This window comes from Hafnia paralvei ATCC 29927 (genome assembly GCF_001655005.1).
Classification (GTDB): domain Bacteria; phylum Pseudomonadota; class Gammaproteobacteria; order Enterobacterales; family Enterobacteriaceae; genus Hafnia; species Hafnia paralvei.
Genome location: NZ_LXET01000044.1, coordinates 1 through 230686, shown reverse-complemented (window position 1 = coordinate 230686; position 230686 = coordinate 1). Strand labels below are relative to the sequence as shown.

Below are 230686 nucleotides of genomic sequence, written 5' to 3'. Positions count from 1 at the left end.
CGAATCACTGACTCTTCATTGCGTGAGCAATTAGTTGAGCTGACCGGTGGACAACAGCATGTGGCAGAAGCCGCTGAGTTTTGGGTATTCTGCGCTGATTTTAATCGTCACCAAGAGATTTTTCCTCAGGCCGAATTAGGACTGGCCGAACAATTGTTGCTGGGAACGGTAGACACGTCACTTATGGCGCAAAATGCTTTTACAGCGGCTGAGTCTCTGGGGCTCGGCGGGGTCTATATCGGAGGCCTACGTAATAATATCGATGAGGTCACTCAGTTATTAAAGCTGCCGCGAAACGTATTACCGCTGATGGGTTTATGTTTGGGCTATCCCGCAGTTGAACCAGCGCAAAAACCGCGTTTACCACAGGCGATGGTGGTGCATGAAAACCAATATCAGCCGCTGGATCGTGAATTGCTGGCGCAATATGATGCGCACATCAGTGCTTATTATCAAAGCCGTAGTAGCAACGCGCGCAGTGATACCTGGAGCGAGCAGATTAAGCGGACTCTGGCAAAAGAAAGTCGCCCGTTCATGCTGGAATATTTGCACAAGCAGGGCTGGATCCTGAGATAGTTCATCCTTAGGCTGAAGAGGTTGGCCGTGAAGATCGTCATACTTTCCCGAGATGGCTCTCTCTATTCTTGTAAGCGTTTGAAAGAGGCGGCACAGCGTCGTGGTCATCAAATCGACATCGTTGATCCGCTTTCGTGCTACATGAATATTAACTGTGCAGCGCCAAGCGTGCATGAGAAAGGGCGTAAGTTAGAACGCTATGACGCGGTGATCCCGCGCATTGGCTCGGCGATCACCTTCTACGGTACCGCTGTTTTACGTCAGTTTGAAATGTTAGGCAGTTTTCCGCTAAATACCGCGACCTCGATTGCTAAAGCGCGCGACAAATTGCATTCCCTGCAGCTGTTAGCTCAGCAGGGGATCGATCTTCCTGTGACGGGATTTGCGCATCGGCCTGATGACACCAGCGACCTGATCGAGATGGTGGGGGGCGCGCCGTTGGTGGTTAAACTGGTGGAAGGTACGCAAGGGATCGGCGTGGTTTTGGCTGAAACACGCCAAGCAGCAGAAAGCGTGATCGATGCCTTTCGCGGACTGAATGCCCATATTCTGGTACAGGAATATATTAAAGAAGCGCGCGGTGCCGATATTCGCTGTTTAGTGATAGGTAAACGAGTGGTAGCGGCTATCGAACGTCAGGCCAAGCCGGGAGAGTTTCGTTCTAATCTGCACCGAGGCGGAACCGCGAAACGAGTGACGATCACCGATCAGGAACGAGAGGTGGCGCTAAAAGCTGCCGCAACGCTGGGGCTTTGCGTTGCCGGCGTGGATATCTTACGTTCCGATCGTGGCCCGCTCGTGATGGAGGTTAATTCTTCTCCAGGTTTAGAGGGTATTGAATCCACCACCGGAAAAGACATCGCGGGCATGATGATCGAATTTATTGAGCGTGCAATAGCACGCAAGAAAAGTTAAATCTGCACAAATTGATTGGTCGCAGGTTGGTACTGATAGCCAGCCTGCGACAATCTTTCCTGTAAAACTTCAACAGAAAGATCGTAACGGCGGGCGAGATCGTCAAGCGAAGGGCATTCGTCGCGGAGTTTCATATTGATGATACTCATCAACATCAGTGGATCCATTGTGGCGTAACGCGAGAGCGGCATGGTGTATTCCTCTTTCCACAGCGATTGGCTAATTAATTGTCTTTGAGCATAGATAAAACAGGTATTTTTCCGTAAGCTATGCGCCTTTTCTATTTCTGTGTTCATTATCTCCTGTTTTATCATTTTTGTAAGGTAGGCCACTATGGATTCGCTAATCGTCCCGGATCTGGATCTTTTACGACGCTGGCTGGATCAACTGGGCATCACCTTTTTTGAGTGTGACTCCTGCCAAGCGCTACATCTGCCTCATATGCAGAATTTCGATGGCGTGTTTGACGCTAAAGTTGACATGATCGATAAGACGATTTTGTTTAGCGCACTGGCTGAGATACGTCCAACATCGCTGATTCCGCTAGTCGCCGATCTCAGTCAGATGAACGCCAGCACTCTGGCGGTGAAAGTATTTATTGATATTCAGGATGACAATTTGCCTAAGCTGATTGCCTGTCTATCTCTGAACGGCAGCGTAGGTATTACGCTAGAGCAGTTTGCCGCGTTTATGCAACAGGGTGAAGAGCAGCTGTCGATGATCATGATGGAAACACGCGCAAATGGCATGTTGTTCCTCGGCGAAGGTGAAGAAAGTGATGCCGACTATGATCCTGAAGCGGCCAGTGGGCCACTCCTGCATTAATCGTCACGCGCTTGATAATTGCTGCGCTGACTTGGTTCAACGGCACCGCGATGGTGCCGTTAATATTTATATAAAAACCTCATAAATATTCTACTAATCAATCAATCCTCCCTATATCCAACGGCATTCACCGCGAGAATGCCGCACAACATAGATGCAATTGCATAAAAAATCGATAATTGACGTTTTTTTCTTCACTGAGTAGCTGGATAGCTTATCACCAGTTATGCTTGATTTGCAGTGTATTGCTCAGATTTCCCTCAGGTTATTCCTGAAACTTTCAGTGAAAAAATATTCTCTTTATTTGATTTTTTATGCGCAAAATATCTGGTGATTACTGTTGGTAAGCGGGCTAGTGCGCGCCGTTTCTACATTATTTGGAGGGATTGACGAATGTTTAACGGGCATAAAAAGTGGTTAGTGGGGGCGATAGCTGGCGCTTTCATTGCGGCGGGGGCAACTGCGGACGATCAAAAGACGCTGCATATCTATAACTGGTCTGACTATATTGCACCGGATACCTTGGCGAACTTTACCAAAGAGACGGGCATCAAAGTGGTTTACGACGTTTTCGATTCTAACGAAGTGCTCGAAGGCAAATTGATGGCAGGCAGTACTGGATTTGATCTGGTGGTGCCATCGGCGAGTTTCCTTGAGCGCCAGATTGGTGCGGGGGTGTTTAAGCCTCTGGATAAGAGCCAACTGAGCAATTATAAAAACCTCGATCCTGAACTGCTTAAGCTGGTCGCTAAACACGATCCCGATAACAAGTATGCAATCCCTTACACCTTCGCGACCACCGGTATTGGCTATAACGTGGAAAAAGTAAAAGCGGCGTTAGGCAAAGACGCGCCGGTTAACAGTTGGGACTTGGTGCTGAAACCTGAGAATTTGGAAAAATTGAAAAGCTGTGGTGTCTCTTTCCTTGATGCTCCTGCTGAAATTTATGCCACGGTGCTTAACTACATTGGCAAAGATCCCAATAGCTCTGATGCTAATGACTACAACGGTGCGGCGAACGATCTGCTGCTAAAACTCCGTCCGAATATTCGCTATTTCCATTCCTCGCAATATATCAACGATTTAGCTAACGGTGATATTTGCGTTGCGGTCGGCTGGTCCGGTGACGTTATGCAGGCCGCTAACCGTGCTAAGGAAGCGAAAAACGGCGTGAATATTGCCTACAGCATTCCGAAAGAAGGGGCTTTAGTGTTCTTTGATGTGTTCGCGATGCCGGCTGATGCCAAAAATACCGCTGAAGCTTATCAGTTCCTCAACTACCTGATGCGCCCTGAAGTGATTGCCAACATCAGCAATCACGTCTATTACGCCAACGCTAATAAAGCGGCAACGCCGTTGGTGAACCCTGAAGTGCGGGATAATCCGGGAATTTATCCTCCACCAGACGTGAGAGAGAAGATGTTCACGCTGAAAGTGCAGTCGCCGAAAATTGACCGAGTGATCACGCGTGCTTGGACCAAAGTGAAAACCGGAAAATAAAACAGCGAAACAGTTACATAGATAAAAAGTGTGACTACGCTGAATACACAGGCAGAGAAAATCTCTTTGCCTGTGTACTTTTAAACTGCTCTTTGAGCGGTATGTGTCGATGCAGCCGGGTCTGTGTCAGGTGCGAGAGTGAGGACGTCCCGAATGAATGAAACCATCCCCCGTCAGGCGCCGAAGGTGCATAAAGCATTTGCACCTCTGCTAGAAATTCGCAATCTCAGCAAAACATTTGACGGACAGCTCGCCGTTGATGACGTTAACCTCACCATTTATAAAGGCGAAATTTTTGCCCTGTTAGGCGCTTCCGGATGTGGCAAGTCTACTCTGCTGCGTATGCTTGCGGGCTTTGAAATGCCCACCAGCGGGCAAATTGTGCTGGATGGGCAAGATCTAGCCCATGTCCCGCCTTATCAACGGCCTATCAATATGATGTTCCAGTCTTACGCGCTTTTTCCACACATGAGCGTGGAGCAGAACATCGCGTTTGGCCTAAAGCAGGATCGCTTGGGTCGTAACGAAATCCGTCAGCGTGTAGAAGAGATGTTAGCGCTGGTGCATATGCAGGAATACGCCAAGCGCAAGCCGCATCAGCTTTCCGGTGGCCAGCGCCAGCGCGTGGCTTTGGCGCGGAGTTTGGCAAAGCGCCCGAAGCTGCTGTTGCTAGATGAGCCGATGGGGGCATTAGATAAAAAGCTACGCGAACGCATGCAGCTTGAGGTCGCCGATATTTTAGAGCGGGTCGGCGTTACCTGCGTGATGGTAACGCACGATCAGGAAGAGGCCATGACGATGGCGGGACGTATCGCCATTATGAATCGCGGTAAATTCGTGCAAATCGGTGAGCCTGAAGAAATTTATGAACATCCGAATAGTCGTTATAGCGCGGAGTTTATTGGTTCAGTCAACGTCTTTGAGGGCATTCTCAAAGAATCGTTAGAAGATTCATTGCTTATTCAAAGCCCTGGTTTGACTCATCCGCTTAAAGTGGATCTTGATGCTGCGGTAGTAGAGGGCGTTCCTGTGCAGATCGCGTTGCGCCCAGAGAAGATTTTACTCTGCGATACACCACCAAAAGATGGCTGCAACTATGCGACCGGTGAGGTTGTGCACATTGCTTATCTCGGTGATTTGTCGATTTATCACGTGAAATTGCTGAGCGGACAGATGATCAGTGCCCAATTACAAAATGGGCATCGATTCCGTAAAGGAATGCCAACGTGGGGAGATGAAATCAAGCTTTGTTGGGATGCCGATAGCTGCGTTGTTCTGACGGTCTGAGGGGGAGCGATGTCTACACTATTTACGAGTCGCAGCGATCGCCCTCCGGTACAACGTGTCGGGAAATTGACTGCGTGGTTATACCGTCTGCGCGGCGTACATGGCCGCAAGCTGGTTATTGCTTTACCTTATCTGTGGCTGATTTGTTTATTTTTACTGCCGTTTCTTACCGTCTTTAAAATCAGTTTCGCTGAGATGGCGCGTGCTATCCCACCGTTTACGGACTTAGTCACCTGGGCCGACGATAAACTGGATATTGCGCTTAACTTTGCTAACTATTTTCAGTTGTTCGACGATCCATTGTATGTGGATGCCTATCTTCAGTCGCTGCAGATAGCCGCCGTTTCGACGCTTTGCTGTCTGCTGATTGGCTATCCGTTAGCATGGGCTGTGGCGCATAGCAGTTCCTCGACGCGTAATATTTTGCTGTTGCTGGTTATTTTGCCTTCTTGGACGTCATTCCTGATCCGTGTGTACGCATGGATGGGAATTTTGAAAGAGAACGGCGTGTTGAATAACGTACTGCTATGGTTAGGCGTTATTGATCATCCGTTGATTATATTGCACACCAATACGGCGGTGTATATCGGCGTGGTTTATTCCTATCTGCCTTTCATGGTGCTGCCGATTTATACCGCGTTAACGCGTATTGATTATTCGTTGGTCGAAGCTGCGCTGGATCTTGGGGCGCGTCCAATGAAAACCTTCTTCAAGATTATCGTGCCGCTGACGAAAGGCGGAATCATTGCGGGTTCGATGCTGGTGTTTATTCCGGCGGTAGGTGAGTTTGTTATCCCTGAACTGCTGGGTGGGCCGGACAGCATTATGATTGGGCGCGTACTATGGCAGGAATTTTTCAATAATCGTGACTGGCCAGTGGCCTCGGCGGTGGCGATCTTGATGCTGTTGCTGCTGATCGTACCGATTATGCTGTTCCATAAATATCAGAATAAAGAATTGGGGGCACACTAATGAATACGTTGCCTGTTGTACGTTCTCCGTGGCGAATTGTGATTTTGGTGGTTTGCTTCTTCTTTCTGTATGCACCCATGCTTTTACTGGTTATCTACTCCTTTAATAGCTCGAAGCTGGTTACGGTGTGGGCGGGGTGGTCTACGCGATGGTATAGCGTGCTGTTTCACGATTCGGTGATGATAAGCGCCGTGGGTCTGAGCCTAACGATAGCCGCAGCGGCGGCGACTATGGCGACGATTCTAGGCACCATGGCCGCGGTCGTGATGGTTCGTTTTGGCCGTTTTCGTGGCTCAAACGGGTTTGCCTTTATGCTCACAGCCCCCTTAGTTATGCCCGATGTCATCACTGGACTCTCGCTGCTGCTCCTGTTTGTTGCCATGGGGCATCTTATTGGATGGCCTGCGGAGCGCGGAATGCTCACCATCTGGATGGCACATGTCACATTTTGTACGGCTTATGTCACGGTAGTGGTGAGCTCGCGCCTGCGTGAGCTAGATAAATCATTGGAAGAGGCCGCCATGGATCTTGGCGCGGCTCCGCTAAAAGTATTCTTTGTGATCACGATCCCCATGATAGCCCCCGCGCTAGTGTCAGGCTGGTTACTTGCTTTTACGTTATCGCTCGACGATCTGGTTATTGCCAGTTTTGTCGCAGGACCGGGGTCTACCACGCTGCCGATGTTGGTGTTTGCTAGCGTCCGTATGGGCGTTAACCCTGAAATTAACGCATTGGCGAGTATTATCCTGCTGGCGGTCGGCGTTATTGGTCTTATTGCGTGGTGGTTTATGGCGCGTAGTGAAAAGCGGCGTCTTAAAGAGATCAGAAAAGCAGCAGGTAGTTGATATTTCTTATTAATAACCACTAGCCTGATCAACATAAATTGTCCTATTATGAGTTGTTCAGGCTAGCTTATGGAATAAGATGTCAGAAATACTACGTAACCGGCATGAAATGCTGAGAAAATGGGCAATAGCCCCTGTATCTGTCTTAATTGCCGGGACGGCGATTATTGGTATCCATACGCTTGGTTTTCTGCTCCTCATGCATGAACTTGGTTTTGAGGGGGTCAGTACTTTTGTTTCTGACAGCGTGCAAGACTGGGACTCTGCGCTATTATGCTTAGCCAGTATCGTGGTGCTGTTGGTTGAGATTAGCTGTGGTTTTGCCGTAGTGCAGGGGAAAAACCTTGGTCGCTGGGGATATCTTGGCTGTCAGGTGCTGGTGATTAGTTACATGCTATTGGCATCCCTTGGCTGGTTTCATCCTGAGATGTTCAGCGTGAACGGCGAAACAGGTAGTGAGATTTTCACCGAGCTAGTGTGCTTAAAAATCCCGGAGCTAATGATATTAGGATTGTTGTTTATTCCGCGCGCAAGTCGCCGCTATTTCTCTTCGTGACAAGCTTTCTAGACTGAAGCGCGGAAACTTTCCCCGCGAGTTTCACCTGCTTTATGTGGTTTATGCTACAATCCGCGCCGCTTTAACCTCACATTTATCTCATTCAAATAGAGTCTTTGTTATGCACTGTGCCCTGTATCAATCGGGAACTTGTCGCTCTTGTCAGTGGCTGGAAATGCCGTATCCACAGCAAATCGCCGAAAAGCAGCAACAGCTGGAATTACTGATGTCTGACTTACCGGTCGAACGCTGGTTACCGTCAGTGAGTAGCGCAGAGCAAGCATTTCGTAACAAAGCCAAAATGGTCGTCAGCGGCAGCGTGGAGCGTCCACTGCTAGGCATGTTGCATCGTGATGGAACGGCGGTCGATTTATGTGAGTGTCCTCTCTATCCCCAATCTTTTAGCGCAGTGTTTGATGTGCTGAAGGTGTTTATTGCTCGCGCAGGGCTAACCCCCTACAACGTTGCGCGCAAACGTGGAGAGCTAAAATATCTGTTGCTAACTGAAAGCCAGAAAAACAACCAGCTAATGCTGCGTTTTGTGTTGCGTTCTGACGCTAAATTAGCCCAGTTACGCGCTGCGTTGCCTTGGCTCCAACAACAGCTTCCACAGTTAGTCGTGATTACCGCAAATATCCAGCCGGTGCATATGGCTATCCTCGAAGGGGATACCGAAATATTTCTTACCGAGCAACAGGCGCTAGAAGAATCTTTTAATCAAGTTCCGCTCTATATTCGCCCGCAAAGCTTTTTCCAGACCAATCCACTGGTTGCCGCATCGTTATATGCCACGGCACGCAAATGGGTACACAAACTAAATATCAGTAGTATGTGGGATCTGTTTTGTGGTGTCGGTGGTTTTGGTTTGCATTGCGCAACGCCGGAGATGAAGCTCACCGGTATTGAGATCAGCGCGGAAGCTATCGCCTGCGCCACGCGGTCTGCGCAGAAAATTGGATTGCAAAATGTACAGTTTTCCGCGCTCGACTCGACCCGTTTTGCCTCGGCTGAAGGTGAGGTTCCCGAGTTGGTGCTCGTCAATCCACCGCGCAGGGGGATCGGTGCTGAACTGTGTGAATATCTTGGCAAAATGGCGCCGGATTATATTCTCTATTCCAGCTGCAATGCTCAGACGATGGCTCAAGATATTGCGAGACTGAAAAATTATCGTATCGAGCAGGTGCAACTGTTCGATATGTTCCCGCATACCGCCCATTATGAAGTGCTAACGCTGCTGGTCCATCAAACGCGATAAATGATTTTCTCTAGCTCCAACAGCGCTTTCTTGATCGGTAACCCACCGGAGTAGCCGGTCAAAGAAAGATCTTTACCTAATACGCGATGGCAAGGAATGAGGATCGAAATAGGGTTTCTCCCCACGGCACCGCCGACGGCACGAACGGCTTTAGGGTTGTTTAGTGCGTTAGCGATAACCGAATAGTGGCTGATAGTACCGTATGGAATGGTGAGAAGTTCTTTCCAAACCGATTGCTGAAACGCTGTGCCCACCGGTGCTAAGGGCAAATTATCAAAGCGCAGTTTCTCACCGGCGAAATAGGCATCTAAACAGTCGCGAATTTGGCGGTTGATGGTGAAATCTCCGTCCTCAATCCACTCGGCAGGACATAGCTTTTCTTCTATCTCATTCGGTAGCCATAGCTGGCGCAGCCCTTGAGCATCCGAAACTAATCTTAGCAATCCAACGGGCGATGAATAAAGTGCGTAGTACATGAAAATTTCCCCTACCGACTATCCTGATATACGTTGAGCTGCTAAAGGTAGCAAAACTGAGTGAGGGAGGATATTACCATGAAGGATAAGGGGAAAAATTCAGAACTTGAAACGGTACTGCGTTGTCTACGCTCGTTATTCGTCCCATTCTAGGGACTCGTCCTACAGGGCAACGCTTGCCGCAACGCCGATGATTTAGGCGATGCGGCAAACCAACAGCCGAGAGTATTTCAGCCGCAAATCACTGTGGGAACCACTGCTGATTGATTTTCTGGTAAGTGCCGTTGGCTTTGATCTCATCCAGCGCTTTATTCAACTGCGCCAAAAGCGCGGTATTTTCTGGGCGTACAGCGATACCTAAACCGGTGCCAAAGTATTGCGCATCGGTGACGTGATCGCCGACGGCAGCGAGGTTTGGATTACTCTTCAGCCATTCATTGACCACTGCGGTATCGCCGAATACACCATCTAAACGACCACTTTTCAGATCCAGAATGGCGTTTTGATAGCTGTCGTAGGCAACGGTTTTGATTTCTGGGTGTTTATCCTGCAAATATTTTTGATGAGTGGTGCCATTTTCCATTCCCACGCGTAGGCCTTTCATGTCTGCGAAGGTTTTGTATTTGCCTTTTTCAGCGATGATGATCGCGGAATTAGCGTAGTACGGCTGGGTGAATGCCACCTGTTTCTGACGTTCTGGCGTAATATCCATGCCGGAAATCACCGCGTCATAACGTTTAAACTTCAGCGCAGGGATCAGGCTGTCGAACGCCTGATTCGTGAAGGTGCAGGTAGCCTGCATCTGCTTGCACAGCGCTTTGGCTAAATCCATGTCGAAGCCAACAATCTGGTTATTGGAATCCATGGATTCAAACGGTGGATAGGTGGCGGAAGAGGCAAAACGGATGGTTTCCGCTGCGGTTGCGGTGAAGCTCATTCCTGCCAGTAATGCACAAACCATCAGTTTTTTCATGTCTAACTCCTGTCTGAAATAGGATCTAATTTTGATTTTTAGTCAGCCGTTTTAGTTTTGATTTATGGGGATGAACGGAACGACGTTCATGCTCAACGGCGGTTTGGTGAACAGAAATGACTTTGCCATCAAGTGAATTTATATGCAATATATTTGGTTAAATATTTATTGTTATTTTTTGCAGATACAAAAAAGCCAGCGTTTAGGCTGGCTTTTAGTAAGCGTTTTAAGGAGTTGATTTAATTTCTACGTTCAAAGGCGAGAGCGCGACGTTCAACCATACGCATAATTAGCGTAAGCAATCCGTTCACGCACAGATAAATCACGCCTGCAGCGCCAAACACCATAACGTCATAGGTGCGGCCATACATTTGCTGGCTATAACCCATAACTTCCATCAGCGTAATGGTGTAGGCCAATGAGGTGCTTTTGAAAATCAGGACGACTTCGTTGGAATAAGACGACAGCGCTCGTTTGAAAGCAAACGGCAGCAAAATACGCAATGTCTGACTGCGAGACATGCCAAGTGCTTCACAAGACTGCCATTGTCCGGAAGGGATTGCTTTTACCGCGCCGTAAAACAGCTGGGTCGTGTACGCCGCGCTGTTCAGCGCCAAGGCGACCATCGCACATAGCCACGGCTGTGACAGCATATTCCACAACCACGGTGTCTGCTTGATCCAGTCAAACTGTCCCGGTCCGTAATAGATCAGGAAGATCTGTACCAGCAGCGGTGTTCCGGTGAACAGCGTGATATATCCTTGCACTAACTGTGTGAGCACCACAGGGCGTAGCGTTAACACAATGGTGAAAAGCAATGCCAACACCAGCGCAACTAGCAAGGAAATTATAGTCAGGGATAAACTGGTCGGTAACCCTTGAATGATATCAGGAATGTATTCAAACATTAGGCGTTCCCCCGCTCAAAGCGTGTGGTGCGCAGTTCGATTCGCTTGAGAATATATTGGCTGAACAGGGTAATAACCAAATAGATAGCGGCTGCAACCATGTACCATGTGAAAGGTTCTTGAGTTCGGGTGGCGATACTTTTGGTTTGCAGCATTAAATCATTCACGCTGATCAGTGAAACCAGAGCGGTATCTTTCAGCAGCACCAACCACTGATTTCCCAGCCCTGGCAGAGCATGACGCCACATCTGCGGCATCACCAAACGGAAGAAAATAGCGCTTTTGCTTAGGCCAAGTGCTTGACCGGCTTCACGCTGGCCTTCAGGTACGGCTTTTAACGCGCCACGCAGCGTTTGAGATGCATAAGCCGCATAAAGCAAGGCCAATGCGATAACGCCACATACGAAGGGACTGACCTCAAAGTTTTCAATATTGAGTTGGATAGGGATTTGCACAAAGCCCAAATTCAAACTGAAACCGTCGGAAAGCACCATGAGTAGTTGAGCCGATCCGAAATAGATAAACAGCACAACCAAGATTTCGGGCAAGCCACGAACCAGCGTGACCCATGCGGTGCCGAGCCATGCCACTGGTTTGATATTTGAAGATTCCCAGACGGCAAAAATCATCGCCAAAATAAGCCCGAGAACTAAAGCACACAGCGACAGGCCAACGGTCATGCCTGCTGCGCTTAATAAAGGTTGAAATTCAATCATTGCTTGGAGCCTATCCCATCAGGCGAGCTGTTCGCCAAAATGATCACTTATTACGCCTACAAAGATAGGCACTTCGTTTATTCCCGTTATCTTTCAAGCTGCAAAGTTGTCACCCGAATCACTGACTCATGTAAGTTCACCGGGCTTAATGAGAGGCTGGATACTTCTTACCGAAGCCCAGCCTTTGTCTCTTGTTTGCTGCTTTCCTGCATTTTGAAATCTATGAGACATCAAAGCGATTACTGCTGGAACCACTTGCTATAGATGGTTTTATAGGTGCCATCCTGCTTCAACTGATTCAGCGCCGCGTTAAATTGATTCAGCAGCTCGGCATTGTTCTGACGTACTGCAATGCCCAAGCCTGTACCAAAGTAGTTCGGATCAGTCACTTTATCGCCCACGGCGGTAAGCGCTGAATTCTGCTTCAGCCATTCGTTAACGACCGCAGTATCACCGAATACCGCATCCAGACGCCCGTTTTTCAGATCCAGAATAGCGTTCTGATAGCTGTCGTATGGAACTGGTGTGATTTCAGGGTGTTTTTCTTGTAGGTACTTCTGGTGGGTCGAACCATTTTGCATCCCCACACGCTTACCTTTCAGCGCAGCGATATCAGCCACTTTGCCTTTTTCAGCAATGAACAACGCCGAGTTATCGTAATAAGGCGCGGTAAACGCCACTTGCTTTTGACGTTCAGGAGTGATGTCCATACCTGAAATCACGGCGTCGATACGTTTGAACTTCAAACTTGGGATCAGGCTATCGAAAGACTGGTTGGTGAAAGTACAGGTCGCTTTCATCTGCTTACAGATAGCGTTGGCCAGATCGATATCAAATCCCTGCATCTGGTTGTTGGCATCCATAAATTCAAATGGAGGATAAGAAGCTTCCGCAGCAAAACGAATGGTTTCCGCCGCTGATGCAGAGACGCTGATACCGGCTAATACTGTGGCAATTATGATTTTTTTCATCGCAGACTCCAACTTCTGTTAGCTAATAGTTTTGTTAAAACGGTTAAAAACGACCGTGTCTAAACGCCAATCTAACAATTAATGAGACAGATAACCGGCAAACGCTTCGGTTTGCGGGTGAGCAAAATGACTTGCATCACCGTGTTCGATAACCCGACCTTGCTCCATATACACGACGCGACTGGCGGTTTTGCGCGCCACTTCCACTTCGTGGGTCACGATAACCTGTGTAATCCCCGTTTCTGACAGTTCGCGGATAATACTGACAATCTGAGCGGTGATTTCAGGATCGAGTGCCGCCGTTGGTTCATCAAACAGTAATACCTGTGGTTCCATCATCAGCGCACGAGCAATCGCCACACGCTGCTGCTGCCCGCCGGAAAGGTGTAGCGGAAAACGATCAACGTAATCAGTCAAACGTAGACGTTGAAGTAATTTCTGCGCACGTTCTACGGCCTGCGCCTTACTCAGCCCCAACACTTTGCAGGGGGCTTCAATCAGGTTTTGCATCACGGTGAGATGCGGCCACAGATTGTATTGCTGGAATACCATTCCAACGTTACGGCGTAGTTCGCGGATCTCTTTTTCGCCCGGAGTCCGGCTAAAATCGAACTTGTTGCCGGCAATAGAAAGTTGGCCGGAACGTGGCATTTCTAGCAGGTTTAAAACCCGCAGCAGAGAACTCTTCCCCGCGCCGCTCGGCCCCAGTAAAACCAAGGTTTCGCCCGCAGGACATTCCAGAGTGATGTCGAACAGCGCTTGATGTGCGCCGTAAAAGCAGTTAATGCCGTTTATTTGAATACTCATGCGCGTTTACTGAATAGCCATTGATGGTGCAAATGTTAACTTCCACAGAATACTTATGCAATGATTGTGCGTTAAAATTTATTACCGCACCTCTTAATCGCTTAAGATTAGCACAATATCACCTTTTTATTGGAAAACTGGAAGATTGGGTGAGTCTCGACTATCTGGCAAAAGAAAAATGCATACCAAGTGAATGAATTTGAGTTGGCAAGTGGTTTCCTACGTGATTATTTCAGGCTTTTTGCATAAAGCGCAGCTCATTGAGCGACTGGCTGAGATAATCCATGAATGTTTTGAAGAGCAGGGTCTGGCCGTGCTTTGATTCATATACCGCATGGATTGAATGGGGTTCGCTAGTCCACTCCGGTAAGATGTGCACGAGCTTTCCTGCGGTAATCGTATCCGCGCAGGCGATCCTGGGCAGGCAGGTGATGCCAATTCCCGCGATGGCGGCATGAATAACGGCACGCATATTGTTAGTGATGAGGCAGGGCGTGACATTGAGAGTCACTTTCTCTTTATGCAAATTGATTAACCGCCACTGACGGTTATTATCGTCGCTCTTTTTGATTATTGTTGCATGTCTCTGCAAATCAGCTATCTGATTCGGTCATCGGCAGGACATCGTTTGCAAAGCAGTAAGGCTGAATATGATCTCAGCCTAAAACGAAGCTAGAGATATTTTAGGCTGAGAGTATAAGAGGGCGTTTGTTACTTCACCTTAACTGCGGTTCCACTTACGCTAACCATCAGCATACTGCCGTCTTTTCCTACCGTTTCGTAGTCGATATCAATGCCGACTACGGCATTCGCGCCGAGTGATTTTGCCTGATCGTTCATTTCGGAAAAGGCGATTTCACGCGCTTTGCGTAACTCATTCTCGTAAGCCCCTGAGCGGCCACCTACAATATCGCGAATACCTGCGAAGAAATCTTTGAAAATATTCGCCCCTAGAATGGCTTCACCCGTGACAACTCCACAGTAGTCAACGATAGTAAGGCCTTCGAGGGTTGGCGTTGTGCTATTACGCATGAGATAGTCCTTTTTAATATTAAAGCTCGGAGTTTAAGACATGCGAAAACGGATTGGGTTCGCTGCAATCGCGATATTGTTGGCGACAGGTTTGGTGGGATGCCAGCATACACCGGCACAGCATGATTTAATCGACCGCGGTACCTATTTAGTGGAAGACCGCCATCAGGCGCAGGGTGTGGATGAGAGAATCCGTTTCTTGGTTTTACACTACACGGCTGAAGATTTTCATTCGTCGCTAAAAACGTTAACCGATGAGCACGTCAGCGCACATTATCTAGTACCGGCTCGGCCGCCGCAGAACAACGGCAAGTATGTGGTATGGCAGCTCGTGCCGGAGTCTCAACGGGCGTGGCATGCGGGTGCCAGCGCATGGCGTGGGCGTAGTAATCTGAACGATACGTCGATTGGAATTGAGATCGAAAACAAAGGTTACCAGCAGGGCATGCTGGAGCGTATTTGGTTACCCTATACCGAGCAACAAACGGAGCTGGTTATCGCATTGAGCAAAGACATTGTGCAACGCTATGGTATTGCACCTCAAAACGTTGTGGGGCATATGGATATTGCGCCACAGCGAAAACTTGATCCTGGGCCATTATTCCCATGGAAGACGCTTGCCGAACAGGGGATTGGTGCATGGCCGGATCGTGCTACGGTGACGCGCTATCTCGCGGGGAGGGCAAAAGAGGCGCCGGTTGATGTGCTGACGCTGCAAAAGAAGCTTGCGGCCTACGGCTATGACATTGTGCCAAACGGCATAAACGATACGATGTCGCGTAACGTCATTGCTGCGTTTCAAATGCATTTCAGACCGGCTGATTTCCGCGGTATCCCCGATGCAGAAACAGAAGCGATCGCCGATGCCTTACTTGAAAAGTATGGCAGTACTCAATGACGATCGCGGTTTTGTAAACGTCCGTGATCCTTAAGCCAGTGCGCAGTACGAATAATTCCTTCATCAATCGATACCACCGGATGATAGCCTAATTCAAGCTGCGCCCGTGAGGTGTCGAGGGTCATATCGAAGTTGAGTTTCGCTACGCCATAATGAGTAAGCGCGGGCTCTTTGGGACTGTTGGCTCCGATCTTTTCCATCCCTCGAGCCATCATGTCGAGCATTGGATAGGGAATCGAGCGGATTTTGCATTTGACGCCTAGCTCATCGATCAGATGTTGTAGCAATGTGCGTAAATGGCGTGGCTGGTGGTTGGAGATATTGAACGTGCGCCCTGACGGCGTGGTTTCAATCTGCGTGGCTAGCCACATGGCATGAACCGCGTTTTCTTCGTAGGTCATATCGACTAACGCATCACCACCGCGTGGCAGCAACAACGTTCCATGGCGGCGCATCGCGTTTAGCAAACGCGGCAACAGTACTTTATCGTGTGGGCCAAAGAGCCCCTGCGGACGTAGGATCGTGAAATGAGTTTGTGGGTTCGAGAGCGCCAGATTTTGAATGACTTCCTCACCCGCGGCTTTGCTGCGAGCGTAATAATTCGCGTAGCGATTCGGTACAAACTCTTCTTTGATATCGCGGTGGTGGCGATAGTCAAAGTAAACGGCAGGGGAGGATATATGGATAAAGTTACGTACGCCATAAGCGGCGGCCCATTCTCCCAACCGACGCGTCGAACGAACGTTGGCTTTTTCGAACAGCTCTTCTGAACCCCATGGGGAGGTGAAGCCTTCGCAGTGCCAAAGCGTATCAACATCATTCAGCATTGCTTTTGCCTGTGATGACACTAGATTGGTTAGATCGGCATGAATGAATTCAGCGCCCATTTTCTTTAATAGGTCACCCATTGCCTGATTTTGCCCAGTAGCGCGAACGCTAATCCCTTTATGACGTAAATATTCAACCGCATTACGTCCGAGACCGCTTGTTGCACCGGTCACCAATACTTTCATAACTTTTCCGAATCCGCAGTGTGCCTAGGCCTGTATTTACGACATAGCCTGATAGGCGATTTGTGGCCGAATATCCTCAGCCAGTTTATTCATGAGCCTTATCCCCTTGATAGCTAGAGCCGCATTGTCGTTGGCTATGCTCGCGGATTCGAATCACTGATCGGCATCAGTTCCTCAAATGCACTCGCTTACCCTCTAAAGTACAGCGCCTATCTCGGGGATAAAAAAACATCCTGAGTGACTAGTTTGACTGCTACTAGCAACAAGGGTGCCATTCTTCCGTGAAATTAGCTCACATGCAATCAGATTACGGACAGAGAGCGTAACAAATGTTTAGTTGCTCACACGGTATACGCTCTATTGTAGAAGTTACCGCTGAGATTGTTCAATTGTGCAAGACATCTTTAAGTGAGCCTTAGCTATCCTTGCTTATTTTCACGATCGTAGGCTTCAGCCAATTTAGCGATTTTTTTGCTCATGCCGCGGAAGATAAACAGATGCGCTGGCATCATCGCAAACCAATAAAGTAGGCCGCTGAAACCTGCGGGGTGCCACCATGCACGGACATCAAGAACACGTTTTTCGCCCTTGTCTTCGATGGTGAATGTGAGTCTCCCTAAGCCAGGCGCTTTCATACCAAACATCATCGCTAATTGGCGTAGTGGCTTGACGGTGATCACTTTCCAGCCGTCTACCAGATCGCCAAGCTCTAGCGAATTACGAGCGGGGCGGCCATAGACGACTTTATTGCCAATCACATCGTCCATTCTGGCGCGAATAGCCCACAAGATGTTCGCGTAGAAATACCCCTCTTTACCACCGATTTGCTGAACAACATGCCATAGCGCTTCAGGCGAAGCACTGGTTTCTTGCTCATATCCAGCATGCTTAGGATAGAAACCATAGCCGGGGCGCCAGCGCTCACGAGCTTCCGGATCGTAGCCCCAGTCTGCTGAGTTTACGACTTCGGCCTCTTTGTCCAAGGTGTCTTGAACCGCTTGATCGAAATTGATCAGGTGCTGTGGGATGAGCCGCTCTATTGCGGTGCTGTGTGCAGGAAGATCGTGTTTAAGTCCTTCAATCAGCGCTCGTGAAATGGTGGTGGGGACAGAGGTGATCATGTTAAGGAAATAAACGGAAATAAACCGTGTTGGGATCGGTAAGGGGATCATCCAGCGCTTTTTACCGCTTAGGGCAATAAAACGTTCAAACATGGTTTGATAGCTGATGTATTCCGGCCCTGCGACATCATAGACACGGTTGCCAATGGCGGGATGCTTCAGTAATTCGGTGAGATAGACCAGCAGATTATCCAAAGCGATAGGTGATGATTTTGAGCGAACCCAGCGCGGAGGCGTCAAAATCGGAAGGTTATAAACCATATCGCGCATGACTTCAAAAGCCGCAGAACCAGGCCCGATGATAATGCTAGCGCGTAGCTCTGTGACGGGGATCCCGCTGGCGCGTAATGCGTCGCCGGTCTCTTTACGGGCGATCAAATGGCGTGAGGAATCACCGTCAGGCTGAAGTGCGCCGAGAAAAATGACCTGTTTCACACCGGAATCGCGTAACGCTGCACAGGTATTCTTTGCGGCGTTAATCTCACCCGTGACGAAGTCATGACCGTCACCCATGCCGTGAACAAGGTAGTAAACCACGTCAATATCAGCGACGGCGGCGGGTAATGTCTCTGGTTTGTGCAGATCAACGTATTGGCACTCTACACGCGGCCAAGCTTGTTCGCGTAGCCAATCGATTCTACGCGCGGCGGCTCTGACGGTGTGGCCTTGCTCGATAAGTTTGGGGATTAGGTGTTGTCCGATATAGCCGCTGGCACCCAATACCAGAATCCTTTGTGGGGTCATAATTAACCTAAGCAGATGAATGTGTTTTTAATTATTTTAGGTGTTGGTACTCACCCTACTTCAAATTGCATGCGCGTTATTCAAAAAGACGAAAGCTTTTGTCCTACAACTTGAGCTATTTAGAGTATATAGGCATCTCTGCATTAGCCGAGATGCCTGATACCAAGGATATTAGCCGTAAATAGCACGGGTTGCCGTGGTTGCGGTCTGAGTATTGATCGACTGCTTAAATTCTTTCCACAATGCGACCAACTGCTCTAAATCGGCTCGAGAGACATCAAGATGCGTCACGATACGAGTGACGGCGCCAGCGCTCATTAATACGCCGCGTTCTTTCATCCATCCACCCAGATGCGCAGCTTCATGAGCAGGAACCTTTAAGAACAGCATATTAGTTTGGGCTCCTGGAGCCATAACTTCTACACCAATCGCGCTTAACTCATTGGCTAACCATTGTGCGTTTTCATGGTCTTCGCGCAGGCGTTCAACGTTGTTAAGCAGTGCGTAGCGAGCGGCTTCAGCCAAAATACCCGCCTGACGCATGCCACCGCCCACCATCTTACGCCAGCGACGCGCCTGTTTGATATACGTGGCGCTGCCGCACAGCAGCGAACCAATCGGTGCCCCGAGTCCTTTGGATAGGCAAATCGTCAAGGTGTCGCAATACTGTGTGAGAGTCGAAAGAGGTACCTCTAATGCAACGGCGGCATTCATGATACGTGCGCCATCAACATGCAGCGCCAAACCTTTTTCTCGAGTAAACGCCCACGCTTGTTCCAGATAGCTCAGAGGCAAAACTTTGCCGTTATGGGTGTTCTCGATGCACAGCAGTTTGGTTCGGGCAAAATGCACGTCGTCGGGTTTGATGACGCTGGCGACAACCTCTAACGGCAACGTGCCATCGGAGGCTGCATCAATTGGCTGGGGTTGAATGCTACCAAGAACCGCGGCACCCCCTGCTTCAAACAGGTAGTTATGTGCTTTTTGGCCAACGATATACTCCTCGCCGCGTTGGCAGTGCGTTAGCAGAGCCACAAGATTTGCCTGCGTTCCCGTTGGCAAAAGCAGCGCCGCTTCTTTGCCACTGAGTTCGGCGGCCTCTTGCTCGAGCAGATTGACGCTGGGATCGTCGCCATACACATCGTCGCCAACATCGGCGCGTGACATGGCTAAACGCATTTCTTCACTAGGGCGGGTTACGGTATCACTACGAAGATCAATCACGCACAACTCCTTAATTCCCGGTTTTTCACTGGCTAATGCTTGGCTTCAATGTGGGGTATGAATTTTAAATAGGATTTCTATATACCTTAAATCATTCGAGTTGCATTCAGACGGCCAATAAGAGCGCCCCCGATGCGCTTACGTTAGTCAGTGATTCGGGTAAGTGAACGCAGCTAACAAAACGGCAACTTGAAGTATGACGGATATAAACCCAGTTCTTTGTAACATGAGGGGTAGCAGAGTCAAAATTGAAAATTGCGGATACCAAAGGATTTGCGGCGATGACCGCAATTCAGATGAAATTACGGCGCAGAATTTCTGCGCCGTGTTAGAAAGCTCGAAGAGAGGAAAACGGTAAGGTTTAGCGTAACCAGTTAGTTTTGGCCAGCTCGACCACTTCGTCTCCTCGGCCGTTGATTATCGCCCTCAGCATATAAAGACTGAAACCTTTGGCCTGTTCAAACTTGATCTGTGGCGGCATAGCCAGCTCTTGTTTTGCCGTCACGACGTCGACCACAACAGGGCCGTCGTGAGCGAAGGCTTCGGCAAGCGCGCTGTTTAATTCAGACGCTTTTTCTACGCGTATCCCCTTGATGCCGGCTGCATTGGCAATGGCGGCAAAATCAGGGTTATGCAGATCGGTGCCGTCGGTGAGGTAGCCCCCAGCTTTCATTTCCATGGCAACAAAACCAAGCACGCTGTTGTTAAAAATAACTATTTTAACCGGTAGCTTTTGCTGAGCCAGCGTTAAGAAATCCCCCATTAGCATGGTAAAACCGCCGTCGCCACACAGGGCAATAACTTGACGTTCGGGGAAGCTTCCCTGTGCGCCAATCGCCTGCGGCATGGCGTTTGCCATAGAACCGTGGTTAAACGAGCCTAACAGACGGCGCTTGCCGTTCATTTTCAGATAACGTGCAGCCCATACGGTTGGCGTTCCGACGTCACAGGTAAATACGGCATCGTCGCTCGCCAGTTCGCTGATTTGCTGAGCAAGGTATTGAGGGTGGATTGGTTGATCGTCATTGGCAGAGGCTAATGCATCAAGGTCTTTACGCGCTTTGTGATAGTGCTCAAGAGCCTGATCGAGGAACTGGCGATCGCTGCGGCTTTCAAGTTTAGGCAGAAGTGCTTGTAACGTCGATTTGACGTCGCCCACCAGCGGTAAATTGACTGCGCAGTGGGAGCCAATGCTGGCCGCGTTAATATCTACCTGTACGATGGTGGCATCGGTTGGATAAAATGCGCGGTAGGGGAACTGAGTGCCAAGAAGCACTAGCGTATCAGCATTCATCATGGCGTGATAACCGGAGGAAAAACCAATCAAACCAGTCATGCCGACGTCATAAGGATTGTCCCATTCGACGTGCTCTTTACCTCGTAGCGCGTGAACAATCGGCGCTTTTATCTTCTCAGCAAACTGAATTAATTCGTCGTGGGCTCCTTCGCAACCACTACCACACAGCAGAGTGATTTTTTTTCCGCTGTCCAGAATAGTTTTGAAAGCATCTAGCTCACTTTCCTGTGGCAAAACGCGAGGAAGCAGCGGCGTGTGCCAAACCGGATTGGCATCTTCTGGTGCAGGGCGCAGGGCGACGTCCCCTGGCAATACGATAACTGAAACGCCTTTCTTTAAAATGGCCTGACGCATGGCTACTTCGAGAGCCTGCGGCAGCTGTTCGGGATTCGAAATCAATTCGCAATAATGGCTGCATTCCCGAAACAATTCTTGCGGATGGGTTTCCTGAAAATAGCCGCTGCCGATTTCACTGGAGGGGATATGGGCTGCGATAGCGAGTACCGGAACATGATTGCGATGACAGTCGAATAAGCCGTTAATAAGATGAAGATTACCCGGACCACACGAACCCGCGCAGACGGCTAACTGCCCCGTGAGCTGTGCTTCGGCGCCCGCAGCGAAAGCGGCGACTTCTTCATGGCGGGTTCCTATCCAGCGGATGGTTCCCATTCTTAATAGACTGTCGCTGAGGCCGTTTAAGGAGTCGCCTGTGACGCCCCAAATACGTTTTACGCCAGCTTGGTCGAGGGTTTTTGCTACTAGGGTTGCAACAGTTTGCTTCATGAACACCTCCCTTGAATCTATCAGGTTGCCTGCACACGACCACATTGGGTACGCAGGCGAAAGTCACGGCTCTGTCGGCAATGCCTGAGCATTGTCTATTCTTTCTAAGACTACTCTATTTTGTATTATAAATATTATAGAAATGTTATGCCAATGACATATTTCTGAAAGAAATTGAAGAGGGTTCGACGTAGTATCAAACGCCGCCAATCAATGGCCGTCACCTATTTACCACAGGTGACGGCCTGTGGCTGAGGCCGGATTAGGCAATCACGACGTCACCGTTGAGCTGGCAGGAGCAGGCTAAAACATAACCTTGAGCGATTTCATCTGGCGTTAGCGTCATGGTGCTGGTAGTGGTGTAATCGCCGCTTAGAATGCGGGTTTTACAGCATCCACAGACGCCTGCGCGGCATGCGGCCTGAATGGGCAGTTTATTTTGCTCCATGGCAAACAGCAATGTTGCTCCCACTGGCGCGTGGTAAGTGTGCAGCGGAGTGTTTGTGGTGAGTTTGAGCATATTGCCATTTTCATCATTATCAGCAATAACCTGAAATTGCTCTTGATGGAAACGTTCGGCGGGGACGCCAAGATCTTGCGAAAGCTGCTTCACCGCTTTCATGTACGGTGCAGGTCCACAGGTCATGACAGTGCGCGTGGCGATATCAGGACAAAGCTGCTCGAGAATTTCGCGCGTAATGCGGCCACTGAGGAATGCTTCAGTGGCATCGCTTTCGGTCATCAGCGTGAGGTTGAGCTGGGAATAATGGGCTGAGAGGGCACGCCATTCATCGGCAAAAATCACATCGCGAGGGGTACGTACGTTGAAAATGACCTGTACGTGAGTCTCTGGACGATTTGCTAGCAGCCAGCGAGTCATTGACATAATCGGTGTTACGCCACAGCCCGCCGCCAGCATGAGATAGCGATCGGAAGGCGCATTGGCGCAGGTGAATTCACCTTGTGCATCAGACAACCATAGCTGTTGCCCCGGATGAACTTCCTGTGTGAGCCAACGTGATCCTTCACCATCGGGCAGGCAGCGTACGCTCAACGTAATAAACTTACTCTGGCCTGGCGAGGAGGAGAGCGTGTAGGCACGTAGCGTTTCTTCGCTATTACGAATACTCACCAGTGCATATTGCCCTGGATGGTAGCGGTAAAAATCATGGCAGATGAGAGAGATTGTCCAGACGTCCGGCGTTTCCTGATGAATGGAATGCACCTGCATCTGATTGGGGCAGAGGGGAGTTGGCATTGTCATCATATGTTCTCAATTCGAAAGCCGCAGACCTTGCTGGCTGCGGCTTATAGGGTGACATCGAGTGCGATTACGCGCCCAGAATTTCGCTCATATCGGCTTCAACCGTAGAGATAGAACGCATACCGAATTTTTCATTCAGAATGGCGAGCAGGTTATCGGTTAGGAAGCCCGGAGCGGTTGGGCCGGTGTAGATATTTTTCACGCCTAATGACAGCAGCGTCAGCAGGATCACGATAGCTTTCTGCTCGAACCAAGAGAGCACCAAACTTAATGGTAAATCGTTCACCCCGCAACCCAGCGTCTCAGCCAGTTTTACGGCCAACATGATGGCACCATAGGCATCGTTGCACTGACCGACATCCAGCAGACGTGGCAACCCTTCCAGCGTACCGAAGTCCAGCTTGTTAAAGCGATATTTGCCGCAGGCCAGCGTCAGAATCAGACAGTCTTGCGGAACTGCGCGTGCAAAGTCGGTGAAATAACTACGTTCTGCACGGCTACCGTCGCAGCCGCCCACCAGAAATACATGACGCAATTTCTTCTGCGAGACCAGATCGATGACGGTATCTGCTGCGTTCAACAAGGTCTGTCGGCCAAAACCAACGGTGATCATGTGCTCGATTTCATTGTACGGGAAGCCTTCACAAACCTGAGCTTGAGCAACGATCTGGCTGAAGTCATCACCTTCTAGATGGCGAGCGCCAGGCCATCCAACGATGCTACGAGTCCAGATGCGGTCGGTGTAGTTACCGACATTGGGGTCGATGATACAGTTAGATGTCATCAGAATTGGACCAGGAAATTTGGCAAATTCGGTTTGCTGATTCTGCCAACCACTGCCGTAGTTACCGACCAAATGCTTGAATTTTTTCAGCTCAGGATAGCCGTGTGCTGGCAGCATTTCACCGTGGGTATAGACGTTCACACCTGTCCCTTCGGTTTGCTCCAGCAACATACGCAGATCTTTCAAATCATGACCGGAAATCAGAATCGCTTTACCGGCGACAGGGCGAACGTTTACGGAGCTTGGCGTTGGGTGACCGTAGGCGTCGGTTTCACCCTTATCCAAAATGGCCATCACGTTGAAGTTCATTTTACCAATGCCCATCGCATTATTGAGCAAGGTATCAACATCGCGCGGCTGAGTACCTAACCACGCCATATAATGATGGAATTCAGCATAGATATCGTTGCTGTATTGACCCAGAACGTGAGCATGCTCCATGTATGCGGCGGCGCCTTTAAGGCCATAGAGGTTCAGCATACGTAGGCCGTGAACGTCATCGCCGATTTCTGCTTTATCGTTATTCAGGGCGAATTCTTCGGCTTGTTTACGCAGCGTGGCTAGATCGGAACCCGCTAACTGCAAATCAGCAAGCGGATGATCGACCTGTGCATTTGCGTCAATGGCGCGACAGGCCACTATCAATGCATCACGCATGTCTAATGCTTCACGTGCGTAGCCCACGATGCGTTCGGAATCGAAGTTAACGTTGGTTAGCGTGGAGAAAAAGGCGCGAGGTACAAAGCTGTCGATGTTGTGGTCGATAATACCCAGCTCACGCGCCTTCAGTGCCCATGCAGATAGGCCTTGCAAAGCGGCAACCAGTAAATCTTGTAGGTCAGACGTTTCGGCAGTTTTACCGCACATACCTTGAGCGAAAGAACAGCCATTACCCGCAGGGGTTCGGATGGTTTGTTCACATTGGACACAGTACATTCTGGGCTTCCTTTTAAAGTTGCATTTATTATGCTTGTTTAAAGGGTAGACCTGTCTTTCGCGGTAAAAAAGGAATTTTTGATGCAACTTTATCTTTGTTTGATATAGCGCAAGTTAAGTTGTAACTGAGAATTATTCAGGCGATGAATGCTAAAACGTTTGAGGTATGTCATGGGGTTATCGCCCCATGACATCAGTGGGGTCTTCGGCTGTCAGGAGGAGAAAATGGCCATCAGCACAGGGGCGATAAGGCTTAAGGCGAAGCCGTGCACGATCGCGGCAGGAACCAATTCTAGACCGCCGCTGCGCTGCAGAACGGGTAGAGTGAAGTCCATTGACGTTGCGCCACACAGCCCCAGCGCAGAAGAGCGGCTACGCTGCACTAACGTTGGGATCATCATAATGGCGAACAGTTCACGAGCCAAATCATTGAAGAAGGCGGCACTGCCGATCACTGGGCCGAAAGCCTCGGTCATCATGATCCCCGAGAGGGAGTACCAGCCATATGCCGATGCGATAGCTAAGCCGGTTTTTACCGGCAATCCCAACAGTAGAGCAGCGATAGCTCCGCCGACTAGCGCGCTCACGCATACCAAGATGGCGATAATCATCCCGCGTCGGTTTAAAAGAATTTGTTTAAGTGACATACCGCTATTGCGTAGCTGTAAGCCCACCAGCAGTAGTAGGAAAATCAACGCATATTCGCTGCCGTGAGAAGCATAGCTAAGCCATGCCCACTGGGTTAAACCGAGCGCAAAACCGCCCACGACGACGCCGCACAGCTTGAGCGATTCAAGCGCCATATGAAGACGTGAAGGCAACTCTTCCTGTTGATGTGGTACGACCCACGGGCGTTTTTTTTCTAATAGCAATAATGCAATAAGGTTGGCAACGATGATGCAAATAAAGAATACCGAAGCATACTGAAAAATAAGCCACAGGTTTTCGCTGAGGTTATCCAGAAATGCGAGGCTGATGCCCATAAAAAACAGAATGACGTAAACCATCCAACTGAGTAGACGATTAATTAATACCACTAAGCTCTTTTGGCGTAGAGGGATCAGGTAGCCGAGCAGAAGCGGCACCAAGATAATGAGCAGTCCCGAATACATGGATAACCTAGGTTGTAATGATGAGTGGCAATACGCTACCCAAAAGGTTTTGGTGAGTAAAGAGCAACAGAGGAATTGATAAATCAACCGGAATGGTTTGGCGTTTTAATCTTCACGAGGTGAATTAGCAGAACAAAATCGGGGATGGATCGACAGTGAGTGCTTGACCAGACAGCATTTTTTTCTCATTCTCAGATGAATGAATCCGTAAGGGAGAGAACTGATGTATCTAGAACGGATCGAGATTGTCGGGTTTAGAGGAATAAACCGTCTATCTTTAACACTGGACGAAAACACCGTCCTGATCGGTGAAAACGCATGGGGTAAATCCAGCTTGTTGGATGCGTTGACTCTTTGTCTGTCACCGAATACCGACCTCTATCATTTTGAACCTCAAGATTTCTACTTTCCTCCCGGTGATGAAACGGCCAAAGAGCGTTACCTGCAAATCATCTTTGTTTTCTGTGAATCAGACGTTGGGCACCATAATGCGCCACGCTATCGGCCTCTGTCTTCTCTTTGGCAGGATGGAAATGATCGTTTTCAACGCATCTATTTCCGCCAAGAGGGGGAGCTTTGCGACGATGGCACGGTGTGCACTTGGCGTTCGTTTTTAGATGAAAAGGGCGAGCCGCTAAAACTGCATCATGTTGATAAACTGGCACGAGAAATTGTGCGTTTGCATCCGGTTTTACGCCTACGTGATGCACGCTTTATCCGTCGCTTGCGTCCGACCGTCATTGCGCAAAATCGCGTGCCCGACCAAAGTGAGGTTGCGCAGCAGCTAGATGATTTGACGCGTGAGCTGGTGCGTAATCCGCAAAAGCTGAGCAATAGTGAGCTACGGCAGGGGCTGAATGCCATGCAGCAACTGCTGGAACACTATTTCGCTGAGCAGGGGCAGCAGCTCACAAATTCACGTCGTCGTCGCCACCACAGCGATGAGGTTCATGGACGTCAAGCATGGCGTTCGTTGGAAAATATGAATCAGATGATTGCGGAGTCGGGCAGCCGCAATATGCGTCTGATCTTGCTTGGGCTTTTTTCGACATTATTGCAGGCAAAAGGTGCAATTACGCTCGATCCTCATGCTCGACCGCTTTTACTGGTAGAAGACCCTGAAACTCGCCTGCATCCGATCATGCTCTCCGTGGCATGGGGATTGCTGAATCAACTGCCACTGCAAAAAATTACCACGACTAATTCTGGTGAATTGTTGTCTCTGATGCCCGTTGAGCGCGTATGTCGACTGGTCCGTCAGTCTAATAAAGTGGCGACTTACCGGATTGGGCCGCAGGGAATGTCGCCAGAAGATAGTCGGCGTATTGCGTTTCATATTCGGTTTAATCGCGCCTCATCACTTTTTGCCCGTTGTTGGCTACTGGTCGAAGGAGAGACTGAGGTTTGGCTTTTGAACGAATTGGCGAGGCAGTGCGGCTATCATTTTGAAACGGAAGGCATCAAGGTTATCGAGTTTGCCCAGTGTGGTATCCGTCCATTGGTTAAGTTTGCTCGCCATATGGGGCTGGAATGGCATGTGCTAGTCGATGGCGATGATGCCGGTCGTAAATATGCCGCAACCGTAAGAGCGCTGGTGGAGCATGCCAGAGATAACGAACGCGATCGCCTTACTGCATTACCTGCGCCGGATATGGAGCACTATATGTATCGTGAGGGGTTTGCATCGGTTTATCACGATATCGCCGGATTACCCCCGAATGTGCCGCTGTCGATGAGAAAGGTTATTACTAAGGCAATTCACCGCTCCTCCAAGCCAGATTTGGCGATCTCTGTTGCCGCACAGGCGGAAGCCTGGGGTACGGATTCGGTACCTGCATTGATTAAAGGCATGTTTTCACGCGTGCTGTGGTTGGCTCGAGGTAAGGCTGAATAGCAAGTGGTGATCGCTTCTTAGCCGCGATTCTCAAGTGAGAATCGCGGCTAAGAAGGCTTTAATCGGCGGTATTAACGTCCTAGGGCAACACGCGCTGAAGACTCAAGGGTATCCAGCAGTTGATAGCGGCGGCGATATTCTGCGCGTTTTTTGCTGGCAATCTCTTCCAAATACTTACGTGCAATGGTCATTGGCAAGCGGAAATAACCTTCTGCTGTAGACACAGCGCCAATAGACAACCAAAAAGCATCGTAATCTGACATCATTTTACGGCTTTTCTTTTTGTTATAACGCCAGTTTTTATAAATATGAGTCTCGTTGCCCACGGCGAGTATTTGCTCACAGCCTACGGTATGGGCAAATAGGCATAGCGCCTGCATCAACAAGCGTTTAGGAAATAAGCCGTGGCACCCTTTGGTGGCGGTTTGAATAAGTTCATGTGGAACCGATTGTTTTGGCCCCTGCAACCCACCAATGAATAGCGTTTTTTTGCCTGAATGCATCAACAAGGTAAACGTACATTCTGACAGCATTACACCCTCTGCCGTATAAAATAATAGCGAAAGTTCGCCTTCTTTATTAAGGCTATCAATAGGACTGATACCGATTCGGTACAGTTGCTCATTTTTGCCCTCTATTTCACAGAGATAATAAGGTTGAGCTCGATATATTTTCCGCAAGACACTGTTCGGCAACGCCTCATCCAACATTTGGTAGTGTTCACCAATCGCTTTGACTGTATCTCGACGCTTGAAGTGGACGTTGAGGTAAGGGTGGTGCAGCTTGCAAGGCAGACGGGGTTGCGTTAACAGCACGTCTTGGCAAGAGGGGATAGCGGCAATGTTGTTGAGCAGTTTCATCGTTGCTATCGGTGCTAAAAATGTTCTCAGAACAAATTTAGTCCTATAGTTTCTCGCATGCCAAAGACGACCAGGTCTTAACTCTCCTTTGGCAAGGGAATTAAAGAGCTGAAAACCCGTCGCGGATTTATCTGCTGTGCGTTCGACGCTGATTTGAGACATGTGATATACCTGATAGAACGTGGCTGTTTTAATTTCTATCGAGTAGTTAAGCAGATCGAATATCAACGCAAATTAAATCATGTAAGCCACTGACGATATTAAAAACAATAATTTCATTTCTGTTGATGCTTTATTTAATTTGCTTTTGAATTGAGATGTTAAATAGGGCTTTATTTTAATTATTAGCGAGGTAATTTTTAGGTGGCTTGTTATGAGGCCTTGCTTTTGGCGTATATACCACGACTGTCATCACTCCCCCTTGAAAATGGCAAAACAGCCACTATCTATCTAAAGAGTCGGAGACAACAACAGATAAGCTTAACTATTAATGCCAGCATAGACACTGGCATAGGTATGGATACGACGCTAAGTTAGAGATAAGAGCTAGGCCGTCATCTCTGACTCGATTGGAACGATGGTGTTGGCATGGTTACCTTTAGGCCCTTCTTGCACATTAAATTGGACCTGCTGACCCGCTTTTAATGTGCGGTAACCTTCCATCTGAATTGAGGAGTAGTGGGCAAAAATATCTTCGCCACCCTTCAGAGGACATATAAAGCCAAAACCTTTGGCGTTATTGAACCATTTAACAGTACCCGTCTCCATGCTTATACAACCCTCGCCATGCTGTTATAAGCGTTTTGCGCGATGGCTCAGATTATCATCGGCAAGACGCTCTATTTATGAGATAAGATTGAAGCCCTCCGTCGCTCAGCTATAGGCACACGAGGGTGTGAAAACAGCGGTTTGCGTTTGAGGGCAGATACAAGATGCGTTCTTAAAATGTTCTTTGGTCTTACTTGCCTATGGCAGTGGAGAACAGTTTAGGAACACACCCTACGGGCACCGAAAAGATCTGTGAACTCATTGCGTAAGCCGTAAGTTTGCAACAGATACTCATCGGTCGAAATGGCAACGATTTGTACAAATCGCCACCAGATTACGAATTTACACTTTAGTGTAAGCCGCTAGTTCGTCAAGCAATGGCTATTTTTAGCACAGTGTCATGTGATGAAAGTTTGAAGCAGCTAACGCTATTTATACGTATTGGGTGAAAATTAATCACTTGATGCGTCGCAAATAACACAACTGTGAGGATTTGTGTCACAGTTAAGAAACAGGTAAGAAATACATGGGATCATGCGAAGTGTTGGGTTTATCGCGTGAGAGTCAACAGAGAGTGAGCAGGACATGGCAAACCAAAACGACTGGCTAAATTTCGAACAATTAGCCGATAGCAAACAAATCGATGAGGTAAAACCGCCGTCAATGTATAAAGTTATACTTAACAATGACGACTACACACCGATGGAATTTGTGATTGACGTCCTGCAAAAGTTTTTTTCATATGATATTGAACGTGCAACGCAGTTGATGCTTACTGTGCATTATAAAGGAAAAGCGATTTGCGGTGTTTTTACCGCTGAGGTGGCGGAAACGAAAGTCGCACACGTCAATCGTTATGCACGGGAGAACGAGCATCCACTGTTGTGTACGTTAGAAAAGGCCGGTTAATGGCCACTTAAATGGGGGAGGTGCCTATGCTCAATCAAGAACTGGAACTCAGTCTCAACATGGCGTTCGCCAGAGCGCGCGAGCACCGTCATGAGTTTATGACCGTGGAGCACCTGCTGCTGGCACTGCTCAGTAACCCTGCGGCACGTGAAGCATTGGAGGCCTGCTCTGTCGATCTGGCCGCTTTACGTCAAGAACTCGAAACCTTTATTGAACAAACGACACCCACGCTGCCTAACGGCGAAGCGGAACGTGATACTCAGCCAACGCTGAGTTTTCAACGCGTTTTACAACGTGCTGTTTTCCATGTTCAGTCCTCAGGCCGTAATGAAGTCAGCGGTGCTAACGTACTGGTGGCTATTTTTAGCGAACAAGAGTCTCAGGCTGCATATCTGCTGCGTAAGCACGACGTGAGTCGTTTAGACATTGTGAACTTTATCTCGCACGGCACCCGTAAAGATGAAACGGGGCAGGCGCCTAATGCTGAAAATCCAGCGAGCGAAGAACCCGCCAGCGGTGAAGATCGCATGGAGAATTTCACTACTAACTTAAACCAGCTTGCGCGAGTCGGCGGTATTGATCCGTTAATTGGTCGTGATAAAGAGTTAGAACGTGCTATTCAGGTTTTATGCCGCCGTCGTAAAAACAATCCGCTGTTGGTTGGCGAGTCTGGTGTGGGTAAAACCGCTATTGCTGAAGGACTTGCATGGCGAATTGTGCAGGGTGATGTGCCTGAAGTGATGGCCGATTGCACCTTGTATTCCTTGGATATCGGCTCTTTGCTGGCGGGTACCAAATACCGTGGCGATTTTGAAAAACGCTTTAAGGCGCTGCTCAAACAGCTGGAACAAGACACTGACAGCATTCTATTTATCGATGAGATCCACACCATTATCGGTGCCGGTGCGGCTTCCGGTGGACAGGTGGATGCGGCTAACTTGATTAAACCGCTGTTATCTAGCGGCAAGATCCGAGTCATCGGCTCAACCACTTATCAGGAATTCAGCAATATCTTTGAAAAAGATCGTGCCTTGGCGCGTCGTTTCCAGAAGATCGATATTACTGAACCCACCCCCGATGAGACGGTACAGATCCTTAATGGCCTGAAGCCGAAATATGAAGCTCATCACGATGTGCGCTATACCGCGAAAGCGATTCGTGCTGCGGTTGAGCTGTCGGTGAAATACATCAACGATCGTCATCTGCCAGATAAGGCGATTGACGTGATTGATGAGGCAGGGGCACGTAGCCGCCTGATGCCGGTAAGCAAGCGTAAGAAAACCGTTAACGTGGCTGATATTGAGTCTGTGGTTGCCCGCATCGCGCGTATTCCGGAGAAAACGGTATCCGCTAGCGATCGCGATGTGCTTAAGAGCTTGGGCGATCGTCTGAAGATGTTGGTATTTGGTCAGGATAAGGCGATCAGTGCATTAACTGAAGCGATCAAAATGAGTCGTGCAGGGTTGGGGCAAGATCATAAGCCTGTCGGTTCGTTCTTGTTTGCAGGGCCTACCGGTGTGGGTAAAACCGAGGTTACCGTTCAGTTAGCGAAAGCGCTGGATATCGAACTGCTGCGTTTTGATATGTCCGAATATATGGAACGTCATACCGTTAGCCGTTTGATTGGTGCACCTCCGGGTTATGTTGGTTTTGATCAGGGCGGTTTGCTGACGGATGCGGTCATTAAGCACCCACATGCGGTACTGCTGCTCGACGAAATTGAAAAGGCGCACCCAGATGTCTTCAACCTGCTGTTACAGGTTATGGATAACGGAACGTTAACGGATAACAATGGCCGCAAAGCCGATTTCCGTAACGTCATACTGGTCATGACCACGAACGCGGGCGTGCGTGAAACGCAGCGTAAATCCATTGGTTTTGCGCAGCAAGATAACAGCACTGATGCGATGGAAGAGATCAAAAAGGTGTTTACGCCAGAATTCCGTAACCGTCTGGATAACATCATTTGGTTTAATCATCTCTCCACTGAAATTATTCAGCAGGTGGTGGATAAATTCATCGTTGAATTGCAGGCGCAGTTGGATGCGAAAGGTGTTTCACTGGAAGTTAGCGAAGCAGCGCGTTTGTGGCTGGCAGAAAAAGGGTACGATCATGCCATGGGAGCTCGTCCAATGGTGCGTGTCGTGCAGGAAAATCTGAAAAAACCGCTGGCAAACGAATTGCTGTTTGGTTCGCTGGTTGATGGCGGCTCGGTCACCGTTGATTTAAGCGAAGACAAGCAACAGCTGACTTACGAATTCTGTAGTGCACAGAAACGTAAAGCTGAGGATGCCCTGCATTAATCTAGTCGCAGAGTAGAGCATGAAAGTAAAAGAGCGCCAAAAGGCGCTCTTTTTTATGTCTGAAATTTAAGCTTTCAGCTAACTCTCAGTGATATTTTTCAGCCTCGTCAGACGTTAAACATCACCGGGAGTGTAATTTATGCCGCAGATGCGTCAACGCAGGTGCGCAGGATGAGCCTATCAGCGGCTACGGAAGACAATGCGGCCTTTGCTCAGGTCGTACGGGGTCAGCTCTACAGTGACTTTGTCGCCCGTCAGAATGCGGATGTAGTTTTTACGCATTTTACCGGAGATGTGAGCGGTAACGACGTGTCCGTTTTCTAATTCAACGCGGAACATCGTGTTTGGTAACGTATCGAGTACGGTACCTTGCATTTCAATATTGTCTTCTTTGGCCATCGAATCCTCTAGGTATGAGTACCATATTTTTTAATCGGCAAGATAATGCCGAAAAACCCCGATTATGTAAAGGAGTGTCGGTTGTTCTTCATCCATTACGGGCAATTTTGATGGGGTTTTATCGCAAACTCGCGTGAAATAATAGTTTGGGGTTTCCAGCAGGCGGGGTTAATTACCTTTTTCTGGTCAATCCGTAAGTGGTGTAAATAATCACTGCGCGGGATATTGCGCGCACCTAACGACTCAGTGTGCGCGTTAAGTACCTGACAGTCAATTAATGTTCCACCAAACGACACAAAATGCCCACAAAACGCAATCAGTGCCGTTTTGGAGGCATTTGTTGCGCGGCTGAACATTGACTCTCCGCAAAAGAGAGAGCCCTGCAAAACGCCATACAGGCCGCCTACCAGCCTATCTTCCTGCCAGACCTCAACGGAATGTGCATGGCCAAGCTCATGCAGCTTGACATAGGCTTGCTGCACATCTTCGCCAATCCACGTGCCTTCATCGCGCTGTTCGGCACATTCGCGTATGACTTCGCTGAAGGCTTGATTGATTGTCACGGTAAAACGCTGTCGGCGTAAAAATTTCGCCATGCTACGGCTGATATGCAGTTCATGTGGGAACAGCACCGCCCGCGGATCGGGCGACCACCATAAGATGACGTCTCCTGGTGTAAACCAAGGGAAAATACCCGACTCATAGGCCGCCAGCAAGCGAGCGGGGCGCAAGTCTCCGCCGATAGCGAGCAGCCCGTTGGGTTCACGCAGTGCAAGATCCGTGGGCGGGAATAACGTGGATTGCCGATCCAACTGCATTATGCGCATCAAAATATTCCCGTCATCATAATGAAATACATCGCCTAATCCGTTAACTATAGCTGCAGTTTCGTCGGCTATAGCCGCTGACACAGCTGATAATAGCGGCCTTTTTCTGCCATCAACGCAGTGTGATGGCCCTGTTCGACGATGCGGCCATTCTCCATCACGCACACGCGATCCATTTTGTCTAAGCCCTGCAGTCGATGAGTAATCAGGATCAAGGTTTTATGCTGGCAGTGGTTCATGATCAGCGCTAAGATCTGCTTTTCAGTCTCCGCATCTAAACCTTCAGTGGGCTCATCCAATAGCAGCAGGGGAGAGCGATGCAGCAGCGCACGAGCAATGCCTAAACGACGTTGCTCGCCACCAGACAGCGGGCGTCCACCGTCGCCGAGCCATGCATTTAGCCCAGCATCATCCAATAACTTTCCGAGGCCAACCTGTTCCAGCACGTTCTTCAACTCAGGGTCGGTAGCCGCATCGTTAGCGATTTTTAAATTATCACGTAGTGTCGAACTAAATACGTGCACACGCTGGCTGACGACGCCAGTCACCTGCCGTAGGGTTGCCTCATCAAAGGCCGTCAGCGGGGTGTTATTCAGGCGAATTTCGCCCTGAGAACAGTCCCACGCACGTGTAATCAACTGGAGAAGCGTTGATTTGCCGCAGCCAGTGCGTCCGAGCAGGGCAATTTTTTCACCGGCTTTCACCGTCAGTGAAATGTCGTTCAGCACCGAGACGGGCTGATTCGGATAGTTGAACGTGACGTTATCAACGGTGACGGCAATCTGATCGCTTATTGTTGGCCCAGAAAGTGGGAAGGTCACTTCTGGTTTTTGGTTGATCATCTGCGCCACACGGGTTGCTGATGCGGTAACCTGTCCTAGATGCTGGAAAGCACCCGCAACCGGAGCCAAGGCTTCAAAAGCCGCCAACGAAGAGAAGACAAATAGCGCAATCAGCGCGCCCGGCTGAGCATATTGGCCTACCCCTCCAGCCGCTAACCAAAGCAAAAGCGTGAAGGTTAAACCCGACGCAAGGATCATCAACGCTTGCGCGGCACCGGTCAGCGAGGCCTGTTTTTTCTGCTGTAACTGCCAAGCCTGTTCTTTTGCATCGAGCGCCTGACGGAAACGGTCAGCAGCGCCATAAATAGCTAACTCTGCTTGGCCTGCGACCCAAGTAATCAATAGCGTGCGATAGTCTGCGCGTAATCCGGTTAATGCCATACCAACCGGCTTCCCAGCCTGATAAAAGCCCAACGGTAAGCAAAACAACAGCAGCAGCATGATGCCGCCGAGCGTGAAGGCTAAAGCGGGATCAAACCACGCCAAACCCGCGGTCACCACGATAATGACGACGATGGCGCTAATCAGCGGAGAAATCACCCGCAGATAGAGATGATCGAGCGTATCGACATCGGCGACTAAGCGGTTGAGCAATTCAGCCTGACGGAAACGGGCAATCGCGCCCGGCGACAGCGGCAAAATCTTGCTGAAGGTAAACACACGGAGGTGCGATAGCACGCGGAAGGTCGCATCGTGGCTAACGACTCGTTCGGCATAACGTCCGGCGGTGCGGATGATGGCTGCGCCGCGTACGCCTGCGGCTGGCAGCATGTAGTTAAACGTTAGCAATCCAGCAAGGCCTGCAAGAGCGGAGGCTGCAAGGAACCATCCAGACAGCATCAATAGACCAATACTGGCAAGAAGCGTGACGATCGCCAGAACAACACCTAAGGAAATCAGGAACCAATGGCGGCGATAGAGGGCTAAAAACGGCAAAAGTACGCGCATGGTTAGAGCTCCTTACTGCGTGTGGCGAGCAGATCGGCAAAGGGACCACTGTGTTGGCTCAACTGCGCGTAACTGCCGCGCTGAACCAACTGCCCATTGTCCATGACCCAAATTTGATCGTAGCGACTGACATCATCCAATTGGTGGGTAACCATCAACGTGGTTTGCTGATGCGACGCTTGCTCTAACGCTTGCATGACGAGCTGTTCACTGTGCGCGTCTAGGCTTGCGGTTGGTTCGTCCAGCAGCAGTAAACGGCAGGGACGCAGTAACGCACGCGCTACCGCTACGCGTTGCGCTTGCCCCACGGAGAGTCGCGCCGCTCCTTCACCAATTTCAGTATCAATGCCATGCGCCAGCAAAGGTAAGAATTCGGTGACATAAGCACGCTCAAGAACCGTGTGTAATTGTGCTTCCGTTGCCTGAGGTGCGCCGAGCAATACGTTCGCTCGTAATGTGGATTCAGGTAAGTTTGGATTCTGACCCACCCAGCCAAGCTGTAACCGCCATTGAGACTGCGATAACGAGCGTAGCTCTTTTCCGTCTACCGTCAGCGAGCCGCGATAGGGGAGAAAGCCCAGTAGAACATTGATGAGTGAGCTTTTTCCTGCACCGCTAAATCCAACCAAGGCAATTCGCTGCCCAGCATCAATCGTAAAGGAGAGCGGGCCGGCCAAAATTTTACCTTGCGGAGATAAAATCTCTAGTTCGTTAGCGACAATAGTCACTGGCTGAGTGCCTGCTAAGACATCTTGCCCTTTACCTTGTTGCGGGCTTTCTGCATCTTCCGCTAAAAAAGTGACCAGCGATTCAGCTGCGCCCACGGCTTGCGCTTTAGCATGATAAAACGTGCCCAGATCGCGCAGAGGTTGGAAAAATTCTGGTGCCAAAATTAGCACTAAGAAACCGGCAAACAGCGTAACGCTGGTGCCGTAGCTCCCAAAATTCAGTTCGCCAAGATAGGAGAAACCGAAATAAACCGCTACGACAGCGATAGAGATCGAGGTGAAAAACTCAAGTACCGCAGATGACAAAAATGCCATACGCAATACTTCCATGGTGCGGCTGCGGAAATCTTCGGAGGCGCGGCGGATATTTTCGGTTTCAGCTGCGGCGCGATTAAACAGTCGTAGCGTGTCTAACCCGCGTAGGCGGTCGAGGAAATTACCGCTCAGACGGCCAAGTGCGAGGAAGTTTCTGCGGTTAGCATCGGCGGCTCCCATGCCGACCAACGCCATAAACAGGGGGATCAGTGGCGCGGTGACCAGCAGAATCATGCCTGCCGCCCAGTTGATAGGAAACACGGTAATCAGGATCAGCAGCGGTATCATAGTAGCCAGATACATCTGCGGCAGGTAGCGTGAGTAAAACTCCTGCATATCTTCAATCTGTTCGAGGATTAACGTCGCCCAATGACCAGCCGGTTTGCCCTGTATCCAAGCAGGTCCGAGCTCATCAAGTCGATTGAGTACCAGACTACGGATTTGTACCCGCACTATCTGCCCACATTTAAAGCCAACGCGTTCACGCAGCCAGCTTAACGCGGCACGCAATACGATTGCTCCAATCAGTAAGCTAAAAGGAGCCAGAAGCGTTTGGCGTGGAACCTGCTCAATAATCAGGTCGTGCAGCAGTTTAGCCAGTAGCCACGATTGGGCAACGATGAGCAGGCCTGAGATTAAACCGAGGATCATGGAAATCCTCAGCCAGCGGCGGGCCAGCGAACTACGCTGTTTTAGCCACTGGGTTAGTTCGCGTTGTCGGTTTTTATTCATGTGTTGCGATGATTTCTAAAGCAGATGAAGCGTCGAAAAGAGTGCTAATCCCCGGCCTATTTTTTCTTTACTCACCGGTTCAGGCGTAAGCGCTGATATTACAACGGCCTGCGAGGACTTGAAACCAAAGGAAGGTAAATTCTGTTAACAAGTGTGGGGTAGTTCAGATAACAGGTTAGATAATTAAGGTTAATAGGCGCGATGTTGGCGTCTCCATCCCGTTTTTATCCTAGGCGAGATCGGAGAACGCGGGCTGATAACGTGCAATGAGTTCTTTAAGGAATTCACTTATGGCCCGAATGCGTACGGACGATCTCAAATCCGCGTGGGTCGTTAGCCACAGGTCTTCGGAAAATACCTGATTGTTAGGTATGACCTCGATCATATCGGCGTCATGGGCGACTAAAAATGATGGCAGTAAAGCCAGACCAATCCCCGACTTAGCCGCAGCATATTGCTCTGCAACGCTGCTGGTAATGAGTGCAGGATTGGCATCATAGCCTTGTTTTGCCAGCCAGCTTGCCGTCGGTAAGTGAGAATAAGCACGATCCCAGATGATAAACGCGCGACCAGACGTCGGATCGCTAGAAGGCGCTGGATGTCGCTGCAGATAATCAGCGCTGGCGTATATTGCGGAATTCATTGCGCCAAGCCGCTGCATAATTAAGTTGCCGCTCTGTGGGCGAACTAGACGTATGGCAAGGTCGGCTTCATAGCGTGATAGATCAGCGACGCCAACGCCGGATATGATTTCGAGCCGCAGTTTGGGGTACCGAGAGATAAACTCTGGCAGCGCGGGAATAATCATGTTTACGGCCAAGCTTTCTGGCGTCGCCAGCCTGATCGTGCCTTCGGTGTTGGCATCAAGGTCAGCGAGCCCTATGTGCAGAGCGGTAATACTGTCTTCAACGGCAGAAACCTTACGTAAAACGTCACGGCCTTGATCGGTGAGAAAGTATCCGGTGGCATGTCGTGCAAACAGCGTGGTATTCAAATCTTGTTCCAGTGCGCTGATTCGGCGTGAAACGGTCGATTGGCTAACCTGCAATTCTGCTGCGGAGCCCGTCAAGCTCCCCGTTCGTGCGACACTCAGAAAATAACGTAGGTCATCCCAATTGATGTTTTTCATTTTTGGAAAACTCTTTAGCAATTCTGTCTATAGTTATGCATTTATCGATGAATGATAATCCATCCAGTTTCTGGCAACCAGTGAAGAAACGATACATCAGGATTAATTTCATTCGAGGAGTACGACATATGACCACGCCTTCTAGTACAGCATCAACCACGATGTCATCCCATTTCAGCGTTATACACCGCTATTTTGCCGCGTTTGGTAGCGGAAACATTGATGTTGCACTGGCGTTGATGACGGATGACGTCATTTGGCACATCGACGGTGAGTTGAGTGTTTCTACCGTGGGTATTTTGCGTGGACGTGAACAGGTACGTGGCTGGCTTGAGACGTTTCCCAGCGATTTTAAGCCGCAAGAATTTACCGTTTCTCAGCTGTTTGAATCCGGAGATACCGTATTGGCGTTAGGCCGTTTTCGCCACACGGTGCTAACAACAGGAAATATTATCGGCAGTGATTACGTTATTCGATTTGAGATGCGGGAGGGACTCATCGCACATTATCAGATTTTTGAAGACTCTGCGTTATTAGCTCGGGCATTCGATCCGGCGGATCGCTTTGAACAACAGCGAATTCGCATTAACGGCAATGTGTATGCATACACCGATGTGGGGACAGGTCCGACGATTATTTTTGCTCATGGCTTATTCTTGGATCGAAGTAGTTTTGATCAACAGGTGGCGGTGTTATCGCAAAACTACAGGTGTATTGTTTTAGATATGCCAGGACATGGCGAAAGCGGTGTGTTTCCTCCGCAGTGGACGCTAGATGATATAGCTAACGACATTGCTTTGTTGGTGCAGGTTTTAGCGCTGGGCAAAGTCATTTTGGTGGGTCAAAGCCAAGGTGGAATGATGGGTATCCGACTGGCAGCGCTACACCCTGATGTAGTGAGCCATTTGATTTTGGTAGGAACAAGCGCACGAGCGGAATTCGCAGAGCGCATTACCTACTGGAATCATCTGCTGCACATTGTCTCTCAGGGAGCCGAAACGGAAAGAATGGCGGCATTCGAAGCCGTACAGAAACGACTCTGCCCAGCCCAATGGCTGAGTGACAACCCTGAACTCGCTAAACATGAGATAGATATCATGCTGTCTCACGATCGTGTTGGCATTGCGCACGCTATCGCTGCGGCAACGATTAATCGAACAGATGTTCGTGATTTACTGAAAAAAATTACCATTCCGACATTCGTGGTCTGCGGGGAACAAGATCAGGCGACGCCGCTGATGTTAAGCCAAGAAATGGCAGACTTGATACCGAATGCGGCTCTGCATGTGTTAGCGCATGTGGGGCATCATCCCCAATTGGAAGAGGGTGTCGCTTTGCTCTCGGCTATGGAGCGTTTCTTACACGACAAGGATGAGTATGAGCGAAAAATTTCTGTAAGAACGGGAAGGTGATTTCCCCCTGTCGATCGGAGAACTGAGTGATTAACAGGGAGAAACGGGGTTGGCTAGCGCTTATTGATGGCTGGCAGCCGCTAACCCATCGAGATAGCGTTCAGCATCCAGAGCCGCCATACAGCCGGTACCCGCAGAGGTAATCGCCTGACGATAGATGTGATCCATGACGTCGCCTGCGGCGAATACGCCCGGAATACTGGTTTGGGTCGCATTGCCACCAAGACCCGATTGTACCTTGATATAGCCGTTTTCAAGTGCCAATTGGCCTTCAAAAATAGCGGTATTTGGTTTGTGCCCGATGGCCACGAACAAACCGGTGACGCTAAGCTGTTCGGTTTTATCACTATCAGTGGCTTTAAGACGGAGGCCATTAACGCCCATTGGGTCGCCCAACACTTCATCGAGCGTACGGTTGGTGTGCAGGACGATATTGCCGCTGGCGACTTTGTCCATCATGCGTGCAATCAGAATCTTTTCAGCGCGGAACGTATCGCGACGATGGATCAGATGTACCTTAGATGCGATGTTAGACAGGTAGAGCGCTTCCTCAACGGCGGTGTTACCGCCACCGATAACGGCCACTTCCTGTTGGCGGTAGAAGAAACCGTCACAGGTGGCGCAAGCAGAAACTCCGCGCCCTTTGAATTCTTCTTCGGAAGGTAGCCCCAAATACTGAGCTGAAGCGCCGGTTGCAATGATTAACGCATCACAGGTGTATTCCTGAGAGCCCCCGAATAGGCGGAAAGGGCGCGTCTGCAAGTCGACACGTTCGATGTTGTCCAGAATGATTTCGGTGTTAAATTTGGCGGCATGCTCATGCATGCGCTCCATTAACAGAGGGCCTGTCAGACCTTCTGGATCGCCTGGCCAGTTTTCGACTTCAGTCGTTGTCGTCAATTGACCGCCTTTTTCAACGCCGGTAATCAATACCGGATTAAGGTTGGCGCGTGCGGCGTAGACGGCTGCTGTATATCCCGCAGGGCCGGAGCCCAAGATCAGGAGTTTGCTATGTTTGACTGTGCCCATGAATTCCTCTTTTCCAATTTTACAGGACAATAACTCGATTGTAGGGAAGTTAGCGTCTGAAAAAAAGCGTGCAAAAAAATTGTTATCAATTTGTTTGATAGTAGAAAGCTATCGATTAGCAAAAATCATGACAGCAGATAATTTTTTTTAAACCTATTCCGATAACATTCTTGTCGATAAAGCAGCTTAATAGCGCCCATCAGCGATGCTTATTCGTCTGTTTTGTCTCTTTATTTTTTTCTCTGCTCATAGAGTTTCTTAATAATAGTTGGCATGTTCGTCTGATTTTACTTCTTTTGCTTTGACAATCGCCTGTGCATTTGCGAAAACATGGATGTAGGGAAGAACTTGTCTTTGGTTTTTGTGGTCTGGGGGACGTTTGACAGAATTTTTGTCTGTTTAAGCGTGGCAAATAGCTCACACTGGCTAAAACAGCGTTTCTTCTCATGTAACAAGAAATATTGAGTAGTAGGCAAAAATAACTGTAGTGCTGAAATTGGCTTCAATGAGTGGCGTTAGGGAACGTAGCGAAGGGAGACCCTGCTGCGAACATCTGAATAGGATGTGGCCTCGATATGCAGTGATTTGGAATCAGAGAAAAGCAATTATGCGAGCCCTCGCATGCGAACTGAGTGCAATCGGCGAAAACAGAAAGAAGCTGGATGGCTCGTTTATGCCAGCTTTATCCGGGCTGTTTTCGTGAATATTAACAATGGGAATTGTTGATTGACAGCAGGCATGGGTTTTCGTTTGGGACAAATCCTTAACAAAATGAACTTGTTAAGGGGATGGCGAGCAGGGAAGGATATAAGAGAGACAATAAGATGGCAGACAATAAAAAGCGCCCTGGTAAAGATCTCGACCGTATCGACCGTAACATCCTGAATGAGTTGCAAAAGGATGGACGAATTTCGAACGTTGAGCTTTCTAAGCGAGTTGGTTTATCCCCAACTCCATGTTTAGAACGTGTACGTCGCCTTGAAAGACAAGGTTTTATTCAAGGTTACACTGCACTGTTGAACCCGCACTATCTGGATGCGTCCTTACTGGTATTTGTTGAAATTACCTTGAACCGAGGAGCCCCAGATGTGTTTGAACAGTTCAATACCGCTGTTCAGAAACTGGAAGAAATTCAGGAGTGTCATCTGGTTTCAGGTGATTTCGACTATCTGTTGAAAACACGTGTGCCTGACATGTCCGCTTATCGTAAGTTGCTTGGCGAAACGCTGCTGCGCCTACCGGGCGTAAATGACACCCGTACCTACGTGGTTATGGAAGAAGTCAAACAGAGCAATCGCTTGGTTATCAAAACGCGATAACGGTAGCAGGTGCAAAACCTGAGTAATTTGGTTACACTCCTGTGTATCTATACAGTTTCAGCGCCGAGGGTATAGTCTCTCGGCGTTGTTATTCGTACGAGTCTTTGTTAAATACAAAATTACGTGGCAATGCGTTGTTCTAAAGCGGCAATAGGCAATAATAGTGCTATGGTGAAAAACAGGAACCTGGAGAGCCTTTCTTGAGCCAGGAATACACAGAAGAGAAGGACGTTACTCTCAAACGAATGAGCAGTGGACGTCGGCTATACGAAGCGTTACTCATTGTAGTAGCGTTGTTTTCTATTTATCTCATGGTTTCGTTGCTGAGCTTTGACCCCTCGGATCCGAGCTGGTCGCAAACGGCATGGCACGAACCTATCAATAATATTGGCGGCGGGGCAGGTGCATGGCTAGCTGATACTCTATTCTTTGTTTTCGGAGTGATGGGATACGCCATTCCTCCTGTCATGCTCGCTCTATGTTGGTTTGCTTACCGCAAACGCGACGATAGCGGCTATGTCGACTATTTTGCGATATCCCTGAAACTCATCGGCATGTTGGCGCTGGTTTTAGCGTCCTGCGGTTTAACCTCATTAAACGTTGATGATATCTACCATTTTGCCTCCGGCGGTCTTATTGGGAGTCTGCTGGAGAACGGCGTGAATCCTCTCATGGGCAGCGTGGGGGGAACATTGCTGCTGTTAGGGGTATGGGCCGTTGGGCTGACTCTGTTTACCGGCTGGTCATGGCTGACCATCGCGGAGAAAATCGGTGGGGTCTTGCTCGGAGGCTTAACCTTCATGAGTAATCGCTCGCGTCGCGATCGCGATGATGATTACGATTACGAGGACGACGCTCGTGAAGTTGTGCTGGATAAACACGCATCGTCGGTAGGGCAGGAGACAGATGATGTTCTGCTTCGGGCTGCTGATGAGGATGAAGACGATATCTTGCTGGCCAAGCCAACAAGAACCGCACCAGAGTTGCCAAGTGTCGATGAGGACGAAAACGATCCTCTTCTGGGTAAATTACGTCCGCTGCATGAGGCGGAAATGTCTCTGGATGAATCCGCACAGCCTGCTGTCAGCCATGAATTAAAACCGGCGGCGGCTGTTTCTGCCGTTGGCGCCGCGGTGGCTTCGGCTCAGCCAGTTGCTTCTGCAGCGACTCAGCCCATGGCCTTTAGCGCCTCAGAGCCTGAGCCGGTGGCAGAAATTAAGCCTAGTATGCCTCCGCTATACTCTTTCGAGATGCCGGAAGATCGCCCAACGAATGTGTCACATACGCCAACTCGTCCAGCACGTTCTGCATGGGATGATGAGGGGCCGCGTTTGGGGAGTTTGGAACCAGAGACGCCTTCTACACCATCGTCTGCACCGGGTATGAATTTCAGTGCATCACATTTCGATCGTGATGAACTGCCTAAAACGCCATATATCAATCCGGGGTTATCCTCCAATAGTATGCCGTTTGGCGCCGCTTCACGGGATGATACTGTTCCGACTACGGTGTCTACAGCCGCTGCTGCCGGTGCTCTATTCATGCCTGCGTTTAGCGCGACGGAAGACAGCAGCCTGCAGGTGAAACAAGGGAATGGTCCAGAACTGCCGCGACCAAATCCGGTACGGATCCCTACTCGCCGTGAATTAGCCTCTCTTGGGATTAAGCTTCCTTCGCAGCGTATGGCGGAAGAGCAAGCTAAGAAAGAAGCTGAGGCTCAGCGTCTGAGAGCCCAGCAGAGTCCGCAGCAGTCGCTAGAGCAAAATTTAGAACAAAATAATGTTGAGCCGGTTGATGATGAAGCACTGAGAGAGCAAACGGCGCTGCGTCAGGCGTTTGCGGAGCAGCAGCAACAGCGCTATGGCGAACAACAATATGAGCATCAGGCTGAAGATGAGCAGGCGGCTGAAATGGCGCGTCTGCAAAGCGAGTTTTCTTCCCAGCAGCAACAGCGTTATCAGCAGCAGACTGATGCAACGGATGATAATTCTTATGCATTAAGCGGTGTCACTGCTTCCCGTAATGACCTGATGGACTTCTCGCCTGCGAAAGCGTTAAGCGAAGCGGCAGCAAGTAATAATGCGTTTGGATTTACGCCTGTGGCTGATTTGGTGGATGATGGTCCTTCGGAGCCTTTGTTCACGATTACCCCTGAGCAGGAAGAAACGGCCGCACGTGACAGCGATGCCTATGATGTGCCATTTGGCCGTTACGATGAGCCAGTGCAACCATCACAGCCTCAGTCCTATCAACAGCCCGCGGCGTCGCAGTATTCGCAGCAGCCTGCACCCGTTCAACCGAATGTTTATCAGCAGCCACCTGCGGCGCCGGTTACGCCACCGCCAAGCATTCAACAACCGAACGCTCAACAGCCAGTGGCGCAGCAATCGACAGGACAGCATCCGGCCATGGATGGTTTAATTCATCCATTCCTGATGCGCGGTCATGAGCAGCCGTTGGAAAAACCGACGACGCCTTTACCGACGCTGGACCTGCTGACTGAACCTCCGGCCAACTCTGAACCTGTAGATATGTTCGCGCTGGAGCAGGTGGGGAATCTGGTGGAGTCGCGTTTAGCGGACTATCGTGTCAAAGCCGAGGTTGTTGGGATCTCTCCAGGCCCAGTTATCACCCGCTTCGAGTTGGATCTTGCGCCAGGTGTAAAAGCAGCGCGTATCTCTAACCTGTCGCGAGATCTGGCGCGTTCGCTCTCTGCGGTTGCGGTACGTGTGGTTGAGGTCATTCCGGGTAAACCTTATGTCGGTTTGGAATTGCCGAATAAACATCGTCAAACTGTGTACCTGCGTGAAGTGTTGGATTGCTCCAAGTTCCGCGAAAGCCCTTCTCCGTTGACTATTGTCTTGGGGAAAGATATTGCTGGGCAGCCCGTCATCGCCGACTTGGCTAAAATGCCGCATTTGTTGGTGGCAGGTACTACGGGGTCCGGTAAGTCGGTGGGCGTGAACGCCATGATCCTCAGCATGCTGTATAAGGCGACGCCGGATGAAGTGCGCTTCATCATGATCGACCCGAAAATGCTGGAGCTTTCTGTCTACGAAGGTATTCCACATCTGTTGACCGAAGTGGTCACAGATATGAAAGATGCCGCTAATGCATTGCGTTGGTGTGTCGGTGAGATGGAGCGTCGTTATAAGCTGATGTCTGCGCTGGGTGTACGTAACCTTGCGGGTTATAACGAGCGCGTTGAACAGGCGATTGCGATGGGACGTCCAATTCCAGATCCGTTCTGGAAACCGGGCGACAGCATGGACATGACGCCACCAGTACTGGAGAAACTGCCTTATATTGTGGTGCTGGTGGACGAGTTCGCCGACCTGATGATGGCCGTTGGTAAGAAAGTGGAAGAACTGATCGCCCGTTTGGCTCAGAAAGCGCGTGCGGCAGGTATTCACTTGGTGCTGGCGACCCAGCGTCCGTCGGTGGATGTTATTACCGGTTTGATCAAAGCAAACATTCCGACACGTATCGCCTTTACGGTTTCTAGCAAGATCGACTCCCGAACGATCCTCGATCAGGGGGGCGCAGAATCGCTGCTGGGGATGGGGGATATGCTGTATATGCCGCCTAACTCTTCAATGCCGGTTCGCGTGCACGGTGCATTCGTCCGCGATGAAGAGGTTCATGCCGTCGTACAGGACTGGAAAGCGCGTGGTCGTCCGCAATATATCGACAGTATCTTGAGCTCGTCTGAAGATGGGGAAGGCGGCTTAGGATTAGATAGTGATGAAGAGCTGGATCCGCTATTCGATCAGGCCGTTGCCTTTGTTGTTGATAAACGTCGTGCTTCGATTTCCGGTGTTCAGCGACAATTCCGTATTGGTTATAACCGTGCGGCTCGTATTGTTGAACAGATGGAAGCTCAGGGCATTGTGAGCTCGCCGGGAAATAACGGTAACCGTGAAGTGCTGGCTCCGCCATCGCATGATATGTAATTCATATTATTGATGACGTGTAGCTTACGGGCGGTGATTTCACCGCCCGTTTTATTTCAGACAGTTGCTGAATAAATCACGACGCGTCTAGCAGAGCAAAGATGTGTAAATCACCGTCATTCAGAATGTTACCGATGATAACCCCATGTCTATTCGCTAAAGTTAGCGTATTATATTGGGTAATATAAAGCGTGGTGCAGCGGCGTAATCACCGTTGACCAGACGATAAAAATCAGCCGAGGTTATCTGTATTCAGCAGTTAACTGTGACCGAAAAAAGGTATAGAACATAATGAAAAAGTTGTTATTAGCGTGCTGTCTGGTAACCGGTTTTGCATCTACAGCGGTGCAGGCGTCTCCAACGAGTGATTTACAAAGCCGTTTGGATAAAGTGAATAGTTTCCATTCAAGCTTTACCCAGACGGTAACGACGGCTGATGGAGCGGCGGTACAGCAGGGCGAAGGTGAACTTTGGGTAAAACGTCCGAACCTGTTCAACTGGCATATGACGTCACCGGATGAGAGCGTTTTGGTTTCTGATGGTAAAACGCTGTGGTTCTATAATCCGTTTGTTGAGCAAGTGACCGCGACGTGGCTAGACAGTGCGACGAGCAATACGCCGTTTATGCTGATTACCCGCAACGATGCGAAAGAGTGGAATCAGTATAATGTGAAACAAACAGGGGATACTTTTGATCTGACACCAAAAAGCCAGAAAAATAACCTCAAGAAATTCACGATTAGCGTATCGCCAACGGGCACTATTAACAGCTTTACCGCAGTTGAACAAGATGGCCAGAGCAGTGCTTACAAGCTGAAAAGCCAGCAAAGCGGTGTGGTTGATGCCAGCAAATTCCAGTTCACTCCGCCTAAAGGTGTGACGGTGGACGATCAGCGTCAATAGTTTTAAAAATACTGAATGGGAAAAGCCAGTGAGTAATCTGTCCCTCGACTTCTCGCAGAACGAGTTTCAACCACTGGCCGCGCGTATGCGGCCAGAAACATTGAAGCAGTATATCGGACAGCGTCATCTGCTGGCTGTTGGCAAACCGTTGCCGCGAGCTATCGAAGCAGGTCACCTGCATTCAATGATTTTGTGGGGGCCTCCAGGGACAGGTAAAACAACGCTGGCAGAATTGATCGGTCGCTATGGTAATGCGGACGTTGAGCGTATTTCGGCGGTAACCTCCGGTATCAAAGAGATCCGTGAGGCTATCGAGCGAGCTCGGCATAATCGTGATGCTGGCCGCCGCACCATTCTGTTTGTTGATGAAGTTCACCGATTTAACAAAAGTCAGCAGGATGCGTTCCTGCCGCATATCGAAGATGGCACCATCACCTTCATCGGCGCTACGACTGAAAATCCTTCTTTTGAGTTGAACTCGGCGCTGCTCTCACGTGCCCGTGTTTATCTGCTTAAGGCGCTGACCAGCGACGATATTATCGAAGTGCTCAATCAGGCGATGGCCGACAAAGAGCGTGGCTACGGCGGACAAAATATTGTTCTGCCAGATGATACTCGCAATATGATTGCCGAGCTGGTCGGCGGGGATGCCCGCCGTGCACTAAACACGTTGGAAATGATGGCCGATATGGCGGAAGTTGATGCCAGCGGCAATCGTGTATTAACGCCGAATCTTCTGAAAGAAGTGTCAGGCGAGCGCAGTGCTCGCTTTGATAATAAAGGTGACCGTTTTTACGATTTGATTTCGGCGTTGCATAAATCGGTACGAGGTTCCTCACCGGATGCGGCGCTCTATTGGTATGCCCGCATTATTACTGCCGGCGGTGATCCGCTGTATGTGGCTCGGCGCCTGTTGGCGATTGCATCCGAAGATGTCGGTAATGCCGATCCGCGTGGCATGCAGGTGGCCATTTCCGCATGGGATTGTTTTACCCGAGTAGGGCCAGCCGAAGGTGAGCGCGCAATTGCGCAGGCAATCGTTTATTTAGCCTGTGCACCGAAAAGTAACGCAGTTTATACCGCGTTCAAAGCCGCTTTGCATGATGCGAAAGAGCGCCCTGATTATGATGTTCCCGATCATTTGCGCAATGCACCGACCAAGCTAATGAAGGAAATGGGGCTAGGGGCGGAGTACCGTTATGCGCATGATGAGACTCATGCCTATGCTGCCGGTGAAGTCTACTTCCCACCTGAAATGTCACAAACCCGATATTATGTGCCTACTAACCGTGGTTTAGAGGGCAAAATTGGTGAAAAACTGGCATGGTTGGCTGAGCAGGATCAAAATAGCCCGACAAAACGCTACCGCTAATTTTCCCATTGCGGTAAGGTTAACCCTGATAAAATACGCTTTACATTGAGCGCCTTGTGCTCAATGTATTGCTCATTAAAACTCCCTCAATATAATCACAGGATTAGCATGCTAGATCCCAATCTACTGCGTAATGAGCTAGACGCAGTCGCCGAAAAGCTGGCTCGTCGAGGCTTTAAACTGGATGTTGACACTCTGCGTCAGCAGGAAGAACGCCGCAAAGTGCTGCAAGTTGAAACTGAAAGCCTGCAAGCAGAGCGTAATTCGCGATCCAAATCCATCGGTGCGGCTAAAGCGCGTGGGGAAGACATTGAACCACTGCGTCTTGAAGTCAACGAATTGGGCGAAAAGCTGGATGCGGCTAAGTCTGAGCTGGATCAGTTGCTAAATGATATTCGCGATCTGGCGTTGTCTATTCCTAACATGCCAGATGATTCTGTGCCGGTAGGTAGAGACGAAAACGACAATGTGGAAGTGAGCCGCTGGGGCGAGCCTCGTACTTATGATTTCGAAGTCCGCGACCACGTAACGCTGGGCGAAATGACTGGCGGGCTGGACTTTGCTGCTGCCGTTAAACTGACCGGTGCGCGCTTTGTTGTCATGAAAGGCCAAATTGCGCGTATGCACCGTGCGTTGGCGCAGTTCATGCTCGATCTGCACACCGAGCAGCACGGATATCTGGAAACCTATGTTCCATATCTGGTGAACCACGATACTTTGTATGGTACTGGTCAGCTGCCAAAATTCGGTGGCGATTTGTTCCACACGCGTCCACTGGAAGAAGAAGCGGATTCCAGCACCTATGCGTTGATCCCGACGGCTGAAGTTCCTGTTACTAACTTGGTACGTGGCGAAATTCTGGAAGAAGAATCTCTGCCGCTGAAAATGACTGCCCATACGCCATGCTTCCGTTCAGAAGCCGGTTCTTATGGTCGCGATACTCGCGGTCTGATCCGTATGCACCAGTTTGATAAAGTTGAGTTGGTTCAGATCGTTCGTCCAGAAGACTCTATGGATGCGCTGGAAGAATTGACCGGTCATGCTGAAAAAGTGCTGCAGCTGCTGAACCTGCCATACCGCAAAGTGTTGCTGTGTACGGGTGATATGGGCTTTGGCTCTAGCAAAACCTACGATCTGGAAGTTTGGGTTCCTGCTCAGAATACATACCGCGAAATCTCTTCATGTTCAAACATGTGGGACTTCCAAGCTCGTCGTATGCAGGCTCGTTGCCGTAACAAAACCGACAAAAAACCACGTTTGGTGCATACACTGAATGGTTCTGGTTTGGCCGTTGGTCGTACGCTGGTTGCTGTACTGGAAAACTATCAGCAAGCTGATGGTCGCATTCAGGTACCAGAAGTTCTGCGTCCATACATGAATGGCTTAGAATATATCGGTTAATCTCGAATATGTTTGTAAAAGCGCCTACGGGCGCTTTTTTTATAAACTAAATAACTGCTTTCTCTATTTATTCAATTACCACGTTTTTCAAGCCACTTTTTATAGTCATATTTAACCCCGTTCTATTTCAATATCGTGAGAATTATTTCTGGTCAATCTATTCGCTTCTTTATCGATGCCGATGGCTAATTGATTTGCATTCTCAAACGTAAGTTTATGATTTTGAAAAGCTGTTAATTGCATCACATAAACCACCTGTGCCTGCGTTCTACGAGTGTTTATTGACATCAAACAATATGACTTACTCCCAAAGAAGTATTATCCATTTGAGAAAGTGGATACGGATATTTGCTCAATTTCATTCCAATTAATTGCGAGTTTATGTTTTATCTGGCGCAGTGAGCGCGCTTGAAACAGCAAATTACGTAATACCTCCACTTTCCGTTTTACTGACTAATAAAAAAACGCATAGACGTTCGTCAGAAAATTTTCAGTCATATTTTTTGTTTTGAAAGCAAACTGAGTGGGTATTGTATGAAAAATACGAAAGAGACAGGCTTATTGTCTACGCAGGTGAGCCGCCGCAAGCTGGTTAAATCCAGCGCTATCGGCGGTTTAGTTGCGGCGAGTGGTGGATTATCTCTGCCGTTTGCCCGTAAGGCAGCAGCTCAGTCAGGCACAACATCTTTGGGAAAAGATGAAAAAGTTATCTGGAGTGCATGTACCGTAAACTGTGGCAGCCGTTGCCCGTTACGCATGCATGTTGTTGATGGCGAAATTAAATATGTCGAAACCGATAACACAGGTGACGACAATTATGAGGGCTTGCATCAGGTTCGCGCATGCTTACGTGGGCGTTCTATGCGTCGCCGCGTTTACAACGCCGACCGTCTGAAATATCCCATGAAACGCGTTGGCGCGCGTGGGGAAGGTAAATTCAAACGCATAAGCTGGGAAGAAGCCTTCGATACCATCGCGGCTAGTATGCAGCACATCATTAAAGACTATGGTAACGAAGCTATCTATCTGAACTACGGCACCGGTACGCTGGGCGGTACGATGACACGCTCTTGGCCACCGGGGGCGACTCTGATTGCTCGCCTAATGAATTGCTGTGGCGGCTATCTGAATCATTACGGCGATTACAGTACAGCGCAAATTGCTGAAGGGTTGAATTACACCTACGGCGGTTGGGCCGATGGGAATAGTCCGTCAGATATCGAAAATAGTAAATTAGTGGTTCTATTTGGTAATAACCCTGGTGAAACGCGAATGAGCGGCGGCGGGGTGACTTACTATCTGGAGCAGGCTCGACAGAAATCTAATGCCCGTATGATCATTATCGATCCGCGCTATACCGATACAGGCGCTGGACGCGAAGACGAATGGGTGCCTATTCGTCCAGGTACCGACGCGGCGTTAGCCTCTGCCTTAGCACATGTGATGATCACCGAGGATTTGGTCGATCAGGCATTCCTAGATAAATACTGTGTTGGCTATGACGAAAAAACCATGCCGGAAGGAGCTCCAGCCAATGGCCACTATAAAGCCTACATTTTAGGCCTAGGGGCTGATGGTGTAGCCAAAACGCCAGAGTGGGCGGCAGCAATTACGGGTATTCCGGCGGATAAAATTATCAAGCTTGCTCGTGAAATTGGCGCGGCTAAACCCGCTTATATTTCACAAGGCTGGGGGCCACAGCGCCATTCAAACGGCGAGTTGGCTTCGCGCGCAATTTCTATGTTGGCGATTTTAACCGGCAACGTGGGGATTCACGGCGGCAATAGTGGTGCACGTGAAGGGTCGTATTCTCTCGACTTTGTTCGCATGCCGACCCTGGAGAATCCGGTTAAAACCAGTATTTCCATGTTCATGTGGACGGACGCGATTGTACGTGGCCCCGAAATGACAGCAACGCGAGATGGGGTGCGCGGCAAAGATAAGCTGGACGTGCCAATCAAAATGATCTGGAACTATGCGGGTAACTGTTTGGTGAACCAGCATTCTGAGATCAACCGTACGCATGACATTCTACAAGATGATAAAAAGTGCGAAATGATTGTGGTCATTGATAACCACATGACCGCTTCGGCTAAATACGCCGACATCTTGCTGCCTGACTGTACTGCGTCGGAGCAAATGGACTTCTGTTTAGATGCTTCGGCGGGCAACATGTCTTACGTTATTTTTGCCGATCAGGTCATCAAGCCTCGTTTCGAATGCAAAAATATCTACGAAATGACCAGTGAGTTGGCGAAGCGCATGGACGTGGAAGCTCAATTTACCGAAGGTCGTACTCAGGAAGAGTGGCTACGCCATCTGTATCAACAGTCTCAGCAAGCGATGCCAGGGCTGCCGTCGTTTGACGATTTCCGCCAGCAAGGGATTTATAAGCAGCGCGATCCCGAAGGTCATCACGTCGCTTACAAGGCGTTTCGTGAGGATCCGGTAGCTAATCCACTGACGACCCCATCGGGCAAAATAGAGATTTATTCAACGCAGCTCGCTGAAAAAGCAGCCACGTGGGAATTGGCTAAAGACGATGTCATTGACCCTCTGCCGATTTACAGCGCGGGTTTTGAAGGCTATGACGATCCGCTCGTTGAAAAATTCCCACTGCAGTTGACGGGATTCCATTATAAGGCGCGCACCCACTCTACCTATGGCAACGTCGACGTATTGAAAGCAGCTTGCCGTCAGGAGATGTGGATTAACCCAATAGATGCGAAACAACGTGGTATTGCCAACGGCGATATCGTGCGCATTTTCAACCAGCGCGGCGAAGTTCGTATTAATGCCAAAGTGACCCCTAGAATGATGCCGGGTGTTGTCGCACTAGGCGAAGGCGCATGGTACAGCCCTGATGCAAATCGAGTCGATCACGCAGGGTCGATAAATGTGCTCACCACGCAGCGTCCGTCGCCATTAGCGAAAGGCAACCCGTCTCATTCGAATCTTGTTCAAGTCACCAAGGCATAAGGAGTAGCTGATGACAACGCAATACGGCTTTTATATCGACTCTAGTCGTTGCACCGGCTGCAAAACCTGCGAGCTGGCCTGCAAAGATTTTAAAAATTTGACACCAGACGTTAGCTTCCGCCGCATTTATGAATATGCGGGGGGGGACTGGCAGGAAGATAACGGTGTGTATCACCAAAATGTGTTTGCCTATTATCTATCCATTTCGTGTAACCACTGTAGCGATCCTGCCTGTACTAAAGTGTGTCCGAGCGGCGCGATGCACAAACGAGAGGATGGCTTTGTCGTCGTCAATGAAGAGGTTTGCATTGGTTGTCGCTATTGCCACATGGCCTGCCCGTATGGCGCTCCTCAGTACAATGAGGAGAAGGGGCACATGACCAAGTGTGATGGCTGTTACGAGCGCGTGGCAGAAGGTAAGAAGCCAATCTGCGTTGAGTCTTGCCCACTGCGCGCGCTTGATTTAGCACCGATTGAAGAACTGCGCGCCAAATATGGTGACTTAGCAGAGGTGGCTCCGTTGCCTGCGGCGCACTTCACTAAGCCGAACATCGTATTAAAACCTAATGCCAACAGTCGTCCGGTCGGAGATACAACCGGTTATCTGGCAAATCCGAAGGAGGTCTGAGATGGGTATGGGATGGCATGAATGGCCGTTGATGATTTTCACGGTTTTAGGGCAGTGCGTGGTTGGTGCCTTTATTATCATGGCGCTGGCCTTGATAGCGGGTCGTTTGGATGAGGTGCTCACGCGCCGAGTGCATGTCAGCATGTTCTTTCTTTGGGTACTCATGGGGATTGCCTTTATTGCTTCTGTAATGCACTTGGGTTCTCCGATGCGAGCGTTTAATTCGCTTAACCGCATCGGTGAGTCGGCCCTGAGTAACGAGATTGCCAGCGGCTCGGTATTCTTTGCGGCGGGGGGGATTTATTGGCTCCTCGCGATGCTTAACAAAATGCCTGCGGCATTAGGCAAACTTTGGCTAGCGATCACCATGGTTTTGGGGTTGCTGTTTGTCTATGCCATGTGCCGCGTATATCAGATCGATACCGTTCCCACGTGGCATAATGGTTACACCACGCTAGGGTTTGTGTTGACGATGCTGATCGGTGGGCCTTTGCTGGGCTTTCTACTGCTACGTGCGGCGGGTGTTTTAGGTTGTAGCATGCGACTACTGCCCGTTATCAGCGTGTTAGCCGTATTAGTGAGCGTAGCCGCGGTTGCTATGCAAGGCTTTGGCCTCGCTGAGATCCACAGTTCTGTACAACAGGCATCGGCGTTAATCCCCGCGTTTGGCACTCTGCTGGCATGGCGTTTAGCGCTGCTTGTCTTAGGGCTTGGATGCTGGATCTGCCCAATGATTAAGGGTAAAACGCCGTCGGTTGCATGGCTGGTGATTGGTTTTGCGCTAGTTGTGGCGGGTGAATTGATCGGGCGCGGTATGTTCTACGGTCTGCACATGACTGTTGGCATGGCCGTAGCCGGTTAACGCCTTGATGTATTGATGATAATATCGGTGGAGCTCACTTCTGAGCTCCACACTTTAGTGAACTCACGTTCATCGTCTCATCTACTTTGCATTAAAACTGATTTGGTATCTTCATGTTACAACCTCAACAGCTTCAAGATATTGCAATCTCGGCACGTTCATTGGGTGCTCTGTTTTATTATTCCCCTGAAAGTGAAACTTGTGCGCCATTAGTCGACATTCTCACGTCGTCGGAGTGGATCATCGAATGGCCTTATGGCTCGATGCAACAGCTTGAACAATGTGCGGCAAAATTGGCTGCTATGACCGATGAGTCGCTAACAGATGCTCATCAGCGCTTGTTTATTGGGCCCTATGCGCTACCGGCTCCTCCGTGGGGTTCTGTGTATCTGGATAAAGAGAGCGTGCTTTTTGGTGACTCGACGCTGGCACTGCGCCAATGGATGCGTGAACATCTGATTGAAGGGCAAATAGGGCAGAAAGAACCCGAAGATCAGTTTGGCCTGATGTTAATGATGGCCGCATGGCTATCAGAATCGCAGCCTCAGGCGTTGAGTGATTTTCTGTCCGTGCATCTTTTACCGTGGAGCACTCGCTATTTAACGTTGATGATGCAAGACGCACGGCACCCGTTCTATCAAGGTTTGTCCGAATTAGCGCTGTTGACGCTAGCTAGCTGGCAGCAGCAGTTAGCGATTGTTCCTGCTGAACGTGAGCTTTACCGCTAATGAGCGAGCAAAAAGATCAAGACTACTATCGTGCTTGGATGTCGCACCACATCGTGAGTCGCCGTGGTCTTTTTCGCGGGCTGCTTGGCGCAGGAAAGCGAGCGCAGCAGCAGGTTGAACTTGAATCTGTGCGCCGAGCGATAGGACGCCCACCACAGGCCGTGGCGGAGCGTCTTTTTCTTGCTTTGTGCACCGCCTGTGGAGACTGCATCGCAGCGTGTCCTTACGGTCTAATCGAAATCAAAGACGGCGCAGCAGCGCTCCAAATTGATTTTTCAGCTTGTGATACCGCTAAATGCAATGACTGCACTACATCTTGCAAAACGGGGGCACTTTCCCCACTTATTTTATCGGATACTGCCTTAAGGCCTCTATTTGCTAAAGGCTGCATTGGACGTGGCAATCATGATTGCCGGCTATGTGAGCGAGCTTGTTCATCTCACGCGATTTACTTTGACGATAATGCACAACCAACGTTTGCTGAAAGCCTCTGCGACGGCTGTGGGCAATGCAAAACGGCCTGTTATCATGGACATATTTCTCTGGTGGCAGGAAGTCCAAAATTAGCCAATTTGTCAGAAAGATAAATTTTTTTACCTACGTATTAACAAATCGTGCTATGCCTAATCTATAGTCGATTGACTTTTAATTCACCAGTGGCATGATGCGCCCACTTCTCAATGCGGTTCGGTTCGAAATTCAAATGTCTTCATACTCTCGCCCAGTGCTTTTATTGCTCTGCGGGCTTTTGCTGCTGACCGTTGCTATGGCGGTTTTAAATACTTTGGTTCCATTGTGGCTTAGCCATGAGCAACTCCCTACTTGGCAAGTTGGGTTGGTGAGTTCTTCCTATTTTATGGGGAATTTGGTGGGGACGTTGGTGGCTGGGGCTGTCATTATGCACTCTGGTTTTAACCGCAGCTACCATTACGCTTGTGCCATCTTTGCACTTTCAACAGCGGCGCTGAGTTTTTCTACAGATATATGGAGTTGGCTGGCGCTGCGTTTCTTGGCCGGTGTTGGTTGTGCGATGGTATGGGTGGTGGTTGAAAGCGCGTTATTGCGTAGCGGAACCAACGCGAACCGTGGACAACTGTTAGCTGCTTATATGACTGTCTATTATCTCGGTACGGTGCTTGGGCAACTGATGCTTGGCGTTGTGCCTACCGCCGTGATGCAAGTTCTGCCTTGGGCGACATCGCTGATGGTGTTGGCGATAATGCCGTTGCTATTCGCTCGCTTTGCACGGCCTGAATCTCATGCTTCGGTACCAATGTGGGCAATGCTGCGCCGTCGTAGTGCGAGACTCGGGATCCATGGGTGTGTTATTTCAGGGGCAGTATTAGGCTCACTATATGGATTGCTGCCTCTTTATTTAGCCCATAAAGGTATGAGTGATGCTAACGTCGGTCTGTGGATGGCGTTGCTGGTGAGTGCTGGGATTATGGGGCAGTGGCCAATCGGACGTTTGGCCGATCGTTTTGGCCGCATTGCGGTTCTTCGCGTGCAGGTGAGCGTGGTTATTCTCGGTTGTATGGCGATGCTGGGGAATTATGGTGTAGTGCCCGCGCTCTTTACGCTGGGATGTGCTGGTTTTACGCTTTATCCGGTCGCGATGTCGTGGGCTTGCGAAACCGCAGCACCTCATGAGCTGGTTGCCATGAATCAAGCCTTACTGATGAGCTACACCATTGGCAGCCTTGCAGGACCTGCAACGGTCGCTGCGTTGATGCAACAATATTCCGACGATGTGCTTTTCGTCATGATTGCCGGTATTGCACTGGTTTATTTGTTGATGCTGATGAAGAAAACCGATCATCACCATGCGTTACCTGCGGCATAAGCTTCTCGATTTTCTGGCATAAAAAAACGCCCATTTGGGCGTTTTTTGTATCTGTATACCAAAGCGGCAATTAGTGCATGCGGCTTCCGGCTTGAATGCGCGAGCCCAGCATATTTTGGCTGGTTGCCTGCATCAAATGCTCACGGCAGTTATTCATTTCAAGCCAACCTTCGATTTGTTGGTGAAGGCTATTCAGTTCGCTCTGTGTTCCAGCAGACAGTACGATAATCAGGCTAACTTCACTGCCATTTTGTAGTACTACCGGTTTATCACACTTGAGCACTGATGCTTCTCCGCGTTTACTGATAACCCCCTGTTCAGGTTGGGCAAAGACCAGTAATACACCTTCGCTTACCACGAAGTCCTGTTTATCCTGCTTGAGTGCATCGATGATATGCAGCGGGTAGCTTGCATTCACCTTGCTTTCGCTAATCAGCGGTTGGCAGGCTAAATGGATCGCGTGGCGCCAGCTCAGTGGCTGGTGGCAGAACTGCCAGCGTTGGTCGAGAATTGCATCAATTGACATAAAACCTCCGGTAACATTGCACCTGTAATGGGGCGCCTGAAAAAATAAATATACCTGTCATACTTAAACTGTATGCGTATCGGCATGGTGTGTTCCCTCTAGTGACATGATTCTCTATGCGACTAGGGGCAAACGTGCCACTTCCATACAACTCGAATTTCTAGGTATAAAGGCTATCCATAGTGTTTATTTAATTCATCCACCTCTGGTGTTTGCAGCAATGTGCAGGCACAAGTCAGTATGAAAAAAAGTATTTACAGCACCGCAATAGATTGAATTTAAAGACCTCTCTTTAAGACCTATATTCTGCGGGTGTATGGGCAGTGTATCGGTGCCAATCAGGGAAGTCACTGCTTAGAAGAAAGTCTAATAATCCACCCCATCTCATCACATTACTTAAATTCTCTTGGGAATATTAGCCAAATAATTCAAACCTGCGTGATTAGATTGGAATAAAACACTAAATGTTAGTTACTCATGCAAAGCGATTTTTAAAGCGTTTTTAGCGATATAAATTGGTTTTATATTCAGAGTGGTAAGGGGGTAATAATAACAATTATCAATAAGGCGGCGTTGAGCAGTAAAAACAGGCAGGGGAGGATGAAATAGTATCGAACTTGATAATTAAGCGGGCTGACTAAATAAATGTCAGCCCGCGAGCTTTAATGATCAATACATCACTTTATGACCATAGCTTTCGAGAATGTTTTTTACGCGTTCCATCGTTTCATGAGAAGGCGGCTTTACACCACCGAGTTTGTACTCTTCACCCATAGCTTCCCATTTGTGCTTGCCTAGCTCATGGTAAGGTAGAAGCTCGATTTTCTCGACGTTGGTCATATCCTTCGTGAAGTCACCCAGTAGGTGAGCAGAAGCATCATCATCCGACCAACCAGGAACAACAACATAACGAATCCACGTTTTCTGGTTACGTTTTGCCAGATAGCGGGCAAACTCCAACGTGCGATGGTTAGATACGCCGACGAGATTCTGATGGATGTCATCGTTCATCTGCTTAAGGTCGAGCATAACCAAATCTGTAACATCTAACAGCTCATCAATGACCGGATCATAACGACGAACAAAACCGTTAGTATCGAGACAGGTGTGGATACCTTCTTCTTTGCATGCACGGAACCAGTCACGCACAAATTCCGCCTGCAGAATGGCTTCGCCACCTGATGCGGTAACGCCGCCGCCGGAGGCATTCATAAAGTGGCGATAGGTCACGACATCTTTCATTAAATCTTCAACGGTGATTTCAGTACCACCGTGGGTATCCCATGTATCACGGTTATGACAATACAGGCAGCGCATCAGGCAGCCTTGGAAAAATGTGATAAAGCGAATACCTGGGCCATCTACGGTACCGCAGGATTCAAAAGAGTGGATGCGACCTTTGAGTGACATTGCGGGGTTTTCTCCAAAATTGACTGATTAATAGCAGTCTAAAAAGGCAATGATATACACCATAGAGGTTCATATCTTGCTGATAACTGTTTTGCCTGATTTCCATCGGCAAAGAAATATTCTGAGTATTAGTCGAACTGTTGCTGAGAGCAATCCGGCAAAACAGTCAAATCATGTCATTTTTATCACGGACGAGCATACTCGGCACGCTATTGTCTCACATTTACTAAAAAGGCCCCACCGAAGTGGAGCCTTTATTTTATGCCATTTTAAGCGGGCAGTGCATTACATAGACTGTGTGAAAGTACGTGTAATAACGTCCTGCTGCTGTTCTTTGGTCAAAGAGTTGAAGCGTACAGCGTAGCCAGATACACGGATGGTCAGCTGAGGATATTTCTCAGGGTTTTCCATCGCATCTAACAGCATTTCGCGGTTCATAACGTTAACGTTCAGGTGTTGACCACCTTCGATGCTAGCTTCATGGTGGAAGTAACCATCCATCAGACCAGCCAAGTTAGCTTTACGAACTTCGTCGTCTTTACCCAGAGCGTTAGGAACGATAGAGAAGGTATAAGAAATACCATCTTTAGCGTAAGCAAACGGCAGTTTAGCAACGGAAGTCAGAGAGGCAACAGCACCTTTCTGGTCACGACCGTGCATTGGGTTAGCACCTGGACCGAATGGAGCGCCAGCACGACGACCATCTGGGGTGTTACCCGTTTTCTTACCATAAACCACGTTAGAGGTAATGGTCAGAACAGACTGAGTAGGAACCGCGTTGCGGTAAGTAGTCAGTTTCTGAATTTTCTTCATGAAACGTTCTACCAGATCACAAGCGATGTCATCGACGCGTGGGTCGTTGTTACCAAACTGCGGGTATTCACCTTCAACGTCGAAGTCGACAGCCAAGCCATCTTCGTCACGAATAGTGGTTACTTTTGCATATTTGATTGCAGACAGGGAGTCAGCAGCAACAGACAGACCTGCGATACCACATGCCATAGTACGATATACGTCACGGTCATGCAGAGCCATCAGGGATGCTTCGTAGCTGTATTTGTCATGCATGTAATGGATGATGTTCAGCGCAGTGACATACTGCTTAGCCAGCCAGTCCATGAAGTGATCCATACGTTCCATGACTTTGTCATAGTCCAGTACGGTATCCATCATTGGAGCTTCTTTAGGGCCAACCTGCATTTTCAGTTTTTCGTCAACGCCACCGTTGATTGCGTACAGCATGGTTTTAGCCAAGTTTGCACGAGCACCGAAGAACTGCATTTGTTTACCAACAATCATTGGGCTTACGCAGCAAGCAATTGCGTAGTCATCATTGTTGAAGTCAGGGCGCATCAGGTCATCGTTCTCATACTGTACAGATGAGGTGTCGATAGAAACTTTAGCCGCGAATTTCTTGAACGCCAGAGGCAGTTTTTCAGACCACAGAATGGTCATGTTTGGCTCTGGAGATGGACCCATGGTGTACAGGGTGTTCAGGAAACGGAAGCTGTTTTTGGTAACCAGAGTACGGCCGTCCAGACCCATACCAGCCAGAGATTCAGTTGCCCAGATTGGGTCACCAGAGAACAGCTCATCGTATTCTGGAGTACGCAGGAAGCGAACCATACGCAGTTTCATAACCAGATGGTCAATCAGTTCCTGAGCTTCTTCTTCAGTCAGTTTGCCTTCTTTCAGGTCACGTTCGATGTAGATATCCAGGAAGCTGGACACACGACCGAAGGACATTGCAGCACCGTTCTGAGATTTAACCGCAGCCAGGTAGCCGAAGTAAGTCCACTGTACAGCTTCTTTGGCGTTTTTAGCTGGACCAGAGATATCGCAGCCGTATTTGGCAGCCATTTCTTTGATTTGACCCAGAGCGCGATGCTGATCGGCAATCTCTTCACGCAGACGAATAGTCGCTTCCAGATCTTCACCGTTTTCCAGTTTGGTCTGCAGTGATTGGAACTGAGCGTATTTGTCTTTCATCAGGAAGTCGATACCGTAAACGGCAACACGACGGTAGTCACCGATGATACGGCCACGGCCATACGCATCAGGCAGACCGGTCAGGACGCCAGATTTACGGCAGTTCAGGATGTCTTTGGTGTAAACGTCAAACACGCCCTGGTTGTGCGTTTTACGGTATTCGGTGAAGATTTTCTTGATCATTGGATCAAGTTCACGACCGTAAACTTTACATGAACCTTCAACCATCTTGATGCCGCCGAACGGAATCAGAGCACGTTTCAGAGGTGCATCAGTTTGCAGACCAACGATTTGTTCCAGGTCTTTGCTGATGTAACCAGCATCATGAGAGGTGATGGTTGCAGCTACGTTGGTATCGAAATCAACCGGAGCATGGGTACGGTTTTCAATTTTGATACCGTCCATGACTTTATCCCACAGGTTGGTCGTCGCTTGAGTAGCGCCAGCCAGGAAGGATTCGTCACCTTCATACGGGGTGTAGTTTTTCTGGATGAAATCACGAACGTTGACTTCATTCTGCCAGTCGCCTTTAGTAAAACCTTCCCATGCGGCTGCTTGTTTTTCATTAAGCTCGGACATTTAACACCTACCTTCTAGTGTGGATTTCTTCGTAAACCCGGCGCTGCGGTAAAAAGCTCTTATTAGTGCTTATCGCCACCGCGCAGATAAATAACCCAGTATGTCAAACCAACCAGTAGACCACCGCCGATGATATTCCCGATCGTGACAGGGATCAGGTTATCGGTAATGAAGTGGCTAACGGTTAGGTTAGAGAACTGTTCTGGTGCAGCGCCTACGGCTTGCCAAAATTCAGGTGCTGCGAAATTCTTAATTACAATCCCTAATGGGATCATAAACATGTTTGCAATACTGTGTTCAAAACCGCTGGCAACAAACATCGCCACCGGAAGAACCATTGCGAACATTTTGTCCATCAGGCTACGACCGGAATAACTCATCCAGACAGCCAGACAAACCATCAAGTTAGCGAGGATCCCGAGGCAAACAGCTTCAACAAAAGTATGATGCAACTTATGATCGGCGGTTTGCAGCACATTGAGACCCCATGCGCCATTGGCTGTCATGTACTCGCCGGCAAACCACATCAGTGCAACAAAGAAAAGCGCACCAATCAGGTTACCTACATAGACATTTAGCCAGTTAAGCCCCAACTGTTTCCAGGTAATGCGGCCACTAGCTTTGGCGACAACAATTAATACGGTTGAAGTGAACAGGTCAGCCCCGCAAACCACAACAAGCATCAGGCCAAGAGAGAAACAGATACCACCAACCAGTTTGGCAAAACCAAATGGAACACCCGCAGTGCCGGTTGTTGCGGTGATGTAGAAAACGAAAGCAATAGAAATGAAGACACCAGCCGTGATCGCTAAATAAAAAGTCTTCAGCGGGTGCTTAGTGGCTTTATAAACGCCAGCATCTTCGGCCACTTTGGCCATTGCTGCTGGTAGTAGTAGATCAAAGGGGTTGTCAGCTTTCACACTAACTCTCTCTTAATATTAATCAGCGCCGAGATACTAACAAAGCAGTATACGGCAAAAATTGATTTGGATCATGATGCGCAGAACTAACCTGCCCAAAATACCCCTAAAAACAGTAAGTTAAATGATAAACTCATTGAATTCAAAAGGAAAAATATTTTTTAATATTTACACTGTAAGTTGAATTTAGAAGCTAACAGCTTTTATTAAAAGTAAAAAAATCACCTAAGAATTCGATCAAACTGAAGATATTATTTTGCAATGCCAATAATACTCGCACTTATAAATAACAATTTAATTACAAATATCGTCATAATTCGGATAAATCCCCGCTAGCCTAATCGTTCTTTCTCTATGTTTCCCTATATAAAAGGCTATAAAGGAAAAACGCAGGATTATTTCTCTGTCTCTATAGTAGCTGTTGGGTGAATTTTGCTGTGATGATAAATGCGTTATTGAGGATGAATAGGTCAGTATTGATGAAGATAGGTTGTGAAGAACCCCTGCACCTCATCTTGTGCAGGGGAACAGAAGGGAGCGTGTTACTTATCCCAGTAACGACGCTTAGCGGCTTGTAACTTTTGATAAGCCTGCAAGAGCGCCTGATGCGCAGGCAGCGCTTTCAAGTCATCATCTACGGCCGGTAGGCCATAGAAACGCTCTTCGCCTGCGATAACCGCAGAGGCGGCTTCTAATGTCTCTGAGCCATACATGCGGCTGAATGCCTGATAGTACTGTGCGGGATCTCGTTCCTCTTCCATGCTCAGTAGCAGCAAGGTTTGCAGGCAACGATAGAAGTTAGCGCGTTCAGGACTGAATACCGAGGCGTTGAAATCTTGGGTCCACTCGGTCCATATCAGCGCTTGCTCCAGATCTCCACCGGCCAGAGCCAGCATGGCTTTCAGTTCGCCAACGCGCAGGGTATACCAGCCATTGTCTTTGCCCGTCGCAATGCCGAGTAGTTCACGCACGCGGGTAAAGTCGTCTAATCCTTCATCATCAAGCTGCTCGATGATTTGCAGATACTCTTCTTTACTTAGATTTGACGCTGGCAGCTGTAGTAGCTGTGTGCGCAGATGGGCGCCCATGCTGTTATTCGCTAACAGGAGATCTTCAGCAGGATAAATGTCAGACATGCCCGGCACGATGATGCGACAAGCATAAACGTCGAGGTGCTCGTAGTCGGCGATATAAACTTCTTTATCTTCCTGTTCGAAGATGTTCATCAGAGTGCTGAATTCTTCTTCCGTCGTGCCTTTAAACGACCAGTCGGCAAACTCATAGTCAGCGTCCTGCTTGAACATATCCCAAGAGATCAAACCGCTTGAATCAATGAAGTGTGTTTCTAGGTTGGCGTGCTCGCCGACCTCTTCGTCATCGAAGGTAGGGGCGGTAAACACATCCAAATCTTTCAGGCTGCGACCCTGTAGTAGTTCAGTGACGGTGCGCTCTAATGCGACACCAAAGTCAGGGTGAGCGCCGAAGGAGGCGAAACAGGTACCGTTGGCAGGGTTAAACAGTACAACGCAGATCACCGGATATTTACCGCCCAGTGAGGCATCGTAGGAGAGGATTGGGAAGCCTTCCTGTTCCAGTTTAGCGATGGCTTCGACCACTTCAGGATAACGATTTAGAACCTCTGCCGGAATTTCAGGCAGGCTAATAGATTCGGCGATGATACGATTTTTGACGTAGCGCTCGAAAACTTCCGACAGGCCTTGAACACGTGCTTCATTGCGCGTGTTACCCGCAGACATCCCATTAGAAACGTATAAATTGCCAATAATATTCATTGGGATGTAGACGGTTTGCTGATCGGACTGACGCGTGAATGGCAGCGCACAGATACCGCGATCGACATTGCCGGATTGTAGATCAATGAGATCTTGCGACCCTACGTCTCCTTCCGGATTATAAAATGCATGCAGGCGTTCATCCAGAATGCCCTCTGGCAGACTGTCATCGGCTGGGATAGGGAACCATTTTTCATTCGGGTAATGAACGAAGTCGCCTTCGGCAATTTCGCGTCCAAGGTAGAAATCGGCGAAGAAATAGTTGGTCGACAAGCGCTCAAAGTATTCCCCTAACGCAGAGGCCAGAGCTGCTTTTTTGCTGGCGCCTTTACCGTTGGTAAAGCAAAGCGGGCAATCACGATCGCGGATGTGAACAGACCAAACATGGGGGACAGGGTTCAGCCAAGAGGCTTCTTCAATATTGAACCCGAGATCGGTCAATTGCTGTTGGAAGCGTGCGATAGAGTCTTCCAACGCGGCATCTTTGCCGGGAATATAGGTCTGTGTCATTTGAGTCACTTGGTTAGCTGCAAAAAACGGCATGATACGTTTTTTTAGCCTATTCCTCCATGAATTCCATAACCATAAGTAATGTCACATTTTTTTTATGGATATAGAAGATAATTCATGCAGTTATCTAAGAGGAGAAATCGAATGAAGTTGGTCAAAGTAAGCTTGCTAGCGCTGTTGGTTTCAGGGTTTAGTGGCGCAGCTTTTGCGTTGCCAAATGTCACTATTTTGGCAACCGGCGGAACCATCGCAGGCGGCGGTGATTCGGCAACAAAATCAAATTATACAGCCGGTAAAGTAGGTGTGGAATCCTTAGTCGATGCCGTGCCACAGCTTAAAGATATCGCGAATATCAAAGGTGAGCAGGTGGTGAGCATCGGTTCGCAGGATATGAATGACGATGTTTGGCTAAAACTGGCGAAGAAAATTAACGCGGATTGCAACAAAACCGATGGTTTCGTGATTACGCACGGCACCGATACCATGGAAGAAACCGCCTATTTCCTCGATTTAACCGTCAAATGTGATAAGCCTGTGGTAATGGTGGGGGCGATGCGTCCATCAACGGCCATGAGCGCGGACGGCCCATTCAACCTGTACAATGCGGTTGTCACTGCTGCCGATCCTGCCTCGGCTAAACGTGGCGTATTGGTTGCGATGAACGACACCGTGTTGGATGGCCGTGATGTGACCAAAACCAACACGACGGGTGTACAAACCTTCCAAGCCGTTAACTATGGCCCATTGGGCTATATTCATAATGGCAAAGTCGATTATCAGAGAGCGCCTGAGCGTAAGCACACGACACAAACGCCATTTGATGTCAGCAAACTCACTTCGTTGCCAAAAGTGGGCATCGTTTACAACTATGCCAATGCTTCAGATTTACCTGCGAAAGCGCTACTTGAAGCAGGGTATCAGGGGATCGTCAGTGCCGGTGTAGGTAACGGGAACCTGTACAAGTCTATTTTTGACACCTTGGCGACAGCGGCACACAACGGTGTGGCTGTGGTGCGTTCATCGCGAGTGCCTTCCGGCTCAACCACCGAAGATGCTGAAGTCGATGATGTGAAATATGGCTTTGTTGCCTCTGGAACGTTAAATCCACAAAAAGCACGTGTGCTGCTGCAGTTAGCTTTAACGCAAACTAAAGATCCTAAGCAGATCCAGCAGATGTTTAATCAGTACTAATTCCTATTAAATTAAAAGGGGAGTTTTAAGCTCCCCTTCGTTCTTTTGCCGACTAAGCTGTATTCATACCTCAGGCAAATGGACATCCTTCCCGATGCAATCCTTTGATTTAAAACGTATGGCTTTTGACAAAGCGCCCCCCGACTTCCTTGCAGAAGTGGCGGTGCGATGCTTGTTCACTTTCTTGCTTGTATTTTTATTTCTGAAAATGACTGGGCGGCGTGGCGTTCGGCAGATGTCTCTGTTCGAAGTGATCGTTATTTTAACCCTTGGGTCTGCTGCGGGTGACGTGGCTTTTTATGACGATGTGCCCATGCTGCCGGTATTGACCGTTTTCATCTGTATTATGCTGCTCTATCGCTTATCCACACTGTTGATGTCTAAAAGTGAGAAGATCCAGACATGGATGGAGGGGAAGCCCTTGGTGATTATCAGCGACGGTACGCTGGTTTGGGATACGATCAAACGCGAAAATATCACACATGACGAATTTTTTATGGAGCTCAGGCTAGAAGGTGTTGAGCACTTAGGACAGGTTCGGTTAGCGATACTGGAAGTGAATGGGGCTATTAGCGTCTATTTCTTTGACGAAGAATCGGTGCGCTATGGTCTCCCCGTGTTGCCAAACACCTGTATTACCAAACTCAATAAAATTTGTGAGCCGGGCAAGTACGCCTGTAGCGAGTGCAGCTTGATTGAGCATCAGATGGAAATCAGCCAGCCAACATGTTCTCGTTGTGGAAATCACTCGTGGGTTAAGGCCTACAATAACAGGCGTGTTAACTAAAAAAAGAGTTAAAAAAGTATAAAAATTGTGGGTTACCTCGTTGATGCAGAACTTTATTTCTCAATATTCCTGCATGGTCTGGTGATACTTTGTTGGTCTGATTGGGGACAGCTATCGATAACCATTGCAGGCAAGACTGCTGAATGATAAAACCGAAGAATAAAGTAAATTGGTTGTGAATAAATTACCTATCAATTTCTGCAAATTAACCTCGGCAGAGCGCCAGTGGCCTAGTGTCGTTGCCTGTATGAGCAGAGTTTGAGTGAACAAGAAACATTGTCTAATAAACATAGCGAAGAGCGGTGAGGGGAAATGACACAGGTGTACAATTTTAGTGCTGGCCCAGCAATGTTGCCAGTAGAGGTATTGCGTCGTGCAGAACAAGAGCTGTGTAACTGGAATGGCTTAGGCACTTCGGTCATGGAAATCAGTCACCGCGGAAAAGAGTTTATGCAGGTCGCCGCACAAGCCGAGCAGGATTTACGCTCCTTGATGAACGTACCTGATAACTACAAGGTTTTGTTCTGTCACGGTGGCGCGCGCGCGCAGTTCGCGGCGGTTCCTCTAAACCTGTTGGGTGATAAAACCGCTGCTGATTATATGGATGGTGGCTATTGGGCACACAGCGCCGTAAAAGAAGCGCAAAAATATTGTACGCCGCATGTGTTTGATATCACGACCACCGACGCTCAAGGCCTACAGGCAATCAAACCGATGCGTGAGTGGGTTTTGCAAGATGACTCCGCCTACGTCCATTACTGCCCGAATGAAACCATCGATGGGATTGCCATTGATGAAGAGCCGGACTTTGGCGACAAAATCGTCGTTGCCGATCTCTCATCGACGATTCTTTCTCGCCCAATCGACGTTAGCCGCTATGGTGTGATCTACGCTGGCGCACAGAAAAACATCGGCCCTGCGGGGATCACGGTGGTGATTGTGCGTGAGGACCTACTCGGCAAAGCGCGTAAAGAACTGCCTTCTATCCTCGATTACACCGTTTTAGCTGAAAACGACTCTATGTTTAACACGCCTCCTACTTTTGCATGGTATCTCTCAGGCATGGTATTTAAGTGGCTGAAAGAGCAGGGCGGGCTAGTTGAAATGGAAAAACGCAATAAAGCGAAAGCTGACCTTTTATACAGCGCTATCGACCGCAGCGACTTTTATCGCAACGGCGTGGCGCCTCAGAACCGTTCACGCATGAATGTGCCGTTCCAGATGGCCAATCCCGCCTTGGACCCTGTGTTCCTACAAGAAGCGAAAGCAATTGGCCTTCAGGCATTGAAAGGCCATCGCGTGGCGGGGGGGATGCGAGCATCTATTTATAATGCAATGTCCATTGAAGGCGTTAAGGCATTAACCGATTTCATGGCTGATTTTGAACGCCGTCATGGTTAATTTGCGCTAAATTGATTGCAAACCCCGGCGAGCCGGGGTTTTTTATTACTGTTCAAGAAAGATGACAGCTGTCACGAAAAACGGTACAACGGTGTAATGATTTATTTGCAGCGATGGGACTTGCTGCATTAACTGAATATTTGGAGTGATTTTTATGCTGGATTCCCTGACGTTACAACCTATTGAACACTTTTCTGGTGAGATAAATTTACCCGGTTCTAAGAGCGTTTCGAACCGAGCTCTGCTGTTGGCTGCGTTGGCAAGTGGAACGACTTGTTTACATAATTTGTTGGATAGCGATGATGTGCGTCATATGTTGACCGCACTCAAACAGCTGGGAATTCATTTCCAACTGTCAGACAACCATACTCGCTGTGAAATCACAGGAAACGGCGGTGTTTTACAGGCTAAGAGTCCACTAGAGCTATTTTTAGGTAACGCAGGAACGGCGATGCGCCCGCTGGCTGCGGCGCTATGCCTCGGTGAGAGCGACATTATTCTCACCGGCGAGCCAAGAATGAAAGAGCGCCCGATTGGGCATTTAGTGGATGCATTACGCCAAGGTGGGGCGCAGATCGATTATCTCGAGCAGGAAAACTATCCCCCGCTGCGTTTGCGCGGTGGCTATATCGGCGGCGATATTGAGGTGGACGGTTCTGTTTCCAGCCAGTTTTTGACCGCGTTGCTGATGATGGCTCCCCTCGCGCAGCACGATACCGTCATCTCAATTAAAGGCGACCTTGTTTCTAAGCCTTATATCGATATTACATTGGCGTTGATGCATACCTTTGGCGTTAACGTTGAAAACGAAAATTATCAGACATTCCGCATTGCCGGCGGGCAGGGATATGTTTCTCCAGGGGATTATCTGGTTGAGGGGGATGCATCGTCTGCGTCTTATTTCCTTGCCGCCGCCGCAATTAAAGGTGGCACAGTTCGCGTGACGGGCATTGGTAAAAACAGCGTGCAGGGTGATATCCGCTTTGCTGACGTGCTAGAAAAAATGGGTGCGAAAATAACGTGGGGTGATGATTTTATAGAGTGTACCCGCGGTGAGCTGCACGGTATTGATATGGATATGAACCATATTCCTGATGCGGCAATGACGATCGCGACAACGGCGCTCTTTGCCGACGCGCCAACCACTATCCGCAACATCTATAACTGGCGCGTTAAGGAAACCGATCGCTTGTCAGCCATGGCGACCGAACTACGCAAAGTGGGCGCTGAGGTGGAAGAGGGGGAAGATTACATTCGTGTGGTTCCGCCTGTGCATTTAAAGGTGGCGGAAATTGGTACCTATAACGATCACCGTATGGCGATGTGCTTTTCTCTGATTGCGCTGTCGAATACGCCCGTAACAATTTTAGATCCTAAGTGCACGGCGAAAACTTTTCCTGATTATTTCCAGCAGTTTGAACGCTTAAGTCATTAGTACTAATCCGAAAATAAGGCCTGCGTTATGCGGGCCTCTTCCATTTTGCATCAGCGCTAAATCAGTCCATTGTGTGCACGCAACCGATTAGCCGGAATGAATTGCGCCCCACCTCGCGGCTTTCGCCTAAACTATTCAGATCTATCTATGTCTATGACTGGGAGTTTTTCCAGCAACCAGCACTGCTTGGGGTAACAGTAAAGCGCTGATAAGCGTATAATGCGCGCCGTTCGATGTGAGCGTGTTCCGCTATGGTCAATTCAATCATTTAATGTCGACCTGATGGCAGTCGAGTCATAGCAGAACATACCCAAGTCTTCATAGATCATGTCTACGTGGACAGATGTTTCCCCAAAAAGGAGAGAAAAATGACGGCAATAGCTCCGGTAATTACCGTTGACGGGCCGAGCGGTGCGGGTAAAGGGACTTTGTGTAAGGCGTTAGCTGAATCTTTGGGATGGTGTCTTTTAGACTCCGGCGCGATTTATCGTGTGCTTGCCCTGGCTGCGTTGCATCATCAAGTTGATATCACGTCCGAAGAGGCTTTAGTGCCCTTAGCCGCTCACCTCGACGTGCGTTTTGTGGCACAGAATGGTCAGTTGCAGGTTATTCTGGAAGGTGAGGACGTCAGTAATGAAATTCGTACTGAATCGGTAGGAAGCACGGCGTCTCAGGCTGCGGCTTTCCCTCGCGTAAGAGAAGCGTTATTGCGTCGCCAACGTGCGTTCCGTGAGTTCCCAGGGCTTATTGCGGATGGCCGCGATATGGGAACCGTAGTTTTCCCAGATGCACCCGTGAAAATTTTCCTTGATGCCAGCTCTGAAGAACGTGCTCGCCGCCGCATGCTTCAGTTGCAGGAGAAGGGGTTTAGTGTTAACTTTGACCGCCTTTTGGACGAGATAAAAGAACGCGACTATCGCGATCGTAATCGTGCCGTGGCTCCGCTTGTTCCTGCGCAGGATGCGCTGATGCTGGATTCAACCCAGATGTCTATTGAGCAAGTGATTGAAAAAGCGTTGGCTTATGCCAAGCAGACATTACATCTTCCTGCTGAGTAAAGTGGGAAGTCGAGCTTACCGATAAGGATAAGCCGATAGCCATAATGTTAAACTACATTATGGCTATTGTTGTTATTGATAAATTTGTTCAGCTAATATTGCTGAACGATGTATAATATTACCCTCCCTGCCGCTATGGATTGTCGCGGGGCATGTTAAACAACCCCATCTAGCAGGATGCCTGATGGACGTTAAAATAAAGAATCCTGAAGATTATCAATATGACTGAATCTTTTGCTCAACTCTTTGAAGAATCCTTAAAAACAATCGAAACCCGCCCGGGTTCCATCGTTCGTGGCGTTGTTGTTGCTATCGACAAAGATATCGTACTGGTTGACGCTGGTCTGAAATCTGAGTCTGCAATCCCAGCAGAACAGTTCAAAAACGCACAGGGCGAACTGGAAATTCAGGTAGGCGACGAAGTTGATGTTGCTCTGGATGCAGTTGAAGACGGCTTCGGTGAAACTCAGCTGTCCCGTGAGAAAGCTAAGCGTCATGAAGCTTGGATCACGTTGGAAAAAGCTTACGAAGAAGCTGCAACTGTTACCGGTGTTATCAACGGTAAAGTTAAGGGTGGCTTCACTGTAGAGCTGAACGGTATCCGTGCATTCCTGCCAGGTTCTCTGGTAGACGTTCGTCCGGTACGTGACACTCTGCACCTCGAAGGCAAAGAGCTTGAGTTTAAAGTCATTAAGCTGGACCAGAAACGCAACAACGTTGTTGTTTCTCGTCGTGCCGTTATCGAATCTGAGAACAGCGCAGAACGCGATCAGCTGCTGGAAAACCTGCAAGAAGGTATGGAAGTTAAGGGTATCGTTAAGAACCTGACTGACTACGGCGCATTCGTTGATCTGGGCGGTGTTGACGGCCTGCTGCACATCACTGATATGGCTTGGAAACGCGTTAAGCACCCAAGCGAGATCGTGAATGTTGGCGACGAAATCACTGTTAAAGTGCTGAAGTTCGACCGCGAACGTACTCGTGTATCTCTGGGCCTGAAACAGCTGGGCGAAGATCCATGGGTTGCTATCGCTAAGCGTTATCCAGAAGGTACCAAACTGACTGGTCGCGTGACTAACCTGACTGATTACGGCTGCTTCGTAGAAATCGAAGAAGGCGTTGAAGGTCTGGTTCACGTTTCCGAAATGGATTGGACCAACAAAAACATCCACCCATCCAAAGTTGTTAACGTTGGTGATGTTGTGGAAGTTATGGTTCTGGATATCGACGAAGAACGTCGTCGTATCTCCCTGGGTCTGAAGCAGTGCAAATCTAACCCATGGCAGCTGTTTGCAGAAACCCACAACAAGGGCGACCGCGTTGAAGGTAAAATCAAGTCAATCACTGACTTCGGTATCTTCATCGGCCTGGACGGTGGCATCGATGGCCTGGTTCACCTGTCTGACATCTCCTGGAACGTTGCAGGCGAAGAAGCAGTTCGTGAATACAAGAAAGGCGACGAAATCGCAGCAGTTGTTCTGCAGGTTGATGCAGAGCGCGAGCGTATCTCCCTTGGTGTTAAACAACTGGCAGAAGATCCATTCAACAACTACATCTCTATGAATAAGAAAGGTGTAATTGTTACTGGTAAAGTCACTGCAGTTGACGCTAAAGGTGCTACAGTTGAATTAGCTGATGGCGTAGAAGGCTATCTGCGTGCTTCTGAAGCTTCCCGTGACCGCGTTGAAGATGCCACTCTGGTTCTGAACGTAGGCGACGAAGTTGAAGCTAAATTCACTGGCGTAGACCGCAAGAATCGCGTTGTAAGCCTGTCTGTTCGTGCTAAAGACGAAGCTGATGAGAAAGATGCAATCGCAACTGTTAACAGCAACAAACAGGAAGATGCACCAAACTTCTCTAACGCTATGGCTGAAGCATTCAAAGCGGCTAAAGGCGAATAATGATGAGGGCGGTTTCGGCCGCCCTGTAACGGTAGTTAAGCTGCAAAGTGCGTTCCCCAATGAGGGGAAATAGCTTGGAGGAAATATGACCAAGTCCGAACTTATTGAAAGACTTGCTAGCCAGCAACCACATCTGCCTGCGAAGGCCGTTGAGGATGCAGTGAAAGAAATGCTTGAGCATATGGCAACAACGCTTGCTGACGGTGAACGCATTGAGATCCGTGGATTCGGCAGTTTTTCACTTCACTACCGTGCGCCCCGCGTCGGTCGTAATCCTAAAACGGGAGATAAAGTGGAACTGGAAGGTAAATACGTTCCCCACTTTAAACCTGGTAAAGAACTACGTGACCGGGCGAACATCTACGCTTAAGCAGTTTGCTTAAAGTCTAAAACGGCACCTTCGGGTGCCGTTTTCATGTCTAAAGTTACCTCTCAATATTCCCCTTCGTGATGCGCTTTTTGGCATTCTTTTGCGAAGCGTTTCGCAATAAAAAGCCGATATCATCTGTGTTGCTACCGTTCTTTGCAGCCACTTTCGCATCGATTAGCGTAGCCCATTTCGCTTTTGTTTGATTGAGGCAAGATGCCTATTAGATAGCGCGGTGAAGGAACACAGATGCGAATTACTCTTGATGAAAGCCTTCAGTACATCGCTTTTGGCTGCGTGTCCTTGATGTTTCTTCCCTCGATACCCGCATTGCCCTTGGTCTATGGCTTGTTACCCGTGGCAGTGATTATTGTATTTCATCACTCGGCTATGGTGTTTAAGGCAGCACTTATCACGCTAGGCGTGGTTTGGGGCATTAGCTGCGCACAACGTGTATTGGAGCCTCTGCAATATCCAATCAACCACGCTGCAAATTATACAGGGGAAGTCATTAGCGTAGCCTTAGATAGCGTATCGCTGCAGGAGAAGGTGGTGTTTCGTGTCGCCGCGATAAATGGCACATCTGTAAGACATAGATTTGATACCACGCTGTTTTGGGACTCTGTGCATAATCCTTTTTGCTCAGGCCAACGTTGGTCGTTGGTCGCCAATTTGCGACCTGTACATGGTCGGCTGAATCAAGGTGGCTACGATGCCCAGCGAAATTCAGTGAGCCATCATATTGTGTTGCAGGGCGCGCCAACGGCTTATGAGAAGCTATCGCACGAATGCAGTTGGCGGCAAAAGATGATAAGCCAAACGCTTTCAGTTGTGCCTGATACACCCTCGAAGTCAATTATCATTGCTCTAGCTTTTGGTGAACGGGCGTTGCTTACAGATAGTCAGAATTCGCTTTTTCGCATGAGCGGCTTGTCTCATTTGTTGGCTATCTCTGGATTACATATTGCTTTGGCAGCGATGCTGGGATGGTACGGGGCTCGCACTCTGCAATGGTGTTTCCCGCTACGCTGGATCCATCCCTATTTTCCGTTGTTTATGATGGTTAGTGTGGGGTGGGTCTATGTTTGGCTGGCTGGCGCTAATCCTCCGGCGGTACGAGTAGGGGGAGCAATGGTGATCATTGCGGGCTACCGTTGCTTTGGACGCTTTATATCACCAAGAAAATCCCTCTTCAGCGTGGTGTGCTTGATGGTGGTATGTGAGCCATTGCTACTCTTATCAGATAGTTTTTGGTTATCTGTGATTGCTGTGACTAGCTTATCGTTTTGGTATTGGTTTGCCCCGTTACCGGCACGTTTTACGATTGCCAAAAGGTATATTGGGCTAAGGTTGTTGCATTTGCAGTTGGGCATCGCTCTGTGTTTGATGCCTGTACAAATTTACCTATTTCACGGTGTTAGCGGTGGCGCTCTGTGGGCTAATTTTATTGCTGTACCTCTTGTTACCTATCTTGTTGTGCCGATGATATTACTAGGGCTTGCCACGCTCTGGGGAGCCGATCCTTTCGATGCTTGGCATGTGGCCGATTTTTTGCTTGATAGAATGCAGTGGGTGCTTGCCCATCTACCGACATTGTGGGTTGATATGAGTGAGCGCGATGTTTGGATTAGCCTGAGTGTGCTAATGCTATTTATAGCGGTGCGCTCTTTTTCTAAGCGCGGTTTACTGTTGTGGGGGCTAGTTCAGATCAGCGTGTTTCTGGCTTTTGTTAGTATGCAAAAGACGAGTGACGATGAATGGCGCGTTCATATGTTCGATGTCGGTCATGGGCTATCGATAGCGATTGAACGACAGGGAAGAGCTCTTTTATACGATACGGGAAATAAGTGGGAAGGGGGAGATGTAGCCAGCAGTGAAATTATTCCTTACCTACGCTGGCACGGGCTCGCACTGGACGGAATCATTATTAGCCACAGAGACTCTGACCATAGTGGGGGGAGGGCATCATTGCAGCAAGCGTTTCCATCCGCGTGGGTCCGTAGCCCAGATTTCAAAGATTTTGCCTGTTACATAGGTAGCCGTTGGCAATGGCAAGGTATTAATTTTACAGTCTTGTGGCCGCCCAGAGCTGTTTCAGAGCCTAAGAATAATGACTCTTGTGTTATTTTGGTTGAGAGAAGAGGACGTAAACTTTTACTGACGGGTGATATAGAAAAAGAAACAGAGGTAAAGATAGTTCAACGTTGGAGAGAACGGCTTGTCGCGGATGTTTTACAGGTTCCCCACCATGGAAGTAATACCTCTTCGAGTAGTTTGCTGCTGCGAACGATAAAGCCAGAAAATGCGTTGAGTTCATCTGCTCGCTATTCACCATGGCACTTTCCGTCACCTAAAGTTGTTGAGCGTTATAGAGGTCAACAGGTTAAATGGCATGATACCGCTCACTCTGGTGAGGTCATTATGACTGTAAAACCATCAGGGTGGCGAATAAGTGAACTAAAAACACAATTAAATCCACGTTGGTATCACGGTTGGTTTGGCGTAAGAGGACATAATGAGTAAAATGATCCGCTATTTCTTCCAAAGCTGGTTAACTAAATGCTGAATGACAAAGATCTTTCGACCTGGCAAACATTTCGTCGCTTATGGCCATCGATCTCTCCTTTCAAGGCAGGCCTAATTGTTGCGTCGATTGCTCTGGTAATTAACGCGGGTAGTGATGCCTACATGCTCTCCTTGTTAAAGCCATTATTGGATGATGGTTTTGGCAAGACAGGGACCGATATTCTGAAATGGATGCCATTCGTCGTTATTGGATTGATGATTGTCCGTGGGATTTCCAGTTTCATCTCTAGCTATTGTGTTTCTTGGGTGGCTGGCAAAGTGGTGATGAATATGCGTCGTCGCTTATTCAGCCATATGATGGGGATGCCGGTTTCATTCTTTGACCAACAGTCCACGGGTACGCTGTTATCGCGCATCACCTATGACTCAGAACAGGTGGCTTCTTCGTCTTCGGATGCTTTGATCACGGTTGTGCGTGAAGGTGCTTCCATCATCGCGCTGTTCTGCATGATGTTTTACTACAGCTGGCAGCTATCCCTTATTCTTATCGTGATTGCCCCAGTGGTTTCCATTGCCATTCGTATGGTGTCGAAGCGTTTCCGCAATATCAGTAAGAATATGCAGAACACCATGGGTACGCTGACCACCAGCGCGGAGCAGATGCTGAAAGGGCACAAAGAGGTGCTGATTTTTGGCGGACAGAAAGTCGAAAGCAAGCGCTTTGACAAAACCAGTAACTGGATGCGTCAGCAGAATATGAAGATGGTGGCTGCCTCTTCAGTATCAGATCCGGTTATCCAATTAATCGCCTCTTTTGCTTTGGCATTCGTTCTTTATGCTGCCAGTGTTCCGTCAGTGATGGAAACGCTAACCGCGGGTACTATCACGGTTGTGTTTTCCTCGATGATTGCGTTGATGCGCCCACTGAAGTCATTGACTAACGTGAATGCCAAATTCCAGCGCGGTATGGCTGCTTGTCAAACGCTGTTTGCAATTTTGGATCTTGAGCAAGAAAAAGATACCGGTAAGCTGGAAGTTGAGCGTGCGAAGGGTGACGTGGAGTTTCGTAATGTCACCTTTAGCTATAACGGTAAAGGTGCACCTGCGCTTAAGAACGTTAGCTTCAAAATTCCTGCTAACAAAACCGTCGCTTTAGTTGGGCGCTCGGGGTCGGGTAAATCAACCATTGCAAACTTGCTGACGCGCTTTTATGACATCCAAGAAGGTGAGATCCTGCTGGATGGTCATGATTTGCGCGAATATACGCTGAGCTCTTTGCGTAATCAGGTTGGTTTGGTTTCTCAGAATGTCCATTTATTCAACGATACGATTGCGAACAACATTGCCTACGCACGTAACGAAGTCTATAGCCGCGAGCAAATCGAAGAAGCCGCGCGCATGGCATATGCGATGGACTTTATTGAGAAAATGGAAAATGGCTTGGATACCGTCATTGGTGAAAACGGTGTTCTGCTGTCTGGGGGGCAACGTCAACGTATCGCTATTGCTCGTGCGCTATTGCGTGACAGCCCTGTGTTGATCCTTGATGAAGCGACCTCAGCATTGGATACGGAATCCGAACGCGCAATTCAGTCTGCGTTAGATGAGCTGCAGAAGAACCGTACTTCACTGGTGATTGCTCACCGTCTTTCTACTATTGAGAAAGCTGATGAGATTATCGTGGTGGAAGACGGCTATATCGCTGAACGCGGTGACCATGCAACGCTGCTGGCGAAGAACGGTGCTTATGCACAGCTGCACAGGTTACAGTTCGGGCAATGATTGAGCGTATCTGGTCTGGGCAATCGCCTTTATACCTGCTTCTGCTACCGCTCTCCTGGCTCTATGGCTTGGTGAGCGGTATTCGTCAGTTATGTTATCGAGCTGGTTGGTTAAAACGTTGGAAAGCACCGTGTCCTGTGGTGGTGGTGGGAAACCTCACCGCGGGGGGAAATGGTAAAACGCCCGTTGTGATCTGGCTGGTTGAGCAATTACAGGCGAAGGGGCTGCGTGTTGGTGTGGTATCACGTGGCTATGGTGGTCGTTCAGAACACTATCCTCTTTTATTGGATAAAGAGACGTCAACGGCTCAGGCGGGAGATGAACCCGTTCTTATCTATCAACGCACAGGCGCAACGGTAGCCGTTGCACCGAAGCGTAGCGACGCCGTAAAAGCGATTCTTGAACATGCCGCAATAGATGTGATCATTACTGATGATGGCCTACAACATTATGCTTTGGCACGAGACATTGAGCTTGTCGTGGTTGATGGTGTGCGTCGTTTTGGTAACGGCTGGTGGTTGCCTGCAGGACCAATGCGCGAAAGAGCAGGGCGTTTACGTTCCGTCGACGCGGTTATTACCAATGGTGGTCAAGCTGCTGCGGGTGAAATTCCGATGAAGCTTGCTGGTAGCACACTGGTGAATATTCAGACCGGCGATCGCTGTGCCGCTGACTCACTGATGCCCGCAGTAGCAATGGCTGGTATTGGTCATCCTCCCCGTTTTTTTGCTACGTTAAACCAGTTGGGAACAACGGTAACCAACTGCGTTGCTTTCGCCGATCATCAGGAATATGACGCAGCCGCTTTAAATGCGCTAACGCCAGAAAGTCAGCCACTCATCATGACTGAAAAAGACGCGGTTAAATGCCGAAAATTCGCTCAATCCAACTGGTGGTATTTACCTGTTAGCGCTGAGATTCCTTCAGAACAGGGGAATGAATTGTTAACAAAAATTACTACGCTAGTGTTGGAAAAGCATTAGTTATCAAGCCATAAGATTTCAGTCCGCTATTTTTTATCTTTGGATGCATATAGTTTTGCGTTTAAATATTTCCGGCACGTCATTTTTTTAAAAGAAAGGCTTGCTCATTATTCGCCTTTATGAGTAAATGTCTTTGGCCTGTGATACAGACCTATTTATGCACGACATGAGATAAAGCAGTTCCTCCTTAAGACGTTATCTTCCGATTCCGCTTGTCAGACGAACCACCTTCTTAGTGCCATCCATAAGTATTGTTTCTGAGCTCGGCCCCTACGCCTTAGGGCAAATTTAATTAAGTTATAAAGGTAATACAAATGACTAAGAAGACTGGTCAAGTAAAATGGTTTAACGAAAGCAAAGGCTTCGGTTTTATCGAACAGCACGACGGTGGCAAAGATGTATTCGTACATTTCTCAGCTATCGCTAGCGAAGGTTTCAAAACTCTGGCCGAAGGCCAGCGTGTAGAATACACCATTCAGGACAGCCCGCGCGGGCCGGCTGCTGCGAATGTTGTTGCTCTGTAAGATTACAGAGAACTTGTTTTGATACTGAACTGATCGTTATCGCAGTGGGTTAGCACCAAGGGTGTTGGCAATATTCTGCGGAGTCAGTAACAAGACCAAAAAGCCCGCCATCGGCGGGCTTTTGTTTTTAATAATCCGCTCGAAGAGGTTCTTAACGATAACTTGAATATGAGCTACACATCCTAATCTGAACTAGAATTTAGAGGGATGTAAATATAAGGTAAAAAATATGACACTAAAAATGGGTCTAGTAAAATGGTACAGCCAATCTGAAGGTTTCGGCATTATCTCTCCACTTGACGGTGGTAATGATATTTATGTTAATCGTTCAGGCATTGCAAATTCACGCAAAAAACTACTGACAGAGGGTCAGCGCGTTGAATTCTCAACTTACCTAGGTAGCCGCGGTCTCACCGCAGAAGACGTCATCGCCTACTGATGACAGCGTATCAGCCAGCGTTATTCCCTACACATCTTCACGCTGGCTGAAGTGTACTTTTTTCCTCTTGTTACTACTTCAATCCCTTCGCGTATAATCATCTTTCCGGCTCTCTTGCTATGAGGTTCGTCTGGTCACGATGTCTGAATTATCTTTATCGCTAAACACACTGCGAAACTTGCATCTCTATGCTCAGGGACTCGCTGAACCATACCAACGCAAAGCTACTGCGAGTGACGTTGTCGACTGTATACGCCAAATGAGCCTGTTGCAGATTGATACGATTAACGTTGTGGCGCGGAGTCCTTATCTGGTCCTGTTTTCCCGTCTAGGCGAATACCAAAACCATTGGTTGGATGATGCACTGCGCAATGGTGAAATCTTTGAGTACTGGGCGCATGAAGCCTGTTTTATTCCTCGGGAAGACTACTCTCTCGTGCGGCCACAGATGTTGGCGCCTGATAATATGGGGTGGAAATACTCGAAAGAATGGCACGATGAACATCGGCAGGCCATTGACGCGCTTTTAGTTCATATTCGTCAATACGGGCCGGTGAAAGCGGCGGATTTTAACGTCCGTAATAAAAAGACCAGCGGATGGTGGGAGTGGAAACCAGAAAAACGCCATTTGGAGACGCTATTTTCGTGCGGTGAACTGATGGTAAAAGCACGTGAGAATTTCCATCGTATTTACGATTTAGCGGAGCGAGTCATTCCTGACTGGAATGATGAAGTACATTACATTAGCCCAGAGCTTGCACGGCAAAGAATGATCATCAACAGCGCTCGTAGTTTAGGCGTGTTTAAGGCTCAGTGGTTACCCGATTACTATCGGCTGAAAAAAATTGATATTAAAACGATGATTGCACAGATGCTGGATCGTCAGGAAATCACGCCGGTTTTGCTGGCGGGAACTCAAGAGCGCTACTACGTACACCATAGTCTCCATTCTCTATTAGAAAAAGCACGGGCAGAGGCGCTAATCGCGACTCACACCACCTTACTTTCTCCTTTTGATCCTGTGGTTTGGGACCGCCGCCGAGCGCTTGAGCTGTTTAATTTTGACTATCGCCTCGAATGTTATACGCCAGAAGCTAAAAGAAACTTTGGTTATTTCTCCCTACCGATATTACAGCAGGGGGCTTTGGTGGGACGAGTCGATGCTAAAGTGCATCGCAAAGAGAATGTATTAGAGCTCAAGTCCTGCTATCAAGAAACTGACGTAAAATTTAGTGATAAGAAGCTGAATGAACTAAAGAAATCAATCAGCCGATTTGCGGCATGGCAACAGGCTACGCAGGTTGTTGTCCGGAATCAGCCAGAGAGCTGGCGTCATTATTGGGGAGAAGGATGGCGATTAGACATCGTTGAAGGTGAAAATGGATAGGGTGCAAAAAGGGCAATGACTCAGTCATTGCCCTTTAGCCAATCAGTTACTGTAATTGGCGAACATCGCGATGATTTTATTCAGCAGTTTCATATGTGTCTTACTTTCTAATTTTGCAGGATTGTGTGATGTTGGTCACATTTACTAATTTACTCCTCTGTAAATTCAACTGCAACATGTTTTATGAATGGGTTTTTAATGTTAACGAAAAGAAAAATCGGCGCGAGGCCGATTTTTATTGGGTGAGCAAAGCGGGTGACTTACTCTTTCAGTGCAGCATGAATCGACTGGATGATAGGCTGGTAGCCGGTGCAGCGGCAGATATTCCCCTCTAGCGCATCCAGCAGTTGTTCGTCACTAGGTTTAGGATGTTTGGCCAGAAGTGCCGAAGTGCTCATTAAAACACCGGGCGTACAAAAACCACATTGCACACCACCATGTTCAACAAAGGCATTTTGCAGTTTTTTTGCCATTGGATCGTTGCTGAGCCCTTCCAACGTGGTAATTTCAGCGCCATCGCACTGTTCAGCTAAGACGAGGCAAGAACAAACGGCGTTACCATCCATAATGACGGTGCATGCTCCGCACTCACCGACGGCACAACCTTCTTTCGTTGCTGTGAGATTTAATTTATCTCGCACAAAATCTAACAGACGCATTTGTCCGTTGACCTGAGCATCAATCAGTTTGCCATTGACCTTTACTTTAATCTTGCTCATCACATACTCCTAAGCTTGCTCTGATTGATATAGCGATGTTTGCGCTTCCATCATCATGTCGCGGAACATACTAATAAATACTGGCTGTTTATAGGCGGCAGACCAGCGTTTGCCGATGGCTGCATAGATCAGTTTTTCTAGCTGTTGGCTGGCGGCGTCGATAGTTTCCAACGTCAAATGATGACCGAGCAGGCAGCGCTCTATATCCAGTAATCGCTGTGGTTTGCTAAACAGCGCCCCGTCAACCAAACGGCAGTAGTTCAAAACGCCGGTAGAGTCGCAGGCGATTAGGCAGGTTAAGCTTTGGCGGGTAATGTTTAGCGCGTTTCGCCGTCCCAATTGGTGATAGAACGCATGTGGTATTGGTTGCGGTGGTGCAGGCAATATCACTTTGGTCATCAGCTCATCAGGTCTACGCTGAGTTTTATATCCAGCCTGAAGAAACTCACACAGAGGCATGCGACGTGTGCTGTCACGAGACTGCAATTCAATCTCCGCATCATAGATAATCGCCGGAGGCAAAGAATCACCGCAGGGAGCCGCATTAACCATGTTACCGCCGATAGTTGCTCGGTTACGGATTTGATTCGAACCTACGGTTTTACAAGCTTGCGCCAGCAGCGGGTAGCGAGTTCTAACGATTTCATGCTCAACGATGCGGTTAAACGTTGTTGCCGCCCCGATTTCTAAGCAACCGTTGTTTTCGACAATTTGCGTGAGCTCTGATAAGCGTGAAATATCAATCAGATGCATTGGCTTGGTTTGCAAGCGTCCTTGAACAATCACGTCTGTGCCGCCAGCGATAACGCTGACATCGTCCTGAGCCAGCAAGTCTAAGGCCTCGGACAATGTTTTTGGTCGAGTAACGCTGACGTCAGTTAAGCGTAGAACCTGTTTTTTGTTGCTTGTCTCAACCATGAGTTCGCTTTGTCTGGCGGGTTTTTTCAGGTTATAGCCCAATATCACCTGCTCGAGTGTCAGTGGGAGCTTGTTGAAACGTGTCTGTAAGGCGAAACTCAGAGCGTTATTGATGGCTGCAGCAGCCAGCTCTGTTGCTGGCTCTCCGATACCTTTGGCCCCTAGAGGCCCAGCCTGATCGGGATTCTCGACGCCGATAATAGTGATTTCAGGGATATCTTTGATGGTGGGGAGGAGATAAGTATCGAAGTTTTCGGATTTTACCTGCCCATTCTCAATGTTGAAATCTTCCAGCAGCGCATAGCCAAAGCCTTGCGCAATGCCACCGCTCACCTGCCCATTAAAGCCCACGGGGTTGATGACATGCCCGACATCATGGGCGGCGGTAACATGGAGTAAATCGGTTTTACCCGTACTCACATTGACGCGAGTTTCTGCAATCTGACAGCCATAAACCCAGGTGAAATAGGGGCTACCGGTGCCTTTTTCTTCATCCCAATGAATCGGTGGTGGAACAAACCAGCCATATTCTGTCAGGCTGACGCTGGCCCATTTAGTTTTGTTTACCGCGGTTTTGAAATCAATAGACTGTGACGGGTCGTGTTTATTGATAATCAAACCGTCTTGCCAAAGAGTATCCGCTAACTCCCGAGTGCCGATCAGTTCACCGACCACGCCGAGAATGCGTTGTTTGATTTTCATGGCGGCATCAAGAATTGCGCCACCGCCGACTAACGTGCCGCGTGTCGCCGCCGTTGAACCACCATCGCCGATAACCGACGTAGGAGGCTCGCTGAACATAATTTCTGCCAGCGGTACGCCAAAAGCTTCGGCAGCGATTAACGACATGGTGGTTTGCAGCCCTTGGCCATTTTCAGAAACCGAGGTCGCTATATTGATACTACCGTCTTCGTTGACTTGAACCAGCGCAGTGGACGTATCCACACCTTCGGCACCGATGGAACAGCCACGGTAGCTGAGGGCTAAACCAATGCCATAGCGGTATACGCCGCCTTGACGGTTTAGCTCGGCGTAATGTTGACGTTTGTTGTTGAAATCTGCGGCTTCGACGGCGCGATTTAAAACCTCTTGAGCAGAAACAGTATGCTTATCAAAAATTTGTCCAGTGACTGAAGCATCTCCCTGCTGCAGCGCATTAATCTGGCGAATTTCGACTGGTGATATTTGCAGATGCTCGGCGATTTCATCCATCAAGGATTCATTGGCGTACACCACCTGAGGGGAACCGAAACCTCTCATTGCGGAGGTATAACTGTTATTGGTGTAGACGCCGGTGACGTCAATTCGAACGTTAGGAATTCGATAAGGGCCCGCGGCTTGAACCGAGCTGCGCCATGTCACGAAGGGCGTTGAGGCTGCATAGCCGCCGCTGTCGGCCAAAATATCAATCTTCATCGCCTGTATTTGGCCATGGTTATCAACACCAACCTTGTATTTCATCTTATACGGATGGCGCTTGCAGCTTTCTAGAATGGAATGCTCACGGGTATAACAGAATTTGACGGGTCTACCCGTTAAGGTGGTCAGCAGTGCAGATCGACAAGCAAGGTGATCGATAATGTCATCTTTGCCGCCAAAAGATCCGCCCATTACAGCGCGTTTGATATTGATATGCCCCTGTGGGCAACCCATGAATTTGGCGACAAAACCACGCACGCGGTGTGGATTCTGAATTGAACCGGAGATAATTAAATGGCGTTCGGTAGGATCAAGCCAAGTCAGCACCACTTCCGGCTCAATGTAGGCATGCTCCTGAAAGCCGACTTCGTATTCACGTTCAAGAATATGTGCAGATGACGCAAAGCCCGCATCGATATCACCTTTGATGGTGTGATGATGCGCCGCAATGTTATTACCGCGTTCGGGGTGAATCAGGCGAGCATCGTCTTTGAGTGCCTGTTCTACGTCGGTAATCGGGGTGTAAGGCGTATAGCTAACTTGGATTTTGTCGGCGGCGAGGCAAGCCGCTTCGTATGTCTCTGCCGCAATAACGGCGATGACATCACCGTGAAAAACCACTTCATCTTTAACAATCGGCAGGTAGTCTTTGACGATGACGCCAACCACGGGCTCACCGGGGATATCTTGATAGGTTGCGATCTTGACGACGCCGTCAATGTTGAGGGCTTCCGTAAGATCGATGTGCTCGATTTTCCCCGCGGCGATGTCGGCGTAGCGACAAACGCCATACAGCATGCCGGGGAGCGACATATCGTTACCGTATATGGCTGTTCCTGTGACTTTAGCCAATCCATCAACGCGACGGATTGTCGTTGTGGTGCATGATGCACTCATGAATTTCTCCTTACGTAACGCTATTACGAACCTGTTCTTTAATTCAGGTCATCAGAGATAGCAGTTGTGAAAATAATGAAAAGTGGCGAGTCAGAGGGGGATTCGACGCAATTCATGTCTAATTTCTCTTGATTCAACACTTGTGCCACAACGGGATAGAAGGCTTTTGTCATCCTTAATTTGTGATGTTTATCGCATAAATCTGGGGTGTTGGTCTGATGCTGGCGTATTTTTTGTACAGATACTGTTTCTGATGTGAGGAGGGCAAAAGGAGAATAGATAAAATTCTCTTCAGAATGAGAGTCTTGTTTATCGATCTGATAAGTTGTGGCGATCTTTGTCGTTATTTGCCCCTATCATCATACAAGCCGTGATAATTTTGCTGTTGCGAGTTATCCTTAGCACATGCTTTTTCGCTGAGACAAGAACCCGTTTAGGAACAATCATGGATCATCGCTTACTCGAAATTATTGCTTGCCCTGTTTGTAATGGAAAACTCTACTTTAACAAAGAAAATCAAGAGCTAGTCTGTAAAGCCGATCGTTTGGGTTACCCACTACGCGATGGTATTCCAGTGCTGCTGGAGAATGAGGCCCGCTTACTTCCTGTGGATGAGAAATAATCAGATGAGTTTTATTGCTATTATCCCTGCGCGTTATTCCTCAACGCGTTTACCTGGGAAACCTCTCGCGGATATCGGTGGAAAACCGATGGTTGTCCACGTCATGGAAAGAGCGCTGGAGTCTGGTGCTTCACGCGTGATTGTGGCAACTGACCATGTTGATGTTAAACAAGCCGTGGAAGCTGCGGGTGGTGAAGTGTGTATGACACGCGCAGACCATCATTCAGGCACCGAGCGTTTAGCCGAAGTGATCGAGAAATGTGGTTTTGCCGACGATGAGATTATCGTCAATATTCAGGGCGATGAGCCACTGATTCCACCGTCAATTATTCGTCAAGTAGCTCATAATTTGGCGGGCAGTGACGCGGGGATGGCCACATTGGCGGTGCCTATCACGACGAGTGAAGAAGCTTTTAACCCTAATGCAGTTAAAGTTGTCTGCGACAAAAATGGCTATGCGTTGTATTTCTCTCGGGCGACAATCCCTTGGGATCGCGATCGTTTTGCGGTTTCTCGCGATGAGATTGGTGATACTTTCTTGCGCCATATTGGTATCTACGCGTATCGTGCCGGTTTTATCCGCCGCTATGTAACGTGGACGCCAAGCAGCCTTGAGCAGATTGAGATGTTAGAGCAACTGAGAGTGTTGTGGTATGGCGAAAAAATCCACGTGGATGTTGCCGCGACCGCGCCAAGCCCAGGGGTGGATACCATGGAAGATTTAGAACAGGTTCGCCGTATTTTTGCAGCCAGCAAATAGGCTGATCGTTTCAGTTCTCTATATTCAAAATAAGAGCGTGCAAGAGTGCGCTCTTTTGATCTAGTCGCATACAATACCTCGATAATTCCGCCATGATGAGTGAATATATGGCGATAAAAGGTACCGTGAAATGCAGCAAAATGTGTATCACAACATGGATCATTTGAAAGCTGAACTGAGCGTCGTTTTGGGAGAGTCAATAGGCCGTTTAGAGCAAATCAGTGAACAGCCGTACGCTAGCCTTTTTACCCTTTATAATCAACAGGGCACGCCTTTACCTTTAGTCGCTAAAACCTTTTTATGTCAAGGAATTGCTCAGCAGGAGGCTTATAAGCTGTCAATGCTGGCGCGTCAGGGGGATATTCGTTTACCCACAGTTTATGGTGTATTAACCACGCACCAATTTCCTTATAAAGAAGTCCTACTGATTGAACGTCTGCGCGGCGTTTCCGTTGAAGCCCCCACTAGAACCCCACAACGATGGCAATGTCTGAAAGAACAGATTGCGGAAGGCATTCTTTCTTGGCACCGCATTGATAGCCATGGCTGTGTAGGAAATGTTGATAGCGTGCAGGAAAATACGTGGCCGCAATGGTATCAGCAGCGTTTGGAAGTGATTTGGTCAACCCTTGGTAATATGCAAACCACAGAGTTGGGTATTGAAACACGACGAATTTTATTTCGCAGCAAAGAGAAATTGCCAGAGCTGTTTGCTGGTTTTGATGATAGTTGTGTTTTGGTACATGGAAATTTAACGTTAAGAAGTATGTTAAAGGATCAGAAAAGCGATCAACTGTTGGCGATGCTTAATCCAGGAATGATGTTATGGGCACCGCGTGAATATGATCTCTTTCGTCTGAGTGAAGATGGAATGGCAACGGAGCTTCTCCATACCTATTTACAAAAAGCACCGGTGAGCGATGATTTTATGATGAGGCGGTGGCTCTATGTATTGTGGGAATCTATTGGACGTTACCTGCATACCGGCGTTGTTGAACGTCCAGTTGTCGATCGCGCTGCACAGCAACTCTTGCCTTGGCTTGGTTGATATTGACGATAATCTCTAATTGGTCGGTCGATAACCGGCAAATCGAAAGCGGTTTGCTGGTTAATTATCAATCACTATGAGAGGCGGAAATGTGATAATGATACAAACCTCTACCACTTTGATATTTCTCCCCGCACGATAAACTCTTTTTTAAATCTCTATTTTTGTGCTTGTTCGCTATATCTTTTGAAAAGAGCGGTTTTATTTAGCCTCAAGTGTGATTTCCCCCGCAATTATTTCGTTTTTCTTCTCATTAACCCTACAAATAATAAAAGTGCGCATGTTCTGTGCATGGTTGGCATGTACGCAAAAAATCGATATGTCCACTCAACGACATCGCCATTTGCGTCAATGATAACGCTGTACATCCGTAAATAGGGGAGCGAAGGCTCTCGAATCGTAGCTGGTTAACCTACCCTTTAGCCGAGCCGTAAGGAGCGATGTGTCCATGAGCGTCATAAATCCTAACCTTAAAATAGAGCACAGCAAGATAGAGCCCGTCGTTGATGAAGTGGAACGTAGATTGCCAATTGCGCAGCTTTTTACTTTAGGCCTTCAGCATGTGTTAGTTATGTACGCGGGGGCCGTGGCAGTGCCACTGGTGATTGGCGGTAGCCTCGGATTACCCAAAGAACAAATTGCTTTTCTGATCAGTTCCGATCTCTTCTGTTGTGGCGTCGTCACGCTATTACAATGTCTAGGCATTGGCCGTTTTGCAGGGATTCGTTTGCCGGTCATCATGTCTGTTACCTTCGCCGCTGTGACCCCTATGCTGGCTATTGGCGCCGACCCAAACATAGGACTCACGGGAATATTCGGTGCGACAATCGCCTCGGGAATTATCGCCACATTATTAGTGCCTGTGATTGGCCGACTCATGCCTCTATTTCCAACCGTTGTGACCGGCGTCGTCATCACATCTATTGGCATTAGCATTATGCAGGTGGGTATTGATTGGGCTGCGGGAGGGAAAGGGAATCCAGACTACGGCAGCCCAATCTATATCGGGACATCATTACTGGTATTGGTATTTATTCTATTAGTCACCCGTTTTGCTAAAGGTTTCCTATGCAATATTTCGGTATTGCTGGGTATTTTATTTGGGTTTGCCATTGCTTTTATGATGGGGAAAGTCAGTTTTGCCGGGCTAGGCAATGCGGCGTGGTTTGCTCCCATTAAACCATTTGCGTTTGGTTGGCCAACCTTTGAACCCGTCAGCATCATCACATTAACGGTGATTATGTTGATTACTTTTATAGAGTCGATGGGGATGTTCTTAGCGCTAGGCGATATTGTGGGGCGGCCAGCAAAACAACAAGATATCATTCGGGGTTTACGCGTTGATGGCATCGGTACTGTTATTGGTGGCTTATTTAACAGTTTCCCACATACTTCATTTTCACAAAACGTTGGCTTAGTGAGTGTCACAGGCGTATCTAGCCGCTGGGTATGTGTTATGTCTGGTGGGATATTAATTGTATTCGGGCTGATTCCCAAAATGGCATTGATTGTTGCTTCAATTCCTCAATTTGTATTGGGGGGCGCTGGTATTGTCATGTTTGGTATGGTCTTGGCGACGGGAATACGTATCCTTTCGCGCGCTAATTACAGTACTAACCGTTATAACCTGTACATCGTTGCTATCAGCTTAGGGATTGGCATGATCCCCACGGTTTCCCATGATTTCTTTAGCCAGCTACCTGCGGCAATTCAGCCTTTATTGCATAGCGGGATCCTGCTAGCAACCGTATGTGCGGTTAGCCTAAATCTCTATTTCAATGGTTACCATCCTGATAATGAAATTGATGATACGGAAGTGAAAAAAATAACCTTAGCAAAGGCAATTAAAGAAAAAACTGTTTAAACCCGGATGTAGAGAATGGAGAGGGGCCATTTTCTGCATATTGATGAAGATGAAATATCCGTGATGTTGAGAATCATGGATATAAGGAGCTGTCGTGAAAGCTATTCATAATGATGCCATCAATATTCAGGAGAGAAAGAACTCCCCTCAAATTAAGGTAGATGTAGACCCTGTTGATGAAATATTACCGATAGGACAAATGCTGGTTTATGGTTTGCAGCACGTATTGGTCATGTATGCAGGGGCGATTGCGGTTCCCCTTATTATTGGTAAAGCTGTTGGTTTTACGCCGGAACAAATTATTTTCTTGATCAGCACCGACCTGTTTATATGCGGCTGTGCCACCATTCTTCAGTCGATAGGCCTATTCAATATTATTGGTAGTAAATTACCTATTGTTCAAGGGTGTACATTTGCAGCATTAATACCCATGGCGTTGATTGGTCAGCAGTATGGGATCGGGGGTATCTCGGGCGCGGTGATTATTGCCGGTGGGTTTACACTCCTGTGTGCGCCGTTTGTGTGCAAGCTGGTACGCTTTTTCCCGAAAGCCGTCATGGGGACCATTGTGACGCTTATTGGCCTCTCAATACTCCCCGTGGCGGGTGGTTGGATAGGCGGCGGAGATCTGGATGCCGCAAGTTTTGGTAGCTACGGCTCATTATTGATGGCCTTATTTACGCTTGCCATTGTGATGCTGATCTACACCTTTGGTAAGGGCATGCTGAAGAATATCGCCGTGCTGGTAGGCATTATTATTGGTACCGTAGCGTATTACTTCATGGGCAAGCTCGATCTTTCTCAGGTGGCTGCCACCAGTTGGATGACCTTTCCTTACCCCATGCGTTTCGCCGTACCTGAATTTCACCTCTTTCCAGCCGTTTTGATGTGCATGGTGATGATCGTTGTGATGGTGGAAACCATGTCATCTATGATGGCGATGGGCGAAATTGTGGGGCGTCCAGCCGATCAGGCTACGTTAAAACGTGGTCTGTATGCCTGCGGTTCCGCCACCTTATTTGGCGGCTTTTTTAATATGTTTCCCTATGCTGCTTTTGCTCAAAACGTAGGATTGGTCAGTATGACCGGTGTTCGTAGCCGGTTTATTGTCGGCGTTGCAGGGTGCATTCTCATTACTCTCGGTTTGTTTCCTAAGCTAGCGGCTTTCGTGGTTGCCGTACCTAAGCCTGTGCTCGGTGGTGCAGGGATTGTGATGTTTGGGATGGTCGCGGTGTCAGGTATTCGCACGTTAGGACAAGTTGATTATCGAAATAATAACAATGGCATGGTGGTTGCGCTGACCCTTGGTTTAGGCATGTTACCCGTGATGGTTCCCCAATTATTTCAACAAATGCCGAAAGCCGCTGAGATGTTTTTACACAGCGGCATTACGATAGGTACGGTCGTTGCGATCGCTGCCAATCTGATTCTCAATGGGCGAGACAGACAGGCAAAAATTCCAGGCTGCAAAGAATGCACGTTACAGGATTTAGACATGAACAGTACCGCAGCTCGGGAAGCCTTCACTACAACGCGTGAATATATCGCCATGCGGAGGAGACAAAATGCACAAAAAAACGCTGCTCTTTAAAAATGCAGAATTACTTGTCACGATGGATGATGAGCGAAGAGAGATTAGAGGCGGTTGCCTGCTGGTTGAGGGAAATCGTATTGTTGCGGTTGGGGGGAAAGAATTGTGCGCAGCCCCTGCTGATGAAGAAATTGATCTCCATGGGCACGTCGTGATCCCTGGTTTGATAAATACTCATCATCACATGTTTCAGTCATTAACTCGTGTAATACCCGAAGCACAGGATGGCGAATTGTTTGGTTGGTTAAATAATCTCTATCCGATCTGGGCTGGACTGACCCCAGAGATGATCCGAGTCTCTACGCAAACAGCGATGGCGGAACTGATGCTTTCTGGCTGTACGACCTCAAGCGATCATCTTTACGTTTATCCTAACGGTTGTCGTCTAGATGACAGCATTGAGGCGGCTAGGGAAATAGGCATGCGTTTTCATGCATGCCGAGGAAGCATGAGCGTTGGGCGTAGTAAAGGTGGATTGCCTCCCGACGAGCTCGTTGAGAGCGAACAGGCTATTTTGGAAGATTCGCGACGACTGATTACTAGCTACCATGATGCACAACGCTATAGCATGTTACGTATAGCGTTAGCGCCTTGCTCTCCGTTTTCCGTAAGCAGAGAATTGATGGTGAAAACGGCACAAATGGCACGTGAGTATGGCGTGTCGTTGCATACGCATTTGGCTGAAAACGATAATGACGTCAGCTATAGTCAGTCGCATTTCGGTATGACTCCAGCCCAATATGCAGAGGATTTGGGATGGGTCGGCGCGGATGTGTGGCATGCCCATTGCGTTAAGTTGGATCAGGCTGGCATCGGTTTGTTTGCCAAAACAGGTACAGGCGTTGCTCATTGTCCTTGCTCAAATATGAGATTAGCGTCAGGGATTGCTCCAATACGCACGATGTTAGATGAAGGTGTAAATGTGGGACTTGGCGTAGATGGTTCAGCCTCTAACGATGCAGGAAATATGATTGCGGAAACGCGTCAGGCCATGTTGTTACAGCGCGTCGGCTTTGGCCCAGATGCCATGACTGCTCGGCAAGCGTTGGAGATTGCGACTCGAGGTGGCGCTAAGGTGCTCAATCGCGACGATATTGGTTATTTAGCACCAGGAATGGCGGCGGATTTCGTGGCATTCGATCTGAATACGCTAAATTTGGCCGGAGCCAAACACGACCCGCTGGCTGCTCTGGTCTTTTGTACGCCAGGTAACGTTGCCTATAATGTGATTAACGGGCGAGTGGTGATTCGCGAAGGGGAGCTGCAAACGATTGATTTACCTTCCGTTGTGCAGCATCACAATCGCTTAGCCTGCCTGCTGGTGAATCGAGGCAGATTATAGGTGGTTTTCCTTCTTCATCGGTGTCTTTGTTTCAGCCAAGTATGGCAGAGACAGTAGACACCGATGGGGATTAGCAATAGCGCCACAGTAGCTGTCACCAAGGCCATGGAGGAGTTTAATCCCGTTGTCCATCCCAGTACGAACGCCACCGCGTTAATGGCATTCAGTGGGTTCAAGCTGACGGGCATGTTTTCCGCTTTTGATAACACATCAAGTAAAATCACCTGCACTTCAAACACAATCAGGGCAATAAGAATACTGATTACTCTGTGTTTCATTTTTCATCCTTCGCTTTTAGCAATGCCTGCCACCAACTTCCTAAGGTTTCATACCATGCTCGTTCGCTATGGCTGAGGTAAAGTGGTGATGGTAACCAGCGTTCCCAAGGATTTAATGGCGATGAAATAGCAAGTTGATTTGCAGGTGCTGGAATCGGATCTAACGCTTCGGCCTTAAAAAAACGTAGCGCGCGTGGGAGATGATTTGCAGATGTGACCAGCAATAACCTCTGCTTTTGCACAATCTTAGCTACTTCCTGTGCTTCCTGCTGCGTATCACGCGGTTTATCCAAGATAATAATTCTCTCAGCGGGTACGCCCAAACTTTTAGCCACATTGGCGGCCACTTGGGCGCTGCTTATTGGATTGCTAATGGCGGCGGCACCGGTAAAAATAATTTTTGCGTTAGGATTTAACTCAAGTTGCCGGACCCCCTCCGTGACTCGAGGCAAACTGTTATTGATGAGATTTGAACTTGGTGCCCAGTCTGGGTTAAAAGTATAGCCGCCACCCAGCACCACAATGTAATCTGCGTTGCTTGGCGTATTGATCGTTGGGTAATGATTTTCAAGTGGAGCCAGCAGGCGATCGGCAACAGGTTGTAGGCTTAATAGCAGAATTCCAAGCCAAGCGAGTGAAATACAGATTTTTCCTAAGCGCTGCCACCGTGTCCACCAGATGAAAATCAGGCCCACTGCGATGATCAAGAGAAACAAGGGCAGAGGCAAAAGGAGCCCACCGACAAACTTTTTTAGCGCAAACAGCATAAATCAGGTGCCTTTCTGAATGAAAAAACGACATCTAGATAGAATATGTGGCCGATAAGATTCATTCTATGCCAGCCTGTGTCAAAATAGCAGGTTTAAAGCGTCCCTCACGGGAGATTTTTCTGGTGATGCGCTGTGCAAATATTCAGGAGCCGACATATTCATGAGTCGAGGTATGCAGGATCGTAATTTTGACAATATCGCTGAAAAATTTGCGCGCAATATTTACGGCACAACCAAAGGAAAAATCCGTCAGGCCGTATTATGGCAGGATCTGGAACAGTTACTGACCCAGCTTCCCAACAGACCTTTACACATTCTTGATGCAGGCGGTGGGCTTGGACAGGTATCCTGTGAGCTCGCCGCGCGCGGCCATCATATTACGCTGTGCGACATTTCCGGTGAGATGCTAAAGCGTGCACAGGCCTATGCGGATGAAAAAGGTGTGAGCCAGCACATGCGTTTTGTGCAAAGTCCTGCACAAGAGATGCATCAATATTTAGAACAGCCGGTTGATCTGATATTGTTCCATGCGGTTTTGGAGTGGGTAGCAGAACCTCAGGAAACACTAGCGTCTTTGATGAAGTGTTTAAATCCCGGCGGCGCATTGTCTTTAATGTTCTATAACTACAATGGTCTATTGATGCGAAACGTGATCATTGGCAATACGGCATACGTCAATCAAGGGATGCAAAAGCGTAAAACTCGAACGCTTTCCCCTGATCATCCTTTAGATCCGCAAAAGGTGTATGGCTGGTTAGAAGAGATAGGGCTGACAATTTCCGGTAAAACGGGCGTGCGGGTATTTCATGATTACCTGCGAGATAAAACGCAACAGATTGAGGCTTTTGACGATTTATTGGCGCTGGAGCAGCGTTACTGTCGTCAGGAGCCTTTTGTGAGTTTGGGACGCTACATCCATGTGATGGCGTACAAACCCGACACGAAGGACCAACTATGAGTGATTTCTCCCAGACTGTACCGGAGCTGGTTGCCTGGGCGCGGAAAAATGATTTTTCAATTTCACTCCCTACCGAGCGTTTGGCTTTCATTTTGGCTATAGCTACTTTGAACAGTGAGCGTTTAGACGGAGAGATGAGTGAAGGCGAACTGATCGATGCATTCCGACACGTCAGCAAAGCTTTTGAACAAACACATGAAACGGTAGCAATCCGTGCCAACAATGCGATTAACGATTTAGTTAAGCAGCGTTTACTTAATCGCTTTACCAGCGAGTTAGCCGACGGTAACGCGATTTATCGTCTAACCCCGTTGGGGATTGGCATCACGGATTATTACATTCGACAGCGAGAGTTTTCTACGCTGCGTTTGTCTATGCAATTGTCTATCGTGGCGCAAGAATTGCGTAGCGCGGCGGAAGCCGCTGAAGAAGGTGGCGATGAATATCATTGGCACCGCAACGTGTTTGCTCCTCTGAAATACTCAGTTGCCGAGATTTTCGATAGTATCGATCTGACTCAACGCATTATGGATGAGCAGCAGCAGGGGGTAAAAGCGGATATCGCAGCTCTGCTGAATCAGGACTGGCGCGCCGCGATTTCTAGCTGTGAAGTGTTGCTGTCGGAAACCTCAGGCACGCTGCGTGAATTGCAGGATACGCTAGAAGCCGCAGGTGATAAGCTGCAGGCCAATTTGCTGCGTATTCAAGATGCCAATATGAATAATCCGGATTTGGCATTTGTAGACAAGTTAGTATTTGATCTGCAGAACAAGTTAGACCGCATTATCAGTTGGGGCCAGTTAACCATCGATTTGTGGATCGGCTACGACAGACACGTGCATAAATTTATCCGTACGGCGATTGATATGGATAAAAACCGCGTCTTTGCCCAGCGATTACGTCAGTCCGTGCAGAGCTATTTTGACAATCCTTGGGCACTTACTATTGCGAATGCCGATCGTCTGTTTGATATGCGTGACGAAGAGCTTGCGCTGCTCAACGAAGAAGTGACCGGCGAGCTGCCTCCGGATATGGAATATGAAGAGTTTTCTGAAATCCGTGAACAGTTGGCGGCAATGATCGAGCAAGAGCTAAAGATTTATCAAAAAGAGCAACGCCCGCTGGATCTCGGCGCGGTTTTACGCGAATACCTTGCTCAGTATCCGCGTCAACGTCATTTCGATTTGGCAAGAATTTTGGTCGACCAAGCCGTTCGCTTAGGTGTGGCTGAAGCTGATTTCACCGGATTACCTGCCCAATGGCAGGCGATCAATGATTACGGAGCCAAGGTACAGGCCCATGTCATCGACAAATACTGAAAATATGATGCCAGCTAAACTGGCGCAAGCGGTGTTTAACCCGCTGTTTCCCGCGTTGGATAGTCAACTGCGTTCCGGTCGTCACATTGGCATTGATGAGTTAGATAATCATGCTTTCCTGATGGATTTTCAGGATGAGCTGGAACTCTTTTATAGCCGCTATAACGTTGAACTCATTCGTGCGCCGGAAGGCTTTTTCTATCTCAGACCGCGTTCTACCACGCTTATCCCACGCTCTGTTCTGTCTGAGCTGGATATGATGGTGGGCAAAATTCTGTGCTACCTCTATTTAAGTCCTGAGCGTTTGGCGCACGAAGGTATCTTCAGCCAGCAGGAACTCTATGATGAGTTGCTCTCTCTGGCCGATGAAAGCAAGCTACTGAAGTATGTTAACCAACGCTCCACCGGTTCGGATCTTGACCGTCAAAAGCTGCAAGAGAAAGTTCGTACCTCATTAAATAGGCTACGTCGTTTGGGCATGGTTTATTTCATGGGTAATGACAGCACTAAATTCCGCATCACTGAGGCGGTTTTCCGCTTTGGTGCAGACGTGCGCAGCGGCGATGACCCACGTGAATCCCAGCTCAGAATGATCCGTGACGGCGAAGCCATGCCGTTAGAAAACACGTTGTCGCTGAATGATGAAAACGAAGAAAACGAATCCAGTGCAGACGGTAGCGCGGACAATGCGGAGGATGAACAGGAATGATTGAACGCGGAAAATTTCGCTCGCTGACACTGGTTAACTGGAACGGTTTCTTTGCCCGAACTTTTGATCTTGATGAACTGGTGACTACGCTCTCAGGCGGCAACGGCGCGGGTAAATCGACCACCATGGCGGCGTTTGTTACGGCGCTAATCCCCGATCTGACGCTGCTGCATTTCCGTAACACCACGGAAGCAGGGGCGACGTCGGGTTCACGTGATAAAGGCTTGCACGGCAAGCTGCGCGCAGGCGTATGTTATGCCACGCTTGACGTCGTTAACTCGCGTCACCAGCGTGTTTTGGTCGGGGTTCGCTTACAGCAGGTTGCAGGTCGCGACCGTAAAGTCGATATCAAGCCTTTCACAATCCAAGGCTTACCGACATCGTTCCAGCCAACGCAGATCCTAACGGAAACCGTGGGCGAGCGTCAGGCTCGAGTGTTACCGCTGGCCGAGCTAAAAGAACGAGTTGAAGCGATTGAAGGCGTACAGTTCAAGCAGTTTAACTCGATCACCGACTATCACTCTTTGATGTTTGATCTGGGCGTGATCCCACGCCGTCTGCGCTCAGCATCTGACCGCAGCAAGTTTTATCGCCTCATTGAAGCTTCACTGTACGGTGGTATTTCCAGCGCGATTACCCGCTCTCTGCGCGATTATCTGTTGCCAGAAAACAGTGGGGTGCGTAAAGCATTTCAGGATATGGAAGCCGCGCTGCGTGAAAACCGCATGACGCTTGAAGCTATTCGCGTAACGCAGTCCGACCGTGATCTGTTCAAACACCTGATCACTGAAGCAACATCCTATGTATCGGCTGACTATATGCGCCACGCCAACGAGCGTCGCATTCACCTCGATCAGGCACTGTTGCTGCGACGTGAGCTGCTGGGTGGGCGTAAACAGCTGCTGGCGGAACAATATCGTCATGTCGAAATGTCTCGTGAGCTGGCGGAGCAAAGCGGCTCTGAATCCGATCTCGAAACCGATTATCAGGCCGCAAGCGATCACTTAAATCTTGTCCAAACGGCGATGCGTCAGCAGGAGAAGATCGAGCGTTATCAAAGTGATTTGGAAGAGCTGACTTATCGTTTAGAAGAGCAGAACGAAGTTGTCGCTGAGGCAAGCGATCTGCACGCTGACTATGAAGCGCGTTCAGAAGCGGCCGAAGCTGAAGTGGATGAGCTAAAAAGTCAGTTGGCTGATTACCAGCAGGCATTGGACGTGCAGCAGACACGCGCTATTCAGTATCAGCAGGCACTGCAAGCGTTAGAGCGTGCTCGTCAGGTGTGTCAACTGCCCGATCTCAACGCCGATAACAGCGAAGAGTGGCTTGAAACCTTCAGCGCACGCGAGCAGGAAGCGACTGAAATTCTGATGCAGCTTGAGCAAAAAATGAATGTGGCAAGTGCTGCGCATTCCCAGTTTGAAAATGCTTACCAACTGGTCGTGAAGCTGGTGGGAGAAGTGAGCCGCAGCGAGGCATGGCAGGCTGGCCGAGATTTGTTACGCGACTGGTCTTCACTTCAGCACCAATCTGAACGTGTACAACCATTACGTATGCGTTTGGCTGAATTAGAACAGCGTTTACGTTCGCAGCAAGACGCTGAACGTTTATTACAGGAATTCTGTAAACGTACCGGACAGCAATATCAGCCAGAAGAGCTGGATGATGCCCAGCGCGAAATGGAAGAGCGGATTGAAACGTTGACCCTCGACGTTGCCGAAGCCAGCGAACGCCGCATGGTTCTGCGTCAGGAGCTGGAGCAGATCACCGCGAAAGCAAAAGATCTGACGGCGAAAGCGCCAGTATGGTTAGCGGCACAAGAAGCACTAAGCCAGCTTAGCGATCAGTGCGGTGACGAACTTTCCGACAGTCGTCAGGTTACTGAGCAGATGCAACAACTGCTGGAGCGTGAACGTGAATCTACCGTTGAACGCGATGAAGTTGCTCATCAGAAACGTGAAATTGAGAACCAGATTGAACGTTTAAGCCAGCCAAGCGGAGCAGAAGACGGCCGACTGATCGCGCTGGCCGAACGTTTTGGCGGTGTTCTGCTGTCTGAAATTTACGATGACGTGACCATCGATGATGCGCCGTACTTTTCCGCATTATATGGACCTGCACGCCATGCGATTGTGGTCCCAGACCTTTCTCTGGTTCGTGAACAGTTGGCGGGGCTGGAAGATTGTCCGGAGGATCTCTATCTGATCGAAGGGGATCCGCAGTCGTTTGATGACAGCGTATTTGCCGCTGATGAGCTTGAGCGTGCTGTGGTTGTCAAGGCATCGGATCGCCAGTGGCGTTATTCTCGCTTCCCTGAGGTGCCGTTATTTGGTCGTGCAGCCCGCGAAAGCCGTTTGGAAACGCTGTATGCGCGGCGTGATGAGTTGGCTGAACGTTATGCTACGCTGTCGTTCGACGTGCAGAAAACTCAGCGTCTACATCAGGCGTTTAGTCGTTTTATCGGCAGCCATTTAGCCGTTGCATTTGAGCAAGATCCGGAAGCTGAGTTACGTCAAATCAACGGTCGTCGTACCGAGATAGAACGTGAATTCAATAATCAGGACAATATTACGCAGCAGCAACGTCAGCAATTAGCTCAGGCGAAAGAAAGCGTTGCGTTGCTGCATAAGCTAACACCGCATATTGGTTTGCTTGCTGATGAAACCTTACAGGATCGCGTTGAAGAGATCCGTGAGGAACTGGAAGAGGCGCAGGAAGCGGCGCGCTATCTGCAACAGCATGGGGCAAACCTAGCCAAGCTGGAACCGATGCTCTCTGTGTTGCAGAGCGATCCAGAGCAGCATGAGCAGTTGCGTCAAGATTATCAGCAGGCTCAGCAAAATCAGCGTTCCGCGAAACAGCAGACCTTCGCGCTCACTGAAGTGGTTCAGCGTCGTGCACACTTCAGCTACAGCGATTCTGCAGGCATGTTGACGGAGAACTCTGACCTTAACGATAAACTGCGTCAGCGCTTAGAACATGCTGAAGCCGATCGTGCGCGTACCCGCGATCAGCTTCGTCAGCAGCAGGCTCAGTTGGCTCAATATCATCAGGTGCTTGCATCGCTGAAGAGCTCGTTTGAAGCCAAGCGTGACATGCTTAAAGAGCTGTCTCAAGAGCTGCAAGATATTGGCGTACAGGCCGATCCAAACGCAGAAGAGCGCGCGCGCATACGCCGAGATGAGCTGCATACCGCATTGAGCAATAACCGTGCGCGTCGTAATCAGCTTGAAAAACAGATTATGTTCTGTGAATCAGAAATGGATAATCTGCAAAAACGCCTGCGTAAGGTTGAGCGCGATTACCATCAGATCCGCGAGCAGGTTACCACCGCGAAAGCAGGCTGGTGTGCCGTGATGCGCTTAGTCAAAGACAATGGCGTTGAACGTCGACTCCATCGTCGTGAGCTGGCCTATATGGACGCGGATGAGCTACGTTCTATGTCGGACAAGGCGTTAGGTGCGTTGCGTTTGGCGGTGGCTGATAACGAGCATTTGCGAGATGTGCTGCGTTTGTCTGAAGATCCAAAACGCCCTGAACGTAAAATCCAGTTCTATATTGCCGTTTATCAGCATCTGCGTGAGCGTATCCGTCAGGACATTATCCGCAGTGATGATCCTGTTGACGCTATCGAGCAGATGGAAATTGAGCTTGCACGTTTGACAGAAGAGCTGACCTCCCGTGAACAGAAACTGGCTATTAGCTCGAAGAGCGTCGCCAATATTATTCGCAAGACCATCCAGCGTGAGCAGAACCGCATTCGTATGCTCAACCAAGGTTTGCAGACAGTTGCCTTTGGGCAGGTGAATAGCGTTCGTCTGAATGTCAACGTACGTGAAGCTCACTCAACGCTGTTGACGGTGTTGTCAGAACAGCAGGAACAACATCAGGATCTGTTTAATAGCAACCGGCTAACCTTCTCAGAAGCGTTAGCGAAACTGTATCAGCGCCTGAATCCACAAATCGACATGGGGCAGCGCACGCCGCAAACCATTGGCGAAGAATTGCTGGATTATCGTAACTATCTAGAAATGGAAGTTGAGGTTAACCGTGGTTCGGATGGTTGGTTACGTGCGGAGAGCGGAGCGCTGTCAACGGGTGAAGCGATCGGTACCGGCATGTCCATTCTGGTTATGGTCGTTCAAAGCTGGGAAGAGGAATCACGCCGTCTACGTGGCAAAGATATTTCACCGTGCCGTTTGCTGTTCCTAGATGAGGCCGCTCGTCTAGATGCAAAATCTATCGCTACGTTGTTTGAACTGTGTGAGCGTCTGGAGATGCAGCTAATTATTGCGGCGCCAGAAAACATCAGCCCAGAAAAGGGCACCACATATAAACTGATGCGTAAAGTGTTCAATAACACTGAACATGTTCATGTTGTGGGACTGCGAGGCTTTGCTCCCGAGAAAAACATAATGGAATCAGTGACTCAAGAAGAGTCAGAGAGCTAGAACCTAATAAATTTCATATACTGAAATCATTATTAACGCAAACGGCCTTCTTATCGGGCCGTTTTTTTTGGCAGAATGTAGGCGGTAACGTATCATCATATAAATAAAACGTAATGTCCGGGCAGTTGATGCACCAACCGGCACATGAAACGGCAAAAAGTCATTTCTATTTGTATAATTAAGCTAAGGTTCCGAAAGTCGGAGCCAATGAGCTAACAAGGGAGCAAGGGATGGTGCTGAATAACAGATTCCGTCTAGGCCATATGGTTGTCGGTGGTTCAATGGCGATGAGTGCTTTGGCGATGAGCCTGATGCCTGCTCACGCAGAGGTCGTCACACAGCCTGTAACGCAGCCAGCGGTTTCAGTAGCGACCATGAGTGTACCTCAGTCGCGTTCTACGCTGATATCACAGCTTCCGCAGGGAGTATCGCTGCGTTATTTAAATCAGCTTTCCTCTCTTTATGCTGCTAATCATATGCAGCCGATGTGGCAGGATCGTGCCGCCGTGCAGCAATTTCAGCAGCAATTAGCTGAAGTCGCGCTTTCTGGCGTACAACCGCAGTTTACTCAATGGGTGCAGGCGCTTGTTAACCCAGATGTCAAAGATATGGCGCGTGACGCTGTACTGTCCGATGCGATGCTGGGGTATCTTCAGTTTGTTTCAGGCGTAAGTGCAACGAAAGGAAGCTGGCTGTATAGTTCGGTGCCTTACGCTATAGCGGAGCCTCCAGCAACGTTGGTTAATAACTGGCAACTGTCTGTGCGTGATGGTCGCTTGGCCACGTTTGTTCAATCGTTGGCACCGTCACATCCACAATATGCCGCTATGCATAAAGCGCTAAAAGATTTGCTGGCGGATACTCGTCCTTGGCCAACCGTCAACGATGGTCCAAGTTTAAAACCCGGCGATTTGAGCCCAGATATACCTGCTCTGCGTGAGGTTTTACAGCGAACGGGGATGCTCACAGAAAAGGGAAATGTTAAGTCGCCGACACCAGTACCAGAGGCTCAGCCGCTGCAATCGCCTGCAAGTCAGGAACCTAACGCGGTAATCAGTCCTTCGACCACTGCGGTATCAGAGTTGACGCAGCAGCCAACGCCAGAGGCAACACCGGCGAAAACAATGCCTGTTTCAGCTACGGACAATCGATACACGCCTGAGTTAGTCGAAGCTGTGAAACGTTTCCAGCAGTGGCAGGGCCTTGCGAGTGACGGAGTGATTGGCAAACGTACTCGTGAATGGCTGAACGTTTCACCGCAAACACGAGCAACGTTACTGGCGTTAAATATCCAGCGACTTCGTATTTTGCCGGGAGAAGTCGATACCGGCATTATGGTGAATATTCCTAACTACTCTCTGATTTACTACCAAAACGGTACTGAAGTGCTTACTTCACGCGTTATCGTTGGACGTCCGACGCGTAAAACACCGCTGATGAATAGTGAACTGAATAACGTGGTTGTCAATCCACCGTGGAATGTCCCAACCACGCTTATTCGCGAAGACATTGTTCCTAAAGCGATGCGTGATCCTGGCTATTTTGAACGTCATGGATATCGTCTGTTTTCTGGTTGGAGTAATGATGCTGAAGTTGTCGATCCTTATATGATCGATTGGGCATCAGTTTCGCCGCGTAATTTTCCATATCGTATCCAGCAGGCGCCAGGCGTTAATAATTCATTAGGTCGCTACAAGTTTAATATGCCGAGTCAGGATGCTATTTATCTGCATGACACACCGAATCATGGATTGTTTGAAAAAGACATCCGTGCTTTAAGTTCGGGTTGTGTCCGTGTAAATAAAGCATCAACGCTAGCAAATATGTTGTTACAAGATGCTGGCTGGAATGACGCACGGGTATCATCTGCATTAAAAGAGGGGAATACGAAATATGTGCCAATTCGTCATCGTATACCGGTTCGTCTCTATTATCTGACCGCGTGGGTTTCTGAAGATGGAAAACCGCAATTCCGCACAGATATTTACAATTATGATGATACCGTCCGTTCTGGGGCAAAAGTAGCAGCTCAAGCTGAACGTCTTTTTCAGCTTTAGCAAGTAGTTAGCAATAACGTTGTTTTGTTGATGATGTAACTGTGAGTCATAAATTTCTGTGATATCCCGCCGGGCACGGCGGGAAGCGGGTTGACTCGATCATCCATGGCGGTTATGGTGCCTGACGGTGCGCTTTAATGCGTGATCTTTAGATACTTTGCCGGGTAAAAACATCTCATGGATCCAATCAATATTCATCGTCGCAAGTGGTTAGCTTTAGGTGGCGTTGCTATGGGAATGGCAATGCTGCCTGGGCAAGCGCTAGCAACGCTTTCTACACCGCGTCCGCGTATTTTAGTGTTGAATAATTTAAATACCGGTGAGCAACTCAAAGCCGAGTTTTTCGACGGCAAAAACTATATTCAAGAAGAGCTGGCTCGCCTCAATCATTTATTCCGCGACTATCGTGCGAATAAAGTTAAACGTATTGACCCTCGTTTATTCGATCAAATATTCCGCTTACAAGCGATGATAGGTACGCGCAAACCTATTCAGCTTATTTCTGGATATCGTTCTCCACGTACAAATAGTGAATTACGTGAGCGTGGCAGTGGTGTTGCTAAGCATAGTTATCATACTCTCGGCCAAGCGATGGATTTCCATATTGAAGGCGTTCAGCTAGCGAATATTCGTAAAGCCGCATTGAAAATGCGTGCGGGTGGCGTTGGATATTATCCGCGCAGTAATTTTGTTCATATTGATACTGGCCCTGTCAGGAATTGGTAATACTTTGCTAAGCAGGTATTATTAGCGGTAGAGCTAAAGACATCCATCACGTCGGCCTTTGCCGGCGTGTTTTTTTATTGTGATAAATCATTGTGGGCAAGGTATTGAGGCAACGATGAAATATAAAATAATTCCTGTCACTGCATTTCAACAAAATTGTACTCTGCTATGGTGTGAAGATACACATCAGGCCGCTATCGTCGATCCGGGCGGTGAGCCTGCAAAAATTTTGCGTGAAGTGGAAGCGCTTGGCTTAACGGTGACTCAAATACTGCTTACCCACGGTCATCTAGACCATGTTGGAGCGGCAGGACAATTGGCGAAGAGCTTGAATGTACCCATTTATGGACCGCAGGAAGACGATCTGTTTTGGCTTGAAGGGCTACCTGCACAAAGCAAAATGTTTGGTTTCACCAATTGTGACCCATTGACTCCAACGCGCTGGCTTAACGATGGTGATACGTTGCAGGTAGGGAATCAAACATTACAGGTGTTTCATTGCCCCGGACATACTCCTGGCCACGTGATTTTCTTCAATGAAGAGTCGCGCTTAGCGCAGGTGGGCGATGTTTTGTTTAGCGGTGGTGTAGGGCGTAGTGATTTCCCGCGTGGTGACCATCAGGCCTTGATTAACTCTATCAAAACCAAACTCTGGCCTCTGGGAAATGATGTTGCCTTTATTCCTGGTCATGGACCTATGTCTACCTTTGGTCAAGAGCGTCAGACGAATCCGTTTGTGTGCGATGAGCCCGCGGTGTGGTAGTTGCTATGTCGCTCGCCGTAAATAAAAAAGGAGCCGAAAGGCTCCTTTTGCGTTGCTGAGGTAATATTATTTCAGCACGGCGACAATAGCTTCACACAATGGCGCCATATTGTCTGGCGTCATCCCTGCTACGTTCACACGGCCAGAGTTCACGGCGTAAACGCCAAACTCATCGCGCAGGCGGATGACCTGCTCCTTGGTTAAACCGCTGAAAGAGAACATACCGTTTTGCTTGATGATGAAGCTGAAATCTTGCTCAGCACCTTTCTCTTGCAGGGTATTAACAAACAGCTGACGCATACGTTGAATACGTTGACGCATATCGGTCAACTCTTGCTCCCAGATGGTACGCAGAGCTTCGTTACCCAAAATGGTTGCTACCACTGAACCGCCGTGAGCCGGTGGGTTAGAGTAGTTCGCACGGATCGTGGCTTTGATTTGGCTGAAGGCTTTGTCTGCGGTTTCACTGTCGGCGGCAACCAATGTGCAAGCGCCCACGCGTTCGTTATACAAACCAAAGTTTTTCGAGTAAGAGCTGGCAACCAGCAGTTCATCATGTTTAGCGGCGAAGATACGCAGACCCTGAGCATCTTCCTCCAAACCATTGGCAAAGCCCTGATAAGCGAAGTCAAATAGCGGTAGCCAGCCTTTGGACACTGACATTTCAGCCAGCGCTTCCCACTGTTCTGGCGTAGGGTCAATACCGGTTGGGTTATGGCAGCAGCCATGGAACAGCACCACGTCACCCGCTTCAGCCTGCTCTAAGCTCTTTTGCAGGCCAGAGAAGTCCAGTTGATGGTTATCGGCATCATAGTAGTCATATTCGCGCACCTCGAGCCCTGCGGCGTTAAATACGCTTTTATGGTTAGGCCAGCTTGGATTGCTTACCCAAACTCGCTTAGCTGATGTTTTATTCGCAATAAAATCAGCAGCCACACGCAGAGCACCGGTACCACCCGGAGTTTGGGCGGCATGCGCACGTTTGTCCTGAATGATTGGGCTTTCTTTACCAAACAGTAATTCCAGCGTGCAGGTCGCGAAAGCAGGAATACCATCAATGCTCAGATAGTTTTTTGTGGTTTCGTTTTCCAGCAGATACTGCTCAGCTTTTTTAACGCTGGTCAGCACCGGTGTTTTACCTGTTTCATCTTTATAAACACCGATACCTAAGTTGATTTTATTGGTACGGGCGTCGGCACGGAATAAATCGGCAAGACCTAAAATCGGATCCGCTGGTGCGGCTGGGATATTTTCAAACATGTAGGGGCTTCCATGTGTCGAGTTGAGCCAGAGAGCCCTCAGATTACCGCTACGTCGCAGGCTTGCCAACCGTTTGCCACAAAAAGAATACAAAGTTGTTACCTGAACGCTTCAATGATGATAAAAGCACCAAAAATAAGAAGAAAAGGGGAAATGGGAGAGGAAAATAGGGGAGTAAACGTCGTGCGAGGATAGGAAAAAATACAGGCTTAACACAAGGGAATATAGCCGATAGCAAAAGGCAGAGCCGAAGCTCTGCCTTAAATTCTGTTCTGTTACAGTCGTTAGACTGTCGTCAGATTAGAACTGGTATACCAGACCCAGAGCGACGATATCGTCAGTAGCGATGCCGTTAGCTTTGGTGAAATCGTTGTCATCCAGCAGGTTGATTTTGTAATCAACATAGGTAGACATGTTTTTGTTGAAGTAGTAAGTCGCGCCGACATCAACATATTTAACCAGATCTTTGTCACCAGATAAGTTGGTGTTCAGGTCTTTACCTTTAGACTGCAGGTAAGCAACGGATGGGCGCAGACCGAAGTCGAACTGGTACTGAGCTACGATTTCGTAGTTCTGAGTTTTGTCTGCGATACCGGTCTTGCCGTATGGAGTCATGTTGCGAGTTTCTGCATACATAGCTGCCAAGTAGACGTTGTTAGCATCGTACTTCAGGCCAGCGGTCCATGCGTCAGCTTTATCGCCACCAGCTACGTTACTATTAACCTGACGGCCTAGAGTAGTTTGCTGATTAGTACGGTCAGATGAAGAGTACGCCGCACCAGCGCTGATACCCATTCCGAAATCATAAGTGGTAGACAAACCGTAGCCGTCACCATTCTGCTGCTGGTAGTCACGACCATTGTTGCTTTCGGTCGCACTGCCGTTTTTACCCTGATACTGAACTGCGAAGTTCCAGCCATCAACCAGACCGAAGAAGTTGTTGTTACGGTAGGTAGCAACGCCGTTGGTACGACCGGTCATGAAGTTATCGCTGTTGGTATAAGTATCACCACCGAACTCTGGCAGCATATCAGTCCATGCTTCTACGTCGTAGATTACGCCGTAGTTACGACCGTAGTCGAATGAACCGTAGTCACCGAATTTCAGGCCAGCAAAGCCCAGACGGGTTGCGTTTTTAGAAGAGCCGTTGCCTTCAGTGTTGTTAACTTTGATGTTGTATTCCCACTGACCATAACCAGACAGTTGATCAGAAATCTGAGTTTCGCCTTTGAAGCCGAAACGAGCGTAAGACTGATCACCGTCTGAACCTTTGTCGTCAGAGAAGTAGTGCAGGCCGTCAACTTTACCGTACAGATCCAGCTTGTTGCCATCTTTGTTATAGATTTCAGCTGCGTTTGCTGCACCAGCTGCCAACAGCGCTGGGATCACTACTGCAAGAATATTGCGTTTCATCATTGTTACCCTCTAAAGGAGTTATTTTTTTTTGACACCTGCCACTGCCTAAATTAATTCTGCGCGGAACTATTTCATCACTTACGGAACTAAAAGAGAAAGTATGGTGTCTTCCTGTGTCTGCATCGCAGTGTTCCATTCACTAGGCTGATAATCCACATCGAAAATGATACAAAAGTATAATTCGCGTAACAAAACGAAAGTATGTGTTTCAAATTGTAAAAATTAGGGAACTTTGTGACAGGGGTCTAAGTTTAAAAAAGAGAGGGGCCAGCATTGCTGGCCCCTCTTTTGTAATGAAAACGTTTAAATGTTGTTTTATTACTTATTTAGAAAGTTGCGTTTCGTGGGGTGCGTGGGAATGGAATCACGTCACGAACGTTTTGCACGCCGGTGACATAGGCGATTAAACGTTCAAATCCGAGGCCAAAACCAGAGTGTGGAACGGTGCCATAACGACGCAGGTCACGGTACCACCAGTAGTCTTCTTTATTCAGCCCCATTTCTTCCAAACGTGCATCCAGCATGTCTAGACGTTCCTCACGCTGAGAACCGCCAATAATTTCGCCGATCCCAGGAGCCAATACGTCCATTGCCGCCACGGTTTTGCCATCTTCGTTCATGCGCATATAGAACGCTTTGATATCTTTTGGATAGTTTTTAACAACCACCGGCGCTTTAAAGTGTTGCTCAGCTAAGTAGCGCTCATGCTCGGAAGAAAGATCCACGCCCCAATACACTGGGTTTTCGAAGGTCTTGCCGCAGTTGAGCAAAATATCTACCGCTTCGGTGTAATCGACCTGCGCAAAGTCAGAGGTGACAAAACGTTTCAGACGATCGATCGCATCTTTATCAACACGTTGAGCGAAGAACTCCATGTCGTCTGCGCGTTCATCCAATACGGCCTGGAAGACATACTTCAGCATTCCTTCTGCAACGCCCGCAATATCGTTCAGGTCGGCAAACGCAACTTCAGGTTCAACCATCCAGAATTCAGCCAGATGGCGGCTAGTATTGGAGTTTTCAGCACGGAAAGTCGGTCCGAAGGTATAAACCTTCGATAGTGCACAAGCGTAGGTCTCTCCATTCAACTGACCCGATACGGTCAGGAATGCTTCACGACCAAAGAAATCTTCGCCGAAATCAACTTTACCTTCATCGGTACGTGGCAGGTTTTCCATATCCAGAGTGGAAACACGGAACATTTCGCCCGCGCCTTCGGTATCTGAAGCGGTGATGAGTGGGGTAGAAACCCAGAAATAGCCATTTTCATGGAAGTAGCGATGGATTGCTTGAGCCAGAGTGTGGCGAACACGCGCTACGGCGCCGATCAGGTTAGTGCGCGGGCGCAGGTGGGCAACCTCACGCAGGTACTCGATGCTGTGACGTTTTGCTGCCATTGGATAGGTATCAGGATCTTCAACCCAGCCCACAACTTTGACTTCTGTTGCTTGCAGCTCGAAGCTCTGACCTTCGCCTGGCGAAGGAACGACTTTACCCGTAACTTCAAGAGAGCAGCCGGTTGTCAGGCGTAAAACATCACTTTCATAATTCGGCAGAGAATTATTAACGACGGCCTGTAACGGATTAAAGCAGGAGCCGTCATAAACGGCGAGGAAGGAGATACCAGCTTTAGAATCTCTCCGGGTACGTACCCACCCGCGCACGGTAACTTCAGTGTCGACCGCGGCACGGCCTTGCAGTACGTCGACTACAGGCACTACGCTCATAGATTTCTCTCTTTTATTGATCTTGAATGATAAATAACCCACTGCCCAGATAATACGGGCATGTTGCTATGTTACTTGTCACGCAAACAGACACAAGAGGAAATCACGGTCAAATCGCAAGAACTTGATGAGATATTGAGAGATTGAATAAAAAATCAAAAAATTATTTGGCTTACTCTGGGAAGTTGGCGGGTATTGATAATAAAAGAGGGCGTATAGATATCTACGCCCTCATTCTATTTATTGCGATCTCTTAGATAAACAGCATTAGCTATCAGCTGGCCTTTTTCACCAAGGGGAGATCAAAGGCTTTACGCAGGGCTTTGACAAACGCCTTATCGTGGCAAATGGTTTTTCCTGGGCTATCTGATAGTTTTGCAACCGGCTTGCCGTTGCACTCAACCAGTTTGATCACGATGTTTAGCGGTTTCACATCCGGTATATCGCAGGTCAACCGTGTGCCGATGCCGAAACCTAAATTGATGCGATCGTGGAAATGGCGGTAGAGCTCCAGCGCTTTTTCTAAATCGAGGTTATCAGAGAACACCAACGTTTTGGTCATAGGATCGATACCCAGCTTCCGGTAATGGGCGATGGCTTTCTCTCCCCATTCAGTTGGCTCACCGGAGTCATGGCGCAGGCCTTGGTAACGATTGGCGAACTGAGGGCCAAAATCACGTAGGAATGCATCCATGGTGATGCAGTCGGTTAACGCAATTCCAAGCTGGTCGGGATATTCATCTAACCATGCTTGCAGTGCGGCACGCTGGCTGTTGGCTAGCACAGGACAAATTTGTTGATGTGCTTGAAACCATTCGTGAGCCTGAGTTCCCATGGGCGCAAGATTCAGTTCTTGAGCAAACTTGTAGTTGCTGGTGCCAACTAACGGTGGGAAATCCGTCTTTAATGTTTCGATGATGGCGCGCTGCACGTTATGTGAGAAACGGCGACGAGTACCAAAGTCCATCAATTTAAAACCAGCAAGATCGATATCGGCACTCAGCGCTTTGAAGGCGGTCAGCTTTTTACGCAACTGTGCAACCGCCATTTCAGGCGTTGCCAGAGGAGAGCGATCGCGGTGAACCACTTCACTAATGACGGCAAGCAGCGGGACTTCCCACATAATCACTTCACGCCAAGGGCCAGTGATGCGGATACTTAAATGACCGTCTTCATTACGAATATCGACCTGCTGTGGGTTAAAGCGAAATTCGCGCAGCCAGTCCAGATAGTCTTTTTTGAAAAACGGCAGAGAACTGAGATAAGCGTATTCTTCATCACTCAGCGCAAGATCGCTCATAAAAGCGATTTGCTGAATAATATCGTCGGCATAGCTGCCCAGTAACTCGTCACCACGGCAACGAAATTCCGCCGCGACAGTGAGGTTGCGGTAACGATGATAGACGGCCTGCTGCATGTGCAGTTTATAGGCGTCAGTGTCCAATAATGAAGTTAATATCGGGGAAGCATGTTGAGTCATGGCGCGTTACTGCATCCTCGTCAGGGATATTCCACGTTCGGGATAATCGGCAAAGTCGGTGGAGTATACCTAGTTTATCCCGAGATTGAAGCCTCATAACACCATATGGCATTTGATAGGTCGAGGATTAAACGTGCCATTTGCAGTAGCACCTATTAAGTTGCCGTGCAATTGTACAATATTCATACCTTGAGCTATGTCTCGTTTCGCCTCAATTTAACTGGGGTCTTTATGCTTTGCATCAAAACTAATGAAACCGCTTTGGGAGTAAAAGCTGACCTGATTCTTACCGCGCTTCTTCGAGAAATAGAGCGCTTCGTCAGCCTGCTTTATCGAGTGGTTGATATTCTTATAATCGTCTAGGCGAGCCAAACCACAGCTGATGGTAAAACCGACCCCAGGCTTATTCGGTATAGTGATGTGTAATAGCTCAGTATCAAGTCGTACCGAGTCGATGATTTGCATCGCTTGGGGAACATCGGTGTATTTAAGCAGGATGGCAAACTCTTCGCCGCCGTACCGGCAATATACCGTGTCTTTTGGAAGTGATTGTGTAAGCAACTGGCTAAAAGCGATGAGGGCCAAATCGCCGACGTCATGGCCGTATCGGTCATTAAGGTTTTTAAAATTATCGATATCAATCAGGCAGAAAGCGAGAGGATATTCCGCACTCTTGATTTGGCTGCATTGATTGAAGAATTTACGCCGGTTGTAGATATTCGTCAGCGGGTCGGTCGAAGACGCTTCGAGAAGTTCGTTGATTAGCTGTTGTTTCTCTAATTCGAGCTGATGTTTTTCGATTTGATTTTGGCGTAATTGGTTAATGGCATTAGAAATAGCTGAAAGCTCACCGCTTACGACAGAATTATCGGGCTGAATATTCAGGTCACCTTTGGAGAGTTTCATGATGTTTTTGTTGGTAAGCGTAAGCCATGAGGTGATCTTTGAGGAGAACACCAAAATGGGCATCACAATGAAAAGCGCCAGCAGCCAGCAAAGGGAAATCATGCCATAAAGTTGGACACGGCTAAGGTCTATCTTGGTTTGTAATTCATGAAGCTCAAGATCGTAGCTACTATTAACGAAAACAGCGGATGCTTTATCCATACCAATAATGTAGCGGTAAAAACCATCGAACGCCTGAGATGAGCGACTTTGCATAACGCTGGTGAGATCGGCCGTCAATTTTTGCATGCTGCTTTGACTGAGTTTCTCTGATAAATCAGCAATTGCAGCTTCGGATTGAGCCGCATCAGGGGCTGTGGCAATAATAAAATCGACTCGAGAGCGTAGCGAATCTAAAACCCCAATAAGCTCAATTGACCGTATATAAGAGCGGTTGCGCTTAACGTCATCGGTTTTGATATCAACCAGTTGATCGATTAATTCAGTCGCAGTCAGCGTTAGACGGTTATTCAAACGAATGCTTTCGATAAACTTGTAAGAGTGGCTGTCGGAAAGCGTCGTATTGTAGATGTATAAGAAATAAAGCTTATTAAGTTCAGTTATATAGTATGCGCTTTTCAAATCAAGTTGAGCCTGAATAAGTGGGCCAACTGCGGATAATTCCTGATTGTCATTAGCCGAAAGGCTATAAACAAGCGCTTCAGCTTTATCAAACATCTCATGCGTCTTTTTTTCGAGTACGGTTGAGGGGGTGTCTGTTGGCGAAAGCACTAAGGCCGCGGCATGACGTCGCACCTGTTTTTCTGCATTGAGAATTTCATCCTCAGTGATAGCGTTACTGATAAAACTAATGCGTTTAAGACGGTGGGCTAACAGGGCAGATTGAAATACTTCGGTAAGTTCGCGTAGCCGCTTAACTTTATACAGATTCTGTTGGTTTTCTGCGTAATCGATGTGCGCTTTGTGTAGCGAGCTATAGATAAAAATACCAAAAAAGAACACCAGAGCCGTTGTAAAAATATAGATCAGATTTTTTAGCTTCATGCGCGTTGTTTTCTGGGATTCGAACGTCTAGGGGCTTATCAGGTAAATTGCTGACCGCGGGGGCGGGCGCAATGAACAAGAAACTGTCGTTGCAATCATTATGTCAGAATATAGCCACTCAGAGTAAGTATTTAGGTCTGAGATTAATCTTGCTCCATTGTAGTCTATGTTCAGCTAGCCTTACTCTTTTACACCGTTTCTTTGCAGTGAAAAAGCACGCTGTCTTAGCGGGCTAGACGCTGATTTGATTGAAATATATACGAACGTTCACGAGTTCATCAGCAGAGCTTCGGTTTTTTGATCGGTGTGATACAGTTTAGTTAACGGTTAGTTAGGGCGCTGATGTGTTGTCAGCGGCTAGCTCTCGATGACGCGGTTTGTCACTCTCCCCGTCAATTTAAAATCTCTAGGTCTATCATCGGCGAAGCCTACAAGGGTATTTATGACACAACAACCTCAAGCCAAGTATCGTCACGATTACAAAGCGCCAGATTTTACCATCACCGATCTGGCCCTCGATTTTGATTTAGATGCTGACACTACGACGGTCACCGCAGTCAGTCAGGTTAAACGTCAGGGAAGCGCGCAGGCACCATTAATTCTTAATGGTGAAGACCTCACTCTGAAAAGCGTTAGCGTGAACGATGTTCCTTGGGAACACTATAGTGAGTCAGAGAATCAGCTGGTTCTGGAAAATCTGCCTGACGAATTCACGCTGACCATTGTGAACGAAATCCATCCGGCGAAGAACAGCGCCTTAGAAGGCCTGTATCTGTCTGGCGAGGCGTTATGCACCCAGTGCGAAGCTGAAGGTTTCCGCCATATTACCTATTATCTGGATCGCCCTGATGTGTTGGCGCGTTTCCGTACCCGCATCGTGGCGGACAAAGCTCGTTATCCATTCTTGCTGTCTAACGGTAACCGTATTGCGCAGGGTGAATTGCAAGATGGTCGTCACTGGGTACAGTGGGAAGACCCATTCCCAAAACCATGCTACCTGTTTGCGCTGGTCGCAGGGGATTTCGACGTGCTTCGCGATAGCTTCACCACCCAAAGCGGGCGAGATGTCGCATTAGAACTTTACGTAGACCGCGGCAATCTTGATCGTGCAGGTTGGGCTATGACCTCGCTAAAAAATGCCATGAAGTGGGATGAAACTCGTTTTGGTCTTGAATATGACCTCGACATCTATATGGTCGTCGCCGTCGATTTCTTTAATATGGGCGCGATGGAGAATAAAGGTCTGAACATCTTTAACTCTAAATATGTTCTGGCTAAGGCTGAAACCGCTACCGATAAAGACTATCTCGGCATCGAAGCCGTGATCGGTCATGAATATTTCCACAACTGGACAGGTAACCGCGTGACCTGCCGTGATTGGTTCCAATTGAGCTTGAAGGAAGGTTTAACCGTATTCCGCGATCAGGAATTCAGTTCGGACCTCGGTTCGCGTGCAGTAAACCGTATTGATAACGTTCGCGTAATGCGTGGCGCTCAGTTTGCGGAAGATGCCAGCCCGATGGCACATCCTATCCGCCCTGACAAAGTTATTGAAATGAATAACTTCTATACGCTTACCGTGTATGAAAAAGGCTCTGAAGTTATTCGCATGATGCATACCTTGCTCGGCGAAGAGAACTTCCAGAAAGGCATGAAGCTCTATTTTGAACGTCATGACGGCAGCGCGGCGACCTGTGATGATTTTGTACAGGCGATGGAAGATGCCTCCGGCGTTGATCTCACGTTATTCCGCCGTTGGTATAGCCAAGCGGGCACGCCTGAATTGAGCGTGCGCGACGAATATGACGCTGAGCACCAGCAATATCGCCTGTATGTCACTCAGCAAACACCGCCGACTTCTGAACAGCAAGAAAAACTGCCGTTGCATATCCCGCTGGATATTGAACTTTATGATCCGCAGGGCAATGTGATCCCGTTAATGATCGATGGTGAAGCGGTAAGTAACGTGCTGAATGTGACAGAATCGGAGCAAAGCTTCGCGTTTGATAATGTTCCACATAAACCGATTCCTTCTTTATTACGTGAGTTCTCTGCGCCGGTAAAACTGGAATATCCGTATAGCGACCAGCAGCTCAGTTTCCTGATGCAGCACGCCCGCAATGACTTTGCTCGTTGGGATGCGGCGCAAATGTTGCTGGCTAAATACGTTCGTCTAAACGTGGCTAAATTCCAGCAGAACCAGCCGCTCTCTCTGCCAATGCACGTGGTTGACGCATTCCGCGCAGTCTTACTGGATGAGTCTCTCGATCCTGCGTTGGCGGCACAAATTCTGACATTGCCTTCTGAAAATGAAATGGCAGAGCTGTTCAGCATTATCGATCCTGAAGCCATTGGTGCGGTGCACTCGGCGATCACTCGCCTGTTAGCGAAAGAGATGGCTGATGAGTGGTTAGCGGTCTACAACAATAACCGCACCCCAGAATATCGTATCGACCACGCAGATATAGCTAAGCGTTCACTGCGCAATGTATGCCTACGCTATCTGGCTTTTGGCGAAGATGTAGTCATGGCGGATGAATTGGTTGTTCGACAGTACGAGAACGCCAATAACATGACTGACTCTTTGGCCGCGCTTTCTGCCGCTGTTGGCGCTGAACTACCATGCCGCGATCGTTTGATGGCTGAGTTCGACGAACGTTGGCACCAAGATGGTCTGGTAATGGATAAGTGGTTCATGTTGCAGGCGACGAGCCCATCGGCGTTGGTGCTCGATAACGTGAAAGCGCTCTTGAAACATCGCTCATTTACCCTGAGCAATCCAAACCGCATTCGTTCTCTGGTGGGGGCATTTGCTCAGGCTAATCCATCTGCGTTCCATGCCGCCGATGGTTCAGGATATGCTTTCTTAACCGAGATCTTAAAAGATTTGAACACGCGTAACCCACAGGTTGCGGCACGTATGATCGAACCGTTGATCCGTTTAAAACGTTATGACGAAAGTCGTCAGGCTTTAATGCGTAAATCATTGGAAGAGCTTAAAGGTCTGGATAATTTATCCGGCGATTTGTTTGAAAAAATTACCAAGGCGTTAAACGCATAATTAGCGCTGTCATTCACTCACACCAAGCCCCGTATGACGGGGCTTTTTTGTATACGGCGATATTTATTTGCCCTCAAACCTGACGCAGCATCTGCTTCACCTGCTATCGTCATCGACTTTACCGCTATCTTTCGATCCGCTGCATGAATGCGTTTCATAGCAAAATTTCAGTATAAAACATCGATAAATGAGCGAGTAAGAGTAAACGTTTGCGCCGATTACGTTGTTTTTGTTTTTAATCAATTCCAATCTGTTGAAAGATACCGGATAATACCGCCCCGACTTGCCACCGGGATTCAGGAGATACCATGCTTTACCCCTTCGTTAGAAAGGCACTTTTCCAGCTCGATCCAGAGCGCGCGCACGAATTTACGTTTAAGCAGCTTCGCCGTATTACGGGTACTCCATTGGAGTTTCTGGTTCGTCAGTCAGTGGCTTCTAAGCCGGTAACCTGCATGGGATTATCTTTTAAAAACCCGCTCGGTCTTGCTGCGGGATTGGACAAAGATGGTGAATGTATTGACGCCCTAGGAGCTATGGGGTTTGGTTTTATTGAAGTGGGTACTGTAACTCCGCGCCCTCAAGCGGGGAATGATAAGCCGCGTTTATTCCGTATCGTTGAGGCCGAAGGTTTAATTAACCGTATGGGATTTAATAACCGCGGCGTTGACAATTTGGTCGAGAACGTCAAAAAATCGCATTTTGGCGGCGTACTGGGGATCAATATCGGCAAGAATAAAGATACGCCGGTTGAGCAGGGGAAAGACGATTATTTAATCTGCATGGAAAAGGTTTACTCCTATGCGGGCTATATAGCAGTAAATATTTCCTCTCCAAACACCCCAGGATTAAGAACGCTTCAATATGGAGAGGCGTTAGACGATCTATTAACAGCGATTAAAACTAAACAGATCGAACTGCAACAGAAACACCATAAATATGTTCCTGTGGCCGTGAAGATCGCGCCGGATCTTTCTCATGAAGAATTGATTCAGGTTGCAGACAGTTTAGTCCGTCATAATATCGACGGCGTCATCGCGACCAATACCACACTGGATCGCAAATTGGTTAATGGCTTTAACTATTGCGAGCAAGCAGGTGGTTTAAGCGGGCGCCCTTTGCAATTACACAGTACTGAAATAATCCGACAACTTTCTCAAGAGTTGCAGGGTCGTTTGCCAATCATTGGCGTTGGTGGAATTGACTCCGTGATTGCAGCAAGAGAAAAAATAGACGCAGGCGCTTCTTTGGTTCAAATTTATTCTGGTTTTATCTTCAAAGGACCGGGATTGATTAAAGATATCGTTAACTACATCTAATTATTTTCCTACCTATTTGCCCTGGGGGTTTATTTCTTCTCCGGGGTAGTCTATATTTCAAGCGTTCTGCTAATTAATTGTCCGATCAAGCTGGTCTGATTAAATCAGCCAACGATTTGATCGCATTTAATGATATGTGAAAGAATTGAATACACGATCCTGATGACTGATGCAGAAGAGGGATAGAATGAATATAAAACCGGGCGATAATTGGCGCTGGTATTTTGATGAAGAGCACGATCGTTTGATGTTGGATTTAGCCAACGGAATGATCTTTCGTTCCCGCTTTGCTGGGAAAATGCTAACGCCTGATGCTTTTGATGAATGTTCTTTTTGTGTCGACGATGCGGCACTTTATTACCAGTTTGAAGAGCGTAGTCGTCAGACTGGGCTAAAAAAAGAGCAGCGGGCGGAATTAATATTAAATGCGCTAGTGGCTCAGCGTTTTCTTAAGCCATTAATGCCGAAAAGCTGGCATTTTGCTCCACAATCCTGTGCCGTGATGCCTGCATTAGGTGAATTGGTCGCCGTGCAGATTTCAAATACAGCAGAACAAGCTAAGCTGCTGGTTGTTGAGGCTGGAGACAGTGCTAGCTTATGTTTGTTAGCCCAACCTTATTTGCAGTTGGCGGGTAAGTCCATGCAGCTAGGCGATGCTATTAAAGTCATGCATGACCGACTTATTGCTGTTCAGCCATCTGTCGATTCAGAAGATGTTTTAGCTTATGCCGTTTAATAGATGCGGGCGCTAATCACCCGCATATCCTTGTCGTGCTTCAAGCTGCATCTGCCGTCTCGATACAACGCGAATTATTTTGGCTATATACCCGCTGACGTTAGCTAAGCTTGATACTGCTTTTCGGAATACAACTGCAGCTCAGTATGACGCCATTTGAGCCGATTGCGCTCTGTTTTAACGGTATGACTTCCCCTTCGACCAGCGTTATTTTGCAAGCCCCACATAATCCCGCTCGGCAAGAATAGGGAATTCTAATGCCCTGTGCTTCAAGTTGTTCTAACAAAACCTGCTGGTTATTGCCTACAAAAGTTTGTCCCTGATACTCAATGTTGACGCTTTTTTCGTTGGCTGGCGGCGTAGCCAATGTGGCGTTAACTTCACCCGCAGAATAGAGGCGAGGAGGGCGGAGGCTAAGAATTTCTACACTATCTCCCTGACGAATAATTCCACCGCCACGAGCGATCATATTCATACCAAAATCAACGTCGCCATTATCTGCGGTACGAAATGATTGTAGTGTTTTTAAAGGTTCCCCCGCCGGATGTTTACGTCCACGGTCAGTGCTTACGGTGGTGAGAATACAGCGGCTACAGGGTTTTACGAGATCGAAAATGACTTCGCCAATGCGTATCACCAGCCAGTTATCTTCATCAAATTCCTTAGCACCGCTCACCACAATATTTGGGCGAAACTGCTCAATACGAATCGCGTTTGGGGCACGTCGCTGTAAATTCTGAAACGAGGCTTCGTTGATGAGTAGGAAAGGATAGCCGTCAGCAAAGGTAAGAGGAATGTCAGGATGGTGCTTTACTCGGCGACTAAGTTCATTGCCCAACCAACGCAGTTGGACTGCGCGTTTAAAATAACGACTTAGCCAGTCGTTAATCTGTGGGGGAGCCACCAGTGCAGAGAAGTGATTGCCCCACACTTCAGTCGGCTGCTGTAGATGAAGAAAGTCTTGCCATAGCACCAAGATACTCTCACCGTCAGGCCCTGTTAGGGCAATGCCGTTCGGTAGCAACGCGGGGGTAAATGTGACCATTTGCGGATTTTGGCGCGCGGTAATAAAAGTGCCATCCGTCTCTGTGACCATCAGCGCTCGGTCGAAGGCCAAACCGCTCGGTAATACCTGTGCCTGCGAAAGTTGCAAGCCACGCATTGATTTTATCGGATGAACATACAGTTTTGATAACGTGATCATTTCAGCACTACCCCGTTCCATCGTTTAAAACGAACTTAAGCAGACAACTTTATGATACCTGCCTATCGTTGAACAGATAGCGCTGCGTTTTCTTTTATGGGGACAGCGTTGAGGATAGGGGAGAGGCAACGTGCCGACCGGTATGCCACGAGATCGGCACGAGGAGATATTAGTTCATCCCCAAACGGATCAGTTCGGTAGGAACGTAACGGCCATTCAGATCGGTGATATCAACACATTTAGCGCGGCGAACCTGTGCCGATGGCAGGTTATCAGCGTGGATCGCAGTAATTACACCTATTTCGCCGGTGCCACTGACCATCACACGGCTACCCACTTTGATGGCGTTACGGTTGCGATCATAAGTCATCACGCTTTCTGGGTTCATTTTCGGCTCCTCATTCATCTGATATCAATAAATATGAATCCGGAACGAGATCTTAAAGTGATGAACGGGCGAAAAAAATGATTTTGATCAAAAAATAATTCATGGTATCTGCATGAAAACATTAGCTATTAATGAGAATTCCTTTCAGGAAGACGAGTGTTTCGCCTACGCAACGGCACAGAGTTGACGCTGTTTGCCTCAGGTGAAACAGCCGCTGATAGGCGGCCATGTAAAAAAGATGAAGTGAGGAATGAGAGTTTTTGATAGAAAAGTATCAAATATGCGGCTCCGCGGGTTAAAATGAGCGATTAACTTACTGATCGATATTTGTCAGAAGCTTGCTTTTCGTATGGCTCGATGCACGATTGTGCCGCATTGGGTTATATATTCATTTGATTATTAAGCTGTTTCTGGCTTTTAGTCTCCGTAAATTCTCTTTAGTGATAGTGAAAACATGAAATCTCTGTTTGCCAGCACCGCGCGCGGTCTAGAAGAACTGTTAAAAAATGAACTCGAAGCCCTCGGTGCGCACTCCTGTCAAATTGTTCAAGGCGGTGTGCATTTCCAAGGGGATGACCGTTTACTCTATCAGAGCCTGCTCTGGAGCCGTTTGGCTTCACGCATTCTGATGCCATTGAATGAATTTAAAGTCTATAGCGATCTGGATCTGTACCTCGGCGTGCAGGCGATTGATTGGACTTCTATTTTTGGCGTTGATAAAACTTTCGCCGTGCATTTCACCGGAACCAACGAAGAAATTCGCAATAGCCAATATGGCGCGTTGAAAGTGAAAGACGCGATTGTGGATAGCTTCGCACGTAAAATTGATGCCCGCCCGACCGTTGCCAAACAAACTCCAGATATTCGTATTAATGTGTTCTTACAGCGCGAAACGGCGAGCGTGGCTTTGGATCTGAGCGGTGAAGGTTTACATCAGCGTGGCTACCGTGACTTGACCGGTGCAGCTCCGCTCAAGGAAACCTTGGCATCAGCCATTATTCTACGTTCTGGCTGGAAAGTCGGCACCCCGATGGTCGATCCCATGTGTGGTTCGGGTACGTTGTTGATTGAGGCGGCGATGATGGCTTCCGATCATGCTCCGGGGCTGACTCGACAGCATTGGGGATTCTCCGCTTGGAATGGTCATAACCCTGAACTGTGGCGTGAGCTGCTGACTGAAGCTCAGGTACGCGCTCGTCGTGGCTTACAGGCACAAGAAGGACAATCACGTTTCTTTGGTTCAGATAATGACCGCCGTGTTATCGAAATGGCGCGAGCTAATGCCCGTCGTGCGGGGGTATCTGAGCTGATCACGTTCAACGTGGCTGATGTGAGTAATCTGAAAAACCCATTGCCGGAAGGCCCCGTGGGCACCGTACTGAGCAATCCACCTTACGGTGAGCGTTTGGAAAGCGAGCCTGCGCTGATTGCGTTGCACAACGCGTTAGGCCGCATTATGAAGGGCGCATTTGGCGGCTGGCAGCTTTCTCTGTTCAGCGCATCGCCAGAGTTGCTTAGCTGCCTGCAACTGCGCGCAGAGCGCCAGTTCAAGGCTAAAAACGGTCCTCTGGACTGTGTGCAGAAAAACTATCAGTTGGCAGAGAATCCTTTGGGCACGGCGTCAGGTCAGATCGCTGAGGATTATGCCAACCGATTACGCAAGAATCTGAAAAAGTTAGATAAATGGGCTAAGCAAGAAGGCATTGAATGCTACCGAGTTTATGATGCCGATCTGCCAGAATATAACGTTGCCGTTGACCGCTATGCCGATAAAGTGGTGATTCAGGAATACGCACCACCAAAAACCGTGGATGCACAGAAAGCGCGTCAGCGTCTGTTTGACGTGATCAATGCAACTCAGTCGGTGATGAATTTACCATCAAACAGCTTGATTTTGAAAACCCGCGAACGTCAGAAAGGCAAAAGCCAATATGAGAAGTTGGCTCAAAAAGAAGAGTTCATGCTGGTTAAAGAGTATAACGCTGAGCTGTGGGTCAACCTCACCGACTATTTAGATACTGGGCTATTCCTTGACCATCGCATTGCACGTCGTATGCTGGGTGAAATGTGTGAAGGGAAAGACTTCCTCAATCTGTTTGCTTACACAGGTACCGCCAGCGTTCATGCAGGCTTGGGTGGTGCTCGTTCAACGACAACGGTCGATATGTCACGTACCTATCTTGAATGGGCGGAAAAAAACCTGCGGGCGAATGGTTTAACTGGGCGTCAGCATCGTTTAGTGCAGGCCGACTGCCTCTCTTATTTACATAATAGCGATGAACAATATGATGTGATCTTTATCGATCCACCGACGTTCTCTAACTCGAAACGTATGGAAGCGACATTCGATGTGCAGCGCGATCATATTGATATCATGCGCGATCTTAAGCGTATGCTGCGTCGTCGTGGCACCATCATGTTCTCCAACAATAAGCGTGGATTCAAAATGGATCTTGAGGCGCTCGGTGCATTGGGGCTGGAAGCGAAAGAAATTACCGCGCAGACCTTGTCCCAAGACTTTGCCCGTAACCGTCAGATTCATAACTGCTGGCTGATCCGTCATGCCGGCGAGGAAAAGTAATATATGTCGTTAATTAGTCTTTCTGGTGCTTGGATTTCTTTTAGTGATGCACCACTGCTCGATAATACTGAATTACATATTGAGCCAAACGAGCGCGTGTGTTTGGTCGGCCGTAACGGCGCAGGTAAATCAACGCTGCTTAAAGTATTAGGAAAAGAGTTGCCGCTAGATGATGGGCGAATCATCTATGAACAAGATTTAGTGGTTTCACGTTTGCAGCAAGATCCACCGCGCAATATCGGCGGAACGGTGTTTGATTTCGTCTCTGAGGGCGTTGCTGAACAGGCGCAGCACCTTAAGGCATATCATGATTTGCTGAAAAAAGTTGAAGCGGATCCGAGTGAGCAAAATCTGAATCGGCTTTCAGCGTTGCAGGAGATTTTGGATCATCAAGGCTTATGGCGCATCGATAGCCGCATTAGTGATGTCTTGACCAAGCTTGGTCTGAATGCGGATACCGATCTTTCTGCGTTGTCAGGTGGTTGGCTGCGTAAAGCGGCATTGGCACGTGCGCTTGTTTGCGAGCCGGATGTTCTGCTGTTAGACGAACCGACTAACCACTTGGATATTGAAACTATCACGTGGCTCGAAGAGTTCCTGAAAGAATTCACCGGCAGTATCGTTTTCATTTCCCATGACCGTTCATTTATACGCAGTATGGCAACGCGCATTGTCGACCTTGATCGCGGCAAACTGGTGTCGTGGCCGGGTAACTATGACGCCTACCTGCTGGCGAAAGAAGAAGCGTTGCGTGTGGAAGAGATGCAAAACGCTGAGTTCGATCGCAAATTGGCACAGGAAGAAGTTTGGATCCGCCAAGGTATCAAAGCACGACGTACGCGTAACGAAGGCCGTGTTCGTGCATTGAAAGCCATGCGTAACGAACATGCTGAGCGCAGAAGCGTGCAGGGCAATGCCAAAATGCAGGTCGAAGAAGCACTGCGTTCCGGCAAAATTGTCTTTGAAATGGAGAATGTTAGCTACAGCGTGGCAGGTAAAACGCTGGTGCGTGATTTCAGCGTTCAGGTCAACCGCGGTGATAAAATTGCGCTGGTAGGGCCAAACGGCTGCGGCAAAACAACGCTGTTGAAATTGATGTTAGGCCAGTTGCAGCCAGACAGCGGTAAGGTTCGCTGCGGCACTAAGCTTGAAATCGCCTACTTCGATCAGCATCGTGCAGAGCTTGATCCCGATAAAACGGTCATGGATAACCTAGCGGAAGGCAAGCAAGAAGTGATGGTGAATGGTCGTCCACGCCATGTGCTGGGCTATTTGCAAGACTTCCTGTTCCATCCTAAACGCGCATTAACGCCTGTGCGTGCGTTGTCAGGTGGTGAGCGTAATCGTCTATTACTAGCAAGACTCTTCTTAAAACCAAGCAATTTGTTGATCCTCGATGAACCAACCAATGATTTAGATATCGAAACGTTGGAACTGTTGGAAGAGCTTATTGATGGTTATCAGGGCACCGTGATGCTGGTGAGCCATGATCGTCAGTTCGTTGATAACTCGGTGACCGACTGCTGGATTTTCGAAGGTAATGGCGTCATTAATAGCTATGTGGGCGGATATTACGATGCTCATAAGCAAAAAGCGGACATGCGGTCGTTCAGCCAGCAGGCTGCTGCGCCTAAGCCTCAGGGGACAACCAGTGCGCCTAAAGCTGAGGTGAAAAAGCGTAGCAACAAGATGAGCTATAATTTGCTACGTGAACTCGAACAACTGCCAGCACGTTTAGAAGCGTTGGAGGCGGAGTTAACGGCATTGCAAGCTGAAGTCGCTAAACCTGAGTTCTTTAATCAGTCACACGCAGAGACTCAATCTGTTCTGCAGAAAATGGCTGAAACTGAGCAACAGCTTGAATCAGCGTTTGAACGCTGGGAAGAGCTAGAGGCGATGAAGAATGCCTGATAGGTCCGTCTAAGACTGAATAAAGCCTGACGAATGCGGAGTGATGTATTGTGTCAGGCTTTTTTATGTAATTTAAGTGGTAAATAAAAAGTGGGAAAAAAGTATGTGTTCTGGACATCATCTAGATTCAGAAAACAAAATATTATGCCCGCAATGTGACATGTTGGTAGAGCTGCCTCCGCTCCCAGAAGGTACAAAGGGGAGCTGTCCGCGTTGTCATACGACCCTCGTGGTCAAGTGGCGAGAACCGCGCCGTCAGCCAGTGCTGTATGCTTTCTGTGCGCTTTTTATGCTGATACTGTCGAATCTTTTCCCCTTTGTAAACATGACCGTTGCTGGGATTAAGAATGCGATTACGCTAATCGAAATTCCTAGGGTTCTCGTATCCGAAGATTATGCCAGCATGGCATCGCTGTTCATGATTTTTGTTCAGCTAGTGCCTGCCTTTTGCATGGTCGCAGTTATTCTGCTGAATATGCGGGTGCCGATGCCAACTCAGCTTAAGGTCATGATGGCGAAGGTGCTTTTCAAGTGCCGTTCGTGGTGCATGGTTGAAATTTTCTTGGCGGGCGTTCTGGTTAGTTTCGTCAAACTAATGGCCTATGGTGATGTTGGGGTAGGGAGCAGTTTTCTGCCATATTGCCTCTTTTGTGTCTTACAGGTTCGCGTGTTTCAGGTTATTGATAAACGCATCCTTTGGAGCGATATTTTGCCTGCACCAAAGCATCCTGAAAATTTACGCGTTGGTGTGACGGGAATTCAGCAGGGATTACGTGCGTGTACATGCTGCTCCGCCATTTTACCTGCCGATCAACTCTCTTGCCCACGTTGCCATACGAAAGGCTATGTGCGCCGACGCAATAGCCTTCAGTGGACCATGTCGCTTTTGATCACAGCCATCATGCTATATATCCCTGCTAACGTATTACCCATCATGGTGACACAGGCGCTCGGCACTAAGCTGACGTCGACGATTATGGCTGGGGTCATTTTGTTATGGGGAGAGGGTTCTTACCCCGTTGCGATGGTGATTTTTATTGCTAGCATCATGGTTCCTACCCTAAAAATATTAGCGATTGCATGGCTGTGCTGGGATGCCAAATATGCAACTCGTGGCGATAGCGAGCGTATGCATTTTGTATACGAGATCGTGGAGTTTGTTGGTCGTTGGTCAATGATTGACGTGTTTGTTATCGCCGTGCTTTCTGCGCTGGTTAACATGGGTCAGTTAATGAGTATCTACCCTGATATAGGTGCATTACTTTTTGCGATGGTGGTTATTATTACCATGATCTCGGCGATGACATTTGATCCTAGGTTGATCTGGGATCGGGAACGTGGCTTAACGTACAAGGAGCCTCAAAGTGAATGAGCAAGAAACTGGCGTAGCGAAGGTTGAAAAAATCAAACGCTGGTCCCCGGTTTGGATTGTCCCGATTGTGACTGCATTGATCGGTGCATGGGTGATTTTTTATCATTTCAGCCACCAAGGGCCAGAGGTGACGTTGATTACCTCCAGTGCCGAAGGTCTGGAAGGCGGTAAAACCGCCATCAAGAGCCGCAGCGTTGACGTAGGCGTTGTTGAAACCGTCACGCTGAATAACGATTTAACCAAGGTTATCGTTAAGGCGCGTCTGAATTCAGGCATGGAAAAACTGCTGCGTAAAGATAGCGTGTTCTGGGTGGTGAAACCTCAGATTGGGCGTGAAGGTGTTTCCGGACTTGGAACCTTGCTGTCCGGTGCCTATATCGAACTTCAGCCGGGTTCCAGCAAAGATGAACGTGAAGAATTTAATCTTCTGGATCAACCGCCTTTAGCGCCACCCGATGCTAAAGGGATACGTGTAACATTAAACAGCGAGCAGGCAGGGCAGCTCAGTCCCGGCGATCCGGTATTGTTCCGCGGTTTGCGTGTTGGGTCGGTAGAAACCAGCCAGTTTGATACTAAGAATCGTCAGATCCACTATCAGATCTTTGTTTCTGCGCCATACGATACTTTGGTGACCGATAATGTTCGCTTCTGGATCGACAGCGGCGTTTCATTTGATATGTCAGCTCAAGGCATGCGCTTGGAAATGGGGTCGCTGACAACCCTTTTCAGCGGTGGAGTAAGTTTTGATGTGCCGCAAGGTTGGGCTGTAGGGAAACCTGCTGCGAATCAGTCACAATTCGATTTGTTTGATAATCAGCGCAGTATTCAAGAGTCGCTGTATACCGAGCATAAAAGTGTGCTGATGTTCTTTAGCGATTCAATTCGTGGATTACAAGTCGGTGCGCCCGTTGAATTCCGTGGTATTCGGTTAGGTACTGTGGCCGAAGCGCCATATTTTGTGAGCGGTCTAAGTCAAAAGTTAGACTCTGACTATCAAATCCCTGTATTAGTTAATATTGAGCCGGGTCGTATTCAGCAAAAACTGGGTGACAATTTTAACGTCGAACAGCATCTATTCTCTGGCGTTGGTGAAGGTCTGCGTGCTTCGTTGAAATCAGCTAACTTGCTGACAGGCTCGCTGTATATTGACCTCGACTTTTACCCGCAGGCAAAACCATGGAAAGGCCCGCGTAAAATTGATGGTCTGCCAGTGGTGCCAACGGTGAGCGGTGGATTAGCGCAGCTACAGCAGAAACTGACAGCAACATTGGATAAGATTAATGCTCTGCCGCTCGAACCGATGATCAACGAAGCGACTAATACGTTGAAAGCCAGCCAGAAAACGATGGCCGAAACGCAGAAGACGCTCGATACGCTCAATAAACTGGTTTCGAGTAAAGAAGCACAAGCGCTACCAGCCGACATGCAGAAAACGCTGATCGAGCTGAATCGAAGTGTGAAAGGCTTCCAGCCGGGATCTCCTGCCTATAACAATATGGTGGGTGATATGCAGCGTTTGGACCAGGTCTTAAGAGAGTTGCAGCCGGTGTTACGTACTCTGAATGAGAAGAGCAATTCATTGGTATTTGAGGCGCCAGCAGGTAAAGATCCACAGCCTAAGAGGACGAAATAATGAAAGTCTGGATGATCGGCGCAGCGGCACTGTTGCTCAGTGCATGTAGCAGCCAACCACAGAAAAATTATTATCAGCTACCTGTACCGACGGCAACAACATCTGTCGTTCATGCTCCCGTTGAAAGCGGTGCGCATCAGCTCTGGCTAGAGCGTGTGAACGTGGCTGATTTCTTAAGTGCGCTAGGCGTGGTATATCAAACCAACGATGTGCAGTTCGTAACGGCGGGTAATAACCTATGGGCTAGCCCTTTGGAGCAACAGTTGCAACAAACGATGGTGGCCAATTTGAGCGCTGCTATGCCGGGTTGGATAGTATCAGCTCAGCCGTTAGGGAACGTGCAGGACACTCTGAATATCAATGTCACTGGCTTCCACGGACGTTATGACGGTAAGGCCGTTATTAGTGGTGAATGGATCCTGATGCGTAGCGGGCAGTTGACTAAGCGTGCTTTCAATCTTGTATTGCCGGTGCAGCAGGATGGCTATGATGCATTAGTGAAGACGTTAGCTCAGGGGTGGCAGCAGGAGGCGCAGCAGATCGCGCGTCAGGTTCAGTAATACTCTGAAGTAAAATAGTCTAAACAAACTCCGACTTGTCGTAACGCGGCAGGTCGGTTTTTTTATGCAGAACAGGAAATTGTGAATTTTGGGTTTTCTTCTGCCTTCGTGCACCCCAGTTTATAGCTCACATTTGTGACAATGGTATGAATTTTGCGCATTGACCCAAAGCCTAAAAGCGTCTATTGGTTAAGTGTAGTAGCTAGACGGCTACTACTGTTTTCTTTCCAGCAGAACTGAAATGAGGGAAATGAGGCATGAAGAGACAAAAACGCGACCGCCTAGAACGGGCTCAATCACGTGGCTATCAGGCTGGTATCATTGGGCGCTCTAAGGAGTTTTGCCCCTATCAATCTGTAGATGCTAGATCGCACTGGTTGGGAGGCTGGCGGCAGGCCATGGAAGACAGGTCGGTTATGGCCTGATGGTCATCGCTATAAATTCATATTAGTGATAAAAACCTCTGCTTATGCAGGGGTTTTTATTTGATAACTGATATCTTGGTGAATGTATTCGATTTTAAGTTAATATTTTTATATGCATCAGATTATATATTTAAACCTAGATTAAAATAGGCTTTATTCTTTATAACCTATCAGATAATGTATGCTTGAATGAAATTATTATAGGGTGGTAAATTCATTCCATGGACGAATAAAAAAGTCGAATCACATTTTCATTTTTAATGAATCAAGTGATTCACATAGTATCAAAAATGGAATTTGCTATTTGGAGTTATTGGGATGTTTGAACATCAGGATAGTTTAAAGTCACTAAGGAAGTTTGACCTTAATTTATTGACAGTTTTTGAAGCGGTGTACTATTACAAAAGTGTAAGTAAAGCTGCCGATATTTTAGGTATGACATCTCCGGCGGTAAGTCAAAGCATTCAGAGGCTGAGACAGTATTTCCCAGACCCACTTTTTATCAGATATGGCAAGGGGATATCTGCGACGGTCTTTGCTGATAGTATGCATGAAAATATCAAGGGTAGTTTAAGTGGCATTATTGATATTTTTGCAGACAAAGGCGATAGCATTCGTAATCTAGTCATCTGGAGCGACCCTCATCTGGCTCAGGTTCTGATACCCGACATCTGTAGTCATTTGATGTCATTACCTAAGCTGAAATGTCGTATTGTGCATAATCTGTTGCCCGAAGATGCTGTTGGCGTGGAACATGCGCTGCTGTACCATAAGACAGATATTATTTTTGATATTGCGCCGATCTTTAACTCAGCGATTGAGTCTGAATTGATTTTCCGAGAAAAGATTGTCGCCGTATGCGGTAAAGATCATCCAAGGCTGAAAGATTCTCTGTCGGCGAATAGTTTAAAGGATGAGCGCTGTATTACTATAATTAAAGACAGAAAGAAAATTAATGAGTTTAAATCTAAAATAGACGTCCTTTTGGGTAAGCGCGTTATTTCCTTTGCATCACCATCTTCTCTTATTGCATTGTCAGTAATTGAAAAAACAAATGACATAGGTTTTTTCCCTGAGTCAATGTACGAGAAATTTAAAGATATATATAATCTTAAACGTTTAGAATGTGACGTCGATTTAGGTTCTTACGAAGTCTATATGTCGTACAGTAAGAAAGCACTTCAGGATAAAGCACTATTAGAGTTAGTTGAGAGGGTGAGAGAAACGTTTGTTATGAATAACAAAAGCGTTCATCCCTAATATGACCTAATATATGCCTATCAAAATAAAAAAGCGCAGGAGACTGCGCTTTTTTTATCATAGACAGTTTTAGATTAGAATGCGCTGGTATCTTTGAACAGACCCACTTTAAGATCTGATGCGTTGTAAATCACCTGACCATCAACTAATACTTCACCATCCGCCATACCCATGATCAAGCGGCGATTGATAACACGCTTAAAGTGGATGCGATAAGTGACTTTTTTGGCGGTAGGCAAGACTTGCCCAGTGAACTTCACTTCACCAACGCCCAGCGCGCGCCCTTTACCTTCACCGCCGAGCCAACCGAGGTAGAACCCTACGAGCTGCCACATAGCATCTAAGCCCAAGCAGCCAGGCATCACGGGATCGCCAACAAAGTGGCAGCCAAAGAACCATAGGTCAGGATTGATATCCAGCTCAGCTTCTACATAGCCTTTATTGTAGTTACCGCCGTCTTCAGTCATTTTTACGACGCGATCCATCATCAGCATATTGCCTGATGGTAGTGGGGGGCCACCTGCGCCAAACAGTTCGCCGCGTCCTGACGCTTCCAGGTCTTCTTTAGTATAAGAGTCGCGTTTATCTACCATAATTCTTGTAAGCCTTATTTTAATGAAGGGTGCATCTTAGCTAACACGTGTACGCTCAACAAGTCCGATCAGCCATGGTTGAACCAGTTTAGCCAGCGTAGAGGCCAAGGTAGCTGACGTTTATCTAATGGGCTGATTGCTGCAATGCGTTCCTGAATGGCGCCGATCAGGCTAGGCCCACTCTCACTGCGGTAGGCAATTCCCGTCAGAATAGGTAAAGCATCCTCTGCATTTTCTACAGCCCAGAGGTGGAATGTTCCGGCTTTAACAGCCTCAATAACTTCAGCATTCAAGCATAAATGGCGCACGTTAGTCGCAGGGATAATCACGCCCTGCGTCCCTGTAAGGCCTCGGCGTTGACAAGCCTCAAAGAAGCCTTCTATCTTTTCATTCACGCCACCAATAGGCTGTACATGGCCAAATTGGTCAACAGAACCGGTTACGGCGATCTGCTGATTGATTGGTGCTAGCGACAGCGCGCTGATTAATGCGCAAAGTTCTGCAAGCGATGCACTATCCCCATCAACCTCGCCATATGATTGCTCAAATACAATAGAGGCGGAGAAGGGCAATTGCTGTTCTAGATCCAGTTCAGAAATCAGGAAGGCTTGCATAATCATCATGCCTTTAGCATGCAGATTACCTCCCAATTCAGCTTTACGCTCAACGTCGGTAAACTCGCCATCACCTAAATGTACTGCGCAGGTGATACGAGAGGGCTCACCGAACATGAGAGGATGACCTGGATATTCCAAGACGGAAAGCCCATTGATTTGCCCAATGACTTCGCCTTCGGTCTCGATCAAAATTTGCCCAAGCTCTATTTCGTCATGCATACGCTCGGCCAGATAGCCTTCTCGCCAACGGCGCACAGCTAACGTTTCATTAAGCGCTTGGGCATCAATGACGTCATTACTATGCAACGCCGCTTCGCGAAGAGTACGCGCTATAAGCGTTGGGCTAAGGGGCAGGTTACCCTGATCGCCAATCGCACGGATGGCAGTATTGACTAAAACAGGCCAAGCATCTTCCGCAATTGCGGGAAGTTGGTATTCATTGGCAATGGTAGTGACCAGCGAGCACCAGCGCCGCATGTCATCAGTGTCCACCAGTGACATATCGGCTTCAAACTCGCCATAAAGCGAGTTAAAGCATAAATCTGGCTCCATATCTTGAAAATCAGCTAATCCTTCGCGGTCGCTGACCAAGATAACCTTGAGGTCAATTGGCATATCAGGAATATGCACCGGTAGTGGTTTATTCTCATCAGGTGAGAACCACTTAAACTTGCGGCCAAGAACGATTTGTTTCAGTCGCAGCCAAAGCAACGGCTGAGCGAGCATGGTACGCAACGACAGGATCAACACACCGCCGTTTGCGTGATGAACCATGCCTGGCTCAAGGGTAATTTTTCCGTTGGACTGACGGACTGTACCGAACAGCTGCTCGCCCTCATACCAATCAGCAAAAAGAGAGGTTGCGGTCGCTGCAAAATTGGACTGATGTTTGTCCGCGGGCATGATGCTGACGTGCATACCATCGATGTGATATTGGCTGCCGCGCAGGGTTAACTCTGGGAGCAACTCTCCGGTTGCACGGTGGATGAGTGCCAGATATTCATAAGTCTCTTCCGCCTTCAGGATCATAAAAGGTGATGGCGATTGCGGATGGCAGAAATGGGCCAAACTGTTTTCAAGGCGAGGCTGATATTCCGAAAATGTCAGCGCAGGCTGTTGTGCTGCTGCAGCGAAAACAGATTGATAAGGTGTCGTATCGGGCAGTAGCGATTGCCAGTCGAGTCGATAATTGCTCAAAGTCGTCAATTTTATTGTCAGTAGGAAAACCGCAATTATACAAGATTCCACCGTGCTGCACAGGAAACAACAGCAGAAGAGTTAAAAGGAAGTGATTTGGAAACCGGTATGTATAAAAAACAATCAATAATAAATCATGAAATATCTGCAAATCTGAAAAAAGTTGTTATTCTTATACAAAGTTACCGTGTCACTGGCAGATATCTCAATGAAATACCAACAGCTTGAAAATCTGGAAAGTGGGTGGAAGTGGAAATACCTGGTGAAAAAACACCGTGAGGGTGAATCTGTTACACGCTATCTAGAAAGTAGTATGGCACAGCAGGCTGTTGAGCTGCTGCTAAAGCTTGAGAATGACCCTGTGCATGTTCAAGAGTGGATTCGGGAACACATGAACCCAGATCTACAAAACAAGATGAAACAAACGATTCGTGCTCGTCGTAAGCGTCATTTTAACGCTGAACATATGCATACACGTAAAAAATCCATTGATTTGGAGTATCTGGTTTGGCAAAGATTAGCTGGGCTTGCTCAGCGTCGTGGTAGCACGCTATCTGAAACGATTGTGCAATTGATAGAAGATGCCGAGCGTAAAGAACAGTACGCCAATAAAATGTCTTCGCTCAAGAAAGATCTCCAGTCATTTCTGGGAAAAACCACTGAGTAATCATAAACAAAATTTTTTCGATTTGATTATGACTGAAGTTGAATAACAAGTTGATTAAACAGATAAAAAAAAGCCTCGCTTAGCGAGGCTTTTTTAATTAAAGGAACTACGCGTTAACTTAAGCCTGTGGCTGAGTTACAACGTCTTTGATGCCTTTAACTTCGATTTCTACGCGACGATCTGGAGCCAAGCACTCGATCAGAGCTGCGCGAGCTTTAACGTTGTCACAGGTAGAACCAGTAACTGGATCAGCTTTGCCCATGCCACGTGCAGAGATTTTGTCTGCAGGGATACCTTTAGATACCAGGTAATCTACAACGCTCTGTGCGCGCTGTTCAGACAGCTTCTGGTTGTACTGCTCAGAACCGATACGGTCAGTGTAACCCAGAACAACTACGGAACCATCTTTTGGATCCAGGTTGCTTAACTGTGCATACATCTGATCCAGAGCCTGCTGGCCTTGTGGTTTCAGAGTCGCTTTGTTGAAGTTGAACAGAACGTCAGACTTCAGAGTGAAACGCTTGGTTTCAACAACTGGTGCTGGAGCTGGAGCTGGTGCTGGAGCTGGAGCAGCTTCATCCTGACCGAAACGGTAGGTAACACCAACGCTCAGCAGGGTGTTGTCTGGACGTGCAGCAGTTTCGTTAGCATCACCAATGTTGCTTACGAACTGATAGTCAAGACGGGTAGCCCAGTCTTTGTTCAGTGCGTATTCAACACCGATTGCAGCCAGTGGAGAAACACCGGTGTCGTTGCTATCGATGTAACGGCCTTTGGTTGCAGAGTTTGCAGAACCGTCAGCACGCCATACCATACCACCCAGACGGGTGTAGATGTCCAGATCGTCAGCAATTGGGTAGCTCAGTTTAGCAGCCAATTGAACGCCTTGAGATTTGAAAGCACCGTTGTTGTCGCCACGGTATTCCATACGACCTAACCAGTCGTAGCCCATTTCAAAGCCCAGGTATGGGTTTGCTTGGTAACCGAAGAACGCACCGCCACCGAACTGGTCAGGACGTACGTTGGTGCTACCAAAATGGTTGATGCTGTTGTCGTAGTAGTGGGACCAGCCCAGTTTACCACCAACATACCAAGTATCATCTTTAGGTGCTGCTTGCGCTACGGTAGCGAAACCAGCGAGTGCCACTGCTAATGCGATAGCTGTCTTTTTCATTTTGCGCCTCGTTATCATCCAAATAGGCCAAAGAGCTAGAATGCTACAATTAGCCCTTGGTTAAAATCCTTTGCTAGGTTTTCGCTCGATTAATTACTGTGCCAATTTTCTTGGCGTTATAGAGCAACCTTCGCGATAACAAGTCTACAACGAGATTAGAAACTTACAAGTACGATGTGATATAGCTCAACAAAAAAACGATGTATATGTACACTTCGTTTAACGTTTTGTTCAAAAAATAAACGTCGTTTTTTTCGTAAAAAAGAGCAGTAACTCAGGTGTGATGCGGCTTTCTGCTATAAAATTAACTTATTAGCAGAGAAAAAATATTTTTGATAAGATTTCTCTTAAATTTACTCAATGAAACAATTTAGACTGAATTTTTAGCAGGTTTAGTTGTCCGTTATCGGATTCCACATTGTGATCGGGCTGCATGATCAGTCCAAAACACTCTCCATCCTGAGCCGCTTTTCTTAATCTTGCCCGTTCATTTTGTGTCAGCGGCGGAAGCCAGCCCAATACCACACTATAGTTACCACTACGTAAAGCACATTCCATCGCATAAATAGAGTCTACGGGTTCAATCTGGTTGAGTTGCATCACCTTGCTAGCCGGTAATCCAGAATCGGCTAACCATTGTTTGCTCAGTTTATGCTGTGGGTTAAGCCAAAGTAACCAGCGAGATTGCTTACCTAGCTGACGCAGCAATGGAAGCAAAAGCAATGACAACATAGGCTGATGTTCGCTATAGACTAATTCACTGATAACGCCGGCATAAGCATTTTCTTGTCCCTCAGGTTGATGGGCTGAGGTGTTTAAAAATGATGGGCGATCGGTGTAGTGCTGCAGTGAGTGTGTGCGCATAAGTATGTTCTCGCTGTGTGTACTGTATGAATATACAGTACATGGGCGGCGCGCTGAGATCAACCTATTTTTTACAATGCTCTTCGCAAATCTGTGATGAAAAACGCTCAAAATTCACTTTCAGTTTGGATGCTTTTCGGTAATTCGCTATGTTCTTAATTCACTGTTATTGCTAAATAAACTTAATATTTATGCTGTGAATGTAATTACAAGGAGATAACCATGAAAGGATTGTTTAGCAACAAAGCGGATATTGCACATGAAGTTTTCTCTTCACTTGGTGCAGTGAAATTGCGCTCGCAGTTTGGCGGTTTTGGGGTATGGCTGGATAAAACAATGTTTGGTGTTGTATCGGATGGTGAGCTCTACTTGCGAGCGCATGACGAGCTCAAATCTCGCTTTGTTACTTATGGCATGAAGGCTTTTATTTACACCAAACGAGGGATCCCCGTTCGTCTTAGCTATTATCGCGTCGAATGCAACATGTGGGACGATCCCAGTTTGCTTCGGCATCTGGCCTATGCCTCGCTACAGCAATCCATAGAGCTGAAATCATTGAAAGCAGCAGAGAGCGACGGTTTGCGAACTTTGCCAAACATTAACAATATGATGGAAAGGCTCTTAGGCAAGATTGGGATAACCAGCGCTGATCAACTGATTAGCATGGGAGAGACCGAAGCGTTTATTCGGCTTAAGAAGCTAAATGCCAATTTACATAATCGACTATTATTTGATCTGGCAGGCGCAGTACGAAAGTGCCATGAGGCAGCTCTTTCTTACCAGGTTCGCATGACGCTTGATGAATGGCTAAAAAACAACACATATCGATGGCAAAAGAAGTAACGAGCTTTGCACGTAGGCAGGGAGTGACATTCCCACTTCCTGCCTACGTATGACACAGTGCTTCAGCTTGTCATCAGCCCCTGCTTGAGTTGCATTAGTTCAGGCAGTACCCCCATCATTAAGCTGATTTGCTGAACAACAAGCTGTTCAGTGTTATCTGAGGGGGATGAGTACTCGGTAAGACGATGCTTTAGCTTCTGAATGGCCTCTTCGGTGCGTTCCGCGATGCTACTGTCATAATTAAGTGCATCATCCATGTAGCAGGCAGCATCATCAAGCATGCTCAAAACTTCCGCGTTATCCAACCGATCGCGATGCGCACCTAGCGCTGAAATGTAGCTCAGCAAGGTATGGTTGAGACATAGCAGACGAAATGCCGATTCCTGAGTTTGGGCATTGTTTTTCGGTTCGGCTGACATATTTGAGATGACAGAAGCGAGTTCAGCATCGCAATTATGCGCATCACGGCGTGCAACACGATAATCTAGAGCGTTTGATTTACCCTGATGATATTGCACTAGGATTGCATCGAGGTAGCGACAATCAGCATTCAGCGTTTTTTGCACTACGGCAGGCAGCGCACGGAATTTCCAATCAGGCCAGATAAAGGTCACTGCCGCCCACGCAATAGCACAGCCGACCAATGTATCGAACACTCTTGGCCCAGCAACTTCAAAACCTTCCCCAAGCAGATTGAAGCACAGCAAAACCAGTAGGGTGATAAACATAGTGGCATGGGCATATTGCACGTTGCGGAATGCAAAGAATAAAACGCCGCTGATTACGATTAACACCATTTGTCCTTCAAGGGAGGGGACAAAATAAAGAATGGGTAGGCCCAGCAATACACCCGCGAGAGTGCCCACGACACGAAGTGCGAGCCGTCTCTTGGTCGCGTTATAGTTTGGCTGACAGACAAAAAGGCTGGTGAGCAAAATCCAGTAGCCGTGGTTTAAACCGGTAAATTGAATAAAGCCATAACCCACACCTAAAACTATCGACATGCGGATCGCATGGCGGAAGAGAGCTGATTGTGGCGTCAGATGACGACTGATGCGCAGCTTCATGTCGTTCCAACCGCTGATACGATCGTCAGACAGCGTATTCTCTTCTTCACGTTCGGTTGCGAGTGACTGTTCGGATTCTATATTGGCCAATTGGGCATCAATGGCTTTGAGGTTCAGCAGCAGGTTAAACAGTGATTTCACCAGAATATGCTGATGGCCATGCTGAGCAGCAATACGTTGTAATGTGGCTTCCAAGTGGGTGAAAACACGCTCAAAGCGTAGGTCATGCTGATATTTCTGCTGCAACAAAATGGACTGCGATAGCTGAGCACAAGCGCGGGCTTGAAGCATTAATAGACGCTGAAAGCGAAACAGTACATCACTATAGCGAAACATTTCGCTGAGTTGCTGGTACTGGAAGTGGGACGAACTGGCCCGTTCATGAATGTCTTGAGCGACGAAATAGTAGTGCAGAGTACGCCGAGTTCCGCGTTGGCCGCGGTCACCTTTCAAACGCGTGAGCAATGATGCTTTGGTTTGGTTGAGCGTGGTGACCAGATTACTGTTAGCCATAGCCACATCAATCAGTGGTTGATTGAAATTCCCTTCCTGATCGGGATCGAAGAGGTTGGATTTGGCATCGAGATAAACGGCTAGCTGGCTGTAGCTTCGCGCCAAAGACTCTTGCAATGGGCGGATGGGAAAAATGAGATGCCCCATCAGCGTTAGCACGTTGTACCACACTGCACCGATTATCAGGAGGAGTGGCTGCTGGTACCAGATGTGATACATCGATGTACCTAGCATGGTGTAAATAGCGATCAGTAGTGCGCCAAATGCAATGGTCGCATAGCGTTGTCCCAAGGCACCTAGCAGAATAAATCCTACGGTTGATACCATCAAACCGATAGCAAACAGCCACGGATAGGGAAATAACAGCTCAATGGAGGCAGAGGCAATAAAAAAGCAGGTGAGGGTAATGGCTAAATTACGCAAGCGACCAACGAGTCGATCGTCTAAATCGGTCAGTGCCGCAGCCACTACGCCCAGCGTAAGCGGAATCGTAAGCCGTGGCTCACCGATAAACCATGGCACTCCGGCAGCACCCGCCAGTGCGATAAAGATACGAAAGTTATACAGCAGAGCGCTACTGTATGCGTAGCGCTTTAATCCTGGTGCAAAAGAGAGCACGTTACGACCCTTTATTTAAAACGACGACTCGCGTTGGTCACGCGCATTTGCTGTGCCACTTCGACAGGTACCACTCGGCGACCCACTGGCCACAAGGCAATAGCCGCAATTTTAAAATTAGCAATACCAACAGGAATACCAATGATCGTCACGCATTGCACAATACCCGCGGCAATATGCGAAAGGCAAAGCCACCAGCCAAATAAAATAAACCACACGATATTCAACAGCGTTCCACCGGTAGTGAGCAGTGTGTTTTTCCGATCAGGATATAAATCATCGACGTGCACCGCTTCATTACCAAACGGGACTAATGACAGCTTGGTTATCTCCCAGCAGGAACGCGTTAACGGTAAGGTGAAAATTAAAATAATGCTGACGAGAGTGGCTAATAACCAGCCTAGCGTGGTGAAAAAACCACCCAGCACGAAATTAAGGATGTTTAGTACAGTTCTCATAGTTCTCAGTCACCTAAATGAAACCATTAGCGATATTTAACATGCTGAGTTTACCTTGTTTTGAGCCACTCTGATATTCATCTGCAATAACCGTAGAATAAAAGAGGTAAAAACCCATTTGTCTTATTTCAATAAAGATTGATGCAATGACCCAGATCCTAGGTATGCAGTGCGAACATAGGTAAACTTATTTCATACTTGAAGCTGCATCAGCCTTGATGATGCTAGGTGTTTACTTGTCGTCTTGATGCAACTTCAACTATTTTGGGTATAGTGATATCAAAGAGTGAAAAATGATGGCGAAACAATGGAACTGAGAGCAACCAAAATGGGCCAGCATTTGGCTCAGCATCCTTATAACCGCGTGAGGCTTTTGAACGCGGGCGTTGAGGTGAGCGGCGATCGCCATGAATATTTAATTCCATTTAATCAGTTGGTTGCCATCCACTGTAAGCGCGGTATTGTGTGGGGCGAGCTGGAGTTTGAGCTGCCAGAGGAGAAAGTCGTTCGCCTGCATGGCACTGACTGGCAAGAGACTCAACGCTTTTATCAGCATCTGCAGCAGAGTTGGCAGGCATGGAGTGAGGAAATGGCGCAAATTAGCGCTGACGTACTCGCTGCTCAAGTGGAAGAACTTGAGAGTCTTAATGCGCAAGATCGCTGGCTTAAACGCAGCGAATTGAAAGAGATTCGCACTATGATCGAAAGCTGCTTTGAGGCTATTCCGCTACCGCAGCAGCGCCTCGAAGAGTTTGATTCCTGTCGCGATCGCTACCGTTATTGCCTTAAGTGGTTGAATTACGGGCTGAGAATGGTTGATGAACGTAATCAACAATGGACAAAACGCATGCTTGAAGAGCACGCCGCTTTCTTTGAACAAGTAGAAAGCCAGCCGCTGAATGCCTCTCAAGCTCAGGCCGTGGTGAATGGTGAAAATGGCGTGTTGGTGCTGGCGGGAGCGGGTAGCGGTAAAACATCGGTGCTAGTGGCGCGTGCTGGGTGGTTATTGCTGCGCAAAGAGGCTACTCCAGAACAGATTTTGCTACTGGCTTTTGGCCGTAAGGCAGCCGAAGAGATGAACGACCGCATTCAGGAACGTTTGCATACCGAAGATATTCAGGCGAAAACTTTCCATGCTCTAGCGTTACAGATCATTAATCATAGTGGCAAAAAAACCACCCATATTAGCAAGCTGGAAGGGGACGCTCAGGCTAGACAAAAATTACTCGTCAAAGCATGGCAGCAAGAGTGTTCGGCAAAGAAAGCACAGGCCAAAGGGTGGCGTCAGTGGTTGACCGAAGATCTGGAATGGCAGGTTGAAGAAGAAAACTATTGGCAGGATAAAAAGTTGGCGATGCGTTTAGCGCCTAAGCTTGAGCGTTGGGTTAGCCTGATGCGTGAGCACGGCGGTTCACAGTCGCAGATGATTGAAGATGCGCCGGAAGAGATACGCGATCTGTTCCAAAAACGCATTCGCCTGATGTCACCGTTGTTGAAAGCATGGAAATCAGCGCTGAAGGATGAAGGCGCGGTAGATTTTCCAGGGTTAATCCAACAAGCGATTGCTGTTCTGGATAAAGGACGATTTATTAGCCCGTGGAAGCATATTCTGGTTGATGAATTCCAAGATATCTCTCCACAGCGTGCACGCCTGCTAGAAGCGTTACGCAAACAGAATTCGCGTACTAATCTGTTTGCCGTCGGTGATGATTGGCAGGCTATTTACCGTTTCAGCGGGGCAGAATTATCGCTCACGACGGCGTTTACGCAGCATTTTGGCGATAGCGATCGGCGAGAGCTTGATACAACTTATCGCTTCAATCGAAGGATCGGGGAAATTGCGAATGGCTTTATCCAGCAAAATCCTCATCAACTGCGTAAATCGCTTAACAGCTTGTCTGAAGGCCCGAAAAAAGCGGTAACGATTCTACCTCAGGAGCGGTTGGAAGACTTGCTCAATAAACTCAGTGGGTATGTTAAGCCAGAGGAACGCATTCTGATCTTGGCGCGTTATCGTTATCTCAAGCCTGAAATCCTCGATAAAGCCGCAACCCGTTGGCCTAAGCTGACCATTGATTTTATGACTATTCATGGTAGTAAAGGGCAGCAGGCTGATTATGTGATTATCTTAGGATTGCAGGATGGAAAAGATGGATTCCCTGCAACGACGGGAGAGTCGGTGATTGAGCAGGTATTGCTGCCGCAAAGTGAAGATTTCCCCGATGCTGAGGAGCGCCGTTTGTTGTACGTCGCATTAACGCGAGCCCGCCATCAGGTGTGGCTATTGCAGGATACGGATAATCCTTCGGTGTTTGTCGACCAGCTAAAACGACTCGGCGTAGCGGTGCAACGTAAACCATAAAATAGATCCTATATACCCAAAACGTGAAGCGTGACGGGGATAAACTAATGGGGACTGAGGTCCCCATTTTTGTGTCTTCTTTGTGGTTTTATACTACTTCAATCGATCGGCCAAATAGCGCTGATAGTCAGGGATAGCGATTTCGACTTCTTCGTTAAACATCGGTGAGCTAATCAGGAAATCGGCCGTAGAGCGGTTGTTGGCTACGGGGATATTCCAAACGGTTGCCAAGCGCAGCAACGCTTTCACATCAGGATCGTGGGGAACGGCGTTGAGAGGATCCCAGAAGAAAATCAGCATATCGATTTTTCCTTCAGAAATCAGTGAACCTACCTGCTGGTCTCCACCCATTGGGCCGCTAAGCATGCTGTTGACTGGAATTCCGGTGGCGCGTTGAATCAAATTACCGGTGGTGCCCGTTGCTGATAGCTGATGTTGTGCCAGCAACTCTCGGTTTGCTTGCACCCAGCTTAGCAGCGCCTGTTTACAGTGATCGTGAGCAACAAGCGCAATATGTTTTTTTTTGGCAATCGTGCGGGTGGTGAGTTCCATGTCTAAGCCCTTAGCAAATCATATGAATCCACATACAATACAATAAGGTTGTTCACCATAATCAGACTGGACGCAAAAAAAATCGCTACCTGATGATTAATTCATCACTTCGAGGTTTTTTTTATGAGCTCGGGAAGGGCTGCTGTGGCGTTTGACGAATTATAGCGTTGTATGGCCTGCTCATAGTTAGCTAAAAGAGGCTGGCTGACATGGAGGACATCCGATTTGTATTCGACGCTATTACCGCGATTATTCAGCAAGTCAAAGCTGAGGTTTTTCTCGAACGCTTTAACGTCATGCTCATTATTCAGTTTTGGCAGCTTAATGTTTATCGACGTATAGTCGCGCACGTCAAACACCACCACCAAGGGAACAGACGTAAACATGCGCTGATTTGGCCCAGCGGCTGGAACCATTTTCTCGACACGAAAGAGAATTTGATGCACTCCGCCACTAAGCTCAAGACTATCGGCACTCTTAAATAGAGCGCTGGGTAACTGCTGACCATCAACGGCGAGTAGTTCAATATCTGAACCAAATTTCAAGGTGGTGGCAAAAACGGACTGGCTGAGCAAAAATAGCAACGCACCTGTCTGTAAAACGCGATATATCATGAAAGCCTCAACTTTAGACTGTGCGAAGAGCATTGTTCAGTAGCCGGTATGGTGTGTCAAAGTATTTTATTATTAATACTTACTTACATGTTAGCCAATTATGGTCAAATGTCGTCTAGGGGCTATCTTAAAGGCATTATTGGGATGCCATTTCTGGCCCAATATTCTATTAGCAATCATTGGAGCTCAACATGACCGAACAAGAAATTAAAACCATCTTGCAGCAGGTGAAGAGTATTGCGCTAGTTGGCGCCAGCGATAAGCCTCACCGCGCAAGCTATGGCGTTATGGCTTATTTACTCTCGCAAGGGTATCAGGTTATTCCGGTAAGCCCAAAGCTGGCCGGTCAAAAACTGTTAGAGCAAAAAGTGTATGCTACCTTAGCGGATATACCACAGCCAATTGATATGGTTGATGTTTTCAGAAATTCTGAGGCGGCGTTCGGGGTTGCAGAAGAGGCTATTGCCATTAAGGCGAAGGTACTTTGGTTACAGCTAGGCGTGATCAACGAAGAGGCTGAAAAGTTAGCTACCGAGGCGGGGCTGAAAGTCGTTATGGATCGTTGCCCTAAAATCGATATTCCGCGTTTGGGTCTAGAGAAAGCATAACTCTTCAATCGAGTTCTGTTGATGAATAGCAAAAAGCCCAGAAAACTGGGCTTTTTCGTTACGAGGGGGCTAGTTTCTCAGGCGAGGCGCCTGAAGCTGGTGGCGTATAGATTCGGCTAAGTCATCCATCGACGGTTGTTCTGGATGAGCATCGGTATTTTCCCCATCAAGCTGTGCTTCTGCGAGATAGGTATGCACCGCTTCACCCTCTTCGTTTTCCATCACGACATGATACCAAGGCATATGGCGCAAATGTTCATTTGCCCCCAGCTCATCGGCGTCTGGCGCGACTTCCAGTGAATATTCAGGGTCAATATCTATTACCACACCCAAAGAGCCTAAGAGTTTGTGGCGTACCTGCTGTCCAATGCCAAATTTGCTGGTAATCATACTGACCTCCTGAGAAAACGTTGCTCTATCCCTTTCATTATCAACCGCACTATACGGCTTAAAAAATCCAATCATGCGTATAAATATGTGGGCGTAGACAAACGTTTCAAGCTTTCCCTGAAACTTGAAGCTGTTGCAAACGATGCCAATAGCTTCAATGGTGTTGGATTAGCCGATGACTCGGCAAGCAAAGCCTTTCAGATACAGTCCTTCAGGGTATGACGCAATCACAGGGTGATCGGCGGCCTGACGGTACTGCTCTATAAATTGTACATCACGGCCAGCATCTAGTGCGGCATCCGCCAAAATTTTCTGGAACAGTTCAATCGGCATCAATCCCGAACAAGAGAAGCTTAGCAAAATACCGCCGCTGCTTAGCAGGTTGAGTGCAAGCATATTAATATCTTTATAACCGCGACATGCACCCGCGAGCTGGCTTTTGTTCTCTACGAACTTTGGCGGATCCATAATAATGAGGTCAAATTTACGTCCCTCATCACGATATTTGCGTAATAGTTGAAATACATCGTCGCGAACGAATTCGGCTTTACTCAAATCTAACTGGTTGAGTTCAACGTTTTGGCGTGCGACATCAAGCGCAGCCTGCGATGTATCGACGCTAATCACATGCTCACAGCCGCCCATCAGGGCTGAAACAGCGAAGGCACCGGTATAAGAGAAGCAATTCAGTACTTTTGCATTGGCTGCAAAACGACGTGCGGCCAAACGGCTGTCGCGCTGATCGAGATAAAAGCCGGTTTTGTGGCCTTCTTTGATATCAACCAGAATTTGCATGCCATGCTCACGAATGGGGAGCAGTGCAGGTGGTTCTTCTCCGACAACGGAGCCTTGGGTCAGAGGTAATCCCTCTTTTTTACGTACGGCGACGTCAGAACGATCGTAGATCGCGCATTCTGGATAGCAGTGCTGCAATGCAGCAACCAGATTGGCACGCTGATATTCCGCACCTGCAGACAACAGTTGCAGCACGATAAAGTTTTGGAAGCGGTCGATGGTGATGCCAGGCATACCATCGGATTCACCAGCGATCAGGCGATACCCAGTCAGGTCATCACGCTTGGCAAGCAAGGTGCGCCACTGCTGAGCGGTTTGAAGGCGGTTGATGAAGAAATCACGATCCACGCTTTCCTGCTGATCAAATGTCCAAACGCGCGCACGGATTTGAGACTGAGGAGAGAAAGCTGCGCGAGCCAGCCATTTCCCCTGAAAATCGCAAACGTCGATGGTTTCTCCTGATACAGCATTCCCTTCAACGCGGGTTACGGCACCGGAGAATACCCATGGATGGCGGCGGAGTAAGGACTTTTCGCGTCCTTTGGCAAGAAATAAACGTGCGGTCATGTTAGTTTTCTATGATCTATGATGAATCAGACAAAAAGGTGCGACATTGTCCGGTTATGGGACAAGAAAAGCAAATATCCAGATTACCTAGGCTTCATGAGGGGGGATTATGTCAAGAGTCAGTATTGCGGCTTATGTGGCTGGAAGCGTACAGGGCGTTGGATTTCGTTATAACACCCAGCGTCAGGCTCGGGAGTTAGGGCTTACTGGCTACGCCTATAATATGGATGACGGTCGGGTTGAGGTTGTTGCTGAAGGCGAATCTGACGTGGTACAGCAGCTGGTTGATTGGCTAAAGCAAGGAGGGCCACGCGGTGCCAGAGTCGATCAGGTACTCTTAGAACCGCGCCCGTTAGCGCATTTTACTCAGTTTAAAATCAAATACTGATCAAATGCATTTCACCGGTTTCGGTAAACCCGCGAGCTTGGTGGCTTGTTTGGCTGGGCCTTTGGGAAACAGGCGGTAAAGATAACGGCTGTTTCCTTTCTCTTCGCCATACTTTTGCGTCATCGCTTTAACCAGCATACGAATAGCCGGTGAGGTATTAAATTCTAGATAAAACTCGCGCACGAATCGTACGACTTCCCAATGGGCTTCGCTCAATTCAAGACCTTCTTCTGTGGCCAGTAGCGGAACGAGATCTTCGCTCCAATCAGCGCTGTTAAGCAGATAGCCCTGAGCATCCGTTTCAATCTGGCGGCCAGCAAATTCTAACATTAGACAAATATCTCTTATCGACAAATCAGCGGCTATTGTAACTCAAGGGAAGGTCTGGCAGCAAAAGGGCTGCTAGATTACATCTAGATAAAAGAAAGCCCCGCTGTTAGCGGGGCACATTTGCGTTGGGTAAAACAGGTGGTACATATCCAGCTATGCTGAATTAGTTACTACGAGCGAAACCGAGAATGCTCAACAAGCTGATAAACAGGTTGTACAGAGAAACGTACAGGCCAACAGTGGCTCGGATGTAGTTAGTTTCGCCGCCATGAATGATATTGCTGGTTTCCCACAGAATGGCGCCGGTGGAGAACAAAATAAACAGGGCGCTAATGGCCAGCGATAGCGCTGGAATTTGTAAGAACAGGTTAGCGATAACCGCAACCAGCAGAATCACGAAACCAGCCATCATCATGCCTGACAGGAATGACATATCTTTGCGTGTGGTCAGCACATAAGCTGAGCAGCAGAAGAATACGGCTGCTGTGCCGCCTAACGCCAGCATAATCAAATCACCTGCGCCGCTAGCAATAAAGGAGCTCAGAATTGGACCTAGCGTGTAGCCCATAAAACCGGTTAGCGCGAACACGGCGAGAATGCCCGCTGGGCGATCGGCCAAGCGATAGGTCAGGAACATCAAACCATAGAATCCCACCAGCATTAATAACAGGCCTGGCGCTGGCAGCATCAACACAGTGCTTGCAGTGGCCGTTAACGCCGAGAATGCCAGCGTCAGTGCCAGCAAGAAATAAGTATTGCGCAACACTTTATGCGTGCTCAGCAAAGAGTCGCGCGAAGAGGAGCTGGAAACAACAATACGGTCCATAGAATTTTTCTCTTTTGTCAGTAATCAACGGAAAATTATTGATCTAGAGCAAAATAATAGAGAGGAGGCTACGTACGCGAAAGGCGTTTTACCCTTCTTTACTTTGATTACCTCGCGAAAGTATCTACAGGCAAAACGATAATCCGTTGATGTTTTCATCATTACGTTGAAAAATAAAACAAACAATCGCTGGTTTGGTGATTTTATCATCACTTGAGCATTCTCGTGCTTTACAAGAAATTCTAACGCCGTTATAGTTCGTCCCGTTGCGGAGGAGTGGCTGAGTGGTTTAAGGCAGCGGTCTTGAAAACCGTCGAGTGTAACAGCTCCTAGAGTTCGAATCTCTACTCCTCCGCCAAAATTTAGAAAGGCCGATAACAGTAATGTTATCGGCCTTTTACTTTATATGCCTCACGCTAGATATCTTAAAGCGGTTCGCAGTCCTGAAGACGTTTCTGATAGCGCGTATCATCCGATTCTGTATATCCCCCTCATAATGCCGCTGATGGTTATTAATTCCCTAATCAACACTTTCCATTTCAAAAATCTTTAGTCGCTGTAAATGCCAAATTTAAGGTGGCTGAATTTATTAGCACAACAACTTATAACGCACTTCACGCTAACTCACAGAATAAAAGCGTGTCTGGCGTAGATTAGACGCGAGTAATGTCCTTTTTTCACTCTGTGCGAACGTTATCAATACCTAGAGACTTGTCTCATCCTATGATGGCTTTGCTTCATTCAATCCAGAAAAATTGTACAATAGCGCGGGGCAGTTTAGAGCAACTGTAGACAATATGAATAGTTACCAATATGTAATCAAGGTGATGGAATGCTTGAACTATTTGATGTCAGTTATGATGAACTAAATGGAGTGCGTTCGGATGAACTTTATCGACTGAGAAAAAAAACTTTCAGCGATCGACTAGGTTGGGATGTCGTTTGCAACCGCGGTATGGAGTTTGATGAGTTTGATAATCCAAACACGCGCTATATCTTGGGTCTGTATGAAGGGCAGTTGATTTGCAGTGTTCGTTTTGTGCCGCTCGAACTGCCAAATATGATTACTCATACCTTCCACTCTTGTTTTCATGATGTCTCATTGCCAGCCGGTGAAGTGGAATCAAGCCGATTCTTTGTCGACAAAAGTCGCGCTCGAGATTTGCTGGGGGAGAGATATCCTGTTAGTCAGGTTCTTTTTCTGGCGATGATCAACTACGCTCGTCAATATAACTTAAACGGCATTTATACGATTGTTAGCCGCGCTATGCTGACAATACTAAAGCGTAGTGGCTGGCAGGTGAGGGTACTTAAAGAGGCATATTTGAGTGAGGAGGAAAGGATTTATCTTCTCTATTTGCCTACGGACTCTGATAGTCAGGCGAAAATGGCGACAAAAATTAATGCATTTGAAGGTTGTTCACTGCCTGAATTTGAGCACTGGCCGATGTCAGTGGCGGTAATTAAGACTGCATTGGTGTAATCAGTTCGAGTTCAACGCCCAGCCTGATCGCCTGACGGGCGTTACTCACACCCAATTTACTTACCACGTTGCCCATGTGAAATTTAACCGTTCTTACTGAAATACCAATGATTGTGGCGATCTCCGCGTAAGTTTTCCCCATACTCGCCCAGTAAAGTACTTCATGTTCTCTGGCTGTAAACGTTGCTTTGCTTACGCCCATCTCTGAACCATCCTTATCTTCCGAAACTGACTGCACGAGCCGATACATTTGCTCATTAATCTCAATGAGTAACATCTGTAAGTTGCCTTTCTCTGAAGAGAACTGCTCTTCCAGATTCGCTTTCATATTGCTATCAATAATTAATGATAGTAGTGCCAGATTGTTGAGATGATCGTGCAGGACGAAAGTATAGCCGTTGGCGATGTTGTATTTCTTGGATAAAGAGAAAATCTTTGAGACCTTGAGGTCAGACATCAACGTGATGTTCTCATCCCACACGAAAGGGGACGTGCGTTTAAACGCGGTCAGGATCACCGGGTCAATGTGCTGCAGGTTATTCGCAATGTACAGGTTTACCCATTCATCAGGATAGCTTGAGATGATAAGCAGTTTTGACGGGTTTTTCTTATTGACGACGGTGTAAGCGTACTCAGGGCTACCAAACTGGGACAGTTTTCTATCGATATAATCACGAAGCGTTTCCGTTATTATCTGATTTTTATTGAAAATAGAAAACATATGGCATCCCTGAAGTTTGTTCTACAGTCTCGGCGGCAGCGGTGTACTTAAGTACAGGGTGAGTACAGTACTTAAGTACAACTTACGGAATCTGTCTACACACTTATAATTGTCCCGTGAGTTGAAGATAAAAAAAACCTGACCACGAGAGTCAGGTAGCCAATTCAGCCAACACCAGGGAAAAACTCTGGGCAGTGCGTTTTCAGAGACCACTGTCCAGAGGAGCCTTATAGTAGCATTACTAACGTGAATCTTTCAAATCTTCCCCTCTGAAATCCTGTTTACGGCCTTGTCATGCCTAGTTTGCACTCCGATTTAGCCGCACAGACAAACACCAAAGAAGCCTTGCTTCGTCCTTCATAAATTCCATTTATTATTCTTTATTTTAATGAATTTTATTTACTTAAAAGAAAGATATATCAACTTAGAAGTATTAAATAATATATAAGTCTGTTTTTTATCTTTTATTTTTAAGGGGGTATTTTGGGTTGTTCTGAATTTTATGACTTCCTATAGACTCTTGCCCTCGTTTTAGGATAGACCTAATCTCAATGGTGTTTAATCTTTCCATATAGATTCAATCTTGGCATAAATCCTATTTTTAACATGTATTTTGCCGCTGCTAGTGATGCTTAGCGGTGGTTTTGGTTTTGAAAATACGGCACTTATATGGATGAATTAGTCACGCTATATGCCCTTGGTGAATGATTGTGATTCATCGGTTATTTGTATATTAGGTTTGCGCTTTATTCACATAAACGCTGTCTTAGTACGTGGGAAATGTCATTTCTCTATTAAATCGAGCACTGGAAATATCTGATTTTTCCTTCGGAGTTATTACTGAAATCATTAATGTAGCTTGTGACTCAACCCATTGACCTACAAGGATTGTGGTTTTGTTTTTAAAGAAATTTCTTATATTTCAAATGGATGATCTTGATCACAAATTGTCTGTCAGGTTACATTTTGTAACAGTTAAGGATTTCTTAATTATGCCTAAATGTTCTTAGACTCGTGTCTGAGTATATTGCGTACTCACCTTTCCTTATTGTTTAAATAAACACAGAGATAGACCAAATAGCGCCAATCGATGAACGTTTTTACTACGCCGTTTATTCGTAATTAATCCACCTGTCTGCGGTGCTTTAATTTTAGGTAGGGAATGTTTGTCACGACTGGCAGTTATCCTTAATTTTCAGTTGTAAGGGACAGTAAATGGCTTCATCAAGTTTCCAAAATGAAGTACCCAAGGCTCGTGTAAATATCAAATTGGATTTACATACAGGTGGGGCGCAGAAAAAAGTTGAATTACCTCTGAAATTACTGGTAATGGGCGATTACAGCAACGGTACAGAACAACGTCCACTTTCAGAACGCAGCAAAATCGATATTAATAAAAACAACTTCAACAGCGTACTCAGTGAATTCCAGCCAAGTATTAAAATGGCTGTCCCTGATACTTTAGCGGCAGATGGCACAGATACCGCAGTGTCTCTCACTTTCAATGACATGAAAGATTTCGAGCCTGAACAGGTTGCACGCCAAATTCCTCAGCTACGTGCTCTTCTCGCCATGCGTAACCTGTTGCGCGATCTCAAATCTAACCTACTGGATAACGCGACTTTCCGCCGTGAACTCGAAAACATCCTCAAAGATGATGCGCTGAGCGATGAACTTCGTACGGAACTGGCGGCACTGGCGCCAAAAGATTGTTAATGACTGGTTTGGATAAGAGAAGGAAATGCTGATGTCTGTACAGGAAAACAAAGCACAGGGTAATGCTACCGCTGTGTTGGAACACGAAGCACCAATCATGCAGGGCGTTTACGCGTCGTTGTTTGAGAAAATTAATCTCAATCCGGTCTCTTCAATGACCGATATCGAAACCTTCCAAAACAATGAAGGCCTCGCAGAAGCCTCTGCTGATGAGCGAGTGACCGCTGCCGTAAGCGTATTTTTAGACTTGCTCAAACAGTCTGCTCAAAAAGTGGAAAAGCTGGATAAAACCTTGCTGGATGGCCACATTGCAGCGCTTGATGCCCAAATTAGCAGCCAATTAGATGCGGTGATGCATCATCCAGATTTTCAACGCGTGGAATCCACATGGCGCGGTGTTAAGTCACTGATTGACCAAACTGATTTCCGCCAAAATGTGCGTATTGAACTGTTAGATGTGAGCAAAGATCATCTGGCACAGGATTTCGAAGATGCGCCAGAAATTGCGCAAAGCGGCCTTTATTCTCATACCTACATTCAGGAATATGATACCCCAGGCGGTGAGCCTATTGCGGCAACGATTTCTAACTACGAGTTTGGCCGTGGCCCGCAAGATATTGCTCTGCTACGCAACATCTCAAAAGTGGCCGCCGCGGCACATATGCCGTTTATCGGTTCCGTAGGCCCCGCGTTCTTTGGCAAAAACACCATGGAAGAAGTGGCTGCCATTAAAGATATTGGCAATTACTTTGACCGTGCAGAGTATCTGAAGTGGAAATCTTTCCGTGAAAGCGACGATGCACGCTACATCGGCTTAACGATGCCGCGGGTGTTAGGTCGTTTGCCCTATGGCCCAGATACTATTCCCGTTCGCAGTTTTAACTACGTAGAAGAAGTCAAAGGGCCGGATCACGAGAAATATCTGTGGACTAACGCTTCGTTTGCCTTTGCAGCCAACATGGTGAAAAGTTTTATCAACAACGGCTGGTGCGTGCAGATCCGCGGGCCGCAGGCGGGCGGCGCTGTCACCGATTTACCTATCCACCTGTACGATTTAGGGACGGGTAATCAGGTCAAAATCCCATCAGAGGTGATGATCCCGGAAACTCGCGAATTTGAATTCGCTAATCTGGGCTTTATCCCACTCTCTTATTACAAAAACCGTGATTATGCGTGCTTCTTCTCTGCCAACTCTACGCAAAAACCGGCGCTGTATGAAACGCACGACGCAACGGCCAATAGCCGTATTAATGCGCGTTTGCCATACATCTTCCTCCTTTCGCGTATTGCTCATTACCTGAAACTGATCCAGCGCGAAAACATCGGCACCACCAAAGATCGTCGTTTACTTGAATTGGAGTTGAACAACTGGATCCGTGGTTTGGTCACGGAAATGACCGATCCCGCAGATGACTTGCAGGCTTCGCACCCGCTGCGTGACGCCAAGGTAACCGTTGAAGATATCGAAGATAACCCAGGTTTCTTCCGCGTGAAGCTGTTTGCCGTACCGCATTTCCAAGTTGAAGGAATGGATGTGAATCTGTCTCTGGTTTCGCAGATGCCTAAAGCCAAAGCTTAATCGGGACGGATTTGAAGATGAAAATTGACCGTCCGTTATGGGCTGCCGGGACATTGTTGTCTCCGCAGCAGTTCCAACAGCAGGCTCGCTGGGAAGCGTACACCAATGAGTGTATTGCACGCCTAGCGTTGGTCCACCCTTGGGGGATCATGACGGCTGAGTTTGACAAGGACGCATTACGGTTGGGCAAACTGAAAGCGGATCGCATTTGCGTCCGCTTTCAGGACGGTACGCTGCTGGATACCGAAAGGGCAGACGTGTTGCCACCTGCGCTGGATTTGACGCAGGTGCTGCCGGCGACGGCACAGAGTGCCACGCTGCTGCTGGCACTGCCGCTTGAGCACGCCAACGGCGGCAACTGCCTGCCAACGGATGCCAAAGCCGATCGCCCGATTCGCTATCGTCAGGACTGGGCCTCAGTGCAGGATATTTTGGGTAACGATACTGAGTCGATGGCTGTAGCCCGCTATGCGCTTACGCTGCGCTTGGATGGCGATGAAAACGGCGATTATCTCACGTGTCCTGCGGTGCGTTTAGTGCGTGATGTTCAAGGCGTATGGGGCATTGATCCGCAGTTCGTACCGCCGCTGTTGCAGTTTGGCGCACATGCCGCACTGATTAGCTATCTGGATCGTTTGCTGACTCAGCTCCACGCTAAACGTACTCGCCTGATGGGAATGCGCCGAGAAAGTAATCAGCGCATGGCCGATTTTGCTGTAGCTGATGTATCGCTGTTTTGGCTGCTCAATGCGCTGAATAGCTATGAACCGGTGCTGAATGATTTTCTGGCTCATCCAGCCCTGCATCCGGAGCTGGTGTATCGCGAACTGGTGAAGCTTGCGGGCGCACTGCTGACATTTTCCCTCGAACATGACATGGACGCTATTCCTGCCTATGACCACGCGCGTTTAGGCGCGGTATTCCCGCCACTATTCAGCCTGATTAGCACCTTGCTCGAAGCGAGTCTACCGTCGCGTGTCATTACGCTTGAGCTGGAAAAAGTCCGTCCAAATCAGTGGCAGGCTGCATTGAACGACCCACGTCTGCGCGAAGAGGCAGATTTCTATCTTTCAGTTCGCTCCGCGCTACCGGCTCACCTGCTTCAAACCCAGTTCCCGCTGTTGTGCAAAGTCGGTGCGCCTGACGACGTCAATAACCTGATTAACGTTGCCTTAAACGGCGTTCCGCTGATCCCACTCAGCCATGTACCTGCCGCCATACCGCTGCGTTTGGAAAATCAGTATTTCGCATTGGATCTCAACCATCCAACGGCGACGGCGATGCTGGCGTCGGGGTCTTGTGCGTTCTACGTGCCGGGAACGTTGTCTGATGTGCAACTTGAACTGTATGCGGTGCTGAGAGCATGAGTAAAGAGACAGTCATTGATATAGACGAATTGCTACAAGACACCTGGTTGCTGGTGGTTCAACTGCGGCAAGGTGTCCCTGTAGAGCACGGGCAAAGCTTATGGCAGCACTGCACCAAGAGCATTGAACACACCCAGCAGGTACTGAAAGACGCAGGTATGCATCAAAACGCGATTGACCACATTCGCTATGCACAGTGTGCGTTGTTGGATGAAACGGTGTTAGGACGACCTCAGGACGATGGTTATTCGGCGTGGCACGCTATGCCGCTTCAGGCGCATTTTTTCCACACCTTGCAGGCAGGGGAGTTGCTGTATGAACGCATGCGAGAGGTACTACGTGAACCCTCGCCCAATATGGCGGTGCTGACCTGTTTTCATCGTGTGCTGATGCTCGGGTTCCGTGGACGGTATGGCGAAAACGAGACACCTGAGCGCCAACAACTGGTGGCTGAACTGAGCCAGCGCGTCAAACCGCTGGATGTGGATCAAAGCGCGCCGCTGCTGGTCAATGCCGCCGCTTCGCGTCGCTACCGCTGGCTGCATTCGCGTTGGGTTCACGTTGCTGCGGCTGTGGTGGTTTTGGCCGCTGTTTGGTGGGGATTCCACAGTTATCTAACGGCGCTGGTCACGACGCTGTTACCCAGTAAGCCATAAGGGATTGATGACATGAGTACCACCTACAAGCGCGCCCTTTGGGCATGGGGCGGATTGCTCGCGCTGTTACTGTGTCTATTTTGGCTACCGCTCACGCTGTTAGGGCTGATTATCACTATTGTGGTGGTGTTACTGATCGTGGCAGTCGGATGGAAGCGTGCGGCGAGTATTGATGTCCATGTGCTTGACGTGTTAACCGATTTGCCGCCTGAACACTTTCGGCATCCGGTGGTGGTGGTGTGTGGCGATAACCTTGATGCGCTGTTTGGTTCCACGCAAATGCGCGAAACGCCGCGAGGCTGTTATTTACGTTTACCCGTAGATCTACGGTTAGCCGATTTTGTGGACTCTGTACTGGCACAACGCGCGGGCTGGAGCGAGCAAATCAGCGTAATGCGAGTGATTAATCCCCAGCAACAGGTTGATGCCGCGGTATTGGCGGGGCAGATGCGCGAGTTCTGTTATCAGGTATCCCGCGTGAGCAAACTGTGTGGCAGCGAGACGTCCGTGCTGCTGACCAGCTATTTGGCACTGCCAAAATCTCATGTTCCTGATGAGTGTTGGTTCGAGTGGGTAGCGGGAGAAACTGAGTGCAGCGTCGGTATTGGTCGTTCCGCTCCGCGCTCGCTGATTGATTGGCTGGCAGCTCATCGCAGCGATGAGGGAGAAGCCCAGCAAGCTGAGCGCTTTCAGTGTGCGGTAACGGTAAAAAGCTGGCGCGCGTGGATGTCTGAGTTTGTCTTACCGCACTGCAGACGCCAAGAACATTCGGCTGCGGCTTGTCGTCCCGTTGCGGTTGCGTTATCCCCAGTTTCCGCTTTAGGCATGGCGGAGCATTCGCTCTGGCAACAATGGCTGGCAAGCAAAACCACGTTAACCGATGTTGTGGGCGTGAGTTCGGCGTCAGTGGCAACGTTAGCGTTTCCAGACAGGCTATTCCGTTTGCTGCCGCAGCAGTCTGGTTTTACGCCACTGCATCGAGCACAGGCGATCGGTATTGGGTTATTTACCTTGGCCGCGATTGCTGCGTTGGGGAGTTCAGCATGGCATAACCGCCAGTTACTGCGTCAGGTCAGTGATGATATTCAGCGCTATAACGCTATTCGTATGACCGATTTTATCCCGAAAAAACAGGCCGTTGATGTTTTGATTCAGGACGAAATCCAGTTGGATAACCACTATCGGCAGGGCGTGCCGCTACGGATGGGGCTCGGGCTGTACCCCGGTGAGCGCTTGCGCCAACCGCTACTGACGACGATTGCCACCTATGTGCCTCCGCCGCCGGAGAAAGTCGAACAAAAAGCCAAGGTCGTTATACCGAAGGCCGTGCGTTTAGACAGCCTGTCTCTATTTGATACCAATAGCGCGAAGTTGAAATCAGGTTCGACCAAAGTGCTGGTAACGGCGCTGGTGGATATAAAAGCCCAGCCGGGCTGGCTGATCGTGATTGCTGGGCACACAGACGCTACCGGCAATGCCCAGCGCAATCTGGCGTTATCTCAGGCGCGAGCCGAGGCGGTGCGCGATTGGATGCGCAGCATGGGGGATATTCCGGTGACCTGTTTTGCAGTGCAAGGCTACGGCGCCAGCCAGCCCATTGCCAGTAATGAAACCGACGCGGGCCGAGCGGCTAATCGTCGGGTAGATATTCGTCTGGTGCCAGAGGCGGGAGCCTGCAAGCTGCCCGCCAAGGCATCAGATTTTTAACCAGCCGCCAAGTTCGGCGGCTTACAACAGTGTACTTATCAGCACCCCAAGTACGGATAAGTACCTCCCCAGTAACAAGGAGTTTTACATGGCAATTCCAGCATATCTGTGGCTGAAAGACGACGGCGGCGCAGACATTAAGGGTTCAGTAGACGTACAAAAGCGTGAAGGCAGCATCGAGATGGTGGCGCTGGAACACTCTCTGTACATCCCAACGGATAACAACACCGGCAAACTGACCGGTACACGTATCCACACTCCTCTGGTGTTCACCAAAGAAGTCGATGCATCAAGTCCTTACCTGTACAAAGCCGTGACTTCTGGCCAGACCCTGAAGTCTGCCGAAATCAAATGGTACAAGATCGATGACGCGGGTCAAGAAGTGGAATACTTCAATACCAAACTGGAAAACGTCAAAGTCGTAAAAGTTGCGCCAAAAATGTGGGACATCAAAGATCCTTCTAAAGAGAAACACAACCATCTGGAAGAAGTTGAGTTCCGTTACGAGAAGATCACTTGGACCTTCAAAGACGGCAACATCATCCATTCAGATTCTTGGAATGAGCGCGCTTCAGCGTAATACCTCAGGCAGGCGGGAAACCGTCTGCCTTTTCGTTTTTCTGCTCAGCGCCAAAGCGGCATCGTTTGGGCTCTGAGCACAACAACGAACGGATTTAAACAATTTAATTTGATGACCTTATGGGCCTTGGTTTCCTAGCACGGAAAACGGCTATGGGCGGTAGCGTGCCTAATGAGGGCTACGGGCTTAAATGGGAGAGAGAATGTGATGGGAAATAATTCAGCAAGCTTACTGCGTCGGTTAAATCCATATTGTGCTCAGGCACTGGCTGCCGCCGCAACCTTATGCCAGACCCGTGCCCATGCGGAAATCACGGTAGAACACTGGTTACTCAAGCTGTTAGAGCAGGGCGAAGGTGACATTACGGTGATCGCTCGCCGTTATGAATGGGATATGGACGGCCTATGGCAGGGATTGCTGGATCATTTAGAGCGTCTTCCACATACCATTCAGGGAAAACCGCAGCTCTCTGACAAACTTCAGCAACTGATCAAACATGCGTGGCTAGATGCATCGTTGCAGGAGAATACCGACGCCGTGCGTTCCGCACATCTGCTTGCTGCGCTAATCGGTAAGCCTAACTTACTGGCGACAGATGCCGTTTGGCCGCTGCTGAGTATTAGCACCACACAGCTTTCCCGTTTGTTACCGCTGCTAGATGCCCAGTCAGAAGAGCGCCCTGAATTGCAAACTGGGCTGCAACATCCTCAACAGCCATCCTCGTCTAATACCGAATCGGCCGCTAATGAACCGAGCACCAGCGGTGTTTCGCCGATGCAGGAAGCGCATTTGGCGGTGCTCAACAAGTTTACCCTTGATGTGACCGAAAAAGCGCGCTCCGGTAGCATCGACCCCGTCTTTGGCCGCGATATGGAAATCCGTCAGATGGTGGATATTCTTTCTCGCCGCCGCAAAAATAATCCAATTCTGGTTGGTGAGCCGGGTGTAGGTAAAACCGCACTGGTCGAAGGATTGGCGCTACGTATTGCTGAAGGCAACGTCCCCGATAGCTTAAAAACCGTCAGCGTACGCACATTAGATCTCGGTTTGTTACAGGCGGGCGCGGGCGTGAAGGGCGAGTTCGAACAGCGCCTGAAAAACGTCATCGAGGCCGTGCAGCAGTCGCCAGAGCCTGTCTTACTGTTTATCGATGAAGCGCACACCATCATTGGCGCGGGCAATCAGACCGGTGGTGCCGATGCCGCTAACCTGCTGAAACCGGCGCTGGCACGCGGCGAATTACGCACCATTGCCGCCACCACGTGGTCTGAATACAAACAGTATTTCGAACGCGACGCCGCGTTAGAACGCCGTTTCCAGATGGTCAAAGTGGACGAGCCCGACGATGAGATGGCCTGCCTGATGCTGCGTGGCTTGAAAGAGCGCTACGCCACCCATCACGGCGTGCATATTCAGGACGCCGCGGTGAAAGCGGCAGTCACGCTGTCGCGCCGGTATATCACCGGACGACAACTGCCGGACAAAGGCGTTGATCTACTCGACACCGCCAGCGCGCGTGTACGTATGAGCTTAGACACCGTGCCGGAACAGCTCACGCAGATGAATGCACAACTCGCGGCGCTAGAGATGGAAAAACAAGCGATTGAACAGGATCTGGTGTTCAGCAGCGGTGCCGATATCGAGCGCCTGAGTGCCATTGATCAGCTCAGCGTAGAATTGCAACGTCAGCAAACGGCGCTCGATGCTCAATATCAACAAGAGCGCGAACTTACTCAGCAATTGCTCGAAGTGCGTCAAGACATCAGCCGTCAGTCCGAACGCGCCGCGATTCAGCAACAGCTCAGCGAACTACAGGGCAGCCATCCACTGCTTTCTCTCGACGTTGATGTGCGTACCGTAGCCAATGTGATTGCTGACTGGACAGGTGTTCCGTTAGGCAGCCTGCTCAAAGACGAACAAACTAGCCTGCTACAGCTTGAGCATCAGCTCGGCGAGCGGGTTATCGGCCAACAGGCGGCGTTAGGTGCCTTGGCTCAACGTCTACGAGCGGCTAAAACCGGTTTAACCTCAGAAAACGGCCCGCTCGGCGTATTTCTGCTGGTCGGCCCAAGCGGTGTAGGGAAAACAGAGAGCGCATTAGCGCTGGCTGATGACCTGTTCGGCGGCGAAAAATCGCTGATCACGATTAATATGTCCGAGTACCAAGAAGCGCATACCGTTTCTCAGCTTAAAGGCTCGCCTCCGGGCTACGTGGGTTATGGTCAGGGCGGGATTTTGACCGAGGCGGTACGCAAGCGACCATACAGCGTGGTGCTGCTCGACGAAGTTGAGAAGGCGCATCGCGACGTTTTAAACCTGTTCTATCAGGTATTCGACCGTGGCTTTATGCGCGACGGCGAAGGGCGCGAGATCGATTTCCGCAATACCGTGATTTTAATGACCGCCAACCTCGGCAGTGATGAGCTGATGGCGCTGTTAGAGCAGCAGCCAGAGGCGTCGGATAGCATGTTGCACGAGCTGCTGCGTCCGATCCTACGCGATCACTTCCAGCCTGCCTTACTGGCGCGTTTCCAAACGTTGATCTATCGCCCGCTAGACGCCGTGGCACTCCGCCGCATTGTGGACATCAAATTAGGGCAGGTGGCGAAACGTCTTCAGCGTCACTATGGACTGACTTGCCATATCGAAGAGAGTCTGATGGACACGCTGGTGGCGGCCTGCCTGCTGCCGGATACCGGCGCACGCAACATCGACAGCCTGCTTAATCAACAGATCTTACCGGTGCTTTCTCAGCAACTATTACAGCGTTTAGCGCAGCAGCGAAAACCCGACAGTCTGACGCTGGGGTTCAACGACGAGGAAGGCATTACGCTGGATTTCGGTGATGAACACAACGGTGAAGCTGATACGGATTGCTCGGTTACGACGGAAGCGAGGGTGATATGTTAAATACTGCTGCTCAACTGATGTTCGATCACAGCCACCATGTGCTGAAAGTTTGGGACAACACGGCTCCACTAGATGTGTTGGCGTTTACCGCTGAAGAGCATCTCAGCCAGCCTTATCGCTACACCATCGAATTCACCAGCTTGGCCAAAGACATCCAGCCCGCGCAGATGCTGATGCAGGACACCACATTCACCCTGAACGCTACGCCGAATGCATTGGCCTCCTTGGGTGCCGCGTTGTCGATGACGCCGTCGGTTATGCAGGCATTGCGCACGGTACACGGGGTGATCCAGAGTTTTAAGCGTCTTTCTACTTCGCGGGACGAAAGCCGCTACGAAGTCACCTTGGTTCCGCGCTTGGCACTGCTGGCGAAAAGCCATCAGCACGCGATTTACCAAAATCTCTCAGTGCCGGAGATTGTGGAAAAGATCTTGCGCGATCGCCACGGCTTCAAAGGGCAAGATTTCCTGTTCACGCTGGCGCACACCTATCCAAAACGTGAACTGGTGATGCAGTACGGCGAAAACGATCTGCAATTTATCAGTCGCCTGCTGGCCGAAATCGGCATCTGGTTCCGCTTCACCGCCGATCCCAAACTTAATATCGACGTTGTTGAATTCTATGACGATCAGCAACACTACCAGTTTGGCACCAGTCTGCCACTGCGTAATCCGTCGGGCATGAATGACGTTGGCGTCGAATCAGTGTGGGGCTTAACCAGCGCTCATCAGGTGGTGGAAAACCGCGTCACCACCCGAGACTACAACTATCGCCAAGCTCAATCGTGGATGGACGGCGACGTTGACGTGACTCACGGTGACAAAACCACCTACGGCGAAGCCTATCACTACGCCGATAATTATCTGTCGGCGGGTGATAAAAACAGCCCGCAGCCTGAGACGGAGAGCGGTGTCTTCTATGCCCGCCTACGCCATGAACGTTACCTTAATCAGCAGACCCTGTTACATGGCTTCACCACCTCGGCGGCGCTGTCGCCGGGGCAAGAGCTCAAAGTTGACGGTGACGCGCCTGAGGCGTTCCGCCAAGGGGCGGTCATTATTGGTATCAGCAGCAAGGCGCGTCGCGACCAAAGTTATGAAGTAGAATTCACCGCCATCCCATATTCTGAAAACGTCTGCTTCCGCCCAGAACCCACCGCCAAACCGGTGATGGCGGGCACCATTCCGGCGCGCGTCACCAGCACCGTGGTGAACGACACCTACAGCCACATCGACAAAGATGGCCGCTACCGCGTGTCGTTTGATTTTGACCGCGACGAATGGCAGGCCGGTTGTGAAAGCCTATGGGTGCGCCAAGCGCGTCCGTATGCCGGTGACACCTACGGTTTACACGCCCCGTTGCTGGCGGGTACCGAAGTGGCGATTGCGTTCGAAGAGGGCAACCCTGACCGACCGTACATCGCCTACGCGCTGCACGACTCCAAACACGGCGACCACGTCACGCTGCAAAACTACAAACGCAACGTACTGCGCACCCCCGCCAACAACAAACTGCGCCTCGACGACGAACGCGGCAAAGAGCACATCAAACTCAGCACCGAATACGGCGGCAAAACCCAGCTCAACCTCGGCCATTTGGTCGATAGCCAAAAACAGAAACGCGGCGAAGGCTTCGAACTGCGCACCGACGACTGGGGCGCGATAAGGGCGGGCAAGGGGATTTTCATCAGCGCCGACGGCCAGCCGAAGGCGGGTGGGAAGGTGTTGGAGATGGGGGCGGCAATAGGCCAGTTACAAAGCGCACTAGAACTAGTGACTGCGCTTGCTCAGAGTGCAAAAGTTTCAGGCGCACTGGATGCAGATATTGCCTCGCAGCAAAAGTTAAGCAGCGTAATTAACCAACTGAGCAGCTCAGGTTTATTAGTGTCGGCCCCTGCAGGGATGGCCTATACCACCCCTAAAAATATTCAGATGTCAGCTGGTAAGACTGTCACCACGACTGCGGGTGAAAATATCGATTTTAGTATTTTTAAACGTTTTACCGTTGCTGCGGGGGAAGCAATCAGTCTGTTTGCCCAAAAAATGGGGATGAAATTATTTGCTGCGCGAGGGCCAATTTCAATTCAGGCACAAACAGACGCAATGACCCTTCAGTCAGATCAAATGATGAGTATCAATAGCGTCAGTGGTGAAATCGTCGTTAACGCCGCTCAGGGGATCACCTTAGTCAGCAAAGGTGCCTATATCAAAATTAAAGATGGCTCTATAGAGATTGGTGCACCTGGCACAATAAAACTCAAAAATGACAATATTAGCTGGGGCGGAACAGCCTCCTTAAGTGCAGCGTTGCAACCCATGTCTGTTGAAGATCCCGCATATAAATATCCAATGCAGGGTGGTTTTCAGGTTATTGATAAAACGACTAGCGAGCCTAAGGCTTATATCCCATACCGCATTGAGACCGACGATGGAAGCGTGTTACGCGGTGTTACTGATAAGAATGGGTTTACCCAAAGCCATTATGGCATTGACCCACAAAACATTAAGCTGTTCTTCGAATAACAGGGAGGATAACGAGCATGAGTGAGAATAATAAGCCGGTTTCTCAGGCGCAACTGGATAAAAAAGAAAATAACATTATTACAGTGGAACATGAGTCTGTAGATACCTATTTTATTACCGGCACTCAAGAGCTGATATTGCTCACCGCAGAGGCATCAAAGCAATTAGATGAACATGCACGCGAAATCATGACCTGCGTGGATGAACACCACAAAGCCAGCGAGAATTATTCGGCGGCGTTGGAGAACTATGGCAAGGTTTACTCACAACCAGAAAAGTCGGCGGAGCTAGTTAATCTTGAAAACGAAGTAGTTGCCGCAGAAAAAATATTGCAAGAGAAGAAGGATGCACTGCAAAGTACGTTAGGGGATTTTGAAGCTACAGGCACCGGTTATAAAGAAGTAGTTGAGCTCATTCCTATCGCAACAAAAAAGAAACCAGGTAGCAAGCGTGGAGTAGGAAGTCGTTATGCTTTCGTCAAGAAAGGCTACATCGATAAATTAGGCGTAGGTGTGCGGCATAAAGTTAAAATCACAGGTAAAGATAAAGCGTCGGCATCAGAAAGCATTTTTACTCGCGACGGTAACAAAAATATTAAAGGAATTAATACACAAAAAATAAAGAATCAGCTTAAAGAACTCGACTCTGATAATACTGGGATTAAATATTTCTCTGCTGAGGATATAGGTAAAGTAGATAAAACCTTAACAGACTGGGCTGATAGCTGGAATACTAGTTTGGCGAGGGCTAACGAAACTGAAGTAAATGCGAATATAGATGTATCTGCTGGCGCTCAATTTCTTCGTTTTACCTCTAATTCGGGCGCATCCGGCGAATGGGATCCCTATGATGGTAAACTCAGTTTCAAAGTTGAACACAGTTCTGTGCTTTCGATTGCCTCGGGTACCGTAAGTGCGAAATTCTATATGCCGGATAGAATAGGGTGGCCTTTGAAGTATGCTGCGGAAGATAGAGTAAAACCACTGGATATGGGGATGCTACGGGTTTATTTTGAAACGTCGCTGATTGGCTTTGCTGGCGCTTCGGCGCAGGTTGAATCGCAAATACAAGTAACAACCATCGGAACGAAGCAGGTCGTTATGGGTATTCGTGAGCCACAGCTTCCTCGTTTTCGTCAGCGTCGAGCGACTGGTGCACAGTTTCATAATGCACGCAAAGGTGAGAATGAAGATGAAGGGCTAACAGCATCTGCCGAAATATTTGGTGGCGCGAAAGCCACACTTAAACTTGCTGGTGGGGTGCAGTGGCTACAGCCGAAAGCTTTGACTGAGTATCAGGGAAAAACGGGTGAGAAGGCTAAAGCGGCGGCTGAGTTTGTCGATTTCTGCTCAATATCTGAGAGCTTAGTGGGCATGGCTGGCGCTGGAATTGGTGGTACTTTTAAATGTGATTTTGTTAATGGCCGTTTTTGTTTCAAAATAGCCGCCAGTCTGTGTGTAGGCGTGGGTGCAAAAGGCAGTTTTGAGGCCGCGGTGGATTATGACAAATTGTCCGATTTTGGCGGGTGGCTGATTTATCAACTGTATGGGTTGGACTATGCGTTTTTTGAGTTGGTGACTAAAGACGCATTTAATACTTTTAGCAAGGTGTGCGTTATGATGTTGACAGATAAAAAGGCTGACATAGAGAAATCCCTCAAAAGTCTTAAAGCTACTGTAGATAAGATAGATGCTAGTTTCACATTGTTTGTGGAATCAATTGAGAATGGTTTAAAGGAATCGAAAAAAAGAAATCAATTGGCATTAAATATTATTTCTTGCAAAGATAAGCTGTTTAGTTATACCCCTGAAGCTAAAGGTATACTTATTTATCTGCTTACTCGACATGGGATAGCCGATCATATAGACAGAGAGAACTATGGGGATGATATTATCCCTAATATTTATAGTAATAGAAAAGATGCAATTATAACTATTTTGACAAGCATCCAGACTCAAAAAGAGTGGTTTGAGGTTTTCAGTCATTGCACAGCGGATGGAAGCTCCTTATCGGGAGGGAATCCTGCATTGAAGTATATGGTTTCTCAAAGAAAAATGAATGACTTGAGTGATTTTTTACAAGAAGGTAAGAATAAAAATCATGAAATGGAGACGATTTACAGGCGTCTTAGAGTAACTCCTGCGTGGGGGTATCCACTGGCATGGAATAACAGCGAGGCGTACCGACTCTATAATGGGGTTAATCCTTTATACTCCAAGTCTGCTATGTTTTCACCATCCAGTGAATTTCCGGAAATGACAGCTTAGTTGAGGTTTTTATGCGTATTTTTTACAAAGTTTCATATTTAAGTATTTTAGTATTATTTATTAATGGATGCGACCAAACAGCTGCCGACACGAAGACCGATAATAGCCGTGAAGCAGAGCTGAATACTATTATTAATAAAGTAAAATCAGAGTTGGTTTACGTTAAAGGCGGCGAGTTTTTGATGGGGGATTTTGGCGAGCAATATGGCAAAGAGCATTTGCCCTATGACGCGAACCCAGACAGTAAGCCCCTGCATAAAGTGGAGCTAACGAGTTACTCGATCAGCAAATTCAAAGTGGATAATACCGAATATAAGTTTTACTTGGCCTACAATAATCTTCCGGGAAGAGTGGTTAATGGTGGAGTGAGAACTAAGACTCGGTGGGAAGAGAAAAACGGTATAGCTAACGGGCCTGCACACGTTGATTGGTATGAAGCTGAAGGTTATTGTCAATGGCTAGCCAAGGTAACGAAGTTACCATTTGCACTGCCCACGGAGGCTCAGTGGGAGTACGCTGCACGTAACCGCGGACAGTATGTGATAGCGCCCACAAATGATGGAACAATCCAGATTGAGGATAGAAAAGGAATAAATGTAGCTAGTGAAGATGATCGAGAAAACTACTCACGTAAAATAGGCTCAAGTTTAGGAATCTTATCACCGATGCCTGGTGATTTTCGTCCACCGAATCCTTTGGGGATATACGATATGGCCGGAAATGGCTGGGAGTGGGTAAAGGATTGGTATGATCCTAACTATTATCAAACATCGCCAGTGAAGGATCCTCAAGGTCCAGACAAGCCCGTATATAAAGATGATGATGATGGCTATTTTTATAAGTCAATGCGTAGCTATGATTATTCAGGGCCAGGACGCGGGTTAACCGTTGTTCGTTATAAAGCAGATCCTAAAAGCAGAGATTATTTACCCAGCGATAAAACCGCCCGCTGTGTGGTGAATAGCCCTGAGCCGATAAAATAAAGGACGTATGAGGGTAAGGGAAATGAAAAAAATAGGGATAACAGGTTTCCTATCTTTTACCATCGTCATTCTTAGTGGCTGCGATCAGAAGGCAGCCAATACAGAAACCGATAATAGCCGTGAAGAAGAGCTGAATACTATTATTAATAAAGTAAAATCAGAGCTGGTTTACGTTAAAGGTGGTGAGTTTTTGATGGGGGATTTTGGCGAGCAATATGGCAAAGAGCATTTGCCCTATGACGCGAACCCAGACAGTAAGCCCCTGCATAAAGTGGAGCTAACGAGTTACTCGATCAGCAAATTCAAAGTGGATAATACCGAATATAAGTTTTATTTAGCCTATAACAATCTCTCAGGTAGGGTCGTTGAAGGTGGGCCAAGAAAGAAAAACTACTGGATGGAGAAGAATAGTATTCCTAACGGGCCAGCGCACGTTGACTGGTATGAGGCCGAGGCATATTGTCAGTGGCTAGCTAAGGTGACAAAATTGCCATTTGCACTGCCTACGGAGGCACAGTGGGAGTACGCTGCGCGTAACCGCGGGCAGTTTGTGATAGCGCCCACAAATGATGGAACAATTCAGATCGAGGATAGAAAAGGAATAAATATAGCTAGTGAAGATGATCGAGAAAACTACTCCCGCAAAATAGGCTCAAGTTTAGGAATATTATCACCGATGCCTGGTGATTTTCGTCCACCTAATCCATTGGATATTTATGATATGGCCGGAAATGGCTGGGAATGGGTAAAGGATTGGTATGATCCTAACTATTATCAAACATCGCCAGTGAAGGACCCACAAGGTCCAGACAAGCCCGTTTATAAAGATGATTATGATGGCTATTTTTATAAGGCTATGCGCGGTCAAGACTTTTCTGGACCAGGACGCGGGTTAACCGTTGTTCGTTATAAAGCAGATCCTAAAAGCAGAGACTTTTTACCCAGCGATAAAACCGCCCGCTGTGTGGTGAATAGCCCTGAGCCGATAAAATAAAGGACGTATGAGGGTAAGGGAAATGAAAAAAATAGGGATAACAGGTTTCTTATCTTTTGCCATCGTCATTCTTAGTGGCTGCGATCAGAAGGCAGCCAATATAGAAACAGATAATAGCCGTGAAGCAGAGCTGAATACTATCATTAATAAAGTAAAATCAGAGCTGGTTTACGTTAAAGGTGGCGAGTTTTTGATGGGGGATTTTGGCGAGCAATATGGCAAAGAACATTTGCCCTATAACGCGAACCCAGACAGTAAGCCCCTGCATAAAGTGGAGTTAACGAGCTACTCGATCAGCAAATTCAAAGTGGATAATACCGAATATAAGTTTTACCTGGCCTACAATAATCTTCCGGGAAGAGTGGTTAATGGTGGAGTGAGAACTAAGACTCGGTGGGAAGAGAAGAACGGTATAGCTAACGGGCCAGCACACGTTGACTGGTATGAGGCCGAAGCTTATTGCCAATGGTTAGCCAAGGTAACGAAGTTACCATTTGCACTGCCTACGGAGGCACAGTGGGAGTACGCTGCGCGTAACCGTGGACAGTATGTGATAGCACCCACCAACGACGGGACAATCCGTGCTACCGATGGCGAGGAGAAGAATGTAGCGACAGAAAAAGATAGCAAAGCCTATTCGCAAAAAATGGGCACGTCACTCGGCGTATATTCTCCATTACCAGGAAATCTATATCCACCGAATCCTCTAGGCATATACGATATGGCCGGAAATGGTTGGGAGTGGATGAAAGATTGGTATGATCCAGATTACTACCAAACATCCCCAGTGAAGGATCCTCAAGGTCCAGACAAGCCCGCGTATAAAAATGATGATGGTTATTTTTATAAGGCTATGCGCAGCCAAGATTACTCTGGACCAGGACGCGGGTTAACCGTTGTTCGGTATAAAGCAGATCCTAAAAGCAGAGACTTTTTACCCAGCGATAAAACCGCCCGCTGTGTAGTGAATAGCCTTGAGCCGATTAAATAAATTTAATTAAAAAATGAAACATAAAAAAAGAAGAAGGCGTAGAGTTATCGAAGCTGACAATCTTATTGCAGAAAAATGCATGCTGGCTTTTTTTGTAATAACACTGACTCTGTCTGCTATTTTTTTACCGTACTTTATATATCGTGACTATCAATATATATTTGTATATAAACGCACGATTGGTCATGTGATTGATAGTAAAAGAACCTGTCCCGCTATATATCACCATGCTAATTCAGGTGTGTCACGATGTACTCAATATAAGCCTGTTGTTGAGTATTTTGACGATAAAGGCGTAAGGCATGAGTTCACATCAGGTTTTTCAAGTATGCAAACTAAAATGAACTACTCAGGTAAGGTTACTGTTCTTTATACTGATGACGATGACACCATATTTGATATATTTAATATAATCACACCTATCGTACTTTTCTTTATTATAGGTCGTTTTAGTTTTCATGCTGTTTGGGCGTTGGGGAATTTTTTCAGATATAGAGAGGTTAATGATGCAAGGCGTCATTCGCGTAGGAGATAAAACATCTCATGGTGGCGTTGTTCTTAGCGGCGCGACTAGTCTTACTTTTATGGGAAAGTCTGTCGCCTGTTTAGGTGATAAAGTTTCATGTCCTAAACACGGAAATACTACCATTATAGAAGGTGATAATAATGCTAGATGTAATGGAAAACCTATTGCCTTACATGGGCATCGCTGTGCATGTGGATGCACGCTAATTACCTCGTTGTCTAATGCCGGTAAAAAATAAAATGCCCATCAATTTACATTTGATTCCTGATAAAAAAACTGATCCTTTGCCTATAAATAAAATGATATGGCTTGTGTTTTTAGTGTGTTTTATTCTTCTGGTATGCTTATTGTCATTTTTGTTGTGGCCAGTTGATGAGGTTAAAAATTCAGTTTGGTTTTGGTGTTGCAGTTTACTGTTTCCTACTGTATTTGGGCTGATGCTTTATGGTCTTCGACAATTAAGTTATGAAAACAGTTTAACCTATATCAGGCATTGGAATGATAATCACGAAAAACTAGAGAAAGAACTGATAAAAAAAGGTCAGGAACCTGTCCATTTCTTAGAATCGTTTTACTGTACACCTATCGGTGAGTCTAATTTATGCCAAGCTATCATTAATGGAGAAGAGCCTTTAAAACCAATATATCTGGCAGAATATAGAACCACGGTTAGTTTAGGCCAACTTTCTCCTGCGGTAGGAAAACGTAATAATAATGAATATGCTGAACGTTTAGAAGTTTTGCTGAAAAAGATAGCGCCATCGTTAAATAATAGCCTAAATAAAAATTATAAAGAGGCTAATTTAAAGGTGAGAATAAAACACGATGGGATAATAAGCGATTCTGATGTTTTATTATTATGGCATCAGGTTTTAAATCATGAGCAAATCCGCGATGTTATATTTACCTCAGAGGATGACGGCCTGCTCTGGATTGATCATTGGCTGGATGACAAAAGCTCTACAGATATAGCTATCTCAGTTGAAATACACCTACTGAAAGAACCGCTACAAAATCATGTAGAGTCCGTTAGTGTACTTATTTTAGGGCGTGCTGACTGGTATCTTGACCGCGAAGTTACACCAAAAGCGGCAATACATAGGCCAGTTAAGATAGATAATTTAACTGAATCTCTCACGGATGCATTGCGCTGGGGAAAACTCGTCGAACAAGGGAGTTCCGATTATTTTTTTTGGCATAGCCAAGTTTCACCGGAAATGCTTACAGAGGTCACTATTACACTGGATTCAGTAGAACATCCTATTAATCAGGGTAAGAGTTTTGATTTAGATCCTACGTTTGGTCTTCCTGATAAGGCCGTTGGAAATATTGCATTGATACTCGCCTGTGAAAAAGCATATTCAGAAAATGAAAACCAGCTCATCTTACTGAGAGATTCATCCTACCAAGTTTGTACTGTCCGCCCGTTGTCCGTTCATTAAAGGATTATTTGTGAAAAATAAGCGTACTAGCACCTGGGTTATTATTCTTTGCTTACTCATTATCGTTGGGGTTCTGATATGGGTAACTAATCCTGTATTAGTGTTAGGCAGTGAATCTGAAAAGCTTAAATGGACTTTAGTTCTTCTCTGTGTCTGTTTATTCCTACTGTTTGTCGATGGATTGAGTCTATTTGGTCTCGGGAAGCTTGCATCACTAGATTTCTTCAATCGCTTTAAAAGCAATGGAGGCTCTGTTGTTACAAATACTCCTGTAGCGGGCAGGAAAAAAGCCGCATATATCACCCACCTCCGTGCCCGCCACGGCCTCCTATGGCGCAATAAAATCCGCATCCTGCTGGTCGTTGGGGAAAGCACGGCGGCGGAAGCTATTGCGCCGGGATTAACTACTCAGCAATGGCTGGAGGGGCAGGGCACATTATTGCTGTGGGGCGGTGGTGTGCAGGCGGAGCCGGATGAGGCATGGTTGTTGGGGTTGCGTAAGATGCGCCGTCGCCGTCCGTTGGATGGCGTGGTGTGGGTGATGAATGAGCAGCAGAGCGAGCAGGCTGGCGTTATCGATCAGGGCTGCCGCCAGTTGCAGAAACGTGGGCAGATTTTAAAACAGCAGGCACCGGTTTATCTGTGGCAGGTGTGTGACAGCGCGTGGCAGCAGGACGATCGCATTACCCAGCCGGTGGGGTGTTTGTTCCCCGAGAAAAACTCGCCGGAGAAATTGGCCGCCAGTTTGCAGAAGCTGGTCGCGCCGCTGCGTCAGCGCGGTATGACACAGGTGTTGTTGAAAAACAGCCATGACTTTTTGTTGCGTCTGGCTAATCGTTTAGAACACCAAGGGATTACCCACTGGCAGCAGGCGTTAACGCCGCTGCTGCGTGAATATGCGTCGGCGCTGTCGCTGCGAGGCCTGATGTTTAGTTTGCCGTTGGCGGCGAAATCCGGCGTTGCTCAGCACGGCTGGTTGCCGGATGTCGCGTGGCAGGGGATATTAAGTGATAACTCAGCGCGCACGCGTCGCGTAGGATTTTCATGGGAGCAGAGCGCTTATTATGCCGTGATGGTGCTGGCGCTGCTGTGGTTGACCGGAAGCGTTGTCTCCTTCTTCTCGAATCGTTCACAGATCGCCACGGTGCGCGATCAGGTTGATTTACTGAATAAATCCAATGCGAAACCAATGGAACAGCTGGTTGCGCTACAGCTGTTTGGCAATACGCTCGGGCAGTTGCAGTATCGTGCCGCCCATTCGGTGCCGTGGTATCAGCGTTTTGGGCTAAGTCAGAATGACGCGCTAGAAGATGCACTGTGGCCACATTACGATGCGGCAAATCAGCGCCTGATCCGTGAGCAGGCCGCAGCAGAACTGCATAAAAGTCTTAGCGAGCTGGCTGCTTTGCCACCGGATAGCCCTCAGCGCGCTAAGCTGGCTCAGGCGGGTTACGATTGCCTGAAAGCCTATTTGATGATGGCTAACCCTGATAAGGCCGATGCGTCGTTCTTGACTCGCGTGCTCGGTGCCAATGAACCCACGCGGTTAGGTGTGGGCGTCGGTCTGTGGCAGGGGATTGCGCCGGGGTTATGGATGTTCTATGCCGAAAATCTTCCATCTCATCCCGAATGGCGTATCAAGCCCGATCAGGCATTGGTGGCGCAGGTGCGGCAGGTGTTGCTCAATCAGATTGGTCAACGCAATGCAGAAGCTACGTTGTATCAGAAAATGTTGCAGTCGGTGGCGCAAAACTATGCCGATATGGGGTTAGCGCAGATGGTGGGTGACACGGATGCGCAATCATTGTTCGCTACCGAGCAAGTGGTGCCAGGCATGTTTACCCGTCAGGCATGGGAAGGTCAGGTGCAGAAAGCTATTGACGATGCCGTGTCTTCTCGTCGTGAAGAGATCGACTGGGTACTGAGCGACAACAAGCATCCTGCGTCGGGAGATGTCTCGCCAGAGGCGCTGAAAGCACGTCTAACGGAACGTTACTTCACCGATTTTAGCGGGGCATGGCTGGATTTTCTAAACAGTCTGCACTGGAAAAAAGCGCAGAATCTGTCGGATGTTACCGACCAGCTCACTCTGATGAGCGACGTGCGTCAGTCGCCGCTGATTGCGCTGCTGAATACGTTAGCCTATCAGGGGCAAACTGGACAGCGCAGCGAAGCGTTATCGGATTCGTTGATGAAATCGGCGCAAAACCTGCTGCATAAAGAGAAAGCGCCCGTTATTGATCAGCGTGTGAGTGGCCCTACCGGCCCGTTAGATAGCACATTTGGCCCTTTATTGTCGCTGATGGGGAAGGGCGCGGGAGCAAACGGCGTGATGAATGCCGATAGCTCGCTGAGCCTACAAACCTTCTTAACACGCGTTACGCGAGTGCGTTTGAAGCTGCAACAGGTGGCGAATGCGTCCGATCCGCAGCAGATGACACAGCAAATGGCACAAACGGTATTTCAAGGCAAAACGGTCGATCTGACGGAAACGCAGGATTACGGCAGCCTGATGGCGGCCAGCCTAGGCGAGGAGTGGAGCGGTTTTGGCCGCGAAATGTTCGTGCAGCCGCTGACTCAGGCGTGGCAAACCGTACTGCAACCTTCCGCTGCCAGCTTAAATACCCAATGGCAAACCTCGATTGTGGCGAATTGGAATAGCGCTTTCGCTGGGCGCTATCCATTCGCTTCCAGCGGCAACGACGCTTCGCTGCCGATGCTTGGCCAATTTATCCGTTCGAACTCGGGTCGCATTGAGCAGTTCTTAACGCGTCAGTTGGCGGGCGTGCTGCACAAAGAGGGCAACACGTGGGTGCCGGATCAAATCAACAGTCAGGGGCTGCAATTTAACCCTGAATTCCTTCAAGCCATTAACCAACTGAGTCAACTAGCTGATGTGCTGTTTACCGACGGCAGCCAAGGTGTGCACTTTGAGCTGCGCGCCCAGCCTGCCCGTAACGTGGTAGAAACCCAACTGGCTATCGACGGTCAGCGCCTGCGCTATTTCAATCAGATGGAGAGCTGGCAGAGCTTCAACTGGCCGGGGGCGACCTACCAGCCGGGCGTGATGCTAACATGGACCAGCATTAATGCCGGTGCGCGCCTGTTTGGTGATTACCAAGGTAGCTGGGGGCTTATCCATTGGTTAGAGAAAGCCAAGGTAAGCAAGCTGGATGAAAGTAGCTATCGCCTCGCGTTCGATACGCCGGATGGCCTCACGCTGTCATGGATCCTACGTACACAGCTTGGCAGCGGACCATTGGCATTGCTCAAGCTGCGGGGGTTTAGCCTGCCAAGCAAAATTTTTATCGTTAACGCAGGCGCTACCGATCCGATGTCAATGATGGGCAATAACAACGCGCTGGGGGATGAATAATGCTTCAGGGACTGATTACCGCCAGTATGAATGGGCGTGATGCTTTGGCGCTAGCGGGCGAGCAGGTTGCTTTGTGGGACAAGTGGTTGCTGCCGATTCGCGCCGATGCTCCCGCCGGAGAAGATCCGGGCTACGACGACGATTTCCAGCGTATGCGCGAAGAGGTTAACCGGTTATCGGGTGCGGATACCGATCTCGTTTGCCAACTAGCGGAAAAGTTGCTGACTACGGTCTGCAAAGATGTCCGAGTGGTGACGTATTACCTGTGGGCGCGATTGCATCGCGATGGGGAACCGGGGTTAGCCGATGGTTTAACGCTGTTGGCGGGGATGGTTTCCCGCTTTAGTGACTCTGTACTGCCGCAGCGAGCCCATAGCCGAAAAATGGCGATGGAGTGGCTAGCGAGCGGTAAGGTGCTAGATAGTTTGTCACGTTATCCCGAAGTGGTTAAGGCTGACGTAGAGCGCACGGTTGCCGCATTAGCACTGTTAGACAGTGCCATGCAGGCTTGGCCCGAAGGAGAGCGACCAGCACTCGGCGCGCTTTATTCGGCTCTGGACGTGCGCTTAGCGCAGTCTGGTGGTTTGGATGCGGTTGTGCCGCAAAACAGTGCGCCGTTAGGAATGAAAGAAGAGCACGGCAATACCTCTTCTGCCGGATTGCCTACGCTGAAACACATTCAGTCAGGGCGAGATTTGCTCGATCAGGCGCGTGAGTTGGCGCGTTATCTGCGCGATCAGCCGCAAGGGTGGCTTTCAAGCAGTCGCCTCATGAAAAGCCTGCGCTGGGACACTGTGCACCAGTTGCCACCGCAGGATGCATCGGGAAATACCCGTTTGGCCCCGCCACGAGCTGATAATCGGGCACAGTTGAAGCGTCTCTATATGCAGCAAAGTTGGAATGAGCTGTTAGAGCAGGTTGAACGCATGTATGCCGAAGGCGTCAATCATTTTTGGTTGGATTTACAGTGGTATGCCTGCCAGAGCCTTAGCAAGCAAGGGCATCCGTATGATGCTTGGGCTGATATTGTAAAGCGTGATTTAGGTATGTTTTTAGAACGTCTGCCGGGGCTGGAGGAGATGACCTACAACGATGGAACACCGTTTGCCGATGAGGTTACGCGTAACTGGATCGCACAGCATGTCAGCGGTAATCATGAGCAGTGGACTGCCCCTCCGACGACCACTCAGCCACAGGGGGACGATGACGTGCTGGCGCTGGAGGGGGAAGCCTTGGCGCAGGCCGACAGCGGCGGCGTTGAGGCTGCGCTTACGTGGTTAAGTACGCGTCCGGGAATGCATACACCGCGTAATCGCTGGTTGCTGCGTTTGCTAATGGCGCGGGTTGCTGAACAGTACGGCAAAAATGAAATGGCGCTGCATTTGCTGGCCGAATTGGATCTGAATCCAGCCCAGCTTACGTTGGCTGAATGGGAACCTGCGCTCAGTTTTGAAGTAAAAGCACGCTTGCTCAAACTTTTGCGTTTGAAGTCGCAGCGTAACGATAGCGATAAAGCCGCACTAGCCCGACGAATGGATACGTTGCTGGCAGGATTAGTGAATATCGATCCGGTTAGAGCCGCGGTGCTTTGCGGGTAATCACTGCTTTAATACTCCCCATTTTTACTTCGTTTTTTTAACCTTTCTCATGAGAACACAATTCGCATGGATGACTTAACTCTGCGCTATTTTGAAGCAGAAATGCGCTACCTACGTGAAGCCGGTAAAGAATTTGCCGAAGCGCATCCCGATCGTGCCGCCATGCTTAATCTGGATAAAGTGGGCGCGCGGGATCCCTATGTTGAGCGCCTGTTTGAAGGTTTTGCTTTTTTAATGGGGCGATTGCGTGAAAAGCTTGACGACGATCTGCCTGAGCTAACCGAAGGTCTTGTCAGTCTGCTGTGGCCGCACTATTTACGCACCATTCCTTCGCTTTCCATCGTGGAGCTTGAACCTGACTGGTCACAGATGAAACACAGTGAACGGGTCGCTCGTGGTTTTGAAGTGATGTCTCAACCCGTCGGTCAGCAGAAAACGCGTTGCCGCTACAGCACCACACAGGATCTCGAACTCCTGCCGTTAAATCTGGCTAAAGTGACGCTGGATACCGAACCGGATGGGCGCTCGGTTATCCGTCTGCGCTTTGAGTGCAGCGAGCTTGCCGATTGGGGGCAGATTGATTTGAGCCGTTTGCCGATTTACCTGAATGCGGACAGCCCGATTGCTAGCGCATTGCATCAGGCGCTTACGCTACAAATGCAGGCAATGTATCTGCGTTTGCCGGGGCAAACAGACCGGCGGCGTATGGAAGGCTATTTTTCTCCGCTCGGCTTCGGTGAACAAGATGGGCTGTGGCCGAAGGGGGAGAGTGCATTTAGCGGTTATCAATTGCTGCTGGAGTTTTTTACCTTCCGTCAGAAATTTATGTTCGTGGCGTTGAACGGTCTTGAGCATATTGAACGGCCATCGTCGCTGCCGTGGTTTGAAATCGACGTGGTGCTTAGCGAACTCTGGCCGTATGACATGCCGTTTGATGCGGAAAATCTACGCCTGCACTGTATACCGGTGATTAACCTGTTTCCGTTAGAGGCCGATCCGCTACGCCTTTCCCCGTTAGAAACGGATTATCTCTTGCGTCCGATGCGATTGCAGGATGGTCATACCGAGATCTATTCGGTCGATAGCGTGGTTTCTTCTAAGCACACCGGACACCAAACCTACGTTCCGTTCAGTAGCTTCCGACACAAAGGCGGCATGATGCGCTACGACGCACCGGAGCGTTATTTTCATACCCGCGTCAAACGCGGTGCATCGGGGTTACACGATACGTGGCTGATCCTCGGCGGTGAAGCATTTGACAGCGACAAACTGTTGGCGGAAGAGAATCTTTCCCTGAGCCTGACCGGCACTAACGGCCAGCTACCGCGTAAGGCATTGCAAAGCACGCTGCTGGATACGGTGGTGCAGTCGACACAAACCAAGCTGTCGGTGCGTAATCTGTGTGCGCCGACCATGCCGTGCTATCCGCCAACCCGTGACCGTTTTCACTGGCGTGTGCTGAGTCATCTTGGGTCGAATTTTTTGCCGATGATGGACAACGCTGAAGTGCTGCGTGGCACGCTTTCTCTCTATGATTGGACCGGTGATGAACTAAACCGCCGTCGTTTAGCGGCGATTGTCGATGTGAAGCATCACCTGATTCAGCGTTTTGAAAAAGGCTTTTTGCTACGAGGGGTCGATATTGAAGTGACGTTAGATAGCAACGGATTTTCCGGCGAGGGGGATATCAGCCTATTTGGCGAAATGCTGAGCCGGTTTTTTGCGCTGTATGCCGATATTCATTTGTTTAACCAGCTTACGTTGATACTGCAACCTTCAGGGAAATGTCTGCAATGGAAAGAGAATCACAGTCAGCGCATTCCAGGCTAATCACGGCGCTGCAAGGGCGCATGTCAGAGGTGAACGTATACCGTTTCTGTCAGTTGTTAGAGCGTGTGGCACCCGAAAAACCTGCGCTGGGCAGCACCGCGAGCCCGCATGACGATCCGGTGCGCTTTCGACCGCATCCTGGGATGGGATTTCCCGTCAGCGAACTGAAAGCGATAGAGCAAGATGAAGAACATCCGGAACGGCCATTGACGGTGCGAACCACCTTTTTAGGCTTGTACGGCGTGGATTCACCGCTACCGACCTCGTATCTGGACGACATCGCGCAAGGTAGAGAGGGGCATGAAGCGTTAGAAGCCTTTCTGGATATTTTCAATCACCGGATATTTACCCAGTTTTATCGTATCTGGCGTAAATATTCTTATCCGGCCACCTTTCAAGTGGGTGGGACTGATGAAACCTCGCAGTGCTTATTGGGACTCATTGGTTTAGGTATCCCTGGAACGTCGTCGCATATCGCCACCCCAGTTTCTCGCTTCTTGGCATTGCTGAGCGTAATGCGTCTGCCAACGCGGACAGCGGAAGGCGTTATGGCGCTGGTGAGGTTGTTGGCGCCGAAAACCACCGCGATTGTTACCGCGCATGACCGACAGCAGATTGTGTTGCAAAAACCAGCCGGATTAGGCCCGAAGCACCGCGTGAATCTGTCTCAGCGAGCGGTATTGGGGGCAACAGGTACTGATGTGAATACCCAGATGTTGCTAACGCTGCACACCACTGATTTGGAGGAAGCCAAAGGATGGTTACCGGGCGGGCAGCTACATACGGATTTAATGGTGTTGTTGCGGGTTTATCTGGGATGGCGCTGCAATGCGCGACTGAAGTTAGTGTTGCCAACCGTTCTCCTAGCGCCACCGGTGTTGGGAAAAACACACGTTCAGCTTGGGTTAACGGGTTTGTTAGGCCTTCATGCGGCACAGTCTGCTGCCTTTGCATTACCCGATGAGATCACGGTCAATTTGGGGCATTACCAAGGATTACAGCCGAATACGGCGAACAGAGAGGTTAGGCATGTCAATTTTCGCTTTTAAATCCCATTCATTTCAGGCCGGCGCCGTGGTGTTGTCGGCGCTGCTGCTGGCTGGCTGTGGTTTAACGCAGAGCGTTGCAGATGGAACAGTTTCAGTAACCAAATCGATATTCTACAAGCAGATAAAAACCCTTCATCTGGATTTCAATGCTCGCGAAGCGCTAAACACTGACGCTAATGATATGAGTGCATTATCGGTGCCTACCATGGTACGGGTTTATCAGTTGCGCGATAGCAAAGCCTTTGAACAGCTGGATTATCAAAGTTTGTTGGTTGATGGTGATGCCAGCCTGAAAGCCGATTTGTTGAGTTCGCGCGAAGTCGTGGTGAAGCCGGGTACGGGGGCATTGTTGAATATGCCAATGGAAAAAGAGGCCAAATTTGTGGCGGTGGTTGGCCTGTTCCGGATGCCTGATACGCAGAAAAACAGCTGGCGCTTGGTGATTGATCGTGAGGATCTGTTGCCGGATGACCCTCGGGTGATTGAGCTCGGTAATAATGCCCTGAGTCTGAAACCGGTTAAGGATTAAGCCATGTCGTCTCAGAATCCCTCGCTGTATGAAATGCTGACACTGAACTTTGGCGGTGAACTGGATCTCCATTTGGTGAGTGAACGCGACCAGGTGATCCTGTCCGTGCTGGATAATATGCAGCGTATTCTCAATAGCCGAGCCGGTACGCTGGCCCACTTGCCTGACTATGGATTACCGGACATGAGCCAAATTCTGCAAGGGATGCCTGGTTCTGCTCATGGATTACTGTCAATGCTGTCGGCGACGTTACTCAAGTATGAACCACGCGTCGAAAGCCTTGCTATTACGTTATTACCGCAAACGCGCAGTGGTCATCTGGAATATACCCTTGAAGCTCATTTAAAAGACGTGGGTTTGGTGCGTTACGGCACAGAGTTTGCGCCAGAAGGCAAAGTTTTGGTGCGTCATCTTAAACAGCAGCAGTTTGTTTCCGCTTAGTTTTCATCATCACAATTCTTCTTACGGAGTTTCAATTAAGCATGCCTTCCTTCTCCGAACAGCATTTACGCACCGGTGGCGATCCGCGCACATTAAGCGAATTTAGCGCTCTACGCGATGAACTGGGCAAGTTGACGCATCCGGCTCGTCCTGATGTGGATTGGCAAAAAGTAGAGCAGCTGTGTTTGGCGTTATTCCGCCAAAACGGCGTCGAGTTACAAACGACCGCCTATTACACGTTGGCCAGAGCACATCGTGCGGGTATGGCGGGTATTGAAGAGGGATTAGTACTCGTGGATGGGTTACTCACCCACCAATGGCCAGTATTTTGGCCACAGCAGACTCATGCTCGAATGGAGATTCTGGGATGGTTGGCTTCACGTTTACAGCAGTTACTGCGTGGCTATGTTTTCAAGTACGGCGACTTAGCCCTTATTTATCGAACAGAGACGCTGTTAGAGCATTTAGGTGAAGTGTTAGCCCGCTTGGAGCTGAAGCATCTGAGTCAGTTGGATGGTTTGTATCATCTGATGCATAACACCGCGCTACGGCTTGAGAATCTGGACGGTGATAATGTCGTGCAGGGGGGAAGTACGCTGGCCGCACGGCCTACGATGGATATCTCAGGGACAGAAATACGCGACGATTCGCCTTTAGTTTATGTCGTTCAAGCTGAGGCCAAGCCTGTCGTCATGCGAGTGGAAAACAATCCACGCGGTCTTCAAAAAAGCCACTGGCAAGGGTTTGTGGCTGGACTGATTTGTATGGCACTGGTGGGCTGCGCGGGGTTATGGGGATGGCATGCTCTGCATCAGGAGCCGGTGTTGAATACGCTGCTGGCCACGGTGCAGCCTCTGCCGAAGACGTTAACGGCAGAGCAGATAACTTCGCTGCGAACAGATAAGGCGGACAAACTCCCGACGCTGACCAATGAGATGTTGGCTGCGACGCAAACACAGTTGGACAGTCTAAGGCAGTTGCCTGCAATGTGGCCGCTAAATTATGGCTCTCAGTTAGTGAAGCAGGCACAAACGCTGTGGCCAAAAATTCCGGCGGTTGAGCAACTCGCGGCTAAATGGCAACTGAGCTTAAATGCTCAGGCGGCTTCCAATGAGACCCTAAATGATTGGAATTTGGCACAAACGCGTTTACAGCAGCTGGCAAACAAACTGAATGGGTTAGATGAACAGCGAGGTAAATACATTACCGTGTCAGAGCTGAAATCCTCGGTGTTTGCTATTCAGCAGCCGTTAGCGAAATCGCCGCCGCTGGAAGAGCTGTTACGGCAGTTGGCTGAACAGCAAAATGCCGGAAAAGTTGCTCCGGCATTGATGATGCAAATCGATAATCGGTTTAAACAATTACAAAGCCGCTATATGTTACTCACTGAATCAAAAACAGAATAACTTCACTTTCCGGTAGCGCCATATCGCATGACGCTACTGGAGTTTTTACTCTGACACCTCTTTGTTCGCCGCAGGTACTCTCTCAATCACCATCGTTTGGCTTTGGCTCAGACTGATCCCCGCCGCTCTTAATCTTTTCAAAATCTCATACAGCAAATCACTTTTTGTGCCGCTCACGACGCGTGGGCTGGCGACGTAACCCGTTACGCTGAGGACAATACCATTTGGGCCTAACTCTTTAAAACTCACCGAAGGCGCTGGCGCACTCTGAATGGCCGCATGTTGTAGATAAGCATCCAACAGCAAGGTGCGCGTTTGCTCTGGGTCGATGTCTAGAGGGAACGTGAGGGCGATGGTGACAACACCTTGGGCGTTACCCATAGTCGCATTGCGTACGTTTTGGGATATCAGCTGTGAGTTTGGCACAATCACGGTAGAGCGGTCACTCAGCTGAATTTCCGTAGCACGAACGTTAATACGACGAATATCGCCTTCAACGCCGCTGATACTGATCAAATCACCGACTTTTACGGGGCGTTCTGTCAACAAAATGAGCCCTGAAATAAAGTTTTTCACAATTTCTTGCAGGCCAAAACCAATACCTACCGACAGGGCGCTGACGATCCATGCCAGACGATTCCACTCTATACCCAGTGTGGACAGGGTCAGTAAGATAATCAGGACATAACCAACGTTGGTGAATAGCGTGACCAGCGAAGCGCGCATGCCGCGATCCATCATGGTTTTTGGCAGGAAGTCATTATCCAACCAGCGGCGCGCTGAGCGTAAAATATACCACCCAATCACCAAGCAGAGCACTGCGTTCAGGGCATGAGCCGGGATAATCGTAAAGCCCCCCAGTCCCTTTCCTCCCCAAATTTCGACGACTTTTTGCAGAAGCGCCATTGGCGTGGTGGTGCCATAGGTGCCGCTGAGCAAAGCAACAATGGCGAGCAGAACCAACATGGTTTTGCCGATGGCTGAAAGCAGCGTAGAGGCTAAAGAGAGGTGGCGGTCGCTAAGGCTAAGCGTACTTTTCAGAATTTTTCCTGAACGACTGTTAGGCATAAAAATGCTGTCGCAGAGGTCAGTCATTAGGTGAATAAGCAGATACAGGCTTGCGAGAACTAGCCATACCCAAATAAGTTCGTAAGTAAGAAAGCGCGCTAACAGGATATACCCTGTTAGCAGGGAAATTATGATGGAGAACGAGGTTGCGCTAATTGCGAGATGAATAAAACCGGCTAAGGCTGAGCGCACTACGGTCTGTTCGTTATTTGCTGCATTGGCATGGCGCAGGTGCGTGACGCGTACTGACATTGTGATGGCAATCAGCGCAACAAATAAAGCCAGTAAACCACTACAGAAAACGGTGGCTGCAATACTTGAGCCGACGAGATTATTCAGCTGTTCTAGAATGCTAAAAACAAAAATGGTTGACGCAATGAGCGGCGGGAAGGGCGCCAGTTTTTTTGCTGCCGTGTCGGAGATGTTTGGCAACCGCCATGATGGATGGCGATTAGACAGCAGCGCTTTACCAAGCCCCGCGATCAGGCTGGAGAATACCGTAAGCCTGACCAGTGTTTGGGTAAACTCTAACAGTTCGGGGGCAGTATCGGGTTGGCGAATAAAAATATAGCACAGGAAATGTGCACCGATCCCCAAGCATAGCGCAGTGAGTAGCGTCGTGCTGAAGGCCAGTACGCTGCGGCGCAGGCGACCTTCGGGCAGCCAACGTTGCATCATGGCGCTCAGTGGTTTATCGAGAATCACTTGGCTACCTATGCCGAACGCTAGCGCGAGCAACAGATAAAAGGCGGAGCCTGTATTCCAGTCGGGTGACCACGCGTCATCCCAGGCATCGACGATTTGTTGTTGGAAATTACTGAATTTGGCGAGGTCATGATTTTGTGACGAGATAAGCGGTAGCCAAAAGTTTTGTCCAAGTACGCTGCCGGAGTTAAGTGCAATTTGAGATTTCAGGGCAGAGCGGCGCAGATTATTGATCTGGGTCGAGAGATTAGTCGCGTTGGTTTTGACGGCATCGGCCTGATCGATTTGCTTATCTAGCAGCGTCTTAGCGCGGTTTAATGTTTTTCGCTGTTGGGTGACCTCTGCGGTTTCATTAGGCGCCGGAGGGCCTAGCACATCGAGTTGCGCCTGTATTTGAGTAATTTGCGGCGTAAGTTCGGCGAGCTTAGTTTGCGCTTCCTCAACAAGCTGGAGCGTTTCGGTGTTGAGCAGACTCAACGTTTTTTCGTTTTGCGAGTTGGCAACCTGTTGCTTAATAGCATCAAGTTTTTTCTGCAAAAATCCGCTGTCAGATTGCGTCGCCGTAGTGGCCTGAGGAACAGTGCTGTTGGCGGCAATACTGATGATGGGGAACATCAGCAATAGCGACAGCACCGTGGAGATTTTCAGCATTTTTAGCATTGAGCAAGCGTTCCACTTCAGCATGTTTAAGGTAACTATCCGGTAATTATAGGAAAAATAGTAGGTATTTTCGCTATCATTTTGTTAACACAATGGTGATTGTCCATGCTGCTGTTTGACACAATCAGTGTGGCAGAAGCCAAGGCTTCCCCCGCTTCTACCATTCACTTTAAGACTTGGATTTTGAGACTACGGGGAGACTTTCCGCGCGATACCCGCCACCAAGCGCCTTTATGAGATTAATATCGGCATCAATCCAGCGGCCGTGAAGCTCTATAAGTTTAGTCTGCTCAGCTAACAGGGGGAGTTTCGCTTTAGCAACGTTTACTCCGCTAATGAGCCCTGCCTGAAAACGTTGTTGGGTGAGTGACCAGATTTTTTTATCGCCAGCAACGACGACGGCTTGGTGTGTTCTTTGATGGGTAATGGTATCTAACTGGGTGATCCCCTTGGTCACCTCAGTCACTGCGCTAACCACGGCTTTGTTGTAGTTAGCGATACTGAGATTGCTGTTATCCTGCATGATGCTTAGGTTCGCATTGAGCCGCCCTCCGTCAAAAATAGGGAGGGTTAAGCCAAAGATTCCCCCCATCTGCTGGGCGGAACCACGAAATAGGTCGCTTAAGTGTAGGGCGTCGTTTTGCAAGAATCCCATCAGGTTGATTTCAGGATAAAACGCCGCCTTAGCCGCATCAACTTCGCTTAGCGATGCATCAATGTACCAATGCGCTGCCTGCAAATCTGGCCGACGCGCCAGTAATTCATAGTTAAGGTTTTGTGGCATGGTACTGGCAACGTCTGGTAAAGGAACCGTCTCAAGCGCAGGCAACGGATTCTTAAGCCCAATCATGGCCTGTAAATTTGCACGTAATAGCAGCAGATTGCCCGTGTAGGCGTCAATTTGCTCGTCTATTTTCGCGAACTGGGTTTCGGTTTGTGTTTGTTCTAAAGAGGAGATGATCCCTTCGTTATACAGTTTGCGGTCAGTATCATTGATGAGTGACTCCTGCTTTTTAATCTCTAGCAGAATGTCTTGTAGCGCTTTAACGGTTTGAATGTCCCAGTAAATCTGCGTAACAGCGGAGGACACGAGGAGTTCACTTTCAGCCAGTTCTGCTTGTTTCGCCTTATATACCCCTAAGGCCGATTGGACTTGAGCCCGATTTTTACCCCACAGATCTAAATCATAGCTAGCCTGAAGGCCAAAGGTTCCGCTGGTGTACCATGGACCGGTGGTGCCTGCGGCGGGATCATCAAGGGCAAAAGGCCCCATTACGCCTTCAGCCGACATCTTTTGGCGTTCGACATCAGCACCGAAATTTACGATGGGAAAATCATTAGCGCGTGCGCGGTCGGTCTGGGATTTTGCTATTTCGATGCGTTGACGAACAATGGCCAGCGTGGGTGAGTCGGCAAGGGCTAACGCTACCAGTTGGTTTAGCTGTGGGTCATGGTAATTTTGCCACCAGTGATTTCCTGGCCACTCACGCAGCGCTCCTTCAGGGGCATCGACGATATGAATTTGGCTCAGATCGGTTTGAGGCAATGGCGCTTTTTCCGAATGTATGGCTGCACATCCACAAAGAATTATGGATAAAGAAATAAGTATGCTGGGACGCCATATTTTTTTTCTATCGTTAAAACGATATTTGGTTTTTTTATTTATATTTTTCATGAATGAATTATTAATGGAATTAAAAAATGTCATATGATTCTGCTATTAATGTCTAAAGCAGGATAATTAGGCTGCGAACAATAAATGGTTTTATAAATCTTGTTTTATGCAGTTGTGCGGATATTCGTTATTTTGCTGAGAACATTTGTTTCAAATTCACCATTCATTTCTATTAATGTGTTTTGTTTTATTAACTATATATTTTATGAATGGTTGTATTTATTTCGTGAATCACTCCGGTGAAATATAGGCAAAGCATAACCTCAGATTTCTGCATACGGTTCATGCCTAGGGTTGCTATGAATATTTTCGGTTAAATACGGATTTTTAATCCATGCTTAGAGTTCGGCCTTTATGAGGTGAAGCATGATGAAGAAAACAACGCTCTTTCAATTTTTTCACTGGTATTACCCCGATGGGGGCAAACTCTGGCCGGAAGTGGCTGAGAAGGCTGAATATCTTGCCCAGCTAGGGATGAGTCATGTTTGGCTGCCGCCTGCCAGTAAGGGCGCAAGCGGGGGATATTCTGTTGGATATGACTCCTATGATCTGTTTGATTTGGGTGAGTTTGATCAAAAGGGCAGTGTGCCAACCAAATACGGTGATCGAGGTGGATTGGAACATGCAGCGCAGTCTCTGCAATCTCACGGGCTACAGGTGCTGTTTGATGTGGTGTTAAATCACAAATTGGGCGCTGATGAGAAGGAGCGCGTTTTTGTGCGCCGCGTGGAAGAGCACGATCGTAATGATATTGACGATCATACCTTTGAAGCGTTGACCTATACCCGTTTTACTTTTCCTGGACGGCAGGGAAAATATTCTGAGTTCGTATGGGATTTTCGCTGTTTTAACGGCGTTGATTATATTGAAGATCCCGATGAAAACGGCATTTTCAAAATAATGAATGATTTTGGCGATGATGGTTGGAACGACGATGTCGATAAAGAGAATGGTAATTACGATTATTTGATGGGTGCTGATGTTGAATTCCGTAATGAAGCGGTCACCGAGGAATTAAAGTTCTGGGGACGCTGGTTATTGGATTCCGTGCCTTGTGATGGCTTTCGTCTGGATGCCGTAAAGCACATTCCCTCATGGTTTTATTCTCAATGGTTGGATCACCTGCGCGAGCACTCTGGGCGCGAGCTGTTTACGGTTGCCGAGTATTGGTCACCTGAAGTGGGGGCGTTGGAAAACTATCTCAATGAAACTGAACATAAAGTCATGCTGTTTGACTCCGTGTTACATAAGAAATTCCATCATGCGTCTAAGTCTGGTAATGCCTACGATCTCTCGACGATCTTTGCCGATACGCTGGTGGCAATAGCACCAGAAAATACGGTTACGTTGGTGGCGAATCATGATACCCAGCCATTACAGTCTTTAGAGGCACCGGTGGAACCGTGGTTCAAACCGCTGGCCTATGCGCTCATTTTGCTCCGTGAGCAGGGCGTGCCCTGCGTGTTCTATCCCGATCTGTTTGGTGCAACCTATACCGATAAAGGTGATGATGAGCAGGATCATGAAATCATCATGCCGATCATTCCTGAGTTGGAGAAACTGCTGGAGGCGCGTCAGCGTTTTGCCAACGGGGCACAGCATGATTATTTCGATGATCCCCAATGTATCGCCTTTGTGCGAGACGGCACCGGCGAGGCACCGGGGTGCGTCGTGGTTCTAACCAACGGTGACGTGGCAGCAAAACACGTGCAACTTACTAACGGTCTAGCGGGACGCCGTTTTTACGATTTTCTTGGCAATCATGAGGATATTGTCACCGCCGGTGACGACGCTACCGCCGATTTCCCTGTCTCAGCGGGGAGCGTCAGCGTCTGGGTTTTAGAGCAATAGCCTGACTTAAAATGCGACATCGACGATAAGCGTATCAGTGTACAGTCCGGCGGGTGGCGTCGTTTGGTTGGGGAATATTTTTGCCACGTAGTTATAGGTTTTGGTCATGGTATCAGCGCTGGTCGTGGTAGCGGCAGTACTGCTCCAGCGCTGACTTCCCACCGATCCCCAGCGGTTATTGCTGGTTGACTGATAGATATCGTAGCTCAATAAATTGGTGGTTCCATTCAGCATATTACGAACCCCTCCGCTAGCGTGTAGCCCATTATTAATCCCTACGGTATAGGTTGCACCTTTGGTGCATACCAAGGTAATGGTATTGGCCTGTGAGCTAAAGCTGCCAGCAACCGGTGCGCTGCCAAAGTTGATATCGGGCGCGGTGATGGTGGCGCAGTCGTTGGTGACAACCAGAGTTACGGGGATGACTAATGTGTCAGTGCCCGTATCATTGTTGAGACACAGAACTAATGCGCCAGCCGTACAAATGTTCCAACTGATCGTTACTGTGAGGGTAGTGGAGTAGGTTCCTGCGGCAACGGATTGTCCCACAATGGTATTGACGGATAGAGGGAGAGAATACTGTTGATTAGTGAGTAACCCAAGGAACGTTGAACTAGGAATGGATTGTGTGCCAGTCACGCCAATTTCCACCGCCGGTGAGCAGGTTGGGGTAACGCACACCAGTTGGATGGGAATACTGTCCGTTGTGCCGTTGGTGAGAAGCGCGCGCGATCCGCTCGTTGTTGTCGATTTGGTATAGGTAATGCCTATCGAACCCGGAGCGGCAACCGCGAGCACGATGGGGCAGCTTATCTGAACGTTAAACACCTGAGTTTGTGAGGTTGTATTGACGACGACTGAGCTTTGGCTGCCATAATTTATCAATACAGGCTTAGTCAGCGTGCAGTCATGAGTAGTGAGGGCGCTGGCAGTAGAGGAAAACAACACTCCGCCGCATAGAATGAAAATTAAGTGAATAATGCCTCTCATACTAGTCGTTCTCCGATGATTTTTTAAGCTGGCAGGTAAAGGGGCCGTAGGTGCTTAATTTCTGTGAGTGATTGTCGGGTAGGCTGAAATTGACAACGCAGCGCAGACCGTCAGGGGTGCGAAGTCGCAGCACATTTTGCCGCTCTAAATCTTCCAAATAAGCCAGTCCATCCCAGCCAACGTAGGCGCCTGATTTTCCTTCCCGAGTGACAGAACTGGATATTGGAATCGCGGCTCCGGTCTGATCGTGCAGAATGACGCTGGCCGCGCGTCGCTCGCGCACCGGAAAATGCACCAGATATCCGCTATTACGTCGTACGGCGAGGCGTTGCTCGGTGGTATCGGCATAAATATCTGCGGGAAGATTTAGCGTATCGATACTGAACTTGGAGGGATAAAACGAAGACACACCGGGGATCAGCATGTATCCGTGGCGGTTAGTCACACCCTTAGGCTGATTTTCAAAATTAACGCCGATGTTAGGATAGCCATCGGTGCTCACCACCACGAAAGCGTCGTTTATCTGATTGGCGGCCAGCAAAGTGTTATCCATATACACCAGCGAGCCCATCATTTCCCCCCATTGTGTATAGCTGTTAGAAGGACCATACACGCCACCCTGTAGCTGAATATGTTCATTACGCCAGCCTAGTGTCGCCTGCTGATAGTTGTTTTGTTCCGACTGATTGGCATAGGCGAGATCCCATTTGAATCCGCCGTCGCTTGGCATGGCGTGGTTATAACCGATCGTTTGTTGGCGTTCGCCTGTCGCGTTGCGTTGCGTCGTGAGACTGATGTTATCGAAGGTGCTGAACGGAATTTGAATGGAAAGCGCCAGTGACCAGTCTTGCTGGGATGGATCTCGGCTGGCGGAAACATAAAGTGTGCTATTTCCCCAAAGATTTTTATTCCACGACAGGTTGAGCAGGCGAGTTCTATCTCCGGCAAAGCTTTTAATATCAAAATAAGCGAGTCCGAGACTGCCAAAGCGATCCAATGACAGCGCGGCGGAGTACTGATCGCTACTTTTACTGAGCGAATAGGATGCTGGATCTGAGGTATTCGTTGGTATGTCGTAAAGCGCTAAATTTCCAAAGTTTTTATCGCGACGACTGTGCTGAGTGCCAATGTTAAAACGTGAATTACTGTACTGATAACCCCAGTCGTATTGATTGCCTCGCTTGCCATACATTGTGCTGGTGGTCGCAGAAGCGTTGAGCACACCGAGATAGCTCAGTTTTACTAATGTGCCTAAACCGGTTAGCGCCAATTCTTGGGCACCTTCGGCATGAGATTCCAGCGTAAGGTCGTCGTTGACGCCGTAGCGATAAGAACCACTTATGGCGGCTGGGCCGTAGGAGAAATCTTTTTCTCCATAATCACGTCGCAATGCGCCTAAAGAAAGTGATGCATCTGAAAGGCCTGGTTTCAGTAGCGTGCTTGCGACGTAAAAAGGCTGTGTGGTGGATACACGGCGGCCTAATGCATCGGTGGTAACAAGAACGGCTTCACCCGCGCCATTGACGTAGGGTAGATTGGTGAGAGTAAAAGGCCCAGGTTCAAGGTTGGTGCTGCCGGATTGATAACCGTTAATAAAGATATCCGCCGTGGTTGGAACCGCGGTTTGCCCTGAAAACGCGGGCAGGGGATATGTGATCATATCTGGACGAACGGAGAAGTCTCGTCCAATACTTACGCCGCCAAGGCGCACGCTGTTACTCCAGCTCAACGCCCCTGTCACTAAATCGCCGACTTGCCAACTAATCGCATTCGTTTCGTTTACGCCGCTTAAGGTTGAGTCATATCGACGAAAACCTTCGTTGCTGCTATCCGCATTTCCTCCCATGCTTTTCCGTAAAATACTGGTACTGGAAAAGGTCGCATTGGGGGTGAAAATGCGTAGCTCGTTCCATGCCGAAGTGAGCGTAGCGTTGTCCTGCGTGTGGCTGGTATAAACGTCATAGTTGAAGAGTGCCCCAGAGCCAGCCAATGCGTGTGTTTGCTGTGTCGGGTTGCCGGTAAATATCGGTTGATTAGGCAACCAATCGGTTGGCACCTGCACTAATAGTCGTTGGTTTTCGCTGTCATAGCGGGCGTTTAATTCGGGCATAGCGCTGATATCTGTTTCAACCGATGTGAATTTGTCGGCAGGCAAACCGAAGCTAATCAGCGTATTCGATTGGACAAAGAAATGACCGTTGCGTTCGACTACTGGGATGAGCTTGCCAGTGTTGAAACGGTTGATAACTAATTCTAGGCGGAACTGCTGTTCTTGATTAACGACGCTAGCCGTGGGAGGCGGAGGCAGATCCGTGCTGCCTAGATCGGCGTAAGCGATGCTGGGCAAACTGAGTGTGACCATAAGAGGCACAGCGCGACTGTACCTGACTTTGGTTGCGTTCACTTAGGCGGCTTGGCGGATAGTGCCGATTATGGTGTTGGGCCGGATTGCCAAATATTAGCGTCGTTATTGACCTCTGCCTTCAGGTGCTCGCCGCGTGACACGCTTGGTGGTAATGGCCATACGCGCTTGGAATGTGCGAGCACATAGCCCAGTAAGCCATCTGCTATTGGCTTGCCGTTAATTGATACTTTACTCAGACGCGCATGGATCGCGCCTTGATTGGTAACTTCTAGTGCCGGATGGTCATTATTGGTTATCGTCTTCCAACTCAGTTGACTTTGATTGAGCTGCACCGGCTGTGAAGCGTTGCGCTGAAAGTTGACGCCGTCACCATAGACAAATAGAGGCAGCGAATAGCGCATGAGTAAAGAAACACCGGCCTGATTGGCAGAAGAATGGTCGGGCGATGGAACCTCATCGATCAGGATACGAAAAGCCTGCTCTTTTCCCGCTGGTGTCGGGGATTGGCGAATAAGGCGGATAAGCTGCTTTTTCCCCGCGCTGATGTTTACGATAGGAGGGCTGGCGACAACGTCTTGCTGATTGCGATAATTTTCTTCTCCGTTTACCTGTTGCCAACCGAGCACGCGTATTTGCATGGTTGCGACGCTGGTTCCCTTATTTTCAAGCCAGAGCTCAGTCGCGTTGTCCTTTGCACCCAGTGCAGGGTCAATTGGCCAAATTAGCATATTAGTGGCGGAAAAGGCTTTGATTGGCGCAGCTATACACACCAGTAGAGTACCAATAAAAATATAAGGAATAGGACAAATAGAATTGACACGTTTGCTCATCAAACTCTCCTTGATTTACCAAGTGAGTGTCACCGTTAATGTATCGGTGTAACTCCCTGAAGGGCTAAAGCCGTTAAGTTGTAATACGCCGTAAATAGGCAAAATAATGTTGTTATTCGTGCCTGTTATATTGAGTGGAACGGTTTGGTTAATCAGAATTTCGCTGGTATGCGCCGCATCGGAATATATTCGATAAGGTAATTGGAGACTATTTCCGCTCTGCATCACATTACGTACGGTAGTTTGGTGTGTCCCCCCATCGACTTTCATACTCAGAGTGACGCCAGGAGTGCATGCCAGTGTCAGCGTGGTGTTTTGTACAAAAGTCCCATTGATACTTCCACTGGTTGTGCCGGAATATGAACCAAAACTTAGTGCGCCAAATAAGCTTCCAGTACCCAGCAAGGCACATCCTGCGGCGATAGTTGCTTGAGCCTGAAATTGCGCAGAGATGACGGCATAGGCGTTTTGAGCAGTGACACAGCAAAACAATAATGCCGCAGGTATTGAGCTGACCACGCCATTAATAACCCCGCTCCCCTGTGTATTCATGGCGCGCTAATAGGTAATTGTTATATTTAATGTGTCGGCATAGGCTCCTGCCTGCACGTTAGTATTATTCGCTACACCCACAATTTTTCCCCAAAGAGCATAACTGCCGGTGGTGCCGGTGGTACTAACCGCGGTTAACGTTGCGCCGTTGGTCAGTGCAGTGGTCATGTTTGAGTTATCGTAAACGCTGTAGGCTATCCCTTGAGTGGTGGCAGGTGGGCTTATCAGATAACGCCCAGGCGTACCCTCTGTTCCATAAACGGTAGTGGGCTTGGGATTGACGCTGCTGGTTAGTGCGACTGAATAAGTCACCCCAGATGTACATTGGACGTTAAACGTGTTCCCACCAGAACCCCCACCACTGAAGCTTGCGGTTAAGCTATCGAAAGTTGCAGGGGAAGAGCCAAAGCTCAGAGTACCGAAGTTCACACCTGTTTGACTCGGTGAGCCGTTTACCAAACAACCATTAGTTAAGTTTAAGGTCACGCTAACGGTACCGGTGGTTGTGACAGCCATAGCAGGCACAGCGAGCAGGTTGGCGCTTGCCGCGATCGCGAAAATAAACCGTAGCTTCATCGTCTATCCCTCTGTAATAAGATGACAACTGAACAGCAACTGATTTCCGACTGGCGTAAGAGAGAAAACTCAAATACTTCAATAATGCTTATAATTAAATGCGTTAATAACAAATGTAGCGCAAGTCTAAAAAATCACCACTGCAACATTGAAAAGTTAATTGTCTGTAATTGCGGAATAAAACAAGTCGCTAGTGTTAGGTGCGATTTTACAACCTTGAGCTGGGCTAAACCGCGACGGGGAGTGAGGTAAAGATTGATTAACGAAATAGGCAATGGGATGACACTGTGTCAATCAACTAAAATTGATAATTTGCAGAATTTTTTATGAGGGAGTAGCATTATTACACACATAAGTGGTCAAGCCCGATGGGCAAATCGATTATGCAATCCTTTCATGCTTTTCTAAAAAATCACTCTCAATTTATGGCTGCTTTCTGGTCAATCATGATTATTGTCTTCGAAACCTCCATAGCCTTATACATCATTCGAAATATTTGATAACCGCACTACCGCCATACGGCGCATAATGACAGTTGAGTTAAAACCATCTATAGATTAGTTTAAATTCACTGTCGTTGTTTTCTGCGTGGGGAGGTCAACGTGTTAACTCGAAAATTATTGGAGTCGCAAGACTTTGCCAAAACCTACTCAGCCTTGGAAAACCTGTTCTGGACACCAGCACAGCTCGACGCTTCCTTAAACCACATGATTGAAACCTGCCCCAAAGATCAGGGGATCTGGATTTTTGGCTATGGCTCGTTGATTTGGAATCCACTTCTTGAGTATGCAGAAGTACAGCCTGCTCATCTCAAGGGCTGGCAGCGCGATTTTAATATACGTTTATTAGCTGGGCGTGGTTCAGAACATACGCCGGGGCGCATGCTTGGCCTCAAGCCTGAAGGTGATACGCGAGGATTAGCATTCCGTTTATCGGATGACAACGCTCGCTGTGAGCTTCAACTTCTATGGACGCGAGAAATGCTGGCTGGGGTTTATACGCCCAAATGGTGCCCTTTGAGCCTTGCTGATGGTCGTGAGATTTTTGGGATTACGTTTATCACCGATCCCAAGCATCCGCTGTATGAGTCCAACTCAACGCTGAATACCGTTGCGGCACTGATTTCTCAGGCCAGCGGCTCGTTGGGCAGTAACGCCGAGTATTTATTCTCGTTAGACTCTGCACTAGAACAGCACCGTATTCCGGACAACAATATCACCGAGCTCGCACGCTGTGTGCGCCAAATCCAGCAAAACGCGCCAACCCGATAGTGAGCGTTTGATTTTCCATCATTTCGTAAACCTGAGCGGACACCTTTATGCATGCGTAAGGATTGTGTGACAATTGACGCATACATCACGGAGGAGAATAATCCCCCTCGTTGGGTCGTTAGCTCAGTTGGTAGAGCAGTTGACTCTTAATCAATTGGTCGGCGGTTCGAACCCGCCACGACCCACCAACAGAATCAATCACTTAGAATTAACCTCCTTCTGTAAATTATCAATGTGGGACATATTTGGGACACAATCGCCAAATATCACATCAATTTGCTTGGCGTGCTCAGTTACCTGAAGCAACAGATGCTATTGATACAGCAGTACTGCTAGTCAACCAGAATGAAACAGATCAGCAATTGCCTGTTACCCACTTCTTGAGAGCGAAAAATAACCTATCAGAACTTGAGAATGCTGAACAAGCCAGAGCTAATCTTGGAGCGCCATCAGTTGAAGATGTAAACGACAAAGTCGAATATCTCATTGACGGCAAGAGCACCTTCCTTAATGGCGCTACCTTAGAGTCTGAAAGGGACTTCATCTGGGATGATAATAGTAAAAGCTGGTATTACTGGACTGGCTCATTTTCTAAGGAAGTTCCTGCTGCATCAACCCCAGAATCGACAGGCGGTATCGGTGCTGGAGCGTGGGTGAGTATTGGAGATGCTGCGTTACGCACAATGCTTGTATCATCATCTGGTGCGGAAATGATCGGACATGGAAACACAATTGTTAGAGCTGAGCTTGATAAGCTAAACAAATTACCTTGTTACTGTAAACGTTAAGGATTACGGGGCGGTGGGGGATTGGAACGAAACAACACAACACAAACAGGGACTGACAACACCTTAGCATTCCAAAATGCTATCAATGCACTAGCTAACATGCCAGATATTCGTAATGGGCAAGTAAGGCAGTTGTATATTCCAAACGGTAACTACAGAATAAAAAATATCATAGTCCCTGATTCTTATGGATTTATGATTGAGTTTAAGGGGGATGGGTTTATTAACACTCGTCTTTATTGTTACCCAGATTCACCAACCACAACGCCTTGTATTGAAATCAATATTGAATATGTATCCTTTGACTCAATTGAAGTACTTGCTAGCCTGAAGAGGAATGCATCTCTTTCAGATAGAAGCGCAACTTTAGTTGAGGTAAAGCTACCAGATGGTAGAGCTGATTGTGACATAAAATTGATGCCAACATCCTCATTTGGGGGCGCTGAAACACTTTTTCGTGTATATGGTCGTGGATTCCATTGTAATGGCGCAGTGATGTTTTTCTCAGGAACATTCCTTGAAATTGCCTGTGATACCAGAACATGGACGACAGGTGGAAATCAATCAACTACTGGAATGCGTAACTATCTAATTAATAATAGATTCGATACAGTTGGAGTCATGGTAAAAATAACAGGGAGTGGTTATCAGAAAGATCATATTAATGATTTGATAATATCAGGGAATGATATATATCAAATGGATAGACTTATTTTGGGTGCTGATGCTACACTTCAGCACTCAATTATAAGTAGCAATAGTTCTGTTGGTTCATTTGCATACAATGTGATTGAATTAAACGCATTGTTAACACTACAATATCTTCAAATAGACGGGTTAAATTCTATAATAGAGTTTCGACTCCATCTGTTGATAGCGATTATATGCATGGCATGGTTTCATGTTCCGGCAGTGTTGAAAAAGTAAACATAATTGGGAACTCAATGTCATGGAATACATTGCAAGTGGTGTCAATAGGGAGTGCATCATTCTCGCTTAACATAGTTGGAAACACGTTTGACCAAAGCTATATGTCAGGAACTTCAGCAGTGATTGTTCGTGGGGCTAACTGCGAATACCTGAATATAAGCAATAATCAGTTTTACAACTCAATACAACCAACACTTTTAGTGTCTGCATTTGGTTCATCACAAACTTCACCTAGCGTAATTTACTCAGGTAATTTATCATCATTTTTAATTTCTGGAGAGTATCTATCATATCCAGCAACATTAAAATACGGTGCTACTACAGTTAATACTACGGGTCTACGAACAAAATATACGACTGTCAATCGAGTTGTAAAGGCTAGTATTCAAGTTGGATCATCAGATACCACATCTGGAGGTTCTGGCGACGAGGTTTCTTTATCACTTCCACAAAATCCTGTTGTTGATTCAGGACTTACATCGTTATTTAGTGGTGGAGGTAGTATAACTTTCCAGACTGGTGGAATTCCTACAATTATTCGTGTGTTAGTTTCACCGTCTGGAGGTGCTACATTCATAAAATCAGATAGAACAACTATGAAGCGAGGTGATATAACCTCATTATTTCTATTGTTTTTTGATGTTTTATATAGAATATAGCCTCTAACGAGGCTATATTCCTAATAATGGGTGTGGTTAATTACACCCATTATTAAAGTCAATTATAAAAACATTTCCTTTATTTCTTAATGTGAAGAATTTATTTCTCTCTACTACATTGTATGAGCATTTTTCAGATATTACTTTTTCTCTTTGCTTTCCAACAATCCAAGAGTCTTTATTGATCATGTCATACAACTTGAAATAGTTAACCCCCCAAGCCCATCCATTGTTTAGATACTTTGGAACTAGATAATGAATTACTGGGAATGATGACATAGCCAACTTTAATCTTCTTGATTCCGGTCCAATTCCATCTATAACTAATTCTGAATCAGGATTCTTACTTAAGTATGGGAATGATAAAGATATAACTTCATCAGTAAATTTATTTTGGTGTGATAAGGCGGATGAGTATGAGGCGCAAATGATAAATGAAGGTAAAATTGCCATTGATAAAATTACTATCATTATCTTTGAATTATCTAAAAATAAAGACAGTAAAAGAGACGCGTATAAAATTGCAAATGCATAACCAATCATTGTTCTAGATGTCCACCAAGGTTCTTCCAGAAAAATGTTTACTCCAGGTATGCATATTATCACGCCCAAAAAACATAATATTGTAAGTGTAAATCCATATATGCCCTTTGCCTTGTCTAGGTAAAGGCATCTTATTGAAATAAATGCTATTGATATTACAGATAATAAAATCAAAGGTGCTAGCCATACACTATACGTTGGAGTGTATAATGTTGACACCATATGTGTTGCAGCATCTATATTATGTTTTAAAATGTCTAATGGTGATATTGAATCGATAATGAATCTGTTTCTTCCTGCTAGATCTATGCTGTAAAACTTCAATATTTTTGAAGATATGAAATATGCAAAAGAGAAAGAAAAAATAGATATAACAGATTTGTAAAGTGTGTCTATATAGTTTCTTAGGTATATATCCTTTGTTATAAAGGCTGACAAGATTATAAAGTATGACAGAGCAGATGCTTGATATATTTGTAATGAAAATAAAATCCCTATAGCTGAAGATATAAAGAAAGATGTTTTCTTTTCATACCAAATAAATGGCATGCACACAGATAGTATTGATAGTGCCATAGTAAGAGAGTCATATCTATATGATAGATTCTCCATCATAAATGGTGAGGTCGTTATTATCATTGATGATATGACTGCAGTCATCAAACCTTTAATTCCAAACCTGACACAAATAATGTATCCAGATATAGATAAAATTAAGGAGCCTAATATCTGCGCAAAAGGATATACATCAACTATCTGATTACCTATTGTTAATCGCTTCATTATCCATGTTGCAAGCAATCTGCCATCATGATCCCACCCCTGCCCAGTCAATGAACGGGTCATGTCGTCTATGTAATATGCCTTAACTAGTATGATCGGCAAGACGTAAAAAAAAGAAGCAATGAAAATAATTAATATTGCTTTTTTATGATGTTCTAGAATCAACTTCATTTTTTATGGCCTTTCAAGATATAACGTGGTCTTTTTTTAACTTCAACATAAATTCTACCTATATACTCTCCAAGCACTCCAATCCCGATCAACTGCACCCCACCTAAGAATAGAATGGCTGTCATCAATGAAGGATAACCGGGTACAGGGTTTCCCCAGATGAGTTTATCAATAATCATCCACGCAGCGTAGATGAATGCGAATGCAGAAACACCAAGGCCAATGTATGTCCACATACGAAGGGGGAAGGTTGAGAAGCTGGTAATACCTTCGAGAGCAAGATTCCAAAGCTTCCAGCCGTTGAACTTAGATTCACCAGCGCAGCGCTCTGCTCGAGAATATTCAACAACCTCAGTTTTACCACCAACCCATGACAAAACACCTTTCATGAATAGGTTGCGTTCGGGAAGTTGTTTGATGTTCTCAACCGTTTCACGCGACATCAAACGGAAGTCACCTACGTTCTCTTCAATTTTTGGTGTGCTGATTTTGTTGTGTAGCTTATAGAACATTTCAGCGGACTTGCGCTTTAGGTGTCCATCTGTAGAGCGGTCGGTGCGCTTGGCTAGAACCATATCTGCGCCATTTTTCCACTTCTCGATAAGGCGCGGGATGACATCGATAGGGTCTTGCAGATCAACATCGATAGGAATGACAGCATCACCAGTTGCATGGTCTAGTCCTGCAAATAATGCGGGTTCTTTTCCAAAGTTTCGAGTGAAGCTTAATGGTTTAACTAATTCATCTGAAATAGCTAGTGCATTAATAATATTTTCAGTCGAGTCTTTGCTACCGTCATTGATGAATACAATTTCAACTTCATATTCTTTTAGGGGGTCATATTCACGAACTGCTTTATAAAAAATAGGTATCGTGTCCTCTTCATTGAAGACAGGAACAACCAACGAAATTTTCACTATTTTTCACTCCGGAAAACTATGAACTTAGAATAGAAGAATCCGCACACAAGACTAATTGCAGAGAAAGCGATTAGCGTGAAGATTGGTGGCAAACCACATGCTTCCGAAGCCCAACCGGTGGCAACACTAAGCGCCCCCATAAAACCAATGTAAAGCATATACCGCAAGGTTGTTGTTTGGGCTTTGAACGTGAAACGTGCATTTGCGAAGAAAGAAAAAGTTACGGCCACACAGAATGCAGCAAAGTTACTTAACGCTTGGTCTTGCTTTACGCCGTAGAAAACAATAGCAAAAACAACCCAATGTATTAGGGTGTTAACTATGCCAACGGAGAAGTATCTGGAGAAGAGCTTAAGCATTTGTCAATAAGAGTAATTTTAAGTGATGGCTGAGTTTAGCATTTGAGAAGCTTCTGATCAGCTATTGATCTGGATTATGTGCAGAGCTTTTATGAAATATTTCTCCTTTACAATCATGGTAATCAACTGTGTGGCCTATGCCACAGGCTTTGCAGCCCTTCACCGCAGCCATACTTAAAAATGTGCTGTATATATAAGCAGTGATTATCGAGGTAACCCATGGCCTTTCCATCCCCTGCAGCAGACTATGTAGAAAGCCCGATCAGCTTGGATGAGCAGTTCGTCAAGAATCCAGCGTCGACATACTTCATGAAGTGTCCAGATTATTGCCCGAGCGCCGGATTGCTCAAAGATGCGTTACTTGTAATCGATAGCTTGAAGAGACCGGTTCACGGAAGCGTCGTAGTCGCGGAAGTGTGCGGCGAGTTCGTATTGCGCCGACTACTGACGATGCCAGTGCCTTGTTTAGCTAAACTGGAAAATTACGATGACGTGACGTTTACAGATGAAGAAACGGGATTTGAGATATTTGGCGTTGTGACATATGTCGTCAATGACATGTCGATGAGCGAGTTTGATGATAACCCGTGTATTTGATGGGAGAGAGGAGGGGAATTATCTGTGTCGTTTATGTGTCGTGACTACACGATGCGATGGATAGTTTATATGGTGAGATATACAGGTATGACACAGTGTGAATTTGGTTATCACCTGTTAAAACAATGAGTTATGAGTGGTTTTAGCCACTCTTAATCAATTGGTCGGCGGTTCGAACCCGCCACGACCCACCAACAAAACCTTTCAATATCAATAATCTAAATCATTTTCTTCGATAGCTCCCCTTAGTTTAAAATCAATAATGGCGACAAAGTAATGACAGTGGATATTTTCCTGACATGCTCAAATAGATAAAAATAAGAAAACAGAAAGACGCTTAAAGGATCAATAATCTAAGAAGATATTAGATGCTTATAAATAGCAAGCTGGCTGAGTTTAAATTGCAGTCTCAGCTAATTGGATTTTCTCACTTACTACATTAACGCAACCCGAATTATTTGAGATATAAGTTAGTGCCTTGAAGAAATCTGGTTGTTGATCCTTGATATAATGTGCCTCAGCGTTTTTTTGAATTCATCCAGATTGATATGATCAATGTCTTTACCTACTACAATCGTCTCTGAAATATCCTGCATGGCAGGCCAGCGTGTTTTATAATCGGCATAAACAGTAATAGCCGGCGTATTATATGCACTAGCCATATGTAATATGGATGTGTCTGGCGTTATTGCTAGAAACGCATCCTTGATCACGGCAGCAGAACGCATTAATGATGGAGATAAAGAGAGATGATAAACACCCTCAAATGATTCAGTCAATTTAACTGCATTATCAACCCCCTTAGGTCCATGAACGATGACAATCGGTATATCGGTCTCATTTTTGATTAGCGATATTAGTTTTTTGGCAATAGGGAGTGAAAAAGTGCGCTCTTGCACACTTCCCTCTAAATTAATTGCAATATAATCCTCTAACGAACGGGTTTCATTGCGCACTTCAATTAACACCTCTTCATTAAGCGGAAATTCGAACATTGGTCTAACGGCAGGAAAACCCGCGTCTCTCATCAATGTTGACCAAGTCATCGTCACTGGCGCACGAAGTTCCTGATCCATTCTTGAGGCGGTTTTACATATTGGGGAATAACATTTCATCGTTAAGCCCACTACCTGAAAATTAGTCTTCGCCCTCAGTTTGCTGATGAATAACATTGTCTTTCGGTTTTTCTTGCGCATTGCCTCAATACAGATATCTGGGGTGCCATATTGCACTTTTATGTTTTTTGCTACTTCTTGTATTTCATCTTTACTGGCATGGTCCTGCATTGTCATACTTATTATTGTCAATTTCGTATGACCCAAATTAAGGGCTTCAAATACAGGTTTATTTATCGTAGATGATACAATTAACAAATGCTTTATTTGATGTAACTCCAGCGATCGTATGATGGGATAAATGGCCATCGCATCCCCAATTTGATCTGGAATATGAATTACAACAAACTCTATCGCAGAGTTATCAATATCTATAGACTCATAATCATAGCGATAAAATATAATATGTCTCAATATTGATGTTAATGACATTTGCAAAACCACACCTGACAGCAGAGTTAAAAGGCTAGATAGTTTATCAGGTTTATAGGTAAGTCACTCAGTATATCTGCTGATACTATCGCTCTGCATATCATCCCGTGTGCGTTTCTCTTATATTAGATAGCTAAACTATTCATTTCCCATTTGCATTTATATTTTCTCATAAATAAAAATTATGTGTTTTGTTATATGTACTGAGATATATCATCGGCATATTTTAATCTGCATCTTTTGGGGCTCTCATTCATCCGAATTATATACTCGGGGAGATGCACCGACACTGATTTACTTGTCATCTTGATACTGCGTGACTTGTTTTTGGTATGAAATTTTGGGAGGAGCTGAACGGCAATGAATAGAGAGAACAACGTACGTTGAGTGTTACTCCCACAAGCTAAGCCTAGTTTATATAATTACGCAATGTCAGTGCATAACAAAGCGGCTAAGGACGCTTGATTAAGGTAGGGCAGTATAAGAGTTGGCTTGCACATCAACGCAAGCCAAACCTAAAGCAGATTATTGACGGTAAGCGTGCTTAATCTGGCAAATAGCATGTTTGAAAGACTCTGACTGAGAGGCATCTTCGAGTTGAGCCGCAAATTTTTCCATGTTGATAATAACTTTACCCGCATCGGCTTGACCCATAGCTTTCAGCATGAATGTCAAAGTGGCTTTTAAGCACGCGACTTCGTTGGCCAGAGTTTCGATAGTGGATTCGGTTGAGAAATCTACGTTGCTCATATTTTACCTTTAGTGGTGTGTTTTTGTCCGAGATGCTTCTAAATCAATCACGTACAAATGTCTATACGGATAGCCATTGAGTGACGGAATTTTCAAGCTGCGAAGTATATCACAGATGTAGGGATTTGAGGATGTGGTTCGACCAAGGTTTTATCAGTGATAATGTTTTTATTCTTTCTCGTATAGATAAAAATTTCCGTTGGCGAATGTTCGCGCAGCGTGGGTAAAATATATTCAATTTGTTATTACCAATAACAAGTTTCATTATGAAATCGATATTTCGTGCTGAGAGTATTCACTTTGTAAGCAAAAAAATTATTAATTTAACGACTTGTTTACGCTCAATTATCTAATTGCTGTATTATTGTTGGGTTGTTTTTATCTGTTTGATTTTAATGTTTATTTTTGTGTTATCGAACGCCTGATAGTCCTTTTTTCTCGTATGAATGTGTCTGTTGGCGATCTCAATATAGTCATTGGTCAATAGGAAATAATAATGTCAGTATTAAGTGATTAAACTATTCATTCTTGGTTCAAAAAACAGTATTATCGTCTTCGTACTGGCAGTAAAAACATGTCATTAGTTCCTTCTTTTGGGAGACTTTTCTTTGATCAGCGTTCTTCTTGTTGATGACCACGAACTGGTGCGCGCAGGGATTCGACGCATTCTTGAAGATATCAAAGGGATCAAAGTTGTTGGCGAAGCACAGTGCGGTGAAGACGCCGTTAAATGGTGCCGCAGTAACAGCGCAGATATCGTATTAATGGACATGAATATGCCGGGTATTGGTGGGCTTGAGGCAACGCGTAAAATATTACGCTATAACCCTGATGTAAAAGTCATCATGCTGACCATTCATACCGAGAACCCACTGCCAGCTAAAGTGATGCAAGCTGGCGCGTTTGGATATTTGAGTAAGGGTGCTGCGCCACAAGAAGTGGTGAACGCCATACGTGCGGTTCATTCAGGGCAGCGTTATATCGCCTCGGATATTGCACAGCAGATGGCACTTAGCCAGCTAACGCCACAAACAGATTCGCCCTTTGCCAGTTTGTCTGAGCGTGAGCTGCAAATTATGTTGATGCTAACCAAAGGTAGTAAGGTTGTTGAGATTTCCGAACAGCTCAATTTGAGTCCGAAGACGGTAAACAGCTACCGTTATCGTATGTTTAGTAAACTCAATATTAGTGGTGACGTTGAATTGACGCACCTAGCGATTCGCCATGGATTGTGCAGTGCAGAGAAGCTGTCAAATAGTGACTGAACGTTTTGAACCTGTAGAATTTTTAAAAACGGTAACTCATCAGCCCGGCGTCTATCGTATGTATGACGCCACTGAAACGGTTATTTATGTCGGTAAGGCTAAAGATCTGAAAAAGCGTCTTTCTAGCTATTTCCGCCAGAATGTGGGGAGTCGCAAGACAGAGACACTGGTCAAAAACATTGCTCAGATCGATGTAACCGTAACCCATACGGAAACAGAGGCATTGCTGCTTGAGCATAACTACATCAAGCTTTATCAGCCACGCTATAACGTTTTACTACGGGATGATAAATCTTACCCTCTCATTTTTCTTAGCGCCGATACTCATCCTCGGTTGTCAATCCATCGCGGCGCGAAACATGCTAAAGGGGAGTATTTTGGTCCATTCCCTAACTCCTACGCGGTGCGCGAAACGCTAGCGCTTTTACAAAAGTTATTTCCTATTCGCCAATGCGAAAATAGCGTTTATCGCAACCGCTCGCGTCCTTGCCTTCAATATCAGATTGGCCGTTGTTTGGGACCTTGCGTTAAAGGTTTGGTCAGCGATGAGGAATATGAGCAGCAGGTAAATTATGTTCGCCTATTCCTTTCTGGTAAGGACAACCAAGTATTGGAGTCTTTGGTTGTGCGTATGGAAGACGCGAGTAAAGCGCTCAAGTTTGAAGAAGCCGCACGTATTCGAGATCAAATTCAGGCAGTACGTAGAGTTACTGAAAAACAATTTGTTTCTGGCAACAGCGACGATCTGGATGTTATTGGCGTTGCGTTCGATTCAGGCATGGCCTGCGTACACGTACTATTTATCCGGCAGGGTAAAATACTAGGAAGCAGAAGCTATTTCCCTAAAGTGCCGAGTGGTACAGAGTTAAGTGAAGTCGTGCAGACTTTTGTGGGGCAGTTCTATTTACAAGGCAGCCAGATTCGTACGCTTCCAGGTGAAATATTGCTCGACTTTACGTTGCCGGAAAAAGATATTCTCTCCGATTCTATTTCTGAGCTTGCGGGTCGCAAGGTCAATATTCAGACTCGGCCACGAGGCGATCGTGCTCGTTACTTGAAATTGGCTAAAACCAATGCGCAAACTGCGTTGAGCACCAAACTTTCTCAGCAATCTACTATTCATCAGCGATTAACGGAGCTCGAGAAAGTCTTGCATCTTTCTGATATCCGCCGGATGGAGTGTTTTGATATCAGTCATACGATGGGAGAGGAGACCGTTGCATCTTGCGTGGTTTTTGATCGTAATGGACCGGTGCGTTCAGAGTATCGCCGCTACAATATCAACGGGATCACGCCTGGGGATGACTATGCTGCAATGAACCAAGTGTTACGCCGCCGATATGGCAAAGCGCTAGAAGAAGACAAAATCCCAGATGTGATTTTTATCGACGGTGGCAAAGGGCAGTTGGGCCAGGCGAAAGAGGTCTTTTCAGAACTGGATGTTCCGTGGGATAAACATCGCCCGCTGTTGCTAGGAATCGCAAAAGGTAGCGATCGTAAAGCAGGGCTGGAAACGTTGTTTTTACAGCCTGAGGGGGAAGGGTTTTCTCTACCTCCTGATTCACCTGCGTTGCACCTTATCCAGCATATTCGTGATGATTCTCATAATCACGCGATCACGGGGCATCGTAAAAAACGAGCCAAGGTGCGTAACACGAGCTCACTTGAAACTATCGAAGGCGTTGGCCCTAAACGCCGCCAGACGCTTTTGAAGTATATGGGGGGGCTGCAACCCTTAATGAATGCAAGCGTGGAAGAAATTGCAAAAGTGCCTGGTATTTCACAGGCTTTGGCAGAAAAGATCCACAATGCATTGAAACACTAAGGGCATTGTAGCAACATACAAACAATATCCACATACGGAAGATAGTTACCTCACGCTATGCGATTAAATATACCGACCTTACTCACTCTATTTCGCGTTATCCTGATCCCATTCTTTGTTGTGGCATTCTACCTTCCGTTTGTCTGGGCACCTCTTGCCTGTGCGCTGATTTTTGTGTTTGCAGCGGTAACGGATTGGTTTGATGGTTTTCTAGCTCGTCGATGGAAGCAAACCACACGTTTTGGGGCATTCCTTGATCCCGTCGCCGACAAAGTCATGGTTGCCACGGCGCTGGTGTTGGTTACTGAGCACTATCATGTTTGGTGGATCACTCTACCTGCTGCAACGATGATTGCCCGTGAAATCATCATTTCAGCGCTGCGTGAGTGGATGGCGGAGATCGGCAAGCGCAGTAGTGTGGCTGTGTCGTGGATTGGTAAGGTGAAAACTTCTGCGCAGATGCTATCGCTGGTTGCGTTACTGTGGCGCCCAGATGGCTATGTTATCGTCGCTGGCGTCATTGCGCTCTATATTGCTGCGGTACTGACATTCTGGTCCATGTTCCAATATTTGAACGCTGCACGGAATGATTTGCTCGAACCGTGATCGAAATGCGTTAAAAATCAGCAAACAGTCGTTATGAGATAAAAATGATGTTGACGCAGTTCGTGAGATAAGTAGAATGCATCGCATCAGACGGCAACGATGAAAAGCCAGAAGATACAAGTAGCTAAGTTAGTGACGTTAACTGACTTAAATACTCAGCGGGAATAGCTCAGTTGGTAGAGCACGACCTTGCCAAGGTCGGGGTCGCGAGTTCGAGTCTCGTTTCCCGCTCCAAATTTAAAAGCTGGCATGAAAATGCGAGCCTAAGTTAAAAGCTAAAGATTTTGGCGCGTTAACAAAGCGGTTATGTAGCGGATTGCAAATCCGTCTAGTCCGGTTCGACTCCGGAACGCGCCTCCAAATTTCCTTAGCCCGGGTGGTGGAATCGGTAGACACAAGGGATTTAAAATCCCTCGGCTGTAAGGCTGTACGAGTTCAAGTCTCGTCCCGGGTACCAAGGAAATTTACTAGAATAATCAAAGCAATAAAGCAGTGTCGTGACCGCCGAGAGGCGGTTTTTTTGTGCCTGTTTTTCCCTTCAGAATTCACTTTCATAATATTATTGATCCCCCACAGCAGGAACTATCGCAATCTTCCTATCATATCTTGCCGTTTGCGATGCATTTTTGTGCCCTGATATAGCCTGCTCCTGATGGCTGGTGGACTACGAATATGCTGTTTACTCCCGAATTTAGAACTGCGTAAAGTAGTAACGAAGTAATCTCCAAGGTATCAAGGTTAGTGAATGATATCTGGCAGATATAGGATTTTTGTAATGTAGCTTTAGGGGCCTTAGCGTTACTATATACTGAATATTAGCCAGTGAATCTGGTGAGGAATATGTGGCTAGCTACTACTCTGGAGGGGAATTTTGGTCAATAAATTACTGGTTGTTATCGCCCTATCATTAGGGGCTCTTTCTGCGAATGTGATGGCTAATACAACGAAAAGTAGTCCACGCTCTCCTGTCGATGGGGTTGTTTGTGATGTGTATTTTTGTGCTAATGATAAAGGTGTATCTGCAGAACTGACTACTCGGTACTTAGGCAAGAAGAAGGGGAAGCGGCTAACAGCTCAAGGTAATTTCGATCATTCTGCTTTCACTTTTTCTAATGGTGTCTTTTGTGATAGTACAGAGAGACTATGCCGAAAAGATCGCTATTTTGGTGTAGATGGTAAACGTAGTGGCAAGGTAGATGAGCATTATACTGAGCTCTTGTACGGGCATAAGCCATAACAAAACCATCAGGGAGGATAGGGCGTAACACTATGGTTCGTTGCACTTAGTGTTTTTGTTCACCTCCCTATATCTTTTCAGTATTCAGTACCATTATCTCTAGTTTAGCTAATCTATATTCGTATTAACTTACCGCCGAGAAAACTCATGGAGCTGCTACTGAACGAAGCTGAATATGATTTATGGGGCAGAGCCACATGTTTTGCAAATGATGACCTTACTGATGAAGCTGATATTGCTGATTATGTGTTCAATAATCGACCCAAAAGCTATCCCTGTGTCGGGTATTTAGAAGCAGTTCAGAATCCTCTCCACTCATTCAACATTCGGTTTATCTATCCGCAGCAGATAACTGAGTGGGCTCAGCAATTTTCGTTGTAAGCATTTAAGAATCTTCATATGCTCCCTATGAGGGGCCTTTTTCATATCTACTGCCGAATTAACCCTACCGCGCTGGTGGCTTTGTCGTTATTAGGGGCTTACTCAGCAGGCTACTGTGATACTGATAAATCTTGGCAGTTGAAATGGACGCCGTGTGATAAAGAGGATTCTGAAGCTATAGTTCAGCGACAGGAAGACGAAGGTAACAAACGGCTTAAGGCTGATGCTATTGATGCGCAGCGTCCTGCTGTGAGGTTGCGGGAACAGCTCGCACAGTTCAGGCAGCAATTTGCAGATAGTGAAACCGGCAAACTTTCCAGTGCTGTCAGCTCAAGCGCGGCAAAGTTCCAAACCATCATATTGCTTACCCAGTTGCTCAGCGAATCAAACGAAGCAGCAAGAGAGTATGCAAAAGAGGCTGACCGCGCTTATAGCGCCGGATAAACTTGTGAACGAACATATGAGTCGGTAGCAGTATCAAAATCTAAGCGTTAATATAAAAAGAGGTTTTATACCTATGTGAGCTTACGTTCACTAACAACTCATCAAAGAATGATGTAAATGAATAAAAACCAGAGTTTATTATGTTATTGGCTTGTTCTAGTTCTTCATTAGTCAAAACTAATGTGTCGATAAGTTCATCTTGGCTACCTATTGTATGCCCACTTTCATGTGAAAGATGTAAACTTCCACAATATTTGAGTTTTACATCAGAATCTGCCGTAATAGCTGTTAGAACCTCAAATGTTTTATTTCCGGTAGCCTCCATAACTTCAATAGCAACTAAGCGTAACTGGGCTGGTTGGTTAACAACTAATTGTATAAGGCTATAGCTCAACATACGACTTCTGTGCAGCTTTTCAGACCAGAGTTTTTTGAGGAGGTCAGACAGGAGCATATTTTTATCATTTCCAGTTTCTGTCAGATCATTAATAAACCACGGCCAATGATTTGAATCTTCTTTGGCGTGTGTATTTACTGCTAATTCTAGATCATTCATTGGGGTTTCGAATGGAAGAACGTATTTATTTATATCACTAAATGTCATAACGAAATGTGAAATATAAGGTAGAAAGGAAAGCCTTTCATTCAAGGGAACAGACGAGTCTTTAAGATAGTAAAAAAAAGGATGATTTCCAAAAGCATCCTTTTTTTCGTCAATTAAAGTAGATAACTTTTGCATGCGATACACCATATTAAATTGTTTTCATATTAATACTTATTGAAGTATAGATTGTGTTTTCTCGTTATGTGATCTTATTTTTTATAAAATCAATGCATTAAATTTTCTCATAGCCCACTGTTGATGGTGTTTTCTATTGGGGATCTATGCCAAAACTAATACCAAGAGCCAGCCGTAAGCACGGCTGTCGCAATACGACCACAGACCGATGCATGAACACCGCAATACTGGCTGGGAGAACTATCAGCAGGGCAAGAGCCGCCACTGACTTTGTCCGTGTTGACAGGGGCTGGCATTTTCGACGGCTCACTATTGTTAGTGGATTCGAGTATCAGACCCCAGCATAACGACATTATCATTGCGTGCCTTGGTGGTGAGTTCACCGTAAAACGTTATGTCACTCACCCAAGAACTATGCTTTTAGCAGAGAACCCTGCTTATCCACCTATAGAGCTTTATGAAGGGGAGGAGCTGGAGACGTTTGGTGTGGTTAAGTTTGTGATTAATGAGGCGCGGTGATGTTTGCCCTTGTTGATGTGAACAGCTTCTATGCCAGCTGTGAGGCGGCGTTTCGCCCCGATCTGAATGGTAAGCCAATAGTGGTGCTTTCAAATAATGATGGCTGTGTGATTGCTCGTTCTGCCGAGGCGAAAAGACTTGGGATAAAAATGGGTGAGCCGTACTTTAAGCAAAAACAATTATTTGAGCAGTATGGTGTGCATGTTTTTAGCAGCAACTATTCCCTTTATGGGGATATGAGCCAGAGAGTGATGCAATTGCTTGATGCGATGGCACCACGTGTTGAAGTGTATTCGATTGATGAGGCGTTCATGGATCTCCATGGTGTGAGCCATTGCCGTAGCCTCGAAGAGTTTGGGCGTGAAGTCCGTGAAATAATTAAGTTGAGTACGCACCTTACAGTTGGGGTGGGCATTGCCCCGACGAAAACTCTAGCTAAGCTTGCTAATCATGCGGCGAAACAGTGGCCTAAAACAGGCGGCGTTGTTGATTTATCAAATGAGTTAAGGCAGCGCAAGTTAATGGCAATAATGCCAGTAGAAGAGGTGTGGGGTGTTGGCAGGAGGTTATCCAAATCCCTAAGATCTACTGGAATTGATACGGTACTGAAGCTGGCTGATATGGAGCTGGCCTATGTGCGTAGAAACTACACTGTTGTGCTTGAAAGAACTGTGCGGGAGCTGCGTGGCGAGTCATGTCTCGATATCGAAGAAGTCGCTCCAATCAAACAGCAAATTGTTTGCAGTCGGAGTTTTGGTGAACGCATCACTGAGTATCAGGATATGAAAGAGGCTATCTGTAGCTATGCAGAACGTGCCGCGGAGAAGCTACGAGGTGAGCGCCAATTCTGTAAGCACGTCAGCACTTTCATCAAAACATCTCCATTCGCTGAGCGTGAGTTGTATTACAGTAATTTAGCATCCTCACGGCTAGAAATACCCACGAATGACACTCGAGATATCATCAAACACGCATTGTCATGTTTAGATAAAATTTGGCAGCCGGGTAATCGGTATCAAAAGGCGGGGATCATGCTTGATGACTTTTACGATAAAGGCGTATCTCAGCTTAATCTGTTTGATGAGTTGGGACCAAAGCCAAACAGTGAGGCGCTGATGAAGGTCCTTGATGAGATAAACAATAAGGGAAGGGGAAAGATTTGGTTTGCAGGGCAAGGGATCATGAAGGGCTGGCAGATGAAGCGAAACATGCTTTCGCCAGCCTATACCACGCGGTTTTCAGAGATACCAACAGCGTTTGCTAAGTAAATACTTTGTTCTGTATCAGGATACAGAAAGGGTTTAGTCTGCTAAGAGCCGAAGAGCTGGCGTAACTTGCACTCGGCGACTATTTTAGTCAGATTACTAGGTTTGATATATCGACCTGACTTGTGGCTATTCGATAGATAGGTCACAGAATAATATGGAAAACTGTAGATTGGGAGATAGGAAAATTAATAAAAATCAACATGATCCAAGAAAACTAATCTACACTAAGCAAGGCGAAAAATGGCTGAGTCAATTCGATGCATTAGACCAGGAAACTGCGAAGCTTCTGCTTAACTCACTGACTCTTGTCTCTCATACTGAATTTCGTCGGAATCTTGAAGCCCTTATTTTGGATGTTTCAACAAAGGTAGCGGGTCCAGTCGCACTTTATGCCGTAAGGGAGCTAAAAAAAGAATCCACTAAATGCCAATTGTTCAGCAATCATGTAGTGCCATTTTTTGATCAAGTAACTAAAAGTAATAATGGGAAAAATGTAAACTCGATAGGTATTTCATCAGATCAAGGTAGCGAAGCAATTGTCGCTCAAATAATTAGACAACTTTCCAAAGCCAATCCGGAAAAAATTCTAAACCACCCTTCTAAAGAAGAACTTCGAGTTCAAAGATGTGACTCGTTGATATTTATTGATGACTATATTGGCTCTGGGAAAAGAGTCTCTGATTTTATTGACGCATTCTGGAGAGACAGAACCATAGCCTCTTGGTTATCCTCAAAACACATTAAGATTCAGGTTGTAGCCTATTCTGCAACGGCGAGAGGGCTCAGGCACCTAGAGTTTTTGAAAGCATCCCCAGAATTGATCATCTACCGAGACTCAGCAACATTTACAACCCTCCCAATTAAGCTGGAAAAAAAAGACGCACTGCTGAGGCTTTGTGAGAAATATGGTCGTAAAGCACTGAAAGGAAGAAAACACTTTTGGTGGGGTTATCAAAAAAGTATGTCTTCGCTTGTTTTTGAGCATGGATGCCCCAACAATACACCAGCCATATTATGGGATCCCGATGACAAAAATGGGAAGTGGGTTGGTATATTTCCAAATAGGACCGTGGATACATCAACGGCTTCGGTTTTTCCACCTGAAATCGTGTGTGGGAATACCATACAAACCCTCCATGATGTTGGTCAGACACGATTGGCGATGTCAGGTGCACTAATGAGACGGGGGGCAGTTGGAGCACTCATTCTCATGGTTCTAGGCTTGATCGCAAAAGGCCAACGTAAGCGTTCAACTATCTGCTATGCAACAGGATTAAACTCAAAGGACTGTGAATTACTTCTTTCGAAATGTATTAAGTGGAAATTCCTTACACCTGAACGAAGGATTACTCCTCAGGGGCTATCGGAGCTATCTGCGGCAAAGCAGACATCCTTTTCACCAAAAGGATATCTTGCCGTTGGTTCCGACTACTACTATCCTAGACAACTGAGAGAGACTACGTATGACTAGTGCTAACGAGCAATGCAAAGTCACCCCTTTGGGGATGATAGAGGGTTGCTACACCACTTTACAGTGGGTGTTGGGGTATGGATTTCCTGAACCTCACGAAAAAGCCCACGCTAGGCTGGAGACGACGCACTCTGCCTCCGCCAGCGTAAGTCTTGGGTTACCAGAGCGCGCCGTCGCCTGCGGCGACGCATCGGAGTAGTTATATGTGGTCCTCTCAATCCTACAAAAAACAGGGACTAGCCAACGGGCTCTCAGAACCCTTGCTCAATAATGCCATCGCCCAGAGCGAGCCTCTTATTTACTCGGAATACACTCTCCCCTCCATTTTAAGTCTCAAACACTTGGCCAAACGCACTAGCGTTGAATATGAGTGGCTTCGCAGTTTTGTGATCCGGGCCGCAATAAATGGGGTTGAGAATTTTGAAATTTATAAGAAGTTTTCTATTCGTAAACGATCTGGTGGGCGCCGTTTTATTCATGTTCCATCCCCAAAGTTGATGCACACTCAGCGTTGGATCAGCGAACATATTCTCAAAGACCTGCCTGTTCATCCCGCAAGTCATGCTTTCAGAAAGGGGAACTCAATTAAGAAGTGTGCTTTGCGACATTGCGGAGCTAAGTGGCTAATTAAGATTGATATTGCAGATTTCTTCAGTTCAGTGTCTGAGATTCAAGTCTACCGTATCTTTAGATCCTTAAACTATCAACCATTAGTAGCCTTTGAACTTGCGCGTCTGTGCACGGTTGGCGCACCCAGTTTAAGCCCTAGGGCCAAGTTTCCGCACTGGAGGACAAAGGAGTCCAATGAGGCTATCCCATTATATAATCAGACTGTGCTCGGTTATTTACCACAGGGAGCCCCCACTAGCCCATTCCTTGCGAATCTCGTCATGAAAAACTGCGACAATTCCTTGAATTCTTTGGCTCAAAAGAATGGCTTAGTTTATACGCGCTATAGTGATGACCTGAGTTTCTCTACAAGAGACAAAGATTTTGGACGTTCTCGGGCTAAGCATTTTGTTTTTGAGGCTTACAAAATCATTTCGCAGTCTGGCTTCCGACCACAATTCAGAAAAACTACAATTGTTCCTCCTGGTGGTAAAAAGATTATATTAGGCCTGAATGTAGAATCAGAATTTCCAAGGCTGGCGAAGAGCACAAGAGACACCATTCGGCAGCATCTCTACTTTTTGGAAAAAGTAGGGCCTGTGCAACATGCCTTCAACAGAAAATTCGACTCTGTATGGGGGCTGAAGTCACACGTCCGCGGGCTAATTGACTACGCAAAGATGATTGAACCCGACTTTGCTGAGGTGTGTCTTGAAAAGTTCCAATCTATTGAATGGCCAGTATAAGTGGCAGATTAGCTTATGAAATACTGCCACAAAATTATCTCTGACAAAGGGCTGTTGCAGCAGCCCTATTAACAACTCATACCGATCTACTTCCCAGTTATCAATGAGCCGCGATGTGAATAACGTCCGCCCTGAGCGAGAAGTGGACATCTAGTTAACTGGCTTAATCAGGATAAACAATCGCTATCTTAGGCACTTTCATCAAACCTGAAATCTTACCAGCCTCATAACTATCTTCTGATTAGGTAAGTCAACTGTAGTCAGCTCAGCCACTCAAGTGGCTATTTCTTATCGTGATGCATTCAGAAAAATTAGGTCAGTAATCACTAGGTGAGTAACATCAAGCTCTGTTAGCTCAGGTATAGCGGTTACGCCAGAGTTTTCTTTCATGCAAGTTCAAACCATCGAATTTAAGGGAGGGGGCTTTAGTAGAATTTCTTCGTAATAACGGGAAGGGATGATCCCTAACCCGTTGTTTTTACAGTAGTGGCTGGTGGCATAATATTACGAAATTCAACGCTATCTATATGATAAAAATATGAAGAAGGCATGATTTAAAATTCCTCGGCTGTAAGGCTGTACGAGTTCAAACCTTGTCCCGTGTACCAAGGAAATTTACTAGAATAATCAAAGCAATAAAGCAGTGTCGCGACTGCCGAGAGGCGGTTTTTGAATCTAAAAGCCGCCTTTTTGCAGTGTGCACTTGGGACTCAAATCTTTTTGTTTGGCATCATTCTCAACAATGTATTGTCTTTTTGTACGTAGTGATGAAATAACGCAGCCGCTGCATGCAGCGCTATTAAAAAGTAGCCGATATTAGCAAGGGTTTCATGGAGGTTTTTGATCGTGGCCTTCACTCCACTGTTAGGTGTGACAAAGGGGGAGATGGTGAAACCAAAGAAATCCCATGATTTGCCACCATAGGCCATCAGAGCAATGCCGAGAATGGGTAAAGCAAGGAAGGTTGCATAGAGCGCAATATGCATAAGCTTAGCAGCGGTCATTTGCCAACGAGGAGGTTGTGGAACGATACGCGGATCTTTGTATTTCTGCTTCAGACCCAAGCGTAAGAACATAAGCAGCCATACCAATACACCTACATTGTAGTGCGTGGCTCTCATTGCAAGATACGCACTTGAATCTTTGGGAAACCAACCACGTAGCTCCATAGCAGCATAAGTCACAGCAAGTAAGACTAGAGTGAGCCAGTGCAGTTGTATTTGTAGCTTGCTGAATTTTGTCATTGTTGTGCCTTTTAAGCTATAAAAGTTAAAGTTTATGAACTAAAGCTTAACAAAGCCTTAAATAGCTAGTGGTTATTTTTGTCAAAAATGATCAAATAGATATACCGTCAGACCAATTTATTTCAGTTCGCGTAGAGATGCCGAAGGATTCGATCTGGGATCTGGATGCAAAAGCAGCGTAAAAGAGAATGAGACAAGAATAAATTACAGAATAGCGGTTTGGTTTACGCCGGTCCGTGTGCAAGAGACCGGCTAATATGCTGATTGACAACTAAGCGGCAATTTCTTTTTTGCTATATTGATAAGGAGTGACACCATAATATTTTCTGAAGACATGTATAAAGTAGGATAGGTGGCTGTAGCCACATTGGCTAGCTAACTGGTAAGTCACTAAATGGTTGTGTGTTTGCAAGAGTTTTGCAGCATATTGCATTCTACACTGTGTGATAATATCTCGGTACGTTGAACCTTCAGTTTTTAGATTCTTTTTGAGAGAACTAGTGCTCATACATAAAATGTTAGCAACAGACTCAAGTGACCAATTGTGACCTATATCTCTTGTGATGATCTCTTTTACTTTAAATGTCAGGCTGGGATTTGTATTCCTCATTAGGAATGAAATGAAGTCTTTACTGTTTTCAAAATACGATAAAACGAGGAGGGAAAGCATTCGCGCATGGCTGCTTTCATTTTTCGTCGGGTTTTTTATCGAATTATACTTAACAGCTAGATTGAATATTTCTGTATCCATACATTTGGTTTGAAATACGTCAGTATCACAATGGCAATTACAATTAATATATGACAGTTTATAATCAATTGAAGATAAAAAGTCACGGATAATGTATGATGGAATATGTATATGATGAACTGAAGATAAACTATTGTGGTCAATATTATGACAGGTTATTATTTGGTGGTTTTGGTTAATATTTATTTCATTTGATTTGCTAATAGATAATATAGTTTTGTGCGTGAAGAGAGTCACTGTGAGAAAATTATTGCACTCAGTGTTCATACTAACTCCTTAACAGTAAGGAAGATAATCATTGCCGTATAGTTTTTAATCTTTTAGGTATAGAACATTCTTGGGAAAAGGCAATAAATAACGCTTGAAACTATTTGCATGTTATTTAGCGCGCTATGAGATGGTTGCTAGAAAAAGGCTAAGTAACAAAATCATCGACTGATGATTAAATAATTAACTAGTTAATTATACTAATAAAAATCAAGCTAATTTTCTTGCTACGGCCGGAAAGAATAGGGCGCTAATTATATCAGAACACTATTCATGTGATAATGTATGTCATTATCATTAATACGATAATGCCACTGATTGAAAGGTTCTTAGGGTGTGAGGGGGATATTTTACAACGCACCTAGAGTAAATCTAGTTTATGCTAAAATATCGACTTACCCAATTTTACTTCATGAGCCCATAGTTTTTTATATGACCATTTATCATTTGATCTACCAAGACTGAATATACATTCCTTGCTTTTGGTTTGGCACAATGTCCGCGCGTCACTAATGTTACATGATAGTAAAAGGCTTCCAGGGCTAAATTCTTTTATATTAGTGTCAACACCACCATTATGGTCATCAAAGTAAATCCAATCACTACACTCGGCTTTATAAACTAAATCATATGCACAAGGAGTATCATTAAACATCAATACGCTGCCAAAAATCATGGGTCTGATGGCTTCAATGAAATCAGCAAGTTCTTTTACACAATTGTCCTTATACTTATCTTTCCAGCGTATATTCATTAATTTTAGGTAAATTTTGCTAAGTTCATCGCTACTGAAATCGGTCACAGGGGCTATTGAACCACCATTGGCAAGAAATCTCCTCATTTCGGCCTGTCTTTTTTTCTGTGTTTTTTTGGAGAAACTCTCTTTTACGATGCAAATAGATCTGCGATTTAATATCCCGTACGTTAAATTAAAAAATTGTTTTTTGTGCTTAAAGGATAATTCTTTAGACTTTGCAGGGAGGTAACGACCGCCTTTTTGAGGGCATATTGGAAGTATTATGTTTTCAAAAATAATTGGGATTTTTTTGTAAGGATGGCTAAGATTGCCATGGTTATCAGTAAAGATTGCGCCAACAATTTCGCCATTGATTTCTTTATGGTAAAACCGGATTTTACTCGGGGATTTCTCCTCCAAGAGTTTTAGCACTGATGGATGATTACAAGCACTACCACCAAATTTTTGATATGCCTGACAATAAATCTCATAATTTGATGCTTTCCATCCTAATAATTTTGCTGATAACATTTCTCTTGCCAAGTTTACGAATTTTTAATTTGGCATATTCTACAAGTCCATGTTTAAACAGTTATTAAATTAACGCATATTATAACTTATAGTGTCCTTTGCTCTCCGCTAACGTTCAACTCCATAGGCACATCAGTCTTGTAACCATTAGGTTTTTTCTTTCAAGGTAGTTTGCATAATTGAATTCAGAGAAAGAAATTTAAGTGAGGTTTCTTTGTAATAACTGGAAAGATGATGTTTAACCCATTGTTTATAAAATATGAGTTAGTCGAGTGTTATTATGAGGGTGGTAATTATCCATATGAAAATTATAAAAAACCACACTTTCCCTGACAGCCAGATCGCTAGAACCTGACCACATCCTCGTCCTCCGCCAGTGATAAAGTCGTTTTCGCTCTTAGCATCATTCAGGCTGCTGTAGAGGGCGGGTTTGACAATTAATCTTTTGATGGAAGGGAGTACCAACAACCCCTCATCATTTTCGATGAGGGATACGGGAAGCCAGCGTGCTTGGTTTTTTTATTTTCTTTTCTCATTCAGTCTGTTTCTAGCTTTTTACTTGGGCGTTTTGAGCTTTAGCTCATCGGGTAAAAAATAATTGCCGCAGAAAGTACAAATCAGCGTCGTATTCTTACGGAGTTTTAAGGCGCTTTGCTCCGAAGAATGTGAGCACTTAGGGCAAATCACTTGTACTGAACGATTGCTATAGAGCTTCAAGCTATCAAGGTAGGACATACGATTTTCTCGGCGTGTATAGGGTAAATCACCATACACTGTATATCTGTGAATAGCTTTAAATTGATTGTTTATTAATCATATTCATTATCGTATCAAATAATACAGACGCTTTAGTATAATTAAATGTGATAAATTAAGCCTTTCGGCGCCTGTCGTACTTCGACAGTATGCCGAGTTCAATCAAAGCAACGATTGACATAATTTGTGAATACTTTAGATGAGTGCGCAAACAGCGTGATCGGTAAAGTTTTGCTCTGAAAACACCAGACACGAAGCGGCTTTTGTATATGAACATTAGAGAAATTATCACATTAGGTTTTATGACATTTGCGTTGTTTGTTGGCGCAGGGAATATTATTTTCCCACCTTTTATTGGTCTTAGAGCTGGGGAGAACTTGTGGTATGCGGCTGCGGGATTTTTGATCACCGGCGTTGGTCTGCCTGTTCTCGCGCTTATCGCGATGGCGCGCAAAAATGGCTCGTTAGTTGAATTAACGAAACCCGCAGGAAAATATTTCGGCCTGTTATTATCGCTTATTTGCTATCTTGCACTAGGACCTTTATTTGGTACGCCGCGTACGGCAACGGTTTCCTATGAAATTGGTATTAATCCGCTTTTTTCTGGGCAGGTGCCCTTGAGCATATTTAGCCTAGTGTTCTTCATCGCGGTGATAATCTGTTCGCTTAATCCACTAAAACTCATTGATATTGTTGGGAAGTTTTTGTCCCCGCTTAAAATAGTTTCGCTGGGGCTTCTGGGGTTATATGCTTTTTGGCGACCAGCGGGAAATGAGCTTTCTACTTTCCCTGAATATGTAGAAACACCATTTTCTAGTGGAATGATCAACGGTTATCTGACGATGGATACGCTCGCCGCGCTGGTATTTAGCATTATTATCGTTAACGCGATTAAATCTCGGGGCGTAGATCGCGCACAGAATATTACTCGTTATATGGTGATTACTGGGCTGATTGCTGCTGTGGGGCTCATTTATGTCTACATCAGCCTTTTCTATCTTGGTGCCTACAGTTTACCGTTAGCGCGCACAGCGACAAATGGTGCTGATGTCTTGCATGCCTATATCGTCAACGGTTTTGGCTTTAAAGGCAGCGTATTTTTAGCCTTTGTCATCACTATCGCCTGTCTGGTGACTGCAATTGGACTGACTAGCGCTTGTGCATCGTATTTTAATCAGATAACCGGAAAGTCCTACAAAATGTTTGTTGTAATTCTGGCAGCGGTATCCATGCTGCTGTCGAATCTTGGGCTGACGGAGATTATCCGTTTTTCTTTACCGGCATTAACATCGGTATACCCTCCGTTTATTGTGCTGGTAATTTACGGCGCGTTAGCCAAAGGTGGCAACAATTCGGTCATGCTCTGTATGCCTGCAACACTGGTGGCTTTTGTGGTGGGTATTATGCAAAGCGTGGTACCTGTGGATGATATCCCTTTGTTGGTACAACATTTACCGTTTTATAAAGAAGGAATGGGGTGGATTGTGCCTACTCTAGTGGTATTTGTACTTAGCGCAATATGTCGTAAAGTGACACCGTCTCAACGAGTGACAAGCTAAACGTTTGTCGAGATAACAAGCGTCTTTCATGGCGTTTGTTATCGATACTGTTTTAGCGATAAATCGTCTTAGCGGATTTTCTTAAAGGCATGCCGAATTTGTAGCATGTTGATAAGCACCAGCGCCGCGGTAAAAATAAATACCCAACGAAATCCCAGTACTGCCGAAACACTCGATCCCAGCATCGGGCCAATCACATTGCCTAAATACATGAAAGATTGGTTATAACCAAATATGCGGCCCGTAACGCGATCGCTGGAATATTTCAAAAGCAACGTCTGTACTGCCGGCATCAGTGCCCCATCGGCAAAGCCGAGCATAAAGCGTAAAATGCCAAGCTGTAGCGGCGAAGTCACCCATGCCATCAAGCCGAAAAGCACAACGGTAAATCCAAGGGCAGCGACTAGGATCCTTCCAGTGCCGATCCGGTCGCCTAAGCCTCCTAATCGAGGGGCTGATACCAGTGCGGCTAAGCCGGGAACAGCGGCGATCATTCCACTAACAAACGCAATATTGCTGGTGTCAGAGGCTAATTGCCGAATAAACAGCGTCAAAATTGGGCTGATCGATGCATTTGCCAACTGAATCATCAATGTCGTGACAAACAGCGCGATAATTATTGTGGGATACGGGAGGGAGCGAAAGACTTCTTTGCCTGTTAACTGATCTTCTTTTTTGACCGTAATGCGTCGTTCTTTGATTAAAAATAGCGTCACGAAGAAACTGACAAACATCATGGCCGCGGTAGAGAAAAATACCGTGCGCAGGCCAAGATGATCCGCCATCAATCCTCCGAGCAATGGTCCTGCAATCACTCCACAGATTTGTCCTGTTGAAAGCGTACCAAGCGCCCAGCCGCTTTTTTCACGCGGAACCTGTGAGGCGACAAGTGCCATAGCATTGGGGATATAGCCGGAGGTCAAACCCATCAGTGCACGTAGAGCAAACAGTTGCCAGACGTTAGTGGCCATACCTTGAAGTGCAATAACCACCCCCATACCCAGAGAGGCGCGCAGTAACATCAGCTTACGACCCTTACGGTCGGCTAAACTTCCCCATAGGGGAGCCACAAGGGCTGATACCATAAAAGTGGCACTGAAAACTAAACCAGACCATAAGCTTAGTGATTCATGGTTATGTACGCCGAGTTGTTCTACGTACAGCGGCAAGAAAGGCAAGATTTGGCTCATCGCTAAGCCTGTAAAAAAGCAGCCAAACCATACCGAGATGAGGTTTACTTTCCAAGATTCCATGATGTCTCGACGGCAAGGGGAGAGCCAGATTGCGGATTTTCTATGTGATAATATCACTCGGAGCGGCAGTTTTGTTACTTAAAAAAAGTAAAAAGAAATGGCGTTTTGTTTTCAATGCATTGAATTGACGAATCTTTATCACATTTGCTAACAGTTTCTCGCCATGAAAGAAGGTTTATTTACATTTTCAGTTTTGTCTAGCGCCTAAACTAACCTCATATATCACGTCAATTTGGATGTGATGTTCGATTGAAAACTAAAATGATAATGGGAGTTTGTATGTTGACATTGAATGCTGCTGAAACCGCGCTGGTGCTTATTGACTTACAGGAAGGCATTCTACCTTTTGCTGGCGGCCCGCACTTGGCAGCTGATGTTGTAGCAAGATCGGCGCGTATCGCTGAACATTTTCGTCAACGTAATGCGCCGGTCATTTTAGTTCGCGTAGGCTGGTCAGCGTCTTTTGAAGAGGCGCTAAAGCAACCGGTAGATGCCCCCGCGCCAGCGCATGCGCTGCCTGAGAATTGGTGGGATTTTCCTGAAGCACTGAATGTACAGCCGGAAGATATTGAAGTGATTAAACATCAGTGGGGAGCATTCTATGGCACCGATCTGGATCTCCAACTGCGTCGCCGCGGCATCCGTAATATCGTTTTAGCAGGGATCTCAACGAATATCGGTGTGGAATCCACGGCACGCAATGCTTGGGAACATGGCTATGCGGTAGTGATTGCAGAAGATGCTTGTAGTGCGTTTGATGATATTCAGCATCAGCATAGCTTTAAGTATATTTTTCCTCGCATCTCTCGTGTTTCAGACAGCGAGAAAATTATTGCTGCGCTGCGATAAGCGCTACGATGAAATATTATTTGTGTTCATTTCCGCGGTAGCTTAGTTTGCGGAAATATCAGCAGGGAGCAGAGAGTGAAAGAGACAAAATTTAGCGGTTTTACTCAGCAAGGGCTTAATTTTTTGCAGCAGGTGCGGGTAGAAAATAGTAAAGAGTGGTTTGAAGAGCATCGTTCGGTTTACAACCAACATGTTTTGACGCCGTTTCGCGCCTTAGTGGATGAGCTTGCGACGCCAATGCTGAAGATTGATCCTCAGTTTGAAACGCGTCCTGCTATTGGTAAAACGTTATCGCGTATCCATCGCGACACGCGTTTCTCCCATGATAAGTCGCGCTATCGCAGCCAGATGTGGCTTACATTCAAACGTCATTCCAAAGAGTGGACCGATGCTCCAGTGTTCTTCTTTGAAATCAGCCCAGATACGCTGCGCTACGGGCTTGGCTATTACTCTGCATCCAAAGGTACGATGGATCGTTTCCGTCATCTGGCGCTGCGTCAGCCGGAGGAGTTTGCGGCGGCAACAGCCTGTTGTAAAAAGCCTTTTGAGCTGGTGGGGGATATGTATAAGCGCCCATTGGTGAAGGAGCAGGATCCTGCCATCGCGAATTGGTATAACCGCAAAACCTTTGCCGTGATGGTGACAGACCATCAGGTAGAACAGCTTTTTTCATCTACGTTGCCAGAGATGCTCGCGAAGAGATTTACCCAACTCGCTCCGCTATACCAGTTTCTCATGAAGGTTGAGATGCTAAAACAGGTGCCATTAGAGGATCTCTAGACAGGCGACTAACGCCATTCGAGCATTTATTAAATGAACGGTTCTAGACAAGAATATACCGTAGTGATTTTCAGCATAAAAAATCCCGTAACGCGATCGGCGTTACGGGATATATCGCGGCTCTTGGGCGAACGGTTATTTAGGCATGGTTGCCTTCGTCGCCTTGGGGGTGAAAGGATCGTTCCCCAGAGAGCTGTAGGCGACTTGCTTTAATGCAAAGTTCATCACCGTAGGTGAAGGGTGCTTTTGGTTTGAGATAAATGGATACTTCGCCACTAACTCCTGACTTTTAATGCCCGTCCACTCCGAGAATAGATGCAAGAAATCCTCAGCCGAGCGACGTGCTTTGATCACTCTACGGCGAGTGTCATCGGAGGACAGTATCATTAGCGGAACCTGATAGTTCTGCTGATATTTATCATCGTGTGACAAAAATTCATTGCTGGTGCCTTTTTCGTGAAACGCCAGTCCATGATCGGAGAAATAGATCATCGAGAAGTTCTGTCCGCTGCCTTTGAGCTGGTTATAAAGCTGGCTCAGGAAACTGTCGGTTTGCGTGATGCTGTATAGGTAGCAAGAGGTCTCTTTTGAATGAACGAAAGTATCGTAGCGCCCGCCGGTGCGGTCACAGGCTTTTGGATGAGAACCAATTAAGTGATAGACCACTAATTTAGGTCCGTCAGTCTGAGCCTGAAGCGCATCCTCAGTAAAACGTAGGAGGTCGAAGTCGGAGGTCGCTTTGCCATCTTCAAAATCGCCTTTTTTCAGGAAACGTACATCGTCAGCACGCTTAGCAACGCTGGCGACTACGGTATCATAGCGTCCAATTTGTCCTTGATTGGAAAACCAATAGGTGTGAAAACCGGCTTTTTTAGCCAGTGTAATGATGCTGTTTTGGTATTCAGGCTTACCGTCGCGAACCAGATTCAACGTTTGTCCCAATGATTTTTGAGTCGATGGAGCGGCTGAAATGTAATCATTGAAGAAAGTACCAATGACTTGGCTTTCGAACGGCGTATTGTTCCACTTGCCGCCAAAGCTGCCGTGAGCATCGCGACGTGCGCTTTCACCGATAACCAGCACGTACACCTGCCGCTTCGCTTTTACATCTTCTACGTGCCAAGTATCAGGCACGGAGGATAATTCTTTCATCCGCGCCATTTCGGCATCGACTTCTTTCTTACCATTGGTCACATCTTCAACAAAACGCACGACGGGGTAACCTGTGTCGCTAAGTTTAAATTCACCGCCGGCTCTCAGATTAGTCACCGGTGCCAGTAACAACGCACCAATGAAAGAAAATAGGAAAAGCGATTTAGCCATCGTCCAGCGGCGTATTTGCGGCGTTTTTCTGCGTAGGATAAAAATACCTAAAATGAAAATAAATACCGCAATCAGATAGTCCCAGTAAGGGAATATCTGCATCATTTCGCCCGCTTCTTCTGGGTTCGTCGAGTATAGAGACAAAATGGAATTGAAGTTCGGCGGTCCAAACACGCGACCAAACGGGTAGTAAAACGCGGCAGTAAGTATACAAATAAACAGCACCACTTTTTGAATGCGGGGGAGGTAACTGCCCAATAGCAAGAAAAAGCAGCCTAATCCGATAGCATAGACCACGCTAAATTCGTAACCGAGCCCCAGGTTAATCAGAGCAGCTAAAACAAAATAGAGCAGTGTATAAGGGGTTAGTAATTCGCGAGTCTTATTCTCTGGCTCGAAAGGATTTGATGTTAAGTTCATTTTTATTATCTGAAAGGGTGCAGTGCACCAAAATTAACCGCGGGATCCATCTTCACTCACCTACAGACTCATCGCTGCCTTTGGTATGTTGTGAAGGTGTTTCCATTGTACTGTCTTTACCGGTTTCAAAATCCCGAGCAAAGCTGCAAGAAGATATGCTGAGCGAGATTGAATAGCAACAGAAACAGCGGGGCTGCGGTGTGATTTAGGATGCAAATTTAAGACAACAGCGCATTGCCAAAATTTGGCTACGCATTATAGCGAAAAGTTTAAGGACTCAGGGGATTAACAGAAGAAAAAACCGCGATTGAAAGTGTCAACCAAATGATACCGAGTAGCTCGATATCATTTGGTGATAGCCGCGTTAAGCGCCCTTATGTTGGGTGTTAATTCCTTGTGCGTTATGTGACAACATTTGGTTATTTAAATTAATCGACTGTTGGTCGGTTAATGCATCAGGTGGGATATTCATATGGCGTAAAACATCTCCCATGATTTGACCAAATATTGGCCCAGCCACCGAGCCGCCGAAGTGCTTTCCTGCGTTTGGATGGTTTACCATTACAACCAGTGCAACGCGCGGATCGCTCGCTGGAGCGACGCCCGCGGTGTAGTTCACGTAGCCGCCGTCATACTTTCCGCTGTCCCCCATTTTTTCTGCAGTACCGGTTTTTATGGCTAAACGGTAGCCTGGCACAGCTGCAGTCACGCCGCTGCCACCCGGTAAAGCATCACTTTCCATCATATGGACTACGGTGCGAACGATGTTCTCATCCATCACTCGCGTTCCCAGAACAGGAGGTGTGACTTTGGTAATTGAAACTGGACGGAAAATACCAAAGGAGCCGATAGTGGCGTATTCACGCGCCATTTGTAGAGGAGTGACACGCAAACCATAGCCGAAAGAGAATGTAGCGCGTTCAATATCAGACCAGCGTTCGCGATGCAGTGGAAAATAACCGCTACTTTCTCCTCCAATCCCAAGTCCGGTGGAAACACCTAGCCCAAAGCTATGATAGAGATTCACGAGCACGTCAGAAGGCATAGCCAGTGCAATGTGTGATACTCCGATGTCACTCGATTTTTGCAAGATACCGGTAATCGTGAGGCGCGACCAGTGCCCAACGTCCTTGATCAAATGCCCGTTGACGGGATATGGCGTCGTATCGATAACGGAATCAGGACGAATCAGATGGCGTGCCAATCCAGCCATCACCACCAAGGGTTTAACCGTTGAACCTGGCTCGAAACTATCGGATATCGCCACGTTGCGCATATCCTTTTGCGGCACGCCTTGGTAATTATTCGGATTATAAGAGGGATAACTCGCCATCCCTAAAATTTCACCGGTATTAACATCCACCAACACTGCCGCGCCGGAATCGGCTTTATTCAGCAAAACGCCTTCGCGTAGGTGTGAGTAAAGCGCGTATTGCAGGTAACGGTCGATGCTGAGGCTGAGCGTAGGGGCTTGCTGTGCCGGATCGTCTTCCATAAGGCTAACCACGTTGCCATAACGATCTTTACGATAAACGCGATGCCCAGGTTTCCCTTGCAAAAGGTTGTTAAAACCACTCTCTATACCGTCTAAGCCTTGCTGATCTAATCCAACGATACCGATAAGATTAGAGGCTGCATCGCTCATCGGATAATAACGGCTGGAGTCAGACGGCGTGGATATTCCATATATATGAAGCTTGTTAACATATTCCGCAATACCTGATTCAACCTGGCGGCCAAGATAGATAAAGTGGCGATGCGCGTTATCGAGTATCTTTGCCTTGATATCACTTTCTGGCTGTGAAAGCGCCGTGCTGAGATATGACCATTGCTCACTGGTTAGGTTAGGATCGCGTTCTAAGACATGGATAGGATCGGCAATAACATCATTTGACGCCACGCTGACCGCTAAAGGTTGCCCTTCGCGATCGGTAATCGTTCCACGTAAAGGTTGAGTCACCAATGAACGTAGTGAACGCTGATCGGCCTCACGCTCTAACTGAGGGTGATTCATTAACTGCAAGTAACCAACTCGACCAAGAAGTAGGGCTAGAAAAACGACAATACCCAAGCAAATTAGAACAAAACGCCCCTGAAAATAATTGCCACGCGGATTCAATGGACTTCTTTTACGCATAATTCAGCCAATAGGAAAAATTCTATATCAATAGAGTGGAGTGCTGGAATCCGCTAACTATAAAAGAGAGTGAGAAGAAAGGTTGGCTTATGAAACATTTGTTCGCACTTCAATTATCATTGAAATAAATGAAACAAATAAAAATAAAGCGATTAAAAACGAATCTCTCTCAAGCCAATGATGCCGCTAGAGCCAACAGTATCATGCTCTCTCCACCCGCGAGTGAAAAGTGGGAATGGGAAAAATCTGGCGTGCAGTATTGTTTATGAGCTATTGATGCAGATTATTCTTTAATGATGGAAACATGCCAAACATTTATTGATATCTTTATTTTGCAATCATATTATCCGTGCACTAAGCGTATGAGGTTAAATATGAATCAAAAATTGAAGCCGTTAAGCCGAGTAGCCATTATTCTCACCGGTATTATTGGAATGGCGACTGCGCACGCCGATCTCATGGGATCGTTAAAGAGTGCAAGTGAACAGCTTTCATCCAACACGGCTAGCACATCAGGTGCGAACAGTTCATCACTACTGACCGGAGCCTTAGGATCGCTCATGGGTGGAAATGCTCAAACACTCCAGTCAACGAGCAGCGCGAATATTGGTGGCGTACTCAGCTATTGTGTACAAAATAATGTGCTGGCTGCGGGTAATCAGAAAGTGGAGTCTGTTAAAGATGCTTTGCTGAACAAACTCGGCACACAGACAGAAAGCCAATCTTACCAAAATGGTCTCAACGGTATTTTAGACCTGCAAGGTAAAGATGACGTCAATCTGAACAATTTAGGTTCAATGACGAGCGATATGAAAGCGAAGATCAAAACTAAAGTGTGCGGTATGGTTTTAGATCAGGCGAAAAAAATCGTCTAAATTCAGCGTTTATATTCTTGAGGAGTGGCATTTTTAGGCCATTCCTCTCTCATTTATTTCAAATAGCGACGACAGAAGTTACCCACCTCAGCGATGGCCATACGCGATTCTTTCATGCGTGGCACTAGATATTGCCAAACGTGCCACATTCCTTGCCAGTAAGAAAATAGAACTTCACTCCCTGACTTTTGTGCTTTTTCTGCCAATCGTTGTGCATCGCTGAAAAGGATTTCCTCACTGCCAACCTGAATCAATAACGGTGGTAACCCCTCTAATTGACCAAATAAGGGGGAAACATCAGGATTAGTGAGCGGCGTTGATCCACAGTAAGCGTTTACACAATGAGAGGCCTGTTGAATGTGAGGAGCGAAAAACGGATCGCGCTTTAATCGAGTCTTGACCGATTCGCCACTCATAGTGAGATCGACCCACGGGCTGAGTACTGCGATAGCCGCGGGGCGAGGGAGCGTGGAAATTGATTTAATCCGCAAAGCTAATGCAAGTGCTAAACCCCCGCCAGCAGAGTCACCCATGAGAAAAATACGCTTAGTATTGATGTTAGGTTGCACGCAAAGCCAGCGATAAACGGTTTCTGCATCGTCTAGCGCGGCGGGATAAGGGGATTCGGGAGCCAAGCGGTAATCAATCAGAAGCAGCGGAATTTTTGCTGCATCGGCAATAAAAGAGGCCATAGAACGGTGGCTTGAGCATGAACCCATGTGATAAGCGCCGCCGTGTAAGTAAAGAATGACAGCATCAGCACACGCATTCTCAGGTGTCAGCCATTCTGCGTAGATACCGGAGAGTTCCACGCTGCTCAGGCGTACACCATTGGCCAGCGGCATGCGCTCACCCAATTCATCCATTTGTTTACGCACGGTAGCAACGTCACTGAGGTCGGCTTGTGCAAAATGGCGCTTAATCACAAACTTGAAGAGATGGCTTTTTAGACTGCGCATCTGAATTCCCTTTCAAACAAACTCATAAAGATATTGAGAGCTATTTAGGCTCGCACATCCTGATATTCTGGTGTGGTATCAAACTCATGTTTAGCAAATGGACATAACGGGATGATTTTGCGATTTTCCCTGCGCATTTTCTCCACGACTTTAGCCACTAGTCGCTTACCCACGCCTTGACCTTTGAGCGTCTCGTCGACATCCGTGTGATCGATGATGGCAAGATGCTCACCTGTTAGCACAAATACGACTTCAGCGATCAAGTTACCTTGAGCGTCATTGATATAAAAATTGTTGTCACCTTCTAGGATTTCCACCGCAGACTCCCTATTTTTGATGATATTTAAGCGCGCCGCTTGGGCAGGTGTTGATAACGCTCATGACGGTGTTCACGTCGACGCTATCAGGCATAATCCACGGTTGGCGATCTAATTTGAAAAGATGGCTATTTCCTCGCACACAGTTGCCGGAATGCTGACAGATGCTCAGATTGAAATAAACATCAATGTCTTTGCCGTGGTACTGGCGGTAGCCAGCATCAAGTAGTTCTTGATCCATCGTGATTCTCCTACGGCATTGTTGTTGGTCAGTTGACAAGTACTGACGTAATTATGGTTATAGAACATAAGTACTAGACTAACCAAAAAACGTCGTGAGAGGCATCAACGTCATTGTATAGGGCCTAAATTAGGAATTGACCTTATAACGGTACAATTAAAACGTCAGTGTGTGTTTTATCAATAATATGGGTTGCTGAATTCAATATTCTTTTCAAGAAACCTTCACAGTGGTTACCGCATATCACTAAATCAACGGGATCTTCTTTGCACGCGTAGATCACACCATCAGCCAGTTCTCCATTGCAGACAATGGTACGACTAATGGGATAATCTGCCTGTTGACGTAGCTCCTCTAAAAACAAGTTAGCTTCTTCATGAATCAGTTCACGTAGCGAACCGAGCATGGAGCCTGCAAAGCTAGCAGTAAGATCGGCTTCGTTACATAAGGTCAGTAGTGTGATTGAGCCCTGATACGGGCGAACAATAGCGATAGCCTTTTCAACTAACTTGATGCTGTCCGGTGCCTGCGCAACGGCAACGAGTACTCTCCTGTAGCTCATCTCTGCCCCCATTCCCTATGACAATAAAAACATTTTAAAGAATAGACCACAGATTAGCTGTGGTGAAAATCACAATCAGTTTTTGCTTCTGGACAAATAGCACTTATATCTAAGAACCCACTTCGATAAGCGTATGGCTAATTTCTAAACGAAATAGGGGGGAGAACGTGAAATAACTCTTTATGTGTAGCGTGAATAGTCTGGTACCTATGGGGATATTAGGGGGGATTTAATGTGCAAAAAAGAATAAGCCAATACGAATAAGGAATAAGCATGAAGGGAAATAGGTCAGTAAGGCACGGAGGGAGAAAATAAAATGAATGGTATTATTTTGGTTTCATCTATCGGTTGAAACCGTTTACACAGTGACGGATTTCACGTTATTCACATTTGTTCAGCATCTTTCTCAAGGTAAGCTAAAAATTTATAAAATGATGTTTCGATTTAACGGCCTAAATAACCCTAAAATTCACCACTAGCAGCAACATAATTTACAAGGGTTATTTATAGAATCTATATGGCTACTCCGTTGTTAGGTCTAAATACTCAGTAAAGCTATATATGTAGCGTTTTAAGCTTTTAATTTGCTTTTTGAGAATTTTTAACTCGAAATATCCGTATTTTTTATATGATTATTGTGAATGATATGTTTGAGATTCAATTGCTTAGCATGTCCTAAAGTGGCTCATACTTTTTGACCGATTAATGAACTATTAAGTGATTAGTAATATTTATTTACTGATTTTTTGTGATGCGCATCACGTTTTTCTCAAATTAATCTGAGGCGCTCGTTGTATATATCTCTTAATCGGGGGTAGAGTTGCCACGAATCAGGAATATTCTTATTTTTTTATGAATGTCCTTTGAACCGGTAGTCTGAAAAATTGTACGTCTAAGATACAACTTCCAGCGTAATTACGGTTGAGTCCCTTGAGTTTTTTGGGGGGCCTCGGTGAGGTTAGGCTTTCATTTGAGCAGATAGTTATCAGGCACCATTACTTTTCGCACTTTGGCGCGTTATGGGTAATTGGTGCATTTCATTATGTTGGCGAACAAAAATTTAACAGGGGGAGATAATGAGTACCTCTGAAATACTCAAGCATATTTATGACATCAATTTGTCATATTTGTTATTAGCGCAACGCTTAATTCACGAAGAGAAGGCCTCAGCGATGTTCCGGTTGGGGATTAACAATGAAATGGCTGACTCATTGGCTCTTTTGACCCTGCCACAAATGGTCAAATTGGCAGAAACCAACCAGTTGGTGTGCCAGTTTCGTTTCAGCGATCACGAAACGATTCAAAAACTAACGCAAGAGTCTCGCGTTGACGATCTCCAGCAGATTCACACTGGGATTATGCTTTCCAGCCATTTGTTGAAACAACTTTCGCCAACTGATACCTGCCCCCCTCACAAAAGAGTCTGATAATGAGCGAAAAAAGCATTATTCAGGAAGCCCGCGATATTCAACTGGCGATGGAACTTATCTCTCTGGGGGCTCGCCTCCAGATGTTAGAAAGTGAAACGCAATTGAGCCGTGGCCGTCTTATTCGGCTCTATAAAGAGCTGAGAGGTAGTCCTCCGCCAAAAGGCATGTTACCGTTTTCGACGGACTGGTTTATGACGTGGGAACAGAACATTCATTCATCAATGTTCTACAACGTCTATGCCTTCATGATAAAAAGTCAATCATGCCGTGGCGTGGAGGCGGTTATCCGCGCGTACAAACTGTATCTTGAACAGTGTCCGGTGCCTCCAGGTGAGCAGCCTGTTCTGGCTCTGACACGAGCGTGGACGTTGGTTCGCTTTGTTGACAGCGGGATGTTGGAGTCTGCTCCATGCTCTTGCTGTGGGGGTTCATTTATTGCCCATGCACATCAGCCATTAAGCTCATTTGTATGCAGTTTGTGCCAACCGCCATCACGAGCGATAAAAAAACGTAAACTTTCTGACAATCTTGCCGATATGTTCCCACAATTGCTCAATGAGCAAGAGAAACGCGTGGTGTAACCTGATTGAGGCAATCAGTCTTATAGGTTGGCGATCGGTGGTGTGGCTTTAAACGATGTTATCAGGTCAACCCACCGGTTATCTTCCTTTCGAGCCGTCATCCGACGGCCTCTGAATTCTCCTTCTCCGTCCTCCCGGACAGCGCGTTACACCCAATTTCCATTTTGAGCATTAAGGAATTCGCGTGCTTATTCTATTGGGTTATGCCGTTGTAACAATCGCCGTTCTTGGCGGTTATGTGATCGTGGGGGGGCATCTTGGTGCTCTGTATCAGCCTGCTGAACTTCTGATTATTGCCGGTGCTGGTATTGGCGCTTTCATCGTTGGGAACAACGGTAAAGCCATCAAAGCGACACTCCGTACGCTACCCAAGCTGGGGCGCAGTGCTAAATATAACAAAGCGCTTTATATGGACGTGATGGGGTTGATGTATCTGTTGCTCGCTAAGGCGCGCCAGCAGGGGATGCTCACGCTTGAGCGCGATATCGAAAATCCGCAAGAAAGTGAACTTTTCTCTAATTATCCACGGATTCTGGCCGATAAGATCCTCATTGAGTTCATCACGGACTACATGAGATTGATGGTGAGCGGCAACATGAATGCGTTTGAAATTGAAGCCCTGATGGATGAAGAGATCGAAACTTTCGAGAGCGAGGCGGAAGGGCCTGCTGACAGTCTGGCGATGGTCGGCGACTCCTTGCCCGCGTTTGGTATCGTGGCCGCAGTGATGGGCGTTGTGCATGCGCTTGCGTCGGCCGACCGACCAGCTGCGGAGCTGGGTGCGCTGATTGCGCATGCCATGGTTGGGACTTTCCTCGGGATCCTGTTGGCCTATGGGTTTGTTTCGCCGTTGGCTTCTCTGATGCGCCAAAACTGTGCCGAAACCGTCAAAATGATGCAGTGCATCAAAACTACGCTGTTATCGAGTTTACATGGCTATGCTCCACAGATTGCGGTCGAGTTTGGTCGCAAAACGCTGTATTCCACCGAGCGTCCGTCATTTATGGAGCTTGAAGAACATGTGCGTCAGGTGAAATCACCTGCGGCGCAGCAGTCGGCGGTGGAAGAGGAAGTATGAAGAATGGCAACCGCCCGATAATTCTGGTTAAGAAGCGTAAACCCTCGAAAAAAGGGGGGCACCACGGTGGCTCATGGAAAATCGCTTACGCCGATTTTATGACGGCGATGATGGCCTTCTTTTTAGTGATGTGGCTGCTGGCGATAGCCAGCCCGCAGGAGTTAACCAAGATTGCTGAGTATTTCCGTACACCGTTGGCAGTCGCGTTGACTCACGGCGATCGTTCCAGCGCCAGCACCAGCCCCATTCCCGGTGGCGGCGACGACATGATGCAAAAAGAGGGTGAGGTGGCTAAATCAATGCCCGATCCTGCCACTAAAGCGGATAGCGAAAGGCTTAAGAAACTGCGTAAGCAGATTGACCAACTCATTCTGACCGACCCAAGGCTCAAAGCGTTACAGCCGCATCTGCTGATTAACATGATGGATGAAGGGTTACGCATCCAGATCATCGATAGCCAAAACCGACCGATGTTTGAAAACGGTAGTGCCAGAGTAGAACCCTATATGCGCGATATCTTGCGTGCGATAGCGCCGATTCTGAATGACGTACCGAACAAGATTAGTCTTTCTGGCCATACCGATGATTTGCCTTATGCCAGCGGTGAGCGCGGATACAGTAACTGGGAACTTTCAGCCGATCGCGCCAATGCCTCGCGTCGAGAACTCATTGCGGGCGGCTTAGCGGAAGGAAAAATTCTGCGCGTGGTCGGTATGGCAGACACCATGAGCCTGAAATCGCAAACCAGCGACGCCGCAATTAACCGTCGAATCAGCATTTTGGTATTGAACAAAAGTGCGCAACATAACATTGAGCATGAGAATTCAGAAAGTCAGGAGATGGATTTTTCCAATCCTGCAGCGATGAAGCAGTGGAGCGAAGGAGGCGCGGTAAATCTTGCGCCACAGGCGTCACCGGTACAGACCAGCCCGCTGGCGCCGATGAATGACCATATTATTACGACAACACCGACCGAAAAGAGGTGACCTGTGAGCATGGATATTACTGCGTTTTATCAAACGTTCTTTGATGAAGCCGATGAACTGCTGGCAGATATGGAGCAGCACCTACTGGAGCTGGACCCAGAAGAGCCAGATATAGAACAACTTAACGCGATTTTCCGTGCCGCGCACTCCATTAAAGGCGGTGCCGGAACCTTTGGTTTCAATATATTGCAAGAAACCACGCATTTGCTGGAAAACCTACTCGACGGTGCGCGCCGCCATGAAATGCGCCTGAGCACCGATATCATCAACCTGTTTCTGGAAACCAAAGATATTATGCAGGACCAGCTCGATGCCTATAAATCCGCGCAGGATCCCGATCACGCCAGTTTTGAATATATCTGTCAGGCATTAAGGCAGTTAGCATTAGAAGCTCAAGACGTGAGTGGATCTGCCACTGCGGAAAACCCGCATCTTAAAGCCGTTACCGAAGAAAACGCAGATGCCGATCAGAATACCAACAACGACGGTGCTCAAGCGTCGACGTTACCCGATGGCTGCATATCTCTCTCGCTGTGTGGACTAAAACCGCAAGAAGTCGCTCTGATGCTAGAAGAGCTCGGCAATTTAGGGACGGTACGTGAACATACCGAAACGGCTCATGGCTTAGACGCTGTGCTAGAAACCACGGCCAGCGAAGATGACATAGCAGCGGTGCTCTGCTTTGTATTAGAACCTGAGCAAATCGCGTTCAATCATACACTGCCTGAAAAGGCAGAAAACACGGTTTCGCAACCGGCTGCGCCAACAGCTGAGGCCCAGCCTAAAACAGCGACGACGCCAGAACTAAAACTGGTTCAGGAGCCGGCAACGCCACGTACCGAAGCCCCCAAACGTACGGCAAAAGCAACGGAAAGCACCAGTATTCGCGTAGCGGTTGAGAAGGTCGATCAGCTCATTAATTTAGTTGGTGAATTGGTTATTACCCAGTCTATGCTGGCACAGCGCTCGGATATGCTAGACCCGGTCGATCACGGTGATTTACTCAACAGCCTGGGACAATTGGAGCGTAACGCGCGCGACCTGCAAGAGTCCGTCATGTCGATTCGCATGATGCCAATGGAGTACGTCTTTAGCCGTTTTCCTCGTCAGGTACGCGATCTGGCTGGCAAGCTTAACAAGCAGGTGGAAATTACGTTGCTAGGTAGCTCGACCGAACTGGATAAGAGCTTGATCGAACGCATTATCGATCCGTTAACCCATCTGGTGCGCAATAGCCTCGACCATGGCATTGAAACTCCTGAGGTACGTGTTGCGGCAGGCAAAAGTCCAGTGGGGAATCTCACGTTATCGGCAGAGCATCAGGGCGGAAATATCTACATCGAAGTGATCGATGACGGTGCTGGTTTAAACCGTGAACGTATTTTAGCTAAGGCGCGTTCGCAGGGAATGGCGGTCAGCGACACCATGACCGATGATGAAGTCGGGTTGCTGATTTTCGCACCAGGTTTCTCCACGGCAGAACAGGTTACTGATGTTTCTGGGCGCGGCGTGGGTATGGACGTCGTGAAACGAAATATTCAGGAAATGGGCGGCCACGTTGAGATCCAGTCGCGGAGCGGAAAAGGCACCACGATCCGTATCGTGTTACCGCTAACGCTGGCGATCCTCGACGGCATGTCGGTCAAGGTGAATAACGAAGTCTTTATTTTGCCGCTTAACGCCGTGATGGAATCTCTGCAACCGCGTGAAGAAGATCTTTATCCGCTGGCGGGTGGCGAGCGTGTGCTACAGGTTCGCGGTGAATATTTACCGCTGGTGGAACTGTATAGCGTGTTTGACGTTGAAGGCGCAAAAACTGATGCGATGCAGGGCATTGTGGTGATCTTGCAAAGTGCAGGGCGCCGCTATGCATTGCTGGTTGATCAGCTGATTGGTCAGCATCAGGTTGTGGTGAAGAACTTGGAAACCAACTACCGAAAAGTGCCGGGGATTTCTGCGGCGACGATTCTGGGCGATGGAAGCGTTGCGCTGATCGTCGACGTTGCCGCGCTACAGAGCATTAATCGTGAAAAACGTTCCGCGGTTTCCGCTGCATAGCGTGAACCGAATCGTTATCTATTTTAGCCAGCAGGCGACTGCTGGCGGTTAAATACCCTAATTTGTAAAGGTGAACTAACATGACAGGACTGGCTTCTGTAACCAAACTGGCGGGAGAAACTGTAGGACAGGAGTTTCTGGTTTTCACCCTCGGAGATGAAGAGTACGGCATTGATATCTTAAAAGTACAAGAGATCCGTGGCTACGATCAGGTCACACGTATTGCCAATACACCGGCTTTTATCAAGGGTGTGACCAATCTGCGTGGCGTCATTGTGCCTATCATCGATCTGCGAGTGAAGTTCTCTCAGGAAAATGTGACGTACAACGATAATACCGTTGTCATTGTGCTTAATTTCAGCCAGCGAGTTGTCGGGATTGTGGTTGACGGCGTATCGGATGTCCTGTCGTTAACTAACGAACAGATTCGCCCAGCGCCGGAGTTTGCTGTCACGCTATCCACGGAATATTTAACCGGATTAGGATCGCTTGGTGAGCGCATGCTGATCTTGGTCGATATCGAGAAGCTGTTGAGTAGTGAAGAGATGGAGTTGGTGGAGGGAATGACGGCATAAGCTGAGTGCAGATGGTGTGCACTGATCAGTTAAGGTTTAGCGCCGAAGTCTACATGAGAGCAGTTAAGGTTTCGTACGCCTAATGCACCGAAACCTGCATGCACTCTGTGCAGGCGTCCGAGTC

General features: G+C 47.5%; 193 protein-coding genes, 5 tRNA genes and 2 pseudogenes (1 of these 200 cut by a window edge). 121 read left to right on the top strand and 79 right to left on the bottom strand.

All coding sequences use genetic code 11. The annotated features are described in order from the left end of the window. A protein-coding gene (gene nfsA, locus M988_RS12795; protein ID WP_064574439.1) for an oxygen-insensitive NADPH nitroreductase crosses the window boundary here: on the top strand, positions 1 to 576 show its 3' portion. 147 nt of this gene lie to the left of the window's left edge; 576 of the gene's 723 nt are visible here — the last part of the coding sequence; its start codon lies beyond the left edge, outside the window; its stop codon occupies positions 574 to 576. A 27-nt stretch (positions 577 to 603) separates the two neighbouring features. Beyond that, positions 604 to 1491, top strand: coding sequence for a 30S ribosomal protein S6--L-glutamate ligase (gene rimK, locus M988_RS12790; RefSeq protein ID WP_020303854.1), 888 nt, complete (start codon positions 604 to 606; stop codon positions 1489 to 1491). Here the strand turns inward: rimK and M988_RS23045 are convergent. After that, positions 1488 to 1787, bottom strand: coding sequence for a DUF4250 domain-containing protein (locus tag M988_RS23045; protein ID WP_008812963.1), 300 nt, complete (start codon positions 1785 to 1787; stop codon positions 1488 to 1490). The genes rimK and M988_RS23045 overlap by 4 nt on opposite strands. A 37-nt stretch (positions 1788 to 1824) precedes the next feature. Between M988_RS23045 and M988_RS12780 the strand changes: the two genes are divergently transcribed. The 7 genes from M988_RS12780 to rlmC all read left to right on the top strand — a co-directional run bounded on the left by M988_RS12780 (position 1825) and on the right by rlmC (position 8731). Then, positions 1825 to 2316, top strand: a complete 492-nt coding sequence (locus M988_RS12780; protein WP_004095896.1) for a type III secretion system chaperone family protein — start codon at positions 1825 to 1827, stop codon at positions 2314 to 2316. Positions 2317 to 2709: 393 nt separating this feature from the next. Continuing rightward, positions 2710 to 3816 (top strand): spermidine/putrescine ABC transporter substrate-binding protein PotF, encoded by a 1107-nt coding sequence (potF, locus tag M988_RS12775; RefSeq protein WP_064574438.1) that lies wholly within the window; start codon positions 2710 to 2712, stop codon positions 3814 to 3816. 153 nt (positions 3817 to 3969) lie between these two features. After that, on the top strand, positions 3970 to 5103 hold the full coding sequence (gene potG, locus M988_RS12770) for a putrescine ABC transporter ATP-binding subunit PotG (RefSeq protein WP_008812965.1): 1134 nt from the start codon (positions 3970 to 3972) through the stop codon (positions 5101 to 5103). 9 nt (positions 5104 to 5112) lie between these two features. Then, a complete protein-coding gene (potH, locus tag M988_RS12765) occupies positions 5113 to 6075 on the top strand; it encodes a putrescine ABC transporter permease PotH (protein ID WP_004095889.1) in 963 nt (320 codons plus the stop codon). Continuing rightward, positions 6075 to 6920, top strand: coding sequence for a putrescine ABC transporter permease PotI (gene potI / locus M988_RS12760; RefSeq protein WP_064574436.1), 846 nt, complete (start codon positions 6075 to 6077; stop codon positions 6918 to 6920). Before potH ends, potI begins: the two co-directional genes overlap by 1 nt. A 79-nt stretch (positions 6921 to 6999) precedes the next feature. Then, the gene (locus M988_RS12755) at positions 7000 to 7476 is read left to right on the top strand and encodes a YbjO family protein (RefSeq protein ID WP_064574434.1); all 477 of its coding nucleotides are present in this window, start codon (positions 7000 to 7002) and stop codon (positions 7474 to 7476) included. 70 nt (positions 7477 to 7546) lie between these two features. Next, a complete protein-coding gene (gene rlmC, locus M988_RS12750) occupies positions 7547 to 8731 on the top strand; it encodes a 23S rRNA (uracil(747)-C(5))-methyltransferase RlmC (protein WP_255999798.1) in 1185 nt (394 codons plus the stop codon). Here the strand turns inward: rlmC and M988_RS12745 are convergent. The 8 genes from M988_RS12745 to M988_RS12715 all read right to left on the bottom strand — a co-directional run bounded on the left by M988_RS12745 (position 8719) and on the right by M988_RS12715 (position 14614). Beyond that, a complete protein-coding gene (locus M988_RS12745; RefSeq protein WP_008812968.1) occupies positions 8719 to 9207 on the bottom strand; it encodes a methylated-DNA--[protein]-cysteine S-methyltransferase in 489 nt (162 codons plus the stop codon). The genes rlmC and M988_RS12745 overlap by 13 nt on opposite strands. Before the next feature lie 241 nt (positions 9208 to 9448). Further along, positions 9449 to 10180, bottom strand: coding sequence for an arginine ABC transporter substrate-binding protein (gene artJ, locus M988_RS12740; RefSeq protein WP_008812969.1), 732 nt, complete (start codon positions 10178 to 10180; stop codon positions 9449 to 9451). A 239-nt stretch (positions 10181 to 10419) separates the two neighbouring features. Then, on the bottom strand, positions 10420 to 11088 hold the full coding sequence (artM, locus tag M988_RS12735) for an arginine ABC transporter permease ArtM (RefSeq protein WP_004095864.1): 669 nt from the start codon (positions 11086 to 11088) through the stop codon (positions 10420 to 10422). Further along, positions 11088 to 11804 (bottom strand): arginine ABC transporter permease ArtQ, encoded by a 717-nt coding sequence (gene artQ / locus M988_RS12730; protein ID WP_004095863.1) that lies wholly within the window; start codon positions 11802 to 11804, stop codon positions 11088 to 11090. The genes artM and artQ overlap by 1 nt, the downstream gene beginning before the upstream one ends. Before the next feature lie 239 nt (positions 11805 to 12043). Further along, positions 12044 to 12775 (bottom strand): arginine ABC transporter substrate-binding protein, encoded by a 732-nt coding sequence (gene artJ, locus M988_RS12725; RefSeq protein ID WP_008812970.1) that lies wholly within the window; start codon positions 12773 to 12775, stop codon positions 12044 to 12046. 78 nt (positions 12776 to 12853) lie between these two features. Further along, positions 12854 to 13582, bottom strand: a complete 729-nt coding sequence (gene artP, locus M988_RS12720; protein WP_008812971.1) for an arginine ABC transporter ATP-binding protein ArtP — start codon at positions 13580 to 13582, stop codon at positions 12854 to 12856. A 232-nt stretch (positions 13583 to 13814) separates the two neighbouring features. Further along, entirely contained in the window at positions 13815 to 14174 is a 360-nt protein-coding gene (locus M988_RS22440; protein ID WP_074388450.1) for a LysR substrate-binding domain-containing protein, read from the bottom strand. A 119-nt stretch (positions 14175 to 14293) separates the two neighbouring features. Then, positions 14294 to 14614, bottom strand: a complete 321-nt coding sequence (locus M988_RS12715; protein ID WP_008812973.1) for a heavy metal-binding domain-containing protein — start codon at positions 14612 to 14614, stop codon at positions 14294 to 14296. 40 nt (positions 14615 to 14654) lie between these two features. Between M988_RS12715 and M988_RS12710 the strand changes: the two genes are divergently transcribed. Continuing rightward, on the top strand, positions 14655 to 15512 hold the full coding sequence (locus M988_RS12710; RefSeq protein ID WP_064574432.1) for an N-acetylmuramoyl-L-alanine amidase: 858 nt from the start codon (positions 14655 to 14657) through the stop codon (positions 15510 to 15512). On the opposite strand, the gene M988_RS12705 is transcribed toward M988_RS12710, so the two are convergent. The 7 genes from M988_RS12705 to M988_RS12675 form a co-directional block, all read right to left on the bottom strand. Further along, positions 15506 to 16525: an NAD-dependent epimerase/dehydratase family protein gene (locus tag M988_RS12705; RefSeq protein ID WP_004095843.1), complete on the bottom strand. Its 1020-nt coding sequence runs from the start codon at positions 16523 to 16525 to the stop codon at positions 15506 to 15508. The genes M988_RS12710 and M988_RS12705 overlap by 7 nt on opposite strands. 419 nt (positions 16526 to 16944) lie before the next feature. After that, positions 16945 to 18390, bottom strand: a complete 1446-nt coding sequence (locus M988_RS12700; RefSeq protein ID WP_008812975.1) for a DUF2867 domain-containing protein — start codon at positions 18388 to 18390, stop codon at positions 16945 to 16947. A 171-nt stretch (positions 18391 to 18561) separates the two neighbouring features. Then, on the bottom strand, positions 18562 to 19614 hold the full coding sequence (gene ltaE, locus M988_RS12695) for a low-specificity L-threonine aldolase (protein WP_064574428.1): 1053 nt from the start codon (positions 19612 to 19614) through the stop codon (positions 18562 to 18564). A 361-nt stretch (positions 19615 to 19975) separates the two neighbouring features. After that, on the bottom strand, positions 19976 to 21697 hold the full coding sequence (gene poxB / locus M988_RS12690; RefSeq protein WP_064574426.1) for a ubiquinone-dependent pyruvate dehydrogenase: 1722 nt from the start codon (positions 21695 to 21697) through the stop codon (positions 19976 to 19978). Between the two features lie 262 nt (positions 21698 to 21959). Then, entirely contained in the window at positions 21960 to 22961 is a 1002-nt protein-coding gene (hcr, locus tag M988_RS12685) for an NADH oxidoreductase (RefSeq protein WP_208326314.1), read from the bottom strand. 67 nt (positions 22962 to 23028) lie between these two features. Further along, positions 23029 to 24681 carry a hydroxylamine reductase gene (gene hcp / locus M988_RS12680; protein ID WP_064574420.1) on the bottom strand — a complete coding sequence of 551 codons (1653 nt, stop codon included), beginning with the start codon at positions 24679 to 24681 and terminating at the stop codon, positions 23029 to 23031. A 212-nt stretch (positions 24682 to 24893) separates the two neighbouring features. Beyond that, positions 24894 to 25793 carry a LysO family transporter gene (locus M988_RS12675; protein WP_008812980.1) on the bottom strand — a complete coding sequence of 300 codons (900 nt, stop codon included), beginning with the start codon at positions 25791 to 25793 and terminating at the stop codon, positions 24894 to 24896. Between the two features lie 223 nt (positions 25794 to 26016). Here M988_RS12675 and M988_RS12670 point away from each other — a divergent pair, with 223 nt between their 5' ends. Next, positions 26017 to 27687, top strand: a complete 1671-nt coding sequence (locus M988_RS12670) for an ATP-dependent endonuclease (RefSeq protein ID WP_008812981.1) — start codon at positions 26017 to 26019, stop codon at positions 27685 to 27687. A 71-nt stretch (positions 27688 to 27758) separates the two neighbouring features. Here M988_RS12670 and M988_RS12665 read toward each other — a convergent pair whose 3' ends face one another. Together M988_RS12665 and cspD are read right to left on the bottom strand one after the other, a co-directional pair. Beyond that, positions 27759 to 28709, bottom strand: coding sequence for a VirK/YbjX family protein (locus M988_RS12665; RefSeq protein ID WP_064574418.1), 951 nt, complete (start codon positions 28707 to 28709; stop codon positions 27759 to 27761). Positions 28710 to 29093: 384 nt separating this feature from the next. After that, positions 29094 to 29315: a cold shock-like protein CspD gene (cspD, locus tag M988_RS12660; RefSeq protein ID WP_004095823.1), complete on the bottom strand. Its 222-nt coding sequence runs from the start codon at positions 29313 to 29315 to the stop codon at positions 29094 to 29096. A 585-nt stretch (positions 29316 to 29900) separates the two neighbouring features. Here cspD and clpS point away from each other — a divergent pair. Beyond that, the gene (clpS, locus tag M988_RS12655; protein ID WP_004095820.1) at positions 29901 to 30224 is read left to right on the top strand and encodes an ATP-dependent Clp protease adapter ClpS; all 324 of its coding nucleotides are present in this window, start codon (positions 29901 to 29903) and stop codon (positions 30222 to 30224) included. Positions 30225 to 30250: 26 nt separating this feature from the next. Beyond that, complete coding sequence (gene clpA / locus M988_RS12650) at positions 30251 to 32527, top strand: ATP-dependent Clp protease ATP-binding subunit ClpA (protein ID WP_008812983.1); 2277 nt, start codon at positions 30251 to 30253, stop codon at positions 32525 to 32527. Between the two features lie 180 nt (positions 32528 to 32707). Here the strand turns inward: clpA and infA are convergent, their stop codons facing one another. The 5 genes from infA to M988_RS12625 all read right to left on the bottom strand — a co-directional run bounded on the left by infA (position 32708) and on the right by M988_RS12625 (position 38447). Then, positions 32708 to 32926: a translation initiation factor IF-1 gene (gene infA / locus M988_RS12645; protein WP_002211347.1), complete on the bottom strand. Its 219-nt coding sequence runs from the start codon at positions 32924 to 32926 to the stop codon at positions 32708 to 32710. A 95-nt stretch (positions 32927 to 33021) separates the two neighbouring features. Continuing rightward, positions 33022 to 33753: a leucyl/phenylalanyl-tRNA--protein transferase gene (aat, locus tag M988_RS12640; RefSeq protein WP_008812984.1), complete on the bottom strand. Its 732-nt coding sequence runs from the start codon at positions 33751 to 33753 to the stop codon at positions 33022 to 33024. Between the two features lie 68 nt (positions 33754 to 33821). After that, positions 33822 to 35543 (bottom strand): heme ABC transporter ATP-binding protein/permease CydC, encoded by a 1722-nt coding sequence (gene cydC, locus M988_RS12635; RefSeq protein ID WP_008812985.1) that lies wholly within the window; start codon positions 35541 to 35543, stop codon positions 33822 to 33824. A gap of 2 nt (positions 35544 to 35545) precedes the next feature. After that, positions 35546 to 37318: a heme ABC transporter permease/ATP-binding protein CydD gene (cydD, locus tag M988_RS12630; protein WP_064574416.1), complete on the bottom strand. Its 1773-nt coding sequence runs from the start codon at positions 37316 to 37318 to the stop codon at positions 35546 to 35548. A 229-nt stretch (positions 37319 to 37547) separates the two neighbouring features. Beyond that, positions 37548 to 38447, bottom strand: coding sequence for a LysR family transcriptional regulator (locus M988_RS12625; protein ID WP_064574414.1), 900 nt, complete (start codon positions 38445 to 38447; stop codon positions 37548 to 37550). A 128-nt stretch (positions 38448 to 38575) separates the two neighbouring features. Between M988_RS12625 and M988_RS12620 the strand changes: the two genes are divergently transcribed. Then, positions 38576 to 39859 (top strand): alpha/beta fold hydrolase, encoded by a 1284-nt coding sequence (locus tag M988_RS12620; RefSeq protein WP_064574412.1) that lies wholly within the window; start codon positions 38576 to 38578, stop codon positions 39857 to 39859. 60 nt (positions 39860 to 39919) lie between these two features. Here the strand turns inward: M988_RS12620 and trxB are convergent, their stop codons facing one another. Next, a complete protein-coding gene (gene trxB / locus M988_RS12615; protein WP_004095805.1) occupies positions 39920 to 40888 on the bottom strand; it encodes a thioredoxin-disulfide reductase in 969 nt (322 codons plus the stop codon). A gap of 824 nt (positions 40889 to 41712) precedes the next feature. Between trxB and lrp the strand changes: the two genes are divergently transcribed. The 11 genes from lrp to M988_RS12560 all read left to right on the top strand — a co-directional run bounded on the left by lrp (position 41713) and on the right by M988_RS12560 (position 56876). Next, on the top strand, positions 41713 to 42207 hold the full coding sequence (gene lrp / locus M988_RS12610) for a leucine-responsive transcriptional regulator Lrp (protein WP_008812989.1): 495 nt from the start codon (positions 41713 to 41715) through the stop codon (positions 42205 to 42207). A gap of 200 nt (positions 42208 to 42407) precedes the next feature. Continuing rightward, positions 42408 to 46160 (top strand): DNA translocase FtsK 4TM domain-containing protein, encoded by a 3753-nt coding sequence (locus tag M988_RS12605; protein WP_064574410.1) that lies wholly within the window; start codon positions 42408 to 42410, stop codon positions 46158 to 46160. Between the two features lie 291 nt (positions 46161 to 46451). Further along, the gene (lolA, locus tag M988_RS12600) at positions 46452 to 47063 is read left to right on the top strand and encodes an outer membrane lipoprotein periplasmic chaperone LolA (protein ID WP_008812991.1); all 612 of its coding nucleotides are present in this window, start codon (positions 46452 to 46454) and stop codon (positions 47061 to 47063) included. A 28-nt stretch (positions 47064 to 47091) separates the two neighbouring features. Next, the gene (locus tag M988_RS12595; RefSeq protein WP_008812992.1) at positions 47092 to 48435 is read left to right on the top strand and encodes a replication-associated recombination protein A; all 1344 of its coding nucleotides are present in this window, start codon (positions 47092 to 47094) and stop codon (positions 48433 to 48435) included. 108 nt (positions 48436 to 48543) lie between these two features. After that, entirely contained in the window at positions 48544 to 49836 is a 1293-nt protein-coding gene (gene serS / locus M988_RS12590) for a serine--tRNA ligase (protein WP_004095796.1), read from the top strand. Positions 49837 to 50370: 534 nt separating this feature from the next. Continuing rightward, positions 50371 to 52815, top strand: coding sequence for a dimethylsulfoxide reductase subunit A (dmsA, locus tag M988_RS12585; RefSeq protein WP_064574407.1), 2445 nt, complete (start codon positions 50371 to 50373; stop codon positions 52813 to 52815). A 10-nt stretch (positions 52816 to 52825) separates the two neighbouring features. After that, complete coding sequence (locus M988_RS12580; RefSeq protein ID WP_008812995.1) at positions 52826 to 53443, top strand: DMSO/selenate family reductase complex B subunit; 618 nt, start codon at positions 52826 to 52828, stop codon at positions 53441 to 53443. Position 53444: 1 nt separating this feature from the next. After that, entirely contained in the window at positions 53445 to 54305 is an 861-nt protein-coding gene (locus M988_RS12575; protein ID WP_008812996.1) for a dimethyl sulfoxide reductase anchor subunit family protein, read from the top strand. Between the two features lie 113 nt (positions 54306 to 54418). After that, entirely contained in the window at positions 54419 to 55033 is a 615-nt protein-coding gene (gene dmsD / locus M988_RS12570; protein ID WP_064574405.1) for a Tat proofreading chaperone DmsD, read from the top strand. Beyond that, positions 55033 to 55620, top strand: coding sequence for a 4Fe-4S dicluster domain-containing protein (locus M988_RS12565; RefSeq protein ID WP_064574399.1), 588 nt, complete (start codon positions 55033 to 55035; stop codon positions 55618 to 55620). The genes dmsD and M988_RS12565 overlap by 1 nt, the downstream gene beginning before the upstream one ends. A gap of 116 nt (positions 55621 to 55736) precedes the next feature. After that, on the top strand, positions 55737 to 56876 hold the full coding sequence (locus M988_RS12560; protein WP_061060461.1) for an MFS transporter: 1140 nt from the start codon (positions 55737 to 55739) through the stop codon (positions 56874 to 56876). Positions 56877 to 56946: 70 nt separating this feature from the next. On the opposite strand, the gene M988_RS12555 is transcribed toward M988_RS12560, so the two are convergent. The 5 genes from M988_RS12555 to ycaO form a co-directional block, all read right to left on the bottom strand. Beyond that, complete coding sequence (locus tag M988_RS12555) at positions 56947 to 57402, bottom strand: PTS sugar transporter subunit IIA (protein ID WP_039188810.1); 456 nt, start codon at positions 57400 to 57402, stop codon at positions 56947 to 56949. Positions 57403 to 58071: 669 nt separating this feature from the next. Then, a complete protein-coding gene (pflA, locus tag M988_RS12550) occupies positions 58072 to 58812 on the bottom strand; it encodes a pyruvate formate lyase 1-activating protein (protein ID WP_008813001.1) in 741 nt (246 codons plus the stop codon). A gap of 285 nt (positions 58813 to 59097) precedes the next feature. Beyond that, on the bottom strand, positions 59098 to 61380 hold the full coding sequence (pflB, locus tag M988_RS12545) for a formate C-acetyltransferase (protein ID WP_004095771.1): 2283 nt from the start codon (positions 61378 to 61380) through the stop codon (positions 59098 to 59100). A 62-nt stretch (positions 61381 to 61442) separates the two neighbouring features. Beyond that, positions 61443 to 62300: a formate transporter FocA gene (focA, locus tag M988_RS12540; RefSeq protein WP_020303849.1), complete on the bottom strand. Its 858-nt coding sequence runs from the start codon at positions 62298 to 62300 to the stop codon at positions 61443 to 61445. A 542-nt stretch (positions 62301 to 62842) separates the two neighbouring features. Further along, positions 62843 to 64603, bottom strand: a complete 1761-nt coding sequence (gene ycaO / locus M988_RS12535) for a 30S ribosomal protein S12 methylthiotransferase accessory factor YcaO (RefSeq protein ID WP_064574547.1) — start codon at positions 64601 to 64603, stop codon at positions 62843 to 62845. Between the two features lie 144 nt (positions 64604 to 64747). On the opposite strand from ycaO, the gene ansB reads away from it, so the two are divergent. The 13 genes from ansB to M988_RS12470 all read left to right on the top strand — a co-directional run bounded on the left by ansB (position 64748) and on the right by M988_RS12470 (position 80384). Then, positions 64748 to 65794 carry an L-asparaginase 2 gene (gene ansB / locus M988_RS12530; protein WP_008813004.1) on the top strand — a complete coding sequence of 349 codons (1047 nt, stop codon included), beginning with the start codon at positions 64748 to 64750 and terminating at the stop codon, positions 65792 to 65794. Between the two features lie 94 nt (positions 65795 to 65888). Continuing rightward, positions 65889 to 66581: a DUF421 domain-containing protein gene (locus M988_RS12525; RefSeq protein ID WP_064574397.1), complete on the top strand. Its 693-nt coding sequence runs from the start codon at positions 65889 to 65891 to the stop codon at positions 66579 to 66581. A gap of 312 nt (positions 66582 to 66893) precedes the next feature. Further along, positions 66894 to 67982: a 3-phosphoserine/phosphohydroxythreonine transaminase gene (gene serC / locus M988_RS12520; RefSeq protein ID WP_064574395.1), complete on the top strand. Its 1089-nt coding sequence runs from the start codon at positions 66894 to 66896 to the stop codon at positions 67980 to 67982. A gap of 157 nt (positions 67983 to 68139) precedes the next feature. Next, on the top strand, positions 68140 to 69417 hold the full coding sequence (aroA, locus tag M988_RS12515; RefSeq protein ID WP_064574545.1) for a 3-phosphoshikimate 1-carboxyvinyltransferase: 1278 nt from the start codon (positions 68140 to 68142) through the stop codon (positions 69415 to 69417). 368 nt (positions 69418 to 69785) lie between these two features. Then, positions 69786 to 70475 carry a (d)CMP kinase gene (cmk, locus tag M988_RS12510; RefSeq protein ID WP_008813008.1) on the top strand — a complete coding sequence of 230 codons (690 nt, stop codon included), beginning with the start codon at positions 69786 to 69788 and terminating at the stop codon, positions 70473 to 70475. A 221-nt stretch (positions 70476 to 70696) separates the two neighbouring features. Then, positions 70697 to 72376 (top strand): 30S ribosomal protein S1, encoded by a 1680-nt coding sequence (gene rpsA, locus M988_RS12505; RefSeq protein ID WP_004095747.1) that lies wholly within the window; start codon positions 70697 to 70699, stop codon positions 72374 to 72376. An 85-nt stretch (positions 72377 to 72461) separates the two neighbouring features. Continuing rightward, positions 72462 to 72746, top strand: a complete 285-nt coding sequence (gene ihfB / locus M988_RS12500) for an integration host factor subunit beta (protein ID WP_004095742.1) — start codon at positions 72462 to 72464, stop codon at positions 72744 to 72746. Positions 72747 to 72992: 246 nt separating this feature from the next. Further along, the gene (locus tag M988_RS12495; RefSeq protein ID WP_064574391.1) at positions 72993 to 75266 is read left to right on the top strand and encodes a DNA internalization-related competence protein ComEC/Rec2; all 2274 of its coding nucleotides are present in this window, start codon (positions 72993 to 72995) and stop codon (positions 75264 to 75266) included. Between the two features lie 36 nt (positions 75267 to 75302). Then, complete coding sequence (gene msbA / locus M988_RS12490) at positions 75303 to 77051, top strand: lipid A ABC transporter ATP-binding protein/permease MsbA (protein WP_004095737.1); 1749 nt, start codon at positions 75303 to 75305, stop codon at positions 77049 to 77051. Beyond that, positions 77048 to 78034: a tetraacyldisaccharide 4'-kinase gene (lpxK, locus tag M988_RS12485; RefSeq protein ID WP_064574389.1), complete on the top strand. Its 987-nt coding sequence runs from the start codon at positions 77048 to 77050 to the stop codon at positions 78032 to 78034. Before msbA ends, lpxK begins: the two co-directional genes overlap by 4 nt. A 314-nt stretch (positions 78035 to 78348) precedes the next feature. Beyond that, on the top strand, positions 78349 to 78558 hold the full coding sequence (gene cspE / locus M988_RS12480; RefSeq protein WP_004095733.1) for a transcription antiterminator/RNA stability regulator CspE: 210 nt from the start codon (positions 78349 to 78351) through the stop codon (positions 78556 to 78558). 229 nt (positions 78559 to 78787) lie between these two features. Next, complete coding sequence (locus M988_RS12475; RefSeq protein WP_004095731.1) at positions 78788 to 78997, top strand: cold-shock protein; 210 nt, start codon at positions 78788 to 78790, stop codon at positions 78995 to 78997. A 139-nt stretch (positions 78998 to 79136) separates the two neighbouring features. Further along, positions 79137 to 80384 (top strand): winged helix-turn-helix domain-containing protein, encoded by a 1248-nt coding sequence (locus M988_RS12470; RefSeq protein ID WP_008813011.1) that lies wholly within the window; start codon positions 79137 to 79139, stop codon positions 80382 to 80384. A 260-nt stretch (positions 80385 to 80644) separates the two neighbouring features. On the opposite strand, the gene M988_RS12465 is transcribed toward M988_RS12470, so the two are convergent. Both M988_RS12465 and M988_RS12460 read right to left on the bottom strand, forming a co-directional pair. Beyond that, complete coding sequence (locus M988_RS12465) at positions 80645 to 81103, bottom strand: (2Fe-2S)-binding protein (protein ID WP_064574387.1); 459 nt, start codon at positions 81101 to 81103, stop codon at positions 80645 to 80647. Positions 81104 to 81112: 9 nt separating this feature from the next. Next, complete coding sequence (locus M988_RS12460; RefSeq protein ID WP_064574381.1) at positions 81113 to 84337, bottom strand: molybdopterin cofactor-binding domain-containing protein; 3225 nt, start codon at positions 84335 to 84337, stop codon at positions 81113 to 81115. A 445-nt stretch (positions 84338 to 84782) separates the two neighbouring features. Between M988_RS12460 and M988_RS22435 the strand changes: the two genes are divergently transcribed. From M988_RS22435 to M988_RS12435, 6 genes are all read left to right on the top strand, one after another. After that, the gene (locus tag M988_RS22435; RefSeq protein WP_008813014.1) at positions 84783 to 84959 is read left to right on the top strand and encodes a Trm112 family protein; all 177 of its coding nucleotides are present in this window, start codon (positions 84783 to 84785) and stop codon (positions 84957 to 84959) included. Between the two features lie 4 nt (positions 84960 to 84963). Beyond that, the gene (gene kdsB / locus M988_RS12455) at positions 84964 to 85719 is read left to right on the top strand and encodes a 3-deoxy-manno-octulosonate cytidylyltransferase (RefSeq protein WP_064574544.1); all 756 of its coding nucleotides are present in this window, start codon (positions 84964 to 84966) and stop codon (positions 85717 to 85719) included. Positions 85720 to 85873: 154 nt separating this feature from the next. Next, entirely contained in the window at positions 85874 to 86767 is an 894-nt protein-coding gene (locus M988_RS12450) for a YcbJ family phosphotransferase (protein ID WP_174705405.1), read from the top strand. A gap of 448 nt (positions 86768 to 87215) precedes the next feature. After that, the gene (locus M988_RS12445; protein WP_039188795.1) at positions 87216 to 88631 is read left to right on the top strand and encodes a nucleobase:cation symporter-2 family protein; all 1416 of its coding nucleotides are present in this window, start codon (positions 87216 to 87218) and stop codon (positions 88629 to 88631) included. Between the two features lie 124 nt (positions 88632 to 88755). Then, positions 88756 to 90222 carry a nucleobase:cation symporter-2 family protein gene (locus tag M988_RS12440; protein ID WP_202215731.1) on the top strand — a complete coding sequence of 489 codons (1467 nt, stop codon included), beginning with the start codon at positions 88756 to 88758 and terminating at the stop codon, positions 90220 to 90222. Beyond that, positions 90197 to 91564, top strand: coding sequence for an 8-oxoguanine deaminase (locus tag M988_RS12435; protein WP_039188792.1), 1368 nt, complete (start codon positions 90197 to 90199; stop codon positions 91562 to 91564). Before M988_RS12440 ends, M988_RS12435 begins: the two co-directional genes overlap by 26 nt. Positions 91565 to 91578: 14 nt before the next feature. Here M988_RS12435 and M988_RS12430 read toward each other — a convergent pair whose 3' ends face one another. Next, a complete protein-coding gene (locus M988_RS12430; protein ID WP_064574380.1) occupies positions 91579 to 91842 on the bottom strand; it encodes a hypothetical protein in 264 nt (87 codons plus the stop codon). Further along, entirely contained in the window at positions 91839 to 92609 is a 771-nt protein-coding gene (gene elyC / locus M988_RS12425) for an envelope biogenesis factor ElyC (RefSeq protein WP_064574379.1), read from the bottom strand. The genes M988_RS12430 and elyC overlap by 4 nt, the downstream gene beginning before the upstream one ends. Before the next feature lie 175 nt (positions 92610 to 92784). On the opposite strand from elyC, the gene cmoM reads away from it, so the two are divergent. The 7 genes from cmoM (at position 92785) to M988_RS12390 (ending at position 103595) form a co-directional block, all read left to right on the top strand. Beyond that, positions 92785 to 93570 (top strand): tRNA uridine 5-oxyacetic acid(34) methyltransferase CmoM, encoded by a 786-nt coding sequence (cmoM, locus tag M988_RS12420; RefSeq protein WP_004095702.1) that lies wholly within the window; start codon positions 92785 to 92787, stop codon positions 93568 to 93570. Further along, positions 93567 to 94889 (top strand): chromosome partition protein MukF, encoded by a 1323-nt coding sequence (gene mukF, locus M988_RS12415; RefSeq protein ID WP_008813023.1) that lies wholly within the window; start codon positions 93567 to 93569, stop codon positions 94887 to 94889. Before cmoM ends, mukF begins: the two co-directional genes overlap by 4 nt. Beyond that, on the top strand, positions 94870 to 95598 hold the full coding sequence (gene mukE / locus M988_RS12410) for a chromosome partition protein MukE (protein WP_008813024.1): 729 nt from the start codon (positions 94870 to 94872) through the stop codon (positions 95596 to 95598). The genes mukF and mukE overlap by 20 nt, the downstream gene beginning before the upstream one ends. Next, positions 95595 to 100049: a chromosome partition protein MukB gene (mukB, locus tag M988_RS12405; protein ID WP_064574378.1), complete on the top strand. Its 4455-nt coding sequence runs from the start codon at positions 95595 to 95597 to the stop codon at positions 100047 to 100049. Before mukE ends, mukB begins: the two co-directional genes overlap by 4 nt. Before the next feature lie 230 nt (positions 100050 to 100279). Continuing rightward, complete coding sequence (gene ldtD, locus M988_RS12400) at positions 100280 to 102106, top strand: L,D-transpeptidase (RefSeq protein ID WP_074388449.1); 1827 nt, start codon at positions 100280 to 100282, stop codon at positions 102104 to 102106. Between the two features lie 177 nt (positions 102107 to 102283). Continuing rightward, positions 102284 to 102832 (top strand): peptidoglycan L,D-endopeptidase MepK, encoded by a 549-nt coding sequence (gene mepK, locus M988_RS12395; protein WP_004095694.1) that lies wholly within the window; start codon positions 102284 to 102286, stop codon positions 102830 to 102832. 115 nt (positions 102833 to 102947) lie between these two features. Next, on the top strand, positions 102948 to 103595 hold the full coding sequence (locus M988_RS12390; RefSeq protein WP_008813027.1) for an MBL fold metallo-hydrolase: 648 nt from the start codon (positions 102948 to 102950) through the stop codon (positions 103593 to 103595). Positions 103596 to 103661: 66 nt separating this feature from the next. Here M988_RS12390 and M988_RS12385 read toward each other — a convergent pair whose 3' ends face one another. The 5 genes from M988_RS12385 to M988_RS12365 form a co-directional block, all read right to left on the bottom strand. Beyond that, on the bottom strand, positions 103662 to 104855 hold the full coding sequence (locus M988_RS12385) for an amino acid aminotransferase (protein WP_008813028.1): 1194 nt from the start codon (positions 104853 to 104855) through the stop codon (positions 103662 to 103664). A gap of 300 nt (positions 104856 to 105155) precedes the next feature. Continuing rightward, positions 105156 to 106271, bottom strand: coding sequence for a porin OmpC (gene ompC / locus M988_RS12380; protein ID WP_064574377.1), 1116 nt, complete (start codon positions 106269 to 106271; stop codon positions 105156 to 105158). Between the two features lie 326 nt (positions 106272 to 106597). After that, positions 106598 to 107998, bottom strand: coding sequence for an asparagine--tRNA ligase (asnS, locus tag M988_RS12375; RefSeq protein ID WP_004095687.1), 1401 nt, complete (start codon positions 107996 to 107998; stop codon positions 106598 to 106600). A 274-nt stretch (positions 107999 to 108272) separates the two neighbouring features. Then, entirely contained in the window at positions 108273 to 109478 is a 1206-nt protein-coding gene (pncB, locus tag M988_RS12370) for a nicotinate phosphoribosyltransferase (protein WP_008813031.1), read from the bottom strand. Positions 109479 to 109694: 216 nt separating this feature from the next. Beyond that, a complete protein-coding gene (locus tag M988_RS12365; protein ID WP_039188777.1) occupies positions 109695 to 111428 on the bottom strand; it encodes a sensor domain-containing diguanylate cyclase in 1734 nt (577 codons plus the stop codon). A 442-nt stretch (positions 111429 to 111870) separates the two neighbouring features. Here M988_RS12365 and pepN point away from each other — a divergent pair, with 442 nt between their 5' ends. The 3 genes from pepN (at position 111871) to M988_RS12350 (ending at position 116544) form a co-directional block, all read left to right on the top strand. After that, entirely contained in the window at positions 111871 to 114489 is a 2619-nt protein-coding gene (gene pepN / locus M988_RS12360; RefSeq protein ID WP_064574376.1) for an aminopeptidase N, read from the top strand. 308 nt (positions 114490 to 114797) lie between these two features. Beyond that, complete coding sequence (gene pyrD / locus M988_RS12355) at positions 114798 to 115808, top strand: quinone-dependent dihydroorotate dehydrogenase (protein ID WP_004095679.1); 1011 nt, start codon at positions 114798 to 114800, stop codon at positions 115806 to 115808. 187 nt (positions 115809 to 115995) lie between these two features. Then, on the top strand, positions 115996 to 116544 hold the full coding sequence (locus M988_RS12350; protein ID WP_008813034.1) for a cell division protein ZapC: 549 nt from the start codon (positions 115996 to 115998) through the stop codon (positions 116542 to 116544). 100 nt (positions 116545 to 116644) lie between these two features. Here the strand turns inward: M988_RS12350 and M988_RS12345 are convergent, their stop codons facing one another. Both M988_RS12345 and ydfZ read right to left on the bottom strand, forming a co-directional pair. Continuing rightward, a complete protein-coding gene (locus tag M988_RS12345) occupies positions 116645 to 117748 on the bottom strand; it encodes a YcbX family protein (protein WP_064574539.1) in 1104 nt (367 codons plus the stop codon). A 169-nt stretch (positions 117749 to 117917) separates the two neighbouring features. Beyond that, a complete protein-coding gene (gene ydfZ / locus M988_RS12340) occupies positions 117918 to 118121 on the bottom strand; it encodes a putative selenium delivery protein YdfZ (RefSeq protein WP_039189095.1) in 204 nt (67 codons plus the stop codon). A 469-nt stretch (positions 118122 to 118590) separates the two neighbouring features. Between ydfZ and rlmKL the strand changes: the two genes are divergently transcribed. From rlmKL to M988_RS12305, 7 genes are all read left to right on the top strand, one after another. Continuing rightward, entirely contained in the window at positions 118591 to 120717 is a 2127-nt protein-coding gene (gene rlmKL, locus M988_RS12335) for a bifunctional 23S rRNA (guanine(2069)-N(7))-methyltransferase RlmK/23S rRNA (guanine(2445)-N(2))-methyltransferase RlmL (RefSeq protein WP_064574374.1), read from the top strand. Between the two features lie 3 nt (positions 120718 to 120720). Beyond that, on the top strand, positions 120721 to 122628 hold the full coding sequence (locus M988_RS12330) for an ABC transporter ATP-binding protein (protein WP_039188770.1): 1908 nt from the start codon (positions 120721 to 120723) through the stop codon (positions 122626 to 122628). 103 nt (positions 122629 to 122731) lie between these two features. Next, positions 122732 to 124000: a membrane integrity-associated transporter subunit PqiA gene (gene pqiA / locus M988_RS12325; RefSeq protein WP_020303844.1), complete on the top strand. Its 1269-nt coding sequence runs from the start codon at positions 122732 to 122734 to the stop codon at positions 123998 to 124000. Beyond that, positions 123993 to 125633, top strand: coding sequence for an intermembrane transport protein PqiB (gene pqiB, locus M988_RS12320; RefSeq protein WP_039188766.1), 1641 nt, complete (start codon positions 123993 to 123995; stop codon positions 125631 to 125633). Before pqiA ends, pqiB begins: the two co-directional genes overlap by 8 nt. Next, positions 125633 to 126193 carry a membrane integrity-associated transporter subunit PqiC gene (pqiC, locus tag M988_RS12315; RefSeq protein WP_008813041.1) on the top strand — a complete coding sequence of 187 codons (561 nt, stop codon included), beginning with the start codon at positions 125633 to 125635 and terminating at the stop codon, positions 126191 to 126193. The genes pqiB and pqiC overlap by 1 nt, the downstream gene beginning before the upstream one ends. Before the next feature lie 257 nt (positions 126194 to 126450). Continuing rightward, positions 126451 to 126618, top strand: a complete 168-nt coding sequence (gene rmf / locus M988_RS12310; RefSeq protein WP_004095659.1) for a ribosome modulation factor — start codon at positions 126451 to 126453, stop codon at positions 126616 to 126618. 318 nt (positions 126619 to 126936) lie between these two features. Then, positions 126937 to 127878: a LysR family transcriptional regulator gene (locus tag M988_RS12305; RefSeq protein WP_008813042.1), complete on the top strand. Its 942-nt coding sequence runs from the start codon at positions 126937 to 126939 to the stop codon at positions 127876 to 127878. A 74-nt stretch (positions 127879 to 127952) separates the two neighbouring features. Here the strand turns inward: M988_RS12305 and fabA are convergent, their stop codons facing one another. Together fabA and M988_RS12295 are read right to left on the bottom strand one after the other, a co-directional pair. Further along, positions 127953 to 128471: a bifunctional 3-hydroxydecanoyl-ACP dehydratase/trans-2-decenoyl-ACP isomerase gene (gene fabA / locus M988_RS12300; protein WP_004095655.1), complete on the bottom strand. Its 519-nt coding sequence runs from the start codon at positions 128469 to 128471 to the stop codon at positions 127953 to 127955. Between the two features lie 68 nt (positions 128472 to 128539). After that, complete coding sequence (locus M988_RS12295; RefSeq protein WP_172635549.1) at positions 128540 to 130285, bottom strand: AAA family ATPase; 1746 nt, start codon at positions 130283 to 130285, stop codon at positions 128540 to 128542. 208 nt (positions 130286 to 130493) lie between these two features. Here M988_RS12295 and matP point away from each other — a divergent pair, with 208 nt between their 5' ends. Continuing rightward, positions 130494 to 130952, top strand: a complete 459-nt coding sequence (gene matP / locus M988_RS12290; protein ID WP_008813044.1) for a macrodomain Ter protein MatP — start codon at positions 130494 to 130496, stop codon at positions 130950 to 130952. A 118-nt stretch (positions 130953 to 131070) separates the two neighbouring features. Here matP and ompA read toward each other — a convergent pair whose 3' ends face one another. Together ompA and sulA are read right to left on the bottom strand one after the other, a co-directional pair. Further along, positions 131071 to 132126 carry a porin OmpA gene (ompA, locus tag M988_RS12285; protein WP_008813045.1) on the bottom strand — a complete coding sequence of 352 codons (1056 nt, stop codon included), beginning with the start codon at positions 132124 to 132126 and terminating at the stop codon, positions 131071 to 131073. Positions 132127 to 132483: 357 nt separating this feature from the next. After that, entirely contained in the window at positions 132484 to 132990 is a 507-nt protein-coding gene (gene sulA, locus M988_RS12280; protein ID WP_039188761.1) for an SOS-induced cell division inhibitor SulA, read from the bottom strand. Between the two features lie 222 nt (positions 132991 to 133212). On the opposite strand from sulA, the gene M988_RS12275 reads away from it, so the two are divergent. Further along, positions 133213 to 133833: a TfoX/Sxy family protein gene (locus M988_RS12275; protein WP_008813047.1), complete on the top strand. Its 621-nt coding sequence runs from the start codon at positions 133213 to 133215 to the stop codon at positions 133831 to 133833. 62 nt (positions 133834 to 133895) lie between these two features. On the opposite strand, the gene yccS is transcribed toward M988_RS12275, so the two are convergent. Together yccS and M988_RS12265 are read right to left on the bottom strand one after the other, a co-directional pair. Beyond that, entirely contained in the window at positions 133896 to 136031 is a 2136-nt protein-coding gene (yccS, locus tag M988_RS12270) for a YccS family putative transporter (RefSeq protein ID WP_039188760.1), read from the bottom strand. Positions 136032 to 136042: 11 nt separating this feature from the next. After that, complete coding sequence (locus M988_RS12265) at positions 136043 to 136489, bottom strand: YccF domain-containing protein (protein WP_008813049.1); 447 nt, start codon at positions 136487 to 136489, stop codon at positions 136043 to 136045. Between the two features lie 307 nt (positions 136490 to 136796). On the opposite strand from M988_RS12265, the gene helD reads away from it, so the two are divergent. After that, positions 136797 to 138851 carry a DNA helicase IV gene (helD, locus tag M988_RS12260; RefSeq protein ID WP_039188758.1) on the top strand — a complete coding sequence of 685 codons (2055 nt, stop codon included), beginning with the start codon at positions 136797 to 136799 and terminating at the stop codon, positions 138849 to 138851. A 93-nt stretch (positions 138852 to 138944) separates the two neighbouring features. Here helD and M988_RS12255 read toward each other — a convergent pair whose 3' ends face one another. Further along, positions 138945 to 139403: a methylglyoxal synthase gene (locus tag M988_RS12255; protein WP_004095643.1), complete on the bottom strand. Its 459-nt coding sequence runs from the start codon at positions 139401 to 139403 to the stop codon at positions 138945 to 138947. Between the two features lie 104 nt (positions 139404 to 139507). Beyond that, entirely contained in the window at positions 139508 to 140017 is a 510-nt protein-coding gene (locus tag M988_RS12250; protein WP_020303842.1) for a YccT family protein, read from the bottom strand. A 191-nt stretch (positions 140018 to 140208) separates the two neighbouring features. Between M988_RS12250 and M988_RS12245 the strand changes: the two genes are divergently transcribed. Then, positions 140209 to 140625, top strand: coding sequence for a CoA-binding protein (locus tag M988_RS12245; protein ID WP_008813052.1), 417 nt, complete (start codon positions 140209 to 140211; stop codon positions 140623 to 140625). A 69-nt stretch (positions 140626 to 140694) separates the two neighbouring features. Here M988_RS12245 and hspQ read toward each other — a convergent pair whose 3' ends face one another. Together hspQ and rlmI are read right to left on the bottom strand one after the other, a co-directional pair. Then, on the bottom strand, positions 140695 to 141015 hold the full coding sequence (hspQ, locus tag M988_RS12240; RefSeq protein WP_008813053.1) for a heat shock protein HspQ: 321 nt from the start codon (positions 141013 to 141015) through the stop codon (positions 140695 to 140697). Positions 141016 to 141183: 168 nt separating this feature from the next. Next, positions 141184 to 142377, bottom strand: a complete 1194-nt coding sequence (gene rlmI / locus M988_RS12235; RefSeq protein WP_004095627.1) for a 23S rRNA (cytosine(1962)-C(5))-methyltransferase RlmI — start codon at positions 142375 to 142377, stop codon at positions 141184 to 141186. A 109-nt stretch (positions 142378 to 142486) separates the two neighbouring features. Here rlmI and yccX point away from each other — a divergent pair, with 109 nt between their 5' ends. Continuing rightward, positions 142487 to 142765 carry an acylphosphatase gene (yccX, locus tag M988_RS12230; RefSeq protein WP_008813054.1) on the top strand — a complete coding sequence of 93 codons (279 nt, stop codon included), beginning with the start codon at positions 142487 to 142489 and terminating at the stop codon, positions 142763 to 142765. On the opposite strand, the gene tusE is transcribed toward yccX, so the two are convergent. Continuing rightward, a complete protein-coding gene (tusE, locus tag M988_RS12225) occupies positions 142766 to 143095 on the bottom strand; it encodes a sulfurtransferase TusE (protein WP_008813055.1) in 330 nt (109 codons plus the stop codon). Between the two features lie 163 nt (positions 143096 to 143258). Next, positions 143259 to 143921 carry an FtsH protease modulator YccA gene (gene yccA, locus M988_RS12220; protein WP_008813056.1) on the bottom strand — a complete coding sequence of 221 codons (663 nt, stop codon included), beginning with the start codon at positions 143919 to 143921 and terminating at the stop codon, positions 143259 to 143261. Between the two features lie 270 nt (positions 143922 to 144191). Between yccA and M988_RS12215 the strand changes: the two genes are divergently transcribed. Both M988_RS12215 and M988_RS12210 read left to right on the top strand, forming a co-directional pair. After that, a tRNA-Ser gene (locus M988_RS12215) sits at positions 144192 to 144279 on the top strand. Positions 144280 to 144753: 474 nt separating this feature from the next. Continuing rightward, entirely contained in the window at positions 144754 to 145404 is a 651-nt protein-coding gene (locus M988_RS12210) for an acyl-homoserine-lactone synthase (protein ID WP_004095615.1), read from the top strand. On the opposite strand, the gene M988_RS12205 is transcribed toward M988_RS12210, so the two are convergent. After that, positions 145385 to 146125, bottom strand: coding sequence for a helix-turn-helix transcriptional regulator (locus M988_RS12205; RefSeq protein ID WP_061060186.1), 741 nt, complete (start codon positions 146123 to 146125; stop codon positions 145385 to 145387). The genes M988_RS12210 and M988_RS12205 overlap by 20 nt on opposite strands. A 1215-nt stretch (positions 146126 to 147340) precedes the next feature. Here M988_RS12205 and tssB point away from each other — a divergent pair. The 22 genes from tssB (at position 147341) to M988_RS12100 (ending at position 176594) form a co-directional block, all read left to right on the top strand. After that, positions 147341 to 147841 carry a type VI secretion system contractile sheath small subunit gene (tssB, locus tag M988_RS12200; protein ID WP_004095606.1) on the top strand — a complete coding sequence of 167 codons (501 nt, stop codon included), beginning with the start codon at positions 147341 to 147343 and terminating at the stop codon, positions 147839 to 147841. Between the two features lie 25 nt (positions 147842 to 147866). Next, entirely contained in the window at positions 147867 to 149420 is a 1554-nt protein-coding gene (tssC, locus tag M988_RS12195; RefSeq protein ID WP_004095605.1) for a type VI secretion system contractile sheath large subunit, read from the top strand. Positions 149421 to 149437: 17 nt separating this feature from the next. After that, the gene (tssK, locus tag M988_RS12190) at positions 149438 to 150787 is read left to right on the top strand and encodes a type VI secretion system baseplate subunit TssK (RefSeq protein WP_064574372.1); all 1350 of its coding nucleotides are present in this window, start codon (positions 149438 to 149440) and stop codon (positions 150785 to 150787) included. Beyond that, entirely contained in the window at positions 150784 to 151443 is a 660-nt protein-coding gene (tssL, locus tag M988_RS12185; protein WP_008813060.1) for a type VI secretion system protein TssL, short form, read from the top strand. Before tssK ends, tssL begins: the two co-directional genes overlap by 4 nt. A gap of 12 nt (positions 151444 to 151455) precedes the next feature. Beyond that, positions 151456 to 153150, top strand: coding sequence for an OmpA family protein (locus M988_RS12180; protein WP_064574370.1), 1695 nt, complete (start codon positions 151456 to 151458; stop codon positions 153148 to 153150). A gap of 88 nt (positions 153151 to 153238) precedes the next feature. After that, complete coding sequence (locus M988_RS12175) at positions 153239 to 153730, top strand: Hcp family type VI secretion system effector (RefSeq protein ID WP_004095601.1); 492 nt, start codon at positions 153239 to 153241, stop codon at positions 153728 to 153730. Between the two features lie 207 nt (positions 153731 to 153937). Next, positions 153938 to 156640 (top strand): type VI secretion system ATPase TssH, encoded by a 2703-nt coding sequence (gene tssH, locus M988_RS12170; RefSeq protein ID WP_064574367.1) that lies wholly within the window; start codon positions 153938 to 153940, stop codon positions 156638 to 156640. Beyond that, positions 156634 to 159162, top strand: a complete 2529-nt coding sequence (locus M988_RS12165) for a type VI secretion system Vgr family protein (RefSeq protein ID WP_064574366.1) — start codon at positions 156634 to 156636, stop codon at positions 159160 to 159162. Before tssH ends, M988_RS12165 begins: the two co-directional genes overlap by 7 nt. Before the next feature lie 17 nt (positions 159163 to 159179). Further along, a complete protein-coding gene (locus tag M988_RS12160) occupies positions 159180 to 161429 on the top strand; it encodes a hypothetical protein (RefSeq protein ID WP_064574364.1) in 2250 nt (749 codons plus the stop codon). An 11-nt stretch (positions 161430 to 161440) separates the two neighbouring features. Further along, the gene (locus M988_RS12155) at positions 161441 to 162412 is read left to right on the top strand and encodes a formylglycine-generating enzyme family protein (RefSeq protein WP_064574358.1); all 972 of its coding nucleotides are present in this window, start codon (positions 161441 to 161443) and stop codon (positions 162410 to 162412) included. A 22-nt stretch (positions 162413 to 162434) separates the two neighbouring features. Continuing rightward, positions 162435 to 163406: a formylglycine-generating enzyme family protein gene (locus tag M988_RS12150; protein WP_064574355.1), complete on the top strand. Its 972-nt coding sequence runs from the start codon at positions 162435 to 162437 to the stop codon at positions 163404 to 163406. A gap of 22 nt (positions 163407 to 163428) precedes the next feature. Next, positions 163429 to 164397 (top strand): formylglycine-generating enzyme family protein, encoded by a 969-nt coding sequence (locus M988_RS12145; protein WP_008813066.1) that lies wholly within the window; start codon positions 163429 to 163431, stop codon positions 164395 to 164397. A 13-nt stretch (positions 164398 to 164410) separates the two neighbouring features. Continuing rightward, positions 164411 to 164932, top strand: coding sequence for a DUF3592 domain-containing protein (locus M988_RS22860; protein ID WP_020303841.1), 522 nt, complete (start codon positions 164411 to 164413; stop codon positions 164930 to 164932). Next, positions 164904 to 165161, top strand: coding sequence for a PAAR domain-containing protein (locus tag M988_RS22430; RefSeq protein ID WP_020303840.1), 258 nt, complete (start codon positions 164904 to 164906; stop codon positions 165159 to 165161). Before M988_RS22860 ends, M988_RS22430 begins: the two co-directional genes overlap by 29 nt. 1 nt (position 165162) lies before the next feature. Beyond that, positions 165163 to 166365: a hypothetical protein gene (locus M988_RS12135; protein WP_074388448.1), complete on the top strand. Its 1203-nt coding sequence runs from the start codon at positions 165163 to 165165 to the stop codon at positions 166363 to 166365. A gap of 10 nt (positions 166366 to 166375) precedes the next feature. After that, positions 166376 to 169741 carry an ImcF-related family protein gene (locus M988_RS12130; protein WP_064574351.1) on the top strand — a complete coding sequence of 1122 codons (3366 nt, stop codon included), beginning with the start codon at positions 166376 to 166378 and terminating at the stop codon, positions 169739 to 169741. Beyond that, a complete protein-coding gene (gene tssA / locus M988_RS12125) occupies positions 169741 to 171339 on the top strand; it encodes a type VI secretion system protein TssA (protein ID WP_064574347.1) in 1599 nt (532 codons plus the stop codon). Before M988_RS12130 ends, tssA begins: the two co-directional genes overlap by 1 nt. Positions 171340 to 171405: 66 nt before the next feature. Continuing rightward, complete coding sequence (tssF, locus tag M988_RS12120) at positions 171406 to 173169, top strand: type VI secretion system baseplate subunit TssF (RefSeq protein ID WP_004095566.1); 1764 nt, start codon at positions 171406 to 171408, stop codon at positions 173167 to 173169. Beyond that, positions 173133 to 174218 carry a type VI secretion system baseplate subunit TssG gene (tssG, locus tag M988_RS12115; RefSeq protein ID WP_064574346.1) on the top strand — a complete coding sequence of 362 codons (1086 nt, stop codon included), beginning with the start codon at positions 173133 to 173135 and terminating at the stop codon, positions 174216 to 174218. Before tssF ends, tssG begins: the two co-directional genes overlap by 37 nt. Continuing rightward, positions 174199 to 174747 carry a type VI secretion system lipoprotein TssJ gene (gene tssJ, locus M988_RS12110; protein ID WP_004095562.1) on the top strand — a complete coding sequence of 183 codons (549 nt, stop codon included), beginning with the start codon at positions 174199 to 174201 and terminating at the stop codon, positions 174745 to 174747. The genes tssG and tssJ overlap by 20 nt, the downstream gene beginning before the upstream one ends. A 3-nt stretch (positions 174748 to 174750) precedes the next feature. Next, entirely contained in the window at positions 174751 to 175188 is a 438-nt protein-coding gene (tssE, locus tag M988_RS12105) for a type VI secretion system baseplate subunit TssE (RefSeq protein WP_008813073.1), read from the top strand. A 41-nt stretch (positions 175189 to 175229) separates the two neighbouring features. After that, complete coding sequence (locus tag M988_RS12100) at positions 175230 to 176594, top strand: VasL domain-containing protein (RefSeq protein WP_064574344.1); 1365 nt, start codon at positions 175230 to 175232, stop codon at positions 176592 to 176594. A gap of 45 nt (positions 176595 to 176639) precedes the next feature. Here M988_RS12100 and M988_RS12095 read toward each other — a convergent pair whose 3' ends face one another. Both M988_RS12095 and M988_RS12090 read right to left on the bottom strand, forming a co-directional pair. After that, positions 176640 to 179027, bottom strand: a complete 2388-nt coding sequence (locus M988_RS12095) for a DUF3772 domain-containing protein (protein WP_064574342.1) — start codon at positions 179025 to 179027, stop codon at positions 176640 to 176642. 169 nt (positions 179028 to 179196) lie between these two features. Further along, complete coding sequence (locus tag M988_RS12090; protein WP_064574537.1) at positions 179197 to 180702, bottom strand: efflux transporter outer membrane subunit; 1506 nt, start codon at positions 180700 to 180702, stop codon at positions 179197 to 179199. A gap of 366 nt (positions 180703 to 181068) precedes the next feature. Here M988_RS12090 and amyA point away from each other — a divergent pair, with 366 nt between their 5' ends. Then, the gene (gene amyA, locus M988_RS12085) at positions 181069 to 182553 is read left to right on the top strand and encodes an alpha-amylase (protein ID WP_064574340.1); all 1485 of its coding nucleotides are present in this window, start codon (positions 181069 to 181071) and stop codon (positions 182551 to 182553) included. 6 nt (positions 182554 to 182559) lie between these two features. Here the strand turns inward: amyA and M988_RS12080 are convergent, their stop codons facing one another. From M988_RS12080 to M988_RS12060, 5 genes are all read right to left on the bottom strand, one after another. Next, positions 182560 to 183543, bottom strand: coding sequence for a Csu type fimbrial protein (locus M988_RS12080; protein WP_064574328.1), 984 nt, complete (start codon positions 183541 to 183543; stop codon positions 182560 to 182562). 1 nt (position 183544) lies between these two features. Then, positions 183545 to 185905: a fimbria/pilus outer membrane usher protein gene (locus tag M988_RS12075; RefSeq protein ID WP_064574326.1), complete on the bottom strand. Its 2361-nt coding sequence runs from the start codon at positions 185903 to 185905 to the stop codon at positions 183545 to 183547. A gap of 68 nt (positions 185906 to 185973) precedes the next feature. Beyond that, positions 185974 to 186738, bottom strand: a complete 765-nt coding sequence (locus M988_RS12070) for a fimbrial biogenesis chaperone (protein WP_064574325.1) — start codon at positions 186736 to 186738, stop codon at positions 185974 to 185976. A gap of 15 nt (positions 186739 to 186753) precedes the next feature. Beyond that, complete coding sequence (locus tag M988_RS12065) at positions 186754 to 187290, bottom strand: Csu type fimbrial protein (protein WP_061060165.1); 537 nt, start codon at positions 187288 to 187290, stop codon at positions 186754 to 186756. A 6-nt stretch (positions 187291 to 187296) separates the two neighbouring features. Further along, positions 187297 to 187866: a spore coat protein U domain-containing protein gene (locus M988_RS12060; protein ID WP_008813082.1), complete on the bottom strand. Its 570-nt coding sequence runs from the start codon at positions 187864 to 187866 to the stop codon at positions 187297 to 187299. A gap of 602 nt (positions 187867 to 188468) precedes the next feature. On the opposite strand from M988_RS12060, the gene M988_RS12055 reads away from it, so the two are divergent. The 5 genes from M988_RS12055 to M988_RS22855 all read left to right on the top strand — a co-directional run bounded on the left by M988_RS12055 (position 188469) and on the right by M988_RS22855 (position 191514). Beyond that, positions 188469 to 189137 (top strand): gamma-glutamylcyclotransferase, encoded by a 669-nt coding sequence (locus M988_RS12055; protein WP_008813083.1) that lies wholly within the window; start codon positions 188469 to 188471, stop codon positions 189135 to 189137. A 112-nt stretch (positions 189138 to 189249) separates the two neighbouring features. After that, positions 189250 to 189325 (top strand) — tRNA-Lys (locus M988_RS12050). 57 nt (positions 189326 to 189382) lie between these two features. Beyond that, positions 189383 to 189925, top strand: coding sequence for a tail fiber/spike domain-containing protein (locus M988_RS12045; RefSeq protein WP_064574324.1), 543 nt, complete (start codon positions 189383 to 189385; stop codon positions 189923 to 189925). A 21-nt stretch (positions 189926 to 189946) separates the two neighbouring features. Then, positions 189947 to 190852, top strand: a complete 906-nt coding sequence (locus M988_RS12040) for a hypothetical protein (RefSeq protein WP_064574322.1) — start codon at positions 189947 to 189949, stop codon at positions 190850 to 190852. 17 nt (positions 190853 to 190869) lie between these two features. Further along, positions 190870 to 191514: a hypothetical protein gene (locus tag M988_RS22855; protein WP_156518177.1), complete on the top strand. Its 645-nt coding sequence runs from the start codon at positions 190870 to 190872 to the stop codon at positions 191512 to 191514. A gap of 36 nt (positions 191515 to 191550) precedes the next feature. Here the strand turns inward: M988_RS22855 and M988_RS12035 are convergent, their stop codons facing one another. From M988_RS12035 to M988_RS12025, 3 genes are read right to left on the bottom strand one after another with little or no spacing between them, the layout of a single operon-like run. After that, positions 191551 to 193011 carry a glucosyltransferase domain-containing protein gene (locus tag M988_RS12035; RefSeq protein WP_064574316.1) on the bottom strand — a complete coding sequence of 487 codons (1461 nt, stop codon included), beginning with the start codon at positions 193009 to 193011 and terminating at the stop codon, positions 191551 to 191553. Beyond that, a complete protein-coding gene (locus M988_RS12030; protein ID WP_064574314.1) occupies positions 193008 to 193928 on the bottom strand; it encodes a glycosyltransferase family 2 protein in 921 nt (306 codons plus the stop codon). Before M988_RS12030 ends, M988_RS12035 begins: the two co-directional genes overlap by 4 nt. Further along, positions 193928 to 194290, bottom strand: coding sequence for a GtrA family protein (locus tag M988_RS12025; RefSeq protein ID WP_064574312.1), 363 nt, complete (start codon positions 194288 to 194290; stop codon positions 193928 to 193930). The genes M988_RS12030 and M988_RS12025 overlap by 1 nt, the downstream gene beginning before the upstream one ends. Positions 194291 to 194509: 219 nt before the next feature. Here M988_RS12025 and M988_RS12020 point away from each other — a divergent pair, with 219 nt between their 5' ends. Beyond that, complete coding sequence (locus tag M988_RS12020) at positions 194510 to 194887, top strand: HumD family translesion DNA polymerase (RefSeq protein ID WP_064574309.1); 378 nt, start codon at positions 194510 to 194512, stop codon at positions 194885 to 194887. 470 nt (positions 194888 to 195357) lie between these two features. Here M988_RS12020 and M988_RS12015 read toward each other — a convergent pair whose 3' ends face one another. Together M988_RS12015 and M988_RS12010 are read right to left on the bottom strand one after the other, a co-directional pair. Next, complete coding sequence (locus M988_RS12015) at positions 195358 to 196434, bottom strand: glycosyltransferase family 9 protein (protein ID WP_064574308.1); 1077 nt, start codon at positions 196432 to 196434, stop codon at positions 195358 to 195360. A 525-nt stretch (positions 196435 to 196959) separates the two neighbouring features. Continuing rightward, a complete protein-coding gene (locus M988_RS12010; protein WP_004094789.1) occupies positions 196960 to 197184 on the bottom strand; it encodes a DUF2594 family protein in 225 nt (74 codons plus the stop codon). Positions 197185 to 197792: 608 nt separating this feature from the next. On the opposite strand from M988_RS12010, the gene uvrY reads away from it, so the two are divergent. The 6 genes from uvrY to M988_RS11980 all read left to right on the top strand — a co-directional run bounded on the left by uvrY (position 197793) and on the right by M988_RS11980 (position 201337). Continuing rightward, positions 197793 to 198449 carry a UvrY/SirA/GacA family response regulator transcription factor gene (gene uvrY / locus M988_RS12005; protein WP_008813142.1) on the top strand — a complete coding sequence of 219 codons (657 nt, stop codon included), beginning with the start codon at positions 197793 to 197795 and terminating at the stop codon, positions 198447 to 198449. After that, positions 198409 to 200274: an excinuclease ABC subunit UvrC gene (gene uvrC / locus M988_RS12000; protein ID WP_208326225.1), complete on the top strand. Its 1866-nt coding sequence runs from the start codon at positions 198409 to 198411 to the stop codon at positions 200272 to 200274. Before uvrY ends, uvrC begins: the two co-directional genes overlap by 41 nt. Before the next feature lie 57 nt (positions 200275 to 200331). Continuing rightward, positions 200332 to 200880, top strand: a complete 549-nt coding sequence (gene pgsA / locus M988_RS11995) for a CDP-diacylglycerol--glycerol-3-phosphate 3-phosphatidyltransferase (protein ID WP_004094793.1) — start codon at positions 200332 to 200334, stop codon at positions 200878 to 200880. A 158-nt stretch (positions 200881 to 201038) separates the two neighbouring features. Beyond that, positions 201039 to 201114 (top strand) — tRNA-Gly (locus M988_RS11990). A 52-nt stretch (positions 201115 to 201166) separates the two neighbouring features. After that, a tRNA-Cys gene (locus M988_RS11985) sits at positions 201167 to 201240 on the top strand. Positions 201241 to 201250: 10 nt separating this feature from the next. Then, a tRNA-Leu gene (locus tag M988_RS11980) sits at positions 201251 to 201337 on the top strand. A gap of 102 nt (positions 201338 to 201439) precedes the next feature. Here M988_RS11980 and M988_RS23305 read toward each other — a convergent pair. Next, a pseudogene (locus M988_RS23305) lies at positions 201440 to 201535 on the bottom strand (site-specific integrase); the annotation flags it as partial. A gap of 216 nt (positions 201536 to 201751) precedes the next feature. Here M988_RS23305 and M988_RS11975 point away from each other — a divergent pair. From M988_RS11975 to M988_RS11965, 3 genes are all read left to right on the top strand, one after another. Beyond that, positions 201752 to 202117, top strand: a complete 366-nt coding sequence (locus tag M988_RS11975; protein ID WP_082919457.1) for a YcgJ family protein — start codon at positions 201752 to 201754, stop codon at positions 202115 to 202117. A 147-nt stretch (positions 202118 to 202264) separates the two neighbouring features. Next, entirely contained in the window at positions 202265 to 202498 is a 234-nt protein-coding gene (locus M988_RS11970; RefSeq protein ID WP_064574306.1) for a hypothetical protein, read from the top strand. A gap of 18 nt (positions 202499 to 202516) precedes the next feature. Next, positions 202517 to 202942, top strand: coding sequence for a DUF2514 family protein (locus M988_RS11965; protein WP_064574305.1), 426 nt, complete (start codon positions 202517 to 202519; stop codon positions 202940 to 202942). 40 nt (positions 202943 to 202982) lie between these two features. Here the strand turns inward: M988_RS11965 and M988_RS11960 are convergent, their stop codons facing one another. Together M988_RS11960 and M988_RS23370 are read right to left on the bottom strand one after the other, a co-directional pair. Further along, positions 202983 to 203681 (bottom strand): hypothetical protein, encoded by a 699-nt coding sequence (locus tag M988_RS11960; protein WP_064574302.1) that lies wholly within the window; start codon positions 203679 to 203681, stop codon positions 202983 to 202985. A gap of 155 nt (positions 203682 to 203836) precedes the next feature. Beyond that, positions 203837 to 203977, bottom strand: coding sequence for a hypothetical protein (locus M988_RS23370; protein ID WP_156518176.1), 141 nt, complete (start codon positions 203975 to 203977; stop codon positions 203837 to 203839). Here M988_RS23370 and M988_RS11955 point away from each other — a divergent pair. The 5 genes from M988_RS11955 (at position 203958) to M988_RS11935 (ending at position 208294) form a co-directional block, all read left to right on the top strand. Beyond that, on the top strand, positions 203958 to 204200 hold the full coding sequence (locus M988_RS11955) for a S24 family peptidase (RefSeq protein ID WP_341458092.1): 243 nt from the start codon (positions 203958 to 203960) through the stop codon (positions 204198 to 204200). The genes M988_RS23370 and M988_RS11955 overlap by 20 nt on opposite strands. Continuing rightward, positions 204200 to 205468 (top strand): translesion error-prone DNA polymerase V subunit UmuC, encoded by a 1269-nt coding sequence (gene umuC / locus M988_RS11950; RefSeq protein ID WP_064574300.1) that lies wholly within the window; start codon positions 204200 to 204202, stop codon positions 205466 to 205468. Before M988_RS11955 ends, umuC begins: the two co-directional genes overlap by 1 nt. Positions 205469 to 205622: 154 nt before the next feature. Then, positions 205623 to 206939: a phosphoribosyltransferase-like protein gene (locus M988_RS11945; RefSeq protein WP_064574298.1), complete on the top strand. Its 1317-nt coding sequence runs from the start codon at positions 205623 to 205625 to the stop codon at positions 206937 to 206939. Next, positions 206932 to 207138 (top strand): hypothetical protein, encoded by a 207-nt coding sequence (locus tag M988_RS11940; protein WP_064574294.1) that lies wholly within the window; start codon positions 206932 to 206934, stop codon positions 207136 to 207138. Before M988_RS11945 ends, M988_RS11940 begins: the two co-directional genes overlap by 8 nt. Before the next feature lie 4 nt (positions 207139 to 207142). After that, positions 207143 to 208294 (top strand): reverse transcriptase family protein, encoded by a 1152-nt coding sequence (locus M988_RS11935; RefSeq protein WP_048797683.1) that lies wholly within the window; start codon positions 207143 to 207145, stop codon positions 208292 to 208294. 710 nt (positions 208295 to 209004) lie between these two features. Here M988_RS11935 and cybB read toward each other — a convergent pair. The 4 genes from cybB to M988_RS23145 form a co-directional block, all read right to left on the bottom strand. After that, positions 209005 to 209538, bottom strand: coding sequence for a cytochrome b561 (cybB, locus tag M988_RS11930; RefSeq protein WP_064574293.1), 534 nt, complete (start codon positions 209536 to 209538; stop codon positions 209005 to 209007). Positions 209539 to 209809: 271 nt separating this feature from the next. Then, positions 209810 to 210148: a helix-turn-helix domain-containing protein gene (locus tag M988_RS23365; protein WP_224452603.1), complete on the bottom strand. Its 339-nt coding sequence runs from the start codon at positions 210146 to 210148 to the stop codon at positions 209810 to 209812. Between the two features lie 790 nt (positions 210149 to 210938). Beyond that, a complete protein-coding gene (locus M988_RS11920) occupies positions 210939 to 211823 on the bottom strand; it encodes a GNAT family protein (RefSeq protein WP_064574290.1) in 885 nt (294 codons plus the stop codon). Positions 211824 to 212378: 555 nt separating this feature from the next. Then, positions 212379 to 212558: a YnfU family zinc-binding protein gene (locus M988_RS23145; RefSeq protein ID WP_071887123.1), complete on the bottom strand. Its 180-nt coding sequence runs from the start codon at positions 212556 to 212558 to the stop codon at positions 212379 to 212381. 290 nt (positions 212559 to 212848) lie between these two features. Between M988_RS23145 and brnQ the strand changes: the two genes are divergently transcribed. Continuing rightward, positions 212849 to 214138, top strand: coding sequence for a branched-chain amino acid transport system II carrier protein (gene brnQ / locus M988_RS11915; RefSeq protein WP_064574289.1), 1290 nt, complete (start codon positions 212849 to 212851; stop codon positions 214136 to 214138). Positions 214139 to 214206: 68 nt separating this feature from the next. Here brnQ and M988_RS11910 read toward each other — a convergent pair whose 3' ends face one another. Beyond that, entirely contained in the window at positions 214207 to 215391 is a 1185-nt protein-coding gene (locus tag M988_RS11910) for a multidrug efflux MFS transporter (RefSeq protein WP_064574288.1), read from the bottom strand. A gap of 279 nt (positions 215392 to 215670) precedes the next feature. Here M988_RS11910 and M988_RS11905 point away from each other — a divergent pair, with 279 nt between their 5' ends. Continuing rightward, on the top strand, positions 215671 to 216240 hold the full coding sequence (locus tag M988_RS11905; RefSeq protein ID WP_064574286.1) for a hydrolase: 570 nt from the start codon (positions 215671 to 215673) through the stop codon (positions 216238 to 216240). Between the two features lie 75 nt (positions 216241 to 216315). Further along, complete coding sequence (locus M988_RS11900) at positions 216316 to 217020, top strand: DUF2461 domain-containing protein (protein ID WP_008813157.1); 705 nt, start codon at positions 216316 to 216318, stop codon at positions 217018 to 217020. A gap of 135 nt (positions 217021 to 217155) precedes the next feature. Here the strand turns inward: M988_RS11900 and M988_RS11895 are convergent, their stop codons facing one another. Continuing rightward, positions 217156 to 218763 carry a phosphoethanolamine transferase gene (locus tag M988_RS11895; protein WP_064574279.1) on the bottom strand — a complete coding sequence of 536 codons (1608 nt, stop codon included), beginning with the start codon at positions 218761 to 218763 and terminating at the stop codon, positions 217156 to 217158. Between the two features lie 364 nt (positions 218764 to 219127). Continuing rightward, the gene (gene ftsI, locus M988_RS11885; protein ID WP_064574275.1) at positions 219128 to 220900 is read right to left on the bottom strand and encodes a peptidoglycan glycosyltransferase FtsI; all 1773 of its coding nucleotides are present in this window, start codon (positions 220898 to 220900) and stop codon (positions 219128 to 219130) included. A gap of 374 nt (positions 220901 to 221274) precedes the next feature. On the opposite strand from ftsI, the gene M988_RS11880 reads away from it, so the two are divergent. After that, on the top strand, positions 221275 to 221775 hold the full coding sequence (locus M988_RS11880) for a DUF2501 domain-containing protein (protein WP_008813160.1): 501 nt from the start codon (positions 221275 to 221277) through the stop codon (positions 221773 to 221775). A gap of 53 nt (positions 221776 to 221828) precedes the next feature. Here the strand turns inward: M988_RS11880 and M988_RS11875 are convergent, their stop codons facing one another. The 4 genes from M988_RS11875 to M988_RS11860 all read right to left on the bottom strand — a co-directional run bounded on the left by M988_RS11875 (position 221829) and on the right by M988_RS11860 (position 223854). Then, the gene (locus tag M988_RS11875) at positions 221829 to 222734 is read right to left on the bottom strand and encodes an alpha/beta hydrolase (protein WP_064574273.1); all 906 of its coding nucleotides are present in this window, start codon (positions 222732 to 222734) and stop codon (positions 221829 to 221831) included. Between the two features lie 44 nt (positions 222735 to 222778). Further along, positions 222779 to 223051, bottom strand: a complete 273-nt coding sequence (locus M988_RS11870) for a GNAT family N-acetyltransferase (RefSeq protein WP_008813162.1) — start codon at positions 223049 to 223051, stop codon at positions 222779 to 222781. Between the two features lie 10 nt (positions 223052 to 223061). Then, entirely contained in the window at positions 223062 to 223292 is a 231-nt protein-coding gene (locus M988_RS11865) for a (4Fe-4S)-binding protein (protein ID WP_008813163.1), read from the bottom strand. 142 nt (positions 223293 to 223434) lie between these two features. Next, a complete protein-coding gene (locus M988_RS11860; RefSeq protein WP_008813164.1) occupies positions 223435 to 223854 on the bottom strand; it encodes a universal stress protein in 420 nt (139 codons plus the stop codon). 1076 nt (positions 223855 to 224930) lie between these two features. Here M988_RS11860 and flhD point away from each other — a divergent pair. From flhD to cheW, 6 genes and pseudogenes are all read left to right on the top strand, one after another. Continuing rightward, positions 224931 to 225281, top strand: a complete 351-nt coding sequence (gene flhD / locus M988_RS11855) for a flagellar transcriptional regulator FlhD (protein WP_004091432.1) — start codon at positions 224931 to 224933, stop codon at positions 225279 to 225281. A 2-nt stretch (positions 225282 to 225283) separates the two neighbouring features. Then, positions 225284 to 225865, top strand: coding sequence for a flagellar transcriptional regulator FlhC (flhC, locus tag M988_RS11850; protein ID WP_004091434.1), 582 nt, complete (start codon positions 225284 to 225286; stop codon positions 225863 to 225865). A gap of 184 nt (positions 225866 to 226049) precedes the next feature. After that, positions 226050 to 226943 carry a flagellar motor stator protein MotA gene (motA, locus tag M988_RS11845; RefSeq protein ID WP_008813165.1) on the top strand — a complete coding sequence of 298 codons (894 nt, stop codon included), beginning with the start codon at positions 226050 to 226052 and terminating at the stop codon, positions 226941 to 226943. Then, positions 226940 to 227771 (top strand): annotated as a pseudogene (motB, locus tag M988_RS11840) (flagellar motor protein MotB); the annotation flags it as partial. The gene motA and the pseudogene motB, both read left to right, overlap by 4 nt. 161 nt (positions 227772 to 227932) lie before the next feature. Beyond that, positions 227933 to 229987, top strand: a complete 2055-nt coding sequence (gene cheA, locus M988_RS11835; protein ID WP_095661492.1) for a chemotaxis protein CheA — start codon at positions 227933 to 227935, stop codon at positions 229985 to 229987. Positions 229988 to 230067: 80 nt separating this feature from the next. Further along, positions 230068 to 230562: a chemotaxis protein CheW gene (gene cheW / locus M988_RS11830; protein WP_008813167.1), complete on the top strand. Its 495-nt coding sequence runs from the start codon at positions 230068 to 230070 to the stop codon at positions 230560 to 230562. The last annotated feature ends 124 nt before the right edge of the window (positions 230563 to 230686 follow it).

Coding starts and splice junctions, on each gene's coding strand:
- tssK (WP_064574372.1), top strand. CDS start 149,438: ATGAAAATTGACCGTCCGTTATGGGCTGCCGGGACATTGTTGTCTCCG.
- cheW (WP_008813167.1), top strand. CDS start 230,068: ATGACAGGACTGGCTTCTGTAACCAAACTGGCGGGAGAAACTGTAGGA.
- M988_RS12010 (WP_004094789.1), bottom strand. CDS start 197,184: ATGAGCAACGTAGATTTCTCAACCGAATCCACTATCGAAACTCTGGCC.
- M988_RS12020 (WP_064574309.1), top strand. CDS start 194,510: ATGGCCTTTCCATCCCCTGCAGCAGACTATGTAGAAAGCCCGATCAGC.
- aat (WP_008812984.1), bottom strand. CDS start 33,753: ATGCGCATAATGCAGTTGGATCGGCAATCCACGTTATTCCCGCCCACG.
- dmsD (WP_064574405.1), top strand. CDS start 54,419: ATGTTACAACCTCAACAGCTTCAAGATATTGCAATCTCGGCACGTTCA.
- pqiC (WP_008813041.1), top strand. CDS start 125,633: ATGAAAGTCTGGATGATCGGCGCAGCGGCACTGTTGCTCAGTGCATGT.
- tusE (WP_008813055.1), bottom strand. CDS start 143,095: ATGTTAGAATTTGCTGGCCGCCAGATTGAAACGGATGCTCAGGGCTAT.
- tssL (WP_008813060.1), top strand. CDS start 150,784: ATGAGTAAAGAGACAGTCATTGATATAGACGAATTGCTACAAGACACC.
- dmsA (WP_064574407.1), top strand. CDS start 50,371: ATGAAAAATACGAAAGAGACAGGCTTATTGTCTACGCAGGTGAGCCGC.
- M988_RS12555 (WP_039188810.1), bottom strand. CDS start 57,402: ATGTCAATTGATGCAATTCTCGACCAACGCTGGCAGTTCTGCCACCAG.
- M988_RS12560 (WP_061060461.1), top strand. CDS start 55,737: ATGTCTTCATACTCTCGCCCAGTGCTTTTATTGCTCTGCGGGCTTTTG.
- M988_RS12430 (WP_064574380.1), bottom strand. CDS start 91,842: ATGAAACACAGAGTAATCAGTATTCTTATTGCCCTGATTGTGTTTGAA.
- mepK (WP_004095694.1), top strand. CDS start 102,284: ATGGATCCAATCAATATTCATCGTCGCAAGTGGTTAGCTTTAGGTGGC.
- M988_RS12745 (WP_008812968.1), bottom strand. CDS start 9,207: ATGTACTACGCACTTTATTCATCGCCCGTTGGATTGCTAAGATTAGTT.
- M988_RS12665 (WP_064574418.1), bottom strand. CDS start 28,709: ATGTCTCAAATCAGCGTCGAACGCACAGCAGATAAATCCGCGACGGGT.
- tssF (WP_004095566.1), top strand. CDS start 171,406: ATGGATGACTTAACTCTGCGCTATTTTGAAGCAGAAATGCGCTACCTA.
- M988_RS11860 (WP_008813164.1), bottom strand. CDS start 223,854: ATGAGCTACAGGAGAGTACTCGTTGCCGTTGCGCAGGCACCGGACAGC.
- M988_RS12015 (WP_064574308.1), bottom strand. CDS start 196,434: ATGTCATTAACATCAATATTGAGACATATTATATTTTATCGCTATGAT.
- M988_RS11880 (WP_008813160.1), top strand. CDS start 221,275: ATGAATCAAAAATTGAAGCCGTTAAGCCGAGTAGCCATTATTCTCACC.
- M988_RS12250 (WP_020303842.1), bottom strand. CDS start 140,017: ATGATATATCGCGTTTTACAGACAGGTGCGTTGCTATTTTTGCTCAGC.
- M988_RS12445 (WP_039188795.1), top strand. CDS start 87,216: ATGAGCGTCATAAATCCTAACCTTAAAATAGAGCACAGCAAGATAGAG.
- M988_RS12255 (WP_004095643.1), bottom strand. CDS start 139,403: ATGGAACTCACCACCCGCACGATTGCCAAAAAAAAACATATTGCGCTT.
- M988_RS23365 (WP_224452603.1), bottom strand. CDS start 210,148: ATGAGGAATACAAATCCCAGCCTGACATTTAAAGTAAAAGAGATCATC.
- M988_RS12145 (WP_008813066.1), top strand. CDS start 163,429: ATGAAAAAAATAGGGATAACAGGTTTCTTATCTTTTGCCATCGTCATT.
- M988_RS11875 (WP_064574273.1), bottom strand. CDS start 222,734: ATGCGCAGTCTAAAAAGCCATCTCTTCAAGTTTGTGATTAAGCGCCAT.
- tssE (WP_008813073.1), top strand. CDS start 174,751: ATGTCGTCTCAGAATCCCTCGCTGTATGAAATGCTGACACTGAACTTT.
- artJ (WP_008812969.1), bottom strand. CDS start 10,180: ATGAAAAAACTGATGGTTTGTGCATTACTGGCAGGAATGAGCTTCACC.
- infA (WP_002211347.1), bottom strand. CDS start 32,926: ATGGCCAAAGAAGACAATATTGAAATGCAAGGTACCGTACTCGATACG.
- lolA (WP_008812991.1), top strand. CDS start 46,452: ATGAAAAAGTTGTTATTAGCGTGCTGTCTGGTAACCGGTTTTGCATCT.
- M988_RS12475 (WP_004095731.1), top strand. CDS start 78,788: ATGACACTAAAAATGGGTCTAGTAAAATGGTACAGCCAATCTGAAGGT.
- lpxK (WP_064574389.1), top strand. CDS start 77,048: ATGATTGAGCGTATCTGGTCTGGGCAATCGCCTTTATACCTGCTTCTG.
- M988_RS11940 (WP_064574294.1), top strand. CDS start 206,932: ATGACTAGTGCTAACGAGCAATGCAAAGTCACCCCTTTGGGGATGATA.
- poxB (WP_064574426.1), bottom strand. CDS start 21,697: ATGAAGCAAACTGTTGCAACCCTAGTAGCAAAAACCCTCGACCAAGCT.
- M988_RS22855 (WP_156518177.1), top strand. CDS start 190,870: ATGTCATGGAATACATTGCAAGTGGTGTCAATAGGGAGTGCATCATTC.
- M988_RS22860 (WP_020303841.1), top strand. CDS start 164,411: ATGAAACATAAAAAAAGAAGAAGGCGTAGAGTTATCGAAGCTGACAAT.
- M988_RS12205 (WP_061060186.1), bottom strand. CDS start 146,125: ATGTTTTCTATTTTCAATAAAAATCAGATAATAACGGAAACGCTTCGT.
- M988_RS11960 (WP_064574302.1), bottom strand. CDS start 203,681: ATGCAAAAGTTATCTACTTTAATTGACGAAAAAAAGGATGCTTTTGGA.
- M988_RS12575 (WP_008812996.1), top strand. CDS start 53,445: ATGGGTATGGGATGGCATGAATGGCCGTTGATGATTTTCACGGTTTTA.
- artP (WP_008812971.1), bottom strand. CDS start 13,582: ATGAGTATTCAAATAAACGGCATTAACTGCTTTTACGGCGCACATCAA.
- M988_RS12390 (WP_008813027.1), top strand. CDS start 102,948: ATGAAATATAAAATAATTCCTGTCACTGCATTTCAACAAAATTGTACT.
- cydC (WP_008812985.1), bottom strand. CDS start 35,543: ATGCGCGTACTTTTGCCGTTTTTAGCCCTCTATCGCCGCCATTGGTTC.
- M988_RS12275 (WP_008813047.1), top strand. CDS start 133,213: ATGAAAGGATTGTTTAGCAACAAAGCGGATATTGCACATGAAGTTTTC.
- tssH (WP_064574367.1), top strand. CDS start 153,938: ATGGGAAATAATTCAGCAAGCTTACTGCGTCGGTTAAATCCATATTGT.
- artM (WP_004095864.1), bottom strand. CDS start 11,088: ATGTTTGAATACATTCCTGATATCATTCAAGGGTTACCGACCAGTTTA.
- M988_RS12700 (WP_008812975.1), bottom strand. CDS start 18,390: ATGACCCCACAAAGGATTCTGGTATTGGGTGCCAGCGGCTATATCGGA.
- M988_RS12075 (WP_064574326.1), bottom strand. CDS start 185,905: ATGGTCACACTCAGTTTGCCCAGCATCGCTTACGCCGATCTAGGCAGC.
- rlmKL (WP_064574374.1), top strand. CDS start 118,591: ATGAAATCTCTGTTTGCCAGCACCGCGCGCGGTCTAGAAGAACTGTTA.
- ihfB (WP_004095742.1), top strand. CDS start 72,462: ATGACCAAGTCCGAACTTATTGAAAGACTTGCTAGCCAGCAACCACAT.
- yccX (WP_008813054.1), top strand. CDS start 142,487: ATGTCAAGAGTCAGTATTGCGGCTTATGTGGCTGGAAGCGTACAGGGC.
- ompC (WP_064574377.1), bottom strand. CDS start 106,271: ATGATGAAACGCAATATTCTTGCAGTAGTGATCCCAGCGCTGTTGGCA.
- M988_RS12175 (WP_004095601.1), top strand. CDS start 153,239: ATGGCAATTCCAGCATATCTGTGGCTGAAAGACGACGGCGGCGCAGAC.
- cydD (WP_064574416.1), bottom strand. CDS start 37,318: ATGAATAAAAACCGACAACGCGAACTAACCCAGTGGCTAAAACAGCGT.
- potI (WP_064574436.1), top strand. CDS start 6,075: ATGAATACGTTGCCTGTTGTACGTTCTCCGTGGCGAATTGTGATTTTG.
- rpsA (WP_004095747.1), top strand. CDS start 70,697: ATGACTGAATCTTTTGCTCAACTCTTTGAAGAATCCTTAAAAACAATC.
- cspE (WP_004095733.1), top strand. CDS start 78,349: ATGACTAAGAAGACTGGTCAAGTAAAATGGTTTAACGAAAGCAAAGGC.
- potF (WP_064574438.1), top strand. CDS start 2,710: ATGTTTAACGGGCATAAAAAGTGGTTAGTGGGGGCGATAGCTGGCGCT.
- artQ (WP_004095863.1), bottom strand. CDS start 11,804: ATGATTGAATTTCAACCTTTATTAAGCGCAGCAGGCATGACCGTTGGC.
- sulA (WP_039188761.1), bottom strand. CDS start 132,990: ATGCGCACACACTCACTGCAGCACTACACCGATCGCCCATCATTTTTA.
- clpS (WP_004095820.1), top strand. CDS start 29,901: ATGGCAAACCAAAACGACTGGCTAAATTTCGAACAATTAGCCGATAGC.
- M988_RS12180 (WP_064574370.1), top strand. CDS start 151,456: ATGAGTACCACCTACAAGCGCGCCCTTTGGGCATGGGGCGGATTGCTC.
- M988_RS12465 (WP_064574387.1), bottom strand. CDS start 81,103: ATGAGCAAGATTAAAGTAAAGGTCAATGGCAAACTGATTGATGCTCAG.
- M988_RS12150 (WP_064574355.1), top strand. CDS start 162,435: ATGAAAAAAATAGGGATAACAGGTTTCCTATCTTTTACCATCGTCATT.
- lrp (WP_008812989.1), top strand. CDS start 41,713: ATGGCAGACAATAAAAAGCGCCCTGGTAAAGATCTCGACCGTATCGAC.
- hspQ (WP_008813053.1), bottom strand. CDS start 141,015: ATGATTACCAGCAAATTTGGCATTGGACAGCAGGTACGCCACAAACTC.
- asnS (WP_004095687.1), bottom strand. CDS start 107,998: ATGAGCGTAGTGCCTGTAGTCGACGTACTGCAAGGCCGTGCCGCGGTC.
- brnQ (WP_064574289.1), top strand. CDS start 212,849: ATGAACATTAGAGAAATTATCACATTAGGTTTTATGACATTTGCGTTG.
- serC (WP_064574395.1), top strand. CDS start 66,894: ATGACACAGGTGTACAATTTTAGTGCTGGCCCAGCAATGTTGCCAGTA.
- yccA (WP_008813056.1), bottom strand. CDS start 143,921: ATGGACCGTATTGTTGTTTCCAGCTCCTCTTCGCGCGACTCTTTGCTG.
- elyC (WP_064574379.1), bottom strand. CDS start 92,609: ATGCTGTTTGCGCTAAAAAAGTTTGTCGGTGGGCTCCTTTTGCCTCTG.
- mukE (WP_008813024.1), top strand. CDS start 94,870: ATGTCATCGACAAATACTGAAAATATGATGCCAGCTAAACTGGCGCAA.
- M988_RS12670 (WP_008812981.1), top strand. CDS start 26,017: ATGTATCTAGAACGGATCGAGATTGTCGGGTTTAGAGGAATAAACCGT.
- M988_RS12135 (WP_074388448.1), top strand. CDS start 165,163: ATGCCCATCAATTTACATTTGATTCCTGATAAAAAAACTGATCCTTTG.
- tssA (WP_064574347.1), top strand. CDS start 169,741: ATGCTTCAGGGACTGATTACCGCCAGTATGAATGGGCGTGATGCTTTG.
- M988_RS12385 (WP_008813028.1), bottom strand. CDS start 104,855: ATGTTTGAAAATATCCCAGCCGCACCAGCGGATCCGATTTTAGGTCTT.
- potH (WP_004095889.1), top strand. CDS start 5,113: ATGTCTACACTATTTACGAGTCGCAGCGATCGCCCTCCGGTACAACGT.
- cspD (WP_004095823.1), bottom strand. CDS start 29,315: ATGGAGACGGGTACTGTTAAATGGTTCAATAACGCCAAAGGTTTTGGC.
- clpA (WP_008812983.1), top strand. CDS start 30,251: ATGCTCAATCAAGAACTGGAACTCAGTCTCAACATGGCGTTCGCCAGA.
- M988_RS12715 (WP_008812973.1), bottom strand. CDS start 14,614: ATGCGTAATAGCACAACGCCAACCCTCGAAGGCCTTACTATCGTTGAC.
- M988_RS23145 (WP_071887123.1), bottom strand. CDS start 212,558: ATGTCCTACCTTGATAGCTTGAAGCTCTATAGCAATCGTTCAGTACAA.
- M988_RS11920 (WP_064574290.1), bottom strand. CDS start 211,823: ATGTTATCAGCAAAATTATTAGGATGGAAAGCATCAAATTATGAGATT.
- ycaO (WP_064574547.1), bottom strand. CDS start 64,603: ATGACACAGACCTATATTCCCGGCAAAGATGCCGCGTTGGAAGACTCT.
- M988_RS12245 (WP_008813052.1), top strand. CDS start 140,209: ATGACCGAACAAGAAATTAAAACCATCTTGCAGCAGGTGAAGAGTATT.
- ansB (WP_008813004.1), top strand. CDS start 64,748: ATGAAGTTGGTCAAAGTAAGCTTGCTAGCGCTGTTGGTTTCAGGGTTT.
- M988_RS12060 (WP_008813082.1), bottom strand. CDS start 187,866: ATGAAGCTACGGTTTATTTTCGCGATCGCGGCAAGCGCCAACCTGCTC.
- M988_RS11905 (WP_064574286.1), top strand. CDS start 215,671: ATGTTGACATTGAATGCTGCTGAAACCGCGCTGGTGCTTATTGACTTA.
- M988_RS12070 (WP_064574325.1), bottom strand. CDS start 186,738: ATGAGCAAACGTGTCAATTCTATTTGTCCTATTCCTTATATTTTTATT.
- M988_RS11910 (WP_064574288.1), bottom strand. CDS start 215,391: ATGGAATCTTGGAAAGTAAACCTCATCTCGGTATGGTTTGGCTGCTTT.
- tssC (WP_004095605.1), top strand. CDS start 147,867: ATGCTGATGTCTGTACAGGAAAACAAAGCACAGGGTAATGCTACCGCT.
- M988_RS12080 (WP_064574328.1), bottom strand. CDS start 183,543: ATGAGAGGCATTATTCACTTAATTTTCATTCTATGCGGCGGAGTGTTG.
- hcp (WP_064574420.1), bottom strand. CDS start 24,681: ATGTACTGTGTCCAATGTGAACAAACCATCCGAACCCCTGCGGGTAAT.
- serS (WP_004095796.1), top strand. CDS start 48,544: ATGCTAGATCCCAATCTACTGCGTAATGAGCTAGACGCAGTCGCCGAA.
- flhD (WP_004091432.1), top strand. CDS start 224,931: ATGAGTACCTCTGAAATACTCAAGCATATTTATGACATCAATTTGTCA.
- tssG (WP_064574346.1), top strand. CDS start 173,133: ATGGAAAGAGAATCACAGTCAGCGCATTCCAGGCTAATCACGGCGCTG.
- pgsA (WP_004094793.1), top strand. CDS start 200,332: ATGCGATTAAATATACCGACCTTACTCACTCTATTTCGCGTTATCCTG.
- M988_RS12620 (WP_064574412.1), top strand. CDS start 38,576: ATGACCACGCCTTCTAGTACAGCATCAACCACGATGTCATCCCATTTC.
- mukB (WP_064574378.1), top strand. CDS start 95,595: ATGATTGAACGCGGAAAATTTCGCTCGCTGACACTGGTTAACTGGAAC.
- M988_RS12450 (WP_174705405.1), top strand. CDS start 85,874: ATGGATCATTTGAAAGCTGAACTGAGCGTCGTTTTGGGAGAGTCAATA.
- M988_RS12710 (WP_064574432.1), top strand. CDS start 14,655: ATGCGAAAACGGATTGGGTTCGCTGCAATCGCGATATTGTTGGCGACA.
- tssJ (WP_004095562.1), top strand. CDS start 174,199: ATGTCAATTTTCGCTTTTAAATCCCATTCATTTCAGGCCGGCGCCGTG.
- trxB (WP_004095805.1), bottom strand. CDS start 40,888: ATGGGCACAGTCAAACATAGCAAACTCCTGATCTTGGGCTCCGGCCCT.
- pncB (WP_008813031.1), bottom strand. CDS start 109,478: ATGACTCAACATGCTTCCCCGATATTAACTTCATTATTGGACACTGAC.
- M988_RS12565 (WP_064574399.1), top strand. CDS start 55,033: ATGAGCGAGCAAAAAGATCAAGACTACTATCGTGCTTGGATGTCGCAC.
- M988_RS12095 (WP_064574342.1), bottom strand. CDS start 179,027: ATGCTAAAAATGCTGAAAATCTCCACGGTGCTGTCGCTATTGCTGATG.
- M988_RS12525 (WP_064574397.1), top strand. CDS start 65,889: ATGCAATCCTTTGATTTAAAACGTATGGCTTTTGACAAAGCGCCCCCC.
- cmk (WP_008813008.1), top strand. CDS start 69,786: ATGACGGCAATAGCTCCGGTAATTACCGTTGACGGGCCGAGCGGTGCG.
- M988_RS12160 (WP_064574364.1), top strand. CDS start 159,180: ATGAGTGAGAATAATAAGCCGGTTTCTCAGGCGCAACTGGATAAAAAA.
- M988_RS12350 (WP_008813034.1), top strand. CDS start 115,996: ATGAATATAAAACCGGGCGATAATTGGCGCTGGTATTTTGATGAAGAG.
- M988_RS11935 (WP_048797683.1), top strand. CDS start 207,143: ATGTGGTCCTCTCAATCCTACAAAAAACAGGGACTAGCCAACGGGCTC.
- M988_RS12345 (WP_064574539.1), bottom strand. CDS start 117,748: ATGATCACGTTATCAAAACTGTATGTTCATCCGATAAAATCAATGCGT.
- flhC (WP_004091434.1), top strand. CDS start 225,284: ATGAGCGAAAAAAGCATTATTCAGGAAGCCCGCGATATTCAACTGGCG.
- pyrD (WP_004095679.1), top strand. CDS start 114,798: ATGCTTTACCCCTTCGTTAGAAAGGCACTTTTCCAGCTCGATCCAGAG.
- artJ (WP_008812970.1), bottom strand. CDS start 12,775: ATGAAAAAAATCATAATTGCCACAGTATTAGCCGGTATCAGCGTCTCT.
- hcr (WP_208326314.1), bottom strand. CDS start 22,961: ATGACAATGCCAACTCCCCTCTGCCCCAATCAGATGCAGGTGCATTCC.
- M988_RS12755 (WP_064574434.1), top strand. CDS start 7,000: ATGTCAGAAATACTACGTAACCGGCATGAAATGCTGAGAAAATGGGCA.
- helD (WP_039188758.1), top strand. CDS start 136,797: ATGGAACTGAGAGCAACCAAAATGGGCCAGCATTTGGCTCAGCATCCT.
- ftsI (WP_064574275.1), bottom strand. CDS start 220,900: ATGCGTAAAAGAAGTCCATTGAATCCGCGTGGCAATTATTTTCAGGGG.
- M988_RS12065 (WP_061060165.1), bottom strand. CDS start 187,290: ATGAATACACAGGGGAGCGGGGTTATTAATGGCGTGGTCAGCTCAATA.
- M988_RS12090 (WP_064574537.1), bottom strand. CDS start 180,702: ATGAAAAATATAAATAAAAAAACCAAATATCGTTTTAACGATAGAAAA.
- pepN (WP_064574376.1), top strand. CDS start 111,871: ATGACACAACAACCTCAAGCCAAGTATCGTCACGATTACAAAGCGCCA.
- rmf (WP_004095659.1), top strand. CDS start 126,451: ATGAAGAGACAAAAACGCGACCGCCTAGAACGGGCTCAATCACGTGGC.
- M988_RS22435 (WP_008813014.1), top strand. CDS start 84,783: ATGGATCATCGCTTACTCGAAATTATTGCTTGCCCTGTTTGTAATGGA.
- fabA (WP_004095655.1), bottom strand. CDS start 128,471: ATGGTAGATAAACGCGACTCTTATACTAAAGAAGACCTGGAAGCGTCA.
- M988_RS12330 (WP_039188770.1), top strand. CDS start 120,721: ATGTCGTTAATTAGTCTTTCTGGTGCTTGGATTTCTTTTAGTGATGCA.
- pflB (WP_004095771.1), bottom strand. CDS start 61,380: ATGTCCGAGCTTAATGAAAAACAAGCAGCCGCATGGGAAGGTTTTACT.
- msbA (WP_004095737.1), top strand. CDS start 75,303: ATGCTGAATGACAAAGATCTTTCGACCTGGCAAACATTTCGTCGCTTA.
- ompA (WP_008813045.1), bottom strand. CDS start 132,126: ATGAAAAAGACAGCTATCGCATTAGCAGTGGCACTCGCTGGTTTCGCT.
- M988_RS11970 (WP_064574306.1), top strand. CDS start 202,265: ATGGAGCTGCTACTGAACGAAGCTGAATATGATTTATGGGGCAGAGCC.
- M988_RS12675 (WP_008812980.1), bottom strand. CDS start 25,793: ATGTATTCGGGACTGCTCATTATCTTGGTGCCGCTTCTGCTCGGCTAC.
- M988_RS11865 (WP_008813163.1), bottom strand. CDS start 223,292: ATGGATCAAGAACTACTTGATGCTGGCTACCGCCAGTACCACGGCAAA.
- M988_RS11895 (WP_064574279.1), bottom strand. CDS start 218,763: ATGAACTTAACATCAAATCCTTTCGAGCCAGAGAATAAGACTCGCGAA.
- M988_RS23045 (WP_008812963.1), bottom strand. CDS start 1,787: ATGAACACAGAAATAGAAAAGGCGCATAGCTTACGGAAAAATACCTGT.
- ldtD (WP_074388449.1), top strand. CDS start 100,280: ATGGTGCTGAATAACAGATTCCGTCTAGGCCATATGGTTGTCGGTGGT.
- cmoM (WP_004095702.1), top strand. CDS start 92,785: ATGCAGGATCGTAATTTTGACAATATCGCTGAAAAATTTGCGCGCAAT.
- M988_RS12780 (WP_004095896.1), top strand. CDS start 1,825: ATGGATTCGCTAATCGTCCCGGATCTGGATCTTTTACGACGCTGGCTG.
- M988_RS23370 (WP_156518176.1), bottom strand. CDS start 203,977: ATGCCAGCCCCTGTCAACACGGACAAAGTCAGTGGCGGCTCTTGCCCT.
- M988_RS12435 (WP_039188792.1), top strand. CDS start 90,197: ATGCACAAAAAAACGCTGCTCTTTAAAAATGCAGAATTACTTGTCACG.
- M988_RS12210 (WP_004095615.1), top strand. CDS start 144,754: ATGCTTGAACTATTTGATGTCAGTTATGATGAACTAAATGGAGTGCGT.
- M988_RS12495 (WP_064574391.1), top strand. CDS start 72,993: ATGCGAATTACTCTTGATGAAAGCCTTCAGTACATCGCTTTTGGCTGC.
- uvrC (WP_208326225.1), top strand. CDS start 198,409: ATGGATTGTGCAGTGCAGAGAAGCTGTCAAATAGTGACTGAACGTTTT.
- M988_RS12035 (WP_064574316.1), bottom strand. CDS start 193,011: ATGAAGTTGATTCTAGAACATCATAAAAAAGCAATATTAATTATTTTC.
- pqiA (WP_020303844.1), top strand. CDS start 122,732: ATGTGTTCTGGACATCATCTAGATTCAGAAAACAAAATATTATGCCCG.
- M988_RS12470 (WP_008813011.1), top strand. CDS start 79,137: ATGTCTGAATTATCTTTATCGCTAAACACACTGCGAAACTTGCATCTC.
- amyA (WP_064574340.1), top strand. CDS start 181,069: ATGATGAAGAAAACAACGCTCTTTCAATTTTTTCACTGGTATTACCCC.
- M988_RS12365 (WP_039188777.1), bottom strand. CDS start 111,428: ATGAAGCTAAAAAATCTGATCTATATTTTTACAACGGCTCTGGTGTTC.
- umuC (WP_064574300.1), top strand. CDS start 204,200: ATGTTTGCCCTTGTTGATGTGAACAGCTTCTATGCCAGCTGTGAGGCG.
- rlmI (WP_004095627.1), bottom strand. CDS start 142,377: ATGACCGCACGTTTATTTCTTGCCAAAGGACGCGAAAAGTCCTTACTC.
- tssB (WP_004095606.1), top strand. CDS start 147,341: ATGGCTTCATCAAGTTTCCAAAATGAAGTACCCAAGGCTCGTGTAAAT.
- M988_RS22430 (WP_020303840.1), top strand. CDS start 164,904: ATGCAAGGCGTCATTCGCGTAGGAGATAAAACATCTCATGGTGGCGTT.
- M988_RS12625 (WP_064574414.1), bottom strand. CDS start 38,447: ATGAAAAACATCAATTGGGATGACCTACGTTATTTTCTGAGTGTCGCA.
- M988_RS12580 (WP_008812995.1), top strand. CDS start 52,826: ATGACAACGCAATACGGCTTTTATATCGACTCTAGTCGTTGCACCGGC.
- M988_RS12705 (WP_004095843.1), bottom strand. CDS start 16,525: ATGAAAGTATTGGTGACCGGTGCAACAAGCGGTCTCGGACGTAATGCG.
- M988_RS11945 (WP_064574298.1), top strand. CDS start 205,623: ATGGAAAACTGTAGATTGGGAGATAGGAAAATTAATAAAAATCAACAT.
- M988_RS12265 (WP_008813049.1), bottom strand. CDS start 136,489: ATGAGAACTGTACTAAACATCCTTAATTTCGTGCTGGGTGGTTTTTTC.
- matP (WP_008813044.1), top strand. CDS start 130,494: ATGAAATACCAACAGCTTGAAAATCTGGAAAGTGGGTGGAAGTGGAAA.
- M988_RS12460 (WP_064574381.1), bottom strand. CDS start 84,337: ATGAGTGCATCATGCACCACAACGACAATCCGTCGCGTTGATGGATTG.
- cybB (WP_064574293.1), bottom strand. CDS start 209,538: ATGACAAAATTCAGCAAGCTACAAATACAACTGCACTGGCTCACTCTA.
- M988_RS12155 (WP_064574358.1), top strand. CDS start 161,441: ATGCGTATTTTTTACAAAGTTTCATATTTAAGTATTTTAGTATTATTT.
- kdsB (WP_064574544.1), top strand. CDS start 84,964: ATGAGTTTTATTGCTATTATCCCTGCGCGTTATTCCTCAACGCGTTTA.
- M988_RS11965 (WP_064574305.1), top strand. CDS start 202,517: ATGCTCCCTATGAGGGGCCTTTTTCATATCTACTGCCGAATTAACCCT.
- M988_RS12025 (WP_064574312.1), bottom strand. CDS start 194,290: ATGCTTAAGCTCTTCTCCAGATACTTCTCCGTTGGCATAGTTAACACC.
- M988_RS12305 (WP_008813042.1), top strand. CDS start 126,937: ATGTTTGAACATCAGGATAGTTTAAAGTCACTAAGGAAGTTTGACCTT.
- M988_RS12100 (WP_064574344.1), top strand. CDS start 175,230: ATGCCTTCCTTCTCCGAACAGCATTTACGCACCGGTGGCGATCCGCGC.
- mukF (WP_008813023.1), top strand. CDS start 93,567: ATGAGTGATTTCTCCCAGACTGTACCGGAGCTGGTTGCCTGGGCGCGG.
- pflA (WP_008813001.1), bottom strand. CDS start 58,812: ATGTCACTCAAAGGTCGCATCCACTCTTTTGAATCCTGCGGTACCGTA.
- potG (WP_008812965.1), top strand. CDS start 3,970: ATGAATGAAACCATCCCCCGTCAGGCGCCGAAGGTGCATAAAGCATTT.
- M988_RS12165 (WP_064574366.1), top strand. CDS start 156,634: ATGTTAAATACTGCTGCTCAACTGATGTTCGATCACAGCCACCATGTG.